The 221,782-nt window shown below is 60.2% G+C and carries 238 protein-coding genes, 4 tRNA genes, 2 other RNA genes, 3 pseudogenes and 2 other annotated features (2 of these 249 cut by a window edge); of the genes and pseudogenes, 125 read left to right on the forward strand and 122 right to left on the reverse strand.

Going from position 1 to position 221,782, the window contains the following annotated elements; all coding sequences use genetic code 11:
* The 12 genes from ACK3EW_RS04990 to ACK3EW_RS05045 form a co-directional block, all read left to right on the forward strand.
* Positions 1–328, forward strand: the 3' portion of a protein-coding gene (locus tag ACK3EW_RS04990) for an RNA polymerase sigma factor (protein WP_085631291.1). The gene continues 221 nt to the left of window position 1, outside the view; 328 of the gene's 549 nt are visible here — the last part of the coding sequence; its start codon lies beyond the left edge, outside the window; its stop codon occupies positions 326–328.
* 38 nt (positions 329–366) lie between these two features.
* Entirely contained in the window at positions 367–1,878 is a 1,512-nt protein-coding gene (locus ACK3EW_RS04995) for a phospholipase D family protein (RefSeq protein ID WP_493808703.1), read from the forward strand.
* A gap of 56 nt (positions 1,879–1,934) precedes the next feature.
* Positions 1,935–2,903, forward strand: a complete 969-nt coding sequence (locus ACK3EW_RS05000) for a YihY/virulence factor BrkB family protein (RefSeq protein ID WP_493808704.1) — start codon at positions 1,935–1,937, stop codon at positions 2,901–2,903.
* 39 nt (positions 2,904–2,942) lie between these two features.
* Positions 2,943–3,341 carry a DUF4112 domain-containing protein gene (locus tag ACK3EW_RS05005; RefSeq protein WP_493808705.1) on the forward strand — a complete coding sequence of 133 codons (399 nt, stop codon included), beginning with the start codon at positions 2,943–2,945 and terminating at the stop codon, positions 3,339–3,341.
* Entirely contained in the window at positions 3,334–3,546 is a 213-nt protein-coding gene (locus ACK3EW_RS05010; protein WP_439121342.1) for a hypothetical protein, read from the forward strand. The genes ACK3EW_RS05005 and ACK3EW_RS05010 overlap by 8 nt, the downstream gene beginning before the upstream one ends.
* Positions 3,539–4,000, forward strand: a complete 462-nt coding sequence (locus ACK3EW_RS05015) for a baeRF12 domain-containing protein (RefSeq protein ID WP_439121341.1) — start codon at positions 3,539–3,541, stop codon at positions 3,998–4,000. The genes ACK3EW_RS05010 and ACK3EW_RS05015 overlap by 8 nt, the downstream gene beginning before the upstream one ends.
* A gap of 61 nt (positions 4,001–4,061) precedes the next feature.
* Positions 4,062–4,304 carry a hypothetical protein gene (locus ACK3EW_RS05020; protein WP_085631300.1) on the forward strand — a complete coding sequence of 81 codons (243 nt, stop codon included), beginning with the start codon at positions 4,062–4,064 and terminating at the stop codon, positions 4,302–4,304.
* A gap of 21 nt (positions 4,305–4,325) precedes the next feature.
* Positions 4,326–4,523: a CsbD family protein gene (locus ACK3EW_RS05025; protein WP_439121340.1), complete on the forward strand. Its 198-nt coding sequence runs from the start codon at positions 4,326–4,328 to the stop codon at positions 4,521–4,523.
* Positions 4,524–4,702: 179 nt separating this feature from the next.
* Positions 4,703–5,020: a hypothetical protein gene (locus ACK3EW_RS05030; protein ID WP_493808706.1), complete on the forward strand. Its 318-nt coding sequence runs from the start codon at positions 4,703–4,705 to the stop codon at positions 5,018–5,020.
* 32 nt (positions 5,021–5,052) lie between these two features.
* Positions 5,053–6,141: an IS4 family transposase gene (locus ACK3EW_RS05035; protein WP_493808707.1), complete on the forward strand. Its 1,089-nt coding sequence runs from the start codon at positions 5,053–5,055 to the stop codon at positions 6,139–6,141.
* A gap of 9 nt (positions 6,142–6,150) precedes the next feature.
* Entirely contained in the window at positions 6,151–6,870 is a 720-nt protein-coding gene (locus ACK3EW_RS05040; RefSeq protein ID WP_493808708.1) for a fatty acid desaturase, read from the forward strand.
* Positions 6,867–7,193, forward strand: coding sequence for a non-heme iron oxygenase ferredoxin subunit (locus ACK3EW_RS05045; RefSeq protein WP_439121541.1), 327 nt, complete (start codon positions 6,867–6,869; stop codon positions 7,191–7,193). Before ACK3EW_RS05040 ends, ACK3EW_RS05045 begins: the two co-directional genes overlap by 4 nt.
* Here the strand turns inward: ACK3EW_RS05045 and ACK3EW_RS05050 are convergent.
* Both ACK3EW_RS05050 and ACK3EW_RS05055 read right to left on the reverse strand, forming a co-directional pair.
* Positions 7,185–8,210, reverse strand: coding sequence for an aromatic ring-hydroxylating dioxygenase subunit alpha (locus ACK3EW_RS05050; protein WP_493808709.1), 1,026 nt, complete (start codon positions 8,208–8,210; stop codon positions 7,185–7,187). The two genes, ACK3EW_RS05045 and ACK3EW_RS05050, sit on opposite strands and share 9 nt — an antisense overlap.
* A 95-nt stretch (positions 8,211–8,305) precedes the next feature.
* The gene (locus ACK3EW_RS05055; protein ID WP_493808710.1) at positions 8,306–9,277 is read right to left on the reverse strand and encodes a LysR substrate-binding domain-containing protein; all 972 of its coding nucleotides are present in this window, start codon (positions 9,275–9,277) and stop codon (positions 8,306–8,308) included.
* A 64-nt stretch (positions 9,278–9,341) separates the two neighbouring features.
* Between ACK3EW_RS05055 and ACK3EW_RS05060 the strand changes: the two genes are divergently transcribed.
* A complete protein-coding gene (locus ACK3EW_RS05060; RefSeq protein ID WP_493808711.1) occupies positions 9,342–10,460 on the forward strand; it encodes a hypothetical protein in 1,119 nt (372 codons plus the stop codon).
* Here ACK3EW_RS05060 and ACK3EW_RS05065 read toward each other — a convergent pair.
* From ACK3EW_RS05065 to ACK3EW_RS05080, 4 genes are read right to left on the reverse strand one after another with little or no spacing between them, the layout of a single operon-like run.
* Entirely contained in the window at positions 10,457–11,332 is an 876-nt protein-coding gene (locus tag ACK3EW_RS05065) for an amino acid ABC transporter permease (protein WP_085631411.1), read from the reverse strand. The two genes, ACK3EW_RS05060 and ACK3EW_RS05065, sit on opposite strands and share 4 nt — an antisense overlap.
* A 56-nt stretch (positions 11,333–11,388) precedes the next feature.
* Positions 11,389–12,222, reverse strand: a complete 834-nt coding sequence (locus ACK3EW_RS05070; protein WP_439120383.1) for a transporter substrate-binding domain-containing protein — start codon at positions 12,220–12,222, stop codon at positions 11,389–11,391.
* 42 nt (positions 12,223–12,264) lie between these two features.
* Complete coding sequence (locus ACK3EW_RS05075; protein WP_493808712.1) at positions 12,265–13,110, reverse strand: amino acid ABC transporter permease; 846 nt, start codon at positions 13,108–13,110, stop codon at positions 12,265–12,267.
* Entirely contained in the window at positions 13,110–13,856 is a 747-nt protein-coding gene (locus tag ACK3EW_RS05080; RefSeq protein WP_493808713.1) for an amino acid ABC transporter ATP-binding protein, read from the reverse strand. The genes ACK3EW_RS05075 and ACK3EW_RS05080 overlap by 1 nt, the downstream gene beginning before the upstream one ends.
* A gap of 217 nt (positions 13,857–14,073) precedes the next feature.
* On the opposite strand from ACK3EW_RS05080, the gene ACK3EW_RS05085 reads away from it, so the two are divergent.
* Positions 14,074–15,081 carry a succinylglutamate desuccinylase/aspartoacylase family protein gene (locus tag ACK3EW_RS05085; RefSeq protein ID WP_493808714.1) on the forward strand — a complete coding sequence of 336 codons (1,008 nt, stop codon included), beginning with the start codon at positions 14,074–14,076 and terminating at the stop codon, positions 15,079–15,081.
* Here ACK3EW_RS05085 and ACK3EW_RS05090 read toward each other — a convergent pair.
* From ACK3EW_RS05090 to ACK3EW_RS05105, 4 genes are all read right to left on the reverse strand, one after another.
* A complete protein-coding gene (locus ACK3EW_RS05090) occupies positions 15,069–15,644 on the reverse strand; it encodes a carboxymuconolactone decarboxylase family protein (protein ID WP_493808715.1) in 576 nt (191 codons plus the stop codon). The genes ACK3EW_RS05085 and ACK3EW_RS05090 overlap by 13 nt on opposite strands.
* A gap of 77 nt (positions 15,645–15,721) precedes the next feature.
* Positions 15,722–16,822 carry a mandelate racemase/muconate lactonizing enzyme family protein gene (locus tag ACK3EW_RS05095; protein WP_493808716.1) on the reverse strand — a complete coding sequence of 367 codons (1,101 nt, stop codon included), beginning with the start codon at positions 16,820–16,822 and terminating at the stop codon, positions 15,722–15,724.
* Between the two features lie 11 nt (positions 16,823–16,833).
* Positions 16,834–18,450 (reverse strand): GMC family oxidoreductase, encoded by a 1,617-nt coding sequence (locus ACK3EW_RS05100; protein ID WP_493808717.1) that lies wholly within the window; start codon positions 18,448–18,450, stop codon positions 16,834–16,836.
* A gap of 121 nt (positions 18,451–18,571) precedes the next feature.
* Positions 18,572–19,414 carry a LysR family transcriptional regulator gene (locus ACK3EW_RS05105; protein WP_493808718.1) on the reverse strand — a complete coding sequence of 281 codons (843 nt, stop codon included), beginning with the start codon at positions 19,412–19,414 and terminating at the stop codon, positions 18,572–18,574.
* A gap of 106 nt (positions 19,415–19,520) precedes the next feature.
* On the opposite strand from ACK3EW_RS05105, the gene ACK3EW_RS05110 reads away from it, so the two are divergent.
* The 5 genes from ACK3EW_RS05110 to ACK3EW_RS05130 all read left to right on the forward strand — a co-directional run bounded on the left by ACK3EW_RS05110 (position 19,521) and on the right by ACK3EW_RS05130 (position 24,258).
* Positions 19,521–20,120, forward strand: coding sequence for an amino acid synthesis family protein (locus tag ACK3EW_RS05110; RefSeq protein ID WP_493808719.1), 600 nt, complete (start codon positions 19,521–19,523; stop codon positions 20,118–20,120).
* The gene (locus ACK3EW_RS05115) at positions 20,092–20,871 is read left to right on the forward strand and encodes an alpha/beta fold hydrolase (RefSeq protein ID WP_493808720.1); all 780 of its coding nucleotides are present in this window, start codon (positions 20,092–20,094) and stop codon (positions 20,869–20,871) included. The genes ACK3EW_RS05110 and ACK3EW_RS05115 overlap by 29 nt, the downstream gene beginning before the upstream one ends.
* A 41-nt stretch (positions 20,872–20,912) precedes the next feature.
* Positions 20,913–21,947, forward strand: coding sequence for an LLM class flavin-dependent oxidoreductase (locus ACK3EW_RS05120; protein WP_493808721.1), 1,035 nt, complete (start codon positions 20,913–20,915; stop codon positions 21,945–21,947).
* An 8-nt stretch (positions 21,948–21,955) separates the two neighbouring features.
* The gene (locus tag ACK3EW_RS05125) at positions 21,956–23,434 is read left to right on the forward strand and encodes an aldehyde dehydrogenase (protein ID WP_493808722.1); all 1,479 of its coding nucleotides are present in this window, start codon (positions 21,956–21,958) and stop codon (positions 23,432–23,434) included.
* A 104-nt stretch (positions 23,435–23,538) separates the two neighbouring features.
* Positions 23,539–24,258, forward strand: a complete 720-nt coding sequence (locus ACK3EW_RS05130) for a GNAT family N-acetyltransferase (RefSeq protein WP_493808723.1) — start codon at positions 23,539–23,541, stop codon at positions 24,256–24,258.
* 88 nt (positions 24,259–24,346) lie between these two features.
* On the opposite strand, the gene ACK3EW_RS05135 is transcribed toward ACK3EW_RS05130, so the two are convergent.
* From ACK3EW_RS05135 to ACK3EW_RS05260, 26 genes and pseudogenes are all read right to left on the reverse strand, one after another.
* Complete coding sequence (locus tag ACK3EW_RS05135; protein WP_085631341.1) at positions 24,347–24,817, reverse strand: Dps family protein; 471 nt, start codon at positions 24,815–24,817, stop codon at positions 24,347–24,349.
* Between the two features lie 105 nt (positions 24,818–24,922).
* Positions 24,923–25,345 (reverse strand): hypothetical protein, encoded by a 423-nt coding sequence (locus ACK3EW_RS05140; protein WP_493808724.1) that lies wholly within the window; start codon positions 25,343–25,345, stop codon positions 24,923–24,925.
* A 39-nt stretch (positions 25,346–25,384) separates the two neighbouring features.
* Positions 25,385–25,645, reverse strand: coding sequence for a DUF1289 domain-containing protein (locus tag ACK3EW_RS05145; RefSeq protein ID WP_439120370.1), 261 nt, complete (start codon positions 25,643–25,645; stop codon positions 25,385–25,387).
* Positions 25,646–25,725: 80 nt separating this feature from the next.
* Complete coding sequence (gene hemP, locus ACK3EW_RS05150; RefSeq protein WP_493809692.1) at positions 25,726–25,890, reverse strand: hemin uptake protein HemP; 165 nt, start codon at positions 25,888–25,890, stop codon at positions 25,726–25,728.
* 5 nt (positions 25,891–25,895) lie between these two features.
* Positions 25,896–26,066: a hypothetical protein gene (locus ACK3EW_RS05155; protein ID WP_493808725.1), complete on the reverse strand. Its 171-nt coding sequence runs from the start codon at positions 26,064–26,066 to the stop codon at positions 25,896–25,898.
* A 231-nt stretch (positions 26,067–26,297) separates the two neighbouring features.
* The gene (gene hmuQ / locus ACK3EW_RS05160) at positions 26,298–26,624 is read right to left on the reverse strand and encodes a heme-degrading protein HmuQ (protein WP_439120368.1); all 327 of its coding nucleotides are present in this window, start codon (positions 26,622–26,624) and stop codon (positions 26,298–26,300) included.
* Between the two features lie 116 nt (positions 26,625–26,740).
* A complete protein-coding gene (locus ACK3EW_RS05165; protein WP_493808726.1) occupies positions 26,741–27,403 on the reverse strand; it encodes a hypothetical protein in 663 nt (220 codons plus the stop codon).
* Complete coding sequence (locus ACK3EW_RS05170) at positions 27,400–28,281, reverse strand: SDR family oxidoreductase (protein WP_493808727.1); 882 nt, start codon at positions 28,279–28,281, stop codon at positions 27,400–27,402. Before ACK3EW_RS05170 ends, ACK3EW_RS05165 begins: the two co-directional genes overlap by 4 nt.
* Positions 28,278–28,454, reverse strand: a complete 177-nt coding sequence (locus ACK3EW_RS05175) for a hypothetical protein (protein ID WP_493808728.1) — start codon at positions 28,452–28,454, stop codon at positions 28,278–28,280. Before ACK3EW_RS05175 ends, ACK3EW_RS05170 begins: the two co-directional genes overlap by 4 nt.
* A gap of 21 nt (positions 28,455–28,475) precedes the next feature.
* Positions 28,476–28,841 (reverse strand): glycine zipper family protein, encoded by a 366-nt coding sequence (locus ACK3EW_RS05180; protein WP_439120364.1) that lies wholly within the window; start codon positions 28,839–28,841, stop codon positions 28,476–28,478.
* 116 nt (positions 28,842–28,957) lie between these two features.
* The gene (locus tag ACK3EW_RS05185) at positions 28,958–29,983 is read right to left on the reverse strand and encodes an AraC family transcriptional regulator (RefSeq protein ID WP_493808729.1); all 1,026 of its coding nucleotides are present in this window, start codon (positions 29,981–29,983) and stop codon (positions 28,958–28,960) included.
* Between the two features lie 95 nt (positions 29,984–30,078).
* A complete protein-coding gene (locus ACK3EW_RS05190) occupies positions 30,079–31,806 on the reverse strand; it encodes a hypothetical protein (protein ID WP_493808730.1) in 1,728 nt (575 codons plus the stop codon).
* Between the two features lie 4 nt (positions 31,807–31,810).
* Positions 31,811–32,908 carry a protein-glutamate methylesterase/protein-glutamine glutaminase gene (locus tag ACK3EW_RS05195; protein ID WP_439120361.1) on the reverse strand — a complete coding sequence of 366 codons (1,098 nt, stop codon included), beginning with the start codon at positions 32,906–32,908 and terminating at the stop codon, positions 31,811–31,813.
* Positions 32,909–32,910: 2 nt separating this feature from the next.
* A complete protein-coding gene (locus ACK3EW_RS05200; protein WP_493808731.1) occupies positions 32,911–33,750 on the reverse strand; it encodes a CheR family methyltransferase in 840 nt (279 codons plus the stop codon).
* 8 nt (positions 33,751–33,758) lie between these two features.
* Positions 33,759–34,223: a chemotaxis protein CheW gene (locus ACK3EW_RS05205; protein ID WP_439120359.1), complete on the reverse strand. Its 465-nt coding sequence runs from the start codon at positions 34,221–34,223 to the stop codon at positions 33,759–33,761.
* On the reverse strand, positions 34,223–35,911 hold the full coding sequence (locus tag ACK3EW_RS05210; RefSeq protein WP_493808732.1) for a methyl-accepting chemotaxis protein: 1,689 nt from the start codon (positions 35,909–35,911) through the stop codon (positions 34,223–34,225). The genes ACK3EW_RS05205 and ACK3EW_RS05210 overlap by 1 nt, the downstream gene beginning before the upstream one ends.
* Positions 35,911–36,393 carry a chemotaxis protein CheW gene (locus ACK3EW_RS05215; RefSeq protein ID WP_493808733.1) on the reverse strand — a complete coding sequence of 161 codons (483 nt, stop codon included), beginning with the start codon at positions 36,391–36,393 and terminating at the stop codon, positions 35,911–35,913. The genes ACK3EW_RS05210 and ACK3EW_RS05215 overlap by 1 nt, the downstream gene beginning before the upstream one ends.
* Positions 36,390–38,426 carry a chemotaxis protein CheA gene (locus ACK3EW_RS05220; RefSeq protein ID WP_493808734.1) on the reverse strand — a complete coding sequence of 679 codons (2,037 nt, stop codon included), beginning with the start codon at positions 38,424–38,426 and terminating at the stop codon, positions 36,390–36,392. The genes ACK3EW_RS05215 and ACK3EW_RS05220 overlap by 4 nt, the downstream gene beginning before the upstream one ends.
* A pseudogene (locus ACK3EW_RS05225) lies at positions 38,423–38,790 on the reverse strand (response regulator). Before ACK3EW_RS05225 ends, ACK3EW_RS05220 begins: the two are co-directional and overlap by 4 nt.
* A 28-nt stretch (positions 38,791–38,818) precedes the next feature.
* Positions 38,819–39,097: an STAS domain-containing protein gene (locus ACK3EW_RS05230; protein WP_493808735.1), complete on the reverse strand. Its 279-nt coding sequence runs from the start codon at positions 39,095–39,097 to the stop codon at positions 38,819–38,821.
* A gap of 257 nt (positions 39,098–39,354) precedes the next feature.
* Positions 39,355–40,017 carry an aspartate/glutamate racemase family protein gene (locus ACK3EW_RS05235; protein WP_493808736.1) on the reverse strand — a complete coding sequence of 221 codons (663 nt, stop codon included), beginning with the start codon at positions 40,015–40,017 and terminating at the stop codon, positions 39,355–39,357.
* Complete coding sequence (locus tag ACK3EW_RS05240; protein ID WP_493808737.1) at positions 40,014–41,033, reverse strand: ABC transporter ATP-binding protein; 1,020 nt, start codon at positions 41,031–41,033, stop codon at positions 40,014–40,016. Before ACK3EW_RS05240 ends, ACK3EW_RS05235 begins: the two co-directional genes overlap by 4 nt.
* Positions 41,030–42,004, reverse strand: coding sequence for an ABC transporter ATP-binding protein (locus ACK3EW_RS05245; RefSeq protein ID WP_493808738.1), 975 nt, complete (start codon positions 42,002–42,004; stop codon positions 41,030–41,032). Before ACK3EW_RS05245 ends, ACK3EW_RS05240 begins: the two co-directional genes overlap by 4 nt.
* Entirely contained in the window at positions 42,001–42,888 is an 888-nt protein-coding gene (locus ACK3EW_RS05250; RefSeq protein WP_493808739.1) for an ABC transporter permease, read from the reverse strand. The genes ACK3EW_RS05245 and ACK3EW_RS05250 overlap by 4 nt, the downstream gene beginning before the upstream one ends.
* A gap of 3 nt (positions 42,889–42,891) precedes the next feature.
* The gene (locus ACK3EW_RS05255) at positions 42,892–43,845 is read right to left on the reverse strand and encodes an ABC transporter permease (RefSeq protein ID WP_085631382.1); all 954 of its coding nucleotides are present in this window, start codon (positions 43,843–43,845) and stop codon (positions 42,892–42,894) included.
* A 66-nt stretch (positions 43,846–43,911) separates the two neighbouring features.
* Entirely contained in the window at positions 43,912–45,561 is a 1,650-nt protein-coding gene (locus ACK3EW_RS05260) for an ABC transporter substrate-binding protein (RefSeq protein ID WP_493808740.1), read from the reverse strand.
* A gap of 286 nt (positions 45,562–45,847) precedes the next feature.
* On the opposite strand from ACK3EW_RS05260, the gene ACK3EW_RS05265 reads away from it, so the two are divergent.
* From ACK3EW_RS05265 to ACK3EW_RS05275, 3 genes are all read left to right on the forward strand, one after another.
* Complete coding sequence (locus ACK3EW_RS05265) at positions 45,848–46,558, forward strand: GntR family transcriptional regulator (RefSeq protein WP_493808741.1); 711 nt, start codon at positions 45,848–45,850, stop codon at positions 46,556–46,558.
* A gap of 322 nt (positions 46,559–46,880) precedes the next feature.
* On the forward strand, positions 46,881–48,674 hold the full coding sequence (locus ACK3EW_RS05270; protein WP_493808742.1) for a feruloyl-CoA synthase: 1,794 nt from the start codon (positions 46,881–46,883) through the stop codon (positions 48,672–48,674).
* A gap of 297 nt (positions 48,675–48,971) precedes the next feature.
* The gene (locus ACK3EW_RS05275; RefSeq protein WP_493806415.1) at positions 48,972–49,904 is read left to right on the forward strand and encodes an IS5 family transposase; all 933 of its coding nucleotides are present in this window, start codon (positions 48,972–48,974) and stop codon (positions 49,902–49,904) included.
* Positions 49,905–49,932: 28 nt separating this feature from the next.
* On the opposite strand, the gene ACK3EW_RS05280 is transcribed toward ACK3EW_RS05275, so the two are convergent.
* Entirely contained in the window at positions 49,933–50,340 is a 408-nt protein-coding gene (locus tag ACK3EW_RS05280; RefSeq protein ID WP_493808743.1) for a hypothetical protein, read from the reverse strand.
* Positions 50,341–50,490: 150 nt separating this feature from the next.
* Positions 50,491–50,564: transfer RNA gene (locus ACK3EW_RS05285), tRNA-Cys, on the reverse strand.
* 162 nt (positions 50,565–50,726) lie between these two features.
* Between ACK3EW_RS05285 and ACK3EW_RS05290 the strand changes: the two genes are divergently transcribed.
* From ACK3EW_RS05290 to ACK3EW_RS05300, 3 genes are all read left to right on the forward strand, one after another.
* Positions 50,727–51,380: a protein-L-isoaspartate O-methyltransferase family protein gene (locus ACK3EW_RS05290; protein ID WP_493808744.1), complete on the forward strand. Its 654-nt coding sequence runs from the start codon at positions 50,727–50,729 to the stop codon at positions 51,378–51,380.
* Between the two features lie 53 nt (positions 51,381–51,433).
* Positions 51,434–52,843: a TolC family outer membrane protein gene (locus ACK3EW_RS05295; RefSeq protein WP_493808745.1), complete on the forward strand. Its 1,410-nt coding sequence runs from the start codon at positions 51,434–51,436 to the stop codon at positions 52,841–52,843.
* A 69-nt stretch (positions 52,844–52,912) separates the two neighbouring features.
* Complete coding sequence (locus tag ACK3EW_RS05300; protein WP_493808746.1) at positions 52,913–54,121, forward strand: hypothetical protein; 1,209 nt, start codon at positions 52,913–52,915, stop codon at positions 54,119–54,121.
* A 104-nt stretch (positions 54,122–54,225) separates the two neighbouring features.
* Here the strand turns inward: ACK3EW_RS05300 and ACK3EW_RS05305 are convergent, their stop codons facing one another.
* The gene (locus ACK3EW_RS05305; RefSeq protein WP_085632959.1) at positions 54,226–54,546 is read right to left on the reverse strand and encodes a DUF6280 family protein; all 321 of its coding nucleotides are present in this window, start codon (positions 54,544–54,546) and stop codon (positions 54,226–54,228) included.
* Positions 54,547–54,761: 215 nt separating this feature from the next.
* Here ACK3EW_RS05305 and efp point away from each other — a divergent pair, with 215 nt between their 5' ends.
* On the forward strand, positions 54,762–55,325 hold the full coding sequence (gene efp, locus ACK3EW_RS05310; RefSeq protein ID WP_439120227.1) for an elongation factor P: 564 nt from the start codon (positions 54,762–54,764) through the stop codon (positions 55,323–55,325).
* Between the two features lie 89 nt (positions 55,326–55,414).
* On the forward strand, positions 55,415–55,888 hold the full coding sequence (locus ACK3EW_RS05315) for a GNAT family N-acetyltransferase (RefSeq protein WP_493808747.1): 474 nt from the start codon (positions 55,415–55,417) through the stop codon (positions 55,886–55,888).
* A gap of 338 nt (positions 55,889–56,226) precedes the next feature.
* On the opposite strand, the gene ygfZ is transcribed toward ACK3EW_RS05315, so the two are convergent.
* From ygfZ to thrS, 6 genes are all read right to left on the reverse strand, one after another.
* Positions 56,227–56,976, reverse strand: coding sequence for a CAF17-like 4Fe-4S cluster assembly/insertion protein YgfZ (gene ygfZ, locus ACK3EW_RS05320; protein ID WP_493808748.1), 750 nt, complete (start codon positions 56,974–56,976; stop codon positions 56,227–56,229).
* Between the two features lie 58 nt (positions 56,977–57,034).
* The gene (locus tag ACK3EW_RS05325) at positions 57,035–57,607 is read right to left on the reverse strand and encodes a DoxX family protein (RefSeq protein ID WP_439120230.1); all 573 of its coding nucleotides are present in this window, start codon (positions 57,605–57,607) and stop codon (positions 57,035–57,037) included.
* Positions 57,608–57,633: 26 nt separating this feature from the next.
* A complete protein-coding gene (locus ACK3EW_RS05330) occupies positions 57,634–58,368 on the reverse strand; it encodes an HvfC/BufC family peptide modification chaperone (RefSeq protein ID WP_493808749.1) in 735 nt (244 codons plus the stop codon).
* Positions 58,365–59,222: an MNIO family bufferin maturase gene (bufB, locus tag ACK3EW_RS05335; protein WP_493808750.1), complete on the reverse strand. Its 858-nt coding sequence runs from the start codon at positions 59,220–59,222 to the stop codon at positions 58,365–58,367. Before bufB ends, ACK3EW_RS05330 begins: the two co-directional genes overlap by 4 nt.
* An 84-nt stretch (positions 59,223–59,306) precedes the next feature.
* Complete coding sequence (locus ACK3EW_RS05340) at positions 59,307–59,609, reverse strand: BufA1 family periplasmic bufferin-type metallophore (protein ID WP_439120233.1); 303 nt, start codon at positions 59,607–59,609, stop codon at positions 59,307–59,309.
* A 232-nt stretch (positions 59,610–59,841) separates the two neighbouring features.
* Complete coding sequence (thrS, locus tag ACK3EW_RS05345) at positions 59,842–61,821, reverse strand: threonine--tRNA ligase (protein WP_493808751.1); 1,980 nt, start codon at positions 61,819–61,821, stop codon at positions 59,842–59,844.
* Between the two features lie 308 nt (positions 61,822–62,129).
* Between thrS and ACK3EW_RS05350 the strand changes: the two genes are divergently transcribed.
* Positions 62,130–62,375 (forward strand): hypothetical protein, encoded by a 246-nt coding sequence (locus ACK3EW_RS05350; protein WP_493808752.1) that lies wholly within the window; start codon positions 62,130–62,132, stop codon positions 62,373–62,375.
* A 36-nt stretch (positions 62,376–62,411) separates the two neighbouring features.
* Here the strand turns inward: ACK3EW_RS05350 and ACK3EW_RS05355 are convergent, their stop codons facing one another.
* Together ACK3EW_RS05355 and ACK3EW_RS05360 are read right to left on the reverse strand one after the other, a co-directional pair.
* Positions 62,412–62,828 (reverse strand): MAPEG family protein, encoded by a 417-nt coding sequence (locus ACK3EW_RS05355; RefSeq protein WP_493808753.1) that lies wholly within the window; start codon positions 62,826–62,828, stop codon positions 62,412–62,414.
* Positions 62,828–63,571: an ArsR/SmtB family transcription factor gene (locus ACK3EW_RS05360; protein WP_493808754.1), complete on the reverse strand. Its 744-nt coding sequence runs from the start codon at positions 63,569–63,571 to the stop codon at positions 62,828–62,830. Before ACK3EW_RS05360 ends, ACK3EW_RS05355 begins: the two co-directional genes overlap by 1 nt.
* A 167-nt stretch (positions 63,572–63,738) precedes the next feature.
* Here ACK3EW_RS05360 and ACK3EW_RS05365 point away from each other — a divergent pair, with 167 nt between their 5' ends.
* The 16 genes from ACK3EW_RS05365 to ACK3EW_RS05440 all read left to right on the forward strand — a co-directional run bounded on the left by ACK3EW_RS05365 (position 63,739) and on the right by ACK3EW_RS05440 (position 76,913).
* A complete protein-coding gene (locus tag ACK3EW_RS05365; protein ID WP_493808755.1) occupies positions 63,739–64,986 on the forward strand; it encodes an MFS transporter in 1,248 nt (415 codons plus the stop codon).
* A gap of 60 nt (positions 64,987–65,046) precedes the next feature.
* Positions 65,047–65,787: an alpha/beta hydrolase gene (locus ACK3EW_RS05370; protein WP_493808756.1), complete on the forward strand. Its 741-nt coding sequence runs from the start codon at positions 65,047–65,049 to the stop codon at positions 65,785–65,787.
* A gap of 91 nt (positions 65,788–65,878) precedes the next feature.
* Complete coding sequence (hisD, locus tag ACK3EW_RS05375) at positions 65,879–67,204, forward strand: histidinol dehydrogenase (protein WP_493808757.1); 1,326 nt, start codon at positions 65,879–65,881, stop codon at positions 67,202–67,204.
* A gap of 117 nt (positions 67,205–67,321) precedes the next feature.
* On the forward strand, positions 67,322–68,329 hold the full coding sequence (locus tag ACK3EW_RS05380) for an ester cyclase (RefSeq protein WP_493808758.1): 1,008 nt from the start codon (positions 67,322–67,324) through the stop codon (positions 68,327–68,329).
* On the forward strand, positions 68,308–68,736 hold the full coding sequence (locus tag ACK3EW_RS05385) for a VOC family protein (RefSeq protein ID WP_493808759.1): 429 nt from the start codon (positions 68,308–68,310) through the stop codon (positions 68,734–68,736). The genes ACK3EW_RS05380 and ACK3EW_RS05385 overlap by 22 nt, the downstream gene beginning before the upstream one ends.
* A 14-nt stretch (positions 68,737–68,750) precedes the next feature.
* The gene (locus ACK3EW_RS05390; RefSeq protein ID WP_493808760.1) at positions 68,751–69,359 is read left to right on the forward strand and encodes a hypothetical protein; all 609 of its coding nucleotides are present in this window, start codon (positions 68,751–68,753) and stop codon (positions 69,357–69,359) included.
* 76 nt (positions 69,360–69,435) lie between these two features.
* Entirely contained in the window at positions 69,436–70,194 is a 759-nt protein-coding gene (locus ACK3EW_RS05395; RefSeq protein ID WP_493808761.1) for an SDR family NAD(P)-dependent oxidoreductase, read from the forward strand.
* The gene (locus tag ACK3EW_RS05400) at positions 70,191–71,204 is read left to right on the forward strand and encodes a LacI family DNA-binding transcriptional regulator (RefSeq protein WP_493808762.1); all 1,014 of its coding nucleotides are present in this window, start codon (positions 70,191–70,193) and stop codon (positions 71,202–71,204) included. The genes ACK3EW_RS05395 and ACK3EW_RS05400 overlap by 4 nt, the downstream gene beginning before the upstream one ends.
* A complete protein-coding gene (locus tag ACK3EW_RS05405; RefSeq protein WP_493808763.1) occupies positions 71,201–72,163 on the forward strand; it encodes a nuclear transport factor 2 family protein in 963 nt (320 codons plus the stop codon). The genes ACK3EW_RS05400 and ACK3EW_RS05405 overlap by 4 nt, the downstream gene beginning before the upstream one ends.
* Before the next feature lie 21 nt (positions 72,164–72,184).
* Positions 72,185–73,153 carry a cupin domain-containing protein gene (locus ACK3EW_RS05410; protein WP_493808764.1) on the forward strand — a complete coding sequence of 323 codons (969 nt, stop codon included), beginning with the start codon at positions 72,185–72,187 and terminating at the stop codon, positions 73,151–73,153.
* A 59-nt stretch (positions 73,154–73,212) separates the two neighbouring features.
* Positions 73,213–73,722, forward strand: a complete 510-nt coding sequence (locus ACK3EW_RS05415; RefSeq protein ID WP_493808765.1) for a GNAT family N-acetyltransferase — start codon at positions 73,213–73,215, stop codon at positions 73,720–73,722.
* Between the two features lie 142 nt (positions 73,723–73,864).
* Complete coding sequence (locus tag ACK3EW_RS05420) at positions 73,865–74,311, forward strand: hypothetical protein (RefSeq protein ID WP_493808766.1); 447 nt, start codon at positions 73,865–73,867, stop codon at positions 74,309–74,311.
* A gap of 97 nt (positions 74,312–74,408) precedes the next feature.
* Entirely contained in the window at positions 74,409–75,341 is a 933-nt protein-coding gene (locus ACK3EW_RS05425) for an IS5 family transposase (RefSeq protein ID WP_493806415.1), read from the forward strand.
* A 316-nt stretch (positions 75,342–75,657) separates the two neighbouring features.
* Positions 75,658–76,032 carry a SpoIIAA family protein gene (locus ACK3EW_RS05430; protein ID WP_085633004.1) on the forward strand — a complete coding sequence of 125 codons (375 nt, stop codon included), beginning with the start codon at positions 75,658–75,660 and terminating at the stop codon, positions 76,030–76,032.
* A 34-nt stretch (positions 76,033–76,066) separates the two neighbouring features.
* Positions 76,067–76,417, forward strand: coding sequence for a DUF1272 domain-containing protein (locus tag ACK3EW_RS05435; protein WP_493808767.1), 351 nt, complete (start codon positions 76,067–76,069; stop codon positions 76,415–76,417).
* Positions 76,418–76,505: 88 nt separating this feature from the next.
* The gene (locus ACK3EW_RS05440; protein WP_439120251.1) at positions 76,506–76,913 is read left to right on the forward strand and encodes a (R)-mandelonitrile lyase; all 408 of its coding nucleotides are present in this window, start codon (positions 76,506–76,508) and stop codon (positions 76,911–76,913) included.
* A gap of 157 nt (positions 76,914–77,070) precedes the next feature.
* On the opposite strand, the gene ACK3EW_RS05445 is transcribed toward ACK3EW_RS05440, so the two are convergent.
* Positions 77,071–77,828 (reverse strand): IS5 family transposase gene (locus ACK3EW_RS05445; RefSeq protein WP_493808768.1). Its coding sequence is split into 2 segments (ribosomal slippage): positions 77,071–77,507 and positions 77,507–77,828, totalling 759 coding nucleotides; the frame shifts between segments, so codons are not numbered across the junction.
* Between the two features lie 125 nt (positions 77,829–77,953).
* Here ACK3EW_RS05445 and ACK3EW_RS05450 point away from each other — a divergent pair.
* Positions 77,954–78,340, forward strand: a complete 387-nt coding sequence (locus tag ACK3EW_RS05450) for an ankyrin repeat domain-containing protein (RefSeq protein WP_493808769.1) — start codon at positions 77,954–77,956, stop codon at positions 78,338–78,340.
* A 69-nt stretch (positions 78,341–78,409) separates the two neighbouring features.
* Here ACK3EW_RS05450 and ACK3EW_RS05455 read toward each other — a convergent pair whose 3' ends face one another.
* Together ACK3EW_RS05455 and mgtE are read right to left on the reverse strand one after the other, a co-directional pair.
* On the reverse strand, positions 78,410–78,976 hold the full coding sequence (locus ACK3EW_RS05455) for a 5-formyltetrahydrofolate cyclo-ligase (protein ID WP_493808770.1): 567 nt from the start codon (positions 78,974–78,976) through the stop codon (positions 78,410–78,412).
* Positions 78,973–80,367 carry a magnesium transporter gene (gene mgtE, locus ACK3EW_RS05460; protein ID WP_439120330.1) on the reverse strand — a complete coding sequence of 465 codons (1,395 nt, stop codon included), beginning with the start codon at positions 80,365–80,367 and terminating at the stop codon, positions 78,973–78,975. The genes ACK3EW_RS05455 and mgtE overlap by 4 nt, the downstream gene beginning before the upstream one ends.
* Positions 80,368–80,497: 130 nt before the next feature.
* Between mgtE and guaD the strand changes: the two genes are divergently transcribed.
* The gene (guaD, locus tag ACK3EW_RS05465; RefSeq protein ID WP_493808771.1) at positions 80,498–81,787 is read left to right on the forward strand and encodes a guanine deaminase; all 1,290 of its coding nucleotides are present in this window, start codon (positions 80,498–80,500) and stop codon (positions 81,785–81,787) included.
* 29 nt (positions 81,788–81,816) lie between these two features.
* Here the strand turns inward: guaD and ACK3EW_RS05470 are convergent, their stop codons facing one another.
* The 8 genes from ACK3EW_RS05470 to ACK3EW_RS05505 form a co-directional block, all read right to left on the reverse strand.
* On the reverse strand, positions 81,817–82,125 hold the full coding sequence (locus ACK3EW_RS05470) for a hypothetical protein (protein WP_493808772.1): 309 nt from the start codon (positions 82,123–82,125) through the stop codon (positions 81,817–81,819).
* 174 nt (positions 82,126–82,299) lie between these two features.
* Positions 82,300–82,467 (reverse strand): 50S ribosomal protein L33, encoded by a 168-nt coding sequence (gene rpmG / locus ACK3EW_RS05475; protein WP_028958297.1) that lies wholly within the window; start codon positions 82,465–82,467, stop codon positions 82,300–82,302.
* A gap of 123 nt (positions 82,468–82,590) precedes the next feature.
* Positions 82,591–82,966: RNase P RNA component class A (gene rnpB, locus ACK3EW_RS05480), an RNA gene on the reverse strand.
* Positions 82,967–83,114: 148 nt separating this feature from the next.
* On the reverse strand, positions 83,115–83,825 hold the full coding sequence (locus tag ACK3EW_RS05485; RefSeq protein ID WP_493808773.1) for an alpha/beta fold hydrolase: 711 nt from the start codon (positions 83,823–83,825) through the stop codon (positions 83,115–83,117).
* Between the two features lie 3 nt (positions 83,826–83,828).
* Positions 83,829–84,962 carry a cobalamin-independent methionine synthase II family protein gene (locus ACK3EW_RS05490; protein ID WP_493808774.1) on the reverse strand — a complete coding sequence of 378 codons (1,134 nt, stop codon included), beginning with the start codon at positions 84,960–84,962 and terminating at the stop codon, positions 83,829–83,831.
* Positions 84,963–85,071: 109 nt separating this feature from the next.
* On the reverse strand, positions 85,072–86,403 hold the full coding sequence (locus ACK3EW_RS05495; protein WP_493808775.1) for an 8-oxoguanine deaminase: 1,332 nt from the start codon (positions 86,401–86,403) through the stop codon (positions 85,072–85,074).
* 118 nt (positions 86,404–86,521) lie between these two features.
* Complete coding sequence (gene hisN / locus ACK3EW_RS05500; protein WP_493808776.1) at positions 86,522–87,322, reverse strand: histidinol-phosphatase; 801 nt, start codon at positions 87,320–87,322, stop codon at positions 86,522–86,524.
* A 53-nt stretch (positions 87,323–87,375) separates the two neighbouring features.
* A complete protein-coding gene (locus tag ACK3EW_RS05505; protein ID WP_493808777.1) occupies positions 87,376–87,756 on the reverse strand; it encodes a helix-turn-helix domain-containing protein in 381 nt (126 codons plus the stop codon).
* 352 nt (positions 87,757–88,108) lie between these two features.
* Here ACK3EW_RS05505 and ACK3EW_RS05510 point away from each other — a divergent pair, with 352 nt between their 5' ends.
* Entirely contained in the window at positions 88,109–89,014 is a 906-nt protein-coding gene (locus tag ACK3EW_RS05510) for an NADPH:quinone oxidoreductase family protein (RefSeq protein ID WP_493808778.1), read from the forward strand.
* Positions 89,015–89,064: 50 nt separating this feature from the next.
* Here the strand turns inward: ACK3EW_RS05510 and ACK3EW_RS05515 are convergent, their stop codons facing one another.
* Entirely contained in the window at positions 89,065–89,940 is an 876-nt protein-coding gene (locus tag ACK3EW_RS05515) for a LysR family transcriptional regulator (RefSeq protein ID WP_493808779.1), read from the reverse strand.
* Between the two features lie 124 nt (positions 89,941–90,064).
* Between ACK3EW_RS05515 and ACK3EW_RS05520 the strand changes: the two genes are divergently transcribed.
* Positions 90,065–90,286 (forward strand): DUF1127 domain-containing protein, encoded by a 222-nt coding sequence (locus ACK3EW_RS05520; RefSeq protein WP_493808780.1) that lies wholly within the window; start codon positions 90,065–90,067, stop codon positions 90,284–90,286.
* Between the two features lie 164 nt (positions 90,287–90,450).
* Positions 90,451–91,194, forward strand: coding sequence for a Bax inhibitor-1/YccA family protein (locus ACK3EW_RS05525; RefSeq protein ID WP_493808781.1), 744 nt, complete (start codon positions 90,451–90,453; stop codon positions 91,192–91,194).
* A 108-nt stretch (positions 91,195–91,302) separates the two neighbouring features.
* Here ACK3EW_RS05525 and ACK3EW_RS05530 read toward each other — a convergent pair whose 3' ends face one another.
* Entirely contained in the window at positions 91,303–91,704 is a 402-nt protein-coding gene (locus ACK3EW_RS05530; RefSeq protein ID WP_085629204.1) for a hypothetical protein, read from the reverse strand.
* Between the two features lie 188 nt (positions 91,705–91,892).
* Here ACK3EW_RS05530 and ACK3EW_RS05535 point away from each other — a divergent pair, with 188 nt between their 5' ends.
* The 4 genes from ACK3EW_RS05535 to ACK3EW_RS05550 all read left to right on the forward strand — a co-directional run bounded on the left by ACK3EW_RS05535 (position 91,893) and on the right by ACK3EW_RS05550 (position 96,659).
* Positions 91,893–93,578 carry an NAD(P)H-dependent oxidoreductase subunit E gene (locus ACK3EW_RS05535; protein ID WP_493808782.1) on the forward strand — a complete coding sequence of 562 codons (1,686 nt, stop codon included), beginning with the start codon at positions 91,893–91,895 and terminating at the stop codon, positions 93,576–93,578.
* A gap of 65 nt (positions 93,579–93,643) precedes the next feature.
* Entirely contained in the window at positions 93,644–95,056 is a 1,413-nt protein-coding gene (ftsY, locus tag ACK3EW_RS05540; RefSeq protein ID WP_493808783.1) for a signal recognition particle-docking protein FtsY, read from the forward strand.
* Positions 95,057–95,150: 94 nt separating this feature from the next.
* Entirely contained in the window at positions 95,151–96,056 is a 906-nt protein-coding gene (locus tag ACK3EW_RS05545) for an EamA family transporter (RefSeq protein WP_439120316.1), read from the forward strand.
* Positions 96,057–96,059: 3 nt separating this feature from the next.
* Entirely contained in the window at positions 96,060–96,659 is a 600-nt protein-coding gene (locus ACK3EW_RS05550; RefSeq protein WP_493808784.1) for an inner membrane-spanning protein YciB, read from the forward strand.
* A 33-nt stretch (positions 96,660–96,692) separates the two neighbouring features.
* Here ACK3EW_RS05550 and ACK3EW_RS05555 read toward each other — a convergent pair whose 3' ends face one another.
* Complete coding sequence (locus ACK3EW_RS05555) at positions 96,693–97,127, reverse strand: Lrp/AsnC family transcriptional regulator (protein ID WP_493809693.1); 435 nt, start codon at positions 97,125–97,127, stop codon at positions 96,693–96,695.
* Between the two features lie 109 nt (positions 97,128–97,236).
* Here ACK3EW_RS05555 and ACK3EW_RS05560 point away from each other — a divergent pair, with 109 nt between their 5' ends.
* The 4 genes from ACK3EW_RS05560 to ACK3EW_RS05575 all read left to right on the forward strand — a co-directional run bounded on the left by ACK3EW_RS05560 (position 97,237) and on the right by ACK3EW_RS05575 (position 102,449).
* Complete coding sequence (locus ACK3EW_RS05560; protein ID WP_493808785.1) at positions 97,237–98,418, forward strand: alanine racemase; 1,182 nt, start codon at positions 97,237–97,239, stop codon at positions 98,416–98,418.
* Between the two features lie 41 nt (positions 98,419–98,459).
* Positions 98,460–100,757, forward strand: a complete 2,298-nt coding sequence (locus tag ACK3EW_RS05565; RefSeq protein ID WP_493808786.1) for a xanthine dehydrogenase family protein molybdopterin-binding subunit — start codon at positions 98,460–98,462, stop codon at positions 100,755–100,757.
* Positions 100,735–101,793 carry a T6SS phospholipase effector Tle1-like catalytic domain-containing protein gene (locus ACK3EW_RS05570; RefSeq protein ID WP_493808787.1) on the forward strand — a complete coding sequence of 353 codons (1,059 nt, stop codon included), beginning with the start codon at positions 100,735–100,737 and terminating at the stop codon, positions 101,791–101,793. Before ACK3EW_RS05565 ends, ACK3EW_RS05570 begins: the two co-directional genes overlap by 23 nt.
* A 188-nt stretch (positions 101,794–101,981) precedes the next feature.
* Entirely contained in the window at positions 101,982–102,449 is a 468-nt protein-coding gene (locus ACK3EW_RS05575; RefSeq protein WP_493808788.1) for a CoA-binding protein, read from the forward strand.
* A gap of 137 nt (positions 102,450–102,586) precedes the next feature.
* Here ACK3EW_RS05575 and ACK3EW_RS05580 read toward each other — a convergent pair whose 3' ends face one another.
* Together ACK3EW_RS05580 and hisF are read right to left on the reverse strand one after the other, a co-directional pair.
* Entirely contained in the window at positions 102,587–102,892 is a 306-nt protein-coding gene (locus tag ACK3EW_RS05580) for a phosphoribosyl-ATP diphosphatase (RefSeq protein ID WP_493808789.1), read from the reverse strand.
* Positions 102,889–103,650: an imidazole glycerol phosphate synthase subunit HisF gene (hisF, locus tag ACK3EW_RS05585; RefSeq protein ID WP_439120309.1), complete on the reverse strand. Its 762-nt coding sequence runs from the start codon at positions 103,648–103,650 to the stop codon at positions 102,889–102,891. The genes ACK3EW_RS05580 and hisF overlap by 4 nt, the downstream gene beginning before the upstream one ends.
* An 85-nt stretch (positions 103,651–103,735) precedes the next feature.
* On the opposite strand from hisF, the gene ACK3EW_RS05590 reads away from it, so the two are divergent.
* Positions 103,736–104,494: an SDR family NAD(P)-dependent oxidoreductase gene (locus ACK3EW_RS05590; protein ID WP_493808790.1), complete on the forward strand. Its 759-nt coding sequence runs from the start codon at positions 103,736–103,738 to the stop codon at positions 104,492–104,494.
* An 86-nt stretch (positions 104,495–104,580) separates the two neighbouring features.
* Positions 104,581–105,033, forward strand: coding sequence for a DUF302 domain-containing protein (locus tag ACK3EW_RS05595; protein ID WP_493808791.1), 453 nt, complete (start codon positions 104,581–104,583; stop codon positions 105,031–105,033).
* Here ACK3EW_RS05595 and hisA read toward each other — a convergent pair.
* Positions 105,030–105,752, reverse strand: a complete 723-nt coding sequence (hisA, locus tag ACK3EW_RS05600; RefSeq protein ID WP_493808792.1) for a 1-(5-phosphoribosyl)-5-[(5-phosphoribosylamino)methylideneamino]imidazole-4-carboxamide isomerase — start codon at positions 105,750–105,752, stop codon at positions 105,030–105,032. The genes ACK3EW_RS05595 and hisA overlap by 4 nt on opposite strands.
* 136 nt (positions 105,753–105,888) lie before the next feature.
* On the opposite strand from hisA, the gene ACK3EW_RS05605 reads away from it, so the two are divergent.
* Complete coding sequence (locus ACK3EW_RS05605) at positions 105,889–106,275, forward strand: DUF2147 domain-containing protein (protein ID WP_439120306.1); 387 nt, start codon at positions 105,889–105,891, stop codon at positions 106,273–106,275.
* Positions 106,276–106,426: 151 nt separating this feature from the next.
* Here ACK3EW_RS05605 and ACK3EW_RS05610 read toward each other — a convergent pair whose 3' ends face one another.
* The 5 genes from ACK3EW_RS05610 to ACK3EW_RS05630 form a co-directional block, all read right to left on the reverse strand.
* Entirely contained in the window at positions 106,427–107,023 is a 597-nt protein-coding gene (locus tag ACK3EW_RS05610) for a LysE family translocator (RefSeq protein WP_493808793.1), read from the reverse strand.
* A 79-nt stretch (positions 107,024–107,102) separates the two neighbouring features.
* Complete coding sequence (hisH, locus tag ACK3EW_RS05615; protein ID WP_493808794.1) at positions 107,103–107,738, reverse strand: imidazole glycerol phosphate synthase subunit HisH; 636 nt, start codon at positions 107,736–107,738, stop codon at positions 107,103–107,105.
* A gap of 3 nt (positions 107,739–107,741) precedes the next feature.
* A complete protein-coding gene (hisB, locus tag ACK3EW_RS05620) occupies positions 107,742–108,329 on the reverse strand; it encodes an imidazoleglycerol-phosphate dehydratase HisB (RefSeq protein ID WP_493808795.1) in 588 nt (195 codons plus the stop codon).
* Positions 108,330–108,423: 94 nt separating this feature from the next.
* Positions 108,424–108,498 (reverse strand) — tRNA-Gly (locus ACK3EW_RS05625).
* A gap of 22 nt (positions 108,499–108,520) precedes the next feature.
* Positions 108,521–108,595: transfer RNA gene (locus ACK3EW_RS05630), tRNA-Gly, on the reverse strand.
* A 186-nt stretch (positions 108,596–108,781) separates the two neighbouring features.
* On the opposite strand from ACK3EW_RS05630, the gene ACK3EW_RS05635 reads away from it, so the two are divergent.
* The 4 genes from ACK3EW_RS05635 to ACK3EW_RS05650 all read left to right on the forward strand — a co-directional run bounded on the left by ACK3EW_RS05635 (position 108,782) and on the right by ACK3EW_RS05650 (position 110,767).
* Positions 108,782–109,321, forward strand: a complete 540-nt coding sequence (locus tag ACK3EW_RS05635) for a YaeQ family protein (protein WP_493808796.1) — start codon at positions 108,782–108,784, stop codon at positions 109,319–109,321.
* 189 nt (positions 109,322–109,510) lie between these two features.
* Positions 109,511–110,254 carry a TIGR04255 family protein gene (locus ACK3EW_RS05640; RefSeq protein ID WP_493808797.1) on the forward strand — a complete coding sequence of 248 codons (744 nt, stop codon included), beginning with the start codon at positions 109,511–109,513 and terminating at the stop codon, positions 110,252–110,254.
* Positions 110,247–110,561 (forward strand): hypothetical protein, encoded by a 315-nt coding sequence (locus ACK3EW_RS05645; protein WP_493808798.1) that lies wholly within the window; start codon positions 110,247–110,249, stop codon positions 110,559–110,561. Before ACK3EW_RS05640 ends, ACK3EW_RS05645 begins: the two co-directional genes overlap by 8 nt.
* Before the next feature lie 8 nt (positions 110,562–110,569).
* Positions 110,570–110,767, forward strand: a complete 198-nt coding sequence (locus ACK3EW_RS05650; protein ID WP_493808799.1) for a hypothetical protein — start codon at positions 110,570–110,572, stop codon at positions 110,765–110,767.
* Positions 110,768–110,788: 21 nt separating this feature from the next.
* Here the strand turns inward: ACK3EW_RS05650 and ACK3EW_RS05655 are convergent, their stop codons facing one another.
* The 3 genes from ACK3EW_RS05655 to ACK3EW_RS05665 form a co-directional block, all read right to left on the reverse strand.
* Positions 110,789–111,721, reverse strand: coding sequence for an IS5 family transposase (locus ACK3EW_RS05655; RefSeq protein WP_493806415.1), 933 nt, complete (start codon positions 111,719–111,721; stop codon positions 110,789–110,791).
* 217 nt (positions 111,722–111,938) lie between these two features.
* Positions 111,939–112,283: a hypothetical protein gene (locus tag ACK3EW_RS05660; protein ID WP_493808800.1), complete on the reverse strand. Its 345-nt coding sequence runs from the start codon at positions 112,281–112,283 to the stop codon at positions 111,939–111,941.
* 69 nt (positions 112,284–112,352) lie between these two features.
* On the reverse strand, positions 112,353–112,589 hold the full coding sequence (locus tag ACK3EW_RS05665) for a hypothetical protein (RefSeq protein WP_493808801.1): 237 nt from the start codon (positions 112,587–112,589) through the stop codon (positions 112,353–112,355).
* A 170-nt stretch (positions 112,590–112,759) separates the two neighbouring features.
* On the opposite strand from ACK3EW_RS05665, the pseudogene ACK3EW_RS05670 reads away from it, so the two are divergent.
* Positions 112,760–112,879 (forward strand): annotated as a pseudogene (locus ACK3EW_RS05670) (helix-turn-helix domain-containing protein); the annotation flags it as partial.
* A 22-nt stretch (positions 112,880–112,901) separates the two neighbouring features.
* On the opposite strand, the pseudogene ACK3EW_RS05675 reads toward ACK3EW_RS05670, so the two are convergent.
* The 3 genes and pseudogenes from ACK3EW_RS05675 to ACK3EW_RS05685 all read right to left on the reverse strand — a co-directional run.
* A pseudogene (locus ACK3EW_RS05675) lies at positions 112,902–113,168 on the reverse strand (IS3 family transposase); the annotation flags it as partial.
* Between the two features lie 42 nt (positions 113,169–113,210).
* A protein-coding gene (locus ACK3EW_RS05680) for an IS3 family transposase (RefSeq protein ID WP_493808251.1) occupies positions 113,211–114,445 on the reverse strand; the annotation gives its coding sequence in 2 pieces (ribosomal slippage) (positions 113,211–114,145 and positions 114,145–114,445; 1,236 coding nt in all).
* Positions 114,042–114,158: a sequence feature (AL1L pseudoknot), on the reverse strand. Its footprint overlaps the gene before it by 117 nt.
* Entirely contained in the window at positions 114,336–114,935 is a 600-nt protein-coding gene (locus tag ACK3EW_RS05685) for a hypothetical protein (protein ID WP_493808802.1), read from the reverse strand. The genes ACK3EW_RS05680 and ACK3EW_RS05685 overlap by 110 nt, the downstream gene beginning before the upstream one ends.
* 212 nt (positions 114,936–115,147) lie before the next feature.
* On the opposite strand from ACK3EW_RS05685, the gene ACK3EW_RS05690 reads away from it, so the two are divergent.
* Entirely contained in the window at positions 115,148–115,726 is a 579-nt protein-coding gene (locus tag ACK3EW_RS05690; protein ID WP_493808803.1) for a hypothetical protein, read from the forward strand.
* A 59-nt stretch (positions 115,727–115,785) separates the two neighbouring features.
* On the opposite strand, the gene ACK3EW_RS05695 is transcribed toward ACK3EW_RS05690, so the two are convergent.
* The 11 genes from ACK3EW_RS05695 to atpD form a co-directional block, all read right to left on the reverse strand.
* Positions 115,786–116,148, reverse strand: a complete 363-nt coding sequence (locus tag ACK3EW_RS05695) for a hypothetical protein (RefSeq protein WP_493808804.1) — start codon at positions 116,146–116,148, stop codon at positions 115,786–115,788.
* Between the two features lie 44 nt (positions 116,149–116,192).
* The gene (locus ACK3EW_RS05700; RefSeq protein WP_493808805.1) at positions 116,193–116,609 is read right to left on the reverse strand and encodes a hypothetical protein; all 417 of its coding nucleotides are present in this window, start codon (positions 116,607–116,609) and stop codon (positions 116,193–116,195) included.
* A gap of 182 nt (positions 116,610–116,791) precedes the next feature.
* Positions 116,792–117,646 carry a F0F1 ATP synthase subunit gamma gene (locus ACK3EW_RS05705; RefSeq protein WP_493808806.1) on the reverse strand — a complete coding sequence of 285 codons (855 nt, stop codon included), beginning with the start codon at positions 117,644–117,646 and terminating at the stop codon, positions 116,792–116,794.
* On the reverse strand, positions 117,643–119,166 hold the full coding sequence (locus tag ACK3EW_RS05710) for a F0F1 ATP synthase subunit alpha (protein ID WP_493808807.1): 1,524 nt from the start codon (positions 119,164–119,166) through the stop codon (positions 117,643–117,645). The genes ACK3EW_RS05705 and ACK3EW_RS05710 overlap by 4 nt, the downstream gene beginning before the upstream one ends.
* A complete protein-coding gene (locus ACK3EW_RS05715) occupies positions 119,156–119,893 on the reverse strand; it encodes a F0F1 ATP synthase subunit delta (RefSeq protein WP_493808808.1) in 738 nt (245 codons plus the stop codon). Before ACK3EW_RS05715 ends, ACK3EW_RS05710 begins: the two co-directional genes overlap by 11 nt.
* 4 nt (positions 119,894–119,897) lie before the next feature.
* Positions 119,898–120,146: a F0F1 ATP synthase subunit C gene (locus ACK3EW_RS05720; protein ID WP_416882424.1), complete on the reverse strand. Its 249-nt coding sequence runs from the start codon at positions 120,144–120,146 to the stop codon at positions 119,898–119,900.
* A complete protein-coding gene (locus ACK3EW_RS05725; RefSeq protein ID WP_493808809.1) occupies positions 120,143–120,841 on the reverse strand; it encodes a F0F1 ATP synthase subunit A in 699 nt (232 codons plus the stop codon). The genes ACK3EW_RS05720 and ACK3EW_RS05725 overlap by 4 nt, the downstream gene beginning before the upstream one ends.
* A complete protein-coding gene (locus ACK3EW_RS05730; RefSeq protein ID WP_493808810.1) occupies positions 120,838–121,128 on the reverse strand; it encodes an N-ATPase subunit AtpR in 291 nt (96 codons plus the stop codon). The genes ACK3EW_RS05725 and ACK3EW_RS05730 overlap by 4 nt, the downstream gene beginning before the upstream one ends.
* Complete coding sequence (locus tag ACK3EW_RS05735) at positions 121,125–121,418, reverse strand: AtpZ/AtpI family protein (protein WP_493808811.1); 294 nt, start codon at positions 121,416–121,418, stop codon at positions 121,125–121,127. The genes ACK3EW_RS05730 and ACK3EW_RS05735 overlap by 4 nt, the downstream gene beginning before the upstream one ends.
* A complete protein-coding gene (locus ACK3EW_RS05740; protein ID WP_493808812.1) occupies positions 121,415–121,825 on the reverse strand; it encodes a F0F1 ATP synthase subunit epsilon in 411 nt (136 codons plus the stop codon). Before ACK3EW_RS05740 ends, ACK3EW_RS05735 begins: the two co-directional genes overlap by 4 nt.
* A complete protein-coding gene (atpD, locus tag ACK3EW_RS05745) occupies positions 121,822–123,300 on the reverse strand; it encodes a F0F1 ATP synthase subunit beta (RefSeq protein WP_493808813.1) in 1,479 nt (492 codons plus the stop codon). Before atpD ends, ACK3EW_RS05740 begins: the two co-directional genes overlap by 4 nt.
* A 268-nt stretch (positions 123,301–123,568) precedes the next feature.
* Between atpD and ACK3EW_RS05750 the strand changes: the two genes are divergently transcribed.
* The 5 genes from ACK3EW_RS05750 to ACK3EW_RS05770 all read left to right on the forward strand — a co-directional run bounded on the left by ACK3EW_RS05750 (position 123,569) and on the right by ACK3EW_RS05770 (position 127,686).
* Positions 123,569–125,389 (forward strand): PHA/PHB synthase family protein, encoded by a 1,821-nt coding sequence (locus ACK3EW_RS05750; RefSeq protein ID WP_493808814.1) that lies wholly within the window; start codon positions 123,569–123,571, stop codon positions 125,387–125,389.
* A gap of 245 nt (positions 125,390–125,634) precedes the next feature.
* Entirely contained in the window at positions 125,635–126,066 is a 432-nt protein-coding gene (locus tag ACK3EW_RS05755; protein ID WP_493808815.1) for a cupin domain-containing protein, read from the forward strand.
* 81 nt (positions 126,067–126,147) lie between these two features.
* Entirely contained in the window at positions 126,148–126,459 is a 312-nt protein-coding gene (locus ACK3EW_RS05760; RefSeq protein WP_493808816.1) for a hypothetical protein, read from the forward strand.
* A 62-nt stretch (positions 126,460–126,521) separates the two neighbouring features.
* The gene (locus tag ACK3EW_RS05765) at positions 126,522–126,845 is read left to right on the forward strand and encodes a hypothetical protein (protein WP_493808817.1); all 324 of its coding nucleotides are present in this window, start codon (positions 126,522–126,524) and stop codon (positions 126,843–126,845) included.
* Between the two features lie 85 nt (positions 126,846–126,930).
* On the forward strand, positions 126,931–127,686 hold the full coding sequence (locus ACK3EW_RS05770; RefSeq protein ID WP_493808818.1) for an SDR family NAD(P)-dependent oxidoreductase: 756 nt from the start codon (positions 126,931–126,933) through the stop codon (positions 127,684–127,686).
* An 18-nt stretch (positions 127,687–127,704) separates the two neighbouring features.
* Here the strand turns inward: ACK3EW_RS05770 and ACK3EW_RS05775 are convergent, their stop codons facing one another.
* From ACK3EW_RS05775 to ACK3EW_RS05785, 3 genes are read right to left on the reverse strand one after another with little or no spacing between them, the layout of a single operon-like run.
* Positions 127,705–128,382 (reverse strand): ABC transporter ATP-binding protein, encoded by a 678-nt coding sequence (locus ACK3EW_RS05775; RefSeq protein WP_493808819.1) that lies wholly within the window; start codon positions 128,380–128,382, stop codon positions 127,705–127,707.
* A complete protein-coding gene (locus ACK3EW_RS05780) occupies positions 128,379–129,584 on the reverse strand; it encodes an ABC transporter permease (RefSeq protein WP_493808820.1) in 1,206 nt (401 codons plus the stop codon). Before ACK3EW_RS05780 ends, ACK3EW_RS05775 begins: the two co-directional genes overlap by 4 nt.
* Positions 129,584–130,744 carry an efflux RND transporter periplasmic adaptor subunit gene (locus tag ACK3EW_RS05785; RefSeq protein WP_493808821.1) on the reverse strand — a complete coding sequence of 387 codons (1,161 nt, stop codon included), beginning with the start codon at positions 130,742–130,744 and terminating at the stop codon, positions 129,584–129,586. The genes ACK3EW_RS05780 and ACK3EW_RS05785 overlap by 1 nt, the downstream gene beginning before the upstream one ends.
* Positions 130,745–130,950: 206 nt before the next feature.
* On the opposite strand from ACK3EW_RS05785, the gene ACK3EW_RS05790 reads away from it, so the two are divergent.
* Together ACK3EW_RS05790 and ACK3EW_RS05795 are read left to right on the forward strand one after the other, a co-directional pair.
* Entirely contained in the window at positions 130,951–131,895 is a 945-nt protein-coding gene (locus ACK3EW_RS05790) for a DnaJ C-terminal domain-containing protein (protein WP_493808822.1), read from the forward strand.
* Positions 131,892–132,221 carry a chaperone modulator CbpM gene (locus tag ACK3EW_RS05795; RefSeq protein WP_493808823.1) on the forward strand — a complete coding sequence of 110 codons (330 nt, stop codon included), beginning with the start codon at positions 131,892–131,894 and terminating at the stop codon, positions 132,219–132,221. Before ACK3EW_RS05790 ends, ACK3EW_RS05795 begins: the two co-directional genes overlap by 4 nt.
* A 650-nt stretch (positions 132,222–132,871) precedes the next feature.
* On the opposite strand, the gene ACK3EW_RS05800 is transcribed toward ACK3EW_RS05795, so the two are convergent.
* From ACK3EW_RS05800 to ACK3EW_RS05830, 7 genes are all read right to left on the reverse strand, one after another.
* Positions 132,872–133,852 carry a M14 family metallopeptidase gene (locus ACK3EW_RS05800; RefSeq protein WP_493808824.1) on the reverse strand — a complete coding sequence of 327 codons (981 nt, stop codon included), beginning with the start codon at positions 133,850–133,852 and terminating at the stop codon, positions 132,872–132,874.
* On the reverse strand, positions 133,849–134,724 hold the full coding sequence (locus ACK3EW_RS05805) for an N-formylglutamate amidohydrolase (protein ID WP_493808825.1): 876 nt from the start codon (positions 134,722–134,724) through the stop codon (positions 133,849–133,851). Before ACK3EW_RS05805 ends, ACK3EW_RS05800 begins: the two co-directional genes overlap by 4 nt.
* On the reverse strand, positions 134,721–135,719 hold the full coding sequence (locus ACK3EW_RS05810; protein WP_493808826.1) for an ABC transporter ATP-binding protein: 999 nt from the start codon (positions 135,717–135,719) through the stop codon (positions 134,721–134,723). The genes ACK3EW_RS05805 and ACK3EW_RS05810 overlap by 4 nt, the downstream gene beginning before the upstream one ends.
* Entirely contained in the window at positions 135,716–136,696 is a 981-nt protein-coding gene (locus ACK3EW_RS05815) for an ABC transporter ATP-binding protein (protein WP_493808827.1), read from the reverse strand. The genes ACK3EW_RS05810 and ACK3EW_RS05815 overlap by 4 nt, the downstream gene beginning before the upstream one ends.
* Positions 136,693–137,733 (reverse strand): ABC transporter permease, encoded by a 1,041-nt coding sequence (locus ACK3EW_RS05820; protein ID WP_493808828.1) that lies wholly within the window; start codon positions 137,731–137,733, stop codon positions 136,693–136,695. The genes ACK3EW_RS05815 and ACK3EW_RS05820 overlap by 4 nt, the downstream gene beginning before the upstream one ends.
* Positions 137,730–138,707, reverse strand: a complete 978-nt coding sequence (locus tag ACK3EW_RS05825; protein WP_493808829.1) for an ABC transporter permease — start codon at positions 138,705–138,707, stop codon at positions 137,730–137,732. The genes ACK3EW_RS05820 and ACK3EW_RS05825 overlap by 4 nt, the downstream gene beginning before the upstream one ends.
* A gap of 84 nt (positions 138,708–138,791) precedes the next feature.
* Positions 138,792–140,411, reverse strand: coding sequence for an ABC transporter substrate-binding protein (locus ACK3EW_RS05830; protein WP_493808830.1), 1,620 nt, complete (start codon positions 140,409–140,411; stop codon positions 138,792–138,794).
* A 180-nt stretch (positions 140,412–140,591) separates the two neighbouring features.
* Here ACK3EW_RS05830 and ACK3EW_RS05835 point away from each other — a divergent pair, with 180 nt between their 5' ends.
* From ACK3EW_RS05835 to ACK3EW_RS05860, 6 genes are all read left to right on the forward strand, one after another.
* Positions 140,592–141,542 (forward strand): LysR substrate-binding domain-containing protein, encoded by a 951-nt coding sequence (locus tag ACK3EW_RS05835; RefSeq protein WP_493808831.1) that lies wholly within the window; start codon positions 140,592–140,594, stop codon positions 141,540–141,542.
* A 117-nt stretch (positions 141,543–141,659) separates the two neighbouring features.
* On the forward strand, positions 141,660–143,078 hold the full coding sequence (locus tag ACK3EW_RS05840; RefSeq protein ID WP_493808832.1) for a M20 family metallopeptidase: 1,419 nt from the start codon (positions 141,660–141,662) through the stop codon (positions 143,076–143,078).
* A 71-nt stretch (positions 143,079–143,149) separates the two neighbouring features.
* Positions 143,150–144,384, forward strand: a protein-coding gene (locus tag ACK3EW_RS05845) for an IS3 family transposase (protein WP_493808251.1) whose coding sequence is annotated in 2 segments (ribosomal slippage) — positions 143,150–143,450 and positions 143,450–144,384 — 1,236 coding nt in all. Because the reading frame shifts where the segments join, the coding sequence is not laid out codon by codon here.
* Positions 143,437–143,553: a sequence feature (AL1L pseudoknot), on the forward strand. Its footprint overlaps the gene before it by 117 nt.
* 99 nt (positions 144,385–144,483) lie before the next feature.
* Positions 144,484–145,599, forward strand: a complete 1,116-nt coding sequence (gene menC, locus ACK3EW_RS05850; protein ID WP_493808833.1) for an o-succinylbenzoate synthase — start codon at positions 144,484–144,486, stop codon at positions 145,597–145,599.
* Positions 145,596–146,279, forward strand: coding sequence for a GNAT family N-acetyltransferase (locus ACK3EW_RS05855; RefSeq protein ID WP_493808834.1), 684 nt, complete (start codon positions 145,596–145,598; stop codon positions 146,277–146,279). Before menC ends, ACK3EW_RS05855 begins: the two co-directional genes overlap by 4 nt.
* A 151-nt stretch (positions 146,280–146,430) precedes the next feature.
* Entirely contained in the window at positions 146,431–148,386 is a 1,956-nt protein-coding gene (locus ACK3EW_RS05860; protein WP_493808835.1) for an autotransporter domain-containing protein, read from the forward strand.
* A gap of 103 nt (positions 148,387–148,489) precedes the next feature.
* Here the strand turns inward: ACK3EW_RS05860 and mepK are convergent, their stop codons facing one another.
* Complete coding sequence (gene mepK, locus ACK3EW_RS05865) at positions 148,490–149,059, reverse strand: peptidoglycan L,D-endopeptidase MepK (protein WP_085633365.1); 570 nt, start codon at positions 149,057–149,059, stop codon at positions 148,490–148,492.
* 344 nt (positions 149,060–149,403) lie between these two features.
* Here mepK and ACK3EW_RS05870 point away from each other — a divergent pair, with 344 nt between their 5' ends.
* From ACK3EW_RS05870 to ACK3EW_RS05885, 4 genes are read left to right on the forward strand one after another with little or no spacing between them, the layout of a single operon-like run.
* Entirely contained in the window at positions 149,404–151,014 is a 1,611-nt protein-coding gene (locus ACK3EW_RS05870; protein WP_493808836.1) for a L,D-transpeptidase family protein, read from the forward strand.
* Between the two features lie 29 nt (positions 151,015–151,043).
* Entirely contained in the window at positions 151,044–152,135 is a 1,092-nt protein-coding gene (lpxD, locus tag ACK3EW_RS05875) for a UDP-3-O-(3-hydroxymyristoyl)glucosamine N-acyltransferase (protein WP_493808837.1), read from the forward strand.
* A gap of 38 nt (positions 152,136–152,173) precedes the next feature.
* The gene (locus ACK3EW_RS05880; RefSeq protein WP_439121255.1) at positions 152,174–152,434 is read left to right on the forward strand and encodes an acyl carrier protein; all 261 of its coding nucleotides are present in this window, start codon (positions 152,174–152,176) and stop codon (positions 152,432–152,434) included.
* A gap of 6 nt (positions 152,435–152,440) precedes the next feature.
* Positions 152,441–153,649: a beta-ketoacyl-[acyl-carrier-protein] synthase family protein gene (locus tag ACK3EW_RS05885; protein ID WP_439121254.1), complete on the forward strand. Its 1,209-nt coding sequence runs from the start codon at positions 152,441–152,443 to the stop codon at positions 153,647–153,649.
* A gap of 110 nt (positions 153,650–153,759) precedes the next feature.
* On the opposite strand, the gene ACK3EW_RS05890 is transcribed toward ACK3EW_RS05885, so the two are convergent.
* On the reverse strand, positions 153,760–155,157 hold the full coding sequence (locus ACK3EW_RS05890) for a pyridoxal phosphate-dependent decarboxylase family protein (protein WP_493808838.1): 1,398 nt from the start codon (positions 155,155–155,157) through the stop codon (positions 153,760–153,762).
* Between the two features lie 544 nt (positions 155,158–155,701).
* On the opposite strand from ACK3EW_RS05890, the gene glnE reads away from it, so the two are divergent.
* Positions 155,702–158,494 (forward strand): bifunctional [glutamate--ammonia ligase]-adenylyl-L-tyrosine phosphorylase/[glutamate--ammonia-ligase] adenylyltransferase, encoded by a 2,793-nt coding sequence (gene glnE / locus ACK3EW_RS05895; protein ID WP_493808839.1) that lies wholly within the window; start codon positions 155,702–155,704, stop codon positions 158,492–158,494.
* A 3-nt stretch (positions 158,495–158,497) separates the two neighbouring features.
* Positions 158,498–158,761, forward strand: a complete 264-nt coding sequence (locus ACK3EW_RS05900) for a hypothetical protein (RefSeq protein WP_493808840.1) — start codon at positions 158,498–158,500, stop codon at positions 158,759–158,761.
* 39 nt (positions 158,762–158,800) lie between these two features.
* Here ACK3EW_RS05900 and ACK3EW_RS05905 read toward each other — a convergent pair whose 3' ends face one another.
* A complete protein-coding gene (locus ACK3EW_RS05905; RefSeq protein ID WP_493808841.1) occupies positions 158,801–159,436 on the reverse strand; it encodes a response regulator transcription factor in 636 nt (211 codons plus the stop codon).
* Positions 159,437–160,080: 644 nt separating this feature from the next.
* On the reverse strand, positions 160,081–160,716 hold the full coding sequence (locus tag ACK3EW_RS05910; protein WP_493808842.1) for a LuxR C-terminal-related transcriptional regulator: 636 nt from the start codon (positions 160,714–160,716) through the stop codon (positions 160,081–160,083).
* A gap of 445 nt (positions 160,717–161,161) precedes the next feature.
* Here ACK3EW_RS05910 and ACK3EW_RS05915 point away from each other — a divergent pair, with 445 nt between their 5' ends.
* The 4 genes from ACK3EW_RS05915 to ACK3EW_RS05930 all read left to right on the forward strand — a co-directional run bounded on the left by ACK3EW_RS05915 (position 161,162) and on the right by ACK3EW_RS05930 (position 164,555).
* Entirely contained in the window at positions 161,162–161,986 is an 825-nt protein-coding gene (locus ACK3EW_RS05915; protein ID WP_493808843.1) for an ABC transporter substrate-binding protein, read from the forward strand.
* A gap of 1 nt (position 161,987) precedes the next feature.
* Positions 161,988–162,839, forward strand: a complete 852-nt coding sequence (locus ACK3EW_RS05920; protein WP_493808844.1) for an amino acid ABC transporter permease — start codon at positions 161,988–161,990, stop codon at positions 162,837–162,839.
* Entirely contained in the window at positions 162,839–163,567 is a 729-nt protein-coding gene (locus ACK3EW_RS05925) for an amino acid ABC transporter ATP-binding protein (protein WP_493808845.1), read from the forward strand. The genes ACK3EW_RS05920 and ACK3EW_RS05925 overlap by 1 nt, the downstream gene beginning before the upstream one ends.
* A gap of 70 nt (positions 163,568–163,637) precedes the next feature.
* Positions 163,638–164,555: a DMT family transporter gene (locus ACK3EW_RS05930; RefSeq protein WP_493808846.1), complete on the forward strand. Its 918-nt coding sequence runs from the start codon at positions 163,638–163,640 to the stop codon at positions 164,553–164,555.
* Between the two features lie 55 nt (positions 164,556–164,610).
* Here ACK3EW_RS05930 and ACK3EW_RS05935 read toward each other — a convergent pair whose 3' ends face one another.
* The 4 genes from ACK3EW_RS05935 to ACK3EW_RS05950 form a co-directional block, all read right to left on the reverse strand.
* Positions 164,611–165,117: a bactofilin family protein gene (locus tag ACK3EW_RS05935; protein ID WP_439119924.1), complete on the reverse strand. Its 507-nt coding sequence runs from the start codon at positions 165,115–165,117 to the stop codon at positions 164,611–164,613.
* The gene (locus ACK3EW_RS05940; protein WP_493808847.1) at positions 165,107–166,420 is read right to left on the reverse strand and encodes a DUF5930 domain-containing protein; all 1,314 of its coding nucleotides are present in this window, start codon (positions 166,418–166,420) and stop codon (positions 165,107–165,109) included. The genes ACK3EW_RS05935 and ACK3EW_RS05940 overlap by 11 nt, the downstream gene beginning before the upstream one ends.
* A gap of 215 nt (positions 166,421–166,635) precedes the next feature.
* Positions 166,636–167,445 carry a ferritin-like domain-containing protein gene (locus ACK3EW_RS05945; protein WP_493809694.1) on the reverse strand — a complete coding sequence of 270 codons (810 nt, stop codon included), beginning with the start codon at positions 167,443–167,445 and terminating at the stop codon, positions 166,636–166,638.
* A 152-nt stretch (positions 167,446–167,597) separates the two neighbouring features.
* A complete protein-coding gene (locus ACK3EW_RS05950; RefSeq protein WP_493808848.1) occupies positions 167,598–168,065 on the reverse strand; it encodes a peroxiredoxin in 468 nt (155 codons plus the stop codon).
* Between the two features lie 82 nt (positions 168,066–168,147).
* Between ACK3EW_RS05950 and ACK3EW_RS05955 the strand changes: the two genes are divergently transcribed.
* From ACK3EW_RS05955 to queA, 3 genes are all read left to right on the forward strand, one after another.
* Positions 168,148–171,444, forward strand: a complete 3,297-nt coding sequence (locus ACK3EW_RS05955) for a YhdP family protein (protein ID WP_493808849.1) — start codon at positions 168,148–168,150, stop codon at positions 171,442–171,444.
* 117 nt (positions 171,445–171,561) lie between these two features.
* Positions 171,562–172,185, forward strand: coding sequence for a TIGR02466 family protein (locus tag ACK3EW_RS05960; protein ID WP_493808850.1), 624 nt, complete (start codon positions 171,562–171,564; stop codon positions 172,183–172,185).
* A 139-nt stretch (positions 172,186–172,324) separates the two neighbouring features.
* Positions 172,325–173,371 (forward strand): tRNA preQ1(34) S-adenosylmethionine ribosyltransferase-isomerase QueA, encoded by a 1,047-nt coding sequence (gene queA / locus ACK3EW_RS05965; protein WP_493808851.1) that lies wholly within the window; start codon positions 172,325–172,327, stop codon positions 173,369–173,371.
* 12 nt (positions 173,372–173,383) lie between these two features.
* Here the strand turns inward: queA and ACK3EW_RS05970 are convergent, their stop codons facing one another.
* Entirely contained in the window at positions 173,384–174,586 is a 1,203-nt protein-coding gene (locus ACK3EW_RS05970) for a thiamine pyrophosphate-dependent enzyme (protein ID WP_493808852.1), read from the reverse strand.
* 90 nt (positions 174,587–174,676) lie between these two features.
* Positions 174,677–175,045 carry a thiamine pyrophosphate-binding protein gene (locus ACK3EW_RS05975; RefSeq protein ID WP_493808853.1) on the reverse strand — a complete coding sequence of 123 codons (369 nt, stop codon included), beginning with the start codon at positions 175,043–175,045 and terminating at the stop codon, positions 174,677–174,679.
* Positions 175,046–175,388: 343 nt separating this feature from the next.
* Between ACK3EW_RS05975 and ACK3EW_RS05980 the strand changes: the two genes are divergently transcribed.
* The 3 genes from ACK3EW_RS05980 (at position 175,389) to ACK3EW_RS05990 (ending at position 178,572) form a co-directional block, all read left to right on the forward strand.
* Entirely contained in the window at positions 175,389–176,693 is a 1,305-nt protein-coding gene (locus ACK3EW_RS05980) for an MFS transporter (RefSeq protein ID WP_439119932.1), read from the forward strand.
* 128 nt (positions 176,694–176,821) lie between these two features.
* Positions 176,822–177,400 (forward strand): DUF924 family protein, encoded by a 579-nt coding sequence (locus tag ACK3EW_RS05985; protein ID WP_493808854.1) that lies wholly within the window; start codon positions 176,822–176,824, stop codon positions 177,398–177,400.
* Positions 177,401–177,453: 53 nt separating this feature from the next.
* Entirely contained in the window at positions 177,454–178,572 is a 1,119-nt protein-coding gene (locus tag ACK3EW_RS05990) for a DUF418 domain-containing protein (RefSeq protein WP_493808855.1), read from the forward strand.
* 39 nt (positions 178,573–178,611) lie between these two features.
* On the opposite strand, the gene ACK3EW_RS05995 is transcribed toward ACK3EW_RS05990, so the two are convergent.
* The 3 genes from ACK3EW_RS05995 to ACK3EW_RS06005 form a co-directional block, all read right to left on the reverse strand.
* Positions 178,612–179,499: a fructose bisphosphate aldolase gene (locus tag ACK3EW_RS05995; protein ID WP_493808856.1), complete on the reverse strand. Its 888-nt coding sequence runs from the start codon at positions 179,497–179,499 to the stop codon at positions 178,612–178,614.
* Positions 179,500–179,598: 99 nt separating this feature from the next.
* A complete protein-coding gene (locus ACK3EW_RS06000) occupies positions 179,599–180,975 on the reverse strand; it encodes a cytochrome P450 (protein WP_493808857.1) in 1,377 nt (458 codons plus the stop codon).
* On the reverse strand, positions 180,972–182,234 hold the full coding sequence (locus ACK3EW_RS06005; protein ID WP_493808858.1) for a hypothetical protein: 1,263 nt from the start codon (positions 182,232–182,234) through the stop codon (positions 180,972–180,974). The genes ACK3EW_RS06000 and ACK3EW_RS06005 overlap by 4 nt, the downstream gene beginning before the upstream one ends.
* 122 nt (positions 182,235–182,356) lie before the next feature.
* Between ACK3EW_RS06005 and ACK3EW_RS06010 the strand changes: the two genes are divergently transcribed.
* Positions 182,357–182,731, forward strand: a complete 375-nt coding sequence (locus ACK3EW_RS06010) for a DUF4345 family protein (protein ID WP_085632843.1) — start codon at positions 182,357–182,359, stop codon at positions 182,729–182,731.
* Here the strand turns inward: ACK3EW_RS06010 and ACK3EW_RS06015 are convergent.
* The 3 genes from ACK3EW_RS06015 to ACK3EW_RS06025 all read right to left on the reverse strand — a co-directional run bounded on the left by ACK3EW_RS06015 (position 182,713) and on the right by ACK3EW_RS06025 (position 184,466).
* Positions 182,713–183,513: a DUF1194 domain-containing protein gene (locus tag ACK3EW_RS06015; protein WP_493808859.1), complete on the reverse strand. Its 801-nt coding sequence runs from the start codon at positions 183,511–183,513 to the stop codon at positions 182,713–182,715. The two genes, ACK3EW_RS06010 and ACK3EW_RS06015, sit on opposite strands and share 19 nt — an antisense overlap.
* Before the next feature lie 97 nt (positions 183,514–183,610).
* Complete coding sequence (locus ACK3EW_RS06020) at positions 183,611–183,802, reverse strand: YgaP family membrane protein (RefSeq protein ID WP_085632803.1); 192 nt, start codon at positions 183,800–183,802, stop codon at positions 183,611–183,613.
* A gap of 67 nt (positions 183,803–183,869) precedes the next feature.
* Positions 183,870–184,466 (reverse strand): Crp/Fnr family transcriptional regulator, encoded by a 597-nt coding sequence (locus ACK3EW_RS06025; protein WP_493808860.1) that lies wholly within the window; start codon positions 184,464–184,466, stop codon positions 183,870–183,872.
* A 188-nt stretch (positions 184,467–184,654) separates the two neighbouring features.
* Between ACK3EW_RS06025 and ACK3EW_RS06030 the strand changes: the two genes are divergently transcribed.
* Positions 184,655–185,272: a DUF2306 domain-containing protein gene (locus tag ACK3EW_RS06030; protein ID WP_493808861.1), complete on the forward strand. Its 618-nt coding sequence runs from the start codon at positions 184,655–184,657 to the stop codon at positions 185,270–185,272.
* 19 nt (positions 185,273–185,291) lie between these two features.
* Here ACK3EW_RS06030 and ACK3EW_RS06035 read toward each other — a convergent pair whose 3' ends face one another.
* Positions 185,292–185,894 (reverse strand): HD domain-containing protein, encoded by a 603-nt coding sequence (locus tag ACK3EW_RS06035; RefSeq protein ID WP_493808862.1) that lies wholly within the window; start codon positions 185,892–185,894, stop codon positions 185,292–185,294.
* 58 nt (positions 185,895–185,952) lie between these two features.
* Here ACK3EW_RS06035 and ssrA point away from each other — a divergent pair.
* From ssrA to ACK3EW_RS06070, 7 genes are all read left to right on the forward strand, one after another.
* Positions 185,953–186,305: a transfer-messenger RNA gene (ssrA, locus tag ACK3EW_RS06040) on the forward strand.
* Positions 186,306–186,713: 408 nt separating this feature from the next.
* Complete coding sequence (locus tag ACK3EW_RS06045) at positions 186,714–187,370, forward strand: DUF1194 domain-containing protein (RefSeq protein ID WP_439119942.1); 657 nt, start codon at positions 186,714–186,716, stop codon at positions 187,368–187,370.
* A gap of 95 nt (positions 187,371–187,465) precedes the next feature.
* The gene (locus ACK3EW_RS06050) at positions 187,466–187,966 is read left to right on the forward strand and encodes an SspB family protein (RefSeq protein WP_493808863.1); all 501 of its coding nucleotides are present in this window, start codon (positions 187,466–187,468) and stop codon (positions 187,964–187,966) included.
* A gap of 78 nt (positions 187,967–188,044) precedes the next feature.
* Entirely contained in the window at positions 188,045–189,439 is a 1,395-nt protein-coding gene (gene fumC / locus ACK3EW_RS06055; protein ID WP_493808864.1) for a class II fumarate hydratase, read from the forward strand.
* 169 nt (positions 189,440–189,608) lie between these two features.
* Complete coding sequence (locus ACK3EW_RS06060) at positions 189,609–190,208, forward strand: ferric reductase-like transmembrane domain-containing protein (protein WP_493808865.1); 600 nt, start codon at positions 189,609–189,611, stop codon at positions 190,206–190,208.
* Positions 190,209–190,249: 41 nt separating this feature from the next.
* Complete coding sequence (locus tag ACK3EW_RS06065; protein ID WP_493808866.1) at positions 190,250–190,423, forward strand: DUF4169 family protein; 174 nt, start codon at positions 190,250–190,252, stop codon at positions 190,421–190,423.
* A complete protein-coding gene (locus ACK3EW_RS06070) occupies positions 190,420–190,671 on the forward strand; it encodes a ribbon-helix-helix domain-containing protein (protein ID WP_493808867.1) in 252 nt (83 codons plus the stop codon). The genes ACK3EW_RS06065 and ACK3EW_RS06070 overlap by 4 nt, the downstream gene beginning before the upstream one ends.
* Positions 190,672–190,773: 102 nt before the next feature.
* On the opposite strand, the gene ACK3EW_RS06075 is transcribed toward ACK3EW_RS06070, so the two are convergent.
* The 4 genes from ACK3EW_RS06075 to ACK3EW_RS06090 all read right to left on the reverse strand — a co-directional run bounded on the left by ACK3EW_RS06075 (position 190,774) and on the right by ACK3EW_RS06090 (position 193,695).
* Positions 190,774–191,991, reverse strand: coding sequence for an aminopeptidase P family protein (locus ACK3EW_RS06075; RefSeq protein ID WP_493808868.1), 1,218 nt, complete (start codon positions 191,989–191,991; stop codon positions 190,774–190,776).
* A gap of 185 nt (positions 191,992–192,176) precedes the next feature.
* Positions 192,177–192,626, reverse strand: coding sequence for an RDD family protein (locus ACK3EW_RS06080; protein WP_493808869.1), 450 nt, complete (start codon positions 192,624–192,626; stop codon positions 192,177–192,179).
* A 73-nt stretch (positions 192,627–192,699) separates the two neighbouring features.
* Positions 192,700–193,119, reverse strand: coding sequence for a DUF2852 domain-containing protein (locus ACK3EW_RS06085; protein ID WP_439121038.1), 420 nt, complete (start codon positions 193,117–193,119; stop codon positions 192,700–192,702).
* A gap of 108 nt (positions 193,120–193,227) precedes the next feature.
* Positions 193,228–193,695 (reverse strand): YbaK/EbsC family protein, encoded by a 468-nt coding sequence (locus ACK3EW_RS06090; RefSeq protein ID WP_493808870.1) that lies wholly within the window; start codon positions 193,693–193,695, stop codon positions 193,228–193,230.
* A gap of 455 nt (positions 193,696–194,150) precedes the next feature.
* Between ACK3EW_RS06090 and ACK3EW_RS06095 the strand changes: the two genes are divergently transcribed.
* Positions 194,151–197,021: an Rne/Rng family ribonuclease gene (locus tag ACK3EW_RS06095; protein WP_493808871.1), complete on the forward strand. Its 2,871-nt coding sequence runs from the start codon at positions 194,151–194,153 to the stop codon at positions 197,019–197,021.
* Positions 197,022–197,085: 64 nt separating this feature from the next.
* Here the strand turns inward: ACK3EW_RS06095 and ACK3EW_RS06100 are convergent, their stop codons facing one another.
* Complete coding sequence (locus ACK3EW_RS06100; RefSeq protein ID WP_493808872.1) at positions 197,086–197,307, reverse strand: sulfurtransferase TusA family protein; 222 nt, start codon at positions 197,305–197,307, stop codon at positions 197,086–197,088.
* 114 nt (positions 197,308–197,421) lie between these two features.
* Between ACK3EW_RS06100 and ACK3EW_RS06105 the strand changes: the two genes are divergently transcribed.
* Positions 197,422–198,174: a cytochrome c biogenesis CcdA family protein gene (locus tag ACK3EW_RS06105; protein WP_085632778.1), complete on the forward strand. Its 753-nt coding sequence runs from the start codon at positions 197,422–197,424 to the stop codon at positions 198,172–198,174.
* A gap of 114 nt (positions 198,175–198,288) precedes the next feature.
* Here ACK3EW_RS06105 and ACK3EW_RS06110 read toward each other — a convergent pair whose 3' ends face one another.
* Positions 198,289–199,014 carry a FadR/GntR family transcriptional regulator gene (locus tag ACK3EW_RS06110; RefSeq protein WP_493808873.1) on the reverse strand — a complete coding sequence of 242 codons (726 nt, stop codon included), beginning with the start codon at positions 199,012–199,014 and terminating at the stop codon, positions 198,289–198,291.
* Between the two features lie 70 nt (positions 199,015–199,084).
* On the opposite strand from ACK3EW_RS06110, the gene ACK3EW_RS06115 reads away from it, so the two are divergent.
* From ACK3EW_RS06115 to ACK3EW_RS06205, 19 genes are all read left to right on the forward strand, one after another.
* Entirely contained in the window at positions 199,085–199,840 is a 756-nt protein-coding gene (locus ACK3EW_RS06115) for a DUF2182 domain-containing protein (RefSeq protein WP_493809695.1), read from the forward strand.
* Positions 199,841–199,879: 39 nt separating this feature from the next.
* Positions 199,880–200,536, forward strand: coding sequence for a DUF1326 domain-containing protein (locus ACK3EW_RS06120; protein ID WP_493809696.1), 657 nt, complete (start codon positions 199,880–199,882; stop codon positions 200,534–200,536).
* Position 200,537: 1 nt separating this feature from the next.
* The gene (locus ACK3EW_RS06125) at positions 200,538–201,056 is read left to right on the forward strand and encodes a DinB family protein (protein ID WP_493808874.1); all 519 of its coding nucleotides are present in this window, start codon (positions 200,538–200,540) and stop codon (positions 201,054–201,056) included.
* Positions 201,057–201,136: 80 nt separating this feature from the next.
* Positions 201,137–202,240, forward strand: a complete 1,104-nt coding sequence (locus tag ACK3EW_RS06130) for a dimethylsulfoniopropionate demethylase (protein ID WP_493808875.1) — start codon at positions 201,137–201,139, stop codon at positions 202,238–202,240.
* Between the two features lie 81 nt (positions 202,241–202,321).
* Entirely contained in the window at positions 202,322–203,311 is a 990-nt protein-coding gene (acuI, locus tag ACK3EW_RS06135; protein ID WP_493808876.1) for an acryloyl-CoA reductase, read from the forward strand.
* 179 nt (positions 203,312–203,490) lie between these two features.
* Entirely contained in the window at positions 203,491–205,371 is a 1,881-nt protein-coding gene (locus tag ACK3EW_RS06140; RefSeq protein ID WP_493808877.1) for a BCCT family transporter, read from the forward strand.
* A 289-nt stretch (positions 205,372–205,660) separates the two neighbouring features.
* Positions 205,661–206,074 carry a universal stress protein gene (locus ACK3EW_RS06145; RefSeq protein WP_493808878.1) on the forward strand — a complete coding sequence of 138 codons (414 nt, stop codon included), beginning with the start codon at positions 205,661–205,663 and terminating at the stop codon, positions 206,072–206,074.
* 78 nt (positions 206,075–206,152) lie between these two features.
* Positions 206,153–207,796 carry a BCCT family transporter gene (locus tag ACK3EW_RS06150; RefSeq protein WP_493808879.1) on the forward strand — a complete coding sequence of 548 codons (1,644 nt, stop codon included), beginning with the start codon at positions 206,153–206,155 and terminating at the stop codon, positions 207,794–207,796.
* A gap of 117 nt (positions 207,797–207,913) precedes the next feature.
* Entirely contained in the window at positions 207,914–209,113 is a 1,200-nt protein-coding gene (locus tag ACK3EW_RS06155; RefSeq protein WP_493808880.1) for an aminotransferase class V-fold PLP-dependent enzyme, read from the forward strand.
* A 132-nt stretch (positions 209,114–209,245) separates the two neighbouring features.
* A complete protein-coding gene (locus tag ACK3EW_RS06160) occupies positions 209,246–210,661 on the forward strand; it encodes a cryptochrome/photolyase family protein (RefSeq protein ID WP_493808881.1) in 1,416 nt (471 codons plus the stop codon).
* 176 nt (positions 210,662–210,837) lie between these two features.
* The gene (locus tag ACK3EW_RS06165) at positions 210,838–212,046 is read left to right on the forward strand and encodes an SAM-dependent methyltransferase (RefSeq protein WP_085632758.1); all 1,209 of its coding nucleotides are present in this window, start codon (positions 210,838–210,840) and stop codon (positions 212,044–212,046) included.
* A 1-nt stretch (position 212,047) separates the two neighbouring features.
* Positions 212,048–212,488: a TrgA family protein gene (locus ACK3EW_RS06170; protein ID WP_085632756.1), complete on the forward strand. Its 441-nt coding sequence runs from the start codon at positions 212,048–212,050 to the stop codon at positions 212,486–212,488.
* A gap of 6 nt (positions 212,489–212,494) precedes the next feature.
* Positions 212,495–213,631, forward strand: a complete 1,137-nt coding sequence (locus tag ACK3EW_RS06175; protein WP_493808882.1) for an NUDIX domain-containing protein — start codon at positions 212,495–212,497, stop codon at positions 213,629–213,631.
* A gap of 53 nt (positions 213,632–213,684) precedes the next feature.
* Positions 213,685–214,719, forward strand: coding sequence for a cysteine synthase A (locus ACK3EW_RS06180; RefSeq protein ID WP_493808883.1), 1,035 nt, complete (start codon positions 213,685–213,687; stop codon positions 214,717–214,719).
* Positions 214,716–217,079, forward strand: a complete 2,364-nt coding sequence (locus ACK3EW_RS06185; RefSeq protein ID WP_493808884.1) for a DUF3772 domain-containing protein — start codon at positions 214,716–214,718, stop codon at positions 217,077–217,079. Before ACK3EW_RS06180 ends, ACK3EW_RS06185 begins: the two co-directional genes overlap by 4 nt.
* Positions 217,076–217,804, forward strand: a complete 729-nt coding sequence (locus ACK3EW_RS06190; protein ID WP_493808885.1) for an alanyl-tRNA editing protein — start codon at positions 217,076–217,078, stop codon at positions 217,802–217,804. The genes ACK3EW_RS06185 and ACK3EW_RS06190 overlap by 4 nt, the downstream gene beginning before the upstream one ends.
* Positions 217,805–217,812: 8 nt before the next feature.
* Positions 217,813–218,178, forward strand: a complete 366-nt coding sequence (locus ACK3EW_RS06195; protein WP_493808886.1) for a hypothetical protein — start codon at positions 217,813–217,815, stop codon at positions 218,176–218,178.
* 69 nt (positions 218,179–218,247) lie between these two features.
* A tRNA-Ser gene (locus ACK3EW_RS06200) sits at positions 218,248–218,337 on the forward strand.
* A gap of 373 nt (positions 218,338–218,710) precedes the next feature.
* Complete coding sequence (locus ACK3EW_RS06205; RefSeq protein ID WP_493808887.1) at positions 218,711–219,790, forward strand: IS5 family transposase; 1,080 nt, start codon at positions 218,711–218,713, stop codon at positions 219,788–219,790.
* Positions 219,791–219,806: 16 nt separating this feature from the next.
* Here the strand turns inward: ACK3EW_RS06205 and ACK3EW_RS06210 are convergent, their stop codons facing one another.
* The 3 genes in view from ACK3EW_RS06210 to ACK3EW_RS06220 are tightly spaced (at most 13 nt apart) and all read right to left on the reverse strand, a layout consistent with a single transcriptional unit that may run on beyond the window.
* The gene (locus ACK3EW_RS06210; RefSeq protein ID WP_493808888.1) at positions 219,807–219,962 is read right to left on the reverse strand and encodes a hypothetical protein; all 156 of its coding nucleotides are present in this window, start codon (positions 219,960–219,962) and stop codon (positions 219,807–219,809) included.
* 13 nt (positions 219,963–219,975) lie between these two features.
* Positions 219,976–220,728: a M48 family metallopeptidase gene (locus ACK3EW_RS06215; RefSeq protein WP_493808889.1), complete on the reverse strand. Its 753-nt coding sequence runs from the start codon at positions 220,726–220,728 to the stop codon at positions 219,976–219,978.
* Positions 220,728–221,782: the end of a type I restriction endonuclease subunit R gene (locus tag ACK3EW_RS06220; RefSeq protein ID WP_493808890.1), read on the reverse strand. It continues 2,212 nt past the right edge of the window; the window shows 1,055 of its 3,267 coding nt (coding positions 2,213–3,267); the start codon falls outside the window, past its right edge — the gene reads right to left on this strand; it ends in the stop codon at positions 220,728–220,730. Before ACK3EW_RS06220 ends, ACK3EW_RS06215 begins: the two co-directional genes overlap by 1 nt.

A 221,782-nucleotide genomic window follows, 5' to 3' on the forward strand; every position in this document is an offset into this window, starting at 1 on the left:
CGAAGTTGCTGATGTCGACGGTGAAATGGCGGCATCGCTGGCGCAAAAACCGGATCATGACGGACGGCTTCAGATGCGCGACTTCAACCGGGCCTTTGACCAGCTGAACGATGAACAGCGCGAAGCGTTGGTGTTGGTCGGCGCGGGCGGCTTTTCCTACGAGGAAGCGGCAGAAACCTGTGGCGTCGCCGTTGGCACAATCAAAAGCCGCGTGAACCGCGCACGAAAACAATTGGTCGAAATCCTTCAGATGAGCGATGACGAAGTGATGGAGGCGACCGATATCGTGACCACCGGGATCGTGACCAACCAAAAGAACGTCGCCTGATCCGGCGCAAGAATGCCGGTCATGCAGAGGGGAAGCTTGTGTCCGATCCCGTGCGCGCCATGCACCCCGACTCTGCACCGGAGTTGGAAGTCCTAATCACTGCAGAAGAGGCGTGGCCCGCATTCGAGCGGGCTGTACTGCAAGCGCGCTCATCGTTACATGGGTCGTTTCGGGTCTTTGATCTGCGCACACGGTTGCGCAGCCCCGAGGCGCAGAGCGTTGGAAAAGACTGGTTCGACCTCTTGGCGCATGTGATCCGGCGCGGTGTGTCGGTCACTTTGGTGGTCAGCGATTTCGACCCAGTCATGGCAACGCCTCTTCACGAGCTGACATGGCAGACTGTGCGACAGGGTGCGGCTTTGGCCGAGATCGCAAATGCCGCGCCGGGGCAGGTCTCCATCACCGCAGCACTACATAACGCGCGTGCGGGTATCCTACCTTGGGGGATATTGCTGCCTGCCGTGCTCAAACGCAAATGGGACCAGTTGGCCGGCTTGTCCAAGGACCGTCTGACACGACAGGCCGTGTTGCTTAACAAGCAACCCTTGCCCGAATTGCGCACGGTCACCCATCACCAAAAGCTGGCGGTGGTCGATGATGATACGCTCTTCATCGGTGGTCTTGATCTGAATGAAAGGCGGTTCGACACGCTGGACCACAACCGTCCAGCACGCGAAACATGGTCTGACATCCATCTGTTGATGCGCAACGGGCCAGAGGTGGCCGAAGCCAAGAGCCATCTTGACACGTTTCTGGATGTGACATCGGGCAAACGCGCAGCCCCACAGCTTGATACGATCAAGCGCACCATGTCGGCGCCGCGACGTATGCAGTTTCCTTATCTGTCGCCGCGTACGGTGGTGAATGAGATCGAGGCGACGCATATCCAGAGTTTCCGCTCTGCCCGCCACCTGATTCATATTGAAACGCAATTTCTTCGCTCCCGACCGATTTCGGCGGCCTTGGCCGAGGCTGCGCGCCGCAACCCGGGGCTTCATCTCGTGGCGATCTTGCCGGCCTTGCCGGAAAGCCTTGCGTTCTACGACGAAGATGGGCTGGACACGCGGTTTGGCCTTAGTCTGCAACAAGAGGCAGTTGGTCTTGTCCAAGACGCCTTTGGCGACCGTGCACTGTTCGCGTCGCCGGTGCGACCGGTCATGGCCTCGCGGGATTGCAGGTCTGCGCTTGCGGGGTCACCGATGATCTATGTGCACAACAAGGTTCTGGTCAAAGATGACGATTTCGCGCTGATCGGGTCCGGAAACCTGAATGGTCGATCCATGCGGTGGGATACCGAAGCGGCGGTCGTCATTTCAGAGCCTGCAAAGATGCGCGTCCTGCGACACCGATTGCTGTCGCATTGGTGGTTCGACGCGCTTCCGGCCGAGGCTGTGCGGGCCGACACCTTGTTCCCATGGTGGGCGCGGGCCGTTGCGGAAAACGGAGTGTGCCTGCCGGAAAACAGAACGGGTTTCTTGGTGCCCTATGATCCCGAAAACCATGCGCATTTGGCACAAGCCCTGCCGGGGATCACCGAAAACATTGTCTGACGGAACTTGACACTGCTGCCCATGGTTCCTTTTGTGACCTGCAAGGAGACATGCCTATGAGCCGTGGACGTTTCGCCCACCGCCCGACCCACATCCCAACCAAGGGGATTTTGGATGTCCTCGTTAGGATGTGGAACAAACAAACGCATTTGAACCTGGGTTTGATTGCAGCCGGGATCGCGTTTTACGGCTTGCTGTCCTTGTTTCCGGGCATCACCGCTATCGTGGCTTTTGCCGGGACGTTCCTTAACCCCGAGATGTTGGTCGAGAACAGCGAAGACATTGCGGCCCTATTGCCCGAAGCGGCACAGACCATCGTGCTGGGACAGTTGCGGGATGTGGCGAATGCCGACAGCTCGACACTCAGCTTTGCTGCGTTGTTCAGCTTGGCTATTGCGCTTTATTCCGCATCGAAGGCTGTGGCGAATTTCATCGCCGGGCTGAATGTCATCTACGAAGAACGCGAAACCCGGAATTTCTTTGTGGTCAAGGCGCTTACGATCCTACTGACAATTTTCCTGATTGTCGGTTTGCTGGTCGCCATCATCGTTGTGGCTGCGATCCCGGTGATCGCAGCGATTTTCGGGGATTACGGCATCATTGACGACGTGGTGATGTTCCTGCGTTGGCCTTTCCTGTTTCTCATGGGGGCGTTCGGGATCGCGGTGCTGTACCGATTGGGGCCAAACCGCAGGTCTGCGAAATGGCGCTGGCTGACACCAGGAGCGTTCGTGGCTTGTGCGCTTTGGGTGGGGGGCAGTTACGGGTTCAGTCTCTATGTCCAGTCATTCGGGTCTTACAACGAAACGTTCGGCGCGTTGGGTGGGGTCATCATCCTTCTGACCTGGCTGTGGCTTTCGGCGTTCATTGTGCTTTTGGGGGCATTGTTGGATGCCGAGCTTGAAGCGCAGACCAAACGCGACAGCACCGTGGGCGACGATCGCCCGATGGGGGACCGTGGCGCGGTAAAGGCAGACACTTTGGGTGCGTCGTTCGGTGAGGAAATAACGGAACCCTCAAGCTGATCACACGTTAACCTCCCGAGCATTTTGGGAGGGATCATCATGGTCCAGACATCGTTACCGTCCGCCGATACAGCTGACCGTCTGGCGCGCATTGCGCGCGTTGCAGCGCTGCTGGACAGCCGATTCCGCGTGCCGGTCATCGGTGTTCGCGTTGGGTGGGATTCCATTCTTGGTGTGATCCCCGGCATTGGTGACGCGGTGACCACGGTTCCCGCCGGATGGATGATCTGGCAGGGCTACCAGATGGGCGCACGCAAACGCACGTTAGCCCGTATGGGGCTTAACGCTGGTATCGATCTGATCGTGGGCGGTGTTCCGATCATCGGTGATCTCTTCGACGTTGCTTTCAAATCCCACAAGAAAAACCTCGCGCTGCTGCAGAGCGACATGCAGCGGAGGATCATACACGCAAGCTCCGAGGAGGTGGCACATGGCTGAACGGCACAGATCAAAGGATGGCCGTCGCGAAACCGAAGACCTGTTTGGCGACACCGCAGGTATTGACCAGCAAGGTCGCAGTGGTGGCCGTCTGGCACGCACAGTTGGCACGAAAGACGAGCAGAAACGCAGCACGGAACGCCCGGCAGGCGCGACGCGGGTGACGAAAGACCTTGAAGATGAAGGGGGTGACGCTGATGCGTAAGTCAGGTGTACCGCAAAACGCATGGGTTCTTATCGCAGATGGCGAAAAGGCACTCTACCTTGTCAACAAAGGCGACGACATGGACATGAACCTTGTCGTTCGCGACAAGGAAGAACAGGACAATCCGAAGGCGCAGGACTGGGCCGAAAACCGTCCGGGCCGCTTTAACGACGGCCCGTCCGTACAGCGCTCGGCCGTCGATGACACCGACTGGCACCAGCTGGAAAAAGAGCGTTTCGCCAAGGACCTCGCGGAGCAGCTGTACCGGGATGTGCACAAGGGACGGTTCAAAGACCTGATCATCATTGCAAGCCGCCCGGCCTTGGCCGAGCTGCGCAAAGAAATGCACCCTGAAGTGGCGGCATGTGTGCGGTTGGATGTGGCCAAAGTGCTGACCAACCATCCAATCGACGAGATTGAAGCGCTGTTGAGCCGCGAAATGGAAAATACCTGAATATCTGTGGAACTTTCTTGATGGTATCTTCGTTAACTTACTGAAAAAAGGAGATATTGTTATGAAAATCGGAGCAATTCTTGCAGGTGTCGTGCTGGTCGCGGCTGTGGCATTCGGCGTCTACATGGTCGACATCGACCAAACCGAAGACGGTGCGTTGCCGACAGTGTCTATCGAAGGCGGCAATCTGCCCGAATACGATGCCGAGGTCGGCGATGTCGACGTCGGAGAACGCGATATCACCGTGACCGTCCCGACGGTCGACGTGGAATCGCCTGAAGAAGACGCTGTTGCGTCTAACTGAATTTAACGAACGGAGAGTCTCATGGATCGCGACGTGATCGAAGGCAAATGGACTGAAATCAAAGGTCAACTGCGCGAGGCGTATGGAGACCTGACAGAGGACGACGTTGAGGAAGCCAAAGGTGACCGGGAACAGATGGAAGGTGTGCTCCAGCAGAAGCTGGGCAAGTCGAAAGACGAAGTGCGCCAGACTGTTGACCGGATTCTGAACAACATCTGAACTCTGTATCAAAACGACCCAAAGCGCGCGGCTGTTTCCCTCCAGCCGCGCGTTTTTGTTTGCCCGTTTGACAGGCGGGGCGATGCCGCAACTGCCTGAGTGCGGGGGCGCAGTGTCTTCGGGAATTGCGATATACGCGTATGGGTCGTAGCCTGTTGGTACACACCACCGGAGCACCCATGTCGACAGAAGTTCGCACCCCGATCACCCAAGCCATGCAGGAAGGCGCGTTGACGCGCCGCGAGTTGAAAGCGCTGATGGTTCGGTCTGACGGTCCCGCCTTGTGGCGGGTGCTGGTCTTTTCGCTGGCTCTTATTGCCACCTCTGGTTTGATTGCTCTTACCTATGACAGTTGGTGGATCTGGCCCGCGATGTTTGTGCATGGCGTGGTGATCGTACACCTTTTCTCGCTTCAGCATGAATGTGTGCCACACTACACGACACTGGCGGATGACGGCGATTTTGGGGCTGGTGCAGACCGGCGACATAGATTCTGAGCACGGACTCTTTCCCTCCAAGGAGTTCGTCCATGACCCGTGTCGCTCTCGCCGGCCTGTCCAACCTACTAGCGCCGCATGTGCCACTGGGCAAGTCACGCCTAGAGACCCTCTGCTTGCTCGTGCTCGGCGTGATCAGCGCACGTACCGTCAACCTGACACACATTGCTGCCGAGCGCCCCACTCGCGCAAAAGTTGCGTCGACTTACCGCCGCCTGCAGCGGTTTTTTCAACAGGTGGCGCTGCCGGAGGACTGGAGCGTCAGCATTGTGATGTCCCTGATCGGCAACCCGGATCGATGGTACTTGTGCCTCGATCGCACGAACTGGAAAATCGGCCAGTCCAACGTCAATGTTCTCGTCCTGGCCGTGGTGACCGAGCGCTACCGCGCTCCGCTGATGTGGACCTTTCTGGACCACTCGGGCAACAGCACCACGCGGCAGCGCATCGCCTTGATGGAACGTTTTCTCGCGCGCTTCGATGCATCTACAGTCCGGATGCTCTTGGCTGACCGGGAGTTCATCGGGCAGGAATGGTTCAAATTTCTCAAGGACAAGAACATTCCGTTCGCGATCCGCGTGAAGGAAGATCAGCTCATTGTCGTCGAGGGGCGCGAATACGCACTGCGATCCTACTTGTCGCGTTGCAAGGGGGAGCGCGGCTTCATCGCCACTTTACCCGCCAAGGCTGGTCAGCCAGCCCTAGAGCTGCATTTTGGGGCTCGACGCATCAAGGGTGGTGAGCTGCTGATCGTGGCCTGTTCCGAGCCTCTCCGTGGATCGCGCATCCTGCGATACTATCGGTGGCGCTGGTTCATCGAATGCATGTTCTCCGACGCCAAGACGAAGGGCTTGAACCTTGAGGATACGAGGATGACACTCTCCGAAAGGTTGAGTGTACTCATTGGCGTATTGGCAATCGCCATAGCCATGGCCTGCTACACGGCATCCAAGCTCATGGGGTCAAAATACCCCGCCCGAAAAAACCACGGCTATTGTTCCAAGTCGTGGTTCAGGACCGGCCTCGACGAGCTTCGCCGCCGCCTCAGAGCCGATGACGGCATACCGATCTTCGGCACCAAACTCGCCATCCGCAAACGTCCGCGGCCCAGAGTCGTGTAGTGTGAATGTGTGCACTACACCGTGTTCAAGACGCGGAAACTCAACAACATTTTCGGTAATATTTGCGGCTATGCGATCATCCTGCCATTTCAGCAGTTTCGCTACGAGCATTGCAATCACCACACTTACACCCAGCTCAAGGGGCAGGATCCCGAACTGATCGAGCTGCCAATCTCGGTCTGGAAATACCTGTGGTACATTTCCTCAGAGCCCTATTGGCGCAACAAATTTTCCCAAATTCTGCGCAATGGCGCTGGGCGCTTGAACGACGAAGACCGCACGTTCCTGACCAAGTACGAAGCGCCAATCATTGTCCGCGAGGCCCGACTGATGCTGGCTTTCTATGCTTTGATCGTCGTCGTATCTGTTTTCATGGGGTGGACTTGGCCGCTGTGGTACTGGCTTGTTCCGCTGTTTCTGGGTGAACCGGTGATGCGGGCGATCCGTTTGACCGAACATGTGGGGCGGCCCAACGTGGACGACATGAAAGAAAACACCCGCACTTCGCTTGTCTCGGGTCCGATGCGATTTCTGTGCTGGAACATGAACTACCACGCCGAACACCACTATGCTGCGTCCGTGCCGTTTCATGCGTTGCCCAAGCTGCACGAGAAACTGCAGGGCTATGTTTATGTCGAGGAACGGGGATATCTTGGCGCGCATGTGGACATCATCAGCCAATTGTTAGGTCGGAAACCCCGCAGTGACAGTGAGGCCCGCAAGGCGTGACAGCGCGGGACAAGGCTTGGACGGATGTGATTGCGGTCAGTGACCTTGAGCCCGGTGACGCGACACCCGTGACGCTTGGGGCGCGGGAATTGGCGGTCTTCGATGCATCAGAGGGGATTTTCGTCAGCCTTGCCCGCTGCACGCATGGCGCGGCAAATCTGTGCGATGGGCATTTCGACGGCACACATATTGAATGCCCGCTGCATCAAGGCCTGTTCGACGTACGCAGCGGCGCACCCAAGGCGGCCCCTGCACGGCTGCCGCTGCGGATGTTTGAGACGCGTGTGGTCGATGGGGTCGTGCAGATTCTGATCTCAGCCTGATTGTTCCGCGTCGATGGTGCGTGTCACCATCTGGCGGAACAGCTTGGCCCCGGCATCCAGCCCAAGGTCGATATAGGGGGTGGCCGGGTTCTTCATGCCCTTGTGGACCTGTTCCAAAACGACGCGATCCTCTTCGAATGCCATGCGCGCGCCTGCGTTCATCCGCTCAGAGACTTCTTTGTCGTGCGGATCGGTGTTGCGGTGCTGGAACCAGAAATACCGGGTCTTGTCTTCGGTGATCGGGGTCATGAAGTTGTAGGAGATGTTGATCAGCGTGTTTTCGACCGGCGTACTGCCCGGCCCGCCGGTGCCCGGAGGGGTGTAGATCGACTTGTTCAGGCCAATCCCCGGCAGGCACATTTCATAGTGTTGAAGCCGGTCGCAGACGCCCTCGAACTTAACCAGCTTGGCATAATAGGGCGACGGCGGTTGACCATAGATCCACCGCGCCACGATCACGCCGCGGTCGGTCTTGCTCACGTCCAATGCGCCGTCATCCGTACCTGCCCCTGCGAAAGACGTCACATGCACCCAAGCGACATGGCTGGGGTCCAGCAGGTTGTCGCAGACCCAAAGGTAGTGGCAGTCGATGTCCATCGCTCCGCCATCGGTACAACCCCAATCGGGATTGTCGTAGTTTTCGATCGGGAAGATCAGGTCCGGATCGGCCTTGTCGGGATCGCCCATCCAGATCCAGAGCAGGCGATAGCGGTCGACAACAGGATAGGATTTCACCACAGCCCGGCGTGGGATCTGGCCGCGCTGGGTCGGGGCATCGACGCAACTGCCGGAGCAGTCGAAGGTCAGGCCGTGATAACCGCATTCGACGGTGTCGCCCTTGAGGTTACCTTGCGACAAGGGCAGCTTGCGATGCGGGCAGGCGTCTTCCAGCGCCACTGGGGCGCCGGCTTCGGTACGGTAGATCACAACCCGTTCGCCCAGATAGGTTTCCGCTTTGAGCGACCGCCCGAACTCTGCGGACCAACCTGCCACGTACCACGTATTCCTGATAAACATGGGCTGTCCTTCCTGCATCGCGCCTGATGATCCCAGACTGCCTCGGAACACGTCTTCGCACCAGTCTCTACAACTGATTTTCGAGATTACCCTGACTAATCAGAACCTGATGCCGTTTGCACATGCGTGTGGTGTCGTGCCTGTTCTGTGGCTTCGGCGATGATCCAGTCCAGAAACAAGGCGATCTTGCGGGCGCGCCTTTGGTCTTCGGGGTAGACCAGCCAGTAATTGAGCGGCGATGCGGCGGTTTGCGGAAAGGGTTGGACCAAGCGCCCATCCCGCATCGCATCCATGACAAGCGGGCTGCGCCCCATTGCAACACCATCGCCCTGAATGGCAGACTGAACCACCATGTTCGATTGGCCAAAGCTGCGGATGCGGGCAGGGGTCGGCAGACTGTGCCCGGTTTCGCGGGCCCAGTATTCCCATGTCGGCAATTCTGTTGTCGTGGGCGCGAATTCATCACGGATTTGGGTGTGAAACGCCAGGTCCGAGATGCTGCGCAACGGTTTTGCACCATTCAGAAGGCCGGGCGCGCAAACCGGCGACAGCGTTTCACGGATCAGCGGAACAACGCCATAACCGGGGAAATCCCCCGTTCCATAGCGGATCGCAATGTCCACCTCGGCCCGCGCGACGCCGCGCAATCCAGTGTCCGTGGTGATCGAAATGGCAAAATCCGGGTGCGCCCGATCAAAGCTCATGAGGCGTGGAAACAGCCAGATAAATGCAAATCCCGGATGACAGCTGATGACGATGGTCTTGTCGTCCCGCCGTTTGTCCCGGATATCCTCACAGACTTCCGAGATCTGCCCAAGCCCGTCTGCGATGCTCAGAGCCAGCCGCGCCCCGTCGCGTGTGGGCAGGGACCGCTTTGGGCCTCGGGTGATCAGGTCATGCCCTAGCCATTCTTCCAGCGCTTTAACATGCTGGCTGACTGCGCTCTGTCCGACACCCAGTTCATCGGCTGCCTCGGAAAAACTGCCGTGACGGGCGACGGCCTCGAACGCCCTTAGCGCAGCAAATGGCAAATTCAATAACATATTAGTCAGACTAATGCGTTTCATGCGGCCTTTCAATTGGTGACCGACGCAGGATGATCTTAGCGTTTCCCTGACAGGAGGCGCGGTCATGGCGGCATTGGCAGGGGCTTGGAACATGTTAGCGAATTGCGCCAAGGCGCAGCGCGGCGAGCGTGTTTTGATTGCCTATGAGCCTGCCGAACATGGGTATTTCGACGCGCATGTCCTGAACGCCGTCGTGCGGATGGCCCGTGAGATGGGCCTGATCGTCAAGACCGCAAATGTCGGCTTTGACCCAAACGCGACACGTTTGCCTGACGCGCTGCGGGTGCAGATCGACAAGGCGGATATCGTTCTCTTTCTGGCCCGCTTGGGTGACCAACTGCGGTTCTCTGACATGCCGCCCGGCAAACGCATCGTTGTGAGCTTTGCACTTGATGAAGGGTTGCTGGGGTCCGGCTTTGGCACCACGTCCTACGCGGCCTTCGTCGCGCTGAAATCGCTGATCAGCGACAGCCTGAACCACGCCACAACCGTACGGGTCACTTGTCCTAACGGTACGGATGTGGTCGGAATTCCGGAAATGCCCCCCGACGAAGAGGGCGACACGACGGTAATGCGCTTTCCCATGTCGGTGTTCAAACCCGTCCCGGCGCACAGCTTTTCCGGGCGCGTTGCCCTCTGCGGCTTCCTGACGGGTACGGGGTCGCATTACTATGACAACTACACGGTGGAATTCGACGGTCCGGTGATGGCTTATCTTGGTCGCGGGCGGTTGCTGGGCTTTGACGGCAGCGCGCGCGATGTGGCTGCGGCCAATGCACATTACGATCGGGTGGCCGGCAAGTTAGGCATCGACCGCAACTTTGTTCATTCGTGGCACGCTGGTATTCATCCCGGTTGCGGGTATCTACAAGACGCGCGGGTGAATTACGAACGCTGGGGCGGTGCCGCGTTCGGCAATCCCCGTATCCTGCATTTCCACACCTGCGGCGCCTATGCGCCCGGTGAAATTTCGTGGAACGTACTGGACCCAAGCATCTGGATCGATGGCGTTCCGGTCTGGGACAAGGGGGTGTTTCATCCGGCGCGTCTTGCCGGGGGGCAGGCCATTCTGGACGCGTACCCCGATGCTGCGGCAATCTTTGCCCATCCCGACACGCATGTCGGCCTGACGCCATGGGGTGCAGTAACCGGGGCCGCCCCGGCGCTGGTGGCTGTGTCCTAAGACTTGCGCCGTTCCAGCCTGCGGAACAGCATCGACAAGCCAAAACAGATCACAAAGTAGAACGCGGCCGTGGTGATCCACGCCTCAAAGATCAGGCGGGTGGAGGCTACCAGTTCGACCGTCTTGAACGTCAGTTCCTGCACTGAGATCAGTGAGATGATCGCGCTGTCCTTGATCAGGGTGATGAACTGGTTGGCCATTGGCGGCATCACCTTGTGCAGCGCTTGCGGCAGCACGATATAGCGCATTTCCTGCGTGCGGCTCATGCCGATGGACCGCGCCGCCTCGCGCTGGCCTCGGTCGATGGACTGAATGCCGGCGCGGACGATTTCCCCGACAAAGGCGCTTTCGAACAGCGCCAGAACAATCACGCCCGAAATGAGCGACGGAAAGCGGCGCATGTCGCCAAAGAAGAACTCCCACACCGCGCGATTATCCGATCGGGCAATTTCGCGCGCCCAGCTTTCGATATTAAGCGCTGTGATGAGCTGCTGCGACAGGAAGAAGAAGAAGATGAAGATCACCACCACGGGTGGGATGTTGCGCAGAAATTCCAGATAGGTGCGCGCCAGCATGCGGATGGTAAGGTTCTTGGCGCAGCGCGCAATGCCAAGGATCGTGCCCAGAATGACGGCCAAGATGCTTGCGTAGATCGAGATGCGAATGGTGGCGATCAGCCCTTGCAGCAGGACGTTGGCGAACCACTCTTCGCGTTCGGTGTGGAAGCGCAGGATATAGTTTGGGATCAGGTGCCAACGCCAATTATAGTTCAGCGTGCCTTCGATCTTCCACCAGATATAGCCGAAGAACGCCAGCACGACGGCCAAGACAAGCCAATCGAGCCAGTGCAGTTTCTTCAGTCTATTCAACACATCATGGGCCTTTGCAAAGTTGCCCCCCAGCGCGGGGCCGGGGGGCAAAGCAATGATTATTCCGGAACCTGATCGGCCCAGTCATTGCCACGGAACCAGTAATCGTGACGTTCCTTCAGCCAGCCGGTGTTGGTCTTGGCGGTGATCCAGCTGTTGAAGAAGGCCAGCGCGTCGGGGTCACCTTTGCGCACGGCAAAGCCTTCGCCACCCGCCTGGAACGCCTGATTGAAGGGCACGCTCAGCACGTCGGGATAGCGGCGCGCTTCGCTGGAGGGCGTGGGTTCCGACGCCATGGTGGCGTGGGCGTTGCCGTTCAGCACTTCCTGTGTGGCCGCACCGTCCTCGTCAAACAGCAGCAGCGTCGCCTCGGGGAACATATCCGCGATCACGGTGGCCGGTGTGGCCCCGCGACGGGCCGCGAAGGTCACGTCCGAGCTGTTGTAGTCTTCCAGCGTAAAGCCTTCGGTCATCGCTGTGTTGGCAAGGATGGTCATGCCGGAATAAGCGTAAGGCACGGTAAAGTTGACAGTCAGGTTGCGCTGCGGAGTGACGGTCATGCCGCTGATGATGGTGTCGAAATTGCCCGACACGAGGGCCGGGATGATCCCGTCCCACGAGGTCGGCACAAATTCAACCTCAACGCCCATGTCCTCGGCCAATTGGCGGCCCACATCCAGCTCGAACCCGATCAGTTCGCCGTTCAGGTCACGCATCGACCACGGCTTGAAAAGCGACAGACCAATCTTGATGACGCCGCGTTCCTTGATGGTTTCGATCACGCTTGCCGAAGCCACGTCTTGTGCGGTGCTCTGGGCCAACGCGGGTAGGGCAGCCGTGGCCGCCAGTGTCGCGCCAAAGGCGGCGCCTAGAAATCTTCTGGTGATATTCATGAGTGAACTCCCTGTTCAGAAAATGCGCCTTGAAAGCGCGGGTTATATATCAGCGGCGTATCGTTTTTCGACGAACGACACGCCAACGGACAGGATCAGCGTCACCGCCATGTAAACAGCGGCGATGGTGAACCAGATTTCGAAACTCATGTAGGTTTCCGAGATGATGTTCCGCCCAATGGTCGTAAGTTCGGCCACCGCAATTACGCTGACGATGGCGGAGGACTTGACCATATGGACCACTTCGCCGGTCATGGGCGGCAGCATGAAGCGGATGGATTGGGGCAGGATGATGTAGCGATAGGCCTGTCCCTTTGACATACCGATCGAGGTTGCGGCCTCCCACTGGCCCTTTTGAACTGCGTTGATCCCGGCGCGAAAAATCTCGGAAATCAGGACAGAATGGAACACCGCAAGACATAGGATGCTGGCCCAGTAACGGTCAAAGCCGAAGATCGGACCCAGCACGTAGTAAAAGAGGTAAAGCAGCACCAGCAGCGGAATGTTGCGGATCAGTTCAAGGAATGCGACCGACACCGCCGTGCAGACGATCAATCCCGACAGGCGCAGCAACGCAACGATCAGGCCCATGACGACGGCAAGGGCAAAGGCAATGCTGGACAGGGTCAGGGTCTTGACCAGCCCGACACTGATCTCGCCCCATTGGAACCCGTCTTCGGTGAAGGAATAGAAATACTGCGGAATGCGATACCACTGCCAATTATACCCCATCGCCTGAGCGCCGCTATAGGCCAGCCAAACGATGCCGCCGACGATAAAAGCATAGGCGATGATCGAGAACGTGACTGAATCAATCGCCTTGGCAATAGGTTGGCGCTGCGGCAACGCGCGGCCTTTGGGGGTGTATGTCGGCTCTGCGATGCTCATCAGTGATCCAGAATTTGGTCAAGGAACGCACGGCATCGGGCGCTGGCAGGGTTGGTGAAAAACACCTCTGGCGGGGCGGATTCCACGATCTCGCCTGCGTCCATGAACACCATCGTGTCCGCGACCTTGCGGGCAAAGCCCATCTCGTGGGTGACGACGACCATCGTCATGCCGGTGTCAGCCAGTTCGACCATCACGTCGAGCACTTCGTTGATCATCTCGGGATCAAGCGCCGAGGTTGGTTCGTCAAACAGCATGATCCGGCTTTCCATACACAACGACCGTGCAATCGCCACGCGCTGTTGCTGGCCGCCGGACAAGGCGGATGGGTATTTGTCGGCCTGTTCGGGGATGCGCACGCGCTCAAGATATTTGCGCGCAGTCCGTTCCGCTTCGGACGGGGACACCTTGCGCACCTTGATCGGACCGATGGTCAGGTTTTCCAGAACGGTCAGGTGCGGAAACAGGTTGAACTGCTGGAACACCATCCCGACCTCTTGCCGCAGCCGGTAGATGTGTTTGGAGTCCTCAAACACCTCGACCCCGTCGACAGTCAGAACTCCGGAATTGTGGAACTCCAGCCCGTTGATGCAGCGGATGAGGGTCGACTTGCCCGAACCGGACGGGCCGCACACCACCATCCGCTCGCCTTCGCGGACGCTGATCGAGATGTCCTTGAGGGCGTGGAAGTCGCCATAGAACTTGTCGACATGGTCAAACGTAATGATCGGCGCATTATCCGGCATGCAAAGCAGACATTGATAGATCTTCCCCAGTGGCTGCGTCCATCAAACCAAGGAAGTCCTTGCAAGTGCAAGGTAAACTTTTGGCTGATCAAGGTGTGGGCGATCCAGTTTTCGCGGATGCTGCAATTCTGATCGCTCCCATTCACGGTCTGGCAGTTGATGTTTTCTCTCGATCAGCGTCAGGTAATGTGAGGATCGCAGGAGGCAACCGACGACCATGAAAACTCCCAGCCGCATCGCTTTGACGATTGATCTTTCTCTGCAGGGCAAACACACGGGCGACGCCATGCTGCGTTGGTCCGACAACAGCAATCCGCTGGGCTATCACCCGATCCCGGTTGCGTCGGTCAAGGGGGCGGGCGGGCCTGTGCTGCTCTTGCTCGGGGGCACACATGGGGACGAATTCGAAGGACCATCCGCGATTATGCGCGTGCTGCATTCGGTTGATCCGTCGCACTTGCGCGGTCAGATCATTGCCTTTCCCGCTTTGAACATGCCCGCAGTCACGGCGTCATCGCGGGTGTCGCCGCTGGACGCGGCCAACCTGAACCGCGCTTTTCCGGGCGCCCGAGACGGTGGGCCAACCGCGATGATCGCACATTTTTTGGAAACCGAGATCCTGCCGCTTTGTGATGCGGCGATTGATCTGCATTCAGGCGGAAAAGCGTCGTTTTTCGAGCCCTGCGCGTTGCCAACACTGACGGACGACCCGGCGCTTGCGGCGAAGAACATGCAGCTTGCCCATCTCTTCGGCTTGCCCTTGGTCTGGCGTCTGGGCGGGCATAATGACAATCGTTCGGTGAACTCTGCCGCAGACCGCGCAGGTGTCCCGATGATCGCAACCGAACTTGGCGGCGGAGGCGGGGTCGATCCGACTATCACCGGTCAGGCAGAGGCTGGGATCTGGAACATCCTGCGTCATTTGGGCATGATCGCCGGCGAGGTGCATCACACACCCAAGCCGCGCGTGGTGGAGATCCGCGACCCCGGCGCGTCGCTTTATGCCACATCCGAAGGGCTGTTCGACCGTGCGCTGAGTGCTGGACAGGATGTGACCGCCGGTGATTTTGCCGGGTGGTTCCACCATGTGACAGAGCCCGAACGGCCGTCTGTTCGCTTAACGATTCCGCAGTACGGGATGATCCTCGCCCACACCAATCGTGGCTTTGTGAAACGCGGCGAGATGTTGCTCTTGGTGGTGCAGGACGTGGATCAGGCTTTGTAATAGCCCACGATATCACCTTCAGTTGTTGCTCCAAGACCGTTCAGCAAGCGGTTGGAATAATTGAAATAAGCGCAGACCTGATTGACCTCGAGAATCTCTCCGTCGTCACATCCTGCAATCTTCAGCGCTTCGAAGTCCGATTTCACCATCTTGCCCACTGACACTGTCAGCTTTGCCGCATAACGCAGCAGGGCCAGTTCCTTACCCCCGAATTCATCTTCCGGGCGGTGCGCCTTAAGAGCGGTGAAAATCCGGTCAGAGCGCGGCTGATCCTTGAGCAGGTTGCGGACGTTCATAAAGTGGTGCGTCAGCGAATAGGTACAATCGTTCAGGATCGACGTGTAGCTGGCCACCACTTCCAGAAACCAGAACGGCAGCCTGTTGTCGTCGGAATGCAGCACCGACCGATAAAGTGCCACATGCCCGTACATGGTTTCTGGGCGCAGCGAATGCACGCGCATCACGGTGTCGACGGTGCCATGCGGCGTGCGCGCCTGATCCAGCAGTTCCTTCAGACGCGGCGAGGCGTCTTCGTCCGAGATCATATCGATCCATGCGGTCATTGCGAGGCTCCTTGGGGCTGTGTGGTGCCGCAAGTATCGGCAGTCTGACGACGACAAAGCAAGGGGCTTTGACGCCGCTAGACCTCGCTCATCTGATAGCTGGACCGTGCAAGCCATTCGGGGCTGATCTCGACTCCCCAACCGGGGGCGTCGGTGACGCAGGCATGGCCGTCTTCGATCCCGTAAGGCGATTGCACGAACAAACCCTCCTGCCATGGGTAATAGTCCGGTCCTTCGATGGAGAACTCCAGATACTTGCCCGCATTCGGGATCGCCCGCAGCAGGTGCATGGTGAACAGCGTCACCATCGACCAGTTGGCGCAGTGGGGGGTCACAGGTAGTTTCGCAGCCTCGGCCATCCGAACAACGCGCAGCGTGCGGCAGATGCCACCAAGATAAAGGATGTCGGGCTGCACGATGTCCACCGCCCGCATGTCGATCATGCGTTTCCACGTGGGCAGGTCGCAATCCTGCTCACCGCCCGTGACGTCGATCAGCAAGGCATCGGTCACGCGCTTGGTCTGCTCCAATTCCCAATAGGGGCAGGGTTCCTCGAAATGGCTGAAACCGTGATCCTGTAGCATGTGGCCGACTTCGATGGCGCGATCTGGGGAATAACAGCTGTTGGCGTCGATCAGCAGGTCCACATCCGGTCCCAGTTCGCGGCGCATGGTCGGGATGATTTCCTCGGTACGACCGGGCCATTCGTCCTGATTGCGGCCCACCTCGGCACCAGCGCGGACCTTGAACGCATCAAAGCCCTGCGTGTCACGCAGATGCTTGAGCCGTGCTGCCTCGTCCGCCGGGGTGATGTCGCGCTTCATCGAAGATGCATAGGCGCGGATTTTGCCGGGTGTGCCGCCCAAGAGTTCGACCACCGGCTTGCCCTGTTGCTTGCCGCGCCAATCCCAAATCGCGGTATCCAGACCCGCCATCGCACGACGCAGGTAGGAGCCGGGGAATTTGTGTTCGCGCTCGGTGACGATATCCAGAAGGTCATCCAGATCGGTGGTGTCCTGTCCCAACGTCCATGGTGCCACCTGCCGGTGCAGCACCTTACAGGTGATGTCGGAATGATAGGTCGACACCTGACCCCAGCCCTGCGTGCCGTCCTCAGCGGTGACGCGCACAAAGCCGACATCCGGGGTGGTGAAGGTCTCGATGGATTTCAGCTTCATGGCGTGTCCTTTCAGCCAAGCGCGTCTTGCAGGATGAGGTCCGATGCTTTTTCGCCCACCATCATGGCGGGGGCGTTGGTGTTGCCGGTGGGGATGGACGGGAAGATCGACGCATCCGCCACCCGCAGCCCGTCGATCCCGCGCACCCTGAGCCGAGGGTCCACAACCGAGGTCGCTGGGTCGCTGCCCATACGGCAGGTCGAACACTGGTGAAAGACGGTCCACGACGTTTTGCGGATATAAGCCTCGATAGCGGCGTCATCGTCGATCTGCGCGCCGGGCAACAGTTCACTGTCGATGACGGCGCTCATGGCTTGGGTCTCTGCGATCCGGCGCATCAGTTTCGTGCCCGCCACCATCAACCTGCGATCATAGTCAGTGGACATGTAGTTCGGGTGCATTTCGGGTGCTACGAACGGGTCAGGGGACCGGATTTGCAGGTGCCCGACGCTGGTTGGCTTGCAGGGGTTGAACCCAATCAGGAAACCGGGGAAGGGGTCGGGGCTCATCAGGGGGCGCACGCCGACAGGTGCACGGGTGTAGCTGACCGGCGAAAAGTAGAGCTGCATATCGGGGCCGGGGGACTCGTCCAACACACGGACAAAGCCACCCCCCTGATTGAGGCTGAGCGACAGCGGCCCCTTGCGTTTCATCGCATAATGCAGCGCCGCTTTCACCTTGCCGATAAACGGACGCAGTTCCTGATTGAGGCTGGCCACCTTGGACACAAACAGGTTGTCGCTGCCCAGATGGTCCTGAAGGTTGCGACCCACCTGCGCCGCGTCCAGCAGCACGTCGATGCCGTGGTCCTGCAACACCTGCCCCGGTCCTATACCGGACAGCTGCAAGAGCTGCGGTGAATTGATGGCCCCGCCGGACAGGATCACCTCGGCTCGCGCGCGCGCGGTCTTGATTTGGCCTTTGTGACGATATTCGACCCCGATGGCGCGGGTGCCATCGAAAAGGACACGGGTCGCATGTGCACGCGCGCGGATTTCAAGGTTTGGCCGCTTGCGGGCGGGGTCGAGGTAACAGCGCGCCGCTGAAGCACGGAACCCGCCCTTCGTGGTGATCTGGTAAGTTGTGGCGCCTTCCATGTCAGGGCCGTTGTAATCCGGGTTCGTCGGAAACCCGGCCTGTGCGGCAGCCTCAAGGTAGACGCGGGTGAGGGGGTGCACATCCGGCAAGACATCATGCACAGCCAGAGGGCCATCTGTCCCACGCGCCGGGCTGGGCGCGCCGTCCCAGTTTTCCATCCGTCGAAACAGCGGTTCAACATCGCTCCACCCCCAGCCGGGGGCGGCGGCGCTCCATTCGGCGTAATCGTTTTGGTGACCGCGCACATAGACCATGGCATTGATCGAACTTGATCCGCCCAGCACCTTGCCACGCGGCCAGTAGATGGGGCGATTGTCCAGATTGGGGTCCGGTTCCGTGATGTATTTCCAATTCACCTTGGCGTCGTAGAAGATCTTGCCGTAGCCGATGGGAATTTGGACCAATGGGGTTTTGTCGGACCCGCCCGCTTCGAGCAGAAGCACGGTGTATTTTCCGGACGCCGTCAAACGATTGGCGAGCACCGATCCGGCGGAGCCCGCTCCGACGATCACGAAATCAAATGCGTCCAAGCCTGTCCTCCGATGGGTCGCGTGCCAGTTTTGTGTAGCGATCGCGGGTGTTGCGAAATCGCCAGTGGCACAGCGTTAAATGGATCGTTCCGGTCGCGCAAGCCATCGCATTTGGCTGGGATCATTTCACCAATTGCTCAAGGAACCACGCCCGGAACTGCGACGCCGCGTTGCTGGGTTCGGCAATCGACAGGAAGTACCCTTCTTGGCTTGGAATGGATGCCGAGTGCGCTCGTTCGACCACGCCGGTCTGTATCGCGTGGCCAGCCAGCACCGCACTGACCAGCGCCACGCCATTGCCATGCGCCGCCAGTTGCAACGCCATGCCGTAGGTGTCGGCAAAAAGCGATGGTTGCCGATGGCTGCCCACCTTGTCCGACCATTCGCGCCAACCGCCTGAGGTGCCCACCGCTTCGATCAAGGGCAGCGTATCGAGCGTGCCTGTGATGGCAGGGGATTTCAGTGCGATCAGGTTGTTGGGGTGCAACGGCTCCGCGTTCTGGCCTGCCTGTTTCGACGATCCAAACCGGATTTCGACATCGGCGCGGGCTGAGTGGAAATCATCGGGCCAGATCGCGCTGAGAAGGCGCAGCCGGATGTTCGGATGGCGCGCGGTGAAATCGGGCAGGCGCGGGGCGATGACCCATTGCGCGACACTGACCGAGGTGGCGACGGTCAGCAGGTTTTCCACCGGTCCCGCCTCAAACCGGCCTGCCGCGCCCGCCAGTGCATCAAGCGCCGCGCTGATCTCGGGCAAAAGCCGCCGCCCGTCATCGGTGAGCATCAACCCCCGCGCTTGTCGGACGAAGAGAGGCACGCGCAGGCGCAACTCCAAAGATTTCACCTGTTGGCTAACAGCGGATTGGGTCAGGCCGATTTCTTCGGCGGCAGCGGTGAAACTCAGGTGCCGGGCCGCGGCTTCGAACGAGCGGAACCACGTCAGGGGTGGGAGCGATTTTGCCATGGGTCAAACAAGCCATTACTGTTATTAATACCTAGCCCTGCAATTCATTCGTTTGTCAAAGAATTTGCCGGTTTCTAGTGTCTCCGTCAGCGAACAGGAGACCAACATGGCACCAGAAATCCGCAAGATCGTGACCTATGACGAAGAGGTGCTGATCGAAGGGTTCAAACCGTCTGATACTCCGTGGCGTATGTTTGCAGTCGCGGCGGTTTTGCGAAACCCATGGGCGGGCCGGTATGTCGAAGACCTGACCCCGGAAATTCGCGCTTATGGCCCGGTTCTGGGCGAGATGCTGACCGACCGGATGCTGCGGCTGGCTGGCGGCGGCGATGCCATCGAAGCCTACGGCAAGGCGGCTGTGGTCGGGCTTGATGGCGAGGTCGAACATGCCTCGGGCCTGATCCACACGCTGCGGTTCGGCAATCACTATCGGCAGGCGGTGGGGGCTAAGTCCTACCTTGCCTTCACCAACACACGCGGCCCCGCAAATGCGCCGATCATGGTGCCGCTGATGGACAAGAATGATGCGGGCCGCCGGTCACATTATCTGACCATCCAGTTCTCCATTCCCGATGCGCCGCGCGCCGACGAGATCGTTGTGGCGCTGGGTGCTGCGACGTCGGGTCGGCCGCATCACCGGATTGGCGACCGCTATCAGGACCTTAAGGATTTGGGACATGATCTGGACAACCCGGCCGCGGTCTGAACGATCTGGCCTTGCCGCGATTGAAGCGGGTGAGGGGGCGCAGATCGTGCTGTTGCATGGCGTTGGCTTGCGTGCTGAGGCATGGAACCGCCAGATCGACGCTTTATCAAAGCGGTATCACGTGACCGCGCCGGACATGCCCGGCCATGGAGACAGCGCGGTGCGGCCCAACCTGACCCGTGTGTCCGACTATGCCGATGCGGTGCTTGGCGCCTTTGACGGCCCTGCGCTGATCGTGGGGCATTCGATGGGTGCGATGATCGCGCTTGATCTGGCAGCCCGCGCGCCAGAGCGGGTGCGGGGCGTGGTTGCGTTGAACGCGATATTTGAGCGCAGTTCGATGGCGGCGGAGGCTGTGCAGAAGCGGGCGGCAGAGTTGGACGGCGTCACGGTTGCAGACCCGACAGGCGCTTTGGACCGATGGTTCGAAGATCAAGGGTCGGACGAACGTGAGGCCTGCTGCGACTGGCTCTGTACAGTCGCGCCTGACGGCTACAAAGCCGCTTATTCTGCGTTTGCCCACGATCCCGGCCCGCGTAGGGACGCATTGGCCGGACTGACGTGCCCCGCGCTGTTCATGACTGGCGCGTCGGAGCCGAACTCGACGCCGGCAATGTCCGAGGCGATGGCGGCGCTCACTCCGAAAGGGCGCGCGATCATCGTGCCGGATGCGGCGCATATGATGCCCATGACCCATCCCGAAGTGGTCAACGCGGCGCTCTTGGATTTTGCGGCTGAGGTGTTGTCGTGACCTCGGCTGTTGTTGCTCTCATCTTGGAAAGGATCTGAGGCATGGAGTTCTCGCTTTTCGTGCACATGGAACGGCTGACGCCGGACCAGCCGCATGACCAGTTGAATGAAGAGTTCATCGCGCTGTGCAAGATGGCTGACGACGCTGGGATGCGCGCGGTCTGGACAGGCGAACACCACGGTATGGAGTTCACCATCGCGCCTAACCCTCTGATGTCCTTGGTGAATGTTGCACACCATACGAAGAATGTGCGCTTGGGCACTGGGACAATCATCGCGCCGTTCTGGCATCCGATTAAGCTTGCCGGTGAAGCGGCGTCGGCGGACTTGCTGACCGGGGGGCGGATCGAACTGGGCATTGCGCGTGGCGCGTACTCCTACGAATACGAACGGCTCCGGCCCGGAATGGACGCGTGGGAGGCTGGGCAGCGGATGCGGGAAATCACGCCGCTTCTCCGCAAGCTGTGGGCGGGGGACTGTGCCCATGAAGGGGAGTTCTTCCAGTTCCCGGCGACCACATCAGCGCCGAAACCTGTTCAACCCGATGGCCCGCCGATCTGGATCGCCGCGCGCGATCCGAACAGCCATGAGTTTGGCGTCCATAACGGTTTTAACATTCAGGTCACGCCGCTCTGGATGGGGATGGAGGAGATCACGACTCTGATGGGCCGGTTTAACGATGCCTGTGCCAGCTATGACGGGCCTCGCCCCAAGATCATGCTGTTGCATCACACCTATGTCGGCGCGGACGAGGCTGACGTGGCTGTTGCGGCCAAGGAATTGTCGCGCTTTTATTGTTATTTCGGGGCATGGTTCCAGAACAAGCGCCCGGTCAGCCAAGGCTTGATCGCGCCGCTGAGCGAGGATGAGATGAACGCAAACGCGATGATGTCCCCCGAGAACATGGCGCGTGACTTGACCATAGGGACAGCGGATCAGGTGATCGATCAGATCAAACGCTACGAAGATCTGGGCTATGATGAATATTCGTTCTGGATCGACAGCGGCATGAGTTTTGAGCGTAAGCGCGCGTCGCTTGCGCGGTTCATCGACGACGTGATGCCAGCTTTTCAGTGAGAGATTCCATGACCCAGCTTCCGCACTACCAGCTTTTCATCGACGGTGCCTGGACCGACGGGGGCAGCGGGCAGGTGATGACCACGCAGAACCCGGCGACGGGCGCGGATTGGGCGACGTTTGCCTGTGCGGATGCGGGGGATGTGGACCGCGCGATTGGGGCTGGGCGGAGGGTGCTGAACGATCCGGCATGGCGCGACATGTCCCAGACGCAGCGGGGCAAGCTGCTGTATCGTCTGGCGGATCTAGTCGCTGAACATGCCCAAGAGATTGGTCGGGTTGAGACCACGGACAGTGGCAAGCTCTTGGCGGAGACCGCAAGCCAGACGGGGTATGTCGCGGATTACTATCGCTATTATGCGGGTTTGGCCGACAAGATCGAAGGCGCGGTCCTGCCGATCGACAAGCCGGATATGCATGTTTTCACCCGCCGCGAACCGATTGGTGTCGTGGTGGCCATCGTGCCGTGGAATGCGCAGATGTTCCTGACCGCGACCAAGCTGGGTCCGGCTTTGGCAGCAGGATGCAGCGTTGTTCTCAAGGCGTCGGAAATCGCGCCTGCGCCGATGCTGGAATTCGCGCGGTTGGTCGAAAAGGCAGGCTTTCCGCCGGGTGTGGTGTCGGTGATCACGGGTGATGCCGAGAACTGTGCCATCCCGCTGACCCGTCATCCCGATGTGGACCGTATCGCCTTTACCGGCGGGCCGGAAACCGCGCGGCATGTGGTGCGCAATTCGGCCGAGAATTTCGCGGTGACAACGCTGGAACTGGGTGGGAAATCCCCGATCCTCGTGTTCGAGGACGCCGATCTCGACGGCGCGGCCAATGGGTTGATCGCCGGTAATTTCGGCGCGTCTGGGCAAAGCTGTGTCGCGGGCAGCCGGGGATTGGTGCATCGGTCGGTAATGGACGACCTGATCGCCCGGATCGAGGACAAGATGGCGAATGTGGTGATCGGAGATCCGCTTGAGGCCGTCACGCATATCGGCCCGCTTTGCACAGAGGCGCAGGTCATGCGGATTGAGGCCACTTTGGCTGCTGCGGTTGAAGGCGGGGCACAAATCCAGTTCGGCGGCGCCCGTTTGGATCGCCCCGGGAATTACATGGCGCCCACTTTGGTCAAATGTGCTGATGCCGACACTGAAACGCTTAAGGTCGAGATGTTCGGCCCGGTCATGTCGCTGTTGCCGTTCGATACGGAAGAAGAGGCCATCTCATTGGCCAACGCGACCCCGTTTGGTTTGGGATCGGGCGTCTTTACCCAGAACGTCGCCCGTGCACATCGCGTGTCGGCGCGGATCAAGGCCGGGATTTGCTGGGTGAACACTTACCGTGCCGTGTCGCCGATCGCGCCGTTTGGCGGGTTCAATCAGTCAGGATACGGGCGCGAAGCGGGGATCGAGGCGATCCACGATTACACGCGCACCAAGACGGTTTGGATCAGCACGTCCGAGGCGCCGATGGCCAACCCGTTCGTGATGCGGTGACCCTGTTTCGCGTCCCTTGGACTGAAACAAACAGCAAAGAAGTATTTTTGTTGCAACTTTAAAAATCGCCCCCACATACACCATAGTTTCGAGAGGAGTGTGTGATGTTAGGTGACTCCAAATTACTGACCCTGCCGTGTGGCAAACCCTTTCGTTTGGATCGCTCGCGGTCGGATGGCATCCTGAGCCAGGACGAGCTTGCTTTCTGCACGTCTGAGGGCATTTCGGTCGCCTACGACCCGGCGCAATGCGGATGGGTGTTGGCGCAAAGCGTGGACGATCTGTTTACCAACGAAGTGACCGATCCTGCGCATCCAAGGGCCGGGCGCGTACGCCGCAGCGTTGGTTTGCACTTGCATCTGCGCCCGTGGGATATGGGGGATGCCCCAAGGCTCGCCGATTTGCTGAACGATCGCGTCCTGTGGGACACGCTTCCAGAGCCGTTTCCCGATCCGGTCAGGGTGGAGTTGGCGCAGTCGCTCATCGAGATTTCGATGCACGGGACCCATCATCAGGTGCATGCCGTGATCTACGACGATGTTCCCATCGGGCAGGTGCGTCTGCAATACGACACAGACGCAACCGGACCACGCTCGGCAGAACTGAGCTATTGGCTCGGACGTCCGTATTGGGGGCAGGGGTTTGCCAGTGCCGTCGTGCCGCCGTTTGTGCGTCAGTGCTTTGCTGAAGACGTGGCGCTGATGTCACTCCGGGCGCGGGTCAAAACTGGCAATGTGGCATCACTGCGGGTGCTCGGGAAAGCAGGGTTTCAAGATGAAGGCCCAGCAGAGCGGTCTTGGAGACTGCTCCGCCGGGATCGTTGAAGGCGTATCGCCCTGCCAAAGTGATTAACAACCTGCGCAATGCGGCTGTGCACTGTGTCAAAAGCGAAAACCTGCGCGTGGACCACCATCAGGCCAGATGCGAGCGCAGCATCCAAGCGAATTTTTCATGCGTCTGCCCGCGTGCGATGCACAGATCTTCGGTTAGCGTATCGCCGTGCTGTGCTGCAAGTTCGCCTGCGCCCGCCAAGGTTTCAGCAAGGGTTTCCTGCGCTTCTTTCATCAGGCGGATCATGTCTTCTGCCGCAGGCGCACCTTCGGTTTCGGACACTTTGGACCGCTTCAGCATGCCGGCCAACGTGCCCTCGGCATGTGCGTCCAAGGCCTTGATCCGTTCCGCCAGATCGTCTTGGGCCACAAAGTGATCTTCGTATATTTTCTGGAACAGGTCATGAAGGGGGCCAAAGGCCATGCCGGTGACGTTCCAGTGGAAACTCTGCGCCAGCATGGTGGTGACGGCGGTTTCGGCCACGCATTGGTTCAGTGCGTCTGCAAGCTGAGTTGTGGCATCGGTGGAAAGGGATTGTGCGGTCTGTGTCATCTGCAGCTCCTGTGAAATGGAAAGGGGCGCTGGCTGGCGACGGGCTGGCTTGCAGTGTCAGGTTAGAGTGCGCGTTGCCTGACGACAAGCATGTTTAGAATCTTTCTAAATCCTGTAAAAAGTGTCGACCACATTGCGCAACAGCGACACCAATGTGCGGCGTGCGTGTTTTGGCACCCGCGAATGCAACAGGAAGGTCGCGCTTGCCACGTCATCGGTTTTCAAGCTGCGCGCGAGGGCCAGCAGCCAGTCTTCGTCAAAGCTTGTTTTCGTCTCGCCCGGACGAAACAGAACAGGGCGTTGGCCAAGTGCTTGTGACAGGCTGCGCATCAGAAAATCCGTGGCGGCCAGAGACGCGATCCGGGGGTCACGTGACAGCAGGGCGCAGGCTCCGAACAGGTCGACATAGCTTTTGCACCGCGCTGCCCGCGCAGACTGGCGAAGATGATCGAGAAACCGACCATTCGCATCATCGTCGCGCGGTACTTCGAACCTTGACGTGGATGTCTGTCGTTGTGCGGCTTTCATGCCCTGCCGGTCCCGTCTCGTCATGTTTCTAAGGGGGTGTCAGGCGGCCTTGCCGCCATTGAGGATTTGCAGTTTGACCTTCTTCTTTCCGCACCGTTTTGCATAGGCGGTTTCCCAGTGTTTGTATCGTCCCATACAGCTTTGCTGCGCGACGACCAGTTCGACAAAGGCTTCCCGATGCGCGTTTTTCTTAAAGGATTTGAAGGCGGATTTCTGGTCCTTGGTCATCGAACAACCAATGCAATGTCCCTCTCGCTTGAACTTGCAGACGCCGATGCAGGGGCTGGGAACTTTCGGCATTTTTGCCTCGCTTGAAGGAAGAACTGGTGTCGCAGTCTGGCTCGGGCAGGGCCATTGCATCCTGTATCGGGGCCGTGTCCCTATTTTGTCAGGATCAGCTTGCCCGCGCGCGTGATCCGGAGGGTGTATGTCTGCCCGTCGAGAACAATCGCGGCCTTGAGCCCGTTCACGATCAGATCGCGCGCATCATAGACGGCTGTCCCGTCTGCGTCGTCAATGTTGCGCGGGGTTGGGAGGTTCTGCATCAGGCTCATTGCGCCTCTCCGGAATGGCGAACGTGGTCGTGTTGCATGTCGATGATCTGTTCGAGGGCAAATCCTTCGATGGCGCCGTGTTCGCTGTTCGATTGGATCAGGTCGCGCCAGCCCAAAGAGCTTGGCGGTGTCGGGCTTTGAGTCAGTTTCGGCTCGGGTGTCGTCATGGGGCTCTCCTTTCCTGTGACATCCGGGCTGCCATTGCGGTGGCTGGGATGGGGCACGATCATCGCGCAAAGAATCCCGATAGATTCAGTCGGGAATGACCTAAGCTATCTGTATCTGACTTTTTTAGTCAAGTAAAAATCTGGCTTTAAATGGCGCAACGGCCGCGTCAATCCGCCCGTCGGGCAGACGGTTGGTGGCGATGCGCCGGTCTGCTGAGATCGCGTGCGATGTCAGGTCGTCTGCAGCGCGTCGATCGACTGGATTGAGGTGAAGCCTTCAAAGCGAGGTGCGCCGTCGTAGAGCGTGCGCGTGTCGCCCGCACGAGCATGGGACGCGCGGAATTCGGCACTGGTGGTCCAGGCCCGAAAATGGTCTTCGTTTTCCCACACCGTGTGCGACGCATAAAGCACGCTGCCAGACTCCTCAGGACCTCTGAGCATATGAAACGACACGAACCCAGCCATGTCCTGTAACCGGCTTTCGCGCGACAGCCACAGCTCTTCGAACTCTGCAGCGTTTTCCAGTGGGACGGTAAAGCGGTTCATGGCGAGATACATGGGATGTGTCCTTTGATCGGTCTGTATTGAGTCGGACGGTAACAGGTCAGCGCCGCCTGTGTCAGGGTGAAGAGGATACCGGACATCCGGCGATCCTCATTAGCCGACAGTCCCCATCACCCAGAGACCGAGGCGCGTTGCAAAACGCGTCCAACAAGCAGAAACCACAGGATCGCGCCCAAGCCAAAGACTGCTCCAGCGCTGTCTGCAACGGGTGGAATCAGCGTGGCGAGTCCTGCAAGTCCGGTGATCATTCCGGGGTAAGTGACCCGGCGCGGCAGGGCGGCTTTTGCGGCCCCCAAGCTGCTGACGCACAGGATCCATGCGGCTCCGGCGATCTCGTTGCCACCGCCCAATCCCAATTCGACGCTGTGCAATATCTCCCACAGCGCTGCGGCATCCTGTGGAGAGTTGACGTAGATCGCGACCACGCGCTCGGTGGCGACATTGGCGATCATGCCAGCGCCCAGCACCAGCGTTGCCCAAACCACGCCCATCGCTTGCGCAAGCTGCGCCCATGGTCCTGATCCGGGCCGCAGGTGGTCTGACAGCGCCACCACGAGTACCAGAAGGGCAAGGCCATTGACGATGTAAATCGTCGTGTTCCAGACCGTTATGATACCCGGAGAGCGATAGATGAACGCCGCAACCGCGTCGATGTCGATCTCTTTTGTGCCATAGCCCATCGGCGCCAATATCGTGACCAGCAATGTGAAACCGAAAAGATATGTGGCAGCGCATGCAAAGGCCGCATACCCGCCTGTACGTATGAGTGTCATCTGATCACCCCCAAACCCTGTGCGTCCCAAAGCGCCTTGAAGTGCTCAGACAGCCGGTGTGTGCCTTGTGGCGGAGCCACCATGTCAATCGCACAGGCGGACAGGAAGAACGTCGCCGGTCCATGGACCCGACGCGGTGTGACCCACGGAAGCAGACACAACGCGCAGCGTCGCAGGGCATCCGGCAGATGTGTGATCCGGATCGGCGCGCCGATACTGGCGAACGCCAATTCGGCGAGTTCGATCTGTGTAAAGGTCTCGGGGCCTCCGACCTCCTGCCATGCTGTGCCGGCATCGGTTGCGTCTGCCACGACATGTGCCAAATCCGCGCCGTGGATCGGGTTCATCCGGGTCAGACCGGACCCGAACAGCCAGACGCGGCCCGACCGCGCCATGCTCAGAACGTCCTCTATGTCGGAAAAATAGCCAGACGGGGCAACCACCGTCGACGCGATCCGAGACGATCGCAGTGCAGCCACGAAATCGGCTTTTGCGGCGACCAGTGGGAGATTGCGCAAGGCAGCTGCGTTCAGAACATGCAGGTAGGCAAAGCGGCCGACGCGCGCGCGCTCTGCCTCGTGCAGCAGGTTGAGATTGGCCTGATAGTCAACGTCGCGGTAGCCAACCCCATCGGCTTGCCGTGTGATCCCCAGTGCGGACACCACAAGGTCCACCCCGTCCATAAGCCCTGTCAGGCTTTCGGGCTGTGTCGCTTCGGCTTCGACCACGCTGCTGGCAGCCAGCGCACCGGCAGTTTTTGCAGTGCGCACCAAGGCAATGACGTACCATCCGCGTCGGCTGTATTCGGCGCAGAGATAGCGACCAAGATAGCCCGTGGCCCCTGCGATAAAGACTGTTTTAATGTGGGCCCCCATCATGTCATGGCCAAGCCGATCAGGGCGACACAAGCCGCCAGACCGACAGCGATGCAAAGCCGCGCCTCGATGGACCGTGATCTGGCGGATTGTCGGGCCCGAGCGGGATGCTCTCCGGTCAGAAAATCGTGCATGGCGTCGAAGCGATGACGCCGAAGTTCAAGTAAAGTGTGCATGGAAATGTCCCTTCGAAACCGTCAGCCGACAACCGGGTGGCCGCGGCCCTGTAGGCACGCGATGACGATGGCCTTTCGTCGCTCCGACACGTCAACGGCACTTGCGATACCTCCGGCTAGAGCGCCCGCAACGGCACCCCCCAGCGCGTCGCCGTCTTCGTCCAATTCGCCCAGCACAGCGCCCGCGCCTGCGCCCAATGCGGCGGCACCAAGGGTTTCCTGATCGAACTGGCGTTGGTTCCGCGCCAGAGCCCGGCACGCGGCCAGATCGGCGTCGAAAGCCGCGTTGGCGGGACCATCAAGGATCGGCGTGTGGTTTGTGCCGCTATCGGTGCAGGCTGCGATCAAGAAAACGGTGCCGAACGCGGCAGAGGTCAATCGTTTCATGTGGAGTGTCCTTTTGCATCCAAAGTGATGGGTGCGGACATATCCACGCGGGCGAATTTCGGGGATGACCTCAGGTAACAATCAATTGACACCTCGACCCAATGTGGGTGTCCGGGTCAGGTGACAGTGTCTCGAAAGGCGGTTGGGCTTTGGCCGGTCCAGCGGCGGAACGCGCGTACAAAGGACGATGCTTCCGAAAAGCCAAGGAGATAGGCTGTCTCGTTTACCGACACTTTGCGCGCAGCCAGATAGTCGCGGGCCATGCGGTGACGCAGGTCGTCGTGGATGTCCGCAAAGGTCACGCCCTCTTCCTTGAGCCGCCGGTACAATGTTTGACGGCTCATGCCCAAATCTCGGGCCACCTTGTCCATCGACAGGGAGCCTTCGTGCAGATCCGGCAGGATATGCGCCTCTATGCGGTCGCGAAGCGTGTCGCTTTGCCCAAGATCATACAGCAACTGGTCGGCATGGCGGGTGAACACCCCGAAAACATAGGTGTTGCCCGGTTCAAATTCCGTATCGCCGGAAATCCAGACAGGATCGATCCGCATGGCGTTGCGTTTGGCATGGAACTGCACGGGCACCCGGAACAGTTCGGGATACTCGTCCACATGTGGCGGCGGCGCATAGGTCACCTCCAGCTCAAGTGCGAAGGGTCTGTCGGGAAAGGACCGCCGAAATTCACTGATGAAGCGCGCGAACGAGGCTTCCATCCCGACATAGTCCGATGTTTGGATCGGCAGATGGTCGATGATCCAAACCTCGTTGCCATCCTCCAGCAACTCGAACCTGTCGTGACCGCCGGGAATATTGGCGTCGGCCATCAGTCTGAGATATCGGTTCAACTGTTCAATCGAATGGGGCAGGGACGCGGCGTGGTGCACGATCTGTCCAACCACCGAGATCATCTCAAGCCGCGACTCAAGCGTGTGTCGTAGCAAGAGCGCCGTATCGCCCGTGGTCGCAATGGCGGCCGCAATCATGGACTGATACGCCAAAACGGGTACGCGTTGGTCCTGATCTGCCAGATCAGCAGGCGCCAACCCGGCCGACTGCAACAGCGCTTGCCTGTCTGCACCGCGCGACACCGCGTAGTCGAGAAGCGCCGACACAAATCCTGCGGCCATCATCGCCTGTGCCATGATCCCAAAACATCCCTTGGTCCGGGGCCAGCATAGGCCATCGGGTCAAACCGACGGAACCCCCAAATCCGCCATGATGGTCGGTCAGGGGGGCTTTAGAAAAAGATGTCGTCGAACGGATCGTCGCTGGCCGCCGCAGCAGGGGCTGTTTCGGCAACGACAGTCTGCATCTCGGTGTCTTCGGAGACCGGGGGCAGAATGACTTTGCGATGAATGTCGCGTTCTCGTTCCATTGTGTAGATGGCGAACACCTCGGTCGCGACGCTGTCTTCCTTGCCGGGATAGCCATCCAGTTCGCAATCGTGGCTGAACATCCGCGCCGTTTTCTCGATCAGGTGCGCGTGGTCTGTGACTGGTGTCAGCCATCCGCGCGATTCATCCAGCGTTTCCCGGAACTCAGAGACGATTTCGCCACTGCGGTATGCCGCTTCGCCGATGTCGTTGACGCCGTCCGACAATTGCCGCACGGTTCCTTGCGGCAGGGCGTTGGCGCGTTCGCTGGCGGTTTCCAGCAAGACGATGGTTTCGCCAGCGAGTTCGATCATTTCGGCCAATTCGGTTTTCACCGCAGGCAACCGCGTAGAGGCGTCGCGCGCCAGCTGCTGCAATTGACCCGCGATTTCCCGCAGCGCCAGACCCCGACGCCCAAGTCGGGCGCAGGCGATCACTGCGTTGATCCCGATCATGCGCATCCGCGCCTCGAAGGATTCCCCGGCGGCAATAATGCTGGTGAGGGCTTCGAACTCTTGCGAGAGCGTGCGCGCAAAGGCCATGAGCTGGTCTTGGGTCGTGACGGCCTGCGCGATCCGGTTCTCGATTTCCTCAAGCCCGGTTTTCAACTTCCGCGATCCGTTGCGCTGTTCGAAGACCTGCAAATGGTCACGGACAAGGTTCAGAATGCCCTGTTGCAGTGCGGCCGATCCTTCGCGGATATTGTCGACGCCATCGACGTGCGCCTGTGCGATGTCCTCCATCTGATGCGCGGCCAACGCCGTCAAAGCCTCGCTTTCGTCCCAGGCCCCTGGAATCCCTTCCAGAATGGTCAGCACATGCTCCAAGCGCTGGCGGGTCGTGTCGCCGATTTGCAATCCGGCCACGGCGGTCGCTGACGCGCCCATCAGGGCTTTGGATTGGTCGGCAATTTCTGCACTGGCCGAGCCGAGCGTTTTGATATGCTCTTCAAAACTCGCCAATTCGCGGTTCAGGGCGGCAACCGGACCGGACAGGCTGGACGTCAGCAGGTCCCCGAGAAAGCGTGCACGGGTCAGCGCGTCGTCGCTGCCTTTCTTGATGCGCTGCATCGCTTCGTCCAGACCGGACAGGATGGTTCCGAGTTCGGCCACAAGTCGCGTGGCGTCCTCGGTGAAGCCAGTCAGGTTCGAAGCATTGTCTTTGGGGCCGACCTTGATGGCCGCGACCGTGATCCGCGCGTTTAGGACCACAATGTTCATCATCTTGAGAATGTCGCGCAATTCTCGCACCTGTCCATCGACACCGCGCGCACGGGTCATCAGCGCTGTGACGTTGTCGAGAACCTTGAGCACTTCGTCGGACAGGGATCGCATCTCGGTGTCTTGCCATTGCCCGTGCTGACGCAGCTCTGACAAGGTGCCTTTTGCGTTCATCTCGTCAAAGACCGCCAGTACATTGCGCGTCTTGCCCAAGGCATCCGACGTCGCAGACAGGTGATCGCCCGCCACAAGGAAAACCGCTTCTGTTTTCCGGCAGAGGTTCGAGATTGCGCGTTCCCGCGCTGCAAGATCGTTGGGTTGTCCAGACGATGAGGCAGGAGCGTAAACCGCGTCGGTCAAGTAATCTTTCATAGTATCACCCAGCTTTGCGGGACTTGCCGCTGTACCAGCTCATGATTTCGGCGGACATTTGTGACAGCGGGGCGAGCTTGTCGACAACACCGGCTTCCACGGCCGAGCGTGGCATGCCGTACACCACACAGCTCTCCTCGGTCTGTGCCACGGTGTAGCCGCCACAGGTTTGGATCTCGCCCATACAGGTCGCGCCATCATCGCCCATGCCGGTCAGAATGACGCCCATCGCGTTTTCGCCAGCAGCTTGCGCCGCGGAGCGAAACAGCACATCGACCGAAGGACGGTGTCGGGACACATAAGGGCCATTTGCCACTTCAACGACATAGCCACGGCCTTCGCGGTGGATCAGCAGATGCTGGTCGCCCGGAGCGATCAGCGCACAGCCGGGGGTGAGCATGTCGCCATTCGACGCTTCGATGACCTCGATATTGCATCGTCCATTCAAACGTCGGGCCAGCGGTCCTGTGAATTCGGCGGGCATATGCTGGACAATGGCGATCGGGGGCGCGTTCTCGGGCAATCCAGTAAGAACCTGACGCAAAGCATCCGGGCCGCCGGTCGATGATCCGATCACGACAAGAGGCGTCGGACCGGCGCGTCGGACAGCCGGGCGTTTTGCAAGGATCTTGTCGGGGGAAAGGCGTGCATCAGAGCGGCCTTCTTCCGTATTGACGCCGCGTGACGGGACATTCGGACGTTCGCCAACCGCTGCGCGAACCGCTTGGCCGATCCGCAGGGCTGCCCGGCTGCGGGCGTCCACGGTCGTGAGGTCGGGTTTGGCAAGAACCTCGGCCGCGCCCAAATCCAGAGCCGTCATCGCGGCCATCGAGCCTTTTTGCGAATGGCTGGAGCAAACAATGACCGGCACCGGGCACTGCGTCATGATCTTCTTGAGAAAGGTCAGGCCATCCATGCGGGGCATTTCGATATCCAGCAAGATCGCATCGGGCAGTTTGTGCTTCATCCGCTCAACCGCGACGAACGGGTCTTGCGCCGTGCCGAACAGGGTCAGGCCTGGATCGGCGTTGATGATCGCCGAGAAGGCTGTTCTCACGGCAACGCTATCATCGACGATCAACACACTGATAAGATTTGTCATTTTTAGACTTCCTTGCGATAGATCGCGGGTGCGACCTGACGGAAATGCGGCATACGCACGATCATGCTTTCTGAATGGCCGACAAACAGATGCCCACCTGGTGCAAGATGTCGGCCAACTCTGTGAAGAACCGCCAATTGCATATCCGGGTCGAAATAGATCAGGACATTGCGCAGGAAGATGATGTCGAGATCGCGGTCGACATTGTAGTCCTCTTGGATGAGGTTCATCTTCTTGAAGTGAACACGATTGCGCAGGGCGGGCGACATCCGCCATTTGCCCTGCCATTCGTTCTGACCTGCGTAAAGATATCTGCTGCGCAGCGCCTCGGGCACTGGCGCGATGACCGTGTCGGAATAGATACCCCGGCGCGCATGTTCGAGCACGCGACCGGAAATATCCGTGCCAAGAATGCCCCAGTTGAAACCGGGATAGGCCAAGGCATGTTCGGCCAGCAGCAGGGCGATGCTGTAGGATTCAGCGCCGGTCGAGGCGGCCGCACTCCAGGCTTTGAACACGCCGGAGCCAGCGCGGGTCTGATTGCTTCCGAGAATGACATTCCGAAGGTAGTGGAAGTGGTCGATTTCGCGGAAAAAGTCGGTCTTGTTGGTGGTCACCGTTTCTTCGATGTGCCGCATCTCTGAGGTGAGACCGTCATTTTCGAACAGGTGCCTGAAGTATTCCTGAATATTGTTCAGACCCAAGGCGCGCACCCGGCTGGCAAGGCGGGTTTCGATCATCCCGCGTTTGGTCTGCGGGATGCAAACACCAATAGAATCCTGCACCATGCGGGCGAATGCCTCGAAGCCCTGCTGAGCGTCACCGAGGGGAGCTTGGTTCATCACAAGTGTCATGCCGCACTGAGTTCCGGGGTAAGACCATCGAACATGCGGTCGACATCCAGAACGGTGACGAGTTTTCCGTTCCTGCGACCGATGCCCGCAATCATACGATCTCGCCAGTTGAAGAGGCCCGCCTCGGGCAAGGGTTCCATGTCGTCATTGTCCAAAGCGGCCACTTCGATCACGCGATCCGCACGGAAGCCGACTACCGTCTGCCGACCACCGCTGCGCACCCAAAACACCACGATCCGCGACATCTCGGTATCGGCCGTGGGGACCATGCCGAGCAACGCCCGCAAATCCGCAACCGCCACACCCATGCCGCGAACATCAATCATGCCCAGAAGCTGCGCTGGCGCATTCGGCATCCGAGTGATTGGTCGCAGGTCCAGGATTTCCTGGACCCGCTCCACGGGCAACGCGAAGACGTCATCGTCGCAGGCCAAGGTCAGAACTGCACCGACTGAGGACATTACCCGGCACTCCGCGGACGGAAGCTGCTGTCAAGATCGTCGGCGCTGTCACGCAGATCGAAGTCGAAACCGCCAGACGCCTTGGCTTCCTTGCCGCCCACCAACCGGATCGCCTGTTTGGCCGGGTTCGTGTTGCGGACGAAGACTGCGGGTTCGGACTGCGCATCGTCCGAGACGAGGAAGAACTTGATCGACGCCTGAAGTTGCTCGGACTGGCTTGCCAGAGCTTCAGCCGTTGTCGACATCTCGTCGGCAGCAGATGTGTTCTCTTGGGTGACCTTGTCCAGCTGCTGGATGGCGATGTTCACCTGCGTGGCACCTGCATCCTGCTCTTGGCTGGCGCGAGAGATCTCTGCCACAAGCTGCGATGTCCGTTCGATATCCGGGACCAGTTCCTCAAGCATTTCGCCGGCTTCCTGCGCGGCTTTCACAGTGTTGCCCGACAGGTTCGAAATCTCACCTGCGGCCGACTGGCTGCGTTCTGCCAACTTGCGCACTTCCGAGGCCACAACCGCAAAGCCACGACCATGTTCACCCGCACGGGCCGCTTCCACAGCGGCATTGAGGGCCAGAAGATCGGTCTGACGCGCGATTTCTTGAACCACGAGGATCTTTTCGGCGATTGTCTGCATGGCATTGACGGCCCGCGACACGGCTTCACCGCTTTCGCGTGCATCGGATGCGGATTTCAGCGCCATCTTTTCCGTGTCCGCAGCATTCTTCGCGCTTTGCTTGATGTTGGCTGCCATCTGTTCCATCGAGGCAGAGGCCTCTTCGGTCGCACTTGCCTGCTCTGTCGCACCCTGGCTCAGGGCTTCGGAGGTTGCAGACATCTCGGAAGCGCCGGATGCCACGTCGCGCGACGCTGTCGACACGTTTGCCACAACTTCTCGCAGGCGCAGAACCATGGTGTTCAAAACCCTGAGCAGGTCACCGATTTCATCGTTGCTCGTAGCATCGGTGGTCCGACGCAGGTCGCCATTTGCAACGTTTTCCGCGAGTGTCACAGCCGAACCGAGTGCGTTCTTCATGCGGCTGGTGAAGACCCAGACCATGGCCAGTGAGGCAAGGATAACGAGCAAGCTGATTGCGCCAATTGCGATCTGGATCTGGCGAGCAATTGTCTGTCCCGCAATCACCTGACGCTCAGCTTCGGCAAGCTGGAAGGAAATGAGCCCATCCAACGCATCATGCACGCCGTCGATCGGTCCGTAGAAGCTTTTCTTGATGAATTCATACAGCACAGGTTCGTTTTGCGTTTCCAGGATACTCGCAAAGCGATCCATGGTTTGGTCGGCTTTGACCTTTGCGTCTACCACGATGTCTTTCAGTCTGATTTCTTCGGGCGGCAAGTAAGTCAGCAGATAGGCGTTCCATTGCTCTTCAATGACGGTACGCGCATCAGCAAGCTCCTCGCGACCGACCTGCCATGAAAGGCCTTCATCCAGAATGCCATTGGCGATCATGCGGGTGTGGATTGTGTATTCATCGTTGATGGCTTTGAGCTGGTCCAAGGGAATGACGCGATCCGCGTATACCGTTTCGATGCGGCTCAGGATTTTTTCCATCCCGAACAATCCTGCCACACCGACGACGATCATCGCGACGAATGTCATCGTTTGGATGGCGATGATTTTGGTTGAAAGGCTGTTGAAGAAACCTTTCCGTTTCTGGACTTGCTGTGTCATCACGCGGCTACCTTTTCTTTCGCCGCGTCTGCGGCACTGTATGATTTGAAAATCGTGTCGAGGTCGGGGAACATCACGAAGGTGTCTTTGAGCTGGCCGATCCCGAAAACGAATTCAGGCGGCCAAGGAGACCCCACCGGTGGGACGTCCTCGATTTCGGCGGTGTTTATGGTTGTGACCTCGTCGACTTGATCGGCGAGAATGGCCACGGTGGATTTCTCGTCTTCGATCCGGACCTCAAGAACCAGAACACGTGTGTCTTCGGTTGCGGGCGTGCGCGGAATTCGAAGGGCAACCCGCAGATCAGCGAGCGGAACAACGACGCCGCGCACATTGATCAGACCAGTTGCGAATGACCCGGATTGCGGCACGCGGGTGATCGGCACCATTTCAAGAATCTCCCGCAGGTATTCGGCCAGAAGTGCCAGTTTTTCCGTGCCAAGTCGGAAGGTCAGGATGTCTGTGTGGCTGGCATTTCTCATGCTGCGGCCCCCCGTCTTGTGCGCAATTCGACGTCGCGGCCAAGCGCGACAAGTTGGGTCGCGTCAAGGATCAGGGCGACGGTTCCGTCCCCCAGGATCGTCGCGCCCGAAAAGAACTTCAGGCAGGCGTGGAACTGCGACAGTTGCTTGATGACCGTCTGGTAGTTGCCAATGATCCGGTCCACGACCAGACCAACCCGTCCCCCGGCAGAAGACACCACGACCACCTTCTGAAAATCAGGCGGCGTGCCGTCGATTTCGAACAGGTGACGCAGGCGCAGGAAGGGAACCAGCTCGCCGCGAATGTTCAGATAGGACGATCCGCCATTGCCAACCGTATGGAGCGTGGGAAGCTCGACGCATTCCTCGACCGCCGCCAATGGGATCGTGTAGCGTTCGCCACCCACATCGATGAGCATGCCGTCGATGATCGCCAGCGTCAGAGGCAGGCGCAGGGTCAGGGTGGTGCCGTGCCCGGGTTCCGAGGCAAGGTCGATTTCGCCACGCAGCGACGCGATGGTGCGCATCACCACATCCATGCCCACACCGCGACCAGAGAGTTCGGTGACCTTGTCCACGGTCGAAAAGCCGGGCTGAAAGATCATGCGGAAAATCTCGCTGTCGCTGAGGTCGTCCCGCTCGGACATCAGACCCTTGCTGATCGCCTTTTCCCGGATTTTGGCGGGGTTCAGACCGCGCCCATCGTCACGGACGGTGATCAGAACCTCGGCCCCCGAATACCGGGCGCCAAGTTCGATCGTGCCGGTTTCCGGTTTGCCGACGGCGCGCCGGTCTTCAGGGGTTTCCAGCCCGTGGTCGACCGAATTGCGCAGAATGTGAACAAGCGGATCGGCCAGAAGTTCGATCACGGTCTTGTCGAGCTCGGTGTCTTCGCCAACGGTCACGAATTCCAGCGGTTTGCCCAAGGAAGAGGACAAGTCGCGCATCAAGCGACGGAACCGGCCCAGAATGCTGCCAATCGGCACCATGCGCATCGACATGGTTGCATCCCGCAGCCCCGCGACAAGACGCTGGATGTCTTCGGCGACCGACATCATGGAGGCGTCATTGGTGGCTTCGGTCAAGGCCTGCAGTCGCGCCTCGGCGATCACCAACTCGCCAACGCGGTCCATCAATTCGTCCAACCGTTCGGTGGCAACACGCATGGTTTCGCCAGCCGCGGCCTTGGGATTGGTCGGGGCTTTTGCCACAGCTTGGCTTTGCGTTTCATCTGTTTCGGCGCGGGGGGCAGCACCGGGTGTTGTATCCGCCGATGCCGGAGTGTCGACAGGTGCGGGCAGGGTTGCGCCCCGCCGTTCGACGCTAAGATCCATCTCGTCGCGGACAAACATGAATACCATGTCGATATCTGCGTCGGTCAGGTTGGCGTTGATTTCGACCTCCCAGCCTGTCAGGCAGTCGGTTGGATCAAGCTCTCCCAAGGTTGGGATGCGGTCGTCGAGCGCACGGACCGTGGTGTCTCCGTAGCCGCGCAGTTCTTCGATCAACAGCGCGGGATTGCTTCCAAGCCGCAGGGCGTCGGAACCAAGCCAAAAGCGAATGACCGTTGTCACTTCACCTACAACCGGCTCTTCAACCGGGTGCGGTGTTTCTGCAGCCTCGTCTTCGGCAGTGTCGGTGTCGTCGCTGTGATGGCCGGGGCGCATCAACGTGCGCAGATTCGCAAGAATGCGCTGATTGTCTGCATCCGTCCCCTCGACGGCGTCCATCAATTTGCCGATCTGGTCACAGGCCTGAAGCGACAGGCCGATCAGGTCGTTCGAGACCGTCGCACGTCCATTGCGCAGATCGTCGAAGGCGGTTTCGAATTCATGAACGAAATGCGACAGCTCGGTGAAACCGAACATCGCACCCGATCCCTTGATCGTATGCATGCTGCGGAAGATCGAATTGATCAGTTCCGTATCGCCGGGCGCTGCTTCGAGGTCCATCAAGCCTTTCTCGATGGACTGAAGCAGCTCCGAGGCTTCCTGTCGGAAGATCTCGGCGCCCATGTCGTCGAATCCGGTCATGCGCCGACCATTTTCTTGACGACGGCAAGGATCTGGTTCTGGTCGAACGGTTTGACCATCCAGCCGGTTGCGCCCGCGTCCTTGGCCTGTGCCTTGAGAGCGGCGTCGCTTTCTGTCGACAGAAAGACAACCGGAACGCCAACGGATTGCGGCGTTGCGCGGAATTTCCGGATAAAGCTCAGACCGTCCAGACGCGGCATGTTCTGGTCTGTCAAAACGGCGTCTACATGGGTCGACGTCGCCTTCTCGAAGGCGTCCTGTCCGTCTTCTGCTTCGATGATGTCTACCCGGCTGCTGCCAGTGTCATCTGAACCATCTTTCGCACAGAGGGAGAGTCGTCCACAACGAGAACGGTTTTTGCCATTTTCTATTTTCCTTTTGCTAAAATCAGGTCAGGCGGCGTGTGCAAAACAAATGCCGTATTCCGCGAGGACTGCATCAAACGTGCCATGTCCGTCAGAAACGACAGCAAACGATCTGCTGTTTCGCTCTGCTGTTTTCCGCGCGCTGATCAGGACCTGCAGCATTGCAAGATCGATCTGTTCGACCTGACTACAGGTCACGACGATGTCGGTTTCGGTCTCAACCAACTGTCTCAAGGATGTCAGGACAGCCCCGCATTCCGTGATGGTTGCTTTGGGGGGCAGATCGAACGTTTTGACGGATGCCATGTCGGTTTCCTTGAAATACATACGTGGAAACTGAAACGAACAGGGCGGATTGTCTTTTAGTTGCAGGTCTCCGCGGCGACGGACGGCGGTGTGGGATAATCTTCGCGAAGCGCTCTAATCATCTGAAATTAAAACAGTAATTTGGATTTTTGGGCTATCCAAAGATATTTGGGTGACAGGCCGTAAATGGCTGTGCGGCCTGTCAGGAAAGCAAACCGGGACCGCGTGTCGATCTTGAACAGCAGCCTGCCAGCGGATCAGGACAAAGCTGCCAAAGCCATGTGTACCGAGGCAACCACGGGGTCGATGATACGCGAGCGGGCAGGGGCCTTGATCTGGTTGGCGATCAAGGTCATCCCGCCACAGCCCAGCACGATGCTGCACCCGGGATGCGCCGCCGCCGTCCTGTCGATCGCGTCCTGAACGCGCCGCAGACTGTCGGCCCGCGCGTTCAGCTCCAGCACTGGCACGCCCGAGGCATGTATCCCGGCGCAGCGCGTGTCGAGGGTCATAGCGCGAATGTTGTCGGCAATCACCGGCACCGACACATCAAGGCTTGTGACCACAGCGAAATGCTGGGCGGCCAGGCAGCCCGCAAGACATCCCGCTTCACCCAAGCCCACCACCGGCAAACCGGCTGTCGACCGGAGCGTGGCAAGTCCGGTGTCGTCAAAACAGCCAATGATCGCGACGTGCGCGCCGTTCTCCCGCGCCTCGTCGACCAGTGCAAACAGGCCGTCAAGGCAGCGCTCGGCATCCGCTGGCCCCTGTATCGACGCAGGCCCACGGTGATTGGTCAGGCCCACGACATCCGCCAGGCCATCAATTGCAGCGCGGGCTGTGTCGACCATCTCGGTGGTCATGCGTTCGGTGGAATTCGGATTGAGGATCGCGATCCTCGGGCGCACGCGCGACGTCACCGCTGGCTCTCCGGTTCGGCCAGCGCCTCGGCGCGACTGGCTTGTACGCATCGCGCCCAACGTCCGTCCGCTCCTGTCCAAACCGGCAGGGGGCTGGCATGACAGGCGGCTTCGGCATGAGCACAACGCGGCGCAAAGGAACAGCCTTCCGGCAGCGCATTGAGCGGCGGCGGCGCACCGGGTACGGCATCCAGACGCGTGCCCGGCACAGCTCCGACCAGATTGGCCGCCAATAGCCCTTTCGAATAGGGGTGCCGCGCATCGCGGATCACATCCCGGACAGAACCCGTTTCGACAAAGCTGCCTGCATACATCACCGCCAGCCTGTCAGACACTTCGACCGCTACGCCGATATCGTGGGTGACAAAGATCACCCCCATACCCATCTCCTGCTGCAGTTCGCGCAACAGCAACAGGATTTGGATTTGAACCGTCGCATCAAGTGCTGTTGTCGGCTCGTCCGCCAGCAACAGCTTGGGGCGGCAGGCCAGAGCCAGAGCGATCATCGCGCGTTGACGCATTCCGCCCGACATCTCGTGTGGGTAGTTCTCCAGCCGACGTTTGGCCGACGGGATGCGTACCAGTTCCAGCATCTCGAGCGCGCGGGTCATCGCGTCACTTTTCGATATCGCTTCATGCCGCATCACGGTCTCAGCGATCTGCTGACCGACGGTGTAGACCGGGTCCAGCGCCAAGGCCGGGTCTTGAAAGATCATCGATGCGACACCGCCGCGGTGATCGGCCAAGGCGCGTCCCTGCAAGGACAGAACATCGTTGCCATCCACTTCGACCCGGCCGGTGATTTTGGTCTTCCGTTCTGGCAAAAGGCGCAGCAAGGTCTTCAACGTCACGCTCTTGCCAGACCCGCTTTCGCCCAGAATGCCCAGCACCTCGCCCGGAGCGAGGTCAAAGCTCACATTGTTGACCGCATGGACCGGGGGTGTCCCGGCAAAGCGCACCGACAGGTCCTGCACCCGGACAAGAGGCGTAACGGCGTGTACGGTTTCTTGCGTCATGCGACCTCCTCCGTCTTTGCGTTGAGATGGCAGGCCGCGACATGACCTGTCCCGACCCGATGCGACACGGGCACCTGTGCCGAACAGGGTCCGAACGCATGGGCGCATCGCGTGTGGAACCGGCATCCCGGTGGCGGGTCGATTGGGTTCGGAGGATCACCAGCCAGCGGCGCCTCCATCGTGCGGCGATCCGGATCAAGCGACGGCATCGCGGCCAGAAGCGCTTCGGTATAGGGATGGCGGGGTGCGCTGTAGAGGCTTTCCGCCGGTCCGATCTCGGCCACTTCGCCCAGATACATCACCATCACCCGGTCCGAGATATGGCGTACTACGTTCAGGTCGTGACTGATGAACACATAGGTCAAACCGCGTTCACGCCGGAGGTCCATCAGCAGGTTCAACACCTGCGCCTCGACCGATTTGTCCAGTGCGGACACGGCCTCATCCAACACGATCACCCGAGGATCGAAGGCCAATGCGCGTGCGATGTTCACCCTCTGGCGTTGCCCGCCCGACAGCTCATGCGCGTAGCGGCCACCAAAGCGGGTGGGGTCCAGACCGACACGGTCCAGCAGGTCTTGCGCCTTGCGCATCGCCTCGGACCGCGACACGCCGTGCACCATAGGTCCAAACGCAACCGCGTCGATCATCGTCATGCGCGGGTTGAGCGAGGCGAAGCTGTCCTGAAACACCATCTGCACCTTGCTGCGAAACGCCTTGAGCGGCAGTTCCGGACCAACGACCTTGCCTTCATAGCGCACGCTGCCGCTGTCGGGTGTCAGCAGTTGCACCAACAGACGCGCTGTCGTGGACTTGCCGCAGCCACTTTCGCCGACGACGCCCAAGGTCTCACCGGGGGCCAGTTCGAAACTGACGTCATCGACGGCACGTACTACTTTGCGTGCAGCGCCGAACCCTCCGGCATTGAAGTGTTTGACGAGGCTATGGGCGGACAGGATCGGCGTGCTCATTGTTTCACATCCATGGCGGATCTCAGTCCGTCGCTAAGCATGTTGAACGAGATCGAGGTAAGAAAGATCATCACGCCGGGCAGCGCGGCCAGCCACGGCTGGACGTAGATCGCATTGCGCAATGTGTTCAGCATCAACCCCCACTCCGCGTTGGGCGGGCTGACGCCAAGGCCGAGGAAGGACAGACCTGCGGCAAGGATCATCGACACCGAGATCAGGCTGGTGGCGTAGACAAAGATCGGACCCAGCACATTGCCCAGTACATGATCGCGCACGATCCGCAGGCTAGATGCGCCGCTGGCCTGTGCCGCTTCTATGTATTCCAGCTTTCGTACCGATGTGGTGACGCTTTCGGCCACGCGCGCAATCGGCGGGATAAAGACCACCGTCAAGGACAGCAGCCCGTTGAGGATGCCCGCCCCCAATGCGCCGGAAATCGCGATCGCCAGCAGCACCGACGGAAAGGCGTAGAGCACGTCGAGCACGCGCATGGTGATGGTGTTGACCCAGCCGCCCAGATAGCCCGCGGCGATGCCAATGGCCGCACCGATGGTAAAGGCGATTAGCACCGGCACGACCCCCATGAAGAGGGACAGGCGCGCGCCGTAGATCAGACGGCTGAGCATATCTCGGCCCAACTCGTCGGCTCCGAGCGGGTATCCTTCGGTGCCGATGGGGGACAGGCGCTTGATCATGCTGCCATCCAGTGGGTCGGCAGGCGCGATCCATGGCGCAAAGATCGCCATCAGCACCAGACCGGCCGCGACAAGCCCGGCACAGACCGCGACCTTGTCGCGCAAGAACCGCGTCCAGACAGATCGCCAGTAACCTTGAGATTTTTCGATGGTGGCCAGATGTGCCACGGTATCTGCGGTGACAGCCATGGCTTAGCCCCTTTGCAAACGGGGATCGAGCGAGGTTTGCGCCACGTCGACCAACAGGTTGAGGATCACGAAGAACATCGCCAGCACGAGGATCGTGCCTTGCAACAACGGCAGGTCGCGCTGAAAAATCGCCTGACCCAGAAGGAACCCTGTGCCGGGCCACGAGAACACGGTCTCAATAAGGATCGACCCGCCCAGCAGGTAGCCCAGTTGCAAGCCCATCACGGCCAAAGCGGTGGGGGCGGCGTTCTTGATCACATGCGCCAGCACGCCGCGATCCAGCAGGCCTTTGGCGCGTAGCCCCGACACGAATTCCTGCTGAAGGATGTCCGCCACCAATGCGCGCACGGTGCGGGCGACAATGCCCATCGGGATCACTGACATCGTGACGGCGGGCAGGATCAGGTATTGCATGTGCTCCCAATCCCAGACCCATTGGCTTGAGCCGCCAGGGCCTGCGCCTGTGGCAGGTAGCCAACGCAGTTCGACCGAGAAGATGATGACCATCACCATGCCCAGCCAGTAATGCGGCACGGACACGCCGACGACAGAAATGGCCGTGGCCAGCTTGTCGATCCAGCTGTCGCGGAAGTAGCCTGCCACAAAGCCGAACAAGCCGCCAAGGGTGAAGCCAATAATGGTCGCGGTGACAGCAAGGACCAGCGTATTGCCGACGGCATTGAGCACTTCGGACGCAACAGGACGTCCGGATGCGATGGAATTGCCCAAATCCCCCTGTAGCGCCAGCCCCAGCCAGCGCAGGAATTGCTCTGGATAGGACTTATCAAACCCGTAGATCGCCATCATTTGTTCCTGCAACTCGACCGACGCATCCGGCGGCAGGATCGACACAAGCGGATCACCGGGAGAGATGTGAACCAGTGCAAAACATACCAGAGACACGCCCAGCATGATCGGCACGGTGTAGAGAACGCGTCGCAGGATGAACGAAAGCATAATTGGATTGGCCTGTTGCAAAAGGGGCCGCCCCGGTGTCGGGACGACCCCATTGGGTGTGAAGGATTACTCTTCGATGGTCATCGGAGCGATGTCGATGAACCAGTTTTTCGGCTGGGTCACGTTGCCGACCTTGGCCGACATCGCGCGCGGACCCACGTCATGGGCGATCCAGACAAAGGGTGCTTCTTCGACAATGCGGGTGTGCAGACGGGCCAAGGCCGCGTCACGATCCGCATCCGCAAAGGATGTGCGGGCATCCGCGATCAAAGCGTCGAACTCATCGTTGCCGAACAGGCCCCAGTTGTTGGACACCGGCGGGAAGGTTTCCGTCGAAACGAAGCGGACCATGGCAAAGAACGGGTCCATCGTGGCGAAGGACACGTTGATCGCATGCGCACCGCGCGCGCTTTCATCCGCAGCGCCTTTGCGCCAGTTGGTGAACACGGTGTTCCATTCCAGCACGTCCAGCTCGACGTCAAAGAAGCAATCCGCCAGCGACTGTTGCACGTATTCGTTCATCGTCACAGGTTGCATCTGACCAGAACCCGAGGCTGAGGTCTGAACCTTCACCTTGACCGGGTTGTCTGCTGAAAAACCGGCTTCGGCCATCAGCGTGCGCGCCGTGTCGGGATCATAGCGAATGTCGAAAGACGGGTTGCCCCACCACGGATGGCCTGGCTCGACCGAGCCTTTGGGGATGCCCATGTAGCCACCGAGCAGAACCTGCAGCTCTTCGCGGTTCACACACAGGTTGGCCGCATGACGCACCCGCTTGTCGAGCCAGGGCGAACCTTCGTGGAAGGACAGCTGCCACGGCCAGACATGCGGCTGCGGGTTGGAATAGATGACGTTGCCTTCGGCCTGAATGCGCGGGATCGCGTCCGGGGCAGGGGCTTCGATCCAGTCGACCTGACCGGACAGCAGCGCTGCTGTGCGCGCGTTGGCATCAGGCAGCGGCACCAGAACCACGCGGTCGATGGTCGGTGTGCGGGCCGGGTCCCAGTATTCTTCGTTCTTCACCATTTCGAACCGTTCGCGCGGCACGAAGAGGTCGCCCTCGAACGGCCCGGTGCCCGACGGATCAAAGGCAAAGGCGGTCCAAGCGGCGGCAGCGCGTTCTTTGGGATCGGTGATCGACGCATCGACGGCATCGTAAAGCGACTGCCAATGGGTCGGCGAGGCCATGAACAGCATCGTCATGTTGAGTGGCAAAAAGCTGTCAGGCTGCGTGGTGGTCAATTCGACGGTCAGATCGTCGATGGCGCGGGCGGATGCGAGGGTCGGCATACGCGACTTGGTGGCGCCAACCTGATCGGGGGCGAAGTGCGGCGCGTTTTCGTCCAGCACCTTCTGCACGTTCCAGACAACCGCTTCGGCGTTGAAGGGCGATCCGTCATGGAAGGTCACGCCTTCACGCAGGGTGAAGGTCCACTTGGTCGTGTCATCCGGGTTCACTTCCCACGCCGTGGCCGAGCCCGGCACGATCCCGCTGGGTTCGGTTTCCGATGACAGGTCCCAATGCGTCAGCGCATCGTACATCGGGATGCCGGTAAAGCGGTTGCCTTCAAAGCCTTGGTCCGGCTGGCCCGATGTGCGCGGGATATCCGCTGCCGTCATGCCGATGGTCAGGGTTTTCTCGGCCCAGGCAGGGCCTGCGGCCAGCATCGCCGCGACAAGTGCGATCGCTGAGGATCGCTGCACAAAATTCCTCATTTCCATACTCCTGTTGAACGTCCGGACCAAGCCCTGCAGACCGGCCTCGCCCCTGAAGCAGAGATTGAGATGTGGGCAAAATACTTCGACAACCAAATGCCAGATTGTATACGTTTCGTCTTCAAAAAGTTTACAATAGCCCAAAATTTTCTCACGCATGACCTCGCCGCACAGTTTTTGGGCGGTTCGTGTCGGGTAAACGACGACTTGGAAACTTGGGGTGACATTCCTGTCCAAAAAGGCGAGAAAGGCCTGCGCAAATGTATACAACCGTTGACGGCACGACATGAGTATTACGCAGCAAGAGGCAAATTTCAGCAGGCGGTTCGATGCGGATATCGTGCAGAACCCCGTGTTTACAGGGGTCGAGCGGGCTATCCTCGAACAACGCTTGCCGCCGGGAACCCGCCTTGCAGAAACGGATCTGGCCGAGTTCTACGGGGTCTCCCGAACGATTGTGCGGACCGGGCTTCAGGGGCTTGCGCATTCCCAGCTTGTCACCTTGCGCCCGAATCGCGGTGCCAGTGTCGCCAATCCATCGCCACGTGAAGCGCGCGAAGTGTTCGAAGCCCGCGAATTGCTCGAGCCGCGCTCGGCCCGAGAGGCGGCGTTGCGTGCCAATCGGGCGGATGTGCGTGCTTTGCGGCTGCATGCGCAAGAAGAACACGCTGCAATGGCGAACAACGAATCTGGCCGTGCCCTGCGGCTCTCGGGCCGGTTTCATGTGATGATCGCCCAGATCGCCAATCAGCGTACCATTGCCGAGATCATTGAAAACCTTGTGTCGCGATCCTCTTTGATCATCGCGTTGTACTGGACCCGGTCGAGCACTCGGTGTGACGAAGGATGCCATAATGCGCTGATTGATGCGTTGGAACGCAACGATGCGGGCGAAGCCGAGGAGCTGATGCGCAGCCACCTTGTCGAACTGCACTCGGCGCTGCGGTTTGAGGTCGGGCCCAGTTCGAACCTGACGCTCAAGGACATGCTGAGCTGACAGCACTCTGTCGGACGTTGCAAAAATCAGTACCGAATAGGGTAAAGCCCTCCTGCGATCGGCCATCCGGTCGTATCGCTGCGCGCGTGCTCAAAGCCATGCGCACCTGAGGTTTGAAAAACGGTCACCTATAAAACTGTTTACTTTGTTAACAAAATTTATCACACTCGTCCCGAGGATCGTCGGGAGGAGACAATGCTGGGAACTGACTTTGCCATTTTGCGAGGCACCGCCGCCCGTTTGCACGGGATGGTCGCACGTGGCGCCCGAACTCCGGTCACGCCAGTGTTTTTCCATCCCCTTCATGTGCAGGTCGGTCGCAATGACTGATCTCGAGACAGACGATTTCTGGGCCCCAGAGTTCATCTATGAACACCGGGACGATGGCAGCATCCTTATGCGTCAGAAAGGTGATTTGACCGGATACCTGCCAACGCTGGCTGACTATCTTGACAAGTGGGCCGATGCGACACCCGACCAGACATGGATCGCCCGTCGGTCGACCGATGGCGATTGGGTGCGCATCACCTATGCAGAAGCCCGCGCCAAAGCCAAGTCCATCGGTGCAGCCTTGCTTGCGCTGGGGCTTGGCCCTGACAGGCCACTGCTCATCCTGTCGGAGAACAGCCTCGAACACGCGTTGCTTGGGGCGGCATGCTTTTACACCGGGATTCCCTATGCGCCGTTGTCCCCCGCCTATTCTCTGGTGTCCAAGGACCATCTCAAGCTGAAGGACATCGCGGAGACCCTAAACCCGGGCGCTGTCTACGGCGATGACGGGTCGATCTTTGGTCCAGCCTTCGCGTCAATCGCCGCCGAGGGGCGGATGGTGATTTGCAAACAGGCACCAAGCCCGGGTGCCATGAGCTTTGACGACCTGCTGGCGGGCGATCCAGCCAGGGCAGAAGAAGCGCGGGCCCGTATCACCGGCGAAACCGTCGTGAAGTACCTTTTCACCTCCGGCTCGACGGGGTCCCCGAAAGCGGTGATCAACACCAACTCCATGATTTGCGCCATGCAGGCCATGGTGCGAGACTGTTACCGCTTCCTTGAAAAGCAACCGCCCGTTGTGCTGGATTGGGCCCCTTGGAACCACACAGCCGCGGGCAACAAGGTGTCATATCTCGTGCTGACCAACGGCGGCACTTATTACATCGACGATGGCCGCCCCGTGCCGGGCAAATTCGATGAAACGCTGCGCAACTTGCGCGATATCTCCTGCACCTGGTATTTCAATGTGCCAGTGGGATGGGACATGCTGGTCGAAGCGCTCGAGACTAATCCAGAGCTTGCTGCAACCTTTTTCAAGTCTCTCGGTATGATGTTTTATGCCGGGGCCGGCATGGCGCAACACACCTGGGACGCCCTGCGCCGTCTTTCACGGCAGACAACCGGGCGCGAAGTGCTTTTGGCCACGGGTTTGGGGGCAACCGAAACCGCCCCCTTCGCGCTGGCCTGCACCGAGGTGCAAGAGAAAGCAGGAAATGTCGGCGTGCCCTCAAGAGGCCTGCAGATGAAACTTGTCCCGACGAGTGGCAAAATGGAAGTGCGTCTCAAAGGACCGACCGTCACCCCCGGGTACTTTGGTGATCCTACCAAGACAGCCGAGGCTTTTGACGAAGAAGGCTACTACCGTATGGGCGATGCTTTGCGACCGGCAGACCCTGATGATTTCTCCAAAGGGTTCTACTTCGACGGTCGCGTTGCCGAGAATTTCAAGCTGAACACAGGCACTTGGGTTGCTGTTGGGGCTGTCCGCTCGGCCCTTGTGGATGCCATGGGCGGCCTCGTGCGCGACGCGGTGATCGTCGGGGAAAACGAACGCGATCTTGGGGCGCTGTTGCTCTTGTCCGACAAGGCCAAAGCAATGGCCGACAACGACCGCGCCCAAGCTCTGACCCAAGCGCTTGCAGCCGCCGGCCAGTCCGCCACCGGATCGGCCAGCCGCGTGTGTCGCGCGGCTGTGCTGTCGCAGGAACCAAGCTTTGAAAAAGGCGAGATCACCGAAAAAGGCTCTTTGAACCAACGCGCCATGCGCGCGCATCACGCGGACCTGATAGATGATCTTTACCAGAACCGGGGAGAGGCCATCGTTCTGGGCGGCCGCGTTCGCTGAGATCGGACAGGCAACAGCGGCGGCGATAAACAATTTTACGGGATAAAACCCGATAGGCCGCCGAAGATGTGATCTGTCAGGTGCAGAGCCACAAATGCTTTTCAATGGACGGGAACTCTGGTTAGGTCTGTATCGGCTGCTCGAAACGCTCTTTAGGGTTGCAAGCTCTTGACGGTTTGTATTCGGCAAGCGCACATGTTCGCGGGGCTGTGCTAAGTTCTGGTACGGACCGGCATTGTTGCAAAAGTCTGACGACGAAGGATTCACTTCGCGAATCCATGGCGTTAGACGCGGTGCATGAGCAAGCCATCTCCCGCCCGCTATCGCACGACGAACTGGTCCAGCTACAACGCGTCACTCAGGAAGCGGGGGTCTCTGCTCATCTGGGTCGACAAGGACATGACCTGGCGCGCGCCGCGTGACAGTCGACCCGGACGTCCGGCGGTGTTTTCCGATGCGGCCATACAGTTCTGCTTATCGATCAAAGTCCTGTTCAAGTTGCCGTTGCGCCAGACCGCCGGAATGGTGGCCAGCCTGCTGCGACTGGCCGGCCTGGACTGGCCCGTGCCGGACTTTTCCACGCTGTGCCGCAGGCAAAAGACCTTGGCCGTCCAGGTCCCGTATCGCCGTGCGGACGGCCCGCTGAACCTGCTGGTCGACAGCACCGGGATCAAGTTCCTCGGCGATGGCGAATGGCAGGCCCGCAAGCACGGGGTGCAAGGCCGACGCCAATGGCGCAAAGTCCATCTGGCCATGGACACCACCACCTCGGACATCCGGGCAGTCGAGTTCACCCCCAGCCGCGACGGCGACAGCCCCGTGCTGCCCGACCTGCTCGGCCAGATCCCGGCAGGTGAGCAGATAGGCACGGTCACCGCCGACGGCGCCTACGACACACGCCGCTGCCACAAGGCCATCATCGAACGCGACGCCGTTCCGATCATCCCGATCCGAAAGAACGGACGTCTCTGGAAAGAAGACTGCCCGGCTGCACGCGCCCGCAACGACACCCTGCGCGCGACGCGATACTACGGGCGGGCGTTCTGGAAACGCTGGACCGGATACCACGCCCGCAACCGGATCGAGGCGAAGATGCGCTGCCTGAAATCCTTCGGCGAGCGTATCATGGCAAGAGACCCCGACCGACAGACCGCCGAAATCCACATCCGCATCGCCCTCATGAACCGCTTCAACGCCCTCGGCACCGCCGAGATCGTCCGCGTGGCATAACGTCAGCGGGGTAAGGGGACGTCACGCCTCAGGCCGGGGTAATGCAACAACGCCTCAGCGCGGCCAAATCAATCTTGGCAATGTCAGTTTTCTCAAAGTACGGTATCAACCAACGATTGAGTGCAGAGATATAATCTTTGTACGCTTGCTTGCCTGTGCCAGCATCTAGCTCATCTTGCATATGCTCGATGGCAAACTGAGCAACGTGTTTGAACTTGCGGGTTTGGGCGGGGAGCTGATTTTTGATGCGAGCTTTAGTTTCGTAGTACAGCTCACGTGCTTTTTCCTTCGCCTCTTCAAGTTCAGCTGTGCCCGTGCTTCTCACCACCCTTTTGCCATTGTCCAGCGTCAACCTTGCGTACCAGTTGTTACTGTTTTTGCGCTTATCGAGCCTCAGTTTTTTGTTCACTTGCTGCGTTTTCGTACCGTAACTCATAGTCTCAGTTTGGCTAAGTGTTTGTTATGGCGAAATATTAGCACAAAAAAGGCTATCGGCACAGAGAAACTGTGTACGAATTGTGTACAGTTTGGGTGCGACTAGATGTTGTGGTTTTTTGAGCAAATCTAGCGTTTGCATACTAGATATTGGAGGCGAGTACCGGAATCGAACCGGTGTACACGGATTTGCAATCCGCTGCGTCACCACTCCGCCAACTCGCCAGAGTGGAGGTCTGATTAGGCGGTCGCGGGGGGCGCGTCAAGCGGATATCGGATGTGCAATTCGACACAGCATGTGGCAGTATTTCGCGCGATCTGCGCATTGCTGAAATTGGTCAGCTGTGGCAGAACGCCAGCAGCGAACTGAACGGATGAGTTTAGCCCATGACAGACTTTGCCGCCCGCCGGACCATGATGGTCGATACGCAGGTACGTCCCTCCGATGTGACCAAATTTCCGATCATCGACGCTATGTTGTCGGTCCCACGGGAACTTTTTGTGCCGCGCGAACAGGCAGAGGCGGCTTACATCAGCGAGAACGTGCCGATTGCGCCCAACCGGGTCGTGCTTGAGCCGCGCACTCTGGGTAAGCTCTTGGATGCGCTCAACATCGAGAGTGATGAGCTCGTGCTCGATATCGGGGCGGGGTACGGCTATTCCTCGGCACTGGTCGCGCGGATGGCCGAAGCGGTGATCGCGGTCGAAGAGGATGAAACCTTGGCCAGCGAAGCGCAGGTCATCCTTTCGGAGCAGGGTGCCGATAACGTCGTTTTGCATACGGGGCCGCTCATCGAAGGGGCCGCACAACATGGTCCGTATGACGCGATGCTGATCGAAGGCGGAGTCGAGCAGGTGCCCGACGCGCTGCTCGAACAGCTCAAGGATGGTGGTCGGATCGGCTGTGTCTTCATGGAAGGTGCACTGGGCGTTGTCAGAATCGGCTATAAGATTGATGGTGACGTCACGTGGCGTTTTGCTTTCAACGCATCCGCGCCGGTTCTGCCGGGCTTTGCGAAAAAAGCTGCGTTCACATTGTAATTTCGCCATTTAAAGACAAGTAAATACAGACAGATCAACAAGGGGCGGCAGGTATGGTGAAGCGGTTGAAACTGACGGGTCTGGCTGTCGCTCTGGGTCTTGTGATTGCGGCGCCAATGGCGCGGGCCGAAACTCTGGCCGATGCGATGATCGGGGCCTACAACACCAGTGGTCTTCTTGAACAGAACCGCGCTGTCTTGCGTGCCGCCGATGAAGATGTCGCGCAGGCTGTTTCATCTTTGCGCCCGGTGATCTCGTGGTCTGCGGATGCCACGCGCCAATTCGGCACGACCCGCAGCGCATCGACCAGCAACTTTATCGTACCGACGGTGTCGAACACCGTGTCGGCAAGCCTGATCGCGGAACTGACGCTGATCGACAACGGGCAGACCAAACTCGCCATCGAAACCGCCAAAGAAGCCGTGCTGGCCACACGTCAGCAGCTTGTCTCGGTCGAGCAGCAGGTTTTGTTGTCGGCGGTCGAGGCACATCTGGAGGTGCGCCGCGCGATTGAAAACGTCGCCCTGCGGGAAAACAACGTGCGCCTGATCACCCAAGAACTGCGCGCCGCTCAGGAGCGGTTCGAAGTGGGGGAAGTCACCCGCACCGACACCTCTTTGGCCGAGGCACGCCTTGCAGCCGCACGCAGCCAGTTGGCCGCCGCACAAGGCGCGTTGACCGTGGCCCGAGAGCAATATCTCGCCATCGTCGGTCGCACGCCCGGTGTGTTGCAGCCGCTGCGCAGCCTGCCGCAATTCCCGACATCCGTGGACGAGGCCAAGGCGATTGCTGTGCGCAACCATCCGCAGGTCAAATCCGTTCAGCACCAGGTTGCCGCCTCGGAACTCAACATCCTGCGCGCCGAAGCAGCGATGAAACCGACAGTGCGCTTGTCTGGTCGGCTGACCGTGACCGAAGGGCTCGACACGGACCGGTTCACGCGTGGCGGCTCGATCGGGCTCGAAGCTGGCGGTCCCATCTATCAGGGCGGGCGTCTGACTTCGTTGGTTCGGCAATCCATGGCCAACCGCGATTCGGCGCGGGGCCAGTTGCATCAGGTGATTGATCAGGTGTCGCAGAATGTCGGCAACGCCTATGCGCAGTTTCGCATTGCTCAGGCTAGCCTCGAATCGTCAGACCGTCAGGTGCGCGCGGCGACCGTCGCATTTCGTGGTGTTCGCGAGGAAGCCGCACTTGGCGCACGCACCACGCTGGACGTGCTGAACGCTGAACAGGAACTGCTGAATGCGCGGTCCGCCCGAATTTCAGCGCAAGTGGACGAAGGGATTGCAGCCTATCGCGTGTTGTCCACGCTAGGACGTCTCACCGCGACCGATTTGAAGTTGAACGTGCAGCAATACGACCCCGTAAGCTATTACAATCTGGTCAAAGATGGCCCGATTCAGAAAAGTCAGCAGGGCCAGCAGCTTGACCGTGTTCTCAAGGCCCTAGGAAAAAACTAAGTTTTTGCTCATCTGTTGTGTGAAACGCTGCACCAAGCTACTTTGTCGTCGACGTAGTAGTGGTGAACCATGTCTAATCCCGTGACAAATGTGGAAATCGAGGATGTTCTGTCATCCATTCGCAAGCTCGTCGCGGAAGAGGTGCGTGCAACGCCGGTTGCGCGCAAGCCTGAAAAAACCAGTCGTTTGATTCTGACTGCGGCGCAACGGGTGCGGGACGACACTCCCGAACCATCCCCCGCCCCGGAGCCGGTTCTTCTGACGCAGCCCATCCTCCCTCAGGACGACCCCGCCGAAGAGCTCGCGATTGACGATATCCCCGGAGATGCCCGGCTCGCTGATTTTGGCGCGGTCGAAGGCGCGTTTCCCGACATCGACGATGTTGAGAAACGGGACACACATGATGACACGTCCGAGCATCCCTCAGATGTATGGGACGACGCGCAAAGCCACGAGGACGTGGTCGCGCAGGATACGGCTCATGACGCGTCTGGCAGCATGGACCCACGCAGCGAACTCAGCCGCCTGATCGAAGAAGAAGTATCTGCCGCCTTGGCGCTGTCTCAGGACGAGGACGACGACAGCTCCAATGCCGAGGAACCGCAAGGCTGGTACGACGACCCAGATGAAAAATGGTCAATCGAAGAGGACGGGCCCAGCGATCATGACGATGCGGTAACGCCCCATGATGATGCAGCGCTCCAAGCCGACGACCCTGAGGCATGGGAAGACGACGCGGCGTGGCACGACATTGAAGAAGCCGCCCGTGTTGATGGCGGCGACTCGGCTCCTGCCTCCGAAGAGGGGCACGCGTCACCTGCGCTTCTGACACTGGAAGACAAAGTTGCGGCTTTGGGTCGTCTGGTCGCCCGCGACAGCCAGGAGTTCGAGGAAGAACGTGACCGCCCCGATGCGGACGAGCTTTCCGCGATTGCCGAACCAATGACATGGCCTGACGCGCCGTTCGAAGAGGTGGAGGAAGAAGAACCTGCCTCGCACGATTCGAACGTGTTGCACGCACAGGATGCGTGGCCGCAGCAGAACAGCTATGACGCGCCCGATCCGGTTGCTGAGCAGGTCGATACAGCGGCTTTGCAAACCGTCGACATGGACGACCATGCAGCGCTTGAAATCGACGAGGAAACGCTGCGCCTAATGGTGGTCGAGATCGTCCGGCAGGAATTGCAGGGCGCGTTGGGCGAACGGATCACGCGGAATGTGCGCAAACTGGTACGCCGCGAAATCCACCGCATGCTGATTTCGCAGGAGCTTGACTGAGCGCGTAGTATGTTCGGGGCCAGCCCGATCAAAGACAAGCACCAGTGTCAAAACAAAAAAAACGCGCCCAACAAAGGGCGCGTTTCTACAAAAAGTTCAGTAGTTTACGCAGCTTCGGCTTGCTGGGCGGCATTGCGGCGTTCGCTTTCTTCGCGCGACAGCGCAACCGAGGTGCGGACACCCTTGCCGACAAATTCCATCAATCCCGAGACAACGCGTTCGTTCGGGTCAATGCCCGCGCAGCTTAGCACTTCACGGCCGTCGCGGGACCGCGCCCAACGGGCGATCTGCTCGGGGCCATTGCCATACTTCTTGTCATCTGCGATCGCGTCATCCAATGCGGCAAGAACCACGGCAGCAAAAAGCTTGCGCGCGCGATTACCTTGCTCAGCGTTGAAGGCGGTACCGTCAACGAAATCTTTCATGATCCGTCCTGTGGTTATTGCTCTTGTGTTTTCCGGCGTGGAGTTGCTTATGGCGTATTCCAAACGATTCGGATACCCTAGTTTTGCATACCTTTTATGCGAAAACTGCATGGCTTGCCGCGGATGCGGAACGAAATCTGGTTGTCTGGACAGCGTATCATCACCCAGATATAGGGGCAGCCAAAGTTGGATCAACCTTGTGACAAAGTTTAGCCATGCCCAAAATCAACGGTAACGAAATCCGCCCCGGTAACGTATTGGAACATAACGGTGGCCTCTGGGCCGCTGTGAAGGTCGACCATGTGAAACCCGGCAAAGGTGGTGCCTTCGCACAGGTGGAAATGAAAAACCTGCGCAACGGTTCCAAGCTCAACGAGCGCTTCCGCTCTGCCGATAAGGTGGAACGCGTGCGGCTTGAGCAGAAGGACATGCAGTTTCTTTACGAAACCGACGGCAATCTGGTGTTCATGGACACCGACACCTACGACCAGGTCGAACTGCCTGCTGACATTCTGGGCGAACGCCGTCCGTTCCTGCAAGACGGCATGACCATCGTCGTGGAATTTCACGATTCCGAAGCGCTTAACGCGACGCTGCCGCAGAAGGTCACCTGCAAGATCGAAGAGACCGAGCCGGTCGTCAAAGGTCAGACTGCCGCCAACAGCTTCAAACCTGCGATCCTCGATAATGGGGTCAAAGTCATGGTGCCGCCGTTTGTGGGGCAGGACGAGATGATCATCGTCAACACCGAAACCATGGAATATTCCGAGCGCGCCTGATCTCGGGACTCGCGCGCATATCCCCCGAAATCACCGGGGGATGATGAAAGATCAAAAGGCCTCCGGCATCAGTCAGGAGGCCTTTTCTTATGCAAGTTCTCACCAAAGACGATATTCCCGACATGGTGCCGCTGTTTCGTGCGCTGCACCGCCATCACGTGGCGGCCTTGCCCGACGTGTTTCATGATGAGGGAACCGATGACGCATTCGCCGACCATCTGGCGCATCTGTTCGACGATTGCGGCGCAGCGGTTGGTGTCCGGCTTGGCGGACGGCTGATGGGCTACGCGCTGTTCCTCATTCAAGAACGTCCTGCGGATGCGTTCCGCCGCCCTGTAAGGCGCGCGTATCTCGATCATCTCTTTGTCGCAGAACCCAATCGCGGGGCGGGGCATGCCACCGCGATGATCGCAGCGATGGAGACGCGGCTTGCGGCGCAGGGGATCGGGGTGTGGACCGCATCACATTATGCGTTCAACGCGGATGTTGCGCGCACGTTTGCGGCTGTGGGCGCACATCCCGATCTTGTGCGGGTGGCAAAGCCGGCTACGGGCGCAAGGTAAGTCGAAAGCGCCAAGCGCGTTCGAACGCGCGTCCAAGACCTTTGCAAAGGTCTTGGCACCGAACGCTCCGTTTTCCTGTGATTAACCGAGGCTGCGCCATACCCGTTCGCACGGTGCGCACCGAGCGGGAAGGGTCACTCCCATGCCGCGACACAGACATCTGACCGGCGTGACGCGTGACGGCGTCGACCAACCAGAGATATATCTTGCCGGGGCATTGCCCCACAGGTCGCGGGGGAAACCCCGGCACGAAGAACCCAGTTGTCGACCTCCGGGGCGGCGCCGCTTCCACGACACATCAAACCTGACCCCCTGCCGGGACACACCCGCGCGGGGTTTCAGGCGTGGGGAACGTCGGGTGTGAACCGCACCGTGGCGCCAGCTGCCCGCATGTCGTCATTGGCCCGGTCAAAGCGCAGATAGGCCAATCCCTGCCCAGCGGCTTGGGTGAAAAGTGTGCCAGCCGCCTTTTCCCCGGCAACGATGTCTGACCCCACCGGGGCCACACCATCGACAGTGACCGTCGCCAATCCTTTGCGCAGCTCGGTCTTGTGTTTCATCCGCGCCGTGACTTCCTGTCCGACATAACAGCCCTTGCGGAAATCGACGCCGTTCAACCGTTCTAACCCCATCTCGAGAATAAAGCTGTCTGTGGTCAGCTCTATACCGCTTTGCGGCACACAGGCCGCCACGCGCACGGCATCCCAATCGACGCCTGCATCCCCCGGCTGTCCGTCATAGCCGCGCCAGCCCATCGCCGGATCGCGCGGATCGGCGAAAGCACCCTCCGGTGCATCGCCCAAGCCCCGCGTCACCACGCAATCTGTCTCTTCGATCTCGACCGCAGAGCGCAATTTGTACATGGTCAATGCCTGCTTAAGACTAGGGGCCAAGCCACTGTCCACATCCAGCAGGATTGCATCGCCCATCGGCACAAGAAAGAAGTCGGCCCGATACTTGCCCTGCGGTGTCAGCATCGCGGCATAGACCAGCCCGCGATCCAGCCGGTCGACATCATTCGTAACCAGCCCTTGCAGGAAATGCCGTGCATCCGCGCCGCTGATCTTGAGAACCGTTCGATCCGACATATCGCCCCCTGACTGTGTTCTCGTCAGAGATAACCGCCCTGTAGTCGGGTGCAAGGGGTCAGGCAGTGGCGGGCGCGCCAAGAACTTGCCGCGACAGGATGCGGTCCAGCGACAGCGCACCTGCGCCCTTGATCACCAATGTGACAAGGATCAGCATCCAGAACGCCCGTTGATCGAGGATCACGCTGTCCGGCACTCTGTCGAACCACGCCCCCAGCGTTTCCGCATGTGCGATGCCGCCATGCCCGTAGAGGTCCGTCAGGGATTGCACGACCACGAACCCGATCATCCCCAGCGCTGCCAGCCGCGTGAACAACCCGATCACAATCAGCAAGGGAAGGATGAATTCGGCCCAAGTGCCTGCCAGGACAACGGCCCAGTGAAAGACCCCAAGCTGCGACACATCATAGACCACCGCTTCCATCTGTTTTGGGAAGACTTGCGCGTAAGCCCCTGTAGAGGGGATAAAAATTCCCATGATCCCGTCACCCAGTTTGGTCATCGCGGAAGACCAGAAATACATCAGCAACGTGGCTGCAAATACGAACCGTGCCAGAAGCGGGACCAGACTGTCGAACAGGCGTTCGATTGGCGCGAAGATGGATGTGTGCAGGAAGATCAGGCGGTCCATTGTGGCGGTCTTTCGTTTGGAAAATGTCAGCTTTTCAAGTCGGTTATCGCGTGGTTCGAAAGCAGGATGTTAAGCAGCGCGGCAAGATCGAACGCATCGCCGCCCTGTTCGATAGCAGGGCCGAACGGAGTACCGGAGCGCCATGCAAGCAGCACTTCGCCCGCGCCGGGACCCAGCACAAACGGCTCTGGATCGTATTCCGCGCGCAGGATCAGAACGTCCTCCGCGTGGCCTGTCGGTTTGTCGCCGCCGCGCAAGGTATAGTGCCAGATCGATCCGATGGGCCAAGGTGACCGGATCAGGATCATGGATGGCGCAAAGCTGAGGCGGGTGGCCAGCAGCGTGTCCTCGTCCAACGCCTGCAAGGCGGTGGGAGCGATGCCGGTGCTGTCGGCGGCGTGGTAGCTTTGGCGCATCGCCACGTCGATCCGGGCCACATCTGCGAGGTAGGGCAGATGCGCAAGCTGATCGAGCGATGCTACGAATTCGGGGAATCCTGCCCCGTAATGCATCATCAGTGGCGACGTGGGCGGTGATTGGCGCAAATAGGCGCGGGCGACATGGTCGAAATTTTCGCGCCCGATCAGGCCGACAAGGGACGGGAAGCCTTCGGCGAGTGCCTCACGCAGGGACACGGTGACGTTGTTGCGATAGACGCCGTACCGTCGTCCGGCTGGGCGGGCCTGCGCATCGGTCAGCCCGTCGGGCACGGGCGTGGCCGGGTTCAGAAGCCCTGCGTGAAAGGCCGTCTGGTCGGTCATGTCGACACGCGGGTCAACGCGGATGCCGCGCGCCGGGCCTCGTCGGCAAGTACCGGCCACTCGGGAACATCGGTGTCCCACTCGACCAGTAGCGGCTTGGGGCCGGATTGCGCCAGCGTGTAATCCAAGAGTGCCCAGACAGGATCCACAACCTCGCGCCCGTGGCTGTCGATCAACAGGGGCGCGCCGTGGTCGTCTTCGTCTTCGTCATGACCGCCAAGGTGGATTTCCCCAACTGCGTCAAGCGGATAGGCGTCGATGTAGCCTTGCGGGGAATGGTCGAGATTGGTCGCGGACACGAACACGTTGTTCACATCCAAGAGCAGGCCGCAGCCGGTGCGGCGCACGATCTCGGCCAGAAAATCGGTCTCGGAATAGGTGCTTTCCGCAAAGGCCAGATAGGAAGACGGGTTCTCGAGAAGCATCCGACGGCCCAGCACGGTCTGCACGTCGTCGATGTGCTCTGCAACGCGCGTCAGCGTGTCCGACGTGTAGGGCAGCGGCAGCAAGTCGTTCAGGAAATGGCTGTCATGGGTCGACCACGCCAGATGTTCGGAAAAGCTGGCTGGATTGAGCCAGTCGCACAGGTGTTTCAGCCGCCCGAGGTGATCCGGATCCAACCGGCCTTCGCCGCCGATCGACAGGCCGACACCGTGCACGGAAATCGGGAAGCGTTCGGACAGAACACGCAATTGCGCCAAGGGTCGTCCGCCATCGCCCATGTAATTCTCGGCATGCACTTCCAACCAGCCAACCGGGTTCGGATCGTTCAGAATGTCGGTGAAGTGCTGCGCTTTGTAGCCAACGCCGGGTAGGGCGGGCAGGTGTGGGAAACTGTGTGACGCGTCGGGCATAGTGATGTCCTTGTGGTGCAAGCCGGACAGGCGCCCGGCTTGCGTATTGTGCTTGGGGGGACCGTCTTGCCCCCCGCAAAGCGATCAGCCCGGCAGATCGCGGTTCAGCTCTTCGAGCGAACCCATGCGTGCGGAGCCATCGGCCATCGCGGGCAGTTCGATTTCGCCGCAGGTGCCCGCGTCGACCAGTGTCCATGCGTTGCCCTGGTAGTCAACAGTGGAGGAGCCAGCGCAGGTTGTGCCCGGGCCAGCAGCACAGTCGTTCTGACCGGCGAGGGACACACCAAAGCACTTTTCCTTGGCTTGGGCGGTGGCGGTTGTTGTGTGCGCGGCGAGGCTTGCTGCGACTGCACCAACGATTGCAACGGTCTTGAGTGTCTTCGACATGAGATGGTCCTTTTGGTTACTTAACAAGTTGAACTGGGTCGACAGAGCCTGTGCAACGTCGATGAACCCACCATGCCCCGCGGCAGGCTGTCGCGCTATTCACTGCGGTGTGTGTCACGCGGGCGTGACGTAGGGTGAACTTCTTGCGCTGAATTTTCTCTGCGTTTTCAATAAAATAAAAAAGGCCCCGTAACAAAACGGGGCCTATGTGAAAGTTTCCAGCGCGGGAATGTTACAAAAGATCCGGCGGAGTCGCGTCTTTCCCAAGGCTGCTCACGATATCGGTCAGCGATGTTACAGAGGTTTGCTTCTCTCCAAGGCGGCGCACGGTGACCGTGCGTTCCTCGACCTCGCGGTGGCCGATGGCAAGGATCACCGGGACCTTGCCGACCGAGTGTTCGCGGACCTTGTAATTGATCTTCTCGTTGCGGATATCGGCCTCGGCCCGAACGCCCGCTTTGGTCAGTTCGGCCACGACCTCGCGCACATAATCATCTGCTTCCGACACGATGGAGGCGACAACCACCTGACGCGCGGCCAGCCAGAAGGGCAGTTTGCCTTCCCAGTTCTCGATCAGGATGCCGATGAAGCGCTCGAACGACCCAAGGCAGGCGCGGTGCAGCATGAACGGGCGGTGCCGTTCTCCGTTCTGACCGATATAGCTGGCGCCAAGGCGTTCCGGCAGGTTCGGGTCAACCTGGAAGGTGCCGCACTGCCAGACACGGCCAATCGCGTCAGTCAGGTAGAAATCAAGCTTGGGGCCATAGAATGCGCCGTCACCGGGTTCGAGGGTGTAATCCCGGCCAACCGCTTTGATCGCGTTCTCAAGCGCGCCCTCGACGTAATCCCAGCTTTCATCGCTGCCCACGCGCTTTTCCGGGCGTGTGGCAAAGCGGATTTCGAACTCTGGAAAGCCCAGCTCGCGGTACACACCAGCAAGGAAGTCGATGAACTTGGCGCATTCCTGCTGGATTTGGTCTTCGGTGCAGAAGATATGCGCGTCGTCTTGCGTAAAGCCACGCACCCGCATGATGCCGTGCAGCGCGCCCGAGGGCTCGAACCGGGCGCACGACCCGAACTCGGCCAGCCGCAGCGGCAAGTCGCGGTAGGACTTCAGGCCTTGGTTGAACACCTGCACGTGGCAAGGACAGTTCATCGGCTTGAGCGCGTTGATCCGTGTGTGATCCTTGTTCTTGGCACTGGCATCGTCGTTTTCACCATCGCGGCTTTCGTCGACTTCGACGACGAACATGTGGTGCTGGTACTTTTCCCAGTGCCCCGACGCTTCCCACAGCTTGCGGTCTACAACTTGCGGCGTATTGATCTCGAGATACCCACCGGTGCGCTGTTTGCGGCGCATGTAGTCCTGCAGCGCGGTGTAGACTGTCCAGCCATTGGGATGCCAGAACACTTGACCGGGGGCCTCTTCCTGCATGTGGAACAGGTTCATCTCGCGGCCGAGCTTGCGGTGATCGCGCTTTTCGGCCTCTTCGAGGAAGGTCAGGTACTTTTTCAGATCATCGCGGTTCTTGAACGCCACGCCGTAAATGCGCTGCAGCATCGGGCGGGTGTTGTCGCCAAGGAAATAGGCGGCGGACACGTTCATCAGTTTGAACGCATCGGCAGGAACCTGACCGGTGTGTTGCAGGTGCGGGCCGCGACAGAGATCCATCCATTCGCCATGCCAGTACATGCGAATGTCCTCGCCCTCGGGGATCTTGTCGAGGATTTCGACCTTATAGGGCTCGTTGTTGTCGGTGTAATACTGGCGCACCTGCTCGCGGGTCCACAGCTCTGTGCGGACCGCATCGCGGGCGTTGATGATCTCTTTCATCCGCTTTTCGATGGCGCCAAGGTCTTCGGGCGTAAACGGTTCTTTACGGTCGAAATCGTAGAACCAGCCATTGTCGCGCACCGGGCCGATGGTGACTTTGACGTCTGGCCAGATCTCTTGCACCGCGCGCGCCATGATGTGCGCAAGGTCATGCCGGATCAGTTCAAGCGCCGGTGCGTCGTCCTGCAGGGTGTTGATGGCGATCTGCGCGTCGCTTTGGATCGGCCATTGCAAATCCCAATGCGCCCCGTTCACGGTGGCAGAGATGGCTTTTTTCGACAGTGATTTGGAAATGCTCTCGGCCACCTCGGCAGGGGTCACACCTGCATCGTAGTCGCGCGCATTGCCATCGGGGAAGGTCAGGGAAATCTGGCTCATCGGCCTAGCTCCTCGTCAGTTTGGCGCCCACGGAACGCCCGGTTGCGGGTTATGTATCGTAGGCGGCTTTTGGCAGGGGGGCGGCGGCACGTCAAGACAGGGCGGGTCGGAAACGACCGGGTGAGTCGGCGCTTTTGCAGTTGGCCGCGAAAGATTCTTGCGCGGTATACCAATGTATTATTGGAAAGCGTTTATAAACAATGGGTTAATCTTTGCTTTCGCTATGGACGAAAGCGACGCAATTGCTATGTATAACGACATTCCACTATCGGAAACTTTTAGCGTCATACGACACGGGAGAGCAGACAATGCCCGGCTACAACAAGACATTCGAACTGTCCGTCGAAGACATGGAATTGATCGAAGACGCGCTGCGGACCACAAAGCGGTCTTTGAACTCTGAAGTTCTGAGCCAGGACGCAGACCCGCTGCGCCCGTGTGAAAACACCCGCGAGGTCGATGTGTCGATGAAGCGTATCAATGACCTTTTGGGTCGTTTGCACAATCAGAAGAACTTTTTCCGCCCCAAAAGCGGTGCCTATATCGGCGGATAAGGGAAAGGTGCGTGCAAGCACGCACCCTACGCCTGTTCACAACCGCGCGGCGAACACCGCGTAAGCCATGAGCAGGCAACAGGCCCAGCCGATCAGGAACAGCATCGGCCGGAGCGGCATCTTGGCAAAGCCCGAAACCATGCCGACTGCGTGGATCACACGCACCCAAAAGAACACGATGGCGGTCCAGTAGGTCAGCGCAGAAAAGCCGTCGATCGCTTTCAGGATAAGCACCAGCACCGAAAACGGCAGCGCCTGTTCCAACAGGTTCAGGTGCGCCCTGTGCGCGCGGTGGACCCACGCGGGAAACTGATCAAGCGGGGTTGGGCGGACAAACGGGTCGGTTCCGGCAATGGCGTGTTTGTTGACGCCGACGATGTAGGGAATCCACAGGCTTGCCGCGAGGATCATCAGGCACGTAAGGATGCCAAGTTCGGTGGGGAAGGTCTCCATCACGCGGCCCCCTTCATCGCTTTGCCGGTCTCGAGGTAGGACTTGAGCGACGACGCCAGGCGTGCCCAGCCTTCGGCAAAGCCTTCCTGACCCGGTGCCATGTCGTAATGTTCGATGGTCAGTTTGCAGGTCTCGCCCTGCGGTTCGATCAGGTAGACCATGTGCGAGGCAGGCGCGTTCGGCCCCATGAAGAGCGGCTCGAACGTCATGGCAATGCGGGTCTTGGGGTCCATTTCGGTGGTAACCTGCCGCAGCATCGCATTGCCATCGGGTTTGATGAACTCGGTCACATTGTCGGGGCGCGCGTCGCCGCGCACCTCGTTGCACATAAAGTGATAGGCGGCCATCTGGTCGGCCTTGGTCAGCGCATCCCACAAAGCATCCTGCGAGCAGCGGATGAAGGTCTGCATCATGAAATCGGGTTTTCCCATGCGGGTCTCTCTCTCCAATTGGGTTTTCAAATCGCTCATCATCTGCGCTTGGGGCCTCAGGAACGGCGCGACCCAGCGGTCGAGCATTTCCTGCAGGGGGAGGGCGTTCAGGTAGTGGTATTTGAACCGCCCCTGTTTGCGCGGGATGACAAGATGGGCGTCTTCGAGAACCTTGAGGTGCTTCATCACGCCGAACCGGCTCATATCGAGCTGCTCTTCCAGTTCGCTGAGTGACTGCCCGTCCTTGCGCCGCAAACTGTCAAGCAGCGCACGGCGGGCGGGGTCGTTGAGGGCTTTGAAGATCGTGTCCATACACGTGACTATAGGTGATTATTTAGTCACGTGACAATAGGGTAACGTGTTGGCCTGGATTTTCGTGCGAAGCCTTTGATGGTATTTGCGGTTTTGGGGGATGACGGGAACCAATCACGCGTTTGCGCGTTTGCCCGCAGTCGTTCACAGCCACAGGATTCGCCCCAATGTCCCATCCCGTCACCGACGCCTATGAAGAGATCACAGGGGCGGATGAGGCGGTAAGGGACCGCGAAGCGCGCAACGGGTTGCGCCATATGGTCAGCCTGTCGATGACCAAGGTCGCAGATGGGCTGATTGACCCCAAACTGGTTTTGAGCTGGCTGGCGGGTGCGCTGGGCGCGCCTGCCGCGTTAACCGGGTTGCTGGTGCCGATCCGTGAGGCGGGGGCGCTTTTGCCTCAGATCGTGTTTGCGGGGTGGGTGCAATCCTTGCGGCACCGCAAGTGGGCCTGGGTGATCGGGTCTGCCGGGCAGGGGATCGCAGCGCTTGCCATTGTGTTTATTGCGTTGACGCTGGAGGGCTTTGCCGCTGGGTTGTCGCTATGTGCCGCTTTGGCCGTGCTGGCCGTCGCAAGGGCGGCTTGTTCGGTCAGCTATAAGGATATTCTGGGCAAGACGGTCGGGAAGACTCGTCGCGGTGCGGTGACGGGGCTTGCCGGATCGGTCGCCTCTATCGCGGTGCTGGTCTTTGCCGGGTTGCTGATGTCAGGCCTTTTGCGCGACGTGACGCCCGTTGTGGTGGCGATCACGTTGGCGGCGGCGCTGTGGGGGGCTGCGGCGATCCTGTTTTCGTTTCTTGAAGAACGGGCTTCCGATGACACCGAAGACACATCGGTCGATTTCACCCCTCTGAAGGAAGACCGCCAATTCCGGCTGTTCATCGCGGTGCGCGGTTTGTTGACGGTCACGGCACTGGCACCGCCCTATTTTGTGCTTTTAGGCGGCGGACAATCTGCTTTGCAGGGCTTGGGTGCGTTGCTTCTGGCGTCGGCCGCGGCGGCGTTTGCGGGATCCTATGTCTGGGGTCGGCTGTCCGACAAATCCTCGCGCAAGGTGTTGTTCCTGTCGGGGATGCTGGCCGCCGGGTTCGCCACGCTGGCTGTTCTTGCGGAACTGAGCGGCTGGGCTGCAACGGCTTGGGTGATCCCGGTGATCCTGTTTTTCTTCATGCTGTCCTATCAGGGCGTGCGGTCGGCGCGGTCGGTCTATCTGGTGGACATGTCGCCCGAGGACGCGCGGTCCTCTTATGCGGCGTTGGCGAACACGGCGATTGGTGTGCTGCTGCTGATCACCGGGGCGTTCGGTGGGCTTTTGGCACTGGCGGGGCCGGTGGCGTCGCTCACGGGGTTTGCCGTGCTGTCGCTGGCCGGGGGATTGCTGGCGCTGCGGCTGGATGAGGTGGAAAACGGCTGACTCCTCTTGGGTTCCGGTGCGCTTTGCGTAAAGTCGCGCCAGACCGAAGTGGAGGCAGGCATGACAGAGATACAGTACCTAGACGGACCAAACGGGCACCGACTGGCCTATGCCAGGACCGAGGGCGAGGGGCCGGTGGTCGTGTTCCTGTCGGGCTACAAGTCCGACATGGAGGGCACCAAGGCGGTGCATCTGGAGGCCTGGGCCAAGCTGACCGGACGCGCGTTTCTGCGGTTCGATTATTCGGGGCATGGCGTGTCGGGCGGTGTTTTTGAGGAGGGCTGCATCGGCGACTGGGCGCGCGATGCGCAGGCGGTGATCGAGGCAACCTGCGAGGGACCCGTGGTACTGGTTGGGTCAAGCATGGGGGGCTGGATCGCATCGTTAATGACGCAGCGGCTCAAGCATGTGGTGGGCTTTGTCGGCATCGCCGCAGCACCCGATTTCACCGAGGACGGGTTCTGGGCCGGGTTTTCCGAAGAAGACCGGCGCAAGGTCATGGAGGACGGGCAGGTCGCTTTGCCGTCGGATTATGCCGATCCGTACATTGTCACGCGTCGTCTGATCGAAGACGGGCGTGAGAACCTAGTTCTGCGCTCGCCGCTGCACATGCCTTATCCGGTGCGGCTGGTGCAGGGGACCGACGACACCGCCGTGAGCCGCGAAACGGCGTTGCGGCTGCTGGATCACATCGACAGCCCGGACCTGCGGCTGACGTTGGTCAAGGGTACTGATCACCGGTTTTCCGAGCCGCAGAACCTGCGCCATATCGAAGACGCGATCCTCGAGGTGCTTGCCTGATCGAATGTTTTTGCAATCGTATGCAAAATTCACTTGAGAGGGCCGTGCACCCCGTTATGCTGATCCGGACATTTGATCCGGGGAGGTGGATATGGCCGAGTATCTCAAGCGGGGGAAACCCGAAACCGAACGTGCAGAAGACGATGCCAAGACCCGCGCGGTGGTTGAAGCAACGCTGGCCGATATCGAAGCGCGCGGGGACGCAGCGGTGCGGGATTTGGCAGCAAAGTTCGACAATTACACGCCCGAAAGTTTCCGCCTGACCCAAGGCGAGATCGACGCGCTGATCGCAGAGCTTAGCCCACGCGAGTTGGCTGACATCAGATTTGCGCAGGAGCAGGTGCGGAACTTTGCGCAGGCGCAGCGCGACTCGATGCTGGATATCGAGGTCGAAACGATGCCGGGGGTGATCCTTGGCCACAAGAACATCCCCGTGCAGTCGGTGGGTTGCTATGTGCCGGGGGGCAAGTTCCCGATGGTGGCGTCAGCGCATATGTCGGTTGCAACGGCCAGCGTGGCGGGTGTGCCGCGCATCATCGCCTGCACGCCGCCCTGGCAGGGCAAGCCGAACCCGGCGGTGATCGCCGCGATGCATCTGGGCGGGGCGCACGAGATCTATGTCTTGGGCGGCATTCAGGCCGTGGGTGCGATGGCGATCGGCACCGAGACCATTGATCCCGTGCATATGCTGGTAGGTCCCGGCAACGCTTTTGTGGCAGAGGCGAAGCGGCAGCTCTTTGGGCGTGTGGGCATTGACCTGTTCGCTGGGCCGACCGAGACCATGGTGATTGCCGATGACACTGTGGATGCAGAGATTTGCGCGACGGATCTGCTGGGGCAGGCGGAGCATGGGTATAACTCGCCCGCCGTGCTGGTGACCAATTCCCGGAAACTGGCGGAAGAGACCTTGGCCGAGATTGATCGGCTTTTGGAGATCCTGCCGACGCGGGACACGGCCTCAGTCTCGTGGCGCGACTATGGCGAGGTGATCCTTTGCACCGATCATGACGAGATGCTGGAGGTGGCCAATGACATCGCGTCCGAGCATGTGCAGGTGATGACCGACCGGGACGATTGGTATCTTGAGAACATGACTTGCTACGGCGCGCTGTTCCTTGGGGCGCGGACCAATGTGTCGAATGGCGACAAGGTGATCGGGACGAACCACACGCTGCCGACCAAGAAGGCGGGACGCTATACCGGTGGGCTTTGGGTGGGCAAGTTCCTCAAGACCCATTCCTATCAGAAGATCATCACCGACGAGGCGGCGACATTGATTGGCGAATACGGATCGCGGCTTTGTATGCTTGAAGGGTTTGTGGGTCATGCCGAGCAATGCAACGTGCGGGTGCGCCGCTATGGCGGGGTCAACGTGCCTTATGGCGAAGGCGCCCCCTATCGGGACGCGGCGGAGTGAGTTGGGGCGGGGGACGATGCTTTGCTGCATCGTTTGTTTCCGCAGGCGGAAACACTTGGGGGGCCAGCCCCCCAACCCCCCCGGCATATTTGGAAAAAGAAGAAGCAAGGGGGCCTCATGTCTGAGGTCGAGGACGCGAAGGCGGTGATGGCGCCGGTTTTTGCGGCGATGCGGGATTGCGATGGTGTCGCGGATGCGCTGGCACAAGTTACGCCGGATGCCGTGTTTCGGATGTGTCATCCGTTTGGCGATCTGCACGGGGCAGAGGCGTTTGCCCGCGATGCAGTGGCGCCCTTGCGGGTGGCGCTGCCTGATCTGGAACGGCAGGAGTTTATTCGGATCGCTGGGTTCGATGCGGATGGCGCGCTTTGGGTTGGCTCGGGGGGGCAGTATGTTGGGCGGTGGGCAGAGCCTTGGCTGGGCATTCCGCCGACCGGGCGCTCTGCTGCGATGCGGTTTCACGAGTTCTACCGGATCGAGGGCGACGCGTGCGTCGAGATGCAGGCGATCTGGGACATCCCCGAGATGATGATGCAAGCGGGCGTCTGGCCGATGGCGCCGCAGCTGGGGCGGTTCCAGCATGCGCCCGCACCCATGACGCAGGACGGGTTGGGGCCGCATGATCCTGAACTGTCGGAGAGCAGCGCGACCCATGTGATCGACATGCTGACTGCCATGACCCGGCACCCATCGCAGGGTGGGCCGGAGGTCATGGAGTTGGCGCGGTTCTGGCACCCGGGCTTCATGTGGTACGGCCCTGCGGGCATCGGCACGGCGCGTGGGGTGGAGGAATTTCGGCGGTTCCACCAGATCCCGTTTCTGAACGCTATGCCCGACCGGGGGCAGCATCCAGAGGGCACGGTGCATCACTTTATGGCCGAAGGTGCCTATGTGGGTGTGACCGGCTGGCCCAACATGCAGCAGACACTGTCGGGTGATGGCTGGCTGGGTCTGCCACCAACGGGGCAGAAAATCACGCTGCGCAGTCTGGATTTCTGGCGGCTGGAAGATGGGCTGATCCGGGAAAACTGGGTTCTCGTGGACCTTTTGGACATGTACGCTCAGATCGGGGTCGATGTGTTCGCCCGGATGAGGGAGTTGGCATGGAGCAGAGGGTATCGCTGATCACACTGGGCGTGACGGATGCGGACAAGACGGCGGCGTTTTACGATGCGCTGGGCTGGGTGCGGGTTGAGACGCAGGACGGGGTGAATGCCTATGATCTGCTGGGGCAGACGCTGGGGCTATATCCGCTGGAGAAGCTGGCCGAGGATATCGGGATCGACGTGGCGCAGCTTGGGCGCGGGGCGCTGACTTTGGGTTACAATACGCGGGACCGGGCAGGAGTCGATGACGTGATGGGCCGGGTCGAAGCTGCGGGCGGCACCGTGTTGAAAGCGCCACAAGAGGTGTTCTGGGGCGGCTATCACGGCTATTTCAGCGATCCGGAAGGCCATGTCTGGGAAGTGGCCCATAATCCGTTTTCGCCCTTGCGCGAGGGGGATGGCGCGTTTCGCTGGAACGGGTATTGAGACGCCCGCAAAGCATGTGGAGCCTTGAGACGCTGGGCCGGGTCCGGTTGTCACGGCATTTCTACATGCGGGAGTTTCTTTATTCCGAGATCGGGAATTTTCACGCGCGTCAGAACATCCCTGATCACCCTGATCTGGCCATCGCACGAGGGCGGGCGTTTTGCGAAACACTGCTTGATCCGTTGCAAGAGTCCTTTGGTCGGATCGCTGTGCGGTCGGGGTTTCGGTCGGCGGATCTCAACCGGTTCGGCAACGAGAACGGGTTGAACTGCGCGCGCAATGACTATCCGCTCGAGTGCCACATCTGGGACTTGCCGGATGTCGAAGTGGCGGGGGCGAGCATCGTCATTCCGTGGTTTGCCGACCAATACGATCAGGGGCGGGACTGGCGGGATTTGGCATGGTGGCTCTATGATCATCTGCCCTTTGCCGAAGTCTGGTTCTTTCCCAAGCTGTGCGCGTTCAACATCGCGTGGCGGCCCGCGCCGCAGCGCCGGATCGACAGCTACATCGCGCCGAAGGGGACGTTGGTTCGTGCATGTGCGGAGCCGTCTGAGCCGCGCGATCAGCGGGAGCGGCACTATGCGGATTTCCCTCCGTTTCGGGGGATTGCCCATCCGTGAAGCGGGGGCTGGACAGAGCGGTTTGCCCGGAGTAGCGTGATTTTGCACACCTATGCAAAGCCTCGGAGTTGTCCCTATGTCCCTGCCCAGAACCCCGTCTTTCCGTCTTGATGGCAAGCGGGCGTTGGTCGCTGGTGGATCACGTGGAATCGGGCTTGGCTGTGCTGTGGCGCTGGCTGAAGCGGGCGCGCATGTGATCGTTGCTGCGCGCAACGCGGTGCAGATGCAGGCGGCCGTGGACGAGATGACTCAGGCCGGGTTCAGCGCTGAAGTTCTGGTGCTCGACGTGACGGACATCGCGGCGGTGCGGGACGCGGTGGCGGCACTGGAACCGATCGACATTCTGGTGAATTCCGCCGGGCTTGCGCGGCACAGCTCGGCGCTTGAGACCACGCCCGAGGATTTCGACACGGTGTCGGAGATCAACATCAAGGCGGCGTATTTTCTGGCGCAGGCTGTGGCGCGGCAGATGGTCGGACGCGGTGGGTCGATCATCCAGATCAGCAGCCAGATGGCGCATGTTGGCGGGATCGAACGGGCGGTCTATTGCGCCACCAAACATGCGCTGGAAGGTATGACCAAGGCGATGGCGATTGAATGGGGACCGGAGAATATCCGCGTCAACACGATCTGTCCGACCTTCGTTTTGACTGAGTTGAGCAAGCCGACCTTTGCCGATGCCGAAAAACGCGCGTGGATCGAAAGCAAGATCAAACTGCCGCGCGTCGGTGAGGTCGAGGACATTATGGGGGCCTGCCTTTTCCTTGCCTCGGATGCGAGCGCGTTGGTGACGGGCACGTCGTTGCTGATAGACGGCGGTTGGACGGCGGGATGACGCGGCGGGTCACCTCATTCGATGTTGCGGCGCGGGCAGGGGTGAGCCAGTCGGCAGTGAGCCGGGTGTTCTCTGGTGCGTCGGCGAGCAAGGCCACGGCAGACAAGGTGCGCGAAGCGGCCGACGCGCTGGGCTATCGCCCCAATGTGCTGGCGCGGTCGCTGATCACTGGGCGCAGCCGGATCATCGGATTGGTGGTGGCCTATCTGGGCAACCCGTTCTACCCCGACGCGCTGGAGCGGTTCAGCCGCGACTTGCAGGATGAGGGGTATCACACTCTGGTCTTTACTGTGCCCGAAGGGGCTGGCGAGGCCGATACTGATCGGATCATCCAGCAGATGTTGGACCACCAGGTGGACGGGATCGTGCTGGCCAGTGTGGGCCTTGGCGACGCTTTGGCCGCGCGGTGCGAGGCGGCGGGGATTCCCGTGGTGCTGTTCAACCGTGGGCAGGCTGGCAGCGGGCTTGCACAGGTCACCTCGGCCAATCGGCTTGGTGGCGCCAAGGTGGCGGATTTCCTCGTCGCGGGCGGGCATACACGCATCGGCCATGTGGCGGGTTGGCAGGGGTCGTCCACCGGGCGCGACCGGACCGAGGGGTTTGTCGCGCGACTGGCAGAGCTGGGGCAGGACTGCGTGGGTGTCGAGGACGGGCGCTATGACCATGCCGAGGCGGTGCGGGTGACCGACTTGTTGTTGGGCAAAGGAGTGGATGCGCTGTTTGTCGGCAATGATCACATGGCCTTTGCGGTCATGGATCACCTGCGCTGCACGCTGGGTCTGTCGGTGCCGAATGACGTGTCGGTGGTGGGCTACGATGATGTGCCGATGGCCGCGTTTGCGGCCTATGACCTGACCACGGTGCGCCAGCCTGTGGGGCGCATGGTCAAGACGACTGTTGCGGCGCTTATTAACCAAATCGAAGACAAATCCGCGCAAGCGGGTGTGACAGAAATCGACGGGCCGTTGATCCTGCGCGGATCGGCCCGCATACCGGAAGGCTTGCAATGAGAGGGTTCGACAACCGTTTCACGGATTTCCCCGATTACATCCTCGGGATCACCAAGGAGATCTGGGAGGATCGTGGACTTGGGGCGCGGATGAAGGACTATTACCACCCGGAGGTGATTGTTCGCACGCCCGATGGCATCGGCTTTGGCGAACCTGCGATGACGGCGGCGACGATGGCGACCTGCCATGAATTCCCCGACCGGCAGTTGTTGGGTGAAGATGTGATCTGGTCGGGGACACCCGAGGTGGGGATGCTGTCGTCGCATCGCATCCTGTCCACGGCGACCCACGTGAATGACGGGCAGTTTGGTGCAGCCACGGGGCGCAAGATCGCCACGCGTGCGATGGCGGATTGCTATGCCAAGAACAATATGATCAGCGACGAATGGCTGATCCGCGACAATGGCGCGATTGTCCGGCAATTGGGGTTTGACGTGAAGGATTGGGCGCAGGCGCGTATCGCCGGGCTTAATCCTGAGAGCCAGCCCTTCCGCCCGGCGGTCGATGTGCAGGGGCCGTATACGGGGCGGGGCAATGATGATCAGTGGGGCGTTGCGTTTGCGGCTTTGCTGACACGGATCATGGACGGCGAATTTTCAGTCGTTCCCGACCAGTATGATCGCGCCGTGCACGCCGAATATCCCGGCGGCCAGACCGTGCATGGCACCGGAGGGGTTGATGCATTCTGGCTTGGCCTGCGGTCGGCCTTTCCATCGGCCAAATTCGAGATTCACCACCAGATCGGGATGGAAGAGCCAAACATGCCGCCGCGCGCTGCGATCCGATGGTCGCTCACGGGCAAACACGATGGCTGGGGTGCGTTCGGCACCCCTTCGCGGGCCGAGGTTCATGTGATGGGTATCAGCCATGCCGAGTTCGGTCCGCGCGGGTTGCGCCGGGAATGGACGCTTTACGACGAGACCGCGATCTGGATGCAAATTCTGGCCCATCAGGGCTGACAACACCAAGGGAACTGACCAATGACCCCGCAAGAGATGGAAGCCCGTATCGTCCGCTATGGCGATCTGCGCCCCTGTCGCACCGCCTTTATCGACGCCCACACGCCGGGTAGCGATCAGAAGGAAAACTTTACCATCATCGGCGGCGGCGTGTCGGAAAGTGCGGACCAGCATGTGCACATCACCGAAACGCCCGGCTTCAACATTGGGGCAGCCGGGCAACCGCCGAAGTGCCGTAACTCGCTGCACAGCCACCGCACGGCCGAGGTGTTCTTTGTGCTCAAGGGCCGCTGGCGGTTCTTCTGGGGGCGCTGGGGCAATGCGGGCGAAGTGGTGCTGGAAGAGGGCGACATCTTCAACATTCCCACGGGCATCTTTCGCGGGTTCGAGAATATCGGCACCGATTACGGGATGATCATGGCGATCCTTGGCGGCGACGATGCTGGGGGTGGGGTGATCTGGGCGCCTCAGGTGATCGAGGATGCCAAGGATCACGGGCTGGTGCTGGGCGAGAACGGCAAGCTTTATGATAGCAAGAAGGGGCATGCTTTGCCGGACGGCGTGAAGCCGATGCCTTTGCTGACGGATGAGGAGTTGAAGGCGTTTCCGGAACCGACAACGGCAGATGTCGTTCCCGGATATGTCGCGCGGTATTGGGATCTGATGGCGCTGGCAGATCGGCAACCTGCCAAGGTGATCGGGCCGGAGGGGCGGCTGCGGGATCGTCCGGGCTTTGATGTGGATTTCATCACACGCGGGTCGATCCCTGAGGCCATGTATACCGTTGCCAGCCACGAGGTTCTGATGCCTATGCGCGGGCATTGGCGGCTGAGCTGGGATGGTGGGACCACAGCGCTGAACCCCGGTGACACGGTCGCGGTGCCCCCCGGTCTGGCCCATAGCGTGACGCCTGCCATGACCGGAGAGGCGTCGATGTACCGGGTGCGGTCGACCGACGATCCGGCTGGACCAACCTGGAACGCGGCCTAGTCTGGCCGCGTGGATGTCTGGCACTAGGTTCCGTGCAAGACATATTTGCAGAGGCCCAGATGACCACAGATACCCTGACCCTGCGCCCGGCAGAGCCGTCGGACACGGATGCGCTTGATCGGCTGTTCGGTCAAAGCTACAGGATCTTGCTCGAGCCGGATTACCCGCCTTCGGTGTTGGTGACGGCGGTGCCTTTGATCTCGAAGGCGCAGCCCGCGCTGATCGCAACGGGGACATTTTTCGTGATCTGCGACGGTGACGATATTGTCGGCGCGGGCGGGTGGACAATGCAGGCGCCGGGCGGCAAGCCGGGGACGCGTGGCATCGGGCATATCCGCCATATGGTGACCGATCATCGGCGCATCCGTGAAGGAATCGGGCGGCGGTTGATCGAACATATCATCCTGCATGCCCACGCCTGCGGGATGATGCAGCTGCATTGCCAAAGTACTCGGACGGCAGTGCCGTTCTACGAATTCGTGGGGTTTGTGGCGCAGGGCGAAATCGACATCCCGCTGCGGCCGGGAATCGAGTTTCCTGCGGTGGTGATGACAAAACGGCTGATCTGAACGAAGCGTTTCGACATGATCCTCTTCGGACGGCAAGACCTGTTGCGTCAGGGCTGTAAAAGGCTTTCGATGCGATTGCATCTTAAGCCATGCTGACGAGGGTCAGAAGGCAGACAAAAGCACTGCAAAGGGAAGGAAGAGAATGGTTAAGATTAAATCGGCCAAAACGTCATTAAAGGTTGTTTCCGCGGCGATTTCATTTCTTGCACCCCATGCAGCAGAAACGTCGGAAAACAATGATTTCAAAATTGGAAAGCCCGGCACTTGGATCCATTCACAAGTAGACACTTGTTTGAAAATTTCTCCCAAAGACTTTGCTGCAAAAACCAACTGCTACTACGAGCATATTGCATATTGCATTGTCCAGATTGGAGAAGAAAGCCGCCAGACGTGCTATCGCGATAGCTTGCCATGGTGGATATCGAGATTAGAGCTACTGGAAGAAGATCATCCCAAGTTGATCCGCAATCTTTTCGCGCAGGAATGGAGGACAGTCTGCGCCAGAGCCGACCAAGATCCTCAATGCCATGTCGACAAGATCACAAAGGTTCTCCTCCACTACGAATATATAAATCTTCATAAACAGTAAGTTGAGCCATAAGTCGCTTTTCATATAGGGGGGCATTGTTGCAAAAGTCTGACGACGAAGGATTCACTTCGCGAATCCATGGCGTTAGACGCGGTGCATGAGCAAGCCATCTCCCGCCCGCTATCGCACGACGAACTGGTCCAGCTACAACGCGTCACTCAGGAAGCGGGGGTCTCTGCTCATCTGGGTCGACAAGGACATGACCTGGCGCGCGCCGCGTGACAGTCGACCCGGACGTCCGGCGGTGTTTTCCGATGCGGCCATACAGTTCTGCTTATCGATCAAAGTCCTGTTCAAGTTGCCGTTGCGCCAGACCGCCGGAATGGTGGCCAGCCTGCTGCGACTGGCCGGCCTGGACTGGCCCGTGCCGGACTTTTCCACGCTGTGCCGCAGGCAAAAGACCTTGGCCGTCCAGGTCCCGTATCGCCGTGCGGACGGCCCGCTGAACCTGCTGGTCGACAGCACCGGGATCAAGTTCCTCGGCGATGGCGAATGGCAGGCCCGCAAGCACGGGGTGCAAGGCCGACGCCAATGGCGCAAAGTCCATCTGGCCATGGACACCACCACCTCGGACATCCGGGCAGTCGAGTTCACCCCCAGCCGCGACGGCGACAGCCCCGTGCTGCCCGACCTGCTCGGCCAGATCCCGGCAGGTGAGCAGATAGGCACGGTCACCGCCGACGGCGCCTACGACACACGCCGCTGCCACAAGGCCATCATCGAACGCGACGCCGTTCCGATCATCCCGATCCGAAAGAACGGACGTCTCTGGAAAGAAGACTGCCCGGCTGCACGCGCCCGCAACGACACCCTGCGCGCGACGCGATACTACGGGCGGGCGTTCTGGAAACGCTGGACCGGATACCACGCCCGCAACCGGATCGAGGCGAAGATGCGCTGCCTGAAATCCTTCGGCGAGCGTATCATGGCAAGAGACCCCGACCGACAGACCGCCGAAATCCACATCCGCATCGCCCTCATGAACCGCTTCAACGCCCTCGGCACCGCCGAGATCGTCCGCGTGGCATAACGTCAGCGGGGTAAGGGGACGTCACGCCTCAGGCCGGGGTAATGCAACAACGCCATATAGGGGTAAAACCGACTGTTTAAAGCTATCGGTGGCGAAATCGAAGGGGCTCCACATACTTGACCCGCTGAACGCGTCAAAAGGAGGGGATCATGCTGACGATGACTAAACCCGGAGCGAACCGGATCGACATCGACCTGCGTCCGGGGATCACATTTCCAGCCGTTTTTATGCAGCGATTTCTTGCCTAGGTTGATTTGAATCATGGCGTAATCGCGTCTTTTGGTGTGGAGTCTAGGTCCAGCCAATGGAGGGGACTATGCTGACAATCACCAAACCCGAAGCGAACCGCGTCGATGTTGACCTGTCCGGCAAGATTTCGTCTGACGAAATGGCCAAGGGTCTCGATGATCTTCTTGAACAGTCGCAAGATGTGAACAAGGGCACGATGCTCTATACGGTTACGTCGTTCGCCTTTCCCGATCTTGGGGCGATTGCAGCCGAGATGGCGCGTTTGCCCAAGCTGTTTGGCCTGCTGGGTCGGTTCGATCGGTGCGCCGTTCTTAGTGATACGTCGTGGCTGCGCACTGCGGCCGAGATCGAAGGTGCGTTGATCCCAGGTTTCGACATCAAGGCGTTCGATTTGGACGAGCGTGACGAGGCCGAAGCATGGTTGAAAACCGGCATCGCGTGATCGCGGTGCTTGCAGTTTGCTGGCAAGAGAGGTTTTGATCCGGTATCCGATCTTTCTTGCCGGGGCTGCCATGCTGGAACTTCGACCGAATTGCGAATGGTGCGACAAGGATTTGCCGCCTGACGCCGAAGACGCGCGCATCTGTTCCTATGAGTGCACTTATTGCGCCCAGTGCGTTGAGAGCGTTCTGCACAGTGTCTGCGCCACCTGTGGCGGTGGCTTTTCCCAGCGTCCGATCCGGCCCAAGGGCGCGCATCGCGCAGGCAAGACGCTTGGGCTGGGCCATCAGCCTGCTAGCACCACGCGTGTGCTTTCGCGCTGGACGGCGGAAGAGGTCGAAGACCTGAGCCTGCGTCTGCGTGGCATCGCACCGGGGGATCGGTAAGACACAGCCGTGCCTCGGGTCACACCGCGACGCTTTCCATTCGACGCCGCCGCGTTATCTCAGCCAAACACATAGAGAGGAGCCCACCATGAAAATCCACCGTGCCGGAGACCGGCCATCGCAAGCGCCAAGCCCCGATTATTTCACCGGGACCGTCCGGATGGACCCGGTTGTCTCAGGCGACGACGAATCCGCTGTCAAGATCCTGATGGTGACATTCGAGCCCGGTGCACGGACCGCATGGCACACGCACCCAGCGGGTCAGTCTTTGCACATCGTTTCCGGGCTGGGTTTGGCTGGGTCAGAAGGCCAGCCGGTGCAAGTGCTGCGCCCGGGAGATACGGTTTGGTTCGCGCCGGGCGAACGGCACTGGCACGGCGCGTCGCCGGATTGTGCCATGACCCATCTGGCAGTGCAGACCGCAGTGGAAGGCAAGACGGCGGACTGGCAGGAGCACGTGTCAGACGCCGATTACAACGGGCCGCGTGCGGGGTGATGTCTTGCGGAAAAGCCGCTTCGAGGGCTGATTAGTCGGCGGAGGCCTGAATGAGACCTCGCTGGTGGATAGGTCTGTACAGCAACTGGTGCGCATATGTGCGGCGAATGGCATAAGTGAGCCCAGACTGAATTGATATTTTTGTTAGGGTCAGGACTCATAGCCAGTAAATGACGAGTGCAGCAAGCGCGATGGCTGATAGGAACACTTTCGGACACCTGTCGTATCGTGTCGCCACACGCCGCCAATCCTTCAGCCTGCCGAACATGATCTCGATCCGGTTGCGCCGTTTGTATCGGCGCTTGTCGTACTTGACGGATTTCTTGCGCTGCTTTCGGCTTGGGATGCAGGCGCGTATCCCTTTGTCTTTCAACGCTTCTCTGAACCAGTCGGCGTCGTATCCGCGGTCCCCGAGCAGCCAGTCGACATCCGGCAGACTGCTCAACAATGCCCGTGCGCCGATGTAGTCGCTGACCTGGCCCGCCGTGACGAACAGGTTAAGGGGCCGGCCCTGGCTGTCGCAGATGGCATGCAATTTGGTGTTCATGCCTCCCTTGGTCCGACCAATCAGGCGTCCACGCCCCCCTTTTTCACGCCCATGCTGGTCGCTGTTCGGTGGGCCTTCAGGTAAGTGGCGTCGATCATAACAGTCTTCGCCTCGACGTGCTCGGCGGCCAGACCGGCCATCATCCGCGCGAAGATGCCCTTGTCGCTCCACCGTTTCCAACGGTTGTACAGCGTCTTATGCGGCCCATAGGCAGCAGGGGCATCGCGCCACCGTAAACCATTGCGATTGATGAAGATAATCCCGCTCAAAACACGTCGATCATCAACGCGGGGCTTGCCGTGGGACTTGGGGAAGAAAGGCTCAAGACGCGCCATCTGCGCATCGCTCAGCCAGAAAAGATCAGACATGTTCACAGCTCGTTTTTCGAACCGTGAATCACGCCGCTGTTCCGAAATCAATGGGTCCTGAGCCTAGCGACGGGGAATTCAACTGTGTTAGCGGAGCACTGAGAAAGAATTTGATCCGAGGCAGAATGTCTAAGAAACTCAAATCCAGAGAGACTTTGGATCAACTCCTCTTGTCATGTTCCGAAACCCTGTTCCCCGCTGAAATGGGTGAAGCTCCAGTTCACATAGACAGCAGAGACTCCGATGGTGATACCCCATTGCATGTGATGCTTTGGCGAGAGAATACGTACGGAGCATTGTTACTTATCGAGGCGGGTGCCGACTTGAACGCCGTTGGAGACATGTCAGAGACGCCGCTTCATGTCGCCGTAGGCCGAGGAAACATTGTTGTTGTCAAGGCGCTCTTGAAATCTGGTGCAAATCCGGCGGCGAAATCTGAATTTGGGAAGTCACCCAAAGAAATGGCCTTCGAACTGGGAGGCGAGATGCGACGGTGTTTTGGCAACCTGTGACTTTATGAGCTTAGTATTGCAAACGGCAGTTTTGTCCGCACACCAGACACAACCGCAACCCATCAGCAGTCAGACCGACCGCGCGATCTCGATGACCTCCCGCTCGGTCACGATCATGTCGAGCGGTTGGTCTGTTGGCTCCAGCGGCAGGTCATCGGCCTCTTGCGCGGCGTAGGCAAAGCCGATCGCCAGAGTGGCGCGTTGAGTGCGCAGACCTTCCAGTGTGCGGTCATAGAACCCGCCGCCATAGCCCAGCCGTCCGCCTGACCGGGAGAACGCGACCAGTGGCACGATCAGCACTTCGGGGGTGATCAGCCGTTCTACGGCAGGCACGGACGCGCCAAATGGGCCATCGACCAAAGCGCAGTCAGGCTCCCATTGCGAGAACACCAAGGGTGCTCCGGCGGCGCGGATCACTGGCACGCCCACCGGCCCATGTGCTGCGGCTTCGGCCATGGCGGGCAGGGGGTCGATCTCGGTTCGAATCGGCAGGTAGCCCGACACCGGCACACCGCGATAGCCAGCGAGCACTTCGCTCAGATGGCCAGCTGCACCGCGATGCCCCGCCTCGTGCGCGGCCTTACGGCGGGCAAAGGCGGCTTTGCGCGCGGCAGCCTTGCGCGCGTCCAATGTCACAGCAGCACCAGCACGGCGAGGCCGAGGAAAGCAAAGAAGCCGACCACGTCCGTGACCGTGGTGACAAAGGCCCCCGAGGCCAGCGCCGGGTCAATACCAAGTTTTTCCAGCACGATGGGGATCGCCGTGCCTGCAAGCCCGGCCACGACAAGGTTGATCACCATTGCCGCCGCAATCACGCCCCCCAGCGCGAGCGAGCCAAACCAGACATAGCCGACGATTCCCATGATCACGGCAAAGGCAATTCCGTTGATCAACCCCACGATGACCTCGCGTCGGATCACCCGCCAGACGTTTGATCCGGTCAGGTCTTTGGTCGCCAGCGCCCGCACCGCAACGGTGAGCGACTGCGTCCCGGCGTTGCCCCCCATCGAGGCGACGATGGGCATCAGCACCGCCAAGGCGACGATGGTGGCGATCGCGTTTTCGAACTGCGCGATGACGAGGCTGGCGAGGATCGACGTGATCAGGTTGACCAACAGCCATGGAAACCGCCGCTTGGTGGTTTCGCGCACGCGGTCCGAGAGCGAACTTTCACTGTCCACACCCGCCAGACGCAGCACGTCTTCTTCGTGCTCTTCGTCCAGCACCGCCATGGCGTCGTCGATGGTGATGACACCCACCAACCGCTCGTTCTCATCGACCACCGGGGCCGAGATCAGGTGATACTGGTTGAACGCATAGGCGACTTCGCCTTCGTATTGCGCGACCGGGATCACGTGGAAGGTGTCCTCGACCAGTGATTGCAACATCACCTCGCGGCGCGATCCCATCAGCTTGCCCAGCGTGACATTGCCCACCGGGCGCAGGCGCGGATCAACCAGCACAATGTGGTAGAATTGATCGGGCAGATAGTCAGAATTGCGCAAGTAATCAATAGCTTCTCCGACATTCCAGTGTTCGGGAGCCATCACCACTTCACGCTGCATCAGGCGTCCGGCGGAATATTCCGGATAGGTGAGCGATTGCTGAACCGCGACGCGGTCACTGTCTTCGAGCGCGTCAAGGATCGCGTCTTGCTGTCCTTGTTCAAGATCCTCGAGAAGGTCGACAACGTCGTCGCTTTCAAGATCGCGGACGGCGTCGGCCAGAACTTCCGGCGACAGCAGGCCAATGACCTCTTCCCGAATGGATTCGTCGAGTTCCGACAGGATGTCGCCGTCGAACTCCTTGTCGTAGAGCTTGATCAGACGCATTCGGTCGAAGGCGTTGATCTGTTCCAGAAGGTCGGCGATGTCAGCCGGGTGCAACGGCTCCATCAGCGCGACAAGCTCTTCACGGTCGTCCCGGTCTACGGCAAACAGGATTTGCGCCACGGCCTTGCGACCAAGGCTGTAGGCGTCTTCGGTGTCTTCGACCTCGGGTGCCTCGATGGTTGGATCGTCGCTCATCTTGCCCCCTCGCTGTGCGCTTTGTGTCACCTTTACGCAATCGGCTCGGGAGAAAACAGAGCGTCCGCGTGATTTACCAACTCTGTATCTAGAGATAGGTTCACGCAGCCAGTGTCAAAAAGGGCATTCCATGTCAGATATCACGCTTCACCTTGGCCAGACGCTCTGGTTCAGCAGCGATCCCATGATCGACGGGCCGGACGCCGCCCATCACGACTCGCGCGGCGCGATCGCGGTGCAGGGGGGGCATGTGGTGGCGCGCGGCACGGCGGACGACCTGCGGCGCGACTATCCGCAGGCTGCGGTTGAGGATCATGGGCAGGCACTGATCCTTCCGGGTTTCATCGACGCGCATGTGCATTATCCGCAGACCGCAATGATCGCGAGCTGGGGCAAGCGGCTGATCGACTGGCTCAACACCTATACCTTCCCCGAGGAGATGCGGTTCGGCGATCCGGACTATGCCGCCGAAATTGCAGGCCGGTATATGGATCTGGCCCTGTCGCACGGCACCACGACCATGTGCAGCTATTGCACGATCCATCCTGAAAGCGTGGACGCCTATTTCACCGCCGCCGCCGCGCGGGGCATGCGAGTGCTGGGTGGCAAGACCTGCATGGACCGCAATGCGCCCGACGGTCTGCTGGATACCGCGCAATCAGCCTATGACGACAGCAAGGCGCTGCTGGAACGGTGGCACGGGCAGGGCAGGGCGTCCTACGTCGTCACACCACGATTCTCGCCCACCTCGACGCCCGAGCAATTGTCCGCGCTGGGCGCATTGTGGGCCGAACACCCTGATTGCCTGATGCAAACGCATCTAAGCGAACAGACCGACGAGATCGCCTGGGTACGCGGACTCTACCCCGAGGCACGGGATTATCTGGACACCTACGAAGCGCATGGCCTGCTGGGGGCAAACGGCCTCTTCGGCCACGCGATCCATCTGGAACCCCGCGAACGCGACCGCCTGCGCGAGGTTGGCGCGGCTCTGGTGCATTGCCCAACCTCAAACACCTTCATCGGGTCGGGGTTGTTCGACATGGCCGGGCTCGTGGCCGAGGGTCAGCGCGTCGGGCTGGCAACGGATACCGGCGGCGGGTCGTCTTTTTCAATGCTACGCACGATGGCGGCGGCCTACGAGGTGGCGCAATTGCGCGGTGTGGCGTTGCATCCGTCGGCCTTGCTGTGGCTGGCAACCGAAGGGTCGGCGCGTGCGCTGCGGATCGCGGACCGGGTGGGGACTTTGGCACCGGGGTCTGAGGCGGATTTCATCACGCTTGATCTGGGATCAACCCCCGCCATCGCGCAACGCAGCGCACGGGCTGGAGACATCTGGGAGGCGGTGTTCCCGACAATTATGATGGGCGATGACCGCGCAGTGTCCGGGGTTTGGGTGATGGGGGAGAGAAAAGGCTGACATGTGGCTTGCAAAGGATTTTGACTTGCTCAGCTCGACAGTCTTTTTCGAAATAAAATGAGTAAGGAGCCGAAAAGTATGGCTCCGCCACCAACCGCTCCGCTGATATAAAGCTGATCCAGCAATATGGCTGACGTGGACCATCCCGAATACTCACCCGGTATCAACGCCCCGCGAAACAAGGCCGCCAGACTTCCAAGAGCAAAGCCCAAAAAAACAAGTATTGATCCAACTACAACAAAAACGGACTGCGGAATCGAGATCGAACGACCTGCGATAATGAATGTAAATGCGGTAAGAGCTGGCACTCCAAACCCCAAAGCCAAAATGTGTTCCATAGCTCGTGTTCTCTTGGAAAAAGAAATTTTCGGTTTGTTCCCATGTCTTGGGATACAAGTGCTTTTGCCCTGAGTCTGTCGGACTTCTCCCTCTTTGAGGGCTACGAGCATAAAAAAACCGCGCCCGGGTTGCCCCGGCGCGGCTTTTCTTCACTGTCCGTGTGAATGGAAGACTTACTTGATTTTGCCTTCTTTGTACTCGACGTGCTTGCGCGCGACGGGGTCGTACTTCCGAACAGACATCTTTTCCGTCATCGTCCGCGCGTTTTTCTTGGTCACATAGAAATGACCCGTTCCCGCAGACGAGTTCAGGCGGATTTTGATTGTGGTCGGCTTCGCCATGGGTCGTCTCCTGCACCGGGCAAAGGATGCCCGTGAATTCCAGTATGAAGGCTGCCTTCTACCCGCGCGCACGGGTGAGTCAACCCTTCTTGCGGGACTTCGTCGTCAAAACGGCCACAAAAAACGCGCGGAGGGCCTGTAAGCCGGATTCTGTCCCCCTTGGGTTGCCCCAAGGATAGATGACCATTCCTCTGGGACCGATGTTGCCATCGGCCTCGTGCTGCCAACCCGGGGATCTGGGCTGAAGCGACCCTGCCGACACGCGGCGCGATCCCCCTATTCGGCATTGCTCCCGGTGGGGCTTGCCATGCGGGGACTGTTGCCAGCCCCCCGGTGGGCTCTTACCCCACCGTTTCACCCTTACCCTGACCAAAATCGGGGCGGTCTGTTCTCTGTGGCGCTTTCCGTCAGGTTGCCCTGCCCGGGCGTTACCCGGCACCATTGCTTCAGGGAGTCCGGACTTTCCTCCCCATATAGGGGCGGCCATCCGGCCCTCCGCGCGAGACGTGGGGTAGGGCAAGTGCCTGGTGCGGTCAATCACCATGCGACCGCGCCACAGTCAGTTCTTCTTCTTTTCTGAAATATGTCGGGGGGTTTGGGGGGCTGGCCCCCCAATATATCGGATCGGCATGTGCCGATCCGATGCGTTAACGCAGAACGTAAGGCTGGTGCAGCCATTCCCAGAGCGCGTCATTGGTCTCGTCCGGGGTTTCCAGCGTCGGCAGGTGTCCGGCGTCCTCGAGCACCACCAGCCGCGCATGCGGGATCAGTTCGGCCATAAAGGTATGACGCTTGACGGGACACAGCGCATCATGCGCACCGCACAGTACCAACGCGGGTTGGCGGATCTTGCGCAGGGTCGATTGCTGGTCGCGGCGGCGCTGCAGGGCGCGGGACTGGGCGATGAACACCTCGGGTCCCAATGTGTGTGCCATGTCCATCACCGTTTGCAGCACGGCGGGGCGGCGGGGGCTGGGGGCAAGGTAATTGGGTTTCAACTCGTCGCGCATCACCTCGGTCAGCTTGCCCGACTTCACCTTGACGATCTGCGGTTCGCGGTTGGCGGCAATAGGGGGCGTTTCGGCAAGGCAATTGGTGTCCATCAACGCGATGCGGGTCACGCGTTCGGGGGCGCGGCGCAGGATCTCCATCGCCACGATGCCCCCCATGCTCAGACCGGCCAGCGCGAATTTAGGCGGCAGAAGCGGCAGGATGGCCGACGCGATCTCCTCGATCCGCTGACCATGCGTGATCGGCGCGACCATCACTGGATGGGTGGCGGAAAACGCCCTGATTTGCGGCTCATAAAGCCGCGCGTCGCACATCATGCCGGGCAGAAAGACGACGGGTTCTATCATGGCTTAGAGACGCGCAGACGCAAGTGCGGCGCCCTTGGCCAATGTTTCAAGCTTGGCATAGGCAATCTCGGGGTCCACCGCGCCAAACCCCGCAAATGTCCCGAATCCGCAATCGCTGCCTGCGATCACGCGGTCCGCACCGACGATGTCGGCAAAACGTTCGATCCGCTGGGCCACCACTTCGGGGTGCTCGACGAAGTTGGTGGTCGAATCGATCACACCGGGCACCAGCACCATGTCCTCGGGGATCTCCGCCTTCCGGTCGCGAAACACAGTCCATTCATGGGCGTGACGCGGGTTCGAAGTCTCGAAAAGCACTTGTCCTGCGCGCACTTTCATCAGGGTTGGGAACACGGTGTCCATGTCGATGTCGCAGACATGTGGGCCTTCGTAATTGCCCCAGCAAATATGCACCCGCACGCGGGCAGGGTCGATCCCATCGAGCGCATGGTTCATCGCCTCCACATGGGCATCGGCGATCTTGACGAATTCGGCATCGCTCAGATCGGTGAAGATCATGTGCCGCGAGAGAGCCAGATCGGGGCAGTCAAGCTGTAGCATCAGCCCGCTGTCCACAATGGTGCGATACTCATCCCGCATCGCATCCGCCAAAGCAGCCAAATAAGCATCGCGGGTGGGGTAGAAATCGTTTTGCAGGAAGAGCGAGATCACACCGGGGGAGGCGGCGTTCATGAACGCCTCGGTCGCGCCGTGTGCCGCCATCCCGGCCTTCAGGTTGGCAATGTCAGTTTCCAACTCGCCCTGACCCTTTGATGTGACCTCACCCACACACATGGGGCGCGCGTATTTCGGTGTGCCGCCATCATCTTTCAGCCGTTCAAGGAAAGTCGGGTAGAGCTTCAGATCCGCTGGTGCATTGCGTGGGCTGTCGCCGTCAAACCCAGTGTAGCGGTCTTTCACGTAGGTGGCGTAGCTGATCTTGGAGGTCTCGCCGTCTGATACGATGTCGATGCCCGCCTCGACCTGCCTACGCACGGTATTGCTGGCGGCCTCGGTCATCGCTGCGTCAAACGCGGTGCTGTCATAGTCCTGACGGTTTTCGCGGGCGAAGATGAAATCCACCACCTTCTGCGTGCGCGGCAGCGATCCGACATGGGTGGTCTTGATGCGTGTCATCGGCGCGGTCCCTTGGTCTGCATAGGTTTGCAGCGACACTAACAAATCATGCGCTGGGTGCCAGATGCTTCGACGCATCTGGCAAAGCTTTTCGAAAAGCTTTGGGGGCTCACCCCATCAGCGCGCGCGCCAATGCGTTCTGCCGTTCAACCACGAGCGGCAGATCAATGGTGGTCACATGCCCGTCGCGCACGATCTGGCGACCCTCGACCAGAAGGTGCTTCACCTGCGTTGGCCCCGCCATGAGAAGCGCTGCCGGGTCCCAGCTTCCGGCGCTCTCAACGCTGGTCACATCCCAGATGGCGATATCGGCACGTTTGCCAAGGGCGATCTGGCCACAATCGGGGCGACCCAGAACCTCGGCCCCGCCACGGGTGGCGATGAAAAGCGCTTCCCGCGCGCTCATGGCGTTTGCGCCATTGGCGACCCGTTGCAGCAACATGGCCTGCCGCGCCTCTGCCGCCAGATTGCCCGCGTCATTGCTGGCCGATCCGTCGACTCCTAAACCCACCGGCACGCCTGCGTCGCGCATCGCACGGACCGGCGCGATGCCTGATCCAAGGCGGCAGTTGGAACAGGGGCAGTGCGCCACCCCGGTGCGGGATTTGGCGAAGAGGTCGATTTCTTTCCCGTCGAGTTTGACGCAATGTGCGTGCCAGACATCGGGGCCCGTCCAGCCAAGGTCTTCGGCGTATTGGCCGGGGCAGCAGCCGAACTTTTCAAGGGAATAGGCGATGTCCTCGTCATTTTCGGCCAAATGGGTGTGCAGCATCACCCCCTTGTCGCGGGCCAGAAGGGCCGCGTCGCGCATCAGGTCGCGACTGACCGAAAAGGGCGAGCAGGGGGCAACACCCACCCGCACCATGGCGCCTTCGCGCGGGTTGTGATGGGCGTCGATCACACGGATACAATCTTCGAGGATCGCCGCCTCATCTTCGACCAAAGCATCTGGCGGCAAACCGCCATCGCTTTCGCCAATGCTCATCGCGCCACGTGTGGGATGAAAGCGCATCCCGATCTCTTGGGCGGCGGCAATGGTATCATCCAGCCGCGCGCCATTGGGATAGAGGTACAGGTGATCCGAGGTGAGCGTACAGCCCGACAACGCCAGTTCGGCCAGCCCGATCTGGGCCGAGGTGAACATCTCTTCGGGGCCAAAGCGCGACCAAATCGGATAGAGCGTCTGCAACCACCCAAAGAGCAGCGCATCCTGCCCACCGGGCACCGCGCGGGTCAGCGTCTGGTAGAGGTGGTGGTGTGTGTTCACCAGCCCCGGTGTCACGACGCAGCCTGTGGCGTCGATGGTATCCTCGGCACCCGTCAATCCTGTGCCAATGTCGGTGATGACACCGTTTTCGACACGAATGTCCGCCTGCGCCAGTTCCGACAGGGTGGCGTCCATTGTGACGACGGTGGTTGCGTTCTTGATCAGGATGGCCATGCCGTTCCCTCCACACAAAATGTGCCCTTTTCGGTGTGGATAACCCGCCGGGGCGACAGAAAAGGAGCGGAAGGACTCGCCCGGGCGGGATCAGGTGTAACGCCAAAAGCCGCGTTTGTCAGCCATTGAGAAGCGCCAAGGCCGCTGCGTGCAGCTCTGGCGTTGCGGCCGCCAGCGCAGTGCCGCCGTCATGGGCTGGAGACCCGTCCCATTGCGTGACGACGCCGCCTGCCGCTTCGATCACGGCGATCGGCGCCTGAATGTCATAGGCGTTGAGCCCTGCTTCGATCACCAGATCGATCTGCCCGGCCGCCAGAAGTGCATAGGCGTAGCAATCGCAGCCATAGCGGGTCAGCTTGACCGTGGGGGTGACGCGCTGGAACGCCTGACGTTGGGCATCTGTGCCGATCTCGGGAAAGGTCGAGAACAGGATGGCTTGGGACAGATCGGTGGTCGATTTGGTGCCAAGTGTGTCGCTGCGCCCGGGACCTGTCCAGTTACAGCGACCAAGCCCGCCCATGAACCGTTCCCCGACATAGGGTTGGTCGATCATGCCCATGACTGGGCCGGTGTCATCGGAAAGTGCGATCAGCACGCCCCATGTTGGGGTCCCACTGATGAAAGACCGTGTTCCATCGATCGGATCAAGCACCCATGTGAGGCCACTGGTGCCTGCGACGCTGCCATGTTCTTCACCCAGAATGCCGTCATCGGGACGCAGATCGGCCAGCACATCGCGCATTGCGGTTTCCGCCGCGCGGTCGGCGATGGTGACGGGATCAAACCCGCCTGCCAGCTTGTTGTCGGCGGTAAGTCCAACAGAACGAAAATGTGGCAAGATCGCCGCACGGGCGGCCTCTGCCATGCGTTCGGCCACTGACCAAAGGTCAGCGGCATCGTCCGAAGTGAATTTTGTCATGAAGTGCCTCCTGCAAGCAGCCCGACAAGGGCTACCTCAGGCGGCTTTGCTGCTCAAGCAACGTCTGACAACACGCGCGCCAGTTCGAACAGGCGACGACGTTGGTTTTCGGGGATCGAATAGTAAGACCGGATCAGATCCAGTGCTTCCTTGTCACCCAAAAGATCTGCCGGGATCGCTTCGGCGCCGACTGTTTGCGTCTCTTTCTTCTCGGCGTCTTCGATGCCTTCGAAGAAGAAGGCTACCGGCACGTCCAATGCATCTGCAATATCCCAGAGGCGGGACGCGCTGACGCGATTTGCGCCGGTTTCGTATTTCTGGATCTGCTGGAATTTGATCCCGACTTTTTCAGCCAGTTGCTGCTGGGTCATCCCGACCAGCCAGCGCCGATGCCGAACCCGCTTACCCACATGGACGTCAACAGGATGTGCCATCTTGCTCCCTTTCGCCAAACTTTGCTTCGTCTTTTTGTTTCGGACAGGAAGATAGGCAAAGGTGCTTTCGCAAGGCTTAAGCAGAACAACCTATCCGTTTATTGATGGCCGGAAGCTATAGTATGACAGGTATGAGGGCAAGAAAATTGGTCTGCGCCTTCCGAAAAACATTCACCCATTTCAATAACTCGCAGGTTTTTGTGGTCGTGTTAACGCAAACACTCTGTTGGCCGCGTGACAGTGACGTGCGCGTAAGCCAAAGTCATATCGTGAAAATTTAATTTGGGAGCCCGCTTTGAAGGCGTTTCAGGTCCACAATCACGATACCGCACCGAAAATCCACGATGTGGTCATGCCGGAACCCGCAGCAGGTGAGATTCGGGTGCGAATCCACGCCTGTGGGTTGAATTTCGCTGATCTTCTGATGGTCAAAGGCACCTATCAGGACACGCCAGAGTTGCCATTCACGCTTGGTATGGAGGTGTCTGGCACCGTCGATGCCCTGGGCGCAGAGGTCGAGGGATTCGCTTTGGGTGACCGTGTCGCGGTGTTCGGGGGACAGGGCGGGCTTGCCGAATACGGCTGTTTTGATGCGCGCCGGGCGGTGCAGCTGCCGGATGCGATGTCCATGGTCGATGCGGCGGCGTTTCAAATTGCGTATGGCACCAGTCATGTGGCGCTCGACCACCGGGCGCGGTTGCAGCCGGGCGAGACATTGCTGGTGCTGGGGGCTGCTGGGGGCGTTGGACTAACGGCGGTCGAAATCGGCAAGTTGATGGGAGCTAACGTCGTGGCTTGCGCGCGCGGCGCGGCCAAGCTTGAGGCGGCCAAGGCGGCTGGGGCGGATCACTTGATCGATGCTGAAACGCAGGACATTCGGGCTGAAATGAAATCCTTGGGCGCTGCCGACGTGGTCTATGATCCGGTCGGGGGCGAACAGTTTATGGCGGCCTTCCGATCCTGCAAACCAGAGGCGCGGCTTTTGCCGATTGGATTTGCCAGCGGAGACGTGCCACAGATCAAGTCGAACCACCTGCTCGTCAAGAACCTGTCGGTTCTGGGAGTGTATTGGGGCGGATATCTGCAATTCCGGCCCAAAGTGGTGACCGATAGCCTGGCGACCTTGATGGAGTGGTATTGTGCGGGTCGGTTGACGCCGCATGTGAGCCACGTTCTTGCGCTTGATGCGGCCAACGAAGGGCTGGAACTTTTGCGCAGCCGTGCGTCCACTGGCAAGGTTGTTGTCACCATCGCCTGATAGCGCTTGGCCGCGGTTTCGAAACCGCGTCCAAGGCCCTTCAAAAAGCCTTACTCTGCCGCGCGCAGGTCCACGCCCGAAATCGCCGCAAATTCCCGCCGCAAAAGATCGCACAGCGGCTCGATGATCTGCGGCCGGGCCGTTCCGCGATAGAGCGCCACCGATTGGTATCCAAGATCTGGCAGATTCGCGCTGGCCGGGATCGCTTCGAACTGCGGTGGCTCGTGACCTTCGAGCACCGAAGTCACCGCCAGATCGGCGCTCACCGCCACGTCGATGGCGCGGTCGCTGTCCGAGGACAGCACAAGATCCCATTTCTCACCGCTTTTTTCCAATGTGTTCAGCGCCACGGGCCGGAACGAGCAATGATTGCAGAACGCAACGGGCAGGGGGGACACTTTCCACGCCTGCCCACCAGGTGCGCCATACCAGCGCAGCGGGACTTTCATCAGGATCTCGGCGGCACCGTCGGGCTTGGTTTCGGTGGTCAGGATCACATCCACCTCTCCCCGCGCAAACCGTTCCCTCAGGTCGCTGGAATAAGAACTGTGCAACTGCACTTTCACCCGGGGAAAATCACGCTGCATCGCTTTCATCACATTGGGAATGGCGGGGTATATGATGTCATGCGGCACCCCGAGGATGATTTCCCCTTCCCACACCGTATTTGTCAGTTTGCCGTAAACCTCGTCGTTCAGATCGACGATGCGCCGGGCGTAGGTCAAAAGTTGCTCTCCCGCGGATGTGAGCGCGACACCGCGTCCCTGTCGGTCGAGCAGGGTCAGATCAAGGCTTTCCTCAAGCCGTTTGATCTGCATCGACACCGCCGATTGCGTCAGGTTCAGAAAAGACGCCGCCCGGGTCACGCCACCCGCGTCGGCGACCGCGATGAACGAGCGGAGCGTGGTGATGTCGAGGTTTCGCATGCATCACGATCCATGATGATTGAGTTCAATAACATTCGTTTCACAAATGATAATAGCAGGGCCATATACATCAGGCAATACGATGGTTGGCGTCCCAATCATCACGAAACAAAAGGTATTAGACATGCAAAGCTTGATGAACACCGGTTTGAGCCACGCCGCTTTGACCGCCCCCCGCCGCAGCCTGATGGCCCGTATCTCGAGCGCCATGGCGCTGCACCGCAGCCGTGCCCGTCTGGCGTCGCTTGATGCGCATCTTCTGGACGATATCGGTCTGGATCGTCGCACCGCCGAAGCCGAGGCAAACCGCCCCCTTTGGGACGCGCCGGCCTCATGGACGAAGTGATCACAGGCAGTCCGGCGCACAAGATTGCTTAAAAATGTATATGCCATGCATTTTTTGGCAGTAAGAATGTGTCGGACTGCTTGAAATATCCCCCCGAAGCCCCGATATTCTGAACATCTGCCCCCGCAGGTGCGGTGGGCATCCATTTTATTTCGGAGGGATGAATGGCTGAGTATAACACAATCCGGACGACCGGCGTTGCTGGCGCCCGAGCCGCCCAGATTGATGAGGGTCTGCGCGCGCATATGAGTAAGGTGTACGGCACCATGTCGATCGGCATGCTGCTCACCTTCGCTGTCGCTTGGGCCGTGGGCACAAGCCCCGACCTGCTTGCGGTCTTCCGCGATCCTGCAACGCTTCAGCCGAACATCCTTGGCTGGATCGTGATGTTCGCACCGCTGATCATGGTATTCACCATGAGCGCGATGATCAACAAACTGTCGGCCGCTGGTGCACAACTGTTCTTCTACGCGTTCGCGTCCGTCATGGGCCTGAGCCTTGCTTGGATTTTCGTGGCCTTCACCGGCATGTCCATCGCGCAGATCTTCCTCGTGACCGCGATCGCATTCGCGGGTCTGTCGCTCTACGGCTACACAACCAAGAAAGACATCTCGGGTTGGGGCGCATTCCTGATCATGGGTGTGATCGGCCTGATCGTGGCGTCCATCGTGAACATCATCCTTGGCTCGCCCGCGATCATGTTCGCGATTTCGATCCTCGGTGTGCTGATCTTCGCCGGTCTGACCGCATATGACACGCAGAACATCAAGAACACTTACCTCCAGCACGCCGCACATGGCGATAAAGAATGGATGGCGAAGTCGGGTATCATGGGCGCTCTGAGCCTCTACCTGAACTTCATCAACATGTTCATGTTCCTGCTGCAGCTGTTCGGCAATCGCGAATAAGCGACGCTATTCCTAAATTCGAAAGGCCGGTCTTTTGACCGGCCTTTTTCGTTTGTTCAAAGGAACGCGCTCTGCGCTGCTGTATGTTCAGAATTCTATGGCGCGGCGTCAGACCCCGACTTCAGGCCCGAGGCACATCATCGGCTCGTCGTTCTGCTGCGCCTCGTACAGGGTTGTCGCGTTCGGATCATTCTCGAAGATCGCCCGCAAGCCGTTTGCTTCCTTGAAGAATGACCAGCATTGCGGCGTCGGATTGTCCTCGTAGACAAAGCAGATCATGCCCTGATCTTCGTACCAGACCCCATCCTTGCACTGACCATCCAGAAACGACCATCGCACGCGCCGGTCCTCGAGATATTCTTCGACTCCGTAAGCCTGACCGTTCTGCCCGAAATAAAGCGTTTTGCCCTCGACATAGGCCTCGAATTGCGCGCCGTTCATCGGTTCGGCGGCAAAACAAGGTGTGGACAGCAAGGCCACAAACGCGGCGGATCGAAGTGTTTGTCTCATGGCATGAGCCTAGCCAAGACCGGTCGCCTGCACAAATGACATCGGCGTAAGATTTCCGAAATTCTACATAGGTTGCCCATGCGCGCAGGCGGCAGGGCGGTTGGACCGCGTTTAGCGTCGTTTTCAGGCTCGTGGCGATGGCGCGCCTGTGCGAGTTTGCCGCCAGACGCGAACAAAGGACGACCCCGATGGCATTGGACGAACGCAAAGGTGTTTGGAAATCCGGACGCGGCAAGGGCCGCAAGACGCCCAAGGGCCGTCAATACACCGACGAGGCTCTGGCCGAGGTGCAGGCTCTGCTGGGCAATCATCCGCATCGCCGCGATCTGCTGATCGAATTCCTGCACCTCATTCAGGACGCGTACGGCCATCTGAGCGCCGACCATCTGCGCGCTTTGGCCGAAGAGATGCGCCTCAGCATGGCCGAGGTCTACGAGGTCGCCACCTTCTACGCGCATTTCGATGTGGTGAAGGAAGGCGAAACCCCACCGCCCGCACTGACCATCCGGGTCTGCGATTCGCTGTCCTGCGAATTGGCAGGCGCGCAGGCCTTGCAACAGGCGCTGGAAGACGGGCTTGACCCGGCAGAGGTGCGCGTTGTCCGGGCCCCGTGTATGGGCCGCTGCGACACCGCCCCGGTGCTGGAACTGGGTCACAACCATATCGACCACGCCACCCCGGAAAAAGTGCACGCCGCCATCGCGGCAGACGAAACCCATGCGCATGTCCCCGACTATCAGGACCTGAACGCCTACCTCAAAACTGGCGGCTATTCCGCGCTGATGGACCTCCGTGCCAACGGCAATTGGGAAGACGTGCAGGACAAGGTCCTCGCCTCAGGCCTTCGTGGTCTTGGTGGGGCGGGATTCCCGTCTGGCAAGAAATGGGGCTTCGTCCGCGCCAATCCCGGCCTGCGCTACCTGGCCGTCAACGGGGACGAGGGCGAGCCCGGCACGTTCAAGGACCGCTTCTACCTCGAACGCGTTCCACATCTTTTCCTCGAAGGCATGCTGATCGCCGCATGGGCGGTCGAAGCGGAGACCTGCTTTATCTACATGCGCGACGAATACCCGGCCGTTCTCGAAATCCTGCGCCGTGAAATCGCAGCGTTGGAGGCCACAGGCATGGTCGCCCCCGGCTATATCGACCTGCGCCGTGGCGCGGGCGCCTATATCTGCGGCGAAGAATCCGCGATGATCGAATCCATCGAAGGCAAACGCGGTATGCCCCGCCACCGCCCGCCTTTCGTGGCGCAAGTTGGCATCTTCAACCGCCCCACGCTGGTGCACAACGTCGAAACCCTCTACTGGGTCGCCCGCGTCTGCCGCGAAGGGCCGGAATGCCTGAGCAGCACCGAAAAGAACGGCCGCAAGGGCCTGCGCTCTTATTCGGTGTCGGGGCGCGTAGCCGCTCCGGGCGTCTACCTGCTTCCCGCAGGCAGCACGATCACCGACATCATCGACGCCGCAGGCGGCATGGCCAAGGGCCACAGCTTCAAGGCCTACCAGCCCGGTGGGCCTTCCTCGGGCATCCTGCCCGCGTCGATGAACGATATCCCCCTCGACTTCGACACGTTGCAGCCACACGGGTCCTTCATCGGTTCCGCTGCCGTGGTTGTTCTGTCGGACAAAGACAGCGCGCGGGATGCCGCGCTCAACATGCTGCGCTTCTTCGAGGACGAATCCTGCGGCCAGTGCACCCCCTGCCGCGTGGGCTGCGAAAAGGCCGTCAAGCTGATGCAGGCCGAGCATTGGAATCAGCCGCTGCTCGAGGAGCTGTGCACCGCTATGGCCGACGCGTCGATCTGTGGGCTGGGGCAGGCCGCACCAAACCCCATTCGCCTGACGATGAAGCATTTCCCGGACGAGGTCTGAGCCTTCCATCTTGGCCGGATAAGGACTAGGTGAAAGGGGAACGACCCAGACACGGACGGTCCCACATGTCCTTTTTCGGCAAGCTGAAATCCAAGCTCTTCAAATCCTCGTCCAAGCTGGACGAGGGGTTGGACGCCATCGTCTCCGACGGTGGTGAGGAAACCCCAACCCCGGAAGTGCCGCCGCCCAGCGACCCGACCCCGCCGTCCCCACCTGCGCCGCAAACGCCGCCGCCAGACGTGCCCGCACCTCCAACTCCGGAAGAGGTGCCAGAGCCCGACCTGCCAGAGCCAGAGCTGCCGGAACCGCCAACACCCCCAGAGGTCCCGCAGCCAGATCTGCCCGCACCCGAAACACCGCAGGAAATCCCGCAACCCGATTTGCCGCCGGATACATCGCCCGCACCCGGCCCTGACATGCCCGCACCCGAGCCGACCCCGGTCAGCCCGCCGCCACCTCCTGTGGAAACCCCACAACCCAGCGATCCGATTCCGGCACCTCCCACCGAGGTGCAGCCCTCCGCGCCGCTCGAAATACCGGTACAATCGGTCGGCCTTGTCGAAGAGACCCCAGTTGCCGAGGCCCGCAAACCCGGCTTCCTCGGTCGCCTGCTGGGTCGCACCACAGCCCCGACTGAGATTCGGCGCGAGCTCGACGACGACATGCTGGAACAGCTCGAAGAGCTGCTGATCCAGGCCGACATGGGCGTCGACACCTCGCTACGCGTGACCGCCAACATTGCCGAAGGGCGCTACGGCAAGAAACTCAGCGTGCGCGAGATCAAGGAATTGCTCGCGGGCGAAGTGGCCCGCATCATGGAGCCGGTTGCCAAACCGATGCCGCTCTACCCGACCAAGCCGCAGGTGGTGCTTGTCGTCGGCGTCAACGGCTCGGGCAAGACCACAACCATCGGCAAACTCGCCAGCCAATTCCGCGCAGCGGGCAAGAAAGTGGTGATCGCCGCAGGTGACACGTTCCGCGCTGCTGCTGTCGAACAGTTGCAGGTCTGGGGCGACCGCGCGGGGGTTCCGGTTCTCACTGCTCCCGAAGGCTCCGACCCCGCCAGCCTTGCCTTTGATGCCATGACCAAAGCACAAGCCGATGGCGCGGATCTCTTGATGATCGACACGGCAGGCCGTCTGCAAAACCGTCAGGACCTGATGGAGGAACTGGCCAAGATCGTCCGGGTCATTCGCAAGAAAGACCCCGACGCGCCGCACAACACGCTGCTGGTGCTTGACGCTACGACCGGTCAGAACGCATTGAGCCAGGTGGAAACCTTCCAGAAACTGGCCGATGTGACCGGCCTCGTAATGACCAAACTCGACGGCACCGCCAAAGGCGGTGTGCTGGTGGCGCTAGCCGACAAGTTCGGTCTGCCGATCCACGCCATCGGGGTGGGGGAGCAGATCGACGATCTGCAGCCTTTCGATCCCGAGGAATTCGCAGCGGCCCTGACGGGGCTTGCCACCGAATGAGCGCTTCTTTGGGCCCCAAATACCTCGGGGTGAGGCGCGCAGCGCCGAGGGGCAGAGCCCCTCAGACGGATTTTGCAAAATCCGTCCACCGCCCATGATCAGCGACTTTATTGTCTCCATCGAAGGCACTGAGGCCGGGAAACAGCTTGCCCTCTGGCTGGCGCTTCTGGCCGCCGTGTTGCACGCCGCGTTCGGCGCGTTGCAGAAGGGTAAACATGATCCGTGGATGTCGCGCGGGGCGATCGACATCAGCTACGGTCTGATGGCGGCCCCCTTTGCGCTTTTCGTGGTCCCATGGCCAGAGCCGCATATGTGGCCGATCTTTGCGGGCGCGTTTATCATCCACTTGGGCTACAAGCTTTTGCAGGCGCAGGCCTACACCAAAGGTGCGTTTACCGTTGTCTACCCCGTGGTGCGCGGCACAGGGCCGCTTTTTGCCGTTATCGGCGCGTATCTGATTTTCGGAGAGGTTTTTTCCGTCACCCAATGGCTGGGCCTTGCGGTGCTGCTTGCGGGCATCTTCGGGCTTGCGGTCTACAACCTGATCTATCTTGTGTCCGAGCGCGACACGCTTCCCATCGCCTTGATGCTCGCCGTGGCCACTGGCCTTTTCGTGGCACTTTACACCACGTATGACGCCTACGGCATCCGTGCCACAGCCAACCCGTTCACCTTTCTGGCGTGGTTCTTCATGATCGATGGCATCGCCATGCCGATCATCGCAGCCCTGCGCTATCGCAACATGACCCACAAACCCGCTCTTGGCCCACTGGCTGTCAGAGGTGTGATCGGCGGGTTGGTGGCTTTTTTCAGTTTCGGCTCCATCATGGTGGCCACGCGCCTCGACAATGTGGGCGAAGCGGCGGTTCTGCGCGAAACATCGACAGTCTTTGCCGCGATCATCGGTTGGGTCTTCCTGAAGGAAACCGTGGGTCCGCGAAGGATTGCGCTCATGGCCCTGATCGCGCTAGGGGCTGTCATTGTGGAATTTGGAGGCTGAGATTTGGCACAACGGCATGTCCCGCAATGGGTGAAATCTGCATTGGAACTGGGCCCGGTGATCGGATTCTTCGTGGCCTATCTCTGGGTCAAGGACGAGGTCTTCACCTTTGGCGGCACCGAGTATGACGGGTTCATCGTTGCCACCGCCGTGTTCATCCCGGTGATCCTCGCCTCGATGGGGCTTTTGTGGTGGCTCATGGGTCATATCAGCCGCATGCAGATCGTCACTGCTGTTCTGGTGGTGGTGTTCGGCGGGTTGACGGTCTGGCTCAATGATGACCGGTTCATCAAGATGAAGCCCACCATGGTCTATTCGCTGCTCGGAGGTATCCTTGCTGTGGGCCTCTTGCGCAATCAAAGCTATCTGCGTGTGGTCATGGGGGAACTTTTGCCGATGGAGCAAGAGGGCTGGATGATCCTGACCAAGCGGATGACCGGGTTTTTCTTCCTGCTCGCGATCTCGAACGAGATCATCTGGCGCACGCAAAGTACGGAAACCTGGGTCTATTTCGAAACCTTCGTTCTGACCGGCGCGACCTTTGTGTTCTTTATCGCCCAAGCGGGGGTGATCCAGAAATACAGCACCGCCGAGGAAGACTAGGGGCCACGTCGCTTTAAGGCTGCGCCGCCTAACCTAACCCCGACGGTCGATCTTGGTCGACAGGTGGATAAAGCTCTCTGAGCTTTGAACGCCTTTTGCCTCGGCAATATCGTCCAGCGTGCGGTCCAGATCCTGTGTCGTCTGGGCACTGATCTCGACCACCAGATCGACCCGGCCCGACACGGTGAACACCGCCTCAACATTCGGCAGTGACTGCAGACGGGACAGAACCGCAGGCCCGGTGCGTGGCGCAATCGACACCAGTGCGGTGGCCCGGATCGGGGCGGCAAGAGCATCGCCGCTGCGCAGGGTGAACCCGGCGATCACGCCCTTTTCCAGCAGCCTGTCGATGCGCGTCTGCACCGTGGTGCGCGCCAATCCCAGCTTGCGGGCAAGTTCCGCCACCGGCATCCGCGCATCGCGGCGCAGCAGCGTGATCAAGTCGGCGTCTGTTTCGTCGATCTGTATGCTCATTCCGTCAGTCTGAAGGCAAAAGAGTCTGTTTTGCAAGAACTGCCGACACGAACCGACGGGGAATGCACGCAGACTGAAAGAAACAGAACCAGATGAGGCAGTCATGGTTGCAGGGGCACAAGACATCACACAGGCGCGGTACGACCGGGCGCGCATCTCGGCAGTGATCGCAGACAGACAGCCGGACGATCCGCTGGCGATCCTGCGCCCGCACGTGTTGCAGCGCACGGCGCACAGCTTTCTGCGCGGCTTTCCCGGTCAGGTCAGCTACGCGGTCAAGGCCAATCCCGCGACCGATATCCTGCACAATCTGGTCCGTGCCGGGGTGACCACATTCGACGTGGCCTCTGTCGCCGAGATGCATGCGGCACGTCAGGCCATGCCTAACGCGCGGCTGCATTACCACAACCCGGTGCGGTCAGACTCCGAGATCACGCAAGCCAAGGCGCTGGGCATCGCCTCGTGGTCAGTGGACCGGACGTCTGAGCTGGACAAGCTGGGGCAGCTTGCCCCCAACACACAAGTGGCCGTACGCCTGTCGTTGAAAAGGGGCGGCGGCGCGTATGATTTCGGCAGCAAGTTCGGCGCTTCGCCCGATGTGGCAATAGAGCTGCTGCGCACCGTTGTGGCCCGGGGCATGATCCCGGCGCTGACCTTTCATCCGGTTACGCAATGCACTGATCCTACCAGTTGGGCCGATTATATCGCCGCCTGCGCAGAAGTTGCGCAACGTGCCGTGGTGCGGCTTGCGGCGCTGAATGTCGGGGGCGGGTTTCCGGCCCTTCCGCGCGGCGGCAAAACCCTGCGGCAGCACTTGTTCGAAACCATTGCAGCCGCGACCAAAGCGCATTTTCCGGATCAGCCGCCGCAGCTTTGGTGCGAACCGGGGCGGGCGATGGTGGCTGACGCGATGTGGCTCTTGCTGCGCGTCAAGGCGCGGGGTGACGGCGTGCTGACGCTGAATGACGGTCTGTATGGCGCACTGGGTGAATGGCGCGATATGCCCGTGCCCGCGCGCCAGACCGCGTTGAACCAGCAGGGCCACCCCGTCACGGGAACGCCCCAGCCATTCACTATTTTTGGCCCCACATGTGACAGCCTCGACCGGGTGCCGGACCCGTGGATGCTGCCCGCCGGGATCGCGGATGGCGACTATATTCTGATCACCGGGGCGGGCGCTTACAGCCTTGCGCTGGTCACTCCGTTCAACGGATACGGAACGCGCGAGATGATGAACCTCGATTCCATGGTCGAACCTGCTGGACAGTGCTGTCCCGCAGGCTAGTGTCCCTGCCGAAAGACCAAGGTCACACGCGCGAGGGAAACATGGATAAATTTGGCAAGTCACAACCGGTCAAACGGGTCGAGGATGTGCGGTTTCTCAATGGGACAGGGCGCTATGTCGATGACATCGCTCCGGAAGGCGCGCTGCGTGGCTACGTGTTTCGGTCGTCTGTCGCCCATGCGGATATCGACACGCTGGAGGTGACTGACGCGCGCGAGGTGCCGGGTGTGCATCTTGTCCTGACAGCTTCGGACCTCAACGAGGCGGGATTTACCCAAGGTCTGTGGGGTACAACGGTGCCCAATCGTGACGGGTCGATGGGCGCATCGCCATTCCGCCCCATCCTTGCTTCGGGCACCGTGCGCTATGTGGGTGAAGCGCTGGCCTTTATCGTTGCCGATAGCCTTGAGGCGGCGCGCGATGCGGCAGAACTCATCGTATTCGACTATACCGACAAACCCGTGCATCTGGGGCTCGCTTCGGGAGGTGAAGCTTTGCACACCGAGGCACCGGGGAACGTGGCCTTCGACTGGGGCATGGGGGACGAGGCCGCGACGGCCGAAGCGTTCAAGACCGCCCACCGTACGGTCAGCCTCGATGTCGAGGACAACCGCATCATCGTCAACGCAATGGAGCCGCGCGGCTGTTATGCCGAAATGGAGGGCGACCGGCTGCATGTGGCGATCAACGCGCAAGGCGTGTGGGAGCACAAGAAACAGCTGGCGCGTGTTCTGAACATGGCCGAAGCGGACATCCGCGTCACCAACCCTGACACTGGCGGTGGTTTTGGCATGAAGGGCATGCCGCACCCCGAGAATTTCCTGACCGCCATCGCCTGCAAGATGCTGGGCCGCCCGGTGCGCTGGATGTCGGAACGCACCGAGGCGATGCTCGCGGACAACGCTGGCCGCGATCTGCGCCACACCGCCGAACTGGCCTTTGACGAACACAACCGCATCACCGCCTACCGGGTGCAGACGGTGGCCAATATGGGGGCCTATAATTCGCATTTTGCGCAGGCCATCCAGACCAGCTTGTTCTCTAAGGTTCTGATGGGTGTCTATGACGTGCAAACCTCTTGGTTGCAGGTCGAAGGCGTCTACACCAACACGACGCCTGTCGATGCCTATCGCGGCGCGGGGCGCCCCGAGGCGATCTACCTGCTGGAACGGGTCATGGACCGCGCCGCGCGCGAGTTGGGCCTTGATCCGTGGGAAATGCGCCGCATCAACTTCATCAAGCCGCACCAGTTTCCCTACAAGACCACCACGGGCGAAACCTATGACGTGGGCGATTTCGACCGCGTGCTGTCCCGTGCCGAAGGCTTTGCCGACCGTGCAGGGTTCGACGCCCGCCGCGCCGCATCCGAGGCCGAGGGCAAGCTGCGCGGCCTTGGCTTGTGCTACTACATTGAAAGCATCCTTGGCGCGCCTGTCGAGGACGTGAAGGTCACGTTTGACGAGGATGGCGGCGCGTCGATCTATGTCGGCACGCAGTCGAACGGGCAGGGGCACGAGACCGTGTTCACGCAGTTCCTGTCTGATCAGACGGGGATCCCAGCTCACATGATCCGCTTTGTGCAGGGCGACAGCGATTTGATCGCACGCGGCGGTGGAACGGGTGGCTCACGCTCGGTGACCATCCAGAACACCGCGACGCTGGCGGCGGTCGAAAAGATCGTCACCGCCTTCACCGCGTTCCTTGCAGACCAGCAGGGGGTCGACGAGGGCGATATCAGCTTTGACGACGAACAGTTCCGCGTTGGCACATCGAACGTCACGCCGACCATGCTCGAAGTGGCGCAGATGGCGCGTGAGGCGGGTCGTACGGACCTTCTGACGTTTGATGCCACGATCACGCTAGACGCCCGCAGCTTCCCCAATGGCGCGCATGTGGCCGAGGTCGAGATCGATCCGGACACTGGCCATGTGACCGTCGACCGCTACACCGTCGTTGACGATTTCGGCAATCTCATCAACCCGATGCTGGCCGAAGGTCAGGTGCACGGCGGGGTGGCGCAGGGGCTGGGTCAGGCGCTCACCGAGCGGGTGGTCTATGACGAGGACGGGCAGCTGCTCACGGCAACGTTCATGGACTACGCGATGCCGCGCGCCGATGATATCCCCATGATCGGGTTCACCACAGAAGCGACGCCGTCGGTCACCAACCCGATGGGCATGAAAGGCTGCGGCGAGGCGGGCACCGTCGGTGCACTGGCTGCTGTCGCCAACGCGGTGCAGGACGCGATGTGGCAGCGCGGCGTGCGGCAGGCCGACATGCCGTTCACGCCGCAACGGGTCTGGGGCATGTTGCAGGATGCGCGCATCGCGGCTGAGTGACAGGATAATCGGCTGGTTCCGTGGCACGGTCGCCACGGGCCAGTCCAAGGTTTCGGCACGTCGAGGTGCCCGGGTTCATGTTGTCATTCTGGATGGCACGTTGTCCTCGCTCGAACCGGGCTACGAGACCAATGCCGGGTGCCTGTACCGCCTTCTGCAAGAGGTTGGGGGCGATCTGTCGATCTACTACGAATCAGGCCTCCAATGGTCCGACTGGCGCAGCGCGTCCGACATCGCCGTCGGTCGCGGCATCAACCGCCAGATCTGCCGCGCCTACGGCTTTCTTGCGTCGCGTTATCAACCGGGGGACCGGATCTTTTTCTTCGGGTATTCCCGTGGCGCCTATGCCGTGCGGTCGCTTGCCGGGGCCATCGACACGATTGGCCTGTTGCGCGCCGAACATGCCACTGAACGCAATGTCCGGCAGGCCTATCGCCTCTATCGCTATCCCGCCGACCGGGACACGGTGCGCGCCTTTGTGCAGCGCTTTTGCCATGACGCACCGGTGATTTCGGTGCTGGGCGTCTGGGACACGGTCAAGGCGCTGGGGATGCGCCTGCCGGTGCTGTGGCGATTCACCAATGACAAACACGCGTTCCACAACGACCAGCTTGGTCCATCGATTCAGCATGGGTTTCAGGCGCTGGCCTATCACGAACGGCGCATGGCCTATGAACCGGTGCTGTGGTCCTGCCCTCCGGGCTGGAGCGGACATGTGGAACAGGTCTGGTTCAAGGGAGTTCACGGAGACATCGGCGGGCAATTGCGCGGTCACGAAGAGGCGCGCCCGCTGGCGAACATCCCCTTGGTCTGGATGCTCGATCGGGCCCAAACGGTGGGCTTGCCCTTACCAGAGGGATGGCGTCAGCGGTTTCCGCAGAATGTGCACGCGCCGTCTTCGGGCAATTGGAAGGGCTGGGGCAAGCTGTTTCTCTACCGACGCCCGCGTCGTGTCGGGGATGATCCTTCGGAACGAATACACGAAACGCTGCACGTTACGCAGCCACAGGTTGTGTCCGAGCCGCTTGTCCCCTGACTGCTGACGAATATGTGACCAAAACCCTCGGTTTCTCTCTTTAAACCGCGAAAATCGTGCCTAACTCAATTTCAAGGAGCACGGGAGTGGAACACCCGATGCACCTACACTGTCCCTCGTTCCAACACTTGCGCCCAAGGTCTCCTTGGGCGCTTTTTCTTTGCCGCGTGACAGGCTAGACAGAGCGTATGAGCTATTCCGATGATTTCCTGCGCACGGTCCTGAAACGGACCAAAACCGTCGCCGTGGTGGGCGTGTCCCTTAACCCGGTGCGCCCGTCCTACTATGTTGCGCGCTACATGTCTCTTAAGGGGTTCACAGTCATCCCGGTTAATCCCGGTCACGCCGGCAAACGGTTGTTCGGGGCCGAGGTCAAGGCTTCGTTGTCCGAGATCGACGCCAAGGTAGACATGGTGGACATCTTCCGCCGCTCGGACGCGGTGCCGCCCATCGTGGATGAGGCGTTGGAACAATTCCCGGACTTGCAGACCGTGTGGATGCAGATCGGGGTCGAGCATGCCGAGGCCGCTGCCAAGGCCGAGGCGCGGGGGGTGGACGTTGTGATGAACCGCTGCCCCAAGATCGAATATCAGCGGCTGTTCGGAGAACTGCGCATGGGCGGGTTCAACACCGGGATCATCTCGTCCAAGCTGTGAAGCCGGGCGGACGATGCGTCCACGCATCGTGCGTTTCCGTTGACGGAAACGCTTGGGCTCGTCCGTTAGTGCACCATTGGTTCAAGCCCAATGGACGACGCCCCAAACCCCGAGGTATTTGCAGCCCAAAGAACCTTTTAACGGTTGGCTTTTTCCTGCAGGCCAGACTGTCCCTGACGGCGGGCGAGTTCCGCCATCACATCGGCGAGCGCCACATCGCGGGATTTCAGCATCACCAGAAGGTGGAACAGCACATCGGCGGCTTCCGAGGTCAGCCGGTATCGATCGCCTTTGATGGCCTCGATGATGGCTTCGATGGATTCTTCGCCGAATTTCTCGGCACATTTTTCCGGGCCTTTGGCCAGCAGTTTGGCGGTCCAGCTTTCGTCCGTGGAGGCAGCTGCGCGGGTCGCGACGATCTGTTCCAGCTCTTCAAGGGTCATGTCAGCCTCACAGGGATGCCTGCGGCGGCCATATGGGCCTTGGCCTCGCCAATTGTGTATTCGCCGAAATGGAAGATCGATGCGGCCAGCACGGCGCTGGCGCCACCCATCGTCACACCTTCGACAAGGTGATCCAGCGTGCCGACGCCGCCGGACGCGATCACCGGGACATCCACAGCATCGGAAATCGCGCGGGTGAGGGGTAGGTTGAACCCGGCTTTGGTGCCATCGCGATCCATCGAGGTGAGCAGGATTTCCCCCGCCCCTTTGGTGACCACGGTCTTGGCAAATTCCACTGCGTCTATGCCGGTGGGCTTGCGCCCGCCATGAGTGAAGATTTCCCATTTGCCGGGGCTGACCGTCTTTGCGTCGATCGCGACCACAATGCACTGGCTGCCGAACTGATCCGCCGCTTGGGCGACCACATCCGGGTTGGCGACAGCGGCGGAATTGAACGACACCTTGTCGGCCCCTGCCAGCAGCAGCGCGCGCACATCCGCCACCGTGCGCACCCCGCCGCCCACGGTCAGCGGGATAAAGCACTGTTCCGCCGTGCGGGTGACGACGTCGAACATCGTGCCCCGGTTTTCATGGGTCGCATGGATGTCGAGAAAGCAGATCTCGTCTGCTCCTGCCGCGTCATAGGCGCGGGCGGCGTCCACCGGGTCACCGGCGTCGCGCAGATCGACGAAATTGACGCCCTTGACCACACGGCCATCGGCGACATCGAGACAGGGAATGATGCGGGTCTTCAACATGGGCCATCGCGTACCCCGAAGATCGCCGCTTGTGAAGCCTGCGCGTTGCGCATTATGCCTTGGGCCAAGGAAAGAGGAGGGTCCCATGTCTGATCAATTCGCAGTTTATCCGAGCCTGAGTGGCAAAACCGTGTTCATCACCGGCGGCGCGTCGGGCATCGGGGCTGAGATCGTCAAGGCGTTTGCGGCGCAGGGCGCGAAGGTTGGCTTTGTCGATCTGGACGCAAATGGTGCGCAGGCGTTGGCAGAGGCGACCGAAGGCACGGTGGCGTGGGAACAGGCCGATCTGCGCGACATTGCGGCGTTGCAAGAGGCGTTTGGCAGACTGAAAACCACGCTTGGCCCGGCGCAGGTGTTGGTGAACAACGCAGCACGCGATGACCGCCACGACTGGCGCGAGGTGACGCCCGAATATTGGGACGAACGTCAGGCGACCAACCTGCGGCACATGTTCTTTGCCATTCAGGCCGTCGCCCCCGATATGATCGACGCCGGTGGCGGGTCGATCATCAACATGGGGTCAAACAGCTGGTGGGAAGCGGTCGGCAACATGCCCGCCTACACCACGGCCAAAGCCGCCGTGCATGGCCTGACCCGCACCATGGCGCGCGATCTGGGGGGGCATCGCATCCGGGTCAACACCGTGGTTCCCGGTTGGGTCATGACCGAGCGGCAGAAAGATCTGTGGGCCAAACCGGAGGCGTTGGAAAAGCACCGCGACCGCCAGTGCCTGCCAGACCTGATTGAGCCCGTGTATCTCGCCCGGATGGTGCTGTTTCTTGCCTCGGATGATGCGGCGATGTGTACGGCCAACAATTACATGGTCGAAGCCGGGTCGATCTGAGCGGTCCCGCGCTAGTCACGCCAACGTGCATATTAAGTGATCCCCTTTTGGTCGACCTTCGACGTCAACAGCCAAAGGGGACACAGATGAAACACCTACTATTCGCCGCCGGTCTGGCCTTGGCAGCCACAACTGCCAGTGCAGGTGACAATGGGCTGATGCGCAAGGACAGTGCACTGAGCGTGACCGAAACCGTGGATGCGATGGTCACCGCGATGGAAGGGGCCGGAATAACAGTCTTTGCCCGCGTCGATCACGGGGCAGGGGCCGTGTCCATCGGAGAAGATATCGGCGCGTCGCAATTGCTGATCTTCGGCAGCCCAAAGGTCGGTACGCCTGCAATCAAGGATGATCCGGCCGCTGGGCTTTACCTGCCGCTCAAGGTCTTGGTCTATGAAGACGCGATGGGCGGCACCAAGATCGTTTATGAAGAGCCTGTGGCGATGCTGGGCAAGCTCGGCGGTGTTTCCGAGGATGCGGCATATCTCAAGACGATGGCGGGTGCCTTGGCAAAATTCACCGATGCGGGCAGCAATTAGGCGCGCAACACCGCCAACGCCTCTGCCAGGTCGAGGGCGCCGTCATAGAGCGCGCGGCCAGAAATCGCGCCGTTGAGCCCTGCGCCGCAATCCCGCAGTGCGATCAGGTCGTCAAGTGACGAAACGCCACCGGAAGCGATGACGGGGATCGACACGGCGCGCGCCAGCTCTGCGGTGGTTTCCACGTTCGGGCCTTGCATTGCGCCGTCGCGGTTGATGTCGGTGTAGATGATCGCGGCGACTCCTGCGTCTTCGAACGAGCGGGCAAGATCAGTCACCATCACGTCGGTTTCTTCGGCCCAGCCCTTGGTCGCCACACGCCCGTTGCGCGCGTCGATGCCCACGGCCACATGGCCCGGAAATGCGCGTGCCGCCTCGCGGACCAGATCGGGGTTCTCGACCGCGATCGTGCCGAGGATCACGCGCTGCAATCCCTTGTCGAGCCAGCGCTCGATCGTCGCCATATCGCGAATCCCGCCACCCAATTGCGCAGGTACTTTGCAGCGATCAAGAATTGCCTCGACCGCCGCCGCATTCACCGGTTCACCTGCGAAGGCACCGTTCAGATCGACCAGATGCAGCCATTCGCAGCCCGCCTCGACAAACTCCATCGCCTGTGCGGCGGGGTCGTCGTTGAACACGGTGGATTTCTCCATGTCGCCCCGCAATAGGCGCACGGCCTGTCCGTCTTTGAGGTCGATGGCGGGATAGAGGATCATGGTGCGGTCTCCGGTCAGAATTCCCCCGCGCTTTGACATGACGGAACGGCACATGCAACGCGACCCAGCGTCAATCTTGATCGGATTTGCAAGCTCGGGTCAGAGTTTTTGTACCACTCTGAGGGAGGAGACAGAGATGAAATTGATGACACTCGCCGCAGGCCTTGTGCTGGCCGCCAGCGCCGCCTTTGCCGATCCGGTGGAAGGCACGTGGAAGACCCAGCCGGGCGATGACGGCAATTACGGGTTGGTCACCATCAGCACCTGCGGCGCGGACATCTGCGGCGTGTTGGGGCAGGGTTATGACGCCAGCGGCAAGAAGATCGCGTCGCCCAATATCGGCAAGCAGATGATTTGGGGTATGAAGCCCGCCGGTGATGGTGCCTACAAGGGCGGCAAGATCTGGGCCCCGGACCGGGACAAGACGTATAACTCCAAGATGACGCTCAGCGGCAACCAGTTGAAGGTTGAAGGCTGCGTATTGGGTATCTGTCGCGGTCAGACCTGGACGCGCGTGAAGTGATCTGTGTGTCGCGGTGGCTGCGCCCCCACGATCCGCTGGGGGGCTTTGCCCCCCAAACCCCCCTTTGCCCCCCAAACCCCCCAAGGTATTTGAGGCCCAAAGAAACCATGGGCGAGGTTTTGCTGCTGGACATGGTTTGTTGAAACGGTCCTCACGAAAGTAAAATCCAGATGGCGACGCCGGCCAACACAGCGGCGAAACCCCTGTTCAGCCAGATTGCGCTTCGATCCTCGCGAAATGCGCGGGCAAGCCTGTCTCCGATCAGCGTCCAAGTCGAAAAGGCCAGCAGGTTGTTCAGTGTGAACACGGTTGTGATCACCATGACGGCGGCAAAAACATGCGGCTCCGTGGGCGAGAGGAACTGTGAAAACATCAAAGCGATGATGACATAGGCTTTGGGATTGAGAAGCAGCAACACCGCGCCATCATTGAAGGAAGCCGGGCGCGCTGTTTGCGTGGTTGTGGTCGCCCCTGCGCGAGATAGCTTGAGAGCCAACCAGAGCACATAGATCGCGCCTGCCGTCTTAAGAACCGGGAACAACAGGGGCCATGTCTCGAACAGGCCCGTCAGCCCCAGACCTACGCCCAATGTCATCAACCAAGTGGCCAGGTGATAGCCTGCCGAGGCTGGCAGCGTGGCCCGAAAGCCGAACAGTGCGCCATTGGCGGCAAAGAGCATATTGCCGGGGCCGGGGCTGTAGGCCAACGGGAAGAGAAAGATCAGCAGGGCGAAGATAGTTTCGGTCATGGTGATGTCCCGGTTACAGGACATCACCCTGCCGTTTGGCCGGGCCGCGAACGACCCAGTTCCTGCGCTTTTGGTCAGCTCAGGGCGTCCAACGCAGGAAGTTTGTAATCATCCGCAATCCGGTGGCGGCGCTTTTTTCCGGGTGGAACTGGAAGCCCACCATGGTGTCGCGCGCCACGATGGCAGTCACGTCGCCACCGTATTCGACATGCGCCACGCGCTGCGACGCGGTGTCGACGCGCATTTGATAGGAATGCACGAAATAGGCGTGTTCGCCTGTCTCAACCCCTGCAAGCACCGGGTGGGCGGTGTCGATCACCAGATCGTTCCAGCCCATATGCGGCACTTTCATGTGGGCGTCAGCGGGCACGATCCGTTCGACCACGCCGTCGATCCAGCCCAAACCGTCGGTGGGCGTATATTCCAGCCCTTCGCGCGCCATGAGTTGCATGCCGACACAGATGCCCAGAAACGGCCGCGCCTTGATCTCGACCGCTTCGACCATAGCCGCAAACGCCCCAGAGGCACGCAATGCCGCAGCGCAGGCCGGGAAGGCGCCATCGCCGGGCAGGACCAGCCGGTCTGCGCCCGCGATCACGTCAGGGTCAGAGGTCACCACAACATCACCTGCGCCGACCTCGCGTGCCATGCGTTGGAACGCCTTTTCGGCGGAATGCAGGTTGCCGCTTTCGTAGTCGATGATCGCTGTCAGCACGGGTTACAGCGCCCCTTTGGTGGACGGGATCGCATCCGCCTTGCGGGGATCGACCTCCAACGCATCGCGCAAGCTGCGGGCCACCGCCTTGAACGCGGCTTCGGCGATGTGGTGGCTGTTCACACCGTGCAGCATGTCGACATGCAGGGTGATGCCGCCATGGGTGCTGAACGCCTGAAAGAACTCGCGCACAAGTTCCGTGTCAAAGGTGCCGATCTTGACGGTCGGCAGATCGACGTTCCACACAAGGAAGGGCCGCGCTGACAGGTCAAGAGCTGCGCGCACCAGCGCGTCGTCCATCGGCAAAAGGCACGACCCATAGCGTACAATCCCGCGCTTGTCGCCCATGGCTTGGGTCAAGGCCTGACCCAACGCGATGCCCACATCCTCGACCGAGTGGTGATCGTCGATGTGCAGATCGCCCTCGCAGCGCACTGTCATGTCGATCAGCGAATGGCGCGCAAGCTGGTCCAGCATGTGGTCGAAAAACCCGATCCCGGTCTGGTTGTCGTATTGACCGGTGCCGTCAAGGGTCACGTCGACGGTGATCTTGGTCTCGACTGTGGTGCGGGTCACTGTGGCGCTGCGCATATCGCCTCTCCTTCATGGTGTCGCGGCCTTATAGGCGCGCCAACGCGCCCCGCCAAGTGGGGGTGTGACTGCACATGGTTGGAAAGGAGACCGATGGAGCGGGCGAGGCGATTCGAACGCCCGACCCTAACCTTGGCAAGGTTATGCTCTACCCCTGAGCTACGCCCGCGCTGCCATCGATGTGACCGGATTGGAGCGGGCGAGGCGATTCGAACGCCCGACCCTAACCTTGGCAAGGTTATGCTCTACCCCTGAGCTACGCCCGCGCTGCCAATCTGGTAGGCGGGGATTTAGTGCGTGTCGCAGCAGGGTGCAAGAGGAAAATGAGGCCCCGTGCCCCGCCTTTTTCGTCACTGTGTCCGACACCTTTGCGCGCGACATCCGGTCTATCTGCTTTCCCGCAGCCTCCAGACGCAGTAGGCATCCCAATCTTTCAAGGTCTGGGGCCCGTCATGGCGCAAAATGCCACCATTTATAAAGTCGAACTCACCGTGTCGGACATGGATCGTCACTATTATGAAACCCACAAACTGACCGTGGCCAAACACCCGTCCGAGACCGACGAACGCCTGATGGTGCGCCTCGTGGCCTTTGCGCTGAACGCGGACGAGCATCTGGAGATGACCAAGGGTTTGTCCACCGATGATGAGCCGGACATCTGGCAGAAAAGCCTGAGCGGGGAGCTCGACGTCTGGATCGCCCTTGGCCTGCCGTCCGAGAAAGTGCTGCGCCAGTCCTGTGCGAAATCGGGCAAGGTCATCGTCTACGCCTATGGCGGCCGCCCGGCAGAGATTTGGTGGGACAAGGTCAAGGGCAGCACCACCCGGTTCGACAACCTGTCCGTCGTGGGCCTGCCCGAGGCCGAGACCACAGCGCTCGCCGGTTTGGCCAGCCGTGCCATGAAGATGCAGGTCAACATTCAGGACGGCGACGTCATGGTCAGCGTGGACGAGGGCATGGTCTACGTGACGCCGGAGGTTTGGAAGGGGTAGGGGGGTGTTTAGCTATTATGACTGCCACCGGCAGTTGGGCCACTTAGTTATACTGGGTGGCAGCAAAAAGCCCGCTTGCTATGCCTTGTGCCGAATACAAAATAATTCTCAAGCTGTAGTGTGCTCACACTAGACTTTCCTTGCCACTAGAGTGTTGAATGTGTACACGCTTGCATAACGGGGAGAACGATGTCACTGCTTCCAAAACAACTTGAGCACGAACCTTTGGTCGATGCTGTTTTTGAAGTGCGCCTTAACGGCGTGCCGCCGCTCGCGGACATTCTCCCCGGTTTCTTGCTTCATGACTTTGGCAAAGAGGCAAAAGTTGTGCGTCTACCTGCTGCGGATTTGCCCTTCCCAATGAGACAGGATGACCCGAACCTACAGTTTATGCCAATTCAGCGTGTGGAAATTAGCGGTTTCTCGATCTTGCTTGGCGACCGAAATGTTATCGTGAGTTGTAGGTTGCCCTATCCGAAATGGCCCAATTTCAAACCAGTCATATTGGATGTAATGTCACGCGTTGCAAAAATTGGACTACCAGGTTCTATCGAGCGATATTCGGTCAAGTATGTCAATCTGATCCAAGCACCAACGTATCAAGAGCAAATCAAAAAGATTTCGATGGACATAAAGCTTGGCGATATTGAGGTGACCAGTGAGCACGTCACTCTTCAAGTCCATCGCAGAGAAGACGATGTGGTGCACATTCTTTCTATTGCTACCGGGGCAAACGGACACATTGATGGAAGTGCGGTTTCCGGTGTCCTCGTAGATATAGATTCAATCAGGACGGTAAACGCTTCTAATATCCAAACCTTTGCTGATAGCCTAGCCGATGGACTTGAAGCCCTTAGGCAGTCAAATAAGGAGAAGTTCTTTAGTTGCTTAACCGAGCAGACTATTCAAGAAATGGGGCCGACATATGAATAACATAGCACTTACCCAAGTATCACAGACAGCTACTGGCGCTTTGGCTTTTGCCGTTGGCGCAGCCATGGCCGCGGGTCAGCCCACTTGGCCCGCGCGAGAGACGCCGAACTACAAAGTGACGCAAACAGCTTCGAGCTATAGCCAGTTTTCAGAAAGTGTGATGATCGCTGCAAAACAACCGCCCTACATGGACTTCGCACGCGATATAGCCGCAATATATGCATCGTTGAGTGAGCGGCAGGAACGTTTAGACGACGAGTTTGAGGCTGCCATTTTTGACGACTTGGATAGTCTATACGAGTCCTGATAGAGCGGATGACATTCGACGCGGAACAATTCAAGAATCAGATTCCGTTTTACCTAACGGAAGACCCTGCGCAGAAAGCGCTTGTTAGAAACCTAGATGCTTTGGTCAGCGGTGCCTCGGCAGGTTATTATATCTCTGCCGCCCGCGAACCTGATGCCAACACGATGTTGCAGGGCGTTGTTGCATTACCCCGGCCTGAGGCGTGACGTCCCCTTACCCCGCTGACGTTATGCCACGCGGACGATCTCGGCGGTGCCGAGGGCGTTGAAGCGGTTCATGAGGGCGATGCGGATGTGGATTTCGGCGGTCTGTCGGTCGGGGTCTCTTGCCATGATACGCTCGCCGAAGGATTTCAGGCAGCGCATCTTCGCCTCGATCCGGTTGCGGGCGTGGTATCCGGTCCAGCGTTTCCAGAACGCCCGCCCGTAGTATCGCGTCGCGCGCAGGGTGTCGTTGCGGGCGCGTGCAGCCGGGCAGTCTTCTTTCCAGAGACGTCCGTTCTTTCGGATCGGGATGATCGGAACGGCGTCGCGTTCGATGATGGCCTTGTGGCAGCGGCGTGTGTCGTAGGCGCCGTCGGCGGTGACCGTGCCTATCTGCTCACCTGCCGGGATCTGGCCGAGCAGGTCGGGCAGCACGGGGCTGTCGCCGTCGCGGCTGGGGGTGAACTCGACTGCCCGGATGTCCGAGGTGGTGGTGTCCATGGCCAGATGGACTTTGCGCCATTGGCGTCGGCCTTGCACCCCGTGCTTGCGGGCCTGCCATTCGCCATCGCCGAGGAACTTGATCCCGGTGCTGTCGACCAGCAGGTTCAGCGGGCCGTCCGCACGGCGATACGGGACCTGGACGGCCAAGGTCTTTTGCCTGCGGCACAGCGTGGAAAAGTCCGGCACGGGCCAGTCCAGGCCGGCCAGTCGCAGCAGGCTGGCCACCATTCCGGCGGTCTGGCGCAACGGCAACTTGAACAGGACTTTGATCGATAAGCAGAACTGTATGGCCGCATCGGAAAACACCGCCGGACGTCCGGGTCGACTGTCACGCGGCGCGCGCCAGGTCATGTCCTTGTCGACCCAGATGAGCAGAGACCCCCGCTTCCTGAGTGACGCGTTGTAGCTGGACCAGTTCGTCGTGCGATAGCGGGCGGGAGATGGCTTGCTCATGCACCGCGTCTAACGCCATGGATTCGCGAAGTGAATCCTTCGTCGTCAGACTTTTGCAACAATGCCCGTCCAGACCAAGAACGCCAAGGGATGCGATAAAGGCAACGATCAGGATGCCGATCGCCGATGGCAAGCGGAAGACGATGTGATTAATTGCTCCAAACGCCCCGGCGAAGACGATCAGTAGCGTTGCGATCTGGAGAGCGTTCATCGGAACTTACGTTTTGCGGCGTGCCAGTTTTTGGGAAGGCTTGGTGGGGTCATCGGGCTCGGGGCCACACCAGCGAGGGATCGTCAGCTTGTTGTCAGCCCGGCGTCCGGGAAGCCGTCTGTCACCGCGTGTTTGGAACGCAGCATTGCCAAGGTCCAACCCGGTCCCGGCATGTGTGTCATCAGACGATCCACTCAGATCAAAGCCGGGCCGGTCGACCTTTTCACCGCTGTCGTCTACTGCTTGGGGGTCGTCTTGTGCGTGTTTCTTGGTGCTGTGGTTGTTGAGATCATCTGTCACCTTTCGCGACTCAGGTGAAGACGAAGTGGCCGTTTTTTCAATATATTTCATTGTTTTTCTCCTCTCTTAGAGGGCCGTGCTTCTGATACGGAGGGTCACAGAATGAGGGCATGCGCCAAGTCACGGTCTGCGAACTGAATTCCCTTCGGCGATGATCCGACGGATCAGTGCGGCAGCGGTGCGGTGTTTTACTGTATCGGCCTCGGACCCGACTGTGTTCTCATGGGTTGCAGCAGCATCCGTGAGAACACCCATGATTTCTTTCTCGGGCAAAATCCGCGCGTCATTCAGCGCGAGAAGCAAGGCTTCGCAGATGGTCAGCGCGGCCATGCCTGAATGCATTTGGTCGTCCGTCATAGGGTATTGACCTCTCCGACAAGTGCTAGCCGGGGGATGCGGCTGCAGCTTACGGAGCAGACTTGCAAGGAATCTGCTATGTTGTGCTGATGGATATCAGTGTTGATCGTCACTGAGAATTGACCCATGTGCAACCTTGCCCCGGCTTGAACCAGCTGGGGGTATTGGGAGTGATCGACAGGGGATTTTTGAAGGTTATCAGGACATGGGCGCTGCGAGACAAGATGCCTATTCGCGTGATTGCTCGGCGCACGGGTATTTCGCGCAACACCATCAAGAAGTATCTACGAGGTGTGAGGTGCCCCTAGATTTCTAGACACCTGCTTCGTTCAATTTCTGCTGTTCTGTTTCATAGTCAACTGGCGACAGCATGCCATTGTTCGTGTGCTTGCGTGTCGGGTTGCAAAACATCTCGATGTAGTCGAACACATCCTGCCTTGCTGCGTCGCGCGTGGTGTAGGTTCGCCGCCTGATGCGCTCCCGTTTCAAAAGCTGGAAGAAGCTTTCTGCGACCGCGTTGTCATGACAATTCCCACGACGGCTCATACTGGTATCCAGAGGGTAATTGCTGAGAAACGATTGAACCGCCCCGGGTTTACCGGAGAGTTTCTGGTTCAATAGTTAGGCTGCTTTTTCGTCAGCGTTCAAGCTTGCGTAGAATGCCTCCTCTGCTTCTTGTGGCGTGATGTAACCGACGGCGCTGTGAAGGCGGGTGTTGTTATACCAGTCGACCCATTTCAGAGTTTCCCATTCGACCTGACCGACCGACTTCCAGGGGCCGAGGAACTTGATGACCTCGGTCTTGAACAGGCCGATGATGCTTTCGGCGAGGGCATTATCATAGGAATCGCCGACGCTTCCGACCGAGGTATCGATGCCGGCCTCTGCGAGCCGCTCGGTGTATCGGATCGACAGGTATTGGCTGCCACGATCACTGTGATGGATCAATTTGTCAGCCTCAGACGGCGCCCTCTGGCAGATGGCCTGGTTCAGGGCATCCAAGACGAAACCAGTCGTCATCGAGGTCGAGACCCGCCAGCCAACGATCTTGCGGGCGAAGACGTCGATGATGAAAGCCACGTAGACCATTCCTTGCCAGCTGGAAACATAGGTGAAGTCGCTGACCCAAAGCTGGTTTGGCATGTCCGCCACGAAGGCTCGGTTTACCTTATCGTGCGGGCAAGGTTGTGCCGTATCGGGGTTGGTGGTGATCACCTTCTTGCCCCGCACAACGCCTTGTAATCCCATGACCTGCATCAACCTCTCCACCGTGCAGCGGGCGATATCATGGCCACTGCGGCGTAGCTGGTGCCAGACCTTGCGCGCGCCATATCGGCCCCGGCTGCCCTCGAAGGCCTGCTTGATCGCAGCCATGTCCAGCTGATCCTGCCTGGCCCGGTCCGATGCCAGATCCGGATCACGCTCCACGGCCTTGAAGGCGTAATAAGTCGATGGTGCGATCCCCAGAACCCGGCAGATCGGCCCGACACCATGGACACAACGGTGATCATCAATGAACGCGATCATTTGCGGAATGGGCGGTCGAGCTCCGCCGCTGCGAAATATGCGCTGGCCTTCTTCAGGATCTCGTTGGCCTGGCGCAGTTCACGGACCTCACGCTCAAGTTCCTTGATCCGATCCTTCTCGGCACTTGTCAGACCGGCCCGCTGCCCGGCATCGCGTTCGGCCTGCTGACACCAGACCCGCAGACTGTCCGGCGAACAGCCAAGCTTCGGCGCGATGGCCTTATAGGCGGCCGTATCGCTGGAATAATCGGTACGGTTCTCTCGAAACATCCGAACACCGCGTTCGCGAAGCTCGGCCGGATAGGCGGGGGTGAATCTCTGCTTTGTCATAGGGCTCATCCTTTGAGTGTTTTACTCTCCGGTAAACCCGGGGCGGTTCAGTCGAGCCGCCTGCCGCAAAGAGCGCCATGAGGATCGGGATCATCCATTTCTCCCGCCCCTTGAGCCGGGCCATCGCACGCTTGATGCCCGCATCGATGGCGCCCGTGGCTGTCACAACACCGATGAACCCGCCGATCATGAGGACGAAGAGCGCGACGTCGATGGCATTGGCAGAGTAGCTGCCCGGATCGTAGAACCCTGCGATGGGTGCCTGGATAACGTCGAAGAAGCCCTGCGGATTTGCGTCGGTGGGCGCGTAGGTTCCCGCCACCGGCACGTCTTTGCCAAGCGCTTCGGACGCCGCGCGTTCATACTGACCGGCCGGGATCACCCAGGTCAGGCCAGCGATGATCACGATCAGTGCGAACAGGATGGTATAAGCAGAAGGGAAGTGGAAGCGGGATGCAGTTTCTGTAACGGGCGGGGTGGGGGGTTCCATCGACGTCGTCCTTTGCCAGCAGGGGCCGCGATCTGGTGTACGGCTGTTGTTACAAGGCTAGCCGAGGATGACAGATGGCGGACTGACGGAGGTTAGCGGAGGTTGCAGCCCGCCATGCCTGGCCTGCCGCCCTACTGATCTGCATCAGTATCCGGAAGGACTGATGCGTCTAGAATTGTCGCCAAATTACACCCGCAAAGACGGAGAAACCGATGGCGCGCAGTGAAGCTTCGAACCACAAAACAACGGTCATCAATATCCCGGAGGCCGTCGGTGTCTTCGACACGTTCGAAGACCTTCAGAAGGCTTTCTACGATCTGCGGATGGTTGGCTTCAGTCGGTATGACATGAGTCTCTTGGGCAAACAGGAGGCGTTGGAGGAAAAGTTGGGCAAGGCATTTTGGCGGTCGTCAGATCTGGAAGATGACCCAGAGGCACCTCGGGCAGCATTCGTCTCCGAAGAGGCTATCGGCGAGTTGCAGGGCGGTATCGCCGGCGGGTTCTTTTTCCTGGGATCATATGTTGCAATGGCCGCAATGATGACGGCGGCAAGCACGCTTGCGGCCTCGATCGCGGCCATCGCGATAGGCGGCCTGCCTGCGGTGGTGATCGGGGCTTTGTTGGCCCGGCGGGTTGGCAAGCATCACAAAGACTATTACGCGGACCAGATCGAACACGGCGGCATATTGCTGTGGGTGCGCGTGCATGACAAAACGCGAGAAGAACTTGCCGTAAAGATCATGAAGGGGCACTCGGGGCGCGATGTTCACGTTCACCCGTGGAGCGAGTAAGCCGTCAGGATTCTTCAGAGCATCAGCACAAACCGGGCCATGCCGTTCACCTCCGAATGTCACCCTTCGTTCTCATCCCTGATAGGCGTTTGCTGGTGTACCAGACGCAGCCATGTGCCCTCATCGTTCAGGTAGGTCGAGGTGCAGAGCGCCTCGTAGATTGGCTCTTCGCCCCGTTCGGCGGAAACGCGATACGCGAGGACGGCAAGGTTCTTCTCGCGAGACAAATACCGCTCGCTCATCACAATTGACCGCCATCGCTGGGCGACGTCTTTTTCCCTCCAGAGCGCGTCGCCCTGGAGAATACCGGCAGGCAAGGGCAAGACGAAGACAGCACCCTTTGCAGTCATGTGTCGCGCACTGTCGGCGCCTTGTGTCCAGAAGCGTTCTTCCAGGTCCCAGAGCGTGTCATTCGCTATCATGGCGGGCTCCTTTCCAGCGGTGGTGTTGGGATAAGCAGCTCATGTCACTGGCCTTGAGCGAGCATAGTGATCCAGATGAAAATCAACGCGGCCGCGACGACCCAAGGGAACCAAGGCTTTCGCAGCGGGATCACAAGTTTTGGTGCCGCACTCTCCGAAACCGAACTTGTCGACTTCGCCGGCTTGGGAAGAAAGGCAAGAAGCTTCAAAGCGATCCTGCCGCGATCCGAGACTTGGGTCGACACGTCACGGAACTTGCCAATCAGCGCTTCTAGCCTCTGCTGCGCAGCGCGTCGTGGCAATTTGGAAAGATCCGCCGCCTCGGTCCAAGGGTCTACACCCAGCCGAGCCAGCATCGATAGAACCGTGACAGAAAGACCTTGGTGGTCCTCTCCGAGCGGCGCGTAAAGAAAAGCCTCGTATTGCGGGTCCTGTCGGAGTTGTTCGGGGGCATAAGCCATGGTGGGATCCTTGCTGGCGCTGTTTTCCTGGCCGCAATTGGCCGTAGGTGACGCACCTGTTGAACCGAAGCTGGCGACGGCCAAGCTTTCGGCAGTCCAAACATGGCTCAAACTCTGTACCCGCGCGCTGACCCAGATCAGTCAGGCCCAAAACACCTCGGCAACATTGGTATTGAAAGAAGCTACCTTGCGTCGCGCGCGGACGCCGTGCCAGTCCCCAGTTCGATGATTTCGGCTGTGATCGCTTCCTGTCGTACCTGGCGCAGCGTCGCCTCGAATTCGCCCAGCTCGCGCGTGATCTGGCTGCCTGCGGCGGACATGGCCTCCATGCGTGCCTCGTTCTCTGCGGCAAAGGCATGCAGTGCCGCCTTGCACACCAGGGCATGGAGATAGTCCCCGCTGAGACTGCTGATCAGGGCGTCCGTTGGAAGCTGGGTCAGCGGACGTGTCGCCCCGGGCGGCGGCAGGGCCGACAGATCGACCGGCAGCAAACCCTGCCGGACGACTTGAGGTTGCCCGGAGGCCCATCCGGCATGGATCATATCCATACGCTCAAAACGACCCTCGCCCAGGGCGCGGTAGATCGCCTTGGTAATCTGATCGGCCAGTTTAGGGATGCCGGGCGTGTGCGAGGACATCGGCGCAGACCAGACCGGACCGAGCCCTCGCGCCGCGGCGATGGACAGGCCGCGGGTGCCGATCAGACAGAGGGTGCTGGCCGACAGGTCGCCTTCGATGCTGTCCAGAACGCGTTCACTGAAGGCCCCGGCGAAGCCCTGTTCGGCGCAGAACACCAAAAGACCGATGCTGCCGTCGGCTTGGCTTTCGGAGGTATTGGCCGATGATGCAGGACTCGCGGGGCCAAGTGCTTCGGATATGGCGGTTGCAATTGTCGCGGCATAGCTGTCGACGGCTTTGATCGCTGCGCGGGCGGTGTTGGCGCGCGCCGCGGCGATGCCCTTCATCGCGTTTACCACGGCCCCCAACTGGCGAATGCCGTCGATCCGGGCGCTGACATCGGCCAGTCGTTCGGTCATGTCGCTGGCTCCGTATCGCCAAGCTGCGTCGCAAGGCGGGTCATCGCGGCCATCAGGGCAGCCCGGGCCGTCTCATTCAGGTCTCTGGTCTCGGAAAGGATGCGCAACGCATCGGCGGCGTCCCGGTCAAGGATATCCGGCAGTTCATCCCGAAAGGCGGCAACAGCATCAAGTGACAGGGGGTCCAGCAGCCCTGACTGCAAGGCGAGAAGGATCGCCACCTCATCGGCCAGGCGAAGGGGTGCATTCTGCGGCTGACGCAGGATTGCGCGGATCCTTTTCCCGCGCCTGAGTTGATCGCGGACCCGACCTTCGGGCATGCCCCCGAACCGGGTAAACACCTCGAGTTCCAGAAACTGCGCATAGTCGAGCCGCAGCGTGCCGGCCGCCTCGCGCAGCACAGGCGCCTGGGTCTTGCCTCCCACACGGCTGACGCTTAGTCCCACATCCACTGCCGGTTTTTGCCCCTGATGGAACAGATCGGCATCCAGCACGATCTGCCCGTCGGTGATCGAGATCAGGTTGGTCGGGATATAGGCCGACAGGTTCCCGACATCGGTTTCCGCAATCGGCAAGGCGGTCAGGGAGCCGCCGCCACGTGCCTTTGACAGCTTGGCCGCTCGTTCCAGCAGGCGGGCGTGGATGTAGAATACGTCCCCCGGATAGGCCTCGCGCCCCGGAGATTGTCGGGTCAGAAGGGCGATCTCACGATGAGTGGCGGCGTGTTTGGACAGATCGTCAATCACCACGAGGGCGTGACCGCCCTTGTCGCGGAAGTATTCCGCCATCGTGATGCCCGCATAGGGTGCGATCCATTGCGGCCCGGGCGCCGAGGCGGAGCCTGCGACCATCACGATGCAGCGCGCGAAATTCCCATGCGCCTGCAGCGCGTCGATGGCGCGGCGCACGCGGGATGTCTTTTGCCCCACGGCGACATAGACGCAGATCATGTCGCTGTCGCGCTGCGCTATCATCGCGTCGACAGCTAACGTCGTCTTTCCAGTGGAATGGTCGCCGACGATCAACTCGCGCTGACCCCGGCCAAGCGCGAACAGTGTGTCCATCACGAGTATCCCGGTTTGCACCGGCTGGGTCACGAGATCGCGTTCGATGATCGACGGGGCAGGGCGCTCGATCGGCCAGTGCTCTTCAGCCTCAATTGCCCCCTTGCCGTCCAACGGGCGGCCGAGCGGGTCGACGATACGCCCGAGTAGGGCGTCGCCCACAGGCACGCTCACGACTTCGCCCGTACCGAAGACGGCGTCGCCTGCCTCGACCTTGGTCGCGGCGTCGATGAACACGCAGCCAATCAGATCGGGGTCCAGAACCCGAGCGAACCCGAATTGGCCGCCCTCGAACCGCAGAACCTCGTCCAACCGCACATCGCGCAAGCCCGAGATCATCGCCACACCGTCCCCGATCTCTTCGACGCGGCCACTGTGTTCGGGTCGCGGACCCAGTGCCGCGCGCCGCACCGCGTCTTGCGCCGAGGCGAACCAGTCTGGCGCGTCAGGCGGCATTCTCGACCTCCTTCAGGATAGTCTCCAGATCGGCCCGCCAGCTGTTGTGAAGCACGAAATGCCCGCTGCGCAGTTCCAGTCCGGCGATCAGGCTAGGATCGGTGGCAAGACGAACGCTGGGCGTGCCGCCCAACACATCCTTTACCGCGTGTTCTATCTCGACCCTTTCCGCACCCTCCGGGGCTGTCGCTGTGACGATCTCGATGCCATCTCCCGAGGCTATCAGCGCCGCACGGTCGGAGGCTGACATGTCCGCGATCGCCTCGACAAGTTGCGCAAGGAACGTCGTCTGAACCGCAGGCGTGTTGAACCGTCCCAGAAGCCGGGCTGCAATCTCGACCGACAATTCGGCAGACCTCGTTGCGTTCTCTTGCCGCGCGGTGTTTCGGTCGCGGTCAATGGCGGTGTGCGCGGCAGCGATCAGAGTGTCTGCCTTGGTTTGCGCATCCTTCAGCGTGGCTTTCGCGACTGTGTCGGCTGCCGCCTTGGCCTCGGTACGTATGGCATCGCGTTCCGCAGCGATTCCTACTCGGGTCTCAACCACCTCGGCCAGCGCAGCGTCGGCTTTCGCTTGTGCTGTCTTGCCTTCCTCCAACAGGGCCTGCGCCGTTTCCTGCCGCCGGGTGATGGCCCCGGCAACCGGACGCCAGAACACGCGGCTGAGCAACCAGACGAGGATCAGGACGTTGATGGCTTGAAGACCCAGTCCCCACCAATCGAGGGTCATGCGCTCATGCCAGTAGCGGGTTGGCGAAGAGCAGCAGGAGCGCGATCACCAGACAATAGATTGCCGTCGTCTCGATCATCGCAAGCCCAACGAACAGCGTGCGCGAAATCGTATTTGCAGCGTCAGGCTGTCGGGCAATGGCGTCCATCGCGGCGGCGACGGCGCGCCCTTCGGCAAGGGCGGGACCTATTGCGCCAAAGGCGACCGCAAAGGCGGCGCAGAAAATGCTGGCAATGGCAGCGTAGTCCATCATGTATCCTTTTTCTTTTGGGACAGATCGGTTTTGGGTGCGCCGTCCTCGACCGCAGAGGTAATGAACACCATCGCCAGCACCGCGAAGATGTAGGCCTGCACCAGCCCGGTCAGCAGATCGAGCGCCATCAGCGGGATCGGCACCAGCAGCCCTGCCAGCGAGGCGACGATGCCGATGACGAACACCCCACTCATCACGTTGCCGAACAGGCGGACGAACATGGAAAAGACCCGCGTCAGGCTTTGCAGGATGTTCAGCGGGATCATCACCGGGTTTGGTGCGGCAAAGGATTTCAGCCAGCCGCCAACGCCGCCCGCGCGTATGCCGAACCAGATCACGGACAGGAACACCAGAACGGCGAGGGCGGCATCGGTTTCAAGCTGTGCGGTCGGAGGGTCGATCCCCGGCACAAGCGAGGACCAATTCGCCACTAGGATGAACACAAAGAGCGTGCCAATGAACCCGCGATAGGGTGCGGGCGCAGCACCCGTCGTCTCGGTGATCTGGGTGTCGAGCGTGGCGACCATCAGTTCCAGCGCGGCCTGCCGCCGGGTTGGTCTGAGGTCTAAGCGGCGGGTTAGGGCATAGGCCCCGATCACCAGTATTGCCATGATCGCCCATGTCGTGACGATGGCTTGTGTGATCGGAACCGGTCCGATCTGGAACAGAACGGTGGAGTCGAGCGGAGAGTTCATGTTTGGATCTCCTGCATCCTGCGGAGCATGATCCACTTGGCGCAGAGGAGTCCCGCAAGGGCCGCCAACAGGGCAAGGCCGCCTGCGAGAACGGCGATGAAGAAGCCAGTGGCCAGAAGCGAGATGCGCGCGAGGGTCAGGGCGATCGCCCTGAGCGGTTTGTCTCCGCCCACGATCAGGTTGGCGGTCTCGCGAAGCGCACGGAAATAGCCCCATCCGATGAAAAGCCCGCCCAGAAAGCAGATCGGAAGAATGACGACGAGCGGGAGAGTGGAGAGATATGTCATCGTGCGTTCATCCATTTCCAGGCGGTCCAGCCGCCTATGCAAAGCCCGAACAGCATCATCGGGGCGCTCCAGAAGATGCCCGTCTCGAATTGCGCATCGAGCCAGCGTCCGAAGAACAGGCCCGCCAGTGTCGGCACCACAAAGATCCAGCCCAGCACGCCGATCTGCGCCAGACGCCTCCCGACGGACATGTCACCTTCGCGCAGCCACTGTGCGCGCCGGCTGCGATGCTTGCGGATTTCCTCGACGAGAGGATCGGTCTCTGGGGGCTCAGAGGGGTCTTCGGTCACCGGAACTTTCCCGTGTCTGCGCCCCGACGCAACCCGCTGATCATCTGGCGGATGGCGTTCATCTGCAGTCGCATCGTCTCGACATGCTCAACCCGTTCTTCGTCGGCGTCGGTCTGAAACCGGGTCAGCACCTCCGCGTCCAGCGTGGCCAGATCGTCGCCCGCCACTGCCTCGCGGGTGGCGATCCCGACGGTGCTGCCGCCAGTCACGGTCAGCACCCCACCGCGCAAGGCGCAGAACCGCTCGAGCCCGGCGCTCTTCCAACTGAGGATGGAGACCGAGAGCGCTGTCAGGAATGGGGCGTGGCCGGGCCGAATGCCGAAGCTGCCGCTGGCGTCCTTGGCCCGCAAGCTTTCGGCATCCTCGTCCACAACGACGGACAGGGGGGTCACGATCCGCAATCTCATGCTGCTTCCTCGGCGTCGGTGACGGCGTCGGCATTTGCAGCGGCCTCTTTCGTTCTTGCGTCCTCCAGCGTACCCACCATGTAGAGAGAGCTTTCGGACCACGCGTCGGCTTCGCCGTCCAGAATGGCGCGGCACCCCGAGAGGGTCTCGGTGAGTGGCACGCTGGCGCCCGGTGTGCCAGTAAAGGCCTCAGTCACCATGAAGGGCTGGGTCAGGAACCGTTGCAACCGGCGTGCGCGTTTGACGATCAAGCGGTCGGCAGTGCCCAATTCCTCCACCCCAAGCAGCGAAATGATGTCAGTCAACTCGCGGAACCGGGCCAGCGTCTGCCGGACCGCCTCGGCGGTCTGGTAATGCGCCTCACCAACAATCAGCGGATCGAGCAGCATCGATGACGACCCCAGCGGGTCAATCGCCGGATAAAACCCTTCGGAGGCCTGGGCGCGGGACAGCATGATCACGCAATCCATGTGCCCGGAAATCGTGGTCACCGCGGGGTCAGTGAAATCGTCGGCTGGCACATAGACGGCCTGAATGGCGGTCACGGCAGAGCCTGCCACTGACGCTATCCGTTCTTGCAGCCCCGCCACTTCCGTGGCGAGTGTTGGCTGGTAGCCCACGCGCGAGGGCAGGCGGCCCAGAAGGCTCGAGACCTCGGCCCCGGCCTGAACAAAGCGGAACACGTTATCCATCAGAAGAAGGACGTTCTTGTGCTTCTGGTCGCGGAAGTATTCTGAAATCGTCAAGGCTGTGAGCGGAGCCCGCCAGCGCGCGCCGGGTGGCTCGTTCATCTGACCGTAGACCAGCACAGTGCGCTCCAGCACGCCCGAGTCCTGCATTTCGGTCAGCAGCTCATGGCCCTCGCGCGATCTCTCACCGACGCCCGCGAAGACGGAGATACTTTCATATTTCTCGACCATGGCGCGGATCAGTTCCATCACCAGAACGGTTTTGCCCACGCCCGCGCCGCCGAACATCGCGGCCTTGCCGCCCTGCGCCATCGGCGTCAGCAGGTCGATCACCTTGATCCCCGTCTCGAACACGTCGGTGGCGCCAGTCTGCGATTTCAGAAGCGGTGGCAAGGCGTGGATCGACCGTCGCGGCGTATCGTCAGGAAGGGCAGGCCCGTCGTCCTGCACGTTACCCACGACATCCAGAAGCCTTCCAAGAACGGCTTCGCCCACGGGCACGATCACCGGCACGCCGCTGGCTTGCACCGGCACGCCACGGGCAAGGCCGGCGGTGGATTGCAACGCCACCGCACGGACGGTTTTCCGGTCGAGGTGGCTGTGGACTTCGAGAATGAGGGTAGTTGGCCGGTCCCATGCCACCACCAGTGCAGAATTGATTGGCGGCAGGTCGGGCCCGGCAAAGACAACATCTACAACCGCCCCTCGGACGGCATGCACGACACCATCGAGAGGCAAGTCGCAATCATCCACCTGTGCGCCGTTCCCGACCCGGGTAGGGTCCATCTTCGGTGTCGGTTCTGAGCGTTTGGGTGTCAAACGGGGCCTCTTTGCTTTCCTGTCGCGGGCAACCAGCCAAAAACGGCAGCGTGCGGGGAACACTTTTGAGAAGCATAGAACTCTATGCGACGGTGGGCGCTAACCTGCATCAATGCGACCAACACGGTCGTTTGCCACGCAGGGCGTATGCGCCGCTCCGGCTTTGGTCAGCCCGAACAGATCAATGCGGAAGATGGCGTTCAGACACAAAACGCATAAGCATAGGATCGCAAAGATGACCAAGCGCACTCAGCAGACCAAGGCACCTGCGCGAGACGCGCCGCGGGTCCAGCTTCCCGCTAAGATCGCCACTGCATCACAGCAGCAAGCCGAGTCAACAAAGACGCATCCGCACGAAAACCTTGATCGCGCCTCACGGGCAGCGGTCGCCTACATGTCGGCCGGCGTGTCCCCCCATGCGTTCATCGAAGCCTGGAGCGATTGGGCACAGCATCTGGCCCAGGCACCGGGCCGCCAGCTTGAGTTAGCCGAGCGCGCGCAGGAAAATATGACAAGGCTGTTGGGGCAGTCGCTTTCGCCAAACAGCGACTCGCAACCGGCCTTTGTGCCAAAGGCCTACGATCATCGTTTCCGGCATCCCGGTTGGGAAAAGCCGCCGTTCAGAAACATGCAGCAGGGGTTTCTCGCGGTGCAGGACTGGTGGGATTATGCTACCGACCATCTGCGCGGATTGCGCCCCGAGGACGCAGACAGGACCCGTTTCATGGCGCGTCAGATGCTTGACCTGTTGTCGCCGTCCAATTTCCCCGTCCTTAATCCCGAGATCATCGAGGAAACGCGCAAGAGCCGCGGCAAAAATTTGGCTGAGGGTGCGCGCAACTTCATGCATGATTTTGTAAACACCGTTGCTCAGGTCCATGAACCCGCACCAGAGGGCTTTCAGATCGGCAAGGATCTGGCCTGTACACCCGGCGAGGTGGTGTTCCGCAATGATCTTTTCGAGTTGATCCAGTATGCGCCTCAGACCGATAAGGTGCAGGCCGAGCCGATCCTGATCGTTCCGGCCTGGATCATGAAGTACTACATTCTTGATCTCTCGCCGCACGATTCCATGGTCAAATACCTTGTGGATCAGGGGTTTACCGTCTTCATGATCTCGTGGTGCAACCCGACCGCCGAGCAAGCAGACCTGTCTCTGGAGGATTACCGCGAACGCGGCGTGATCGCGGCTCTCGATGCGGTGAATGCCATCGTGCCGGAGCGCAAAGTTCATGCGGTTGGCTATTGCTTGGGTGGCACGATCCTCGCGATCGCGGCGGCCACAATGGCGCGTGACAACGACGAACGGCTGGCGTCGATCTCGCTCATGGCAGCACAGGTCGACTTTGCCGAGGCGGGCGAGTTGCTGTTGTTTCTGGATGAAAGCCAGATCGCATTCCTTGAGGACATGATGTGGGAGAAAGGCTATCTTGACCGCCCACAGATGGCCCGAGCCTTTTCGGCTATCAGGTCGGAAGACCTTATCTATTCCCGTGCCGTAAGGCGCTATTACCTTGGGAAAGAGGACCTGCCGACCGATATGGGTGTATGGGTGTCCGACACGACCCGGATGCCAGCCCGAATGCATTCAGAATATCTGCGCGGCCTGTTTCTTGAAAACCGGCTGACGGCAGGCCGGTTTGCTGTTAATGGACGGGTGATCGCGCTCAAGGACATCTCGGCTCCGATATTCGCCGTGGGCACAGAAACCGACCACATCGCGCCGTGGAAGTCCGTCTACACAACCCAGCTGTTTACCGACTGCGATATGACTTTTGTTCTTACAAGCGGGGGCCATAACAGCGGGATTATCAACGAGCCAAAGCTGGCGCGCGGTCACCATCGGATGTCGCGTCGTACGGCCGGGGCGCTTTACGTGGGTCCCGAAGCATGGTTCGCGCAAAATACGCCGCAACCGGGCTCTTGGTGGCCCGCGTGGACGGCCTGGCTGGAAGAGAAAAGCAGCGGTGTTGTGCCTGCACCCTTCATCGGTGCGCCAGACAGGGGCTTGGTCCCGATCGTAGCGGCGCCTGGCAACTACGTTCACCAAATCTGATCCCAAGCCCGCTTTAGGCAGTGATAGGTCGCAGCGAATGGCCGCGTCATCGGGCCATGAGTCGAAGCTGCGCGATTCATGACGCCTGTGGTGAGGACGCTCGACCAAAGGCGGATTATGGCCAACCGCACCGCAACGAAGTGAAACGCATCATGCTGCTAACGCCGATCAGTGCGGTGAAGATTTATCTGCGGCACACAGGGTCATGTCTTCGAACCAGACGATGAAATGAACGGAGAGGCACCATGATCGGATATGTTGCGAATATCGAAGAACTGACGGACGAGAACACCGACTTCCGGCACGTTCTTTATTCTGGGACCAAGCTGCAATTGGTTATGATGTCGCTTGAGCCTGGGACGGAAATCGGTGGTGAGATACACGCTGACACGGACCAGTTCTTTCGCATCGAAGAGGGCAAGGGAATGGTCGTGATCGACGGCGTGACGCACAAGGTCAAGGCTGGCGACGGTATCGTCGTGCCCGCGGGTGCGCATCACAATGTGATCTGCACAGGGCATAAGGCGCTCAAGCTGTACACCGTTTACGGGCCGCCGCATCACGAGGACCAGCTGGTTCAAAAGACCAAGGCCGAGGCCGATGCATCCGACGAGGGTTTCTCAGGAACAGCCACCGAGCAGGCGGCAGAGGTGGTCCGGGTTTCGGCCCAAACATGATGTGCGATGCATAAAAGCCGTTCTCGGACACCAGGTTCGACGGCACAACACCACAATCTCGAACAACCAAAGGAAATCAAAATGTCACTTGATAGCAAGACGAACCCGCAGCCCACCGCCGCAACCGATATCGAGGCGGTCAGTCGTCAATTGGTCGCCCTTCGGCAGGACATGTCGCGGCTCGCTGAGACTGTCAGCGGGATCGCGGGACGGCGAAGCAGCCACATGGCAGCGGACATCGCGGAAGGCTTTGACGAAGCGAAGCATTATGCAGAAAGCAAGGGCCGCTCTGCAGAGGCGCAACTGGAGGTGTCCGTTGCATCTCACCCTTTTATGACAATTGGCCTCGCCGCGGGCGCGGGTTTTCTGGTTGGCACCCTTTCGCGGCGGTGATGGGTATTGTCGATGACGTCGTGCACAGCATTGGCCGCAGCGTCAGAAAAGACGCGCGACACTTGTTGGTGCCGATCCTGCTTGCTCTGGCCGGAGTGCTGGCCGGAGCCGCAGGAGTGGCGTTCCTGACGGTCTGGGCGTATCTCATGCTCAGTAGAGCGGTAGGACAAGCTTCGGCGGCCTTTTTGATCGGCCTCGGATTGACAGTTTTGGCCGCGGTCTTTCTGGTCCTCGCCGGAAATCGTTTTACGAAAAAGACACTGACTGATCCGCCGGTGTCTCAACCAGCGGCACCTGCAATCGGCGAAACCGACCTTGCCTCTCAGATTGCATTCACCGCAGCATTTGTCCTCGCCCGAAACCTAGGCAAGGGCAGGCAAGATTGAAAGCGACCGCCTTGACACAGGTTAGCGCGCAGCGATGCAACCTGTGCATCCTCTCCTGAACATTTCCATTTTCAGGAGAGCCATCATGACATTTGATTTCGACGACAAGACAGCCATCCTGACCGGTGCCGCGTCGGGCATCGGTGCGGCAATCGCGCAGGACCTGGCACGCTATGGGGCCAGAGTGGTCTTGGCGGATATGGACGAAGCGGGGATGTCTGCCGTGGCCGAGCAGATCAAGGCGTCCGGTGGCACCGCCTTCACCCACAAGACCGACACAAGTGTCGCCACTGATGTGGAGGCCCTTGTAGCGTTCGCTGTGGCGCAGACGGGTGGATTGCACCTTCTTGTTAACAATGCCGGTATTGGCGGTCCAGCGCGTCCGGTTGGAGAATACCCTCTGGATGGATGGCAACAAGTCATCGATGTCAACCTGACCGGCGTGTTTCATGGCATGCGCTTTGGGCTTCCTGAAATGGTCAGGGCAGGCGGCGGCGCGATCGTCAATATGGCGTCTATCCTTGGGTCAGTCGGTTTTGCGACGGCCGGAGCCTATGTCGCTGCCAAACATGGGGTCGTTGGCCTGACAAAGGTTGCCGCCATCGAATATGCCAAAGCCGGGGTTCGGGTAAACGCGGTCGGTCCGGGATTCATCGCGACGCCGCTTTTGGAAAAGCACCTGGATGAAGCCGCACTCGACGGCATCGCCGCCCTGCACCCGGTCGGACGTCTTGGTGAGGCCGCAGAGGTGTCGACGCTGACCTGTTTCCTGCTTTCGGATCAGGCCAGCTTTATCACCGGAAGTTACCATCTGGTCGACGGAGGCTATACCGCGCAGTAGGCGGTCAGTCATCCAAGACTACCCTGTTACAACCCCATCGCCCACCACGATCTGGCGCCGACAGAAACCTGCAATCTTTTCGTCATGGGTCGAGATCAGGAAAGTCGTGCCTTCCTCATGGTTGATCTGCTCGATCAGGTCCATCACCTGGTTTGCTGAGGCGCGGTCGAGGTTGCCGGTCGGCTCGTCCGCCAGCACCAGTTCAGGACTGTTCATCAAGGCGCGTGCAACAGCGACCCTCTGTTTTTGCCCACCCGATAGGTTGGCTGAAGGGAAATCGATCCGGTCAGCCAGCCCCATGCGGGACAGCAATTCTCGGCCACGCGCTCGGGCGGAGGGAGTCTCGCGCCCATCACGTACAGCGGTGGGGAAGATCACGTTTTCCAGCGCAGTAAAATCCGGCAGAAGGTTGTGGAACTGGAAAACGAAACCGATATGGGCATTGCGAAAGTCGGTCAACGCTTTGTCATCTGCGGCGGTCATGTCCTGACCGAGCATTTCGTAACTGCCGGACGTGGGCTTCATCAATGTGCCCAGGATCGTCAGGAGCGTGCTTTTGCCTGAACCGGACGGACCCAGAAGCGCTGCCATTTCACCCGCCTCAAGGCACAACGACAGGCCGCGCAGCACCCGGGTTGCCGCCTCTCCCGTGCCGTATGTCTTGAACAGGTCGCGGACCTCGAGAAGCGCGCTCATTGGCCGATCGCCGTGACCGGATCGACCCGTGCGGCCGAACGTGCAGGCAGGATCGAGGCCAGGATCGCGCCGATCACCGTGAGTGTAATAGCCAGACCATAGGATCCTTGCGTGATGTCCATCGGCAGGGTTCCCGGCTGGAACGCGTCACGCGAGGGAAAGGGCAGCAGTGCGAGATATCCCAGCGCTGCGCCCGTGACGCCGCCCATCAGTCCGATCAACGCCCCTTGCGTAACAAAGACAAAGATCACAAACCCGCGTCCTGCCCCCATCGCCCGCATGATCCCGATCTCGGGGCGGCGGCGATAGGTGGAGAGCAAAAGCGCTGAGGCGACTCCGATCACGATGGTGATAAGCGCGAATGTCTTGAGGAAATACCCGGTCTGCGCCTGAGCATTCAGCGCCTCCATCAATTGTTCAGCCCCGTCCGTCCAAGGCGTGGCATCAAGCCCCGTCAAGGCGCGTATACGCTGAGCAGTGGCGTCGGCGGCATTCAGATCGTTCAGCTTGATCTCGATCCGCGTGACGCCTTGCGGCATGGAAAACAATGTTCGAGCGGTCGAAAGACTGACAAACGCACGTGCGCCGTCCATCCCACCATTGCCGGTCTTGAATATGCCGCTGAGGGTCAGCGTTGACGTGACGCCATTCGAACTTTGGAGCCGAAGTGACTGACCGACCGACAGCGCAAGATCATCGGCCAAGTCACGTCCAAGAACGATCAGCCCTGAGCCGAGCCGCACATCTCCCGCAACCATGTAGCCTGCCAGATCAAGGATCGCGGATTCGCGCCCCGGCTCGACTCCGGTTACGCTGACCTGAGAAACCTGCGCGCCGCGGGTGAGAAACCCGGCTCCTGTGATCTGCGGTGAGACGGCGCGCACGCCAGGAACGGCCTCGATCAGTGGCAACCACGTGGCGGCCTCGGCCAGATTCGCAGCGCGTGCGCGGCTCCGTTCGGCGACGACCAGTACATGTCCTTCTGGCAAGATCAGCACGGCCGGGTCGGCAGTTTCCGCTTCTATGGTGATATGTGAAATGTCACCTACGGTGCGCGAAAGGATGAATTCGGCCAAACCGCCTATTAGGGCCGACATAAAGATGAAGATGAACACGCCTACCGCGACGCCTGACACCAGAAGGGCGGTCTGCGCCTTGTTGGCCGTAAGGTAACGGGTCGCAATCTTGAGCGCGTAGAGCATCAGGGTTCATCCACGGCGACCAACTGACCGTCCGAGATGCCTGTTGCATCGACGATCACGGCGTTGCCTTCCTCCAGCCCCGCCGTTGCAATCAATCGTGCTGCGGGCCATTCGACAACCGTCACGGGGTGCAGCTGTGCCACGCCGTCCACAACCACGAAAACTGCGTCACCATTCACCAAGGCGGTGCGCGGCACGGTCAGCGCCGCATCGCGCTGGTCCACGATGATATTCGTAGTAACCGTCAAGCCGACGGGTGCCGCAACAGGCGTGTCAAAGCTGATCTTGATGGCAAGCCCACCGGTCGCTTCATCCACGCGGTTTGACACGAAGCTGACCTGTCCCTGGTGCGTTCCGGTGTTACCGGCCAGTTGCAGCACGGCGGGCTGGCCTACGGCGATCTGGGTTGCATAGGCCTCGTCCACATAGGCCTCGACCAGTATCTCGCTCAGATCGGCGAGGGTCAGCAGGCGGCTGGTGGGGCCAACGATCTGCCCCTCTTCGGCGTCCAGTTCAAGAACAGTTCCGGCGACAGGGGCACGGATCGCATAATCCTCCAGAACGATTTGCGCCTGATCCAGAGCGGCCGTGAGGCGGGCGACCTCCTGTGTTGACGACTGGACGGCGTAGGCGTTCGCCTCCAGTTCAGATCTGGGAATGTTGTTCCCCAGTGTGGCCGCGCGCTCATAGATTTCGGTCGCCTGCTGCTGCGCCACGAGGGCGGCGTCCAATGCGGCCATGGCCTGCCGGACAGTGGCATTCTGCGCCGCCGCGTCGACTTGCGCCAGGATCTGGTTTTTCTCCACGATGTCGCCCTCGGCAACGTGAAGCCCCAGCAGGTTGCCAGACACAACCGATCTCACATCGACGGAACGCACCGCCGCGATCCGGCCGTTGACCGCAAGCACACGCGTAACCGGGGCGAAGGCCGCGATCTCAACCGTGACCGCTGTTGGCCGCGTCATCCAGAACTGGGACCAGACGAAACCAGCGAGTGCCAGGCCCAGCAGCCCGGCAGCGCCCCAAAGCCAGAGTCGACGCTTTGTGGCAGGCTTGGGCACGACCGGGCGCAGAGCTGGAACAAGGGGCGCGGATACCGGCTTGTCTTGCGACAGGGAGATCCCTTCGCCCTGTCTTTGTTTGTTTTTTTCCGCCTCCAAGCCTGCTCCTTCCGAAAGGTCTTTGCGCACTGGTGAGTCGAATTCTTCGGTGAGACACCACCTTTCGAATTACACCGGATCATGCCTTCGCCACCCTGACATAGATCAGCGACGAAGCACGCGAGACTATGGCATTTTGAACGCCTCAATTTCGTTTGCGGGGGCTTGCGCCTCACTATGCGATGGGTGTCGAACAGGGAGCCCGGATGTCCAACGATCCATATGAAGCACTCGGCCTCACGAAGGCCGCAACGGCTGACGACGTAAAGAAGGCGTATCGGAAACTGGTGCGGACAAGCCACCCCGATCTGCATCCAGACGACGCAGAGGCCGAAGCGCGGTTCAAGTCGATCTCCGCCGCCTACGAGATTCTGAAAGATCCCGAGACCCGCGCGCGATACGATGCGGGAGAGATCGACGGCCTTGGCGCAGAGCGCCCTCGGCGGCAATATTATCGTGATTTCGCAGATGCCCCGAACAACGCTTACCAACAAGGCCGAGGGTTCAGTGCGTATGCTGATCCGGCTGATATCTTCGCAGAAATTCTGCGCAATCGTACGCGGTCGTCCGGTGCTGATTTTGGTGATCGTGGGTTTTCAGCCCAAGGACCAGATATGCGCTATACGCTCGAGGTGCCGTTTCTGGATGCTGCAAGAGGCGCCGAGACCCGCATCACCTTGCCTGATGGCCAGAGCCTCGCAGTCAAGATCCCGCAGGGCACCGAAGACGGACAGACGCTGCGACTGCGCGGCAAGGGCGCGCCTGGCATGGGTGGCGGTGCAGCAGGTGATGCGCTCATCACCGTTCATGTCCGGCCCCATCCGGTTTTTCGTCGCGAGGGCGACGACATTCTCCTGACGCTCCCGATCACCATCGACGAGGCCGTTCTCGGCGGCAAGGTCACGGCACCGACCATCGACGGCCCCGTGGGCCTCACCATTCCGTCGGCGGCAAGCTCGGGTCAGGTCCTGCGTCTGCGGGCGCGCGGGGTCACACGTGCGGGGAGCAAGACGAAGGGAGATCAGCGGGTCGAGCTGAAGATCGTCGCGCCGCCTGACGTGGACGTTGGACTACGCGAGTTCCTTGCGGAATGGCGCAAGACCCATGCCTACGACCCGCGTGCCGATCTGATGAAAGGGGCCGGGACATGACAGACCGCTATTCCGAAGACGATGTCGTCGCCACCGTGACGCGGCTCACGCGCAGGCAGCTTGTCAGCTTCATCGAATGTAATTTCGTCAGGCCAGAGCGCGAAGCGGGCGCGTATGTCTTCCGCCGCGTAGATCTCGCGCGTCTAGAGCTTTTGTGCGATCTGTCCCAAGACCTCGATCTGGATGAGACCGGCCTGGGCATCGTGATTTCGCTCATAGACCAATTGCACGCCGCGCGGCAGGATCTTGCGACCATGACACGCGCGATAGCCGCCCTGCCGGCCGACCTGCAGGCCCGGATCATGGCGGAAATGAAGAAGCCGTGAGCGGAATTCCAGCGGGGCCGAGAAGCGGTGTCCCTATGTCCAACAAAACGCTACACCTGTTCCCGGCACCGACATTGGCATGCAGTTCACGCAGCGCCTGCCACAATAAAGAACAATGGTTTTTCTTGTCGCATAGTCGTCGCATCGTCTTTGCTAAGGTCTTTCTGAGACCCAGTCGCTTCTGGTGCCGATGGGGGATTGGGCCGAAACCCAAGCCGCCAGAGACGGTTGGGCAGTTTGCGTGCGCGGATCATGTGTACAGGGCGTAGCGGCGCGCTCCTCTGAGAGCGCGAAAGCGGAAATCGCGACATCCGCACCTTGTTACGCCCCGCTCTCCAATTCTACGCCACAGGCTGCGGCACCACGCCCTCGACCAACCACAGGAATCGTGAGATGCGGGTCCCCGCAACCGACACTGGTTGCGGTGCGTTCGGATTCCTTGGAGCATTATCAACGATCTAAATTGCGATACTCCAACAGCCGAGGCCTTGGCGTAGGCATCGACTCGATCAGCGCTCGATGGCCGACCCTCGCGCCTCCCGATCAATCGAATAGGTGTTCTGCCGAAACTCGACGCCTTCCAGGAGGGCCTTGAGGTACCGTGCGACCGTATCGGCCGCCGATCCCGTCGGCGGCACTGCGACGGCGATTTAAGGCGTTACAGGGCAGGCCAGTCGGACGGCGGTCTTGCCGCGCCAGAGGCGTCGCGATGGCATGATGAGCACCGTTGGGTTATGCGGCGCAAGGATCGTGCGGTCGCCGTCATGGCCGATCACTGTCCCTTCGGGCAGGTGTTCGAACCCACGCCAGTCTTGGGCAAAGCGGAAATCGTCGGTCTCGATGGTAACCGGTCCCATGACCTCGTAATAGGTGGTGTCGGGACGGGGTGGGCGGCCTTCCATGCGGTCTTCAGCAAAGTCCGGGTCCACCGCGCCACTGACGCGCAGAAAGCCTATCGCGCAATCCTTGGCGACCTCCGCCGCCTCGGCTTCCCAATGCTGGCCACATTCGACCAGTGCGGCGTTTCTTTCTGATGCGGGATCGGCGAAATCCTTGAAATCGCGCATCCGCTGGCCTTCGGCGTGGCCTTTGTCGGTGACCACGATGCCCGGCCAGCCGATGGCACCGCCCAGCGTCCGGCCCTTGGCAGCGGGGCCTGCGATGATCAGCGGGTCGGTCTTGTGCTGCATGGAATGAATGTCGAGCAGGAGATCCACACCCGAAAGCCACGGCCGCAATTCGCGGGCGCGTTCCACTTCAGGCGTGACGCGGCGGTCGGGATCATCAAGCACGCCATCGCCCCACAGCCGGTTGAAGTCTTCCTCGACCCAGCGGGTAGCGTCCGGCACCTCGGGGTCGAAGGCGGCATAGGCGGCAGTGTTCACAAACGCGAAGGACAGCTTGCCCTGACGCGGGCGCAGGCCCATCTGCAGCAGCCAGTCAAGCGCGATGGCACCGCAGGGCTCATTGCCATGAACGATCGCCGTAATCGCCACATGCGGCCCTGCGTTGCCGCTGTCGAAGGTCCAGACATAGGGCACGCCGGAATTGCCCTTGGCATAGGCCGAGATGTCGGGGGGCGACAGTTCAACGGAATAGATGTTGGGCAATCCGGTGGCAGAGCTGGTCATGCGGGGTGCCCCTCAAGTGCGGTTTCCACGTGTCTCACAAGGTGCTGTGCAAGATCGGTGAACGTGGCCTGCAAGGCAGCATAACCGGCATTCGGTTCGCGGGTGGATTCGTCCATATACAGCTTTCGGTTCACTTCGATCTGCATTGAATGGCGGTTGTTTGCCGGATCGCCATTGGCGCGGACCAGCTCCATCCCCTTGTAGGGATCGTTGATCGCCACCGAATACCCGCGCCCGGTCAGAAAATCCTCGACCGCTTTGGTGAAGGCAGGTGCGCAGGCGGCGCCGTCCCGGTCGCCCAGCACGAAATCGGGGCGCGGTGTGCCGCGTGCCTGTGTGGACATGGCGGATGCGACCTCTTGCATCGAATGGCAGTTCACATGCCAGACGGCGCCCCACCGATCATGCGCTGCGTCCAGAAGTGCGCGCAGCTGTGACTGGTAGGGCCGGTGATAGCGCGTGACCCGTGCATGAACTTCGTCTGGGGTCAGTGGACGGGTATACAGCGGCTCGCCACCGGGCGGCACGCGAGTCCAGCACAGACCGATGCCCAAGGTGCTCTTGACCGACGGGTTGAGCGCTTCTGGATAGGGACCCGACAGGGCGTTCGGGTCCATGTCATCCGGCGCGCGGTTGGCGTCGACATACGAGCGCGGAAAATGCGCGTGTAGCAGAACCGCACCGGCGGGCACGGCACCGGACCAAAGGTCATGCACATGGGTGTCCTCGGCGTGGCGCAGCAGCGTCGGGTCAGCGGCATGGCCGAAATCCTCAGGGTACACAGTGCCGGAATGCGGGCTGTCCAACACAAGCGGCACGCTTTGGGTGGCAGTGCCTTCGACGGTCAGAACGCCGGGGATGTGCAGGTTCATTCTGTTCCTCCGTCATGCAGGTGGCAGGCCACGGACCGCCCCGCGTCGTTGCGCAAGACTGGGGTGTCCCGTGTGCAGCGTGGCCCGGCCATTGGGCAGCGTGGGTGAAAATGACAGCCGGGGGGCGGTGCAAGGGGCGATGGGATCTCGCCTTTGATCGTGCGGTAGGTTTGGCGGCCTGCGCCCAGGCGGGGCACCTGGTCGATCAGGGCCTGCGTGTAGGGGTGCTGCGGGTCATCGAACAGCGCCTCGGTCGAGGCGATCTCGACGATGCGGCCCAGATACATCACCACCACGCGGTCGGCGATATGTTCGACCACGCTCAGGTCATGGCTGATGAACAGATAGGTCAGGTCCAGTTCGCGGCGCAGGTCTTGAAACAGGTTGATCACCTGCGCCTGAATCGACACGTCCAGCGCGGCGATGCTTTCGTCGCAGATCAGGAATTCCGGGCGCACCGCAAGCGCACGGGCAATGCCGATCCTCTGCCGTTGACCGCCGGAAAACTGGTGCGGAAAGCGTTGCGCATAGGCGGGATCAAGCCCCACCTGCCGCAGAATTCCGGCGACATAGGCGCTCATCTCGCGGCGGGTGGTCAGGCCGTGATAGACGGCGGCTTCGCCCACGATCTCTTCGACCTTCATGCGCGGATTGAGCGAAGACATCGGATCCTGAAAGATCATTTGAATGCGCAGCCGTGCGGTCTTAGCGTCATCCGAGGCCGCGTCGGTAACATCGACCCCCTCAAAACGGATCGTCCCGCCGCTGACTGGTAAAAGCCCTGCCACCATGCGGCCCAGTGTGGACTTGCCACACCCGGATTCCCCAACCAGCCCGACCACCTCGCCCCGTGCGATCTGAAACGACGCGGAATCAACCGCGTTCACGCAGCTTTCCGACACCGATGCGCCAAGCTTTTTTGCCAGCTTTTCGATGGAATCGAGCTTCTTGACGAACTGTCGCGAAACGTCGCTGAGTTCAAGCATGGCGGTCATGGCGTCCCCCCCGCCTTGGTCAACGGGTGGTGGCAGCGCAATTGTCGGCCTCGTTCTATGTCTTCGATGCCGGGGGCATCGGTGCGGCAGCGTTCATCAGCGTTGAAGCAGCGCGGGGCAAAGGCGCAGCCGGGCGGCAGATGCGCCATGTTGGGTGCCATGCCAGGGATCTGCGTCAGCCGCTCTCCGCGCTGCCCATGTCCGGGGATCGACCCCAGCAGACCAACCGAATATGGGTGTCCCGGCGTCGTCAGCACGTCGTCTGTCTGGCCGGTCTCGACAATTCGGCCCGCATACATCACCGCCACCCGGTCTGCGAGCCCGGCCACCACGGCAAGGTCATGGGTGATCCAGATCAGCGCGGTGCCGGTGTCCCGCGCAAGGTCTTGGACCTCGGCGAGGATCTGGCTCTGAATGGTGACATCCAGTGCTGTGGTCGGCTCATCCGCCACAATGAGGTCGGGACCATTGAGCAGAGCAATAGCAATGGCCACCCGCTGCCGCATGCCGCCCGAGAACTGGTGCGGATAGGCGTCCAATCGTTCAGCAGGCGAAGGAATGCCCACCTTGCTCAGCGCCGAGATGGCGCGGTCGCGTGCCGCCTTGGTGGTGACCTTGTCATGGGCGCGCACTGCTTCGATCATCTGGGTGTCGATGCGCAATACCGGGTTCAGGGTCATCATCGGATCCTGAAAGATCATCGCAATCTTGTTGCCACGCAGACGCCGCATCTCGGATGCGGGCAGTTGCGCCAAATCCTGCCCTCTGAACAGGATCTGACCACCGACCACGCGCCCCGGCGGGTCCACCAGCCTCAGGATCGAAAAGCCGGTGACCGATTTGCCCGACCCGCTTTCGCCGACAAGCCCAAGCACTTCGCCTTCGTTGAGCGCGAAATCGACCCCGTCCACCGCTTTGACCACACCGGCATCGGTGAAGAAATGGGTTTGCAGGTTGCGCACTTCGAGAACACTCATTTGCGCAACCTCGGGTTCAGGGTGTCGCGCAGCCGGTCACCGACAAGGTTGATCGACGCCACGATCGCCAGCAGCGCCACACCGGGATACATGCTCATCCAATATTGGCCCGACAGCATGTAATCGTATCCGTTGGCGATCAGCAGGCCCAAAGAGGGCCGGGTGATCGGCACGCCGACCCCAAGAAACGACAGCGAGGATTCCAGAACGATGGTGTTGGCGATCTGCACGGTCGAGATCACCAGCAGCGGCGGAATGCAGTTGGGCAGCAGATGCCGGAAGATGATCCGCCGCACCGGCAGGCCCAGACCGCGCGCGGCGTCGATATATTCCTTGCGCGCCTCGGACAATGCGGTGCCTCGGACGGTGCGGGCATAGTAGGCCCATTGCACGATGATCAGCGCGATCACCACCTTGTCCAGCCCGCGCCCGAAGGCCGCCATCAGCATCAACGCCACAAGGATCGACGGGAAGGACAGTTGCAGGTCCACGAGCCGCATCAGGATGGTCTCGACCCGTCCCCCGGCCCATGCGGCATAGATGCCCACGACCACGCCGATGGCCATGGCGACCAGCGTGGCGATGATGGCCACCGACAGTGACACTCGAAGCCCGTAAAGGATGCCCGACAGAATATCGCGCCCCTGTTCGTCGGTCCCAAGGTGATAGGTCATTGCCCCGTCAAACGTGGTCGATCCCGGCGGCAGGCGGCCATCCATAATGTCCAGCTGGCGCAGGTCATAGGGGTTCTGCGGCGCAATCTCGTTGGCAAAGAGCGCGAGCACCACCAGCAAAAGCAGGCTGCCCGCCGCGGCATAGGCAACAGGACCGTTGAAGAACTGCCGCCCTCGGCCACGCAGCAGATGGGCGGAAATCGCGACGAACCCGATCAGCATCAGCACCCGCGCGGGCAGGCTGCTCCAGTCCGGTCCAAACGCAAGTGCAAAAGTGGCCAGCGTCATCGCTGCCGTTACCAGCCAAGGCAGGGCGTCGGCGGTCCGCTCGCGCAGCGGGATGGGGGTGGGCATCTCGGTCATGTCGTCCCCCCGGTCACACGCACGCGCGGGTCGAGGATCGTGTAGACGATGTCCACCACAAGGTTGATCACAATGAAGATCAGGACAGTCATCGTCAGGTAGGCGACGATCACTGGCCGGTCGAGCGTCAGGATCGAGTCAATTAGCAACTTGCCCATTCCCGGCCACGCAAAGACCGTTTCGGTCACCACCGCAAAGGCGATCATCGACCCCAGTTCAAGGCCCAGAACCGTTACAATCGGGATCATGATGTTCTTGAGCACATGCACGAAAAGGATGCGGGTCTCAGACACTCCCTTGGCGCGGGCGAATTTCACGTAATCCTGCACCAGCGCCTCTTGCGTGCCCGCGCGGGCCAGTCGGGTGACAAGTGACGCTTTATATAAGGCCAGTGTCAGCGCAGGCAGGATCATGTATTGGAGGCCGTTTTCGGAAAAGATCGACAACCGGATGCCGAACACATCCACGGTGTCACCCCGCCCGGTCGAGGGCAGCCAGCGCAGTTCGACCGCGAAAATCAGGATCAGCAGCATACCGACCCAGAAATTGGGCAGCGAAAAGCCGAAGATCGACCCGGTCATGATCGCGCGGCCCTGCCAACGGTCGGCCTTGTACCCGGCATAGACGCCCAGTGGGATGCCGATGAGAACCGAAAAGATCAGCCCCAAAGCGGCCAGTTCCAGTGTCGCAGGCATGTAATGCAGGATCAGCGTCACAGCACTTTCGCCATGGACGAAACTGCGGCCCAGATCTCCCTGCAACGCGTTGCCGACAAAAGTCAGGAATTGGATGTAGATCGGCTGATCGAACCCGAACCGCGCCATCGTCTCTTCGATCTCGCGCGGGGTGGCGTCGGGCGAGATGAGGATATCGACGGGGTTGCCGATCATGTAGATGCCGAAGAACACGATCACCATCATCGCCAGCGCGACAAAGATGGACTGCGCAATCCGTCTGAGCAGGTAGACAAGCATGCCTTGGGGCGCTTTCCGGGCTGGACGAGGGAATAGGGTCCCACGGCGGCCCGGAGGCCGCCGCAGGCGTTCAGCGAGTGGTAATTATTGCACCGGCTTGATCGAGGCCGGCAGCGTGTACTGGTCGACACGCGGCGTATAGGTGATCTTGTCGGTCATTGCCCAAGGCGTCACCTCGAAATGCAAGGGCAGGATTGCCCAATCCGCCATCGCGACGCGCGACGATTCACGCAAAAGCTCTTGACGGGCATCATCGTCCACAGTGGCCAGCGCCTTGGTCAGCAGGTCATCGATCTCGGGGTTGGAATACTGCCCCCGGTTGGTGCCACCGTAACCACGATCCCCGTCGCGCGTGGCGACAAGTGCCTTGATTGGCGAAGACATTTCACCCGTGCCCGCACCCCAGCCCGCAAGGTAGACCGAGAACTCGTAGGCGTTGCGGCGCGAGAAGAAGGTCGAGGCCGTGACGGCATCGATTTCTGTTGTAACGCCGATCCGCGCCCACATCTGCGCGACCGCCTGCGCAACCTGCGCATCGTTGATGTAGCGGTCATTCGGGGTGCCGATAGTGATGCCGAACCCATCCGGGTAGCCCGCCTCGGCAAGCAACGCCTGAGCACGATCCGGGTCATAGGGGGCAGGTGGCATGGCGCCTTCCTCATGTGCGCCGAACATGCCGGCGGGCAGCAATTCGCCAGCCGCCACAGCCACGCCACCCATGATCCGGTCGACGATCGCATCGCGGTTGATGGCGATGGACAGCGCCTCGCGGACACGCACGTCCTTCAACGGGTTCTTGCCGTCGGTGCCGGTGATCATCGGGCTGGGTTCCTGCTCGTGATCCATATGCAGATAAATCACGCGGTTCGAGATACCCTGAACCACCTGAAGGCCACCTTCGGAATTGATCCGCTCAAGATCCTGAAGCGGCGGATTCTCGATGAAGTCGACATCCCCTGCAAAAAGCGCAGCCACACGCGGACCATCAGAAGTCAGCGGCTTCATGCTAACGCGCTCCCAAGGGGCAGCATCTCCCCAGTAATTTGGGTTGCGGACAAGTTCGATGCCCTCGCCACGGCGGAAGCTTTCGAGCAGGAAAGGACCGGTGCCGATAGCGGCTGCACCTTCGTTGAACGCTTGCGACTCGGGATAGGCAAGGTCGCCGCAGCCCTCGGGCGAAAAGTCGATCGTCGAACCGTCGACGCCGTTGGCCTTGGCCGAGATGATGCCCCATGTCGAGAATTCGGTCGGCAACAGGGGGTAGGGCGCTGCGGTGTGCACGATCAGCGTCATCGGATCGGGCACTTCGAAATCCTTGATCGCCTTGGTGTATGTGGTGAACAGCGACGGCGAATCCGGCACGCCGGGGATGCGGCAGACGGAATAGACAACGTCATACGCATCAAAGGCCGAGCCGTCCGAGAAGGTTACACCTTCTCGCAGCTTGAACTCCCAACGGGTGTCATCCAGCGGGCGCCAGCTTGTGGCAAGCTGGGGAAACAGCTTTTGCTGCTCGTCGCTGCCGACAAGGGATTCGAACATGTTGCGACGCAACTGGTTGTTCGGGCCAAGGTTGTGAAAATGCGGATCAGCCGAGCTCGGTTCGGAGGCCAAGCCGATCCGCAAGTCCTGAGCAAGGGCGGGCAGAGCCGGCAACGCGGTAGCGACGGCAAGCGCTGTCAGGCGCAGATACCTTAGGGTCATGGAACATCTCCCTGTTCATCCAGGTGTGCACACGCCACCCGGCTTGTTTTTTGATAGTATGACGAGGTTACCCTCCGCCCGCAGTGAAGGAAGCCAAGACTTCATTCACTTTTGCTATGCACATATGCTGTAACTGCATTACGGTTGCTTGTAGCAAAGCCACCGGGACAGGTTATCGCCATGCGCAACAACTGGCATTCGATCCGCGAATACGAAGCCCTGCGCGCGGTCATAACCTCGGGTACGACCAATGGCGCGGCGCGTCTGCTTGGCATCTCGCAACCCACGGTCAGCCGCGCGGTCAGCCAGCTTGAGGCGCGGTTGAATGTCGTGCTGTTCGAACGGCGTGGCGGGCGGTTGCGCCCCACTGCCGAGGCGCTGCGTCTGAACGCGCAACTGGACCGTCTGTTCGATGCGATTTCGTTGATCAACGGCTCCGACCCAGACGAACCCGGCAACCAGCCGCTGCGGCTCGCGGCACCACCATCACTGGCCGACTTGGTGGGGGCCTGTATGGCGAGCTTCATGAAGCTGCACCCAACACAACCCATGTCGCTGGAAACCTGCACCTCGAACGGGTTGGTCAGTCGACTTGTCGATGATGCGGTGGATCTTGGCTTCACCCATGCGGATTTGACCCATTCCGCTATGGAGTTGATCCCGTTTCAGGAAAGCGAGGCGGTCTGCGTCATGGCGCGCGGCCATCCGCTCGAGGTGCATGATATCATCACTCCAGACCTGCTGGATGGGCAGAACTTCGTCTCGATCTTGCGGCGGCACATCGTGCGATCACGTCTGGATCGCCTGTTTGCCGAGGCGGGCGTTGCCCCGAAACGCGTGGCCGAGGTGGCCACCGGGCTTAGCGCTGTGACGCTCGCGCGGGCGGGCAGTGGCGTGACCGTGATCTGCCCGTTCCCGGTTCTGCGGGCGGATGATCCGACGCTGACAATCCGTCCCTTTCTGCCACGGTTTGTCTACCGGACCTCGTTTGCGGTCTCCACGGTGCGCCCTCTGACAAAGACCGCGCGCGCTTTCATGCGGCATGTGAAAATGTCCATTCGCTCCGATCCGGCGTGGCATGGCATCGTCAGCGAACGCAGCACGCGGCCAGTTCTGGAAGACAGCGTTTAGCAGTTCTCTGACGTCGATCCGCGCCGGATGCGCGCAAGAGGCCCATTTCAAAACAGCGTTGACGCGGGCGACAGCTTGAGGCGAAGTCGCGGCATGGCCGATCCCGGAGGAGTCCCGATGCCCACAAACGAAAACCCGATCTGGTCCTTTGTCGACGCCAAACGCGAGGCCTTCATAAGCTTGTCCGACCGGGTCTTTGACACGCCGGAACTGGCCTATACCGAGGTCCGTTCTTGTGCCGAACATACAGCGATGCTCAAGGTACAGGGCTTCCGCATCCGCGAAGCAGTGGCGGACATCCCAACGGCGGTGATCGGCGAAGCTGGATCGGGTGGGCCCGTCATTGCGATCCTTGGCGAATACGACGCGCTGCCGGGGCTGAGCCAGCAGCCGGGGCTGTCGGAACCGCGCATGATCGACGACAGCGGCTTCGGCCATGGCTGCGGCCATAACCTTTTGGGTGCTGCGGCCATTCTGGCAGCGACGGCAGTCAAGGACTGGCTTGCGGCAGAAGGTATCGAGGGCAGAGTGCGCTACTACGGCTGCCCGGCGGAAGAGGGCGGTGCCGCCAAAACCTACATGGTGCGCGAAGGCCTGTTCGACGATGTCGACATCGCGATCACGTGGCACCCCGCCGGGTTCAACGCGGTGGATGATGCCCGGTCGCTGGCCAACACGCGGATTGATTTTACCTTCACCGGCAAGGCTGCTCATGCTGCAGGGGCACCTGAACTGGGACGGTCCGCGCTCGATGCGGTCGAGCTGATGAATATCGGTGTGAACTACATGCGCGAACATATGCCCGACGATGCGCGGGTGCATTACGCCTATCTTGATGCAGGCGGTCCTGCGCCGAACGTCGTTCAGGCCCGCGCCACCGTCCGGCAGCTGATCCGGGCGCGCGATCTCAAGGGGTTGGCCGACCTCGTGCAGCGCGTCCGCGCAATCGCGGATGGGGCGGCGCTCATGTCGGGCACCAAGGTCGAGTCGCAGGTCTTTTCTGCCGTGTCGAACCTTATCGGCAACCGCCCGCTGGAAGAAGCGATGCAGGCCGAATTCGAAGCCCTTGGCCCGGTGCCCTTTGATGACGCTGATCTTGCCTTTGCCCGCGAGATGCAGTCGACGCTGACCCAAGACGACATTGCCAGCATGTTCAGACGGCTGAGTAGGAAACCCGATTATGATATGCCGCTTTGCACCTTCATCGCGCCGCTTGACCGACCCTTTGGCGGCGGCATGGGGTCGACCGATGTGGGCGATGTGAGCTGGGCCGTGCCGACGGTGCAGGCCCGCGTGGCGACGTGCGCCATGGGCACGCCACTGCATACTTGGCAGCAGACCGCACAGGGCAAAGCCCCCTTTGCGCATAAGGGAATGGTGCATGCAGCCAAGGTGATGGCCGCCACTGCGCGCGCCGCCTTGTCGAACGATCTGCTCCGCGCGGCGGCGCAACAAGTGCATCAGCAGCATCTGGCCGAGTTTCCCTATACATGCCCGATTCCAGCCTCCACGCGGCCTCCGGTTGCGGCCGAATGAAGGGGTTAGACCGGCTCGCAGTGAACCGCCCCGGGTTTACCGGAGAGTAAAACACTCAAAGGATGAGCCCTATGACAAAGCAGAGATTCACCCCCGCCTATCCGGCCGAGCTTCGCGAACGCGGTGTTCGGATGTTTCGAGAGAACCGTACCGATTATTCCAGCGATACGGCCGCCTATAAGGCCATCGCGCCGAAGCTTGGCTGTTCGCCGGACAGTCTGCGGGTCTGGTGTCAGCAGGCCGAACGCGATGCCGGGCAGCGGGCCGGTCTGACAAGTGCCGAGAAGGATCGGATCAAGGAACTTGAGCGTGAGGTCCGTGAACTGCGCCAGGCCAACGAGATCCTGAAGAAGGCCAGCGCATATTTCGCAGCGGCGGAGCTCGACCGCCCATTCCGCAAATGATCGCGTTCATTGATGATCACCGTTGTGTCCATGGTGTCGGGCCGATCTGCCGGGTTCTGGGGATCGCACCATCGACTTATTACGCCTTCAAGGCCGTGGAGCGTGATCCGGATCTGGCATCGGACCGGGCCAGGCAGGATCAGCTGGACATGGCTGCGATCAAGCAGGCCTTCGAGGGCAGCCGGGGCCGATATGGCGCGCGCAAGGTCTGGCACCAGCTACGCCGCAGTGGCCATGATATCGCCCGCTGCACGGTGGAGAGGTTGATGCAGGTCATGGGATTACAAGGCGTTGTGCGGGGCAAGAAGGTGATCACCACCAACCCCGATACGGCACAACCTTGCCCGCACGATAAGGTAAACCGAGCCTTCGTGGCGGACATGCCAAACCAGCTTTGGGTCAGCGACTTCACCTATGTTTCCAGCTGGCAAGGAATGGTCTACGTGGCTTTCATCATCGACGTCTTCGCCCGCAAGATCGTTGGCTGGCGGGTCTCGACCTCGATGACGACTGGTTTCGTCTTGGATGCCCTGAACCAGGCCATCTGCCAGAGGGCGCCGTCTGAGGCTGACAAATTGATCCATCACAGTGATCGTGGCAGCCAATACCTGTCGATCCGATACACCGAGCGGCTCGCAGAGGCCGGCATCGATACCTCGGTCGGAAGCGTCGGCGATTCCTATGATAATGCCCTCGCCGAAAGCATCATCGGCCTGTTCAAGACCGAGGTCATCAAGTTCCTCGGCCCCTGGAAGTCGGTCGGTCAGGTCGAATGGGAAACTCTGAAATGGGTCGACTGGTATAACAACACCCGCCTTCACAGCGCCGTCGGTTACATCACGCCACAAGAAGCAGAGGAGGCATTCTACGCAAGCTTGAACGCTGACGAAAAAGCAGCCTAACTATTGAACCAGAAACTCTCCGGTAAACCCGGGGCGGTTCACAGAGACGGATCTAGAACTTTGATTGCCGGGCCCGACTGGGTGACCTAAGACTTGACCATGACCCACGCCTTTACAATCAAACGAGCCGAGCTGCGGACGGTGCATCTGCCACTTCTGACGCCCTTCGTCATCTCCACCGGGACAATGACGCACAAGACGTTTCCGCTGCTTATACTGGAAGCAGACGGCATCACCGGGATCGCCGAAGGGGTCATGGACCCGCTGCCCGACTACCTTGAAGAAACCACTGCGGGTGCGCTTGACCTATTGCGCACCGCGGTGCTGCCAAAACTGGTGGGGATGCGGATCGCCAGCCCGACGGACATCGCGCCGCTCTTGGCGCCATGGCGTGGCAATCGCATGGCCAAGGCGGTTGCTGAAATGGCGGTCTGGGATCTCTGGGCGCGATCGCTGGACCTGCCACTCTGCGCACTGCTCGGCGGTGTGCGCGACCGGATCGAGGTGGGGGTGAGCCTTGGCATCGCGCCGCTTGACGTCACGCTGGACCGGATAGCCGAGGCGCAGGCGCAAGGCTATCGGCGGATCAAGCTGAAGATCAAGCAGGGGCATGATCTGGCGCTGCTCGCCGGTGTGCGCGACCAGTTTCCCGACATCAAGCTGACGGTGGACGCCAATACCGATTACGGCCTGACAGACCTTGCCACGCTGCGCAAAATGGATGCGTTCGGACTGGATTACATCGAACAGCCCTTGGCCTTCGACGACATTCTGGACCATGTGCAAGTGCAGGCCGCGCTGCAAACGGCGATTTGTCTCGACGAAAGCATCCGCACCACCAAGGATGCACGGATCGCGTTGCAGATGGCGGCGGCGCGGGTGATCAACATCAAGGTGGGTCGCGTCGGCGGCATTGCCGAGGCGCGGGCGATCCACGATGTCTGTGCCGCCTTCGGCGCACCGGTCTGGTGTGGCGGCATGCTTGAAAGCGGGGTAGGCCGGGCGCACAACATCCACCTTGCCACGATGCCGAATTTCACCAAACCCGGCGACACCTCCAGCGCCAGCCGCTATTTTGCGCGTGACATCATCAATGAACCGCTTGAGGCCGAGGATGGGCTGATGTCGGTGCCGCAAGGGGCGGGCATCGGCGTCACGTTAGACATGGCCTATCTCGACACAGTGTCTGACGTGGTTGAGATCTGGACCGCATGACGAGCCTTGTTTTGCGCGACCTTGCCTCGCTGGCCGAGTTGAAGGCGGCTGAGAAGTTCCAGCGTTGCGTCTGGGGCAAAGACGATCCGGCGGACAATTCCGACCTGATGATGGCGATCCAACATGAAGGCGGGCTGCTGGCGGGGGCCTTTGACGGCGACCGGATGGTAGCGTTCCTGTTCGGCTTTCCGACCAGCGATCCCACGGCACAGCATTCGCACCGCCTCGGGGTTCATCCCGACAGTCAGGGGCAGGGCTTGGGTGTGCGGATGAAGCTCTACCAGAAGGACTGGTGCCTTGCGCGCGGCATCACTCACGTTCGCTGGACGTACGATCCGGCGCGGCGCGCCAATGCAGTGCTGAACATCCACCGGCTTGGGGCAACGGCGAAGACCTATTACCGTGACTATTACGGCGCGATGGAGGGGATCAACGCAGGTGTGCCCTCGGACCGCTTGCTGGCCGATTGGGACCTGACCCGCCCCGACGATGCTTTGATAACGCCTGTGGACCAGGTGCACATTCCCGCTGATTTTGCATCTTTGGTCGCCGACGCCCCGCAGGACGCCCTTGCCGAACGGCTGCGCATCCGCGCCGCGCTAGAGGCGGCTTTTGCCGATGGTCTGCATGTTGCGGGCTTTGATCGGACGGCCAACGCCTATATGCTAGCGCGGATCTGATGCCACAGGTGTCGGTGTCCTAAGGTTACCTGATGTCACCTCACGTCAATTCGTACCGATCCGGCAGTTAGTCGTTGACTTGAACCCCGTCGGCTCTGTTCAGTAACGTCAACAGACTGGCAGCGAAGAACCGCCGACGGGAGGACCACCAATGACTTTCAAAACCCTCGCTCTTGCGAGCACGATGCTGACGGGGCTTGCCAGCCTCGCCACCGCCGAAGAACTGCGCTTTGACGATGTGTTCATCATCGGCGACTCGCTTAGCGATGCAGGCGCCTATTCTCAGTCGGTGATCGCAGGCGGCATGGGGGCTTTGCCCGTCATAAATTACAAGTGGCTGACCAACGCTCCGGATGGATCGGCACTGACATATGGCGAAGTGCTGGGACAATCTTTGGGCCTGAGCCTTGGGCCGAATGTCTATTCGGGCGTACCGCTGGCCGGGCAAGGCGAAGTGGCGCTGGGTGGCACGATCTATGCCGAAGGCGGATCGCGGGTCACCGACCCGGCGGGCATCGGGTTCAACCCCGATCTTGGGATCACCACGCGGTCGCTGGCCGAACAGGTGGACCGGATGCTGGCCGACCGACCTGAACTGGGCGAGAACGATCTGGTGATCCTCTGGGGCGGCGCCAACGACGTCTTCGCCCAAGCTGGTGCAGTGGGCGGTGGCCTGCTCCCACCAGAGGCCGCAGCGGCGAACATGGCACAGGCCGCGACCGAGCTTGTGGCTCTTGTGGACCGTGTTCGCGACGCTGGTGCGGAATCCGTGATCGTCGTCACCATCCCGGATATCGGCTCGACGCCGTTTGGTATTTCGTCCGGTCCGCAAGGCGCTGGCCTGCAAACCGCCCTGACCGACGCCTTCAACAGCACGCTTCTGGCCTCCATCGGGGATCGCGCGGTGATCGTGGACAGTCAGAAACTCTTGGGTACGGTTCAGGCGGATCCTGTGAAATACGGGTTCACCGCCCCGAATGCGGCTGTGATCCCGGCCTGTCCCGACACATCGCTAAGCTGTTTGCAGGGCTTCAACGCCAGCGCCGACAGCGAAGAGCGCATCTTTGCCGATGGGGTCCACCCGACAACCTCGGCGCATGCGCTTTTTGGTCAGGCGGCCTTTGCCGGTCTTCAGGCGGCAACGCAAACCGGTGCGATTTCTGTGGCCACGATGACCGCATTGCGCCAGCACGGGTTGTCCATCGAGAACCGGATGAACCCGACCGTGCTTGTTACCACGGATGAAGACGGCAACCGCCGTCGTCGTGAATTGGGAGAAGTCGATGTCTATGCAAGCCTTGATATCGGCCGTTTTGAAGGCGACGCGCAACAGGTCACACCCGGTTTGGAAGGCGCGACCAAGGTGCTCAAGGCGGGGGCCGACATAGCAGTTGCGCCCAACGCCACGATCGGTGCGGGCATCAGCCTTGATTATGGCGAGGTCGATTTCGACAATGATGCGGGCGGCTTTGACAGTGATCTGATGATCGGTGTTGTGTTCGGCCAGGTCGCGCTGTCGCAAAAGTACTATGTCAACGCTGCCTTTGGCGATGGGCGGATCAATGTCGATGACATCACCCGCAGCTTTACCCTCGGTCCGGCGACGGAAACCTACACCGCCGACACCGAAGGCAGCTACCGTTTTGCCCGGATTGGCGGCGGTGCGCTCTATTCGCTGAACGATCAGGTGCGGCTCAACCCGTTTGCGCATTACACATGGGAAAAAGTGTCCATCGACGGCTTTACCGAATCGAACGGTGCGGCAAGCCTGTCCTACGGCGATACGGAATATGAATCGCAGCGTCTGACCGCTGGTCTTTCAGCGATCTTTGCGCCTGCGAACATGGATGGGCTGGTGTTCAACCTGCGTGGGTCCATCGAGCACGATTTCAATGATGATCCGCTGGTTGTGTCGTTGGGGCCGAATTCCGACACGCTGGGCAGTGTGTCCGCTCCACGCCCGGATCAGACATGGGGTTATATCTCGGGCTCGGTGGTCAAGGAGCTGGGATCGGGATCGTTTCTGAGCCTGACCGGGGCCAGTTCGGTCGGGCTTGATGGCGCGCGCGGATTCACCGGGGCCGTGACCTACAAGATGACGTTCTGATCGGCCGCGGGGGCGCAAGCCCCCGTCGTTGCAGAGGGCCGGAAACACCAAAGGCTGCCAGATCGGCAGCCTTTCGTCATTTGTAACAGTGTGAAACGGTGCGTTACCGTCCCCAGGTGCGCACAGGGCCGCAATCCATGTGGACGAAGTTTGAGCCCGAATACCGCCCGACGCCACCCGCATTGCACGCAGCCGCGGCGCGATACATCTGGTTCACCGAGCGCGAGTTCAACCGCAGGTCTGCCGCCTGACCCTTGAGGTGGAGCGAATTCTTGGCCACGCCCGAGCTGCGACTGCGCAGCATGGCATTGGTCTGCGGGCTGCGATAGCCGCTGAGCAGCGTGTAGGGTTCCGATACATCCAGCAGATTATGCGCTGCTGCCATAATGTCGATGGTGCGCAGATCGATGGATTTGACATCATTGGTACGCCAATCGCGCATGAAATGATGCACTTCCTTGACGGCATCTCCGATGTAGTCGCCTTCGATCCAGTAGATCATGTCGATCCGTTCACCGGTCCGGCCCGAGTACATCTTGATCCGTCGGATATCGCCCCCACCGCGCAGGAAACCTGCAGCTTTTGAGTAGGTTGGCGCCACGGTGAGTGCCGTTGCCGCAAAGGCGGTCAGCAATCCCCGGCGCGTGAAACCGCCAGATATCGTGTCAGTCATTGAAAAGTGCCTGTCCCGTTTGTCACTTTACCCGTCGTCCGTGTCGTTCCACGAACCTGCCGAATGCCTATCGTGCGCAGACTATGACACATCCCGAATCTCAAAAAAACCGAAAGTTCCCAAAAATAATTCAGATCAAGGGTTTTCGGCAGGAATCTGCTTAAATTGCCCAACTGTGTTAAAGTTACGCTACACCTGCGATCGGCGATGCAGCACAGCCGCATGTTGGTGATAAAACGTAAAAACAAACTTTTTGTGAATGGACACCATGATGGGCTGCAGAAAACATGGGAACTGCACATCGCATTTTGGCGTTGACCTTCAGTGACTTAGGAGACCGATCAATGACCCATCGGACGTTTTTGCGCAGCGCAGCGGCAATTGCCCTCGTGGCAGCCAGCTATTTGGCTCCGCAAAGCGCGGGGGCGGTTCAGGTCACCGCATTCCAGCAGGCTGTTGCCGAAAGCGTGTCGGGCGACGACCAGATCGCGGCGTTCTACCGCGAACGTGGGTTCGCACCGATCTGGACCGGTGGCACCGAGGCTGATCTTGAACGCCGCACCGCGCTGCTCGAAGCGTTGAGCATGGCGCAGTATCACGGCTTGCCTGTCGCCAAGTATAACGCCGAAGCGTTGCTGTCGCGCATGGCCTCTGTGCGCAGCGGTTTTGATCGCGGGTCGCTCGAAGTGTCGCTGACCGAACTTTACCTCGACTTTGCCCGCGACCTGCAAACCGGCGTGATCGAGTCCCCCCGCAGCGTACGCAGCGAGATTGTTCGCCAAATCCCGCTGCGCGAGACAAGCTACTACCTTGATGGGCTTTTGTCGGACACGCCGCGTGCCTTCCTTGGGTCGCTGGCACCACAATCGCAGGAATATGCGCGCTTGATGAAAGCCAAGATGCGGCTCGAGCACACCATCGCCCATGGCGGTTGGGGTGCGCCGGTGCCCGCAGGCAAGTACGAGCCGGGTGACACCGGGGCTGGCATTGTGGCGCTGCGTGACCGGTTGATCGCGATGGGCTATCTCGACCGGACTGTCACCGCGCGCTATGACACGTCGATCACCGACGCGGTGCGTGCGTTTCAGGAGAACCACGGCCTGACTGTAGATGGCGTTGCCGGCGGGGCCACCATTGACGAAATCAACACTGGTCCGCAGGACCGTTTGAAATCAGTGATCGTGGCGATGGAGCGGGAACGCTGGATCAACCAGCCAGGTGGTCTGGGCGAACGGCATATTCTCGTCAACCTCACTGATTTCAATGCGCGCATTTTCGATCATGGCAAACTGACATTCGAGACTCGCTCGGTTGTGGGGCATCAGGATCGCGACCGCCAGACGCCCGAATTCTCGGACGAAATGGACCACATGGTCATCAACCCAAGCTGGTATGTCCCGCGGTCGATCATTGTCGGGGAATACCTGCCCAAACTGCGCAACAACTCTGGTGCGGTGTCGCATCTGGACATCATCGACAGCCGGGGACGCGTGGTCAGCCGGGGACAAAGTTTTGCACGATATACCGAACGCAGCTTTCCGTTTTCAATGCGGCAACGCCCCGGTCCCAAGAATGCCTTGGGTACTGTCAAGTTCATGTTCCCCAACAAATACAACATCTATCTACATGATACGAATGCAAAAAGTCTGTTTTCGCGTGAGGTGCGCACCTACAGCCATGGCTGTGTGCGCCTGAACGATCCGCATGACTTTGCCTATGCGCTTCTGGCGCCACAAACCGACGATCCGGTGGGCTTTTTCCAGTCACGCTTGCGCAGCGGCGCCGAAACGCGGGTCAATCTTGACCAGCCTGTGCCGGTACACCTGATCTACCGGACGGCTTTCACCACCGCCAAAGGCCACACGCAGTACCGCCGCGATGTCTACGGGCGTGATGCGGATGTGTGGAACGCGCTTCGTGCGGCAGGGGTGGAGATCGCCGGAATTCGCAGCTAAACCTCTGGCCAATCAGGCCGGAGGCGTTCATGCCCTTTACCATTGCTGACATCGCAGCCGCTCTTGGCATCCGCGCCGAAGGGGACACGTCATTGATGGTGTCCGCCGTTGCGGAACCGGCGCAGGCCGGAAAAGACGACCTTGCGCTGGCCATGAAGCCGGAATTCGCCGAACAACTGCCCCAAGGACAGGCCCGCGCCGCGATGCTCTGGGACGGGGCCGATTGGCAGGCAATGGGTCTTTCTGCGGCGCTCATGGCCCCACGCCCGCGCTATGCCATGTCCGGCCTGTCGGCAATGATGGACACAGGGGCTGGCTATGTACCGGGCGTTCACGAAACCGCGCTTGTCGACCCGACAGCCAAACTCGCCGAAGGCGTGGCTGTCGGTCCGTTTGCGGTGATCGGGGCCGGGGCCGAAATCGGTGCAGGGTCGATCATCGGCGCGCAGGTGTTCATCGGGCAGGGCACAACACTCGGTCAGGGCGCGTTGCTGCATCCCGGCGTAAAGATCGGCCACGCGGTCACCATCGGCGACCGCTTCATCGCGCATTTTGGGGCGACCGTCGGGGCCGATGGCTTTTCCTTTGTCACGCCCGAACCGTCGGCGGCCGAAAAGGTGCGTGAAACGCTGGGCGATCAGGCGGGTGCCACCGCACAAAGCTATGCCCGCATCCATTCGCTGGGCGGTGTCGTGATCGGCAATGATGTGGAACTCGGTGCCAATTCCTGCATCGACCGGGGCACTGTTCGCGCGACCCGCATCGGCAATGGCTGCAAATTCGACAACCTTGCCCAGGTCGGCCACAACGTGGTGATTGGCAATGACTGTCTGATCTGCGCGCAGGTCGGCATCGCTGGGTCCAGTCGCATTGGCAACAACGTAGTGCTGGGCGGCCAGACCGGAGTCAGCGATAACCTCTTTATCGGCGACAATGTGATCACCGGAGGTGCGACCAAGGTGCTCTCGAACGTGCCTTCTGGCCGTGTGATGCTGGGTTACCCGGCGATGAAGATGGACACGCAGCTCGAGATCTACAAACAGCTTCGACGTCTGCCGCGCCTGCTGACCGATGTGGCACGACTCAAGAAAGCGGTTTCAAAGACCGACCCGAGCGACTAAATCACAGGCCGGGACGAAACAGCCTCCGAGGACCGCAGATGAACGTGCAAGACAAGGTCATTCGCATCATTGCCGAACAAGCCATGATCGAGCCGTCAGATGTGGCCCTGACCGATACGATGCAGGATTTGGGCATTGACAGCATGGGTCTGGTGGAATGCATCTTTGCGCTGGAAGAAGCGTTCGACATAGAAGTGCCGTTCAACGCCAATGAGCCCGAAAAGAGCGATTTTGACATATCGTCCGTGGCGACGGTGGTGGCCGGAGTGGAAGGGCTGATCGCCCGGCAAAAGGGCTGATCCGCGATGAAGCGCGTCGTCATCACCGGGGCGGGAACGGTCAACGCGCTGGGGCTGAACGTGCCCGACACATTGGAGGCGATGCGCGAAGGGCGCTGCGGGATCAGCGCCTTGCAGTTCCGCGATGTTGAACGGCTGGCCATCCAGATCGGCGCGCAGGTGCATGATTTTGATGAGACTGCGCATTTCAACCGCCAGCAATTGTCGCTCTATGACCGGTTCACCCAATTCACCCTGATCGCTGCCCGCGAGGCGCTGGCGCAGGCTGGCCTGGAGTTTTCGGGCGAACTGGCCGCTCGCTCTGGCGTGGTGCTCGGCAATTCTGGCGGCGGTATGACCACGCTCGATGAGAATTACCGAAGCGTCTACGAAGAGGGCAAGAACCGGGTCCACCCGTTTGTGGTGCCTAAGCTGATGAACAATGCCGCCGCCTCCCATGTGTCGATGGAGTTCAACCTCAAAGGCCCAAGCTTTACGGTCTCCACCGCCTGCGCCTCGTCGAACCACGCCATGTCACAGGCATTCCAGATGGTGCATGGCGGGCTGTCGCCTGTGATGATCACGGGCGGGTCGGAATCCATGCTGTGCTTCGGTGGCGTCAAGGCATGGGAAGGGCTGCGCGTCATGTCCAAGGACGCCTGCCGCCCGTTCAGCGCCAACCGCAATGGCATGGTGCAGGGCGAAGGCGCGGGGGTTTTTGTCTTCGAAGACTACGACCACGCCCGCAAACGTGGGGCTGAAATTCTGGCCGAAGTGGTGGGCTTTGCCATGACCTCGGACGCGTCCGACATCGTGATGCCCTCCAAGAACGGTGCCGCGCGCGCCATCGCCGGGGCGCTGCATGATGCCAAGCTGAACCCGCAGGATGTGGGCTATATCAACGCCCACGGCACTGGGACGGCGGCCAATGACAAGACCGAATGTGCCGCCGTGGCGGACGTGTTCGGGGCGCATGCCGACCGGCTGATGATCTCGTCCACCAAGTCGATGCACGGGCATTGCATCGGAGGCACCGGCGCGATCGAGCTTCTGGCCTGCATCATGGCCCTGCGGGACGGGGTGATCGCGCCCACCATCGGTTATGAAGAACCGGACCCCGAATGCGCGCTGGACGTGGTGCCCAACGTGGCACGCGAGGCACAGGTGGATGTGGCCCTGTCCAATGCCTTTGCCTTCGGCGGGTTGAATTCGGTGCTGGCGCTGCGGCGGGTGTAAGGGTGTGGATGACGCAAGGGCGTACGACCGCTTTGAGCCGAGTGTGACAGATGCTGTGCTGGAAATGAATGTCCACATTCAATCAGTGCGCGCCAACACTGGCTGCACCGTCATTTTACAGCTTGCCATACTTCTTCGACCACAGTGCGTACCATCATGACATCTTCTCGAGTGGTGTCGAACTGGCCGACTTGGACACGGATAATCTTGCGATCTTCAAACGCGCCTTGCGTCAGGTAGACACGCCCGTCATCGTTGATCGCATCCACCAGTCTTTGCTGGGCTGTGTCATCGCCCGAACATCGGAATGAAAACAGGCTGAGCATCGGTTCTGTCACGATCTCGAACCCATCGAGCGCACGGATTTGCTCGGCCAGGTCTTCGGCCCAGGCGACATGATTGCGGATACGGGCTTGCAGGCCTTGCAACCCATACGATCGGATCAGGAACCACAGTTTGAGCGCCCGAAAGCGGCGACCAAGCGGGATCGTCCACTCCGAAAAGTTCGTCACCTTGTGGCCACTGGTCTTCAGATATTCGGGTTCGATTTTCAGGGTGTTCATCTGCAACGTCGGATCGCGAAGGAATTGAACCGAACAATCGAACTGCGCGCCCAACCATTTGTGTGGGTTGACGACGATGCTGTCGTACCCATCGACACCGCGCCAGAAGCGGTCCCGAAATTCAGAACAGATCATTGCGGAGCCTGCCCAGGCTGCATCGAGATGGGTGTAAAGATCATAGGCACGCGCAACTTCAAGGATTGCGGCGAGGTCATCAGTGCCGCCGACGCCAGTCCCCCCGGTAATAGCGATAATCCCAGCAGGGACGTAACCCGCCGCCAGGTCGGCCCTGATTGCCGCATCAAGCTGGGCCGCGTCCATACCAAAGAGCGGACCGGTTCCCGGGATTTTGACAAGGTTGTCCTGACCGATCCCGGACACCCAACAGGCGCGATCAATCGAGGCATGTACCTGATCTGAACAATAAACACGCAGCTGTCCTCGCCCTGAAAGGCCCGTCCGGTTGCCTGTGAAGTCTGTGGCCCTTTCGCGCATAGTAAGTACCGCGGAGAGCGTGGCGGATGACGCGCTGTCTTGAATCACTCCGGACATGCCATCAGGCAGGCCGAGTGCCTGGCGCAACCAATCCACCATCACGGCCTCGACCTCGGTGGCCGCAGGAGATGTCTGCCAAAGCATGCATTGCGCTGCCACGGTGTTGACCAGCTGTTCTGCAAGCATCGACGGCGGCGTCGCATTACCCGGAAAATAGGCAAAAAATCTTGGGTGCTGCCAATGCGTCATGCCTGGCATGATGATGGCGTCGAAGTCCTGAAGGATCGTCGCCATATCCTCTGGCTGATGCGGCGGTGATTTGGGAAGCTGGACCGCGATGTCGCCTGGTTTTGTCTGCGCGCGTACAGGTCTGCAACTTAGGGTCTTGTGATACTTCGCGCCCCAATCGGCGATTTCCTTGCTCCAGCCTGCGAACTCGTCCCAGTCCATAACTCAATTCCTTCTGGGTCACTTACGAGCGGGACCTGTCCGTTCGTTTTTGGAGTGTCGAGCTTAGATTGCCGTAAAAACCAGAGGCAACATAGCAAGAAATGCCGACATTCGATCCGATGCAACGAAAGGAGGCTTTGTCCCGCACATCTGCCATCTGAACCGGATGTGACCGCACGTATGGTTTCACAATTGTTAACACCCGGTCCGCCATACCTCCGCCCACGATGCGCATCGAGCGGGCAGGGTCACTCCCATGCCGCGACACTTGAACTGACTGCTCTCAGTCGCCCGCAAGGGCCGACCCTGAGAAACCGGTTTCAGAAGGCTCCATAGGGGCACAGGTCACGGGGGCAGCCCCGACAGAATGAGAGAACGGTCAGGCCACAGAGCGGCGCCGCTTCTTCTTCAAGATACGTCACCCTTGGACAGCGACCCAAGGACCAGATACCAACAACTCCTCGGGTCATACCCGAAGAGGGCGCTCGGCGCGCCATCGTCGCGCCCCATTGCACTTTCTCCAAACCCGTGGCCATCTGCGGCCATGAATTTTGCCAGCCGTATCACCCGACTTCCCCATGCGCACGAGCCCGAACAGGGCGCCGATGCGCTGACTGCAACGCCTTGGGCGACTGGGGATGTAGCCAAGCTGATCCACGGCGCGGGCGGCTGCAGCCCCTACCTCAAATCGCTGGTCGAGAAGGAAAGCGGCTGGCTCGAAACCGCGCTGGATGCCCCGGAAAACGCGCTTGTGCAGGAACACGCCACTCTGCGCGACACAGCGCCGGACGCCTTGCCGTCGCGGCTGCGGCAGGCCAAGCGGCGGGTGGCGTTGCTCACCGGGCTGGCCGATCTGGCCGCTGTCTGGCCGCTGGAATCTGTGACCCAGGCGCTGACCGATTTCGCGGACCTCGCGGTGCATCTGGCCCTGCGCGCCACGACCCTGCACGAGATCAAGCGTGGCAAGCTGCCGGGCCAGACCGAAGACGATGCCGAGAAGGCGGGCGGCATGGTGGCGCTGGCGATGGGCAAGATGGGCGCGGGAGAGCTGAATTACAGCTCGGACGTGGACCTGATCTGCCTGTTTGATGAAACTCGTTTTGATCCCGAAGATTACCACGAGGCGCGCTCGGCATTGGTGCGGGCAACGCGCAAGATGTGCGCCATGCTCAGCGATCTGACGGGCGAAGGCTATGTGTTCCGCACAGATCTGCGGCTGCGGCCCGATCCGTCGGTCACGCCGGTCTGCCTCGCCATGGAGGCGGCAGAGCGATATTACGAGAGCCTTGGCCGGACGTGGGAACGCGCCGCCTATATCAAGGCGCGGGCCTGTGCGGGGGACATCACTGCAGGCGAAAAGTTCCTCAAGACGCTGGTGCCGTTTGTCTGGCGCAAGCATCTTGATTTCGCGGCCATCGAAGATGCGCACGATATGGTACGCAAGATCCGCGATCACAAAGGGCTTGGGGGGCCGATCACTCTTCCCGGTCACAATATGAAGCTGGGGCGCGGTGGCATCCGCGAGATCGAGTTCTTCACCCAGACCCGCCAGATCATTGCCGGTGGGCGCGATCCTGATCTGCGGGTGCGCGGCACGGTGCCGGGGTTGGCGGTGCTGGCCGAAAAAGGCTGGGTGCCGCAGGACGTGGCGCAGACGCTGACCGACCATTACCGCGCCCACCGCGAGGTAGAACACCGGGTGCAGATGTTGCGCGATGCGCAGACGCACGACTTGCCGCAATCCGACGACGGGTTCGACCGGTTGGCCGCTTTCATGGGCACCGACCGTGCGGCGCTTCACAAAGACCTGCGGTCGCGTCTGGAAGAAACCCACACCCTGACCGAAGGTTTTTTTGGTGGCGACAGCACAGCCGCGCGTCGCAAGGCCGTGCCCGAAGAGTTCGAGAATTCCGAGATCGTCAGCCGCTGGCGCACTTATCCCGCGTTGCGGTCCGCGCGGGGCAGTGGGATTTTCGAACGGCTCCAGCCCGAGATTTTGGGCCGCCTGGCCAAGACCTCGCACCCGATGGACGCGCTGACCGCTTTTGACGGGTTTCTCAGTGGGTTGCCCGCTGGGGTGCAGGTGTTCTCGCTCTTCGAGGCCAATCCGCAGCTCATCGACTTGCTGATCGACATCGTCGGCGTGTCGCCCGAGCTCGCCCGATACCTGTCGCGCAACGCGTCCGTGTTTGACGCGGTGATCGGCGGGGATTTCTTTTCCGACTGGCCGGGGCGGGACGCGTTGCAGACGGCGCTGTCCGATCTTTTGGCGCAAGAAAGCGATTACGAGAACAAGCTTAACACTGCGCGTCGCTGGGGCAAGGAATGGCACTTCCGGGTCGGGGTCCATCTGTTGCGCGGCTTGATCGGGGCAGAAGAGGCAGGCACGCAATATGCCGATCTGGCCGATGCGACACTTGCAGCCCTCGCCCCCGAAGTGCAGGCGGAATTCGCCGGAAAGCACGGTCCGTGCCCCGGTCGTGGTGCGGTCGTCGTCGGCATGGGCAGCCTTGGGTCACGACGGTTGCATTCGCGGTCCGATCTGGACCTGATCGTGATTTATGATCCGGGTGAGGCCGAGATATCCAAAGGCCGCCGCCCGCTGGCGACCCGGCCCTATTACGCGCGTTTGACGCAAGCGCTGATCACTGCCGTGACGGCCCCGATGGCCGAGGGACGGATCTACGAAATCGACATGCGGCTGCGCCCGTCTGGCACTCAGGGGCCGGTGGCGACCAGTCTGGAATCGTTCCGCAGCTATCAAAAATCCGACGCTTGGGTGTGGGAGCATCTGGCGCTGACCCGTGCCCGTTGCGTGGCTGGACCGGACGGGGTGATGCAGGACGTAACCGCTGTGCAGGCCGATGTGTTGCAAGCCCCCCGCGACCGGGACGCTGTGCTGCGCGAAGTGGCGATCATGCGCAACCGCATCGCGTCGGCAAAAGGCTCCGGCGGGGACTGGGAGATCAAGCTGGGGCAGGGGCGGTTGCAGGACATCGAACTGGTCGCGCAGGCCGCGGCAGTGATTGCGGGCCAGCCCTTGGGCACGGTGCCCGGTGCGTTGGCGTGCGGGGCAGAATGTGGCTGGCTCTCGCCCGAGGATGCCGACGCCCTGAGTGCGGCCTACCGCTTGTGCTGGGCGCTTCAGATCGGGTCGCGGTTGATTTCAGACTCCACGCTTGCCCCGGATCAGGACAGCAGTGCCGCATCAGGGTTCTTGTGCCGGATCACCGGCACCTCCAGTATCGACGGACTTCAAGAGCAGTTGGCGGCATCCACAAAACGCGCGGCTGACGTGATCAATGCTGTATTGCCGGATGTGAGGGAAGAGGAATGAGCCATGCGCAAAGGTGATGCCACCGACCCGAAAGGGCTGATCGCGGAATCGTTCAAGATCGAAGGTATCACCTACGAGGAATGCCGGTCGATTTTTCTGGACTGGGCACTTGCGGTTCCGGTGGATGCCGACAGCCCAACGCTGATCCGCGCTTTGTTGGAGCGTCACCCGGTGGCCGACCACCCGATGACACAAGTGCTGACCGAAGGGTTGAGCGCTGCCAATGCGCCAAAGCGCAGAGGGGGCTGGAAGGGGAGGCGCAATTAGCCTTTTGCGTGTGCCCGTTGCCGAACAGATGAAGCAAGCTTAGGACAACAAGCCCTGTCGCTGGGCCATGACAAGAGCTTGTGTCCTGTTGGTTGCACCCAGCTTTTTGCAAAGAGACCGGACCCGCAGTTTGACGGTGGATTCCTTAATATTTAAACACTGAGTGATTTCTTTATTTGACATGCCAATCGAAAGCTTTTCGAGCACATCCATTTCACATGGCTTCAACACTGCATTTTCGCTATGTGTGACGCTTGACTGTCGCGAATACAAATCTGCCGGTATAAAAATCTGACCTGCCGTGATGAAACTCAAGACACTTTTGAATGCCTCAAGCGACAGCGATTTGGGCACAAAGCCAAAGGCCCCGACCTGAACGCAGCTTTCGACAAAAGGCTTGTCAGCGTAGTTCGTAAACAGAACAAGCTTTGCCGGTGAGGACAGTTTCGCGATTTGTGCAACGTCAGTGATGGTTACGGGTTTGCAAAGGTCCGTTTCCAACAGGATGACATCGAATTTATCCGCCGACGCCGTCTTCAAGATATCCACTGTGGATTCAATACTGTTTGCCGTTGATACGAGAAAATCGCCACTGGCATTCAAGGCTGTCGTGATCAGATCGGTTACCAGTTTTTGACCATCTACAATCAACAGCTTGGTTGTTACATCTGTCATGCTCAACACTCCAAATATTCTTGTTTTTTGGCGTAGCGTTTGCACTCATATCCACCCGAGCAGATGCCCCTCGCACCGCATCGGTAGAACTTGAACCACTCTTCTTTTAGTTGATCATCTTAAGGAATAGTAGCAGTGGAATGCCATTTGACTAGTCCGAACGGTCTTAATTTTCCGAGCGTGAGCAGAAGTTTGCTCGCTCAAAGGATAGTCGGTTAGTAAATATTGCGAATGTGGTGAGGTTTCGATCAAAAGAGTGGCTCGACAGAAAAATTCGCGTTAAAGGCGATTCGTTCGCTACTTTTGATGGCTCTTCTGACGCATGCACACAGGCGTCTTATGATACATCGTTACGCTGGCGCGCTGAGAGATATCTTAAGTTTGGACGGCCCGAGACGTCGGATGTCATACTGCTTCACGCAAACCGACTGCCGCTGGTCGACCTTTCTGGATTGGGCGCTGGCGGTGCCACTGCACAAGGACAGGCCAATTCTGATCCGCACCTTGCTGGGGGGGCGCCCGGTTGCGCGCCATCCAATGACAGAGGTGCTCACCAAAGGGTTGAGCTCCGCAAATGCGCTTTAACGCAAAGCGGCTGGAAGGGACGGCGCAGCTTACTGGCTGCAGTTCTCCCCTACGCAGGCTTAAGACAGCAGCCCTTGTCTCTGGGCGTTTACCAAGGCGTGTGTCCTGTTGGTTGCGCCCAGCTTTTTGCAAAGCGACCGGACCCGCAATTTGACGGTGGATTCCTTCAGGTTCAGACACTGTGTGATTTCTTTATTCGACATACCAATCGACAGTTTTTCGAGTACATCCATTTCGCACGGTTTCAACAAAGCACTGTCGCCGTCTGTGATACCCGACTGTCGTGAATACAAATCCGCCGGTATAAAGACCTGACCTGCCGTGATAAAACTCAGGACACATTTAAAAGCCTGCAGAGAAAGTGATTTGGGCACAAGGCCGAAGGCCCCAACCTGAACGCAGCTTTCGACAAAAGGCTTATCGGCGTGGTTAGAAAAAAGAACAAGTTTTGCAGGTGAGGACAGTTTTGCGATTTGCCTGACTTCGTTGATGCTGACTGGTTTGCAGAGGTCAGTTTCCAACAGAATGACGTCGAATTTATCCGCAGCCGACGCCTTCAGGATATCCAAAGTGGATTCAACATCGTTTGCCGTTGATACGAGAAAATCGCCACTGGCATGCAAGGCCGATGTGATCAGATCGGTCACCAGTTTTTGACCATCAACAATTAACAGTTTTGTCGTTGCGTTTGTCATACTCAACACTCCTTTGTTATTGTTTAGGGGGTAGCGTCTGCACTCATATCTATCCGACCAGATGCCCCTCGCAGCGTATCGGAAAAACTTGGTATAATCTTCTCATGGTTGATCTTACTTTTGATTGTCATATCGTAAGAGCGTGTTGGTGTTTTCCGAATGGTTTCAGTTTATCCTTTTGCGCTCGAAAAAGGTGATGCACTATAAAAATGTGTCAGTGTCCAACGTAGTTTGCTCTCGGCTGACCTGGAGCAGGTGTCAAAAGGTAACCCTGCGAGCAACGTGCATCCCGAACATCCCTGCCAGTGGTAAAATTTCGGGCGCCAGCACTTTGTGAAACGGCAGCCAAGCTGCGCCGCGCGTCTGCTTGCTGGACAATTTTCCGCCGCCGTCTAACCTCTGGTCGACTCAACAGGGTAGGACGATCAGACAAATGAAAATCCCAATGAAAACCGTTGCGACTTCCGCACTTCTGCTTGCTGCCTCCTCGTCGATGGCTTTGGCTGCCGGGCATGGCTCTTGTGCCACCGGGCTGACGCTGGAAGAGAATGTCTTGACTATCGCCACCGGCAACCCGGCTTATTACCCATGGGTTCTGAACGATGCGCCCGAAAGCGGTGAAGGCTACGAGGCGGCTGTGGCCTATGCCATCGCCGCAGAGCTTGGCTTCGAGGCCGACGCCGTCACATGGGTGCGCACCTCGTTTGACGAGGCGATCCAGCCGGGCGCCAAGGATTTCGACTTCAACATGCAGCAATACTCGATCACGCCCGAGCGCGAACAGATGGTCGACTTTTCGCTGCCGTATTACACGTCTGCGATGGCGGTGCTGACCACACAAAGTGTGGTTGATGCCGGGGCAACTGCGACGCTGGACAGCCTCAAAGGGCTGGTCTGGGGGGCAGATGCCAATACCACCGCGCTGCCGATGCTGACCGCGATTGTTGCGCCGGAAAAAGATCCGCTCCTGTACGGGGACAACACCGATGTGACAGCCGCAATGCAGGCGAACCAGATCGACGCTGCGCTGTTCGACCTGCCGACCGCGCTGTATCTGTCTGCGGTTGTGGTTGAAGGCGGTGTGCTCTTGGGCCAGTTCCCTGCTGATCGGTCCGAGAACCCGGACCAGTTCGGCCTGCTGTTCGAAGAGGGCAATCCGCTGCGCGATTGCGTGAACACGGCGATCACTGCACTGACCGAGAGCGGCAAGCTGGCCGAGATCGAGGCCACTTGGTTGCAGGATGCCACTGGCGTTCCCGTGATCGAGTGACATGACAGATCAGACGACCTTGAGGGGCGGGTCAGCGCCTGCGCTGACCCGTCGCCAAGCCTATGAACAGCGCTTGCGGCGGCGGTCGATCACCATCGCCGCCGGATCAACCTTGGCGGTGATACTGGCGGTTATCCTGCTTGTGCCGCTGGCCCCCGGCTGGGAGGCGGTCAAGCGCAGCTTTTTCAATGGCGAAGTGTTCGCCAAGACCTTTCCGGGGCTGCTCGACGCGTTCGTGATGAACGTCGCTATCTTTTTGTGGTGCGCGCCGATCATCGCCATTCTGGGTCTGGTGATTGCGCTGTGCCGCGATGTGCGCTCGCCTGCGTTCTATCCTTTGCGGCTGTTCGGGGCGATCTATACAGACGTGTTTCGCGGGCTGCCGGTGATCCTTGTGATCTACCTGATCGGCTTTGGCGTGCCCGGTTTGGGCCTGCCGCGCCCGTGGAATTCGCCCTATATCTGGGGGTCTTTGGCGTTGATCCTTGTCTATGCGGCCTATGTCGCCGAGGTGATCCGGTCGGGCATCGATTCCATCCATCACAGCCAGCGCGCTGCCGCAGCCTCGCTTGGGTTGTCGGACGGGGAAACCATGCGCTACGTCGTCTTGCCGCAAGCGATCCGCAACGTGGCCCCGGCGAATATGAACCTGTTTATCGCGCTTCAGAAAGACGTCGCGCTGCTGAGTTTCATCGGCCCGGTCGAGGTGTTCCGGCAGGCGGGCGTGTATAAATCCCTGATGGCGAACTTCACGCCCTATGTGGGGGCTGCGGTAATTTTCCTCGCGCTCACCATCCCGGCGACGCGCTATGCTGATTACCTGATGAACAAGCAACGGCGGCGGCAAAGCTGATGGCCAAGCTTGATCTGAAGGGCGTCACCAAGAGTTTCGGTGACAACACGGTCTGCCGTGGCATTGACTTGTCGGTCAATGAGGGAGAAATGGTCTGCCTGATCGGCGCGTCGGGGTCGGGCAAGTCGACGCTTCTGCGTTGCATCAACCTGCTGGAACCCATCGACGATGGTCGCATCCTACTGGATGGGGTGGATATCAGCGAACCGGGGCTGAACCCGCAGCCGATCCGCGCGCGCATCGGGATCGTGTTCCAGTCGTTCAACCTGTTTCCGCACATGACCGCTGCCGAGAATGTCATGCTCGCCCCACGTCGGGTGCTGGGCAAAAGCCGCGACGCGTTGGAGGCACCCGTCAAAGCGCTGTTCGACCGTTTCGATCTAGGTCAGCGGATGAACCATTACCCGGACCAACTGTCAGGCGGTCAGCAACAGCGTGTCGCGATCATCCGCGCCTTGGCGATGCAACCCGAGATCATGCTGTTTGACGAGATCACCAGCGCGCTGGACCCCGAACTGGTGGGTGAGGTGCTTGACGTGTTGCGGCAGTTGCGCACCGAAGGGATGACGATGATCCTTGCCACACATGAAATGGCCTTTGCCCGCGAGTTGGCGGACAAGGTGTGTTTCCTCGATGCCGGGCGCATCCTTGAGGAAGGCCCACCAGAGACCCTGTTTTCCGACCCTAAAGAGCCCCGCACGCGGGCGTTTCTGAGCCGCGTTCTGTAAGCAGGCGCAATTGCGTCGACAGGGGCGCGGAAACGTGGTCCTTGGAAGAGACGTACGGGAAAAGGGCTCCATGCAGAAACAATCGGACAAGGCGGTGCTCGCCATTCTGATCAGCATCGCTGCCCTGGTCCTGTTCGACCTGATGGGTCTGATCATCAAACACCTGTCAGGCCGCTATAGCGCGGCAGAGCTTTCGGCCTATCGCAATCTGTTTGGACTGGTCCCCAGCCTGATCGCTCTTTGGATGACGGCAAGCTGGCGCAGGGGCACGCGGTCGCTGCGCATTCGGCAATGGAAGCTGGCAGCACTTCGGGGTCTATCGGTGACCTTTGCGCAGCTCATGTTCTACCTGTCGCTTGGGATCATGGCCTTTGCGACCGCCACAACGATTTCCTACACCACAGCAATCTTCACCACAGCTCTGGCGGTGCCGATCCTTGGCGAACGGGTGGGCTGGGTGCGCTGGGTGGCGGTTGCCATCGGGTTCGTCGGGGTCATGATGATCCTGCAACCGGGCACGGATGCGTTCACATGGGCGCTGGTGCTGCCGGTTGCGGCGGCGTTCCTCTATGCGTTCAGCGGCGTGACCGCCCGGCTGATCGACCCTGAGGTTCCAACACCGCTTTTCAACCTGCACAGTTCAGCGTTTGCCGCCGTGGGATCGTTTTGCCTTGCTCTTGCTGTTGGGGGCTTTTCGCCCATCGCAAGTGTCGAGGATCTGGCGTTCATTGTTCTGATGGGGATGTTTGGCGGATCGGCGGTGCTGTGCCTTGTGGTGGCCTACCGCATGACCGAACCCAGCAACTTGGCACCGTTCAGCTATTTTGGCATCCCCATCGCGTTTGCACTGGGCTGGCTGTTCTTTGACGAAGCGCCAGTGGATGACCTTTGGCCCGGGGCGCTGTTGATCGTTATCGGCGGGCTGATGATCGTCTACCGCGAACGCCGCGCGCGCCGACCGCTTCAGCGCCCCGAGACACGCGGCTGACCCAAAAGAAAAGGCCGCCCGAAGGCGGCCCTGTCCGACGAGGTAATGTCTAAACTCAGCCGTTCGACGCGGCGGGGGCAGGGGCAGCTGCAGCGGCTGCAACGGGCTTTTTGCCACCGTTGAGCGGATCGTCCTGACGCTGCACCGAGCCTTCGAAATGGGCGCCGGATTCAATCGCGATGGTCTTGTGGATGATGTCACCCTCGACGCGCGCTGTTGCGGTCAGGCGAACCTTGAGGCCACGCACACGGCCAACCACGCGGCCGTTGACGACCACATCGTCGGCAACCACTTCGCCCTTGATGGTGGCGCTTTCGCCAACGGTCAGCAGGTGCGCGCGGATATCGCCTTCGACGGTGCCTTCGACATTGATGTCGCCGGTTGTCTTGAGATTGCCAGTGATGTGCAGATCGCTTGACAGGATCGAGGCCGCTGGCTTGGCCTTGGGCGCGGAGGCCTTGAATTCAGTTGCAGTCCGCGACGGATCGGGCATGGCCGGTTTCGGGATGCTTGCCTCGTCCGCCTTGGGGCCGGGCTCATTGATTTTGCTTTTAGAAAACATCGTTTGCAGCCTTGATGTAGATCATGGGGTTGACAGGTTTGCCGCCGACACGGACTTCGTAGTGAAGATGTGTGCCAGTGGAGCGTCCAGTGTTCCCCATAGCAGCAATTCGATCACCGCGCGAGACCCTTTGGCCCGCAGTCACGTAGAGTTTTGAGTTATGAGCATAGCGTGTCTCGATGCCGAACTCATGCTGTATCTTGACGAGCCTACCATATCCTGACTGCCAGCCAGCAAACGTCACAACACCGTCCGCCGTGGAGTAGATCGGCGTGCCATGTGCACCGGCAAAATCGGTGCCCGCATGCAGGCGGCCCCAGCGATATCCGAATCCACTGGTAAAGCGGAACGAATCTTTGATCGGCATCGCAAACGGCGCTTTTTCGGCCGCAATCCGGTACAGGTTCAGGCGGTCCATCTGGTTCAGGATACGGTTGGCGCGCAGCACGTCTTCCGACGGGTCTTCGCCGCGTGTCGAGAAGCTCAGCGGCATCAACGGGCCACCTTGGCCGGAATAGCCGCGACGCACCTGATTAAGGATCGTGTCGGGGTTCATGCCCGCCGCTTCGAACATTTTGTCGAGCGGTTTGACCGACACGGTCATCGCCTCTTCAAGCTGGCGGAAAATCGTGTCGTTCTTTTCTTCCATCAGCTTGATCTCGGTCGCCATCTCGTCGGCGCGGATCAATGCGTCCTGTGCATCGGCAACAACCTGGTCGCGCTCTTCTGCGGTGCGGGTCAACGCAGCGGATAGGAAGTCGAGCGTTGTCGTATCGACCGCTCCGGCAGAGGCCACGCCTGTGCCACCCTGTTCGATTTCGCTGATAAGCGAGGCCAGTTCGGTGCGGACGTCTTCGCGGGCGCGGATTGCGTCGCGCAGTTTCAACTGTACCGCTTCTAGCCCGTATTCCAGTTCGGCCTGCCGGGTTTCAGCGTCGAGCAGGCTGGTCTGCATCACTGACACCTGCTCCAGAGCGGTGTTGAAGCGTTCCTGCGCGGCGATTGCCTCGGCGGCACGGGCGTTGCGTTCTTCTGACAGGATATTCAGGCGCATCTGGTAAGTTTCCAGATCGCGCCGGGCCTGTTCGCGGAAATTGCCAGAGCCGATCGAGTCCATCAAAAGCACGGCCGTGGCGATGATGCTCCATGCCAAAACAAGAGAAGCGCCGCCGAACGCGAGCGCCTGTGTGCTGGATTTCAGTCGGATGAACCGGGTGTCAGTGTCGGAGCGCAGAAACAAACGGCGTTCCGGAAAAAAGCGTTCGAGTATGCCATGCAGCTTGATCGCAAGACGTGTGCGCACCTGTATGTTCCTCTTTCCCGTCCCTAGGTCGCGCCTCTTGAGCCCCAACTCTGGGCGCGTATCTGTTACGGCCTTACCGACCGATTCATGAATTGGCAACGTTTTTGGACCAATCGCTTGCCCAAGCGGGTGATCTGACGCCGAATTGGCAAGATTTCGCCGATCTTTTCGAGGCTTACAAAACGATGCTGACGCGCCACACCGTGCAGGGCAAGTCAGTTTGTTTCGGTCAGAGGCCAGTAAAAATCAGGCGGCAGGCCGGCTTCGGCGCGTTTTTCCTCGTTGAACGGCGGCTTCAAAGCGCCTTTGAAATAACGCCGTACAAGGGTGTGAAACGCATCTTTCGGGTCGTGTTCGTGCCGCCCGCACAGGAAGTGAAACCACTTCGATCCATAGGCGACATGGGACACCTCTTCGGAATAGATGGTCTCCAATGCAGCAACCGCGCTGGTGGCGTCGGCCTTGCGGAAGATCTCGATCATGCCGGGCGTTACATCCAAACCGCGCGCCTCGAGAACCATGGGGACAACGGCAAGCCGCCCCATGAAATCGTCCACCGTATCTTCGGCTGCACGCCACATGCCCGCATGGGCAGGCAGGGCACCGTAAAAGCTGCCTTGCTCTTCAAGGCAGTCGCACATCAGGTTGAAATGCTTGGATTCCTCATCCGCCGCCTTGACCCAGTCATCGTAGAACCCCATCGGCATGGGGACATTGGCAAAACGCGGGATGATGTCCCAATGCAAGTCCACCGCGTTCAATTCGATATGCGCCACTGCGTGTAGCAGTGCGATCCGCCCCTGCGGGCTGCCGGGTTTGCGCTTTGGCACATCGCGGGGATCCAGCAGTTCCGGCGCATCAGGCCGAGATGGGCGCAGCGGCGGTGCGGCAGTGCCGATCGGGATCGGTGTACCGGCAATGCGCGCGGCAAACCATTGCGCCGCGTACTCCCGGGATTTGGCCGTTTTCTCACGCCCGTCTGCGGTGGTCAGAACATCCACCGCCATGTCACACAAAGTCATCATGTCTGGCTCATCGCGCATGGCGCTTTGGAGTTCAAGACAAAGCGCTTTGCTTGTCTGTTTCACAAAACCTCAGGAGTTTGAGGGAAGAACCCTCATGCGCGCCGCAGGCGCGCCCCTGTCGGATCGGGCAAGGCCCGATCCGATCCAAATCATCAAAGCGCCTTTGCCGCCTCGAGCACCTCTTCGGCATGTCCCGGCACCTTGACCTTGCGCCATTCGCGCGCGACCCGGCCCTCGGCGTCGATCAGGAAGGTCGACCGCTCGATCCCCATGAATTTCTTGCCGTACATGGACTTCTCTTTCCACACGCCGAAATCCTCGGACGCCGTGCCGTGTTCGTCCGAGATCAGCGGCACGGTCAGCTTTTTCTTGGCCATGAATTTCTCGTGGCTCTCAAGACTGTCTTTGGAAATGCCGAAAACCTTGACGCCGATCTGTGCGAATTCCCCTTCCAACGCCGTGAAGGCTTCGTTTTCCTTGGTGCAGCCCGAGGTGTCATCGCGGGGGTAGAAAAACAGCACGAACGGCGTGCCGCGCAGATCCTTCAGCGAAACTTCGCCGTGGTCGCCGCCGTGGACCGGCAGGGTGAAATCCGGAGCCAATTCCAGTGTATCGCTCATGGCGCTATCCTTTAAGAAGATGAAGACGGATCGGGGAATTCCCCGGTTCGGGAAAGAATAACGCAAAAGGGCGCCGCTTCCAGTGACCGAGCAGGAACAATCGCAGACGTCGACAGCCGTGTCGCCCCGCAGACGGCGGGGACGTTGGGCTGTACGCGTCGGATTGGTGCTGCTGCTCATCGTGCTGGGCACCGGTTGGGCCATGGTCGGGCGGAGCCTGTCGGCCCCGGACTGGGTGCGTGACACGGTCGAAGAACGGCTGGCGGCGGCCTTGCCGGGCTATGAGGTGTTGTTCGGCGATGTGCAGCTTCGGCTGGAGCGGGATGGTCGAACGCGTGTCATCCTGCTGGATGTGGATGTGCAGACCGCAACTGGTGCGCCTGTTGCGGTGCTGTCGGATATCGAGATCGGTCTGGCGCTGCATGACCTCATCCGCCGCCGGGTTGTGCTGCGTGATCTGAGTGTCAGTGGTGCTTTTGTCACCCTGACCCGAAACCGGGCGGGCCAGTTGGGGCTGGCGTTGGGGGATGCGTTTGCCTTGGATGGCACGGCGCCGGATGTGCCGACGCTGGTGGCGCAGGTGGATCGGCTGCTGATGGATGACCGGTTGTCACGTCTGCAATCGGTCGAAGCCGATGCGCTGACGCTGCGGTTCGAGGATGCCCGCGCACGACGTGGCTGGACGGTGGATGGCGGGCGGCTGCGACTGGAACGCCAGAACGACCTTTTGCGCCTGTCGGGGGATTTCGCCTTGCTGGGCGGCGGGGCGACTGCGACGCGATTGCAGCTGGATGCGTCCTCGACCATCGGCGAGACCGAAGTGGCGTTTGGGGTGTCGCTTGACGACATGCCCTCGCAGGACATCGCCACGCAGGGTCCGGCGTTGGCGTGGCTTGGCGCACTCAGAGCGCCGATTTCGGGGTCATTGCGCGCTGCGATGCGCGCGGATGGGTCGTTGGGGGCGCTGAACGCGACACTTCAGATCGACGCGGGCGTGGTGCAGCCGACACCGGACACGCCACCTATCCCGTTCAATTCGGCGCAGAGCTATTTCACCTTTGATCCCGACCGATCACAAATCAGCTTTACCGAATTATCGGTGGACAGCGACCTTATCAGCGCGGTGGCCGAGGGGCGGGCAACCCTGACCGATCTGCGCGACGGCATCCCGTCGCAGATGCTGGGGCAGGTGCGGTTCAGCCGGTTGGAGACGGCTCCCGACACTTTGTTCGATGTGCCGTTGTCCTTGGACCGGGCCGAGCTGGACTTTCGCCTGCGCCTTGATCCGTTCGAGCTGGATCTGGGGCGGGTCTGGATCGACGATCCGCAGGTGCCGCTGCGCATGACGGGCAAGCTGCGCGCGTCCGAGGATGCGTGGGACTATGCGCTCGACGGCAGTTTCGGGGGGCTCACGCCCGAGGCGCTCTTGCATCTTTGGCCAGTGGCGATGGCGCCCCGCACCCGCAATTGGGTGGTGGACAATATACAGGGTGGCGTGATCCAGAGCGGGCAGTTCGCGCTGCGCTCGCAGGAGGGACCGCGCCCGGTGATTTATCTCAATGCAGCCTTCGATCGGGCGCAGGTGCGGTATACGCGCACCCTGCCAGTGGTGGAGCAGGGCACCGGGACGCTCACCTTGAATGATGACCGATTGGCCGTGCGGCTGACCAGTGGACGTATTCAGCCCAAGCAAGGCGGACCGATCACGGTGGACGGCAGCAGTTTCGTCATTCCCGACACGCGGCAACGCCCGGCGGATGGTCAGGTCACCCTTGTTGGCGAAGGTGCGGTCGAGGCGCTGCTGTCCTATCTCGACAGCCCGCCGTTGGAGATCATGCAAAAGGCCCGACGCCCGGTGGACCTGTTGTCGGGCCGGGTGCGGTTCGACGGGACGCTTCAGCTGCCCTTGCGGCGGGGATTGCGCCTGCCGGACATGACGCTCGAGGTGCGCGGGCGTGCGGTCGGGGTGGCGAGCGACCAGATCATTCCCAATCGCAGCCTGACGGCGCGGGCGCTGGACGTCTCGGTGACCAATGACATGCTGCGCGTGTCCGGTCAGGCGTCGCTGTCCGGTGTGCCGTTTGAAGGGTCTTGGACCTTGCCCATACCCGAGCCGGGCCAACCGCAGACCGGCAGCACGTTGGAGGGCACGGTCACCCTGTCGGATGCCGCGGCGCGGGCCTTTGGTGTGGCGTTGCCGGAGGGCACCGTGAGCGGTTCTGGCCCCGCCGATCTGCGGGTCGACTTGCGGCGCGGCGCTCCGCCCGAGTTCACATTGACATCGCGCTTGAGCGGTGTCGGTCTGTCGCTGCCACCTTTGGGCTGGGCTTTGCCGCGCGGCACCTCGGGCACGCTTGAGGTGGCAGGTGTGTTGGCACAGCCCGCGCGCATTGACCGGCTGGTGCTGGACGCTCCGGGTCTCGAGGCGCGCGGGGCGATCACGTTGAACGCGGACGGGTCATTGGACAGCATCGACCTTGACCGGGTGCGGGCCGGAGGGTGGCTGGATGCGCCGGTCATCTTGACCGGGCGTGGCGCCGGGGTGCCACCCGCCGTGCGGATCACGGGCGGCAGCGTTGATTTGCGAAACGCCCCCTTCGGTCGGGCAGGAGGAGGTGGTGCGGCACGGGGGGCACCAGTGCCTTTGACGCTTGCTCTGGACCAGTTGCAGGTGTCCAACAGCATCCGCCTGACCGATTTCCGGGGCGATTTGCGGTCAGGTGGTGGCCTGACGGGCAATTTCACGGCCAGCGTCAACGGGGCTGCCCCCATTACCGGAGAAGCCTTGCCGCAGGCGGGATCGACGGCGTTTCGCATCCGGTCGAATGACGCGGGCAAGGTGATCCGCGAGGCGGGTATTCTGAAAACCGTGGCCGGAGGAGACATGACATTGGCGCTGGCCCCGGTGGCGGGGCAGCCGGGCACCTATGACGGGGCGTTGAATGTGGTGAACACCCGATTGCGAGACGCGCCGGGGATTGCGTCGCTCTTGGACGCGATCAGTATCGTGGGGTTGCTTGATCAGTTGGAAGGGCCGGGCATTCTGTTCTCCGAGGTTGAGGCACGGTTCCGTCTGACACCGGATCAGCTGATCCTTACCCGGTCAAGCGCGACTGGCCCGTCGATGGGGATTTCGATGGATGGCACCTATAACCTTGGCGCGGGCACGCTGGATTTTCAGGGGGTTCTGTCGCCGATCTTTTTCCTCAATGGTATCGGCAGCATCTTCACCCGCAAGGGCGAGGGGCTGATCGGGTTCAACTTCAACCTGACAGGGCCTGCCAACCAGCCCAATGTCGCTGTGAACCCGCTGTCGGCGCTGACGCCGGGGATGTTCCGCGAGATTTTCAGGCGGCCGCCGCCGGTGGTTGGGGAGTAGGGGGCTGACCTGTGCCTCATCTCCAACCAAGCCCATGGAATCCGCCCGGTAAATATGTCATGCCGTTGGCAACCCGGGGATGACGTTTTCATGTCCGAGGTATTGCGGACACTTCACATGACTGACTTGGCACGCCCCCAGTTCGAACGTCTCTGGCCGACCCTCCTGATGACGCTGACCCTTCCCGGCGCGGAACAGGCGAATGCCGTGCTGGCCCCGATGCTTCTTGCAGAGGACACCGGGACCGAGGACCTGACTGTTCGGTATCTCGATCAGGACATCTTCGGCCAATCGCATCCTGCCATCGGCTGGCTGCGCCAATGCTGCCACAAGGCGGTTCTTGATTATGCCGGCGAGCTTAACATGAGCTATCGCCCAGAGTTCGATATTCAGGGCTGGGCGAACATCAACCGGCGCGGGGACTACCATAACCTTCACAACCACCCGCATTCCTGGCTCTCCGGCACCTACTACGTGCAGGTCCCAAATCAATCCCGGGCGTCTCGCAATCGGAGCGACCTGAATCCCGGCGAGATCAGCTTTTTCGATCCGCGTCCGCAGGCCAACATGAATGCGGTCAGGGACGATGGCCAGTTCAACCCCGAGTATAGGCGACTGCCGATGGCTGGCGAGCTGTTCCTCTGGCCAAGTTTTCTGCACCACCTTGTCCACCCCAATCTCGTGGATGAGCCTCGCGTTTCGATCTCGTTCAATGTCGTGCTGACGCGGAAGGTCCTCTGACAGAGGGTACGGTCAGGATGGGGTCTTTGGGCCCACTCCTGCCGTTTGCGTCATTCTGAGCGAAACGCGCTCCACGCTTTTGTTGCGCTTGCAAGTTCGGTATGGGCTGCGGCCACAGACGCAGAACCGGATAAGCCCCATGAAACTGAGCGATTTCGATTTCCACCTGCCCGAAGACCTGATCGCCACGCGCCCTGCGTCGCCACGGTCGTCGGCGCGGCTGTTGCATGCCGAGGCGGGCGCAATTGCGGACCGGGTCGTGAACCAGTTGCCCGACATTCTGCGCCCCACGGACCGGCTGGTGCTGAACGACACCAAGGTGATCCCGGCGCGGCTCTTTGGGGTGCGGCACCGTGTGGGGGAGGCAGGCGCGACTGAGGCGAAGATCGAGGTCACGCTGTTGGAGCCGCAGGCGGATGGGACGTGGTCGGCGCTGGTCAAGCCGCTCAAGAAACTGCGCGAGGGCGAAGAGGTTGTGTTCTCGTCGGACCTGACTGCCTGCCTTGAGGGTCGCAGCGACGGGCAGGCGTTGTTGCGGTTCAACCTTACCGGCGATGACTTTGATGCGGCACTGGCCGAGGCGGGCGCGATGCCCTTGCCGCCTTACATCGCGGCCAAGCGGCCAGCGGACGCGCAGGACAAGGAAGATTACCAGACAATCTGGGCGCGCAATTCAGGCGCGGTGGCGGCACCCACTGCATCGCTGCATTTCGACGAAGCCCTGGTGGAGGCGCTGCAGGCGCGCGGCGTCGGTATGAGTTTCGTCACGTTGCATGTTGGCGCGGGCACATTCCTTCCTGTGAAGGTCGAGTACGTGACCACCCACAAGATGCATGCCGAATGGGGCCGCGTGTCCGAGACCGCCGCGTCTGAGATTGCGGCGACCAAGGCTGCAGGCGGGCGGGTGATCCCGGTTGGGACCACGGCACTGCGGTTGATCGAAAGTGCGTCGCGGGGTGGACAGATCCAGCCTTGGGAAGGAGACACGGACATCTTCATTTATCCGGGTTTCGAGTTTCAGGTCACCGACGGGTTGATGACCAATTTCCACCTGCCCAAGTCGACACTGATGATGCTGGTCTCGGCGCTTATGGGGCAGGAGCGGGTGCGCGAGATCTATGCGCATGCCATCGAAGAGCGCTACCGCTTCTTTTCCTATGGCGACAGTTCGCTTCTGATCCCCTGAAAGCAGGCCGGACTAAGGCGTATAGGGAAGATCGGCGCGCAGAATGAGCGGCCATGGGCTTGTCTCTTCCGCCAGATCGACCTGCACTTCGATCAGGGCTGGCGCGCCTGTCGCAATGGCCTGTGCGAGAACCGGCTCAAGCTCGGCCGGGGTGCTGACGCGATGCGCTGCCACGCCATGCGCTTGGGCCAGTTTCACGTAATCCACACCGGGCAGGTCGCTGGCAATGGTTCTGCCGTCGAAATTCGTGATCTGGTCGCGGGCCACATTGCCGTAAGATCCGTTGTTGAACACAATCGCCACGACGCCAATGCCATGTTGCGCAGCGGTGGAAAGCTCTGATGCCGCAAACATGAAGCCGCCATCGCCCAGAATGGCGACCACGGGTTTGTCCGGGCAACCGACCTTGGCGCCAAGGGCTGTCGGATAGGCGAACCCGAGGTTTCCCTGATAGCCGGAGGTGATGTAGGTGCGCGGCGCGTAAACCGGCCACGCGAAATAGGATGCGTAGCCTGCCTGGCACATGTCCTTCACAAGGATACCCTCGCGCGGCAGGACCCTGCGGATGACGTCCAGATAAGACACTTGTGGCTGGATCGTGTTGATCAATTCAGCGGCTCTTGTACGCGCGTCCGCGATCCGCTCTTGGTTTTCCGATCCGGCAAAACCGTCAGCCGCGAGGCCGTCCGTAATGGCCGCAGTGCCGATGGCAGAGTCGCACACAACGCCCACATCCGGTTTGAGCCGCAGCATTTCTTCGGGCTCTATGTCGATGCGGATCAACTTGCGCTCTGCTGTGATCTGGTCGGAGGCATCCATCATGCCGCGCCACCGCATCGCCTGCATTTCGCAGCGCGATCCAATCCCGATCAGCACATCGGTGTCGCCCCACAGTTCATAGGCTTCGACGGAATTGACCCAGAGCGGGTGATCGGCGGGGACAATACCGCGCCCGCCGCGAAAGGCCGTGACCGGGGCATTCAAGCGCTCGGCAAGGGCCAGCACCTCGGCCGCGGCGTGTTGCGCGCCGGACCCCAGCATGATCATCGGGTGTTTGGCCCCTTTGATTAACGCGATCGCGTCGGCGATGGCCGCGGGGTTGGGTGGGGTCTCGTGTGCTGGCTGTGCAGAACCGGTTTCGGCAACGGGCGCAGGCTGGGCCATGGTGTCCCAGCACATTTCCAATGCAACGGGGCCGGGTCGCCCGCTGGTCATTCTTTGGAAGGCTTCCTCAACAAGGCGGGGTGCTGCGGTCGCATTGGGAATACGCTCGGCCCATTTGATAAACGACGCAAGCGTTGCGCGCTAATCGGGGATTTCGTGCAAATGCCCACGGCCCCGCCCCAAGAAAGCAGAGGGCACCTGACCCGTGAGCAGCAAGACAGGTGCATTGACGGCGACAGCGGTACATAGGGCCGCCCCTGTGTTGAGAACGCCCGGGCCGGGCACCACAGAGAACACACCGGGTTTGCCCGTTGCCCGCGCATAGCCCATAGCCATGTAGGCCGCTGTTTGTTCATGGCGCGGACCGATGACGTTGATGGAGGGTTCGGCTTTTTTAAGCGCGTCCATCAAGGGATAGGTCTGCACGCCCGGCAATGCAAAGACAGTGTCGACGTCATGTTTCAAGATCGCGTCTACAATGGCCGCGCCGCCAGTCATCATTTTTGTCATTGGGAGTTCTCAATCGCCTTTTAAGGATCTGTCCGTAGCAATGCTCCAAGCCTGCCCTTGGAATGGCGATGTGACAATGAAATTCAGTGATTTAGGTTGGGGGATCGGGCATGAGACAGATCGCGAGTGTTTGAATTTTTGATCCTGCAGCCTGTGTCTGCGCATGTTCGCACGTCGCGAAAACTGGTGCGTTCGTGACTGGTCCCCAAAAAGTCGCCCCTGTCATTGCGACCGTCGCAATGCGCGCGTAGGTCTGAGACGTTGTGTGAGACTAGGCAGGCTTCGTGCGCCGGAATGATCCGACGCCTCTGCGTCAGAAATAAAGAACCCGAAGGGACATGAAGTGTTAACCGTGATCCGAACATCGTGGCCGCTGCTGTTGGGCATGCTTTTGCTGATGCTGGGCAATGGCTTGCAGGGCTCGCTTTTGGGGGTGCGCGGCTCGACACTTGGGTTCTCCTCGGTCGAGATGTCCTTGGTGATGTCCGCTTACTTTGCCGGGTTCCTGCTGGCGTCTCGGGTGACGCCGGACATGATCCGGCGAGTGGGCCATGTGCGGGTCTTCGCGGCGCTTGGGTCATTCGTGTCCGCGGCTTTGTTGCTGTTTCCGACGATTCAGGATCCGATTGCGTGGATCATCGGGCGTGTGGTGATCGGCTTCTGTTTCTGCGGCGTTTACGTGACGGCCGAAAGCTGGCTGAACAATTCAGCCACCAATGAAAACCGGGGTCAGGCGCTGTCGGCCTACATGATCGTTCAGATGCTGGGCATTATCATCGCGCAGGGATTGCTCGTGGTGCCGGACCCGTCGGGGTATCTCTTGTTCGTGATCCCATCGGTGCTGGTTTCCATCGCCTTTGCACCGATCCTGCTATCAATCTCGCCGACGCCTGCGTTTGAAAGTACCAAGCGGATGACGCTGGTTGAGCTTTACAAAACGTCTCCGCTGGGCTGCGTCGGCATGTTTCTGATGGGCAGTGTCTTTGCCGCGCAGTTCGGGATGGCGGCGGTTTATGCAACCGAAGCGGGGCTGAGCATCGGACAGATCCCGATTTTCACTGCCGCGTTTTATGTGGGCGCGCTGATCTTCCAATATCCGGTGGGCTGGCTGTCGGACCGGTTCGACAGACGTGTCTTGATTGCGCTGTCGGCGCTGATTGCGGGTCTGGCGTCGCTTATGGGGATGTTCTTTGGCGGGAATTTCTACGTTCTGGTCGCCGCTGCGTTCCTGATCGGAGGACTGTCGAACCCGCTGTATTCGCTGCTCATTGCATATACGAACGATTTTCTTCAACACGAGGATATGGCGGCGGCCTCGGCTGGGTTATTGTTCGTGAATGGCGTTGGGGCCATAGCGGGTCCGGTGATCATCGGTTACGCGATGCAGGTCATGGGACCGCCGGGATACTTTATCCTGCTGGCCTTTGTGCTGCTGGCTCTGACGGGCTACGCGTTCTACCGGATGACACAGCGTCGGGCTCCGTCGTCGGATGAGACCAGCGCGTATCAGGGCATGATGCCCACCGCATCGCCTGTAACAGTGGAATTCGCATCGGAATGGGCGATCGAAACCGCCGAAGCCGAAGCTGAAGCTGAGGCGGAAGCGCAGGATGCGGCTGAGGCCAAAAAAGAAGCAGGTGCCGTCTGACGCCGCTAATTCAGGCACGAAATGCACCATGTGTCGGCAATGACATGAAAAGTGACTGTTTCACGATTCGTTTCTTGGCTAGCGTCTGCCAGACAGTGGGGGACTGCGCGTAGGATCGGGAGAGAGCGATGATCACGCCTGAAGATGTTTTGAGTTTCTGGCTCGACGAGGTCGGACCAAGTGGTTGGTACAAATCTGAAGAGGCGCTGGATCAGGAAATTCGTGACCGATTCGGAGCCGCTTGGGAGGGCGCGATGGAAGGCCGTCACGCGCTGTGGCTGACCTATCCAAGTGGAACACTGGCTTATGTCGTCTTGTTGGACCAGTTCCCGCGCAACATGTTCCGCAACACCGGCAAGGCCTTTGCATCTGACCGGTTTGCGCTCGCGGCGGCCAAGCAGGCGATCAGCAAGAATTGGGATGTCAAAATCGACGAACCCGCGCGGCAGTTCTTTTACATGCCGCTGATGCATTCCGAGAACCTTGCCGATCAGGACCGCTGTGTGCGTCTGATGCTGGACAGGATGCCGGAACATGGGGCCAGCAACCTGCTGCACGCCCGTGCGCATCGTGAAGTGATCCGCAAATTCGGACGCTTCCCCTATCGCAACACAGCTTTGGGCCGACATTCGTCAGCGAGCGAAGCCAATTATGTCAGCGGTGGTGGGTATGGCTCTACAGTGGAAGAGTTGAAACAGGCGGGATGACCGCGCCGCCCGTTTTGGCTGTCTGACTGATCCGTATATTGAGAGGGCAGCTGATGTCCGGTCAAACACGTGCCCTGATGCCGGATTATCTGCGCCTGATTGCGCTGTTCGGGATCGTTGTGGTCAACGTCCAGTTCATGGCCTTTTCGCTGCTCAGTGGTCTGGCCACTCCGGTTGCGGAAACCACCGCTGAAATGGTAACGCTTTGGTTGGTCGATGGCCTTGCGCTTTTCAAAAGCTATTCGCTGTTTTCGTTCATGTTCGGGGTCGGGCTGGGGTTCCTGATGCGGTCGGCCGCGAGGAATGGCCATGCGTTCAGCAAGCTTTATCGCAATCGGATGATCGGACTTTTTCTGTTCGGTGTGTTGCACGGGTGTCTGTTTTTTCCGGGTGATATCTTGTTGGTGTATTCCGTCACCGGGTCGATCCTGTACCTCATGCGGAATTGGCAGCCTGGGCGACTGACCAAGCTGGGTGCTGCGCTGGTGATCCTTCCAACCTTGGCGTTTGCGTCCTTCGTGTCATCGCCGGGCGAGATGCCTGAAGACATCGTGGCGCTGGAGCGTCAGGTGATGACCACGGGCAGCTTGGTCGAAACCATTGGCTTCCGCGCCATTGCCTATGCCGTCATGTCGCCGTTTGTCCTGATCTTTCAAGGCGTTGCTGCTTTGGGCTGGTTCTGCCTCGGGCTGGCTGCGGTAAAGTCGGGACTGATTGACAATTCAGATGACCCGGTTTGGACGCGGGCACGGCGCTGGTGTCTTGTGCCCGGTGTCGGTTTCAGCCTGCTGGCGTCATGGCTGTTGCATGCGCACGGCATCACGGCAGCTAGTGCTGTGCTGTTGATCGCGGCGCCTGTGTCGACATTGGGGTATCTTGGGGCGATTGCCGCGATATCGCGACCGCCGGGACCGGTCTTGTCGCGGTTTCTGGCGGCTGGAGGATCAAGCCTGAGCGTCTATCTGGGACAGTCGATCATCCTGTCGACGGTGTTTTCCAGCTATGGCTTGGGCTTGTGGGACGCGGTGCCGCGGCCTCAGGTCGTTCTGATCGCCATCGCCGTGACATGTGGTTTGATCGTGGCTCTGGTGGTCTGGCGCAGCGCCTTCCGGCTTGGGCCGTTTGAATGGGTGCTGCGGCGGATCACCTATGCCGGGCAGGGCGGCCGTTGAGCGACCGGCAGGACAAATACCCGCCGGTCACATTCATGATTACTTCGACGCGTTGAAGATCTTGTCAATATTCGCGCCGAGGGCGGCGTTGAACTCGGCCTCGGACATCTGGTGCGTCAGCCCTTCGGCCAGCGCACGCGAGAAGCTGGCGATCATCTTGGGGTTCCGGGCCAGCCGGTCGCACGCGTCGTCGGTGCTGTAGCCCCCCGACAGAGCCACCACGCGTAGCACTTTTGGATGATCGGCAAGGTCGACATAGAGACCGTCTTCGGTCGGGATGGTGAGTTTGAGCATCACCGTTTCGCCATCGCCCAAAGTGTCGAGATGCGCTGCGATTTCCTGTTTGAGGATCGTTTCAGCCTCGGCCTTGGAGGGGCTGTTGATGTCCACTTCGGGTTCGATGATCGGCACGAGGCCCGCCTTGCAGACGGTCTTGGCAACGTCGAACTGCTGCGCGACAACGGCCTTGATGCCTGCGGCGTTGGCCTCGTGGATGACCGAGCGTTCCTTGGTGCCGAAGACGCCCATCGCCTTGGCATCGGCCAGCAGCGCCTCAAGCCCCGGCATCGGTTTCATGATCTGCGCGCCATCGGCCTTGTCTTCCAAGCCCTTGTCGATCTTTAGGAACGGGACCACGCCGCGCTGTTCCCAAAGGTACGTGGGAACCGGCACGCCGTCGACCGTGTCGCGCATGGTGCGCTCGAACAGGATCGCGCCCAGGACCTTGGCAGAGGTGAAGTCGGGGGCGGTCATGATGCGGCAGCGCATGTCGTGGATCAGGGCGAACATCTCGGCATCGCCGTTATAGGCATCTTCCTCGATGCCGTAGAGGCGCAGCGCCCTGGGGGTGGACCCGCCGCTTTGGTCAAGGGCGGCGATAAAGCCTGCGCCTGTTTTGATGCGGTCTGCCATTGCGGTGTCGGTCATGTGAAATCCCCAAGCTGGAATGGTGTGGTTGGCGTTGTCCTAGATCAGCCTATTCTAAAAAGATAGAGGTTTGCCAAACGGTTAGCGCTAACCTAATGGCTATGCCGCGTCTTCTGTGGCTGGGCTGCGCCGAGGTTGGGCGCGAAGCCATATCCCGTCGCGCGCCCGGACGGTAAGATGCGCGACGGGTTGAGGCGTTTTGCCTGTCACGGGCGTGATTGCTATGGCACGCAGAAGCATGGACAGCAAAAGCGGACCTTCGGCCATCGCGAACCCTGCGCCGGGGCACACACGGGGGCCAGCGCTGAACGGCATATAGGCATCGCGGGCGGATTGGCGGGTCTGTTCGGATTGCCAGCGCGCAGGGTCGAAGGTGTCGGGATCGGTCCAGAGTCTCGTGTGCCGATGCAGGTGCCACGGGCTGAGGACAAGCTGCGCGGCTTTTGGAATGGCGCGTTTGCGGAAACTCTCGGACTTAGTGGTTTCGCGCACAATCATAGGGACAGGCGGATAAAGCCGTAGCGTTTCTCGGAACACGTCGCGGCTGGTGGTCAGGCGTTTGACGTCTTTTGGGTCGCTGAGTGCTTCAGCCTCTTCGGCGATGCGTGTTTGCCACTCGGGGGCCGCCGCGCAACAGTAAAGCGCCCACGACAGCGCGCTGGCGCTGGTTTCGTGCCCGGCAAGAAAGAAGATCGCGACCTGATCGACCATTTCGGCGGCGGAAAAGCACTGGCCGGTTTCGGGGTCTGGTGTCGTCATGATCCGGGTCGCCAGATCATCCGGCGCGGTGCCTTTTGCTATGGCGTCCCGTCGCGCGTCCACAAGCTGCGTGATCAGCGCGCGGATGCGTTCGGCAGCCCGTTTGGTCTCGGCGCGGTGAAAGCGGGGGAACCAGCGGGGCAACGGGACGAAGGCGGCAAGGTTGAGGATCGGTTGACTGCGCTGGTAGGTGCGGAATTCGTGGAAGACCTGAGCGGCGATCTTGTCTTCGATGGGGATCGAAAACAGCGTACGGAAGATCACATCGGCAGCGGCGTGGCTGGCGATTTCTTCAATCTCGATCTCAGTTCCGGTGCCGATCTGGTCCAGCACGCGGGTCACCATCGCCTGACCGGCGTCCCACATGGCGGGCAGACTTTGGGTCAGACGCCCGCGTTCAAAGGCCGGGTCGATGATGCGGCGCTGGTGGTCCCATTTGGGGCCGTTGGTCAGGAACACCGATTGACCCAAGAGCGGGCGCAGCCCTTCGCCGATGCGGTCGGATTTCGGGAAATCGCGTGGCCGGTCGTTCAGGATGGTTCGGATCAGAGTGGGATCATTGGCAAGGTAGGACCGAAAGAACGGTGTACGAAATTCGGCCATCCACGCGCCGTAAAGCCGGTCTGGCTGGGCGGACAGGATGTCCTGCCGAAACAGCTGCAGATACCGCCAAAGTGACACGCGGTCAGGTCGCGATATGGGCTTGGGCGGAATCACGGCGCGGTGTTCGTGTATTTCGACACGGGCACGTCGATCCGGCTGGGAGATGGTGCGCGGGTGGCATAGCGCTTTCCCAAGGTCAGCGGGCCTGCGGTGATTTGGAAATAATCATAGTCGAGAGGGTTTTCGAAGGCACACAGATATTGAAAGTGCAGTTTGAAATACTGCCGCCGCTGCGCCGTCCACCGCTCGGGCGCCATCGTGCGCGAGAACTGCGCCGAGAACACCAACGGCCATTGTTTGTCCGCGGTAGAAACACCGGATACGCCAACCGGGTCACAAAGCGGGAAACAGCACCCGTCGCCCTGTGCGGTGACATCGACCCAGACGATCTCGTCAAGTTCAGACAGGAATTGGAGGTCGCGGCGCAAGGCCCAAGCGTCGGGCAGGAAAGACACCATCGGGATCACGTGGCCGATGCTGAGAAAGGACAGCGCCGGGCTTGCCGGTCGGTTCGGGTTGTCGCGCAGAATGTCCGCGAGGATCGACACGGCCAGATGTGCGCCCGAGGAATGGCCGACCACCAGCACTTCGTCATAATCCTGCAGGAGTGATGTCGCGATGGTGCCGCGAAATTCGTCCATGCGGGTTTGCAGGGCAGGGGGCGTGGCTCCGTTCTGGCTGGCCGAGAAGGCGTAATCGTGCATCAGGTAATAGGCGTAGATCCGGCGGTCCTGCGATTTGAACCAGCGCAGGACAAGCACGATAATGGCGAAGAATGGCGTCCAGTAAAGCAGCGATGTGCCCCAGTTGAGAACCGCGCCGGGGCCGATGGCCCAAAGGGTCGCAGCACCAAAAAGCGTAGACAGAGCCCAGCCGACCAGATGCGCCGCCAGCACCGCCGTGAGGAGTTGCAGGATCAGAACGCCTATGGGGTAAAGTGCGGCGGCCAGCGGGCCTTTGGGCAGCACCGCCAGTCGGCGCAGCGTGCCTGACGCGATGTAGATCCAGCTTGTGCGGATCAGTTGCCAGTAGGTGCTGGGGATGCTGTTCGACATGCTGTCGCGCACGATGTCGGACCAGAGCAGCACCTCGAAATCGGCGGTCACGCGGGTGTCGTCGATCAGGCCGGAGGCGTGCCAGCCATAAGGGCCGTCGCCGATTGTGGCCTCGACATGCAGCCCGTAGCCCGAAATCTTGGCCTGTTTGGCACCTTCGGTGCGGTACAGCTCGCGATACCGGCGGGCCGGGAAGGGGTCGTAGCCGGGAATGTAGAACACCTTGCGGCGGCGCACGGTCTGGGGCGGGGCTGGCATGGGCGGACTGCTCTTGCTTTTGGGCGAGTGTATCAGTGCCAGAACAATGCGCCAATTTTTTGATGAAGCGTTGGAACGGTGGGCTATGTGTGCGGTTAACCCCGGACACCACGAGGATCACTATGATTGATATTCTGAACATCGTCGCTGCCCTTCTGACCATTGCGCTGGGCGCGTTCGGCATGCTGGCGCCGCGGTATACGGCCGGGGTGCTGGATTTGCAGACCGGCGAGACCACGATGGGCCTGTCGGAATTGCGCGCCTCGGTGGGCGGCATGTTCGTTATCGTGGGCGCTGCGTGCCTATGGCTGGGCACGCCTTGGGCCTATGCGATGATGGGGTTTGTCTATCTGGGTGCAGGGCTGGGGCGGGGACTGTCCCTCTTGCTCGACAAGCCGCCCTTTCCCAAGGCGCATCTGTATTTTCTGTTCGAGGCGGTGTTCGCGGCGTGGCTGTTGATCGTCAACCTTCCGGGTGCTCAGGGGCTGTCCCAGTAGCGGCGACGTTCCTGCCAGATTTTCTCTCCGATTTGGCAGTCGGTGGGGTCGAGTCGGCGGGCTTGCGCGGGAATGATCTGCGCTTCGGGTGGCCGGGAGACCATTTCCAGCACCAGCTTGCGCTGCACCGCTTCGGCGAAATCATCCCAGTCGAAGACCGGAATGACAAACGACCCCGGCCCGCCGATCACGCAGCTTTCGTAATAGATGTCGAGGTTGTCGAGGTGCCAGGATGTGTCCATGCCTTCGCGCGTCAGAAGCGGCAGGCCGTTGATGATGATCCCCTTGGCCAGAACAGCATCACGGGCGACGGTCACGGTGCGGCCCTGATTGTTCGGACCATCCCCCGAAATATCAATGACACGCCGTAAGCCTTTGTAGTCGTTGGTTTCGATGAGGCGCGATCCAAAGATCAGCGCTTCGGAAATCGACGTGCGCCGGAGCGCGGGATCAAACCGCGAGGTGAGGATGTCGGCAAAGGCGTCAAGGTCTTCGCGGGTCTGGAGCAGACGCCAGTCTATCACGACTTCCTGCGTGCCGGCCCATTCGACATAGGTCACCGCCACGGTTTGCAGGAGGCCTGACTGAAGTGCGGCGAACACCGCGTCCGAGCGCAGCGCCTCGGCATAGCCTTTGCGCTGAATCTCCAACTCGCGTTCGGTCATCGACCGGGACACATCGACCATCAGCACCAGTTCAAGATCGACCTCGACCTCTTCGGCAGTGGCAGCGCGAGACAAGATGAGACTGGCGGCGATCAGAAGGGCTATGGTTGCTTTCATTCCGTCAGGATGCCGAACTGCGGATGGTCGGTCCAATCACAACTTTTGTGACTGGTGGAAAAAGGACGGTCGAAGGAAAGACGACCGTCCCTTTCGCTTAGTTCTTCATCGGGCAGGTGTTGATGCCGAGGATCGAATACAGCGGGCAGATGCCGATCAGGCCGGTGGCCAGTGGCACGATACCGATCAGGCCCCACATGGTCTGCGGTCCGATAAAGACGAGCGACAGCAGGACAAGACCTGCAATCACACGCAGGGCGCGGTCGATGGTTCCTTCGTTCTTGGTCATGGTGGTCTCCTTTTCATGCTCATGCGGGGAGATTAGCAAAGGGACGGGCTGTGTGACGGTGACAGAGTCACCGGGGATCTGCGGCAATCTGTTCCAAAGCGCGTTTGTCCGTGATGGCGATGCCTTCGGGCAGTTGTTCGACCACGCCATTGCGCGCCATCGCCGCCAGCCTGCGCGAGACATAGGCACGGCCCGACGCGGTTTCCGCGGCCAAGGCGGCATGGGTGGCGTGAACGGTGCCCTCTGCGTCGGCCAGCCGCAACAGCACCTTGGCCAGCCGCGCATCAAAATTGGTAAGCGCCACATCTTCGACCAGTTGCTGGTATTCGGAAAAGCGCAGCGCGACGGAGCTTAGCACCTTTTGGCGGAACTCGGGGTCCGCCTCCATCTGTTGCCGAAACAGGCTCGCGGGGATCAATGTGCCTTCGATATCGGCCTCGACAATGCCTTCGGCCCCGTAAGTGTGCCCATCCACGAGGCAGGAAAAGGTTTGTAAGCAAACCTCGCCGGGACGCACGCGGTAGAGCACCACCTCACGCCCGGACGCCCCCGTCAGCATCACGCGGATCAACCCTTTGGTCAGGTCCAGAAATCCGGGGCACTCCTGACCGGGCTGAAAAATCGTCTGACCTTGCTTGGCCGTGAAGAGGCTGGTTTGTGTCACGGGAGCCCTTTATCTGCGTTGATCAAAGCTCACACCAGCCGTGCAAAGGATGCAAGCGGCGCGTCTTACATGAAAGGGTGCATTATTTTGAGGCGTCCGTCTGTGGCTTTTGGGGGCGAGCTCGTAATTCCTCGACTCCTGCCGGGGGCGTGCCTAGCATCGAACATTGCTTTTGCAGGTGCCAAGCCATGACATCCCGCCTCCCGTTTTTTCTTATGGCCGTCTTGAGCGGTCTTGTGGCGCTTGGATCGTGGCGGTTTCTTGGGCTTGGATTTGATCTGTCTTTTCCGGGCTTTGAAGATCACCTTGAAGCGCGGCGCATGGTTTTCGCCCTTCATGTGACGTTAGCACCCGTGGCCTTGGTGGCTGGTGTTTTGCAATTCATGCCCAAACTGCGCGCCCGTCGTCCTGCGCTGCATCGTTGGACAGGACGACTGTATGCACTGTGCGTCCTGGTGAGCGGTGTGGCTGGATTCTGGCTAGGACTGTTCGCGCCGGGCGGGTGGGTGCCGGGGGCAGGCTTTATGATCCTTGCAGTACTTTGGATCGGCACGACGGCCAAAGCCGTCTATCACGCACGGCAGCGTGAGTTTGCGCAGCATCGTGTCTGGATGATCCGGTCTTTTGCGCTGACGCTGGCGGGGGTGACGCTGCGGATATACTTGGCGGGATACATGCTGAACGGGGTGAGCTACGTGGATGCGTCCCCCGTCTTGGCGTGGATATGCTGGGTGCCGAACGCTCTGTTCGCGGAATGGTGGCTGGCCCGGGAACGACGGCATTCTGCCGTTCCTGCCGGGCGGTAATTCAATACGGCGCTGTTGCTCAGGGCAGGCCGACAACCTCACCTTCGCGGATCACGGCAGGATCATAAGCCTTGCGCGCAAAGACCTCGCGCACCAATGGCTCGAAGTGGTCGAGCGGTTTCATCGTATAGTCCGGGTCAAACGACGACTGATCCCAGCGTTCGCAGAAATCAGCACAGGACTGAAAGCAGGGGTGATCCTTGAACCTGTCACGCGCGTTGCGGTCCCAGCCGTAATGGTGGCCGTAGTAAAGCATCTGGAAGATGCCGTGATGTTCGACCACCCATGCGACTTCCCAGCGCACGAAAGGGCGGATCACCTCGGCGGAAAATCGGTCGTGGTTCTGTGGGGCCAGCCCGTCGCCCACATCGTGCAAGAGCGCGGCAACGATCCAGTCGATATCGGCCCCGTCCGCTTCGGCGCGGGTGGCGGATTGCAGCCCGTGTTGCAGGCGGGTGATGCGGTAGCCTTCGAGCGTCGCCTCGCCCTGACGGCGCAATTCATCAAGAATACGATCCGGGGTGAGGGACAGGTATGGCTTTTCCAGCTTTTCCAGAAGCTCGTAATCTTCCTTGGTGCCATCCTTCATCTGGGTGAACGACACTGTCTGGTTCTGGTCCATTGGCGTGATCCTTGTGATTTCGCGCATCTTGCTTCAGTCTGCGCGATTGCGCCAGATGCCCCTTGAATTCGGGCGGCAAAACTCCGATATTCATCGTGTTCCTTCGGGGACTATAGACATAAACGCGCGTTCAATAAGCGGCTCGGACCCGGGGGCGGTACCCGGCGACTCCACCAAACACCCTGTCATTTGCAGGATCATGGGGTCGAAATAGGATCGACGAACGTCTAAACACGTCTGCTTTGTCTCGGTGAGATACCACCGTTATCGGTTCACAAAGTATAGTTGCAAATGACAACAATGCTCCGGTAGCACTTGCCGCGTAAGCGGTCGGTAATATCGAAAATTAAGTCCTTGCGCCTAGCAGCGTAAGGCGGGGTTCGCAGGCACCTGGCAACAGAAGCCTGCACTTTACTCCCCAAAAAACACAATATTGGTGGCCGCTGTAGTGCCACGCTCAGTCTTATGGAAGACTACTCCCGACCGTGCACTCGTTAAAGAATTGCAGATATGGCGACTACCTGAACCGGGGCGACTCTAGGGTGGAGTTGTCCGTCAGGTTTGGACTGAAGCCGAGCAATTCGCGTCCCATGTGCAGGGCATCTCCGATCCGGCTTGCGCGCCAATAGCCGTTCAATAGCGTGAACATGGTCTATCCGTAGATCGGCGCCTCGTCGTAGAATCGTGCGCGCAGCGCTGTTGCCCCAGATCTGCGCTTTGCCAAGGCATGCCCTGGGAATGTGCGGGGCACTTGCCTGAAGACTTTGTGAAATCCGGGCGGGCGCCTTGCGCTTGACCTTGTCGCGCGGGACGGGATCAATGCAGCTGATGCTTTGGCGCGCTTTTCTCATATGTCTATGCCTCGCCCAACCGGTGCATGCGTGCCGCACGGCGCTGATTCTGACCATGGATGTGTCACAATCGGTCGATCCGGGGGAATACCGGCTTCAGATCGACGGGCTGGCAGCCGCCCTGCGTGATCCCGAAATCGCCGAGATTCTGGTGCGCGATCAGGTGGCGCTGAGCGTGATCCAGTGGTCCGGTGTGGATGCGCAGGAGGTCAGCCTTGATTGGACGCAGATGGTCAGTCCCAGCCATGTGCACTTGTTTGCATCGGCGGTGGAACGTCTGCCGCGCGCCTTCGTGATGTCGAACACCGCCCCGGCCGAAGCGCTGCGCCATGCGCTGCGCCATTTCGACAGTGGCCCGAACTGTGCGCGCCGGGTGATCGACATGTCAGGCGACGGCACCCCCAATGCGGGCGGAGAGGTGCGGCAGATGCGCCGCGCGGCGGAAAGGTCGGGTGTGACGGTCAACGGTCTGGCCATCGAAGGGCTGGGGCGGGCGATCACCAATTTCTATCAGCGTAACGTGATCACCGCCGACGGGTTCGTCGAAACCGCGCGGGGGCACAGGGACTATGCCCGTGCGATCCGCCGCAAAATCCTGCGCGAAATCAGTTCTGTCTTTGGCTGAGGGATTTCCGCCCTTTGCATGATATTGCAGCATGCCAAGCCTTTTGTTTTCGATTTAATGCAATATGATCAGGTGAGACTCAGGGGATGACGGCGATGACGACTGGCATCAATTATGGCAGCCTGATGCATCAGGCGATGCGCGGATTGATCCGCACCGTTCTTGAGGACGTCCAGAAGGATGGCCTCCCCGGTGATCACCATTTTTTCATCACCTTCGACACCGGGCACCCGGATGTGGAAATCGCGGATTGGCTGTCGGACCGGTATCCCGGTGAAATGACGGTGGTGATGCAGCATTGGTTCGACAATCTTGAAGTGGCGGAAGACGGCTTTGCCGTGACCTTGAATTTCGGCGATGCACCCGAGCGGCTGTATATTCCCTTCGATGCAGTGCTGACGTTTGTCGATCCGTCAGTCGAATTCGGCCTACGTTTCGAGAGCATGGAAGGAGAGGGACCGGAAGAGGGCGCTTTGGTGCCCACGCCCCGTCCGACCAAAGAGAGCAAGGATCGCGCAAAGTCTAAGGGGGCCGATGCCTCCGAGACAAATCGCAAAGACGCCGAAGTCGTGAGCTTAGACACGTTCCGCAAGTAGCGCCTGCGCCAGTTTGACAATTGCTCTGTGTGCCGGTTGCGGCTAAACGGCATGCAACTGCATACCGAGGAGGCCCAGATGGCTCAGACCCGCACCGAATCCGACAGTTTTGGCCCGCTTGAGGTGCCGTCCGAAAAATATTGGGGCGCACAGACACAGCGCTCGATCATGAACTTTCCCATTGGCTGGGAAAAGCAGCCTATCGCCATCGTCCGCGCCTTGGGTGTGATCAAGAAAGCCTGCGCACAGGCGAACAAGGCGTCGGGTGATCTGGACGCGCGTCTGGCGGATGCGGTCATTCAGGCGGCAGGAGAGGTGATCGACGGCAAGTTCGACGACAACTTCCCGCTGGTTGTCTGGCAGACCGGGTCTGGCACCCAGTCGAACATGAACGCCAACGAAGTGATTGCGAACCGGGCGATTGAAATTCTGGGTGGTGTGATCGGATCGAAAGACCCGGTGCACCCCAATGATCATTGCAACATGGGCCAGTCGTCGAACGACACCTTCCCAACCGCGATGCACATTGCCGCCGCGATGATGGTGCGCGACACGTTGCTGCCGGGGCTGGAAAAGCTGGCGGCGGGACTTGAGCAAAAAGCCGAAGAATTCAAAGACATTATCAAGATTGGCCGAACACACACCCAGGACGCGACCCCGCTCACACTGGGGCAGGAGTTTTCGGGCTACGCGCATCAGGTGCGTCAGGGCATCGCGCGGATCAAGACCTGCCTGCCGGGCATTTACGAGCTGGCGCAGGGCGGCACCGCTGTGGGCACCGGTCTCAACACCAAAAAGGGTTGGGGTGAGACCGTGGCGGCGAACATGGCCGAGATCACGGGCCTGCCGTTTGTGACCGCGCCCAACAAGTTCGAGGCGCTGGCCGCGCATGACGCCATGGTGTTCATGTCGGGTGCTTTGGCGACGGTTGCGGGATCGTGCTACAAGATCGCCAATGACATCCGCTTCCTTGGTTCTGGCCCGCGTTCGGGTCTGGGCGAATTGATCCTTCCCGAAAATGAGCCGGGATCGTCGATCATGCCGGGCAAAGTGAACCCGACGCAGGCAGAGGCGCTGACGCAGGTGGCAGCCCATGTCATGGGCAACGATGCGGCGATTAAGTTCGCAGGCAGCCAAGGCCATTTCGAATTGAACGTCTACAACCCAATGATGGCCTATAATCTGTTGCAATCCATGCAATTGCTGGGCGACGCAGCGGACAGCTTTACCGAGCGCATGCTGCTGGGGATTGAGGCCAATGAGCCGCGCATCGACAAGCTGATGAAAGAGTCGCTCATGCTGGTGACGGCACTTGCGCCGACCATCGGCTATGACAACGCCACCAAGGTCGCGAAGACGGCGCACAAGAACGGCACAACTCTCAAGGAAGAGGCGATTGCACTGGGCTTTGTCGATGCCGAAACCTTTGACCGCGTGGTGCGGCCTGAGGACATGATCGGGCCGAAAGGGTAAGCAAACTGCGCCTTGTACATCGCCCTTTCAGGCGGATGTTTCAGGAGCAATTGCAAAAAAGAAACGGAGAGGACGCTTGGTGCGTCCTCTTTTTTTCGTTTTTTGCGACGGAAAGTGATTAGCCCTGCGTGAGTCTAGGCATGTGACCATCATTATTCAGGACTGTTCCATGTCGCGTTTCTCTCCCTATTGGCTTTGGCTTGTGTTGGCCTTGCCCGCTTTTGGCATGACGTATGATCTTGCCACGTCTACCGACCCGAAAATCTATCATATTCTTGTTCATCCCACCGGTGAATTCGCCGCGCGGTTCATGATCATCGCGATGCTGGCATCGCCGCTGATCTTGCTCTTTAAATCCGCCGCATTTCCGCGATGGCTCAAAAAGAACCGGCGGTATTTCGGTGTGGCGGCGTTTGCCTATGCGGCCGCGCACACCGCGTTTTATCTGATCGACAAGGCGTCCTTGGACACGGTCATCACCGAACTGCCCCGGCTTTACATCTGGACCGGGTGGGTGGCTTTCGTGATCTTCATCCCGCTTGCCGTGACCTCAACTGACTATTTCGTGCGCGTCATGGGGCCGCGTTGGAAAACCCTCCAGCGCTGGACATATCCAGCAGCCGGTCTGACGTTGGTGCACTGGGCTTCGCTGCATGATTGGGACAACCCTGCTGCGGCTCTTGTCCATTTCGGCCCGCTTGCCGCGCTTGAGGCGTATCGGGTCTGGTATTGGTACATTCGGCCACGCCAGAGGCTTCACGCCACTTAAGAGGACTGGACCTGAAGCGCTGTTTGGGGGAAACATTCTGTATGGGCACCGTTTCGAACCTCAACCACTTCCGCAAATCAAAGGCTCGCGCAGACAAAAAGGCGCGGGCAGACGAAAACTCTGCAAAATTCGGGCGCAGCAAGGCGCAGAAGGATCTGGAGAAAGCGCGGGCCGACAAGGCAAAGCGCGATCTGGACGGCAAATCCACGACATGAGCGGACGCCCGGTTAAACGATCGCTGACGTTGCGTGGGCATCGCACCAGCGTATCGTTGGAGGATGCGTTCTGGCGGGCATTTCGGGACATTGCCGCCGCGCGGGACATGCCGATCAACGCGCTGGCGGCAGAGATCGACGAGGGGCGGGACATCGAAGTGGGTTTGGCCTCTGCGATCCGGGTCTATGTGCTGGATTGGTATCGGGGTGGAGAGCTGCCAACACAATCGTCGGGTGCGGCCAGTTAATAGCGCAAGCGTTCGCCCGGGTGGGCGCGGAACGCGCCCGCCATGGGGCGGGCGGACGCGTCGCCGCCGCTGGCGCGACGGCGGGTCTCATGATTGGCGATCTTACCCGATCACATTATGCTCGGGTCCATACGGGAACCCGGTGATGTTGGTTGCGCCATCCTCGTTCACGACAAGGATGTCATGCTCGCGGTAACCGCCAGCCCCGGCAGTTCCTTCAGGAATCCAGAGCATCGGTTCGATTGAGACCACCATGCCCGGCTCCAGCACCGTGTCGATGTCTTCGCGGAGCTCCAAGCCCGCCTCGCGGCCATAGTAGTGGCTTAGAATGCCGAAGGAGTGACCGTACCCGAAGGAGCGGTACTGAAGCAGGTTTTCCTGCGCAAACAGACGGTTGATCTCGTCGCAGATCTGGGCGCAGGAGATGCCGGGTTTGATCAGGCTGAGGCCCAGTTCGTGGGCAGCGACGTTGGCGTTCCAGATGCGGAGGCTGTCGGTGTCGGGTTCACCGAGGAACAAGGTCCGTTCCAATGCGGTGTAATAGGCCGAGACCATCGGGAAGGTGTTGAGGCTAAGGATATCGCCGTGCTGCAATGCGCGCATCGTCACGGGGTTGTGCGCGCCGTCGGTGTTGAGACCCGACTGGAACCAGACCCAGCTGTCGCGCATCTCGCTGTCGGGGAAGCTGCGGGCGATCTCGAGTTCCATCGCATCGCGGCCTGCCATGGCGATGTCGATCTCGCGGGCACCCGCCTTGATCGCGTCGCGAATGGCATAGCCGCCCACATCCGCCACACGGGCCCCTTCGGTGATCAGGGCGATTTCAGCTGGCGATTTGACCATGCGTGACCGCATCGTATCAGGAGCGATGTCGATCACTTCGGGTGTGTTGAGGAACGTGTCCAGCGTGGCACGGGCGGCAAGGGTAAGGTGGTCGCCTTCGACGCCGATGCGACGGCCTTTGCCGACCAAAGCCGCGACAGCGCGCCAGTAATTGTTGCGCTCCCAATCGGTGTAGATGACGTTGTCGCAATGCGCGCGACGCCATGGCTGGCCACCGTCGATATTGGCGCTGACGGTGGTACAGGTGTCGTGGGTCACGACAAGGCCGTAGGGCCGGCCAAAGCTGCAATAGAGAAAACCCGAGTAATACGAGATGTTCTGCATAGAGGTGAGCAGCACCGCGTCCAAATCATGGCTTGCCATGATGGCCCGCAGGCTCGCGACCCGCTGGTCATATTCGGCCTGTGCAAAGGGCAGGGGGGCCTTGTCGCCATTGTGGCAGGTGAAGGTCTGAGGACGGTTGGGGGTATCGAACATAGTCAAGTCTCCGAGCATCTGCCGGGACCATATGCAAAACGCCCGGCATCACATCCGGGCGTTCAGGACGATACGCTTTCTGTGGAAAGCTTGATGTGGGTCTAACTCCGACGACGCCATCGTCGGCACAACGCGATTTCGATGCCAAATGACGGTGAGTCTGTCAACGGATTTGACGTGTCCGGCTACGCGCGGCGGTTGATCGCAACAGTGCCCAAAAGCATGTCAGTCAGACCCTGACCCCGTTCTGTAAGAAACATCATCGCAATCGAGATCAGTTGCAGCGGGAAAATCGCCATCGACACTGTGTAGCCCAGCGTGTGCATGAAGGCTTGGCTGAAGTCGAAATGTTCGCCACGGCTGTCGCGAAATTCGATCGACATCAGGCGCATGCCCCACGTGGCCGAGCGTCCGGTGATGGTGGCCACGCGGTAGATGAAGCCGGTGACGAAGAACAGGAACGGCAGGAAGAAAAGCCCGATGAAGGCCGTCATCACAACCACGGGCACCAGAAGCGCCGCGATCAAAGCTGCGTCGATCAACCAGGCCAGACCACGCTTGATCGTGACGCTGTCGTAGAATTCGGGCTGGACCATCGGGTCGGGCAGGTTGGGATAGACGTCGGTGGCGTACATTGTCGAAAAACCGTTCTTTCACTGAATGAGGGGCGTGGCCCCGATATGGGGCCACAGGCGGGTTGTGCAAGGTTTACGCGTCTGCGGTTTCGCGGCTTTCCTTTGCGGATTTTGCACGTTCGTCCATGAATTGGTCGAACTCCGACTTGTCCTTGGCATCGCGCAGGCGCTTGAGGAAGGCTTCGAAATTTTCCTGCTCTTCTTCGAGGCGGCGCAGGGTTTCGGTCTTGTAGGCGTCAAAGGCGGTATTGCCGGACGAGCGCATGGTGGTGAGTTTCGAGGACATGCGGCGGCTGCTGCAGGATGAATTAAACATGCGTTTGCTCCAGATCATGTAGGCAAGAAGGGCGAGGCCGACCGGCCAGAAGACGATAAAACCTAGGACCATAGCGGCGATCCAAGCGCCTTTACCTTTGTTGTCCAGCCACGCCTCGGCGCGGGAAAACCAACCCATGCGGGCCGGAAGAGAAGCGGGGGCGGCGATCGTGCTCATTATCAACTCCGTTGTTTGTTTGATGTGAATGTCTTTCACATTGAACAGATCGGAATTGTTGACCTCGTTTGCAAGAGAAAATGTGAATGTTTTTTACATTCACTTATTTTATGATGTGAAATCAAATATTTGAGCGGATGAAATTTTTGAAAGAACTGCTGGATCGAGTGGGAAAACATGCCGCGGTGTGCCCGCTGCGGCCCAAACCACGTCGAATTCCAGCAGCCGGGGGTCCAGCCACGCGCGGATCGGATTAAGATGTCCGATCGGGGACACGCCGCCGATGGCAAAGCCGGTTTGTGCGCGGATAAGGTTTGCATCCGCCTTGCCCAATGGCTCGCCCGCGCAGGCTGACGCCTTGGTCGAATCGACGCGGTTGCCACCTGCAGTCAGGAACAGCACGGCATCGCCACTGGTTTCGGCGCGGAAGATGATCGACTTGGCGATCTGGTCGATGTGACAGCCCACACTGTCTGCGGCCTCTTGTGCGGTGCGGGCCTGTCCGACATCGCGGATATCTGCGGGCAGTCCCAGTGTTTCGAGGGCGGTGCGCACGCGGGCTAGGCTCTTGCTCATGCGGTGGTTTCCCTTGATTTGGGCGCTCTTTGGATCCTCATGGTGTCATAAGACAGAGGACATATGCAGAAAAGGTAAGATTGCCCATTGTGCAATGGACGGCTCTGCCCTTATTGTGGTTGTCAGCCTAATCCGTTTCGCGGAGTGCGGGCGAAAGAGTTTCGCTGTTCTGTGCATCGGCAAAATGTCCTGAGTTCAGAGCACGCTGGTATGGCTGTAAGGCCTTCTACAAACACCTGAGGTTTATCCGAACATCAGGTTCGTAACGGATGCAGTCACCCCTGTGACATGCGTCGGAGAAGAAACGCGATGAAACGCGCGCAGGACATGAGGCTAGAGCAACGGGGCATTTCACCCCGGCCAGCCGCTGCGCACCTACTCGCCATGACAAGACACACCCGATCCCTGTTCCTACCCGAAAGGTGGGGGCGGCGGCGGTTGTGCGCACGGAATTTATGCCTAAGAAAATGCTTATCGATGCCACCCACGCGGAGGAAACCCGCGTTGTGGTGGTCGACGGAACCAAGGTTGAGGAATTTGACTTTGAATCCGAAAACAAACGCCAGCTTGCTGGCAACATCTATCTCGCAAAAGTAACACGGGTCGAACCGTCGCTTCAGGCGGCGTTTGTAGACTATGGCGGCAACCGCCACGGGTTCCTTGCGTTCTCGGAAATTCATCCCGACTACTATCAGATTCCGGTCGCGGACCGTGAAGCTCTGATGGAAGAAGAGCGTGCCTATGCCGAAAGCCAGGCGCGTCGCGAGGATGAAGACGAAAAACCCAAGTCGCGTCGGGGCCGGGGCCGCAACCGGTCACGGGCCGCCAAAGCCGAAGGTGATGATGCCGTGACCACCAAAGAGGTGTCGGACGACATCTCGGGCATGGAGACCATCGACTTTAGTGGCGATGATGACGAGGACGAGGCCGAAGGGCTGTCACCGATGGAAACGGTGGCGGAAACTCCGGTCGAGGAACCCGATGAGGCCGACAGCGCCGAGGCGACCGATCTGCACGATGAGGACGACGACGTCGACGATCTGTCCCAACCTGCGGACCGCGATGAAAACATCGAATCCGTCGCCGATGATGACACACACGAAGACATCAGACCGCGTCGCAAGCCACGCCCCAAGCGCTACAAGATTCAGGAAGTTATCAAGGTGCGCCAGATCCTTCTGGTGCAGGTCGTCAAGGAAGAGCGCGGCAACAAGGGCGCAGCGCTGACCACATATCTGTCGCTGGCAGGCCGCTATTGCGTGCTTATGCCCAACACCGCACGCGGTGGTGGCATCAGCCGCAAGATCACCAACGCACCTGACCGCAAGAAGCTCAAAGAGATCGCCAACGAGATCGACGTCCCGCAGGGCGCGGGCCTGATCATTCGGACGGCAGGTGCCAAGCGCACCAAGACCGAGATCAAGCGCGACTACGAATATCTGCAGCGCCTGTGGGAACAGATCCGCGAACTGACGCTGAAATCCATCGCGCCGGCCAAGATCTACGAAGAAGGCGACCTCATCAAACGGTCGATCCGCGATCTGTATAATCGTGATATCGACGAGGTTCTGGTCGAGGGCGAACGCGGCTATCGCATCGCCAAGGACTTCATGAAAATGATCATGCCGTCCCACGCCAAGAACGTGAAGCATTACGCAGACCAGATGCCGTTGTTCGCGCGCCATCAGGTGGAATCCTACTTGTCGGGCATGTTCAATCCGACGGTGCAGCTCAAGTCCGGCGGTTATATCGTGATCGGTGTGACCGAGGCGCTTGTGGCTATCGACGTGAACTCGGGTCGGGCCACCAAGGAAGGCTCGATCGAGGAAACCGCGCTTAAAACCAACCTTGAAGCGGCCGAAGAAGTGGCACGCCAACTGCGTCTGCGCGACCTGGCCGGTCTGATCGTGATCGACTTCATCGACATGGACGAGCGTAAGAACAACGCTTCTGTTGAAAAGCGGATCAAAGACAAGCTCAAGAACGACCGTGCGCGCATTCAGGTGGGCCGGATTTCCGGCTTTGGCCTGATGGAAATGTCGCGCCAGCGTCTGCGCCCCGGCATGATCGAGGCAACGACTCAGCCCTGCCCAAGCTGTCATGGCACTGGTTTGATCCGGTCGGATGACAACATGGCGCTGCAGGTGTTGCGTCAGATCGAAGAAGAAGGCGTGCGCCGCCGGTCGCGTGAGGTTCTGGTCAAGTGCCCAGTCTCCATCGCCAACTTCCTGATGAACCAGAAGCGCGAACACGTGGCCCAGATCGAGGCCCGCTATGGTTTGTCCGTGCGCATCGAAGGCGATGTGCATCTGGTCAGCCCGGATTTCTCGATGGAGAAGTTCAAGACCGCGACTCGTGTCGTGCCCGAAGCACCTGTGCATGTCGTGTCTGTTGATACGTCGCTCATGGATCAAGTGGACGAGGACGCCGCCGACGAGGACGAAGAGGACGAAGAGCAGGCTGAGGTCGTTACAACGCCGACGTCCGAAGAGGACGATGGCAAGCCCAAGAAGCGCCGTCGCCGGTCGCGTCGTGGAGGTCGTGGCCGCAATCGCAACCGTGATCGTCAGGATGACGGTGAGGCGGATACGGATACCGACGCGGACACAAACGAGACTGCGGATGGCGGGGACGAGGCAACACCATCGGAACCGGTCGCGGAAGAGGCCGTTGTTGCCGAAGCGGCGACTGGCGCAGCTCCCCAAGAGGATGCGGCTCAGGCCAAGCCCAAACGGACCCGCAGCCGGTCGCGCAAGCCTGCACAATCCGCGAAGGACAGCGCAGCGGAGACAGAGGTTGCAGCCGTCGAGGCGGCAGCTCCGGTAGATGCCGTGTCCACGGATGCGGTTGAAGCACCTGATGTGGCTCCGGCGGCAGAGGACGCGCCCAAGAAAAAGCCGCGCAGCCGTAGCCGCAAAAAGGTCGAACCAGCCGCTGAGGCGCCGGAAGGCTCTGAGGTGGTGGCAGATGCCGAAGAGGCTGCGCCCAAACCCAAGAAGGCACCTGTAAAACGGACCCGGGCCAAGAAGCCTGCAAAGACTGAAGAGCCTGTTGCCGTGATCCCGACGGAAGAGATCGCACCTGTGCCGGAAGTTGTGACACCTGTGGCGGCAGATGAGCCTGCGCCCGAGCCTTTGGCAGAGCCCGCGCCGGTGCCCGAGGTTGCTGCCGAACCGGACGTGACGGAGCAACAAGCGGTCGAACCCGAAGCTGAAGCGCCGGTCGCTGCGCCAGAACCCGAACCTGTTGGGGCCGAGGCCGAGGCAGGGGATGACGCGGACAGTGCCAAGAAGAAACGGCGTGGATGGTGGTCTCTGGGCCGCTAAGCCACAGTAAATAATAGATCAAAGCGCCCTCGCATATTCTGCGGGGGCGTTTTGCGTTTCGCGGTCAGGCTTTGCGGATCACCCAAAGCATGGCGTCGCCCTGCGTGTCGCTGCTGACAAGGGTGTGCCCGGCCTCGTTGCAAAAATGGGGCATGTCGACGATGGCTGCCGGATCATCCGTCAGCACCCGCAATTCGCTGCCCGACGAAAGCGCCATCAAGCGCTTGCGCGCCTTGAGAACGGGCAGGGGGCACAGCAGCCCGGTGGCATCCAAATCTTCACTCATACGCGCGATTTAGGCCTGTCTGGTGCCGCTGTCCACAGTGCGGGTGCAATGATGGCACGATGATGTGACCCCGCGTCGCGTGACAGCGCTAAAGGCTTGGCATATGTCGGTGCTATGTTGGAATTCCAGATCATCGACGCCGCCCTCTTTCCGGCCATGAGCATCGCACTTTTGGCGGGGGCTTTGTCATTTCTCAGCCCCTGCGTGCTGCCCATCGTGCCGCCTTATCTGGCGTATATGTCAGGTGTGAGTGTGGCCGATATCGAAGCGGGAGGGGAAGGCCGCCGCAAAGGCATTCTCGCGGCGCTGTTCTTTGTGCTTGGCCTGTCGACGATCTTTATCCTGCTGGGGTTCACCGCTTCGGCCTTTGGATCATTGTTCCTTCAGTACCAGACGCAATTGGCGCAGGTGTCTGGGGTGGTTGTGATCATCTTTGGGCTGCATTTTCTTGGGGTGTTCCGCATTCCGTTTCTGGATCAGGAAGCCCGTTTGGAGGCAGGCCAACAGGGTGGGTCGGCCTTTGGGGCCTATGTCCTTGGGCTGGCTTTCGCCTTTGGCTGGACGCCCTGTATCGGGCCGCAGCTGGGGGCGATCCTGTCGATGGCCGCTAGCGAGGCGTCGGTGACGCGGGGCACGTTGCTGCTGGCGGTTTATGCGGCAGGGCTGGGCATCCCGTTTTTGTTGGCGGCGATGTTCCTGACCCGTGCGATGGGTGTGATGAACCGCATCAAAAAGCACATGCGCAAGATCGAACTGGCGATGGGCGGTCTGTTGGTGATCGTCGGCATCGCGCTGGTCACGGGGGCGTTCACGTCCTTTGCGTTCTGGCTGCTCGAGACCTTTCCGGGGCTGGCCTTGTTGGGCTGAGGCGGGTTCGATCCTTTGAAGGATCGAAGGACATCCTTTGAAGGATGTTATAGCGCGCAATGGAGCGGTGAGAGCCACATCCTTTGAAGGATGTCAGGAAACCCTTTGAAGGGTTTACCGCGTCGCGCGGGCCTTGAGCACTGATTGACCCAGCGTGATCGTGTAAGCCTCAAGCGTCGCCAGCGCGCTGTCCACAGACGCCATATCGCGGCGTTCCAGCCCCGCCACAATAGCGCGGTGCAGGTTGATGATTTCTGCGCGGCTGCGCGCGGTGAAAGTAATCATGTTCATCAAGGGCTGCATTGCCTCGACGCTGCCTGCAAGATGGTAGCTGAGCACCTCGTTGCCCGCGCAATCCACCAAGGCCCGGTGAAAGGCGACGTCCGAGGCGCAGAACGCCTCGTCCGACAGGTCAGGGGCCGATTGTGTTTCGATCTCGGTGCGCATCTTGTCCAGCAGGGCATCTGTGCGCCGCTCTGCTGCCAGCGCTGTGCAACTGCGTTCAAGCGCATAGCGCGCCTCGCAGGCAACCTGAAAGCTGATCGCGTTCATACCCAGAAGAAGCGTTGATGTCGTGACCTGCTGCGCGCGGGCCCCGTCGTAGGAGAGGTGATTGACGAACGCCCCGCCAAACGCGCCGCGTTCGGTGCGGATCAGCGATTGCGCCGCCAGCCGTTTCAGCGCTTCGCGTACCGTGGCGCGGGACACGCCGTGCTGATCGGCGAGTTCTGCCTCGGAGGGCAGGCGGTCGCCCACCAGCAGCCGCCCGTCGACAATCGCGGTGCGGATGGCGTCCGCGATCTGGGCGGACAGGCTTTTCTCGGGCTGTGCATTTTTCATTTGTCAGGCATTTAAATGTCTGACAATTATTTTGGCAAGCCCTGAGTCGCGGCTGAGTGGAGGAATGTGTATGCTGGCAGACCGGATCAGACAGATGAGCGCGCCGCATTGGCTTGCGCTTTATGGGCTGGTTCTGCTGTGCTGGTTGATTTTGGCGCTGATGGCGGTGCCTGCGGACTTGCGCGACATGGCGCGGGTGTTTGGCGGCGATTTCTGGGAGGCGTTCTGCACCACGACACCGGACGCGGCTGGATTCTTGCGGCTTTGGGTCATGTGGGGCCTGATGTCGGGGGCGATGATGGCGCCGACGGCGCTGCCTGCGCTGGCCACGTATGATGATCTGGGACGGTCGACCGAGACCGATCTGGGTGGGCTGCTGGCCGGGTATCTGGCGGTCTGGCTTGGGTTTTCCGCCTTGGCTGCGGGATTGCAGATCGGGCTATTCAGCTTTGGCTGGGTCAGCGCGTTCGGCGACAGCCGCTCGGCGGTGCTGTCGGGGGGATTGCTGGTGCTGGCCGGGGCTTACCAATTCAGTGCCTTGAAAGAGGCGTGTCTGGCCAAGTGCCGGATGCCGGTCACGTTTTTCATGGCGCATTGGGATGAAGGCGCATGGCGCAACGGGTTGCGTCTTGGCGCGGTCTGCCTTGGCTGCTGCTGGGCGCTGATGCTGCTGGGCTTTGTCGGCGGTGTGATGTCGCTGGGCTTTATGGGGCTCGCGACGGTGGTGATGACGTTGGAGAAATTGCGCGCCGGGGCTTGGATCACCCGGCCTTTGGGGGGTGTCCTGATCGGGACTGGCCTCGTTGTGGCGCTTTTGGGATCTTAAGGGAGAGATGCAATGAGTGATCGTTTGGACGTGGCGGAGATGCTGGACAACCGCCATCCGGCTGCGGACCGGCCTGGGCCGGAGATTCAGCCTTGGGCCATCAAGGGGGAGCTGATCCTCAACTGTAACTGTACGGTGTTCTGCCCCTGCGTGATCAGTCTTGGCAAGCATCCGCCCACCGAAGGGCATTGCCAGACATGGGGCGGGGTGCGGATCGATTCCGGTCACTATGGCGATCTGGACTTGTCGGGCCTCAACATCGGCCTTTTGATCGAGATCCCGGGCATGATGAGCCGGGGCAACTGGAAAGTTGGTTTGTTTGTCGATGACCGCGCGGACGATCCGACCTTTGACGCTTTGGTCAAGGTGTTCAGCGGCGCTGCCAAGGGCACAACGGGTTTGTTCCAAATACTCGTGGGTGAATTCCTGGGGGCCGAGCGTCAGCCCGTCACTTACGAGACCGAGGGCAAGACCCGTCACATCACCGTGGGTCGCAAGATCCAAGGGGTTGTCCATCCGGTCGGTGGGGCCAATGCCGACGAAGACCTCGTGGTCAAGAACACGCAGTACTGGATGGGGCCGGACATCACCGTCGCCACCGCGACCAAGGGCAAGGTTCGCGCCTATGGCCGGGTCTGGGATTTTGACGGACGCAGCGCCGAGATTTGCCAGATCGACTGGCACGGACCCAAGTAAGATGATGATCTTCCCGGAATATTGCGTGACGATGGCGCGATATAACGCGTGGCAGAACAAGCAACTGCGGGCGGCGTTCGACACTCTGTCCGAAGCTGAGCTGCGCAAGGAACGCAAGGCGTTTTTCGGGTCGATCCTCAGCACGGCCAACCATCTTCTGTGGGGCGACATGATCTGGATGTCGCGTTTCGATGGCGGAGCAAGGCCAGAGGCCGGGATTTCCGACAGCGTCGACCTGACACCGACCCCGGCAGTCTGGGCTGGAGACCGCTACAGGATGGACGCGCGCATCCTGCGCTGGGCTGAAGGGCTGAACGCCATTGATCTGAAAGGCGATCTTCGCTGGTATTCCGGGGCGATGGGGTGCGACATGGTCAAGCCGATTGATCTGTGCATCACGCATTTCTTCAATCACCAGACCCATCATCGCGGGCAGATCCACGCGATGCTGACGGCTGCGGGGGCAACAGCGCCCGTGACCGATCTTTTCATCATGCCCGAAGACGGGCCCTGGTTGTAACCTTTCGGTCTGCTGGACGGCGCTCGCGCGATGCGCGTCGCCCCGCCCACCATCCCGAGTTCTGTGCATGAGGTGTGCGCATGGCTCTGATTTCTCCTTCCCGGCGGGTGCGCCGGACCCCGTTCTCGGATGGCAATGAGGCCGCCGGGGTCAAGGCTTATACGGTTTATAACCGGATGCTTTTGCCGACGGTGTTCCGGTCGGTCGAGGAAGATTACCGCCATCTGAAAGACGCGGTGCAGGTCTGGGACGTGGCCTGCGAGCGGCAGGTCGAGCTGCGCGGCCCCGATGCGGGGCGATTGATGCAGATGCTCACGCCGCGCGATTTGCGGTCGATGCTGCCGGGTCAGTGTTTCTATGTGCCGATTGTTGATGAGACCGGCGGGATGCTCAACGACCCGGTGGCGGTCAAGCTGGCCGAAGACCGTTGGTGGATTTCGATTGCCGACAGCGATCTGCTGTTCTGGGTCAAGGGATTGGCCTATGGCTTCCGGCTGGATGTGCTGGTGGATGAACCGGACGTGTCGCCGCTCGCTGTGCAGGGACCGAAGTCGGACGATCTGATGGCGCGGGTGTTTGGCGATCAGGTGCGTGATATCCGGTTTTTCCGATACAAGATGCTGGATTTTCAGGGGCGATCGCTTGCTGTGGCGCGATCGGGCTATTCGCGTCAGGGCGGCTTTGAGATTTATGTCGAAGGCAGTGATCTCGGCATGCCGCTTTGGAACGCGCTGATGGAAGCGGGTCGTGATCTGGACGTGCATGCGGGCTGTCCCAACCTGATCGAACGGATCGAGGGGGGATTGCTGAGCTACGGCAATGATATGACCGACAACAACACACCGCATGAATGCGGGTTGGGCAAGTTCTGCAACACGCAGACAGCCATCGGCTGTGTTGGGCGCGATGCGCTGCTGCGTGTGGCCCAAGAAGGTCCGATCCGGCAGATCCGGGCCATTGAAATTCATGGCGAGCGCGTGCCTTCGTGTGACAGGCCGTGGCCGCTGATGGCGGGGGATGTTCAGGTGGGCCAAGTGACCAGTGCGGCGTGGAGCCCGGATTTTGGCACCAACGTGGCCATCGGCATGGTGCGCATGACCCATTGGGACGAGGGCACCGATCTGGACGTGGTGCTGCCGAACGAGGTGCGCGCGGCGCAGGTCTGGGAGACCTTCTGGGTCTGAGCGCGTTGTGGAGTTGGGGAGTGAGGGGCCAGCCCCTCACACTCCCCGGAGTTTTTTGGGCAAGATGAAAAGGAGCAAGGCATGTTCAAGGCATTGATGGTTCGCAAGGACGAAGAGAGCGGCAAGACCTCGGCGGCGGTCGAGGAGATTGGGTTGGACGACCTGCCGCAGGCCGAAGTCACGGTGTCGGTCGAGTATTCGACGGTGAACTACAAGGACGGGCTCTGCATCGGGCCGGGGGGCGGGCTTGTGCGCAAGTATCCGCATGTGCCGGGGATTGATTTTGCCGGGACGGTCGAGGCGTCGGATGACGACCGCTATAAGCCGGGTGACAAGGTGGTCCTGACCGGATGGCGTGTGGGTGAGGCGCATTGGGGCGGGTATTCTCAGAAGGCGCGGGTGAAGGCCGATTGGCTGGTGCCGCTGCCCGAGGGGCTGGATACGCGTCAGGCGATGGCCGTGGGCACTGCCGGGTTTACCGCGATGCTGGCAGTGATGGCGCTGGAGGATCATGGCATCAAGCCGGGGCCGGTTCTGGTGACCGGGGCTGCTGGTGGCGTGGGTTCGGTGGCGACGGCGATCCTTGCCGGGTTGGGGCACAAGGTTGCGGCGGTGACCGGTCGGCCTGAGCAAGCCGCCTATCTGGAGTCGCTTGGTGCGACACAGATCGTGGCGCGGGACGAGCTGAACGAGACTGTCAAGCGGCCGTTGGAGGCCGAGACATGGGGCGGCTGTGTCGATGCTGTGGGGGGTGCGATGCTGGCCCGCGTATTGGGGCAGATGGAATATGGTGCGTCTGTTGCCGCCGTCGGTCTGGCAGGCGGTGCAAACCTGCCGGCGACGGTGATTCCGTTTCTGCTGCGCGGTGTGAACCTGTTGGGAATCGACAGCGTCATGCAGCCCTATGACAACCGGGTAAGGGCATGGCAGCGGATCGCCAAAGACCTGCCGATGGACAAGCTGGAGGCGATGGTGACACCGGCGACGCTTGCCGATTTGCCGGGTCTTGGGGCGGACATTCTCAAGGGTCAGGTCAAGGGCCGTGTTGTGGTCGACGTGGCTGCGGGCTGATCGCTCAAACCTTGCTGAACCAACCGACCGGGGTGGCCTGTGCTGCCCCGGTTTTCTTTTGCGAAATCCCCAAGGGAATGACCAGCCTCGGGGTTTTCCCTGCCGGAGGGTGACGTAAAGCGGCCTTCATGCTAGGCTTTGTTTAATAATAATGAGAAATTTTTGGGAGGACTGAACTCATGGCATTGAAACCGCCCCTTATGGAGCTGCCGATCAAGACGGCAGATGACGGGTTCTACAAAGGCTTTGCGAAGCTGGTCACCATCACCGGAAAACTGTTGGTCGGCGCGCTGATCCTTTGGGCTGTTGCGTTTCCCGAACAGTCCGGCGCGGTCTTGTCCGGGATCAACAGTGTGATCCTGGCGACATTCAATTATTGGTACGTCTTTGTCATGGCGTTCTTTGTCGCGGTCTGTTTGATCCTTGCGGTCCTCCCGGCCTCGGGGCGGTTGAAACTGGGGCATCACGACGATAAACCAGAATTTTCGAATTTTTCTTGGTTTTCCATGATGTTCGGTGCCGGTATCGGCATCGGGATGCTGACCTTTGCCACGGCAGAGCCGTTGTATCACTGGGGCAGCAATCCAAGCACCATTCAGGGCCTGACCGCGGGCAGCAGCGCGGAGAACGTTCGCGAGGCCTATGTCTGGTCTTTCACCCATTGGGGGCTTGCCGCATGGGCTGCCTATGCCATCGTTGGGCTGTCACTGGCCTATTTCTCGTATCGTCGTGATTTGCCTTTGACCATCCGTTCGGCCTTGGCGCCGATTTTTGGCAGGTCACTGTCGGGCGCAACAGGACATATCGTGGATGTGGTTGCGGTTGTGGCCACGGTGCTGGGCGTGTCGCAGACCTTGGGTTTCGGGGTCGAACAATTCGTGTCTGGTCTGTCGCGGATCGGCTTTGGCGATTGGCTTTATACCGCCACCGAGGATGGTGGGCAGAAGATGTCGACCATGGCGATTGTCACGGCTTTGGCAGTGATCATGGGAGCGTCGACGCTTTCGGCACTGTCTGGTGTGGGCAAGGGCATCAAGTGGTTGTCCAACATCAATATGGGGCTGAGTTTCTTCATCCTTGCCTTCTTTCTGGCCTTTGGGTCGACCTTCTTTGGATTGCAAGCCTTGGTGCTGGGCATCTGGGATTACATCATCTCGATCCCCGGCAATATCCTGACGGTCTGGTCGCCCGTGCCGATGGACGCCTTCATGGCCTCGGTTCCTGCCGCGGCACAGGCGTTGTCGCCGGAAGACCTTGCGACGGTCTATGGCTCTGCCACCAGCCCGTGGGGGTCGCTTCAGTCCTTTACCGAAGGTTTGCCTGCCGCTGCCGCATCGCTGTCGGAAGCTGACATCGCGGCGACCTATGCTGCCGCAACGGACAGCCGTCTGTCCGGTTGGCAGGGGGCGTGGTCCATCTTCTACTGGGCGTGGTGGATCGCCTTTGCCCCGTTCGTGGGCGTGTTCCTTGCGCGTATCTCGAAGGGGCGCACCGTTCGGGAATACGTGCTGGGGGCCATCGTGATCCCGGCTTTCATGTGCTTTGTCTGGTTTGCCATCGTGGGTGGCACCGCGATTGATCTGGAACTCAACGGCGGCGCTGATGGGGCCATTGTGGGGGCAGGGCAATCGGACCAGCTGTTTGCGATGCTGGCCTTCATGTTGTCCGAGAACCTTGCATGGATCATGTCCGTGATCGTCGTAATCCTGTTGCTGACCTATCTGGTGACGTCTGCGGACTCGGCTGTTTTGATCATCAATACGATCAACGCGGCGGGTGACGAAGGCCCAAAGGCGCGGCCGCATATCCTGTTCTGGGGGGCGGCGCTTGCGCTGGTCGTCGGCGGGTTGATCGTGGCTGGTGGCCTGAGTGCGATCCAGACAGCCATGGTGATCGGCGCCTTGCCGTTCTCGGTTGTGATGGTGCTGATGGGGATTTCGGTGCTCAAGGCGATCTGGCGCGACAGCCGCAGAGAGAAAGCGGGTGTGCCTGCTACATCGGCGCATCTGGCGGCGTCCCGTGCCAGTATTCCGACGGATGAGGTTGTCGCAGAACCCTGACTTTTACGGCTCCAACTGGGTTCAAAAGCGACTTGATTGCAAGTTGAACCAATGAAGACCCTTTTAAAGTAAGGGGTTCTGGGGCCAATCTAATGTTGCAAAAGCGACATTTTCCGCCGCTTCGGTTTGCATCGGGGCGGCGGTTTCCTTTAGGGTGTTGTCGCGTTGTGGGAAACCCGACGCCCGTTGTGTCTGTCCGAGTGCTTGGCGCCAAGGACCGCGCCATTTTTGGCGGACACACAAAGACCATTGCTGCGAGCGATGGCACAACACGCAGGAGGGACACACGATGTTCAATCGTATCATGGTGCCGGTGGATCTGGCGCATATGGACAAGCTGGAGCGGGCGCTGCGCTGTGCCTCGGACCTGGCACAGCATTACAGCGCCACATTGGTGTATGTGGGTGTGGCAGCTGCGACTCCGGGATCGGTGGCGCACACACCGCAGGAATTCGCTCAGAAGATGTCGGATTTTGCAGCAGAGCAAGGGCGGGCGCGGGGTGTGGCGGCCGAAGGGCTGGCGCTGACCAGCCGCGATCCGACCACCGATCTTGATCCGACTTTGCTCAAGGCAATCGAGGAGACCGGGGCGGACCTTGTGGTCATCGCAAGCCATGTGCCGAACCTCACCGACTATATCTGGCCGTCCAACGGCGGCACTGTGGCCAAGCGGGCCAGCGTGTCGGTGATGGTGGTTCGTTAAGCTTTTCAGGGAACCCGCGACAGCGTTGTGCGTTTGTCGGGGTGGCCAAAATAAAATTTTAACAAAAAGGGACGGTTGATGACCGATACTTCAGCAAGTCAGGGAATACCTGAGCCAGAGGGGTCTTCCCAGATTATCGAGACCGATTACGAGATCGGTCAGGACAATATTGAAACCCAGATCGGGCCATTCGGGCTTGATATTCACAACCCCGTCTTCATGGTTTCGGGGGTCTGTATCATTGCATTCGTGTTTTACACACTCGCCTTGCCGGAACAGGCGGGGGCGGCGTTTAGCTGGATGTTCAGCGCGGTGACCCAAGGCTTTGATTGGTTCTTTCTGACCGCAGCCAATATTTTTGTACTGTTCTGTCTGCTGCTGATCGTGCTGCCGGTCGGATCGGTGCGATTGGGCGGCGATGAAGCGACGCCCGATTACACCTATGTGGGGTGGTTCGCGATGTTGTTTGCGGCGGGTATGGGCATCGGTCTGATGTTCTACGGCGTGTCCGAGCCGATGAGCCATTTCGCGGCTTCCCTTGGCGGGACGGCTGCCGAAGATGGCGCACGCTCAGATTGGGCACCTCTGGGTGCCGCTGCTGGAGATGAGCAGGCGGCGGTTCGTTTGGCTTTTGCCGCGACAATCTTTCACTGGGGCCTGCACCCTTGGGCGATCTATGCGGTGGTGGCCTTGGCGCTGGCGCTGTTTTCCTACAACAAGGGTCTGCCGCTGACGATCCGGTCGGCGTTTTATCCCATTCTCGGAGACTGGGTCTGGGGCTGGCCGGGGCATGTGATCGACATTCTGGCGGTGTTCGCCACGCTGTTCGGTCTGGCGACATCGCTGGGCTTTGGGGCGACGCAGGCGAATGCGGGTCTAAATGAGCTGTTCGGTGTGCCAATCGGATCGACCACCGAAGTGATCCTGATCTCGGGCATCACCGCCGTGGCGCTGATTTCGGTGATGCGGGGCCTTGATGGCGGCGTGAAGGTGCTGTCGGAAATCAATATGGGGCTGGCGGCTTTGCTGCTGCTTTTCGTGTTGTTCGCAGGTCCGACGCTGGCGATCCTCACTGGCTTTGTCGACTACCTTGCCGCTTACCTGACCTATCTGCCGGCGCTGTCGAACCCGGTGGGCCGCGAAGATACCAACTTCATGCAGGGCTGGACCTCGTTCTACTGGGCGTGGTGGATCAGCTGGTCGCCGTTTGTCGGCATGTTCATCGCCCGTGTGAGCCGGGGCCGTACGGTGCGCGAATTTATCATCTGCGTGTTGCTTATCCCGTCGCTGGTCTGCGTGCTGTGGATGTCCGTTTTTGGCGGCGTGGCGATCCAGCAGGTTTTGCAGGATGGTTATACAGCGGCGCAGGACGCTCCGCTTGAGCTTAAGCTGTTCAAGATGTTGGACGGGTTGCCCTTGGCTTCGATCACCAGTTTTATCGGCATTATCCTTGTGATCGTTTTCTTTGTGACCTCATCGGATTCAGGGTCGCTGGTGATCGACACGATCACGGCGGGTGGCAAGGTTGACGCGCCGGTGCCGCAGCGGGTGTTCTGGTGTATCTTCGAGGGGGCTGTGGCCATCGTGTTGCTGCTCTCGGCGGGCGGGTTGCAATCGTTGCAATCCATGGTGATTTCCACCGGTCTGCCGTTCACCATCGTTCTGTTGGTGATGTGTGTCGCCATCTGGAAGGGTCTACAGGCCGAGCGTCGCGCGCTTTGATGTGACCGACGACAAGATATCTTCCGCCCCGGCTCTGGTCGGGGCGGATTTTTTGTGACCTAGTGGCACCGTTTGCCGACCGAGGTCGGTGTGCTTTCTTCGAGGACTATCAAGACCATGCTCGACATCGACTTCGTACGTTCGAACTTTCCGGCGTTTTCCCAACCTGTGCTTGAGGGGCAGGCGTTTTTCGAAAACGCTGGTGGCTCTTTTACGTGTCGGCAGGTGATCGACCGGCTCATGCGGTTCTACCATGAGCGCAAGGTGCAGCCCTATGCGCCCTACGCAGCCTCCCGTCTGGGTGGGGAAGAGATGGACGAAGCCCGGTCGCGATTAGCGGCCCTGCTGGGGGTCGAGACGGACGAGGTGAGCTTTGGTCCGTCCACCACTCAAAACACCTATGTGCTGGCACAGGCGTTCCGACAGTTCATGAAACCGGGTGAGGCGATCATTGTCACCAATCAGGATCACGAAGCCAATACCGGCCCGTGGCGGCGGTTGGCGGATGAAGGCATCGAGGTGCGCGAGTGGACGGTGAACCCCGAGACCGGGCATCTGGAAACCGATGATCTGGAAAACCTGTTGGACGAGTCTGTGCGGCTGGTCTGTTTCCCGCATTGCTCCAACGTGGTGGGCGAGATCAATCCGGTGCTCGATATCACCTCAATGTGCCACGCGGCGGGGGCCTTCGTGTGCGTCGATGGGGTCAGCTATGCGCCGCACGGGTTTGTCGATGTGGGCGATCTGGGGCCGGATATCTATCTATTTTCAAGCTACAAGACCTACGGGCCCCATCAGGGCATCATGGTGATCCGGCGCGCCTTGGGGCAGCTTTTGCCGAACCAAGGGCATTATTTCAATGCGGGCAGCTTGTATAAACGGTTTACCCCTGCGGGGCCGGATCATGCGCAGGTGGCGGCCTGTGCCGGGATGGCGGATTACATGGACGCATTGGCGACCCATCATGGGGTGTCTGCGCGCGGTGTGCATGATGTGATGCGCGCGCATGAGGTGAAGCTTTTGCAGCCGCTGCTGGATGCCGTAAAGGACCGCAATTCCGTGCGGCTGATCGGCCCTTCGGATGCAAGCGTGCGTGCGCCCACAGTGGCCTTGGCGCTGAACCGTCCCGGGGAAGAGGTCGCGGCGGAACTGGCGCAGCACGGGGTCATGTGTGGCGGTGGCGACTTTTATGCTGTGCGCGCGCTCGAGGCGATGGGTATGGATTTGGGCAAGGGGGTGTTGCGGCTGAGCTTTGTTCATTACACCTCGGAAGCGGAAGTGACTAAGGCCATCGAGGCGTTGGACGCAGTTCTTTAGGGGGCTTTGCCCCCGTCCGCCTTTGGCGGACTCCCCTGGGGCTTTTGTGAAACGAAGAAGACTTGGCGCGCGTTTGACCTTTGACGTGGCGCGGCTAGGTCGCGCGGAAATAATTCGGCAAAGGGCAGGGCGATGACATCACCGACACTGGTTTGGATCCGCAGGGATTTGCGGCTCAGCGATCACGCAGCTCTGACGGCGGCGGTGCAACGCGGTGGTCCGGTCATTCCGGTTTTCCTGCGTGATGATCTGGTGGACGGGCTGGGGGCCGCGCCGAAATGGCGGTTGGGGCTGGGGCTGGAGTGCTTTGCTGACGCGCTGGTCGACAAAGGCAGCCGTCTGATCCTGAGGTCGGGCGATGCGCGGGAAGTGATCCCGGCACTGGCCAAGGAGGTCGGCGCGGGCGCGGTCTATTGGCAGCGCGCCTATGATCCTGACTCGGTTGAGCGGGATACCGATGTGAAGGCGGCGCTGACCGATGCGGCCGTTGAGGCCAAGAGCTATGTCGGGCATCTGATGTTCGAGCCGTGGACGGTCGAGACTGGGCAGGGGACCTTTTACAAGGTCTATACGCCGTTCTGGAAATCGGTGCGGGACCGGTCGGTCGACGCACCTTTGGCGGCACCTTCGTCTTTGCCCGCACCTGATACATGGCCCGAGAGCGATGCATTGGAGGATTGGGCGCTTGGGGCCGCGATGGACCGGGGGGCAGATGTGGTGCGCCCGTTTGTGCAGCTTGGTGAGCAGGCAGCACAGTCGCGACTGGGGGCGTTTATGGCGTCCAAAGTAGCGGACTACGTGCGGACGCGGGATTTGCCCGGCGTGGACGGGACGTCGAACCTGTCGGAGAACCTTGCTTTGGGCGAGATCAGCCCGGCGCAGTGCTGGCATGCCGGTCAGCGTGCGATGCAGGATGGCAAGGCCGGGGCGGAGACCTTTTTGAAAGAGCTGGTCTGGCGCGAGTTTGCCTATCACCTGATGTGGCACACGCCACGCATCCTGACCGATAACTGGCGCGAGGAATGGCAGGCGTTCCCGTGGAACGAGGATGAGCGTAAGGCCGAGGTCAAAGCTTGGAAGCAGGGGCGCACCGGCATCCGCTTTGTCGATGCGGCAATGCGCGAGATGTATGTGACGGGTCGGATGCACAACAGGGGCCGGATGATCGTGGCCAGCTATCTGACCAAGCACCTGATGTGCCATTGGAAGATCGGGCTCAAATGGTTTGAAGACTGTCTGATCGACTGGGATCCGGCGTCAAACGCGATGGGTTGGCAATGGTCGGCGGGCTCGGGGCCAGACGCTACGCCCTATTTCCGCGTGTTCAACCCGGTGACGCAGCTCGACAAGTTCGACAAGGAGCGCGGTTATGTCAGTCGGTGGATTGCGGAAGACTACAGCGCGCCGCACGATGATGCGCTGTCCTATTATGCCGCGATCCCGCGGTCGTGGTCGATGTCGCCGGATGATGCCTATCCCGAGCCCATCGTGGCACCAGACGTGGGGCGGAAACGGGCGCTGTCAGCCTATGAAAACCGGGATTTCTGACGCAGTAACAGGCTGGCGGCGATGGACTACGTAAATTTATCGCAAGCTGAATAAAATCCGTTACTTAACGTCCGGTATATCTTGTCTTTGGCAGGGCTGGACTACCTAGGGTTAACACTTGCCTGCCTTGCGCGGCTATGAATAGTGTCACCTGACCCAGACAGCGGAAGACCTGCATGATCCTGACATCGACCGAAAACCAACCCAATTTGCCGCGCTATTTCGCACAGGTGTTTGCGATGGCAGACCGGCTTCGGAAGGGGCGTGTGGATTTCATCTTGCCCGACGGGCGGCATTTTCGGGCTGAAGGCGCAGAGCCGGGCGCGGTGGCAGAGGTGCATGTGCACAACAATGACCTGTTTGCCCGCTTGATCCGCGATGGCGATCTGGGGTTCAGCGATGCGTATCTCGAAGGCTGGTGGAGCACACCTGATTTGCAGGCCTTCATGGATTTCGTGCATGGCGAGAACAACGATGTCTACGACAGCTTTCCCGGTATGACATTCGTTCGCTGGTACGAACAATTGCGCTTCTGGATGCAGTCGAACTCCAAACGGCAGGCGAAGAAGAACATCAGTTACCACTACGATCTGGGCAATGATTTCTATTCGCTTTGGCTGGACGACACGATGACGTACTCCTCGGCCTTGTTTGAGACCGGTCAGGAAAGTACCGAAAAGGCGCAGATCGCCAAGTACAAGAGCATGGTGGACCAGATGGGTGCTCAGCCTGGCGATCATGTGCTGGAAATCGGTTGTGGCTGGGGCGGTTTCGCAGAATACGCAGCCAAGGAGCGGGGGCTCAAGGTCACCGGTCTGACCATCAGCGAAGAGCAGTACAAGTATGCCGTGGACCGGATCGCCAAAGCTGGTTTGTCGGATCGTGTGACTTTCAAGTTGCAGGATTACCGCGATGAAAAAGGCCAATATGACGGCATCGCGTCCATCGAGATGTTCGAAGCCGTGGGCCAAAAATACTGGCCAACCTATTTCAATTCAGTGAAAAACTGCCTGAAACCCGGCAAACACGCGACATTGCAGATCATCACGGTCGAGGAATCGCGCTGGGAGATTTACAATCGAGGCGTTGATTTCATTCAGAAATATATCTTCCCTGGTGGCATGCTGCCCAGTCCGGGCGTGCTGCGGCAGGAGATTGAGGCGGCGGGGCTCAAGGTCGCGCAATCTATCGAGTTTGGTGAAAGCTATAGCCAGACGCTGCGTCGCTGGCATGAGACCTTTAACGAAAAGTGGGATCAGGTGGCGGGTCTGGGTTTTGACGATCGCTTCCGCAGAATGTGGAATTTTTATCTCACCTCTTGCGCGGCGACCTTCCATAGCGGAAACTGTGATGTGACGCAGATCACCATTACGAGACCAAGCTAGTATGCCCACAGCCGCCAAAGCCGTCGCAGCTCTCTGCCTCGCAGCTTTGGGGTATCTGGCCTCGGAAGTCTTGAAGACGCTTTTGCCGGCCAGCACGTATTTCGGTAATTTCTCGATCTACAACGCGGTCATTGGGGCTGTTGTCGGGTGGATCGTCGTTGGAACGCGCGCTGGACGCGGGACCAAGGACGCCATTGCCAACGGGCTGACAGGTGTGGCGGCACTGATCTTCTGGTGCGTCTTCGTGCATGCCAGCCTCGAGATGTTCAACCTATCGATGAAGCGACGGTATGACGGACCGGTCGAGGCGTTTTCGGCGATTTTCGAAATCGGTATCGAATATGCAGGCTTGCTGATGAACCCGATGATGATCTCGACCCTGCTGATCGGAGCGCTGCTGACTGGCTACTTTTCCGAATACGCTGCACGAAGCTGGAAATAGGTCGCTTTGCCGACGCTGTTTTTCTACGGCACCTTGTGTCATATTCCGTTGCTCGAAGCGGTTCTGGGTGTCGCATCAGGGGCATTGTCAGATCGGTTGCGACCGGGTGCACTTGCCGATCACGCTGTCTTCTGGGTCAAGGATCAACCCTATCCGATGATCGAGAAAGCCCTCGGCTCCTCTGCTGTGGGTGTCCTTCTACATGCTGTGACAGAAGATGAAGAAGAGCGGTTAAGGTATTACGAAGGCGCATTTTCCTATCATCTAAGCGAAGTGACAATCCGCGCCGACTTTGATCCTGTCACAGCGCTTTGCTTTTATCCGATGTCTCAGGATCAGATGCGCGGAACGGATTGGGTTCTGGCCGACTGGGTGCGGGGCTGGGGTGAGATGGCGGTGGGGGCTGCACGCGATGTGATGGCGCGGCGCGCGCGTTATGATGCCGATACCGCGTCGAACCTGCGGCCTTTCCTGATGGCCCGGCACTGGTCGCGGATGATTGCGCGTCGGGATGCAGGCCAGACCACGCGGCGCTATCGCAGAGCCGACGGGGATGTGACGGTCCATAAGCGCGAAGAGGGGTATCGCGGCTTTTTCGAACTGGCTGAATTCCAATTCGATCACAAAAGATTTGATGACACGCGAAGCCGGCGTGTGACCCGCGAGGCGTTTCTTGCGTTCGACGCGGCGCTGGTGTTGCCCTACGATCCGGCGACAGATCACATTCTGCTGATTGAGCAATTGCGCTTTGGCCCCTTGTGGCGCGATGATCCGCAGCCTTGGGTGTTTGAGCCCATCGCGGGGCTTGTGGATGCGGGCGAAGACCCCGCCGATACCGCCCGGCGCGAGGCGATGGAAGAGAGCGGGCTGAAGCTGGGTGATCTGGAGCCTATGGTGCAGGTCTATGCGTCTCCCGGATATTCGACAGAATTTTTCCATTGTTTTCTTGGTGTTGTTGACCTTTCTGAATTCACCGCATCAAGCAATGGCCTCGCGTCCGAGCATGAGGACATCCGCAGTCACGTGCTGCCGTTCGAGACGGCTATGGGCCTTGTCCAGAGCGGAGAGATCAACGCGGGGCCGTTGATTATGATGCTGTACTGGCTGGGGGCAGAACGCGGCAGATTGCGCGCGTCGGCTTGAGTTCCTTCTCTGGCGGGCCTACACCCTGAGGAAACACATCTGACGGGGGCACCATGCGTTTTGCAGGCGAACTGGCCGAAGCAGTCGGCAACACTCCTTTGATCAAGCTGCGCAAGGCCAGCGAAGCGACCGGGTGCACCATTCTGGGCAAGGCAGAGTTTTTGAATCCGGGCCAATCGGTCAAGGACCGCGCGGCGCTGTTCATCATTAAGGATGCGATCGCCAAAGGCACGTTGAAACCGGGCGGTACGATTGTCGAGGGCACTGCGGGCAATACCGGGATCGGCCTGGCGCTGGTTGGGGCGTCGATGGGGTTTAAGACCGTGATCGTGATCCCCGAAACGCAAAGTCAGGAAAAGAAAGACATGCTGCGCCTTGCGGGTGCAGAATTGGTCGAGGTGCCTGCGGCGCCCTACAAGAACCCGAACAATTACGTGCGCTATTCCGGTCGTCTGGCCGAAGAAATGGCGAGGCGCAGCAACGAGGGTGTGATCTGGGCCAACCAGTTCGACAATGTTGCAAACCGTCAGGCGCATATCGAAACCACCGGTCCCGAAATCTGGGAACAGACAGATGGCAAGGTCGATGGGTTCATTTGTGCCGTCGGTTCGGGTGGAACTTTGGCCGGTGTGGCCGAGGTGTTGCAGCCCAAGGGCGTCAAGATCGGTCTGGCCGATCCGATGGGGGCTGCGCTTTACTCCTACTACACCACCGGCGAGTTCAAATCCGAAGGTGGCTCAATCACCGAAGGGATCGGGCAGGGGCGCGTGACGGCAAATCTTGAAGGGTTCACACCCGATTTTGCCTATCAGATCCCTGATCATGACGCGCTGCCCATTGTGTTTGATCTGTTGGCCGAAGAAGGTCTTTGCCTTGGCGGGTCGTCGGGCATCAACATCGCGGGAGCGATGCGTCTGGCCAAGAATCTCGGGCCGGGCCACACCATCGTGACGATCCTGTGCGACTATGGCACCCGCTATCAATCAAAGCTGTTCAACCCGGCTTTCCTCAAGGAAAAGGGTCTGCCGGTGCCAGAATGGCTTGATGCAGCGCCTTTGGACATTCCTAAGGTCTTCGAGTACCAATGACCCACCTCTTCGCAGCGCTAAGAACGGCGACGTTTCTTTTCCTGCTCGCGGTTCAGACAGTCTGGGCGCAATCCACCCCAATGGATTACACGGCGTGGGAACAGGTGGCGTCACGCGCCGAAACGGCAATCGAGTCGCGGGACGCGTCGACCGAGGCGCTTGGGGCGCTCAGATCGGACGTGTCGTCGTATCGCGACCAGTTGCTGGGATTGCAGAATGCTGGCGACCCCCGACTGTCGACGCTGCAATCGCAGCTCGAAGCGTTGGGGCCGGCGCCCGAGGATGGCTCGGAACCCGAAGAGATTTCGCAGCGCAGGCAAGAGTTGCAGCGCCAGATCACCCAGCTTCAAGCGCCGCTGTTGCGCGCAGAGGAGGCGTATAACCGCGCAGATGGTGTGATTAACGCCATCGATGAAATCATCCGGTCGCGCGAGACGGAACGATTGCTGCAGCGTGATTCCGGACCTTTGGACCCTCGGCTTTGGGCTCCGGCGGTCACCAGCCTGTTTGTGCCGTTCAACGAAATCGTCAGCGAGGTGAAGGCCAACTGGACAAACGAGGTGCGCCGCAAAGCACTCTTGGACCAGTTGCCGGTCATTCTGCTGCTGCTTGGCATGTCGCTCCTTCTGGTCTTCCGCGCGCCAAAGCTGATTGACCGTCTGGGCTCGTGGCTGCGGGCCAAGACCCGCCGGGGCACCGGAGTCTGTAGCACTGTGCTGTCGCTTTTGCGACTTCTGTTGCCGACCGCCGGCCTTTTGCTCTTCGTTCTGGCGTTCAATATGAGCGGTTTGTTGGGACCGCGCGGCACCCAAATCATCTTTGTCTTCCCGCTGATGCTGTTCGTCGTACTGGTCGCGCGATGGCTGGCTGCCGAGACCTTTTCGAGCGACGACGAGATCAACACGATTTCCCTCTCGCAGCAGCGCCGCACCGAAGCCCGCTACTATGTGAACTCGCTGTCCTGGCTTCTCGCGTTGAACACGTTTTTCGCCCACCTGATCGAGATCGGCGAACTTGCCAATGAAACGCAGGCGGTTCTTGGCTTCGTAATCCACCTGCTGTGTGGGTTGGTCCTGTTCCGTCTTGGGCAAATCCTGCGCCGCACCGGCCCGCAGCCCGACCCTGACACGGTGGGCGTTACAGACGAGAGCGCGCAACTGTCTTTTCCGTCCCGGTTGGCCCGGCTGACGGGGCAGGGCGCGATGCTGGTGGGCGTCGTTGGGCCGCTCTTGTCGGCCATCGGATATTTCAACATTGCAGAGGCGTTGATCTTTCCGACCATCCTGACGCTGGGGCTGTTTGCGCTTCTGCTGATGCTACAGCGCCTGATCCGGGACCTGTATCACCTGTTCACCGGATCCCCGCTGGATGAAAGCCAAAGCCTGTTGCCTGTAATCTCTGGCAGTGTCCTGACGCTTGTCGCACTGCCGGTTCTCGCCTTGATCTGGGGCGCGCGGGTGGCCGATCTGACAGAGCTCTGGTCGCGGTTTCAGGCTGGATTCTCGTTCGGAGAAACCCGGATTTCGCCCACGGATTTCCTGACCTTCGCTTTTGTCTTTGTCATTGGCTATATCCTGACCCGCCTGTTGCAAGGCGGCTTGCGCGGGTCGGTGCTGCCGAAAACGCGGCTCGACAAGGGTGGTCAGACTGCGATCGTCTCGGGCACTGGATACCTTGGGATTTTCCTGTCGGTCATTGTCGCCATCACTGCGGCAGGCATCGACCTCACGGCGCTGGCCTTTGTCGCTGGTGCCTTGTCCGTCGGGATCGGTTTCGGCCTGCAGAACATCGTTCAGAACTTCGTGTCGGGGATCATCCTGTTGATCGAACGCCCGATTTCCGAGGGCGACTGGATCGAGGTAAACGGCCAGCACGGCACAGTGCGCGATATTTCCGTGCGCTCGACCCGGATCGAAACCTTCGACCGGACCGAGGTGATTGTCCCGAATGCCGACCTCGTGTCGAACTCGGTGACAAATTACACCCGCGGCAACACGCTGGGCCGTCTGGTGGTGGATGTGGGCGTCGCCTATGGCAGCGACACGCGCAAGGTCGAGGACATTCTCTACAAGATCGCCCGCAACCACGAGATGGTCCTGATGAACCCCGAACCCTTTGTGCATTTCAAAGGATTTGGCGCCGATGCGCTGGATTTCGACGTGCGCATGATCCTGCGGGATGTGACAAAGATCCTTGTGGTGCGGACTGAGGTGAACCATCAGATCGCAGAGACCTTCAAAAAAGAGGGGATCGAAATACCCTTTGCCCAGCGGGATATCTGGCTGCGTAACCCCGAAAGCCTGCAGGGCGCGCGGCCTGCGACCGCGCCGTCCAATGACCCAGAGGAGCACACATCGTGACAGAGACTGTCTCTCCGCTTTATCGTAACGATGCCTATGCCCGAGAAGCTGCGGCCCGCGTCACCGGCTATACCGACGAGGGCGGGATCATCCTTGAGACGGGGCTGTTCTACCCAACCGGTGGTGGCCAACCAGGCGACAGCGGGTGGATCGACTGGGACGGCGTGTCACTGGCCGTCGCGACAACGGTCAAGGGGCCTGCGGGCGAAAGCGTGCTGGTGCCTGCAGAACCCGCCAGGTTGCCTCCGGTTGGTGCGCATGTTGTGCAAAGACTGGATTGGGACCGCCGGTACAAACACATGCGCGTCCATACTGCGTTGCATCTGTTGTCGGTGGTTATCCCTTTGCCGGTCACCGGTGGGGCGATCGGGCCCGGCCGTGGGCGGCTAGACTTTATGATGCCCGAGTCGCCCGAAGACAGAGACGCGATTGAAGATGCGCTGAACCGGTTGATCGACCGTGACCTGATCGTGAGCGACAGCTGGATCACCGATGCCGAGCTGGATGCCAATCCGTCATTGGTCAAAACCATGTCCGTGCAGCCCCCGCGTGGCAGCGGCCAGGTGCGTCTGGTGCGGATCGGAGAGGGCAGCGACCAGGTCGACCTGCAACCCTGCGGTGGCACCCATGTGGCTCGCACCGGCGAGATCGGGCGGGTTGTCTTCGGCAAGATCGAAAACAAAGGCAAACAGAACCGCCGTGTGAACATCGCGCTCGAGGCGTGATGCACCGGGTGGCGTTTCTGGTGGTTGGCGGTTTCGTCGTCTGTGTCGGATTGGTGCTGCTGTTGGCGCCGGACACGTACTTTAAGCTCTACGCCGTGGCCTATGTGCCGGGAATGGATTTCCCCGCGCGCCGATTTGCACCTGCAGTGATGGCATTGGGCGCTCTTCTGCTCGTTGCGCGCAGGCTTGAACCGGGTCCGTTTCTCGCAGCGCTCTGTCTGATCTGCGCGCTTGCGTTCCTCGGCGTCGCTGCAACGGGCGTGCAGGCATGGCAAAGCAACGTCGCCCGCCCGGCAATTCTAGGAGCCGCGGCACTGGAGGTCGTGATCGCGCTGGTGTTTCTTGGCCTGTGGATGCGCCTGCGCAAGGTTTGAGCAAAACTTCCCATCTATCTCAACAATCGCCCTTGCATCCCCCCAATGCTTTCTTCTAAACATCGCCTCGGACAGGTGGCCGAGTGGTCGAAGGCGCGCGCCTGGAAAGTGCGTAGGCGGGTGACCGTCTCGAGGGTTCGAATCCCTTCCTGTCCGCCACTTGCCCTTGAGAAACTATTCTCCTGATCCGGCCGAGGCCGGATTTGTCCGTTATATTCGAGGGTTATGCGGGAGGGGCTGTTCACCGGCCCCGGTGCGAAGAGGGCCCAAAGCGTTCTCTACTGGCCGATATTCTCCGGACCTGTTGACTGCGCCGTTTTGGTGATTTTTTTGTAACATGCTGAAATTTATATACTTCCTCAGCGCCACGGTTGAACACTTCGACGCCGGTGGCGCTCGGGGAAATGGAACAGAAATCGAACTGTCGCAATACCGCTAGAGATTTGCTTTGGTAATCTAATGAGCTGGACACCCGCAAATACCTACCTGATTTCGACGTTTTGTGATTCACTGACGGCATGGAGGTGCGGTCATGAAACCCAGCAATCTTTTCGGTTTGTCCGATCATCTCGAGGCGCTCAGCAAGCACGGGGATCCGCTTGAGGTTCTCGATGCGACGGTGGATTTCGAGTATTTCCGGGGCTGGCTGGTCGAGGGTCTCGGGTATGGCGATGGCTCGAAAGGGGGGCGCCCGCCGTTAGATCCGGTATCGATGTTCAAGGCGCTGATCCTGCAGGCCCAGCACAATCTGAGCGACGCCAGAATGGAATTCATGATCCGGGACCGGCTGTCCTGGATGCGGTTTCTGGGGTTCGATCTGGGCGCGCCGACCCCTGACGAGAACACGATCCGGCACTTTCGCAACCGCTTGACCGAGACCGGGACGCTGAAGCGAGTGATGAAGGCGTTCGACTGGCAGCTTCACAAGAAGGGCTACATTCCCATGTCGGGCCAGATCGTGGATGCCAGCCTGGTTCCGGCCCCCAAGCAGCGCAACACCGATCCCGAGAAGGAGGCGATCAAGGCCGGCAAGACCGCCGCCGAGATCTGGCCCGATGCGCCGAACAAGGCCGCCCAGAAGGATACGAATGCGCGCTGGACCCTGAAAATCGGCGGCAAGATCCGGTATCGCCCGGACGGTTCGCCCTTGCCGCAGATCGCGCTGCCTGTCTTTGGCTACAAATCCCACATCAGCATCGACAGGCGGTTCGGGTTTATCCGCGAGAGCGCCGTGACATCAGCGGCATCCCCGGACGGGCGGATGCTGAGACAGCTCTTGTCCGACGAGAATACGTCGCGGGAAGTCTGGGCAGACAGCGCCTATCGCTCCCAAAGCAACGAGACATGGCTGGCGAAGAACGACTTCATCAGCAGCATCCACCGCCGCAAGCCGCACGGCAAGCCGATGCCGGAACGCACCCGTGCCGCCAACTTCAGGAAATCCTCCGTGCGCGCCCGGGTCGAGCATGTCTTCGCCCATCAGAAGACCCGCTTCGGTCTGTTCATCAGAACCATCGGGCTGGCCCGGGCCGAGGCGAAACTGACGCTGGCCAACCTCGCCTACAACTTCGACCGCCTGGTCTTCCACGAGCGCCGTTTCGCCATGGGGTGAGTCCGTCCGAAAAGGCTCAAATCGGCCCCGGATCATACCGATCCGGCCAAAAACTGATCGCCCGCCCGGCCGACACGTCGTAGCCCGCCAAAATCATACGGTTCTTGCGGGTGTCCAGCTGGTGCCAGCGTGCCAGCACGTGTTCCATGGCGTTCTGCAGTACTCCCTTCACCAAAAACCTCTGCTTACAAGCCTTCGACCTGGATACCGTTTTCGGCTAGCCATGATTTGCGGCTCCTCCAATCCGGAAGATGCTGGTCAACCTTGATCCAAAAATTGGCAGAGTGATTGCGGTGATGTGCGTGCGCCAGCTCGTGCACGACAATGTACTGGGCGATGCGGGGCGGGAGGAGAATGGCCTTCCAATGGAAGAACACGCGTCCGTCGGCCCCGAAAGACGCCCAGCGGAAGCCAAGATCCTGTACTTTTACCTCTTTGACCTCAACGCTCATGAGGTTTGCCTGCTCAGCCACCTGCCTCTCGAACCATTGCTGCGCCCGCCGCGCGTACCAGGATACGAACACCTCTCTCCCACGATGTACGGAACTCCTGCGCAGGCAAAAGCGGCCGTTCTTAAGGTGCAGGTCTACCAACTGTCTATCGGTCAGTCGCAGTCGGTAGCTCTTCCCGAGATACAGGAAGCCCTCGCCATCGACGAACTCCTTGACCGGGGCGCGTTGCTGTAGCCTAGCCTTTTCTTCGAGCTTTGTGTGCACCCAGAGAAGTTTCTCTTCCACGAATTCGATCAGCTGTTGGTCGACTACCTTCGAAGGCGCGACTATGAACAACTCGCCAGATCGTTCGACTGTAATCTGCATCGTCTTCCGTCGATCGCTCCGGCGGACTTCGAACCACAGGCCATCGACCTCAAGCCTGTGATCGCTGTTGCGGGCGGGTTTCCCACCAGTTCGGATCGGAGACAGCGGCAACGTTGGCATTAGGCAGCCCTCAATTTTTCGTCGTTGGCCTTTGCCTGTTGCATGAGCTGATCGGCCAAAGCCTCGGCGTCGGATACGCTAAAGCCTTTCAGTTGCTTGTCGAAGATGACCTCAAAAATCTCGGACCGTAGGTTTTCCTGGTCTGCCATCTTGAAGCTGCTCCAAATCGACCGGTTCGCGCAGATCTCCTCAATGATGCGATCCACTATCTCCATGGTCATCTGATGGATCGCGTGCAGCTGCTCAACAGGAGTTTCATCGTTGGCAGAACAGGCTTCGAGGACTGTCCGGAGGAAGGGAACATAGACCTCTGGTATGTCTGAGGGAATTTCATCAGTAGGCTGCTCCTGTGAGCGAAGTTCATCTATGATTGTCTTCAGTTGCTCAATGATCTGGTCCCATTGTTGTCCGAAGCCGTCGAGAATCTGGTTCAGGCGCTCGGACATCTTCTTGAACCGCACCGGATCGGTCTCCAGGCTCTTGCGGATATGAGAGCGGATCGCATGCTCCATTTCCGATGCCTTTGCTCGACTACCAGAGGCTTGACCAACCTGTTTCTCGAATTCCGCATCGGTCAATTGAACTGGCGGGATCTTGGGGTCAATGCCGAGCGAAATCACATGATCATCGATCAGCTTGCGCACCTTGGCACCAACGTCGGACCCAATTACCATGACATCACGATACCGGTTGCGGGCCCGAGCATGGATGTACGCAAGGCGTTTTGCATCCTTGACGAAGGGAAGGCCTTCTGGACGGGGAAGAACAATTTCCAAGGATTTCAGAAAATCCTTGAGCTTTACCGTGAACTCGGCGCGTGCTTTCTCTGTAGCCAATACGTTCAGACAATCCTCGTCATTGGATAAATCATCCATGCCTGCGCGTCGGAAGATGTCGACTACACGAATGTGCCGGTCCCGCAGGACGGGGATTTGATCATTCAGGCTGGCCAGCGCCCCATCAATGTCTTCATCCGAATAGGCAGCAAGGGCGGCTTTCAGGTGATGCGCCACACCGAAGTAGTCGACCACGATCCCGCAGGTCTTGCCGAATC

The sequence above is a fragment of the Marivita sp. NO-S04 genome (assembly GCF_059070475.1).

Bases quoted from the DNA above. Each gene is read 5' to 3' on its own strand.
- ACK3EW_RS06120 (WP_493809696.1), top strand. From the start codon at position 199,880: ATGCTGGACAACCGCCATCCGGCTGCGGACCGGCCTGGGCCGGAGATT.
- ACK3EW_RS06205 (WP_493808887.1), top strand. From the start codon at position 218,711: ATGAAACCCAGCAATCTTTTCGGTTTGTCCGATCATCTCGAGGCGCTC.
- ACK3EW_RS05365 (WP_493808755.1), top strand. From the start codon at position 63,739: ATGTCCCATCCCGTCACCGACGCCTATGAAGAGATCACAGGGGCGGAT.
- ACK3EW_RS05350 (WP_493808752.1), top strand. From the start codon at position 62,130: ATGCCCGGCTACAACAAGACATTCGAACTGTCCGTCGAAGACATGGAA.
- ACK3EW_RS05020 (WP_085631300.1), top strand. From the start codon at position 4,062: ATGAAAATCGGAGCAATTCTTGCAGGTGTCGTGCTGGTCGCGGCTGTG.
- ACK3EW_RS05210 (WP_493808732.1), bottom strand. From the start codon at position 35,911: ATGACACAGCAAGTCCAGAAACGGAAAGGTTTCTTCAACAGCCTTTCA.
- ACK3EW_RS06095 (WP_493808871.1), top strand. From the start codon at position 194,151: ATGCCTAAGAAAATGCTTATCGATGCCACCCACGCGGAGGAAACCCGC.
- ACK3EW_RS05530 (WP_085629204.1), bottom strand. From the start codon at position 91,704: ATGAGACAAACACTTCGATCCGCCGCGTTTGTGGCCTTGCTGTCCACA.
- ACK3EW_RS05645 (WP_493808798.1), top strand. From the start codon at position 110,247: ATGAATAACATAGCACTTACCCAAGTATCACAGACAGCTACTGGCGCT.
- ACK3EW_RS05830 (WP_493808830.1), bottom strand. From the start codon at position 140,411: ATGACCCTAAGGTATCTGCGCCTGACAGCGCTTGCCGTCGCTACCGCG.
- ACK3EW_RS05050 (WP_493808709.1), bottom strand. From the start codon at position 8,210: ATGTTTATCAGGAATACGTGGTACGTGGCAGGTTGGTCCGCAGAGTTC.
- ACK3EW_RS05740 (WP_493808812.1), bottom strand. From the start codon at position 121,825: ATGAGATTGCGGATCGTGACCCCCCTGTCCGTCGTTGTGGACGAGGAT.
- ACK3EW_RS05495 (WP_493808775.1), bottom strand. From the start codon at position 86,403: ATGGCCATCCTGATCAAGAACGCAACCACCGTCGTCACAATGGACGCC.
- ACK3EW_RS05840 (WP_493808832.1), top strand. From the start codon at position 141,660: ATGCCCACAAACGAAAACCCGATCTGGTCCTTTGTCGACGCCAAACGC.
- ACK3EW_RS05250 (WP_493808739.1), bottom strand. From the start codon at position 42,888: ATGGCTGTCACCGCAGATACCGTGGCACATCTGGCCACCATCGAAAAA.
- ACK3EW_RS05005 (WP_493808705.1), top strand. From the start codon at position 2,943: ATGGTCCAGACATCGTTACCGTCCGCCGATACAGCTGACCGTCTGGCG.
- ACK3EW_RS06090 (WP_493808870.1), bottom strand. From the start codon at position 193,695: ATGAGCAAGAGCCTAGCCCGCGTGCGCACCGCCCTCGAAACACTGGGA.
- ACK3EW_RS06030 (WP_493808861.1), top strand. From the start codon at position 184,655: ATGACATCCCGCCTCCCGTTTTTTCTTATGGCCGTCTTGAGCGGTCTT.
- ACK3EW_RS05205 (WP_439120359.1), bottom strand. From the start codon at position 34,223: ATGTCCTCAGTCGGTGCAGTTCTGACCTTGGCCTGCGACGATGACGTC.
- ACK3EW_RS05815 (WP_493808827.1), bottom strand. From the start codon at position 136,696: ATGAGTGTTCTCGAAGTGCGCAACCTGCAAACCCATTTCTTCACCGAT.
- ACK3EW_RS05380 (WP_493808758.1), top strand. From the start codon at position 67,322: ATGTCTGAGGTCGAGGACGCGAAGGCGGTGATGGCGCCGGTTTTTGCG.
- ACK3EW_RS05995 (WP_493808856.1), bottom strand. From the start codon at position 179,499: ATGACCGACACCGCAATGGCAGACCGCATCAAAACAGGCGCAGGCTTT.
- ACK3EW_RS06130 (WP_493808875.1), top strand. From the start codon at position 201,137: ATGGCTCTGATTTCTCCTTCCCGGCGGGTGCGCCGGACCCCGTTCTCG.
- ACK3EW_RS06015 (WP_493808859.1), bottom strand. From the start codon at position 183,513: ATGAAAGCAACCATAGCCCTTCTGATCGCCGCCAGTCTCATCTTGTCT.
- ACK3EW_RS05420 (WP_493808766.1), top strand. From the start codon at position 73,865: ATGGTTAAGATTAAATCGGCCAAAACGTCATTAAAGGTTGTTTCCGCG.
- ACK3EW_RS05220 (WP_493808734.1), bottom strand. From the start codon at position 38,426: ATGACCGGATTCGACGACATGGGCGCCGAGATCTTCCGACAGGAAGCC.
- ACK3EW_RS05705 (WP_493808806.1), bottom strand. From the start codon at position 117,646: ATGACCGAACGACTGGCCGATGTCAGCGCCCGGATCGACGGCATTCGC.
- ACK3EW_RS05415 (WP_493808765.1), top strand. From the start codon at position 73,213: ATGACCACAGATACCCTGACCCTGCGCCCGGCAGAGCCGTCGGACACG.
- ACK3EW_RS05180 (WP_439120364.1), bottom strand. From the start codon at position 28,841: ATGAAACGATTGACCTCTGCCGCGTTCGGCACCGTTTTCTTGATCGCA.
- ACK3EW_RS05425 (WP_493806415.1), top strand. From the start codon at position 74,409: ATGAGCAAGCCATCTCCCGCCCGCTATCGCACGACGAACTGGTCCAGC.
- ACK3EW_RS05665 (WP_493808801.1), bottom strand. From the start codon at position 112,589: ATGACGGACGACCAAATGCATTCAGGCATGGCCGCGCTGACCATCTGC.
- ACK3EW_RS05245 (WP_493808738.1), bottom strand. From the start codon at position 42,004: ATGAGCACGCCGATCCTGTCCGCCCATAGCCTCGTCAAACACTTCAAT.
- ACK3EW_RS05880 (WP_439121255.1), top strand. From the start codon at position 152,174: ATGAACGTGCAAGACAAGGTCATTCGCATCATTGCCGAACAAGCCATG.
- ACK3EW_RS05145 (WP_439120370.1), bottom strand. From the start codon at position 25,645: ATGCCGAAAGTTCCCAGCCCCTGCATCGGCGTCTGCAAGTTCAAGCGA.
- hisD (WP_493808757.1), top strand. From the start codon at position 65,879: ATGGCCGAGTATCTCAAGCGGGGGAAACCCGAAACCGAACGTGCAGAA.
- ACK3EW_RS05295 (WP_493808745.1), top strand. From the start codon at position 51,434: ATGGTGAAGCGGTTGAAACTGACGGGTCTGGCTGTCGCTCTGGGTCTT.
- ACK3EW_RS05770 (WP_493808818.1), top strand. From the start codon at position 126,931: ATGACATTTGATTTCGACGACAAGACAGCCATCCTGACCGGTGCCGCG.
- ACK3EW_RS06155 (WP_493808880.1), top strand. From the start codon at position 207,914: ATGCTCGACATCGACTTCGTACGTTCGAACTTTCCGGCGTTTTCCCAA.
- ACK3EW_RS05060 (WP_493808711.1), top strand. From the start codon at position 9,342: ATGGCGGCATTGGCAGGGGCTTGGAACATGTTAGCGAATTGCGCCAAG.
- ACK3EW_RS06065 (WP_493808866.1), top strand. From the start codon at position 190,250: ATGGGCACCGTTTCGAACCTCAACCACTTCCGCAAATCAAAGGCTCGC.
- ACK3EW_RS05385 (WP_493808759.1), top strand. From the start codon at position 68,308: ATGGAGCAGAGGGTATCGCTGATCACACTGGGCGTGACGGATGCGGAC.
- ACK3EW_RS05075 (WP_493808712.1), bottom strand. From the start codon at position 13,110: ATGAGCATCGCAGAGCCGACATACACCCCCAAAGGCCGCGCGTTGCCG.
- ACK3EW_RS05300 (WP_493808746.1), top strand. From the start codon at position 52,913: ATGTCTAATCCCGTGACAAATGTGGAAATCGAGGATGTTCTGTCATCC.
- ygfZ (WP_493808748.1), bottom strand. From the start codon at position 56,976: ATGTCGGATCGAACGGTTCTCAAGATCAGCGGCGCGGATGCACGGCAT.
- ACK3EW_RS05690 (WP_493808803.1), top strand. From the start codon at position 115,148: ATGGCGCGCAGTGAAGCTTCGAACCACAAAACAACGGTCATCAATATC.
- ACK3EW_RS05275 (WP_493806415.1), top strand. From the start codon at position 48,972: ATGAGCAAGCCATCTCCCGCCCGCTATCGCACGACGAACTGGTCCAGC.
- ACK3EW_RS05805 (WP_493808825.1), bottom strand. From the start codon at position 134,724: ATGAACCTGCACATCCCCGGCGTTCTGACCGTCGAAGGCACTGCCACC.
- ACK3EW_RS05910 (WP_493808842.1), bottom strand. From the start codon at position 160,716: ATGACAAACGCAACGACAAAACTGTTAATTGTTGATGGTCAAAAACTG.
- ACK3EW_RS05520 (WP_493808780.1), top strand. From the start codon at position 90,065: ATGCAAAGCTTGATGAACACCGGTTTGAGCCACGCCGCTTTGACCGCC.
- ACK3EW_RS05395 (WP_493808761.1), top strand. From the start codon at position 69,436: ATGTCCCTGCCCAGAACCCCGTCTTTCCGTCTTGATGGCAAGCGGGCG.
- ACK3EW_RS05990 (WP_493808855.1), top strand. From the start codon at position 177,454: ATGTCCGGTCAAACACGTGCCCTGATGCCGGATTATCTGCGCCTGATT.
- guaD (WP_493808771.1), top strand. From the start codon at position 80,498: ATGTCAGATATCACGCTTCACCTTGGCCAGACGCTCTGGTTCAGCAGC.
- ACK3EW_RS05915 (WP_493808843.1), top strand. From the start codon at position 161,162: ATGAAAACCGTTGCGACTTCCGCACTTCTGCTTGCTGCCTCCTCGTCG.
- ACK3EW_RS06010 (WP_085632843.1), top strand. From the start codon at position 182,357: ATGATTGATATTCTGAACATCGTCGCTGCCCTTCTGACCATTGCGCTG.
- ACK3EW_RS05970 (WP_493808852.1), bottom strand. From the start codon at position 174,586: ATGACCAGCGGGCGACCCGGCCCCGTTGCATTGGAAATGTGCTGGGAC.
- ACK3EW_RS05515 (WP_493808779.1), bottom strand. From the start codon at position 89,940: ATGCGAAACCTCGACATCACCACGCTCCGCTCGTTCATCGCGGTCGCC.
- ACK3EW_RS05270 (WP_493808742.1), top strand. From the start codon at position 46,881: ATGACTGATCTCGAGACAGACGATTTCTGGGCCCCAGAGTTCATCTAT.
- ACK3EW_RS05795 (WP_493808823.1), top strand. From the start codon at position 131,892: ATGACAGACCGCTATTCCGAAGACGATGTCGTCGCCACCGTGACGCGG.
- ACK3EW_RS06215 (WP_493808889.1), bottom strand. From the start codon at position 220,728: ATGCCAACGTTGCCGCTGTCTCCGATCCGAACTGGTGGGAAACCCGCC.
- ACK3EW_RS05790 (WP_493808822.1), top strand. From the start codon at position 130,951: ATGTCCAACGATCCATATGAAGCACTCGGCCTCACGAAGGCCGCAACG.
- ACK3EW_RS05110 (WP_493808719.1), top strand. From the start codon at position 19,521: ATGGCACCAGAAATCCGCAAGATCGTGACCTATGACGAAGAGGTGCTG.
- hisA (WP_493808792.1), bottom strand. From the start codon at position 105,752: ATGATCCTCTATCCCGCCATCGACCTCAAAGACGGACAGGCCGTGCGC.
- ACK3EW_RS05935 (WP_439119924.1), bottom strand. From the start codon at position 165,117: ATGTTTTCTAAAAGCAAAATCAATGAGCCCGGCCCCAAGGCGGACGAG.
- fumC (WP_493808864.1), top strand. From the start codon at position 188,045: ATGGCTCAGACCCGCACCGAATCCGACAGTTTTGGCCCGCTTGAGGTG.
- mgtE (WP_439120330.1), bottom strand. From the start codon at position 80,367: ATGAGCGACGATCCAACCATCGAGGCACCCGAGGTCGAAGACACCGAA.
- ACK3EW_RS05835 (WP_493808831.1), top strand. From the start codon at position 140,592: ATGCGCAACAACTGGCATTCGATCCGCGAATACGAAGCCCTGCGCGCG.
- ACK3EW_RS06150 (WP_493808879.1), top strand. From the start codon at position 206,153: ATGACCGATACTTCAGCAAGTCAGGGAATACCTGAGCCAGAGGGGTCT.
- ACK3EW_RS05730 (WP_493808810.1), bottom strand. From the start codon at position 121,128: ATGACATATCTCTCCACTCTCCCGCTCGTCGTCATTCTTCCGATCTGC.
- ACK3EW_RS05035 (WP_493808707.1), top strand. From the start codon at position 5,053: ATGACCCGTGTCGCTCTCGCCGGCCTGTCCAACCTACTAGCGCCGCAT.
- ACK3EW_RS05055 (WP_493808710.1), bottom strand. From the start codon at position 9,277: ATGAAACGCATTAGTCTGACTAATATGTTATTGAATTTGCCATTTGCT.
- ACK3EW_RS05440 (WP_439120251.1), top strand. From the start codon at position 76,506: ATGAAAATCCACCGTGCCGGAGACCGGCCATCGCAAGCGCCAAGCCCC.
- ACK3EW_RS05660 (WP_493808800.1), bottom strand. From the start codon at position 112,283: ATGAAATATATTGAAAAAACGGCCACTTCGTCTTCACCTGAGTCGCGA.
- ACK3EW_RS05505 (WP_493808777.1), bottom strand. From the start codon at position 87,756: ATGGCACATCCTGTTGACGTCCATGTGGGTAAGCGGGTTCGGCATCGG.
- ACK3EW_RS05560 (WP_493808785.1), top strand. From the start codon at position 97,237: ATGGTTGCAGGGGCACAAGACATCACACAGGCGCGGTACGACCGGGCG.
- ACK3EW_RS06075 (WP_493808868.1), bottom strand. From the start codon at position 191,991: ATGTTCGATACCCCCAACCGTCCTCAGACCTTCACCTGCCACAATGGC.
- ACK3EW_RS06140 (WP_493808877.1), top strand. From the start codon at position 203,491: ATGGCATTGAAACCGCCCCTTATGGAGCTGCCGATCAAGACGGCAGAT.
- ACK3EW_RS05650 (WP_493808799.1), top strand. From the start codon at position 110,570: ATGACATTCGACGCGGAACAATTCAAGAATCAGATTCCGTTTTACCTA.
- ACK3EW_RS05025 (WP_439121340.1), top strand. From the start codon at position 4,326: ATGGATCGCGACGTGATCGAAGGCAAATGGACTGAAATCAAAGGTCAA.
- atpD (WP_493808813.1), bottom strand. From the start codon at position 123,300: ATGGACCCTACCCGGGTCGGGAACGGCGCACAGGTGGATGATTGCGAC.
- ACK3EW_RS05410 (WP_493808764.1), top strand. From the start codon at position 72,185: ATGACCCCGCAAGAGATGGAAGCCCGTATCGTCCGCTATGGCGATCTG.
- ACK3EW_RS05490 (WP_493808774.1), bottom strand. From the start codon at position 84,962: ATGACACGCATCAAGACCACCCATGTCGGATCGCTGCCGCGCACGCAG.
- ACK3EW_RS05760 (WP_493808816.1), top strand. From the start codon at position 126,148: ATGTCACTTGATAGCAAGACGAACCCGCAGCCCACCGCCGCAACCGAT.
- ACK3EW_RS05030 (WP_493808706.1), top strand. From the start codon at position 4,703: ATGTCGACAGAAGTTCGCACCCCGATCACCCAAGCCATGCAGGAAGGC.
- ACK3EW_RS05715 (WP_493808808.1), bottom strand. From the start codon at position 119,893: ATGACCCTCGATTGGTGGGGACTGGGTCTTCAAGCCATCAACGTCCTG.
- ACK3EW_RS05890 (WP_493808838.1), bottom strand. From the start codon at position 155,157: ATGGACTGGGACGAGTTCGCAGGCTGGAGCAAGGAAATCGCCGATTGG.
- ACK3EW_RS06105 (WP_085632778.1), top strand. From the start codon at position 197,422: ATGTTGGAATTCCAGATCATCGACGCCGCCCTCTTTCCGGCCATGAGC.
- ACK3EW_RS05080 (WP_493808713.1), bottom strand. From the start codon at position 13,856: ATGCCGGATAATGCGCCGATCATTACGTTTGACCATGTCGACAAGTTC.
- ACK3EW_RS05485 (WP_493808773.1), bottom strand. From the start codon at position 83,825: ATGATAGAACCCGTCGTCTTTCTGCCCGGCATGATGTGCGACGCGCGG.
- ACK3EW_RS05260 (WP_493808740.1), bottom strand. From the start codon at position 45,561: ATGAGGAATTTTGTGCAGCGATCCTCAGCGATCGCACTTGTCGCGGCG.
- ACK3EW_RS05905 (WP_493808841.1), bottom strand. From the start codon at position 159,436: ATGACAGATGTAACAACCAAGCTGTTGATTGTAGATGGTCAAAAACTG.
- ACK3EW_RS05870 (WP_493808836.1), top strand. From the start codon at position 149,404: ATGACCCATCGGACGTTTTTGCGCAGCGCAGCGGCAATTGCCCTCGTG.
- ACK3EW_RS05330 (WP_493808749.1), bottom strand. From the start codon at position 58,368: ATGACCGACCAGACGGCCTTTCACGCAGGGCTTCTGAACCCGGCCACG.
- ACK3EW_RS05265 (WP_493808741.1), top strand. From the start codon at position 45,848: ATGAGTATTACGCAGCAAGAGGCAAATTTCAGCAGGCGGTTCGATGCG.
- ACK3EW_RS05305 (WP_085632959.1), bottom strand. From the start codon at position 54,546: ATGAAAGATTTCGTTGACGGTACCGCCTTCAACGCTGAGCAAGGTAAT.
- ACK3EW_RS05090 (WP_493808715.1), bottom strand. From the start codon at position 15,644: ATGACCGCATGGATCGATATGATCTCGGACGAAGACGCCTCGCCGCGT.
- ACK3EW_RS05230 (WP_493808735.1), bottom strand. From the start codon at position 39,097: ATGGCATCCGTCAAAACGTTCGATCTGCCCCCCAAAGCAACCATCACG.
- ACK3EW_RS05470 (WP_493808772.1), bottom strand. From the start codon at position 82,125: ATGGAACACATTTTGGCTTTGGGGTTTGGAGTGCCAGCTCTTACCGCA.
- hmuQ (WP_439120368.1), bottom strand. From the start codon at position 26,624: ATGTATCTCGCCATGAACCGCTTTACCGTCCCACTGGAAAACGCTGCA.
- ACK3EW_RS06185 (WP_493808884.1), top strand. From the start codon at position 214,716: ATGACCCACCTCTTCGCAGCGCTAAGAACGGCGACGTTTCTTTTCCTG.
- ACK3EW_RS05240 (WP_493808737.1), bottom strand. From the start codon at position 41,033: ATGACGCAAGAAACCGTACACGCCGTTACGCCTCTTGTCCGGGTGCAG.
- mepK (WP_085633365.1), bottom strand. From the start codon at position 149,059: ATGACTGACACGATATCTGGCGGTTTCACGCGCCGGGGATTGCTGACC.
- ACK3EW_RS05165 (WP_493808726.1), bottom strand. From the start codon at position 27,403: ATGACACTCATACGTACAGGCGGGTATGCGGCCTTTGCATGCGCTGCC.
- ACK3EW_RS05135 (WP_085631341.1), bottom strand. From the start codon at position 24,817: ATGACACAGACCGCACAATCCCTTTCCACCGATGCCACAACTCAGCTT.
- ACK3EW_RS05780 (WP_493808820.1), bottom strand. From the start codon at position 129,584: ATGCTCTACGCGCTCAAGATTGCGACCCGTTACCTTACGGCCAACAAG.
- ACK3EW_RS05950 (WP_493808848.1), bottom strand. From the start codon at position 168,065: ATGAGCGATACACTGGAATTGGCTCCGGATTTCACCCTGCCGGTCCAC.
- bufB (WP_493808750.1), bottom strand. From the start codon at position 59,222: ATGCCCGACGCGTCACACAGTTTCCCACACCTGCCCGCCCTACCCGGC.
- ACK3EW_RS05190 (WP_493808730.1), bottom strand. From the start codon at position 31,806: ATGAAAGATTACTTGACCGACGCGGTTTACGCTCCTGCCTCATCGTCT.
- ACK3EW_RS06145 (WP_493808878.1), top strand. From the start codon at position 205,661: ATGTTCAATCGTATCATGGTGCCGGTGGATCTGGCGCATATGGACAAG.
- ACK3EW_RS05700 (WP_493808805.1), bottom strand. From the start codon at position 116,609: ATGGCTTATGCCCCCGAACAACTCCGACAGGACCCGCAATACGAGGCT.
- ACK3EW_RS06070 (WP_493808867.1), top strand. From the start codon at position 190,420: ATGAGCGGACGCCCGGTTAAACGATCGCTGACGTTGCGTGGGCATCGC.
- ACK3EW_RS06160 (WP_493808881.1), top strand. From the start codon at position 209,246: ATGACATCACCGACACTGGTTTGGATCCGCAGGGATTTGCGGCTCAGC.
- ACK3EW_RS05575 (WP_493808788.1), top strand. From the start codon at position 101,982: ATGAGCTATTCCGATGATTTCCTGCGCACGGTCCTGAAACGGACCAAA.
- ACK3EW_RS05725 (WP_493808809.1), bottom strand. From the start codon at position 120,841: ATGAACTCTCCGCTCGACTCCACCGTTCTGTTCCAGATCGGACCGGTT.
- ACK3EW_RS05810 (WP_493808826.1), bottom strand. From the start codon at position 135,719: ATGACCGCCATGCTTGAACTCAGCGACGTTTCGCGACAGTTCGTCAAG.
- ACK3EW_RS06035 (WP_493808862.1), bottom strand. From the start codon at position 185,894: ATGGACCAGAACCAGACAGTGTCGTTCACCCAGATGAAGGATGGCACC.
- hisF (WP_439120309.1), bottom strand. From the start codon at position 103,650: ATGTTGAAGACCCGCATCATTCCCTGTCTCGATGTCGCCGATGGCCGT.
- ACK3EW_RS05400 (WP_493808762.1), top strand. From the start codon at position 70,191: ATGACGCGGCGGGTCACCTCATTCGATGTTGCGGCGCGGGCAGGGGTG.
- ACK3EW_RS05170 (WP_493808727.1), bottom strand. From the start codon at position 28,281: ATGATGGGGGCCCACATTAAAACAGTCTTTATCGCAGGGGCCACGGGC.
- ACK3EW_RS05130 (WP_493808723.1), top strand. From the start codon at position 23,539: ATGTTAGGTGACTCCAAATTACTGACCCTGCCGTGTGGCAAACCCTTT.
- ACK3EW_RS05635 (WP_493808796.1), top strand. From the start codon at position 108,782: ATGGCGCAAAATGCCACCATTTATAAAGTCGAACTCACCGTGTCGGAC.
- ACK3EW_RS05325 (WP_439120230.1), bottom strand. From the start codon at position 57,607: ATGGACCGCCTGATCTTCCTGCACACATCCATCTTCGCGCCAATCGAA.
- ACK3EW_RS06050 (WP_493808863.1), top strand. From the start codon at position 187,466: ATGACGACTGGCATCAATTATGGCAGCCTGATGCATCAGGCGATGCGC.
- ACK3EW_RS05290 (WP_493808744.1), top strand. From the start codon at position 50,727: ATGACAGACTTTGCCGCCCGCCGGACCATGATGGTCGATACGCAGGTA.
- ACK3EW_RS06100 (WP_493808872.1), bottom strand. From the start codon at position 197,307: ATGAGTGAAGATTTGGATGCCACCGGGCTGCTGTGCCCCCTGCCCGTT.
- hemP (WP_493809692.1), bottom strand. From the start codon at position 25,890: ATGCAGAACCTCCCAACCCCGCGCAACATTGACGACGCAGACGGGACA.
- ACK3EW_RS05340 (WP_439120233.1), bottom strand. From the start codon at position 59,609: ATGTCGAAGACACTCAAGACCGTTGCAATCGTTGGTGCAGTCGCAGCA.
- ACK3EW_RS05885 (WP_439121254.1), top strand. From the start codon at position 152,441: ATGAAGCGCGTCGTCATCACCGGGGCGGGAACGGTCAACGCGCTGGGG.
- hisB (WP_493808795.1), bottom strand. From the start codon at position 108,329: ATGCGCAGCGCCACAGTGACCCGCACCACAGTCGAGACCAAGATCACC.
- ACK3EW_RS06005 (WP_493808858.1), bottom strand. From the start codon at position 182,234: ATGCCAGCCCCGCCCCAGACCGTGCGCCGCCGCAAGGTGTTCTACATT.
- ACK3EW_RS05925 (WP_493808845.1), top strand. From the start codon at position 162,839: ATGGCCAAGCTTGATCTGAAGGGCGTCACCAAGAGTTTCGGTGACAAC.
- ACK3EW_RS06115 (WP_493809695.1), top strand. From the start codon at position 199,085: ATGCTGGCAGACCGGATCAGACAGATGAGCGCGCCGCATTGGCTTGCG.
- lpxD (WP_493808837.1), top strand. From the start codon at position 151,044: ATGCCCTTTACCATTGCTGACATCGCAGCCGCTCTTGGCATCCGCGCC.
- menC (WP_493808833.1), top strand. From the start codon at position 144,484: ATGACCCACGCCTTTACAATCAAACGAGCCGAGCTGCGGACGGTGCAT.
- ACK3EW_RS05010 (WP_439121342.1), top strand. From the start codon at position 3,334: ATGGCTGAACGGCACAGATCAAAGGATGGCCGTCGCGAAACCGAAGAC.
- ACK3EW_RS06125 (WP_493808874.1), top strand. From the start codon at position 200,538: ATGATGATCTTCCCGGAATATTGCGTGACGATGGCGCGATATAACGCG.
- ACK3EW_RS05930 (WP_493808846.1), top strand. From the start codon at position 163,638: ATGCAGAAACAATCGGACAAGGCGGTGCTCGCCATTCTGATCAGCATC.
- ACK3EW_RS05215 (WP_493808733.1), bottom strand. From the start codon at position 36,393: ATGAGAAATGCCAGCCACACAGACATCCTGACCTTCCGACTTGGCACG.
- ACK3EW_RS05605 (WP_439120306.1), top strand. From the start codon at position 105,889: ATGAAATTGATGACACTCGCCGCAGGCCTTGTGCTGGCCGCCAGCGCC.
- ACK3EW_RS05450 (WP_493808769.1), top strand. From the start codon at position 77,954: ATGTCTAAGAAACTCAAATCCAGAGAGACTTTGGATCAACTCCTCTTG.
- ACK3EW_RS05800 (WP_493808824.1), bottom strand. From the start codon at position 133,852: ATGACCAGCTCTGCCACCGGATTGCCCAACATCTATTCCGTTGAACTG.
- ACK3EW_RS05185 (WP_493808729.1), bottom strand. From the start codon at position 29,983: ATGGCACAGGCGATGATGGCCGCAGGATTTGTGTCGGCGCTTCTCGAC.
- ACK3EW_RS05750 (WP_493808814.1), top strand. From the start codon at position 123,569: ATGACCAAGCGCACTCAGCAGACCAAGGCACCTGCGCGAGACGCGCCG.
- rpmG (WP_028958297.1), bottom strand. From the start codon at position 82,467: ATGGCGAAGCCGACCACAATCAAAATCCGCCTGAACTCGTCTGCGGGA.
- ACK3EW_RS05775 (WP_493808819.1), bottom strand. From the start codon at position 128,382: ATGAGCGCGCTTCTCGAGGTCCGCGACCTGTTCAAGACATACGGCACG.
- ACK3EW_RS05000 (WP_493808704.1), top strand. From the start codon at position 1,935: ATGAGCCGTGGACGTTTCGCCCACCGCCCGACCCACATCCCAACCAAG.
- ACK3EW_RS05655 (WP_493806415.1), bottom strand. From the start codon at position 111,721: ATGAGCAAGCCATCTCCCGCCCGCTATCGCACGACGAACTGGTCCAGC.
- ACK3EW_RS05695 (WP_493808804.1), bottom strand. From the start codon at position 116,148: ATGATAGCGAATGACACGCTCTGGGACCTGGAAGAACGCTTCTGGACA.
- ACK3EW_RS05430 (WP_085633004.1), top strand. From the start codon at position 75,658: ATGCTGACAATCACCAAACCCGAAGCGAACCGCGTCGATGTTGACCTG.
- ACK3EW_RS05545 (WP_439120316.1), top strand. From the start codon at position 95,151: ATGATCAGCGACTTTATTGTCTCCATCGAAGGCACTGAGGCCGGGAAA.
- ACK3EW_RS05105 (WP_493808718.1), bottom strand. From the start codon at position 19,414: ATGGCAAAATCGCTCCCACCCCTGACGTGGTTCCGCTCGTTCGAAGCC.
- ACK3EW_RS05115 (WP_493808720.1), top strand. From the start codon at position 20,092: ATGATCTGGACAACCCGGCCGCGGTCTGAACGATCTGGCCTTGCCGCG.
- ACK3EW_RS05200 (WP_493808731.1), bottom strand. From the start codon at position 33,750: ATGAACCAAGCTCCCCTCGGTGACGCTCAGCAGGGCTTCGAGGCATTC.
- ACK3EW_RS05315 (WP_493808747.1), top strand. From the start codon at position 55,415: ATGCAAGTTCTCACCAAAGACGATATTCCCGACATGGTGCCGCTGTTT.
- efp (WP_439120227.1), top strand. From the start codon at position 54,762: ATGCCCAAAATCAACGGTAACGAAATCCGCCCCGGTAACGTATTGGAA.
- ACK3EW_RS05755 (WP_493808815.1), top strand. From the start codon at position 125,635: ATGATCGGATATGTTGCGAATATCGAAGAACTGACGGACGAGAACACC.
- ACK3EW_RS05390 (WP_493808760.1), top strand. From the start codon at position 68,751: ATGTGGAGCCTTGAGACGCTGGGCCGGGTCCGGTTGTCACGGCATTTC.
- thrS (WP_493808751.1), bottom strand. From the start codon at position 61,821: ATGAGCCAGATTTCCCTGACCTTCCCCGATGGCAATGCGCGCGACTAC.
- ACK3EW_RS05580 (WP_493808789.1), bottom strand. From the start codon at position 102,892: ATGACCCTTGAAGAGCTGGAACAGATCGTCGCGACCCGCGCAGCTGCC.
- ACK3EW_RS05125 (WP_493808722.1), top strand. From the start codon at position 21,956: ATGACCCAGCTTCCGCACTACCAGCTTTTCATCGACGGTGCCTGGACC.
- ACK3EW_RS05975 (WP_493808853.1), bottom strand. From the start codon at position 175,045: ATGACAAAAATGATGACTGGCGGCGCGGCCATTGTAGACGCGATCTTG.
- ACK3EW_RS06110 (WP_493808873.1), bottom strand. From the start codon at position 199,014: ATGAAAAATGCACAGCCCGAGAAAAGCCTGTCCGCCCAGATCGCGGAC.
- ACK3EW_RS05070 (WP_439120383.1), bottom strand. From the start codon at position 12,222: ATGAATATCACCAGAAGATTTCTAGGCGCCGCCTTTGGCGCGACACTG.
- ACK3EW_RS05015 (WP_439121341.1), top strand. From the start codon at position 3,539: ATGCGTAAGTCAGGTGTACCGCAAAACGCATGGGTTCTTATCGCAGAT.
- ACK3EW_RS06060 (WP_493808865.1), top strand. From the start codon at position 189,609: ATGTCGCGTTTCTCTCCCTATTGGCTTTGGCTTGTGTTGGCCTTGCCC.
- ACK3EW_RS05595 (WP_493808791.1), top strand. From the start codon at position 104,581: ATGAAACACCTACTATTCGCCGCCGGTCTGGCCTTGGCAGCCACAACT.
- ACK3EW_RS05860 (WP_493808835.1), top strand. From the start codon at position 146,431: ATGACTTTCAAAACCCTCGCTCTTGCGAGCACGATGCTGACGGGGCTT.
- ACK3EW_RS05360 (WP_493808754.1), bottom strand. From the start codon at position 63,571: ATGGACACGATCTTCAAAGCCCTCAACGACCCCGCCCGCCGTGCGCTG.
- ACK3EW_RS05945 (WP_493809694.1), bottom strand. From the start codon at position 167,445: ATGATGACTTTGTGTGACATGGCGGTGGATGTTCTGACCACCGCAGAC.
- ACK3EW_RS05820 (WP_493808828.1), bottom strand. From the start codon at position 137,733: ATGACCGAGATGCCCACCCCCATCCCGCTGCGCGAGCGGACCGCCGAC.
- ACK3EW_RS05175 (WP_493808728.1), bottom strand. From the start codon at position 28,454: ATGCACACTTTACTTGAACTTCGGCGTCATCGCTTCGACGCCATGCAC.
- ACK3EW_RS05565 (WP_493808786.1), top strand. From the start codon at position 98,460: ATGGATAAATTTGGCAAGTCACAACCGGTCAAACGGGTCGAGGATGTG.
- ACK3EW_RS05855 (WP_493808834.1), top strand. From the start codon at position 145,596: ATGACGAGCCTTGTTTTGCGCGACCTTGCCTCGCTGGCCGAGTTGAAG.
- ACK3EW_RS05825 (WP_493808829.1), bottom strand. From the start codon at position 138,707: ATGCTTGTCTACCTGCTCAGACGGATTGCGCAGTCCATCTTTGTCGCG.
- ACK3EW_RS06080 (WP_493808869.1), bottom strand. From the start codon at position 192,626: ATGTACGCCACCGACGTCTATCCCAACCTGCCCGACCCGATGGTCCAG.
- ACK3EW_RS05120 (WP_493808721.1), top strand. From the start codon at position 20,913: ATGGAGTTCTCGCTTTTCGTGCACATGGAACGGCTGACGCCGGACCAG.
- glnE (WP_493808839.1), top strand. From the start codon at position 155,702: ATGAATTTTGCCAGCCGTATCACCCGACTTCCCCATGCGCACGAGCCC.
- ACK3EW_RS06045 (WP_439119942.1), top strand. From the start codon at position 186,714: ATGCAGCTGATGCTTTGGCGCGCTTTTCTCATATGTCTATGCCTCGCC.
- ACK3EW_RS05535 (WP_493808782.1), top strand. From the start codon at position 91,893: ATGGCATTGGACGAACGCAAAGGTGTTTGGAAATCCGGACGCGGCAAG.
- ACK3EW_RS05370 (WP_493808756.1), top strand. From the start codon at position 65,047: ATGACAGAGATACAGTACCTAGACGGACCAAACGGGCACCGACTGGCC.
- ACK3EW_RS05710 (WP_493808807.1), bottom strand. From the start codon at position 119,166: ATGCCGCCTGACGCGCCAGACTGGTTCGCCTCGGCGCAAGACGCGGTG.
- ACK3EW_RS05685 (WP_493808802.1), bottom strand. From the start codon at position 114,935: ATGGAACCCCCCACCCCGCCCGTTACAGAAACTGCATCCCGCTTCCAC.
- ACK3EW_RS05510 (WP_493808778.1), top strand. From the start codon at position 88,109: ATGCCGGAACCCGCAGCAGGTGAGATTCGGGTGCGAATCCACGCCTGT.
- ftsY (WP_493808783.1), top strand. From the start codon at position 93,644: ATGTCCTTTTTCGGCAAGCTGAAATCCAAGCTCTTCAAATCCTCGTCC.
- ACK3EW_RS05255 (WP_085631382.1), bottom strand. From the start codon at position 43,845: ATGCTTTCGTTCATCCTGCGACGCGTTCTCTACACCGTGCCGATCATG.
- ACK3EW_RS05900 (WP_493808840.1), top strand. From the start codon at position 158,498: ATGCGCAAAGGTGATGCCACCGACCCGAAAGGGCTGATCGCGGAATCG.
- ACK3EW_RS05640 (WP_493808797.1), top strand. From the start codon at position 109,511: ATGTCACTGCTTCCAAAACAACTTGAGCACGAACCTTTGGTCGATGCT.
- acuI (WP_493808876.1), top strand. From the start codon at position 202,322: ATGTTCAAGGCATTGATGGTTCGCAAGGACGAAGAGAGCGGCAAGACC.
- ACK3EW_RS05155 (WP_493808725.1), bottom strand. From the start codon at position 26,066: ATGACGACACCCGAGCCGAAACTGACTCAAAGCCCGACACCGCCAAGC.
- ACK3EW_RS05095 (WP_493808716.1), bottom strand. From the start codon at position 16,822: ATGAAGCTGAAATCCATCGAGACCTTCACCACCCCGGATGTCGGCTTT.
- hisN (WP_493808776.1), bottom strand. From the start codon at position 87,322: ATGACAAAATTCACTTCGGACGATGCCGCTGACCTTTGGTCAGTGGCC.
- ACK3EW_RS05525 (WP_493808781.1), top strand. From the start codon at position 90,451: ATGGCTGAGTATAACACAATCCGGACGACCGGCGTTGCTGGCGCCCGA.
- ACK3EW_RS05590 (WP_493808790.1), top strand. From the start codon at position 103,736: ATGTCTGATCAATTCGCAGTTTATCCGAGCCTGAGTGGCAAAACCGTG.
- ACK3EW_RS05405 (WP_493808763.1), top strand. From the start codon at position 71,201: ATGAGAGGGTTCGACAACCGTTTCACGGATTTCCCCGATTACATCCTC.
- ACK3EW_RS05570 (WP_493808787.1), top strand. From the start codon at position 100,735: ATGCGCGCATCGCGGCTGAGTGACAGGATAATCGGCTGGTTCCGTGGC.
- ACK3EW_RS05610 (WP_493808793.1), bottom strand. From the start codon at position 107,023: ATGACCGAAACTATCTTCGCCCTGCTGATCTTTCTCTTCCCGTTGGCC.
- ACK3EW_RS05140 (WP_493808724.1), bottom strand. From the start codon at position 25,345: ATGAAAGCCGCACAACGACAGACATCCACGTCAAGGTTCGAAGTACCG.
- ACK3EW_RS05960 (WP_493808850.1), top strand. From the start codon at position 171,562: ATGACTGACTTGGCACGCCCCCAGTTCGAACGTCTCTGGCCGACCCTC.
- ACK3EW_RS06085 (WP_439121038.1), bottom strand. From the start codon at position 193,119: ATGAGCACGATCGCCGCCCCCGCTTCTCTTCCGGCCCGCATGGGTTGG.
- ACK3EW_RS05085 (WP_493808714.1), top strand. From the start codon at position 14,074: ATGAAAACTCCCAGCCGCATCGCTTTGACGATTGATCTTTCTCTGCAG.
- ACK3EW_RS05720 (WP_416882424.1), bottom strand. From the start codon at position 120,146: ATGATGGACTACGCTGCCATTGCCAGCATTTTCTGCGCCGCCTTTGCG.
- ACK3EW_RS06180 (WP_493808883.1), top strand. From the start codon at position 213,685: ATGCGTTTTGCAGGCGAACTGGCCGAAGCAGTCGGCAACACTCCTTTG.
- ACK3EW_RS05195 (WP_439120361.1), bottom strand. From the start codon at position 32,908: ATGACAAATCTTATCAGTGTGTTGATCGTCGATGATAGCGTTGCCGTG.
- ACK3EW_RS05355 (WP_493808753.1), bottom strand. From the start codon at position 62,828: ATGGAGACCTTCCCCACCGAACTTGGCATCCTTACGTGCCTGATGATC.
- ACK3EW_RS05280 (WP_493808743.1), bottom strand. From the start codon at position 50,340: ATGAGTTACGGTACGAAAACGCAGCAAGTGAACAAAAAACTGAGGCTC.
- ACK3EW_RS05985 (WP_493808854.1), top strand. From the start codon at position 176,822: ATGATCACGCCTGAAGATGTTTTGAGTTTCTGGCTCGACGAGGTCGGA.
- queA (WP_493808851.1), top strand. From the start codon at position 172,325: ATGAAACTGAGCGATTTCGATTTCCACCTGCCCGAAGACCTGATCGCC.
- ACK3EW_RS06165 (WP_085632758.1), top strand. From the start codon at position 210,838: ATGATCCTGACATCGACCGAAAACCAACCCAATTTGCCGCGCTATTTC.
- ACK3EW_RS06020 (WP_085632803.1), bottom strand. From the start codon at position 183,802: ATGACCAAGAACGAAGGAACCATCGACCGCGCCCTGCGTGTGATTGCA.
- ACK3EW_RS05920 (WP_493808844.1), top strand. From the start codon at position 161,988: ATGACAGATCAGACGACCTTGAGGGGCGGGTCAGCGCCTGCGCTGACC.
- ACK3EW_RS06170 (WP_085632756.1), top strand. From the start codon at position 212,048: ATGCCCACAGCCGCCAAAGCCGTCGCAGCTCTCTGCCTCGCAGCTTTG.